The organism is Streptomyces sp. NPDC048142, assembly GCF_043202835.1.
GTDB lineage: Bacteria > Actinomycetota > Actinomycetes > Streptomycetales > Streptomycetaceae > Streptomyces.
Genome location: NZ_JBIDBC010000015.1, coordinates 1 through 168,479, shown reverse-complemented (window position 1 = coordinate 168,479; position 168,479 = coordinate 1). Strand labels below are relative to the sequence as shown.

Here is a 168,479-nt window from a genome sequence, read left to right as displayed (position 1 = left end):
TCAACTGTCTCCGCGTCATGCACACCGGACTACACGATCCACCCCCGAAGCGAGGGCGAATCCCGCAGATTGATCACGACTCGATACAGGCCCTAGTGCGCCGAGGCCGGTGGTGGGGTCGATGCGGTCCGTGCCGGTGCGCAGCACGGTGGCCGCGAGCGCGGCGAACCGCTCGGCGACCAGGGCGCGGCGGGTCTCCTCGTCGGCGGCGCGGAAGGTGTCGAGGAATCCGTTGCCGGATACGGCGTCCGGGGGCGGGGCGGCGGCTGCCGCGAGGTCGGCGACCAGTGGCGGCGGGGACGGGTACCAGGCGAGGAAGACGGGCCAGTCGACGACGGTGGCGACGACCAGCTGGGCGTGGTCCTGGCCGATGACGCGCTCCAGGACGGCCATGCCGGCGTCCGGGGACAGTGAGCTCATGCCACGGCTGTGCATGTAGTGGTCGACCAGGCCGAGTTCCTCGATCATTCCGGTGGCCCAGGGGCCCCAGTCCAGGCTCAGCGCGGGCAGCCCCTGGGTGCGGCGGTGGTGGGCGAGGGCGTCCAGGAAGGCGTTACCGGCGGCGTAGTTGGTCTGGCCGGCCGTGGTCAGCAGGGAGGCGATCGAGGCGAAGAGCACGAAGTGTTCGAGGGGTTCGTCCCGCAGGTGCCGGTGCAGGAGGTGGGCGCCGACGGTCTTGGGGTCGTGGACGGCGTCGAAGGCGGCCCGGTCCAGATCGGCGACGAGCGTGTCGCGGACCTGTCCTGCCAGGTGGAACACCCCGCGTACGGGCGGCGCACCGCTGCTCCGGTGGGCGTCGAGCCAGCCGGTCAGGGCGTCCTCGTCGGTGATGTCGAGCGTCGCGAGGACGGGCTGCGCGCCGAGCGCCTCCAGCTCGCGGATCAGGGCCACGGCCCGGCCCTCGGCGGTGGCGGGGTCGGTGCCCGCCCATTTCTCCCGGGCCGGGACGGGGGTGCGCCCGACCAGGACGATCCGGCGGGCCCCGCGTCGTACGAGGGTGCGGCACAGCAGGCGGCCGAGCGCGCCGAACGCGCCGGTGACCAGGTAGCTTCCATCCGCCCGCAGGCGCAGCGGCAGCGGTCGGGTCAGGCTCTCGGCGGGGCGGAGGCGGCTGGTGCGGCGGCCGCCGTCGCGCAGGGCGATCTCCTCCTCGTCGTCGCTCAGTGCCTCGCGCAGGAGCGCTTCGGCCTCGGCCCGGTCGCCCTCGGGGCCCGGCTGCCGCCGGGGGTCGAGGTCGATGAGCTTGCCGGGGTGTTCGATCAGCTCCTGGTGCCGCAGCACGCGGCCGATGCCCCAGGCGGGTGCTCCGAGGGGTTCGGGCCCCTCGCCGGGCAGGGCGGGCTGGGCGCCGCGGGTGACGATGTGCAGGCGGCCTGCGCCGCCCCGGGCGAGCAGGAGCCGGGCGAGGGCGATCAGCGAGTACGCGCCCGCGCCGGTGTGGTCGCGCAGGGAGGCCGGGTCGCATGCGGCGAGGGCGGGCGCGTCGAGGTTCCACAGGTGCAGGACTGTTCCCCGGAAGGGGCCGCCGTCGCGGTCCAGGTCGGCCAGGAGCCGGCGGAGACCGGCGTCGGAGCCGGGGTCGACGGTGAACGTGGCGCCGTCTCCGGAGGCGGTGTAGGCCGCGCCCCGGCGCACCAGGCGGCAGCGTTCGCCCCGGGCAGCGGCGAGGGCGGCGAAGGCGTCCGCGACGCCCCCGGTGTCGGCGAGGACCAGCCAGTCGTGGTCCCGTGCGGCGGCCGCGGGCGCCGGCCGCGGATCACCGTCGCGCCCCGGCGGCTCGCCGCGTACGCCTCCGTCGCCCGGGTCCCGCCGCCGGGCGGCGGTGTCCTCGGCGGGCAGCGGCGGGCAGTCGGTCCAGACGGGTTCGGCGAGCCAGGAGTCGATCGTGGTCCGGGCGACGGCGGTGGCGGCCTTCTGCACGTCGGCGCGCGGAAGCCGTGGACGCGGCCGAGCGGCGTGCCGTCGTCGGCGTACAGGTCGATGTTCCCGAGGGTGGTGTCCGCGTCGCCGGGGAGCAGGGTGGCGTGGGCCCAGAACGGCTGGTCGCCGATGGGTTCGAGGGCGACCTCCTCCAGGCGGAGCGGCAGCCTGATCCCGGTGTCCGGTACGGGATCTCCGGGGGTCAGCGGGATCAGTGGAATCAGTGGAATCAGGAGGGTCTGGAAACAGGCGTCGAGGAGGACGGGGTGGAGGTGGTGGCCGGCGGCGTCGTCGCCGATCGCCCGGGGCGGGCGGATCCGGGCGAGGACTTCTCCGGCGCCGATCCAGACCTCCTCGACGGCCTGGAAGGCGGGGCCGTAGTGGTAGCCGAGGGCGGCCAGTGCGGTGTAGCAGTCGGGTCCTTCGAGGTGCCTCGGGGACCGGGCCCGGATCGCGGGGGCGTCGAGCGGCCGGGCGGTGCGGCGACGCTGCCCGGTGCGGACGATCCCGCTCGCGTGCACGGTCCGTTCCCCGTCGTCCCCGGCCGGGGAGGCGATGGTGAAGGCGGCGTTCTCCAGGGAGAGCGACACCTCCACGCTCCGGTCCTCGCCGTCGGGCAGGAAGAGGGCCTTGCGCAGATCGATGTCGGCGAGGACGGCGGTGGTGCCGCCGGTGAGCCGCAGGACGGCCTGGGCGGCCATCTCCAGGTAGCCGGCGGCGGGGAAGACCACGGTGTCCTGGATGCGGTGGTCGGCGAGGTAGGGCAGGTCCTCGGTGTCCAGGCGGGCCTGCCAGGTGGGTTGTGTGGTGTCGGTGCGGCGGCCGAGGAGGGGGTGGTCGCGGTGGCCAAGCCGGACCTGGGCGACCGGCCGGGGTTCGGTCCAGTGGCGGTCGCGGCGGAAGGGGTGGCGGGGCAGGGTGACGGGCCGGCCGGCCGGCTGGAGCACGCTCCAGTCGACGGTGACGCCCAGATTGTGGAGAGAGCCGAGGGAGGCGGCGAAGCACTCGCTCTCGTCCTCCCGGCGGCGGATCGAGGGCACGGTGAGTCCCCACGTCCCGGCCGCGTCGAGGCTTTCGCGGATCGCATGGCCGAGGACCGGGTGGGGGCCGATCTCCAGGAACACGTGGTGGCCGTCGTCGGCGATGCGGTCGAGCGCGGAGCGGAAGCGCACCCGGTCGCGGACGTTCTTCCACCAGTAGGCGGCGTCCAGCTCCTCACCTCGGGCGGCCCCCTCGACACCGGTCAGGTACAGCGGGAGTTGGGCCGGGCGCGGTTCCAACGGAGCGAGAGCCCGAAGGAGTTCATCCTTGATCCGTTCCATGGCGACGCTGTGGTAGGGCACTTCGACGGTGAGGAACTGCGCGAACTGCTGCTCGGCCCGCAGCTCCTGGGCCAGCAGGGTCAGCGTCGCCTCGTCCCCGGCCAGGGTGATCGCGGTGGGGCTGTTGACGGCGGCGACGGAGACCCGGTCGCTGTAGGGGCCTACCCGGCGCTCGGCCTCCTCCTCCGACAGGCTCACCGCGAGCATCGCGCCCGTGCCGGCCAGGGTCTGCTGGAGGCGGCTGCGGTGCACGGCGATCCTGGCCGCGTCCCGCAGGGAGTAGACGCCCGCCGCGTGAAAGGCGGCGATCTCGCCGGTGCTGTGGCCGACCACGGCGTCGGGACGCACCCCGTGGGACCGCCACAGGGCCGCCAGGGCGACCTGTACGGCGAAGTTCGCGGGCTGGGCGAGCCAGGTCTCCCCCATCCGGGAGACGGACTCGTCGGCGGTCATCTCCTCGATCAGGGACCAGTCGGCGAACTCCCGCAGCGCCCGGTCGCAGGCGGTGACGGCGTCGCGGAAGACCGGTTCCTCCGCCAGCAGTTGGCGTCCCATGCCCCACCACTGGGGGCCCATTCCGGTGAAGACCTGGACCAGCTTGCGGTCGGCGGCGTCCCGGGCCCGGCCGCGGGCGACCCGGGGGTGGGGCTCGCCGCGCCCGTGGGCGGCCAGGGCTTCGTCGAGGGAGGCGCGGGAGGAGTAGACGACGGACAGCCGCTCGGGGAGGTGCTGGCGGCGGTGGGCCAGGGTGTGGCCGAGGTCGTCGAGGGCCACGGCCGGGCCGTTGTCGCCCGCCAGTTCGCCCCGGATCCCGGCCGCCATCTCCACCAGGGCGTCCGGATCGCGGGCGCTGAGCGGCAGGATGCTCCAGCGGCGCCCGGCGGGTGCGGCGGGGCGGATGTCCGGCGCCGGCCGCGGGGCCTCCTCCAGGACGACATGGGCGTTGGTGCCGCCGAATCCGAAGGAGTTGACCCCGGCGCGGGCGGGCCCTTCGTGTGTGGGCCAGGCGGTGGGCCGGGTGGGGATCTCGTAGGGCAGGGCCGCCGCGTCGATGGCGGGGTTGAGGTTCTCCAGGTTGATGTGGGGCGGGATCGTCCGGTGTTCGATGCTCAGGACGGTCTTGATCAGCCCGGCGATCCCGGCGGCGGCTTCGGTATGGCCGATGTTCGCCTTGACCGAGCCGACGTAGGCGCGGGCGCCGGGGGCCCGTCCGATGGTCAGCGCGCGGGCCAGGGCGTCGGCCTCGATCGGGTCGCCGACCGGGGTCGAGGTGCCGTGCGCCTCCATGTACTGGAGCTCGCCGGGGGTGATGCCCGCCTCGGCGCAGACCCGGCGGATGAGGTCGACCTGTGCGTCGGGGTTGGGCACGGTGATGCCGTTGGTGCGGCCGTCCTGGTTGACGCCGCTGCCGAGGATCACCGCGTGGATCCGGTCCCCGTCCCGCACGGCGTCGTCCAGCCGCTTCAGCGCGACCAGGCCGACGCCTTCGGCCCGTACGTAACCGTCGGCCGCTGCGTCGAACGTACGGGAGCGGCCCTCGGGCGACAGGAATCCGCCCTTCGTCTCGGCGACGGTGTACTGCGGGGCCATGTGCAGCAGGGTGCCGCCGGCCAGGGCGAGGTCGCTCTCGCCGCTGTCGAGCGCCTGGCACGCGAGGTGGACGGCGACCAGGGAGGAGCTGCACGCGGTGTCGATGGACAGGCTGGGGCCGCGGAAGTCGAAGCAGTACGAGAGGCGGTTCGACACCATCGTCATCATGGTCCCGGTCGCGGTGTGGGCGGCCAGCGAGGTGAAGCCCAGGTCGGCGAACTGCAGGATCTTGTAGTCCAGGGTGAACGCGCCGACGTAGACGGCGACGTTGCCGCCTGCGAGGTCGGCGGGCCGCTGGCCGCCGTCCTCCAGGGCGTCCCAGGCCACTTCGAGCAGTTTGCGCTGCTGCGGGTCCATGTGGTCGGCCTCGCGGGGGCTGATGCCGAAGAACGCGGGGTCGAACTCGTCGAAGCCGTCGATGTATCCGCCGCGGCCGCCGACGAGCCGACCGGGTTTGTCGCGGAACCGGCTGCCGAGCGTACGGACGTCGTAGCGGTCGGACGGGGTGGGCGTGACGCAGTCCTTGCCCTCCACCAGATTCCGCCAGTACGTGCGGTGGTCCGAGGCGCCGCCGGGCAGACGGCAGCCCATCCCGATGATCGCCACCTTGTTGCGTAGCGCCCGGTTGTTCGCGTCGGCCATGCGGACTCCTCAAGTCGTGGTGGTACGTCAGGGATCGGCGGTCACTCCGGCCGGAGGCCCGGTGCCGGTCTGCGTCGCCAGGGGTGCAGGAGGGCGGCGAGGATCTCGCCGGTGCCGGGGAAGGACGTGGGGTCGTACAGGCCCACGGCGGTGGGCTCACGGCCGGGGTACCAGGTGAAGCTGCCGAAGAGGTGGTCCCAGCACGACAGGTCGGAGCCGTAGTGGCCGGCTTCGGACGGATCGGTGCTGTGGTGCAGCCGGTGCTGCTCGGGACTGGCCAGCAGATGGTTGAGCGGTCCGATGCGGACATCGATGTTGGCGTGGACGAAGTAGCCCTGGGCGGCGACGAAGAGTCCGACCACCAGCACCGCGGGGCGGGAGAATCCGAAGAGGGCCAGGGTCAACTGGACGAGGCCCTGGGCCAGGACGATGTCCAGCACGTGGTTGACGCCGTTGTTGGCGACATTGACCTTCTCCGGCACGTGATGCACTCCGTGCAATCGCCAGAGCAGGGCGTTCCGGTGGCCCAGCCGGTGCACCGAAAAGCTGACGAGCGATCCGGCGAGGAGCGCGCCCGGGATCTCCACCCAGAGGTGGCCGGCCGGCTCCTCCGGCGAGATCAGGCCGACGGCCAGCGCGACCAGGAGTTGCGCCAGACCGCTTCCGGCCATGGTGAGCAGGAAGTAGATGCCGTACCAGCGCCATTCGGCCTTTCCGGGGTACCAGTTCCGGTCATAAGGAATCAGCCGCTCCAGGAGGGCCAGATAGGCGATGACCCCGACCAGGAAAAGCGAACTGACCCATGCCGGATCCCACTGGAGCCACAATGCGGCCACTCCCACGGATACGACCGCGAGGAGGAGAACCGGGTACGCAGCGACACGAAGAAGCCGAGCGGGAGCATGACCGGCCCTCCCCTTCCGGTCGACCGAATAGTCGACCGAATAGTCGACCGAATAGTCGACCGAATGAATTCCGCCATCGGCGGAGTGCTCGCACTCGTCCATCCGTGACCCTCCACAAGTGACAGTGCCGGGGAGAGAGACCGCCGCACCACATCAGGGCAGGCCAGAACACCCTGGGAAGCGACAGGAAACCCCGGGCGGCAGCCATGGCCCCGCACGGGCGACTTCTGGACACCCGGCCTCGATGAAATCCGGCCGTGGCGTGAACTGATGCCCCCGACCCCATCAGCCCAGATCATCTATTTCCCGTTCTCACGACTTTAATCCCGACCGACTCGCAGAAATCGTCCGGCGCATTTATCTGTGCCGAGAATGCGAGAAGGATCGCACAACCGAGGTGAGTTCATATGTGCGAGCAATTCTTTCGTAGGATCATCGCGACGGTTGAGTACGGCGTATTCCGGTACGCCGGGAAACACTGTCCTACGCTCGGGCGCGTATTCGGACAGGGAGCGGTGCGCCCGCGCGAAACCAGCTCTCCCAACAGCGCCCCGGAGCAAGGCCCCGGAGCGAGGCGCCGAGCGGGGCTCCGCCGGAGGGCTCCCGCTCCTTCCACCGGAGGGCATCGCCCTGCGATGATCACAGCGAGATCCGGCAGCACATCAGCGAATCGAGGGGCCCCCTTGTCGTACGATGTCGGCGCGGTGCGCGCACAGTTCCCCGCCCTTCGGTCCGGTACGGCGCACTTCGACGGGCCGGGCGGCACCCAGACCCCGGCCTCCGTCATCGCCGCGATCGGCGAGGCGATGAGCGGACCCCTGTCGATCCGGGGCACCGGGCTGCCCGGGGAGGTGAACGCGGAGGAGATCGTCCGCGGGTTCCGGCAGGCGATGGCGGACCTGCTGGGCGCGGACCCGGGCGAGATCGTGTTCGGCCGCAGCGCGACCCAGCTCACGTACGACTTCTCGCGCACCCTGTCCAGGGCCTGGAGCCCGGGGGACGAGGTGGTGGTCAGTCGGCTGGACCACGATGCCAACATCCGCCCGTGGGTGCACGCGGCCGAGCGGGCGGGGGCGGTGGTGCGGTGGGCCGACTTCGATCCGTCGACCGGCGAGCTTCCCCCCGAGGCGGTAGGCGCACAGATCACCGGGCGGACCCGGCTGGTCGCGGTGACCGGCGCCTCCAACCTCATCGGCACCCGGCCCGACATCCCGGCCATCGCCGAACTGGTCCACCGGGCCGGCGCGCTGCTGTACGTGGACGGGGTCCATCTGACGGCCCACCACGCGGTGGATGTGGAGCGGCTCGGGGCGGACTTCTTCGTCTGCTCCCCGTACAAGTTCTTCGGACCCCATCACGGGGTGCTCGCCGCCCGGCCCGAACTGCTCGGCACTCTCCGCCCGGACAAGCTGGCGCCCTCCACCGACGCCGTGCCGGAACGCTTCGAACTCGGCACCCTCCCCTACGAGTCCATGGCGGGGACCCGCGCGGCGGTGGACTTCCTCGCGGGCCTGGGCACCGGCGCGGACGGGGCGGGCGGGCGTCGGGCGCGGTTGCGGTCGGCGTACGCGGCGATCGACGCCCACGAGACGGAGCTGCGGCAGACCATCGAGAAGGCGGTGGACGAACTGGGCGGGGCGACGGTCCATTCCCGTGCCGCCGAACGCACCCCCACCCTGCTGCTCACCTTCGACGGCCGGGACGCGGCGGACGCCTACCGGTCCCTCGCCCGCTCCGGGGTGCACGCGCCCGCCGGTTCCTTCTACGCCCTGGAGGCCTCCCGCCACCTGGGGCTCGGAGACAGCGGCGGCCTGCGCGTCGGACTCTGCGCGTACAACGACACGGACGACGTGGAGCGCCTTCTGAGGGGACTCGCGGACTGGCTGCGGTGACGGCGGCCGTCGTCACCGCGCACCGAGTGCGGCCAGTGCGTCCACCGCTTCGGTGAGCCCGGACGGGTGCCGGGTTCCCGGGGGCTGCCGCCCGGCCCAGCCGGGTCCGGCGGTGAAGACGACGGGCCGCCTGCGCGCGCCCCGTACGCCCCACTCGATCGCCTCCACCCGGGCCGCGAGCGAACGGCTCGCCGTGCCGTGCGACTGAGCCCAGAGCACCACCGCGTCGGGTCCGGTGCGCCGGACCGCCTCCTCCAGCGCCTCGACGGGCAGCGCGGCGCCGAACATACGGACCGACAGCCCGTGCCGGGTGAGCGTGGCGGCGAGTGCCTCCAGGGCCAGCGTGTGGGTCTCACCCGGTACGCAGGCCAGCAGGGAGAGGCCCGCACCGGGGGCGGGGGGCCCGGCGGCACGGACACCGCGCAGCGCGCCGGAGACGTGCCAGGACAGCAGATGCTCGACCTCGATGTACCGCTCCCCCGCGGTCTCCCACTTGCGGCCCACCGCGTGCAGCACCGGCGCCATCACCTCGTCCCAGGCGGCCGGCAGCCCGTAGCGGTCGAGGACCTCCGTGAGCAGTTCCTCCATGGCCGGCGCGTCCAGCCGGAGCGCCGCCCGGGCCAGGCCTCGGCACTCGCGGCGGGCACTGCCGAGCGGAAGTCCCCCGGGGGCCCGTGACGGGTGCCCGCGCCGTGGCGGGGCCGTGGCGCCGGACGCTCCGGCCAGGACGGCACGAGCGGCCTCGGCCGGCGGCAGGCCCGCGCTCGTCAGGCGGCACATGCGCCGCAGGGCGGCGATGTCGGCCCCGGTCCAGCGACGATGCCGGCCGCCCTCCCGTGCGGCCGGGCCGATGCCGTAGCGGCGGTCCCAGGAACGCAGCGTCGTCGGCGCGACTCCAAGAAGGCGGGCCACCGCACCGGTGGTCAGCCCTCCGTCGGCCGGCGTCCGCGGGGGCCGGCCACCCGTGCGGCGACCCGCCGGGTCCGCCACGGGTTCCGCCACAGAGTCCATAAAACCCACTATACGATGCAAAAACGATGCATGTTGCCCGGCCTGTCGCCGCAGGGTTCGCTGGAGTCACCGGGCCCCGCGTGATGCCCCCAGCCGCACCGTCGCCCCCGCCCCGAACCGCGGCAGAACGGACAGGAGACGGCCATGAAACTGAGCGACGAACTCCCCGTCGATCACCGGCTGGTGAAGGTGTACCGGATCGGCGCGGGTCTCTGCGGCGCCATCCTGCTGACCTTCGGCATCCTCGGCTTCACGAGTCGGCTGAGCTTCTTCGACACCAGCGGCGACCACATCGCCGGACTGTCGACCAACGGTCTGCTGAGCCTGATCTCGGTGGTCGTCGGCGGGCTGCTGATCGCCGGGGCCGCGGTGGGCGGGAACGTCGCGTCCACCCTGAACATGACGATCGGCGCGCTCTTCCTGCTGAGCGGCTTCGGCCACCTCTTCATCCTGGACCGGGCCGCGAACATCCTGGACTTCGGGATGCCGAACGTCGTCTTCAGCTTCGTGATGGGGCTGCTGATCCTCACGTTCGGCATGTACGGGCGAGTGACGGGCGGCCTTCCGCACGACAATCCGTAAGGCATTCATGCTTCCCGGTTGCCCCGGTCCGACACAGCGATGTCATGAGCGCATCGGAACGTGACTTTCGACGCAGAAACGACGCGGCGCGCGGTCCGGGCGGACGCGCGTCAGCGTGGGAGAGAAGGAGAAAACCCACCCCCGCTCGCCGGAGGAGACATCATGACGATCACCCGTCTGCAGCGCACCGCGGCGGCCGCCGCGGCACTGGCCTTTCCCGCCTCTCTGGCGTTCTTCGCTCCGCAGGCCCAGGCCGAGGCACCTGCCGAACCGTACGGCCCCGCCTGCTCCTCCGTGCCGGAGGAGGGCGCAGGCAGCCTGGAGGTCATGGCGAAGGACCCGGTCGCCACCGCCGCGTCCAACAACCCCGAACTCTCCACCCTCGTCAGCGCGGTGGAGAAGGCCGGCCTGGTCGACACGCTCAACAACGCGGAGAACATCACGGTCTTCGCGCCGACCAACGCCGCCTTCGAGAAGGTCCCGAAGGCCGATCTGGAAGCACTCCTCAACGACAAGGCCGAGCTCACCAAGGTGTTGACATACCACGTGGTGGGCGAGAAGGTCACGACCCAGCAGATGGAGGACGGCACCTTCAAGACGCTGGAGGGCAGCGACCTCACGACGAAGGGATCGGGCACCGAGTTCACGGTGAACGACTCCTCGAAGATCGTCTGCGGCAACGTGCCGACGGCGAACGCCACGGTGAACCTGGTCGACACCGTGCTCATGCCGCCGTCGTAGAGACGGTTGCGCCGTCGCCCTCGCACACAGCGGATCCCGTGCCCGGACCCCGCGGTCCGGGCACGGCGCGACGGTCCGGGCCCGGCCCCCGCGCGCCCGTTCTATACGCTGAGGGCGTGACCAGCGCCGACGACCGACCGACCCGCAGCAGCGGCGCCCCGGAACCCGGGGCGCCGCTCGCGGACCTCCAGGCGTTCGCGGTGGAGCTCCGCCGGATGAACGGCGAGATCAACCGGATGACCCACGGTTTCGCGGCGAACCAGCAGCTGCATCCCACGGATGTGAGCGCGCTCGCGGCCATCCTCGACGCCCCGTCTCCCCTCACCCCCGGGGCCCTGCGCGAGCATCTGGGTCTCACCTCCGGCGCGGTGACCGCCTGCCTGGACCGACTGGAGCGGGCCGGTCATGTACGCCGGGCCCGCGAGAGCACCGACCGCCGGGTCGTGCACGTGTACTACGAGGCGAGCGCCCGGACGGCCGCCCGCGACTACTTCATGCCGCTCGCCGAGGCCACGGCACGAGCCAGGGCGCGCTTCAGCGAGACGGAGCTGGCGACCGTCCTGCGGTTCCTCGCCGCCATGAACGAGGAGCTGGGCGAGGTTCCCACGGCGCGTCGCTGAGCTTTCTCTGCCGGGTCGGGTGCGTCCATGGGAGGGCGGGCGGCCGTCGAACCCACCCCCTGCGGTCACCCGCACGAGCAGTCCCGTAATGTATTTCAGCGATTGAGATTGTTCGCTATTGGGATATCTCCACTCCCGGGAGAGACATGTCCACCTCTGCACGCTCCGCGCGGTCGATCCGCCGGCTTGTCCCCTTCGTGCTGCTGATCGCGTGGCTCGGCATCGGCGGCGGGCTCGGCCCGTACGCAGGGAAGCTCGGCGAGGTCGCCACCAACGACCAGGCCGCCTTCCTGCCCCAGAACGCGGAGTCCACCCAAGTCATCGACGCGCAGAAGGCGTTCCAGCAGGACGAGACCCTGCCGGTCATCGTCGTCTGGACCTCGGCGGAGCCGGACGCGCCGGTGAGCGACGAGCAGCGGGAGGCCGCCACCGGCGCCCTCGCCTCGCTCGCCGGGAGCGACGGCGTCGTCGGCGCCCCCTCCCCCGCGCTGCCCTCCGAGGACGGCCTCGCGCTCCAGGGCATCGTGCAGCTGAGCCCCGGCCTGGGGGACGAACTGCCGACCGTGCTGGAGAGGATCGAGGAGGCAGGCGCGTCCGTGCCCGGCACGACGGTCCGGCTGGCGGGGCCGGCCGCGAGTCAGGCCGATCTGTCCGACGCCTTCGCGGGCATCGACGGGCTGCTGCTCGGGGTCGCGCTGATCGCGGTGCTCGTCATCCTGCTGCTGGTCTACCGCAGCGTGCTGCTGCCCTTCGTCATCATCATCGGCGCCGTGTTCGCCCTCGCCCTGTCCTGTGCGATCGTCTACGCCCTCGCCGACCACGACATCGTGCGCGTGGACGGTCAGGTGCAGGGCATCCTGTCGATCCTGGTGATCGGCGCGGCGACGGACTACGCACTGCTGCTCACCGCCCGGTTCCGCGAGGAACTCGCCGTCCGCGACGACCGGTTCACCGCGATGCGCATCGCGCTGCGCGAGTCCTTCGGCCCGATCACGGCGAGCGCCGCGACAGTGGCGGCGGGCCTGCTCGCGCTGCTGCTCAGCGACCTCACCAACAACCGGGCGCTCGGGCCGGTGGGCGCGATCGGCATCGTCTGCTCGGTCCTGAGCGCTCTCACCTTCCTGCCCGCCGTCCTCGTGCTGCTGGGCCGGACCGCCTACTGGCCTGCGAAGCCCAAGCCCACGGCCGACATGACGTCCGGCGGCCACGGCATCTGGCACCGGGTCGCCGCCCTCGTCGACCGGGCGCCCCGCAAGGTCTGGGCGATCACCCTGGCGGCCCTGATCGCCTGTGCCGCGTTCGCGCCCACCCTCACGTCCAAGGGGGTGCCGCTCGACGAGATCTTCGTCAACGACGCCCCGTCCGTGGCCGCCCAGGAAGCGCTGAGCGAGCACTTCCCCGGCGGTTCGGGCAATCCGGTGGTGATCATCTCGGCGGCCGACCGGCTGACCGAGGTCAGCGAGGCCGCCGGCCGTACCGACGGGGTGGCCTCCGTCGCGCCGGTGAGCGCGAGCGGGCGGCCGGTCGGCGAACCGCTCGTCGTCGACGGCAGGGTCCGCATCGACGCGACCCTCGAGGACGCGGCCGACAGCGACGGCGCCAAGGAGACCGTGGCCGCGCTGCGCACCGCGGTCCACGCCGCGCCCGGATCGGACGCCCTGGTCGGCGGCTACACCGCCCAGCAGTACGACACCCAGCGGACGGCGGAGGACGACCGCATGCTGATCGTGCCGGTGGTGCTGGCGATCATCCTGGTGATCCTGGTGCTCCTGCTGCGGTCGCTGCTCATGCCGGTGCTGCTCGTGGCGACGGTGGCACTGAACTTCCTGGCCACACTCGGGATTTCCTCGCTGGTCTTCACCCATGTGTTCGGCTTCAGCGGCACGGATTCGTCGGTACCCCTGTACGGATTCGTCTTCCTGGTCGCCCTCGGCGTCGACTACAACATCTTCCTGATGTCCCGGGTCCGGGAGGAGTCGCTGCGGCACGGCACCAGGGAGGGCATCCTCCGCGGGCTCACCACGACCGGCGGGGTCATCACATCGGCGGGCGTCGTCCTGGCCGCCACCTTCGCCGCACTGGGTGTGATCCCCCTGGCGTTCCTGCTCCAGATCGCGTTCATCGTGGCCTTCGGCGTCCTGCTGGACACGCTGGTCGTCCGGTCGCTCCTCGTCCCGGCGCTGGTACGGGACATCGGACCGAGAGCCTGGTGGCCGGGGGCCCTGAGCCGCGAGACGTCCTAAGGCCGGCGCAGGGCGTCCCCCGGAGCCCAGCCCGGGTCCCGGTAGGCCGCCAGGGCCCAGATGACGAAGATGTCCAGGGCGATGACGATCACCGACCAGAGGGGCGCGTACGGCAGGAAGAGGAAGTGCGCAAAGAGGTTCAGGGAGGCGAAAAGGATGCCGGCCACCCGGGCGCCACCCACCCCCTTGAGCAGTCCGGCCCCGGTGGCGGCCACGCAGACGCCGAGCACCAGGTGGATCCAGCCCCAGCCGGTGAGGCTGAACCGGTAGAGGTATTCGCCGACGTCGCCGTAGACGTCTCCGTCGGCCAGGGCCGCGATGCCCTCCAGAGCCGCCACGACGCCCTGGCAGAGCATCAGCAGCCCGGCGAAGAGCACACCGCCGGTCACCCAGAGGCTGTCCGGATCGGGCGCCGGGGCGGGTCCGGCCGGGCCGTCGCCGCGCTGCCACGGCGCGTCCCCCTGACCGGGTCCGGGCCGGGGCCCCAGGGTGAAGCCGGTCGGCGGCGGGGCGTCGGGGCGGAAGGGATCCTCGCTCATCAGAACTCCTGCTGCTCCCGGTCGGCCTGCGCCCTCGTGCGCCTGCCGACCACCGCGGCGGCCGCTGCCGCACTGCCCGCGAAGGCCAGCGCGACCATCCAGGGGCGGTCGAAGACATGGTGGGTGGCGTGGTCGACGGAGTAGCGCCCGGGGCCGGACAGGCCGATCGCCGCGGCGGTGAACCCGAGGAACGCCGGGTACTCGTAGCCGCCGCCCTGCGCGAAGAAGCCCGCCGGAGCGTGCACGGCCACGGCACCCGCCATCGCCCCGGCGGCCGCCGCGCCCGCCGCCGGTGTGGCGAGGCCCAGCGCCAGCAGTACGCCGCCACCCGCCTCGCCGAGCCCGGCGGCCACCGCGCTGTGCTTGGGCGGGTGGAATCCCATCGCCTCCATGGCGGCCGTGGTGCCCTGGATGCCTCCGCCGCCGAACCAGCCGGCCAGTTTCTGGCTGCCGTGGGCGGCGAGCACCGCGCCGGTGCCGACGCGCAGGGCGAGCAGACCTAGATCACGCCGGTTGACGCAGACCATGAGGGCTCCCGGGGTGAGGGGGTTCGGTACGGGTCCCACTCTCGTCGGCGGGTGGCGGACGGGCGCGGCCGAGTACGCCGTACGGGGCGCGGGCCGGGCGCCCCAGGGGCCGGGTGCGACGCAGATCATTGTGCAACTTGTTGCATAAGCGCGTAGGGGTGGTCTACAACTGACCCGACGACCCTGCGCGGAGGAGACCCCATGAGCCTGTACCCGAACCTGCTGAGCCCGTTGGACCTCGGGTTCACCACCCTTCCCAACCGGGTGCTCATGGGATCGATGCACATCGGTCTGGAGGAGGCCGAGCGCGGCTTCGAGCGGATGGCCGCGTTCTACGCCGAGCGCGCCCGGGGCGGCGTCGGCCTCATCGTCACCGGCGGCATCGCCCCCAGCGAGCGGGCCTGCTCCTTTCCCGGCGGGGCCAAGATGACGACCGGGGCGGAGGCGGAGCAGCACCGGGAGATCACCTCGGCGGTGCACGCGGCGGGCGGCCGGATCGCGATGCAGATCCTGCACTTCGGGCGGTACGCGCACCACCCCGACCTGGTGGCGCCGAGCGCGCTCAAGGCCCCGATCAGCGGGTTCACCCCGAACGCGCTGACCGACGACCAGGTCGAGGAGACCATCGAGGAGTTCGTCCGGGCGGCCGCTCTGGCGCGTCTCGCGGGCTACGACGGCGTTGAGATCATGGGCTCCGAGGGCTATCTGATCAACGAGTTCATCGTCTCCGCGACCAACCACCGCACCGACCGCTGGGGCGGCTCGTACGAGAACCGGATGCGCCTGCCCGTCGAGATCGTGCGCCGGGTCCGCGAGCGGGTCGGCGACGACTTCATCCTGATCTACCGGCTCTCCATGCTGGACCTGGTGCCGGGCGGCTCGACGCTGGAGGAGGTCGTGACGCTGGCGAAGGAGATCGAGGCGGCGGGCGCGACGATCATCAACACCGGCATCGGCTGGCACGAGGCGCGGATTCCGACCATCGCCACCTCCGTGCCGCGCGGTGCGTTCAGCTGGGTGACCGAGAAGGTGCGCGGCGCGGTCTCCGTACCGCTGGTGACGAGCAACCGCATCAACACCCCCGAGGTCGCCGAGGAGATCCTCGCCTCGGGCCGGGCCGACATGGTCTCCATGGCCAGGCCCTTCCTCGCCGACCCGGAGTTCGTCGCGAAGGCGGCGGCGGGCCGGGCGGACGCGATCAACACCTGCATCGGTTGCAACCAGGCGTGCCTGGACCACGTTTTCAGCCTCAAGATCACCTCCTGTCTGGTCAATCCGCGCGCCTGCCACGAGACCGAGCTGGTCCTGAGTCCGACCCGGAACCGTAAGCGCGTCGCGGTGGTCGGTGCCGGTCCGGCGGGCCTCGCCTGCTCCGTCACAGCGGCCGAGCGCGGGCACGCGGTGACCCTGTTCGACACGGCGGACGAGATCGGCGGGCAGCTGAACGTGGCACGCCGGGTGCCGGGCAAGGAGGAGTTCGACGAGACGCTGCGCTACTTCCGTACGCGGCTGGCCGAGCTCGACGTCGATGTCCGGCTCGGCACCCCGGCGGACGCGGGAACGCTGGACGGCTTCGACGAGATCGTGCTCGCCACCGGCGTCGAGCCGCGCACCCCGGCGATCCCCGGCACGGACCGCCCGAACGTCGTCAGCTATCTGGACGTGCTGCGCGACGGGGCGCCGGTCGGCGACCGGGTCGCGATCGTCGGAGCGGGCGGCATCGGCTTCGACGTCGCGGAGTTCCTGACCGACGGCGGCGACGCGGCGAGCCTGGACGCGGACACGTTCTTCCGGCAGTGGGGCGTGGACACCGCCTACGCGGAGCGCGGCGGGCTGCGCGCCCCCGCGCGTCCCACATCGCCGCGCACGGTCCACCTGGTCCAGCGCAGGACCACCAAGGTCGGCGCGGGGCTCGGCAAGACCACGGGGTGGATCCACCGCACCGAACTGCGCCACCGGGGCGTCGAGATGATCGCCGGAGCCTCCTACGACCTGATCGACGACGAGGGCCTCCACCTCACCGTCGACGGTGAGCGACGGGTGCTGCCGGTCGACACGGTGGTGCTGTGCGCCGGTCAGGAACCGCGCCGCGAGCTGTACGAGAAGCTGCGCGCGGGGGCCGTCCCGGTCCATCTGATCGGCGGCGCGGACGTGGCGGCCGAGCTGGACGCGAAGCGGGCCATCCGCCAGGGCACGGAACTCGCCGCAGCGCTGTGAGGGCGCGGGCCCCGGCCCGGTCCCGGGGAGCCGGCGAAAGGCCCCGCGCCCCGGTCTCCGTACGTCCTTAGGATGCACCCCATGTCACTGCCGCACGCGATTCTCACCGCTCTGCTGGAGAAGCCGTCCTCGGGTCTGGAACTGACCCGCCGGTTCGACCGATCGATCGGCTACTTCTGGTCATCGACGCACCAGCAGATCTACCGCGAGCTGGGGAAACTGGAGCAGGCCGGACGGATCAGGGCGCTGCCCACGGCAGTGCCGGCCCGGGGGCAGAAGAAGGAGTACGAGGTTCTGCCCGCGGGCCGCGAGGAACTGGCGGCCTGGGTCGCGCTCCCCGAGGATCCACGGCCGGTCCGCGATCCGCTGCTGCTGCGGATAAGGGCGGCGGCGGTCGTCGGGGCGGACGGTATGGACGTGGAACTGCGCCGCCATCTCGCGCTGCACGAACGCCAGTTGGCGGAGTACCGGGAGATCGAGAAGAGGAACTTCACCCCCGCGCCGACGACCGATGAGGGGCGGCTGCGGTATCTGGTGCTGCGGGGCGGCATCGATCTGGAGACGTTCTGGATCAGTTGGCTGACCCGGGCCATCGCCGACCTGGACGGCTGAGCGGCCGGTCGGCGAGCCTCCCGCCCCGCGTCCGCCTCCCACCCCACGTGCGGCCTTCCTGCCCTGCGTCCGGCCGTCCGTCCCGCGTCCGGCCTCCCGCCCCGCGACGGGTCAGCCGCTCGCGTGTACGGAGAGGGGTTCCGGGACGAGGGGTTCGGTCTCCGCGCGCCGGGGGCTGCCGATGACGACCCGGGCGGGGACCGGGTCCGCCGGGGCGGGGACCGGGTCCTCGGGCGCCTCGGCCAGCTCGGTGTTCCGCGCCTGGGCCCGGCTCAGGAGGATCACCCCGCGCACGGCCGCCGCCGTACCGAGGAGCGCGAGCACCAGGCTGACCGGCCCGCCCTGGAGGCGCTCGCCGAGCAGGGCCAGACCGATCGCGGCGGCGGCGACCGGGTTGGCGAGGGTGACCACGGCGAGCGGCGCGCCGAGCCCGCCCCGGTATGCGGTCTGGGACAGCAGCAGGCCGCCCATCGCGAAGGCGGAGATGAGCAGCGCCACCGTCAGCAGCCGCCAGCTGAACAGCGGGCCGCCGGAGTGGTCGGTGACGGCGACGGTAAGGGTCTGGGTGAGCGCGGAGGCGACACCGGAGGTGATCCCGGATGCTGCCGCGTGCCGCAGCCCCGGACGGGCCCCGGGCCGGCTGAGCCCGGCGACGACCGCCATGGTGGCCGCGCCGACGCCGAGGGCCTCGGGAAGGGTGAGGGTCTCGTGCGGGGCGGAGCCGCCCGCCGTCAGGAGCAGTGCGCCGAGGCCGAGCAGGGTCAGGGCCGTGCCCCGCCACTCGACGCGGCCGACCCGGCGTCCGGCGGCCCGCGCCCCGAGCGGGACGGCGACGACGAGGGTCAGCGCGCCGAGCGGCTGGACCAGGGTGAGCGGGCCGTAGTTGAGCGCGGCGACGTGCAGCAGCGCGCCCGCGGCGTTGAGGGCGACGGCCGACCACCAGGCGCCCCGGCCCAGCAGCCGCAGGACTCCGGTGGAGGGGTCGGTGCGGCCGGCGAGCCGGGACTGGGCCACGGCGGCGGCCGCGTAGGCCCCGGCGGAGACGAGGGAGAGCGCGACGGCGGGCAGGGTGGCGTTCATCGCGCGGCTCCGGCCCGGGTACCCGCCCTCGATCCGGCGTCCGCCCCGGGGGCGGGCTCGTCGGGCCCCGGCGGGACGGCGGACCCGCCGGTGGGCCCGACAGACGGCGAGCCGGCCTGCGCGAAGGCGCCGGGCACGGTGACCGGCTCGGAGGACCCGGTCGCGACGGCCGCCGCGACGGCCGAGGGCTTGGAGAGCCGGGGCCGGGGGGCGCTCGCACCGGCGGCCGGCTCGCGGGGCCCCGCCGCGAAGGCCCCGGACCCAGCCGGGTCAGCCGCGTACGCCGGACTTGCGGGAGACCCTTCGCCACTCCCCCGCAGGTCAGGCCGGGGCAAGCGCGCGGGGACGGTCCGGGCGGACAGCGGCGGCCGGAACACGGCGAGGGCCACGGCCAGCAGCACAGCCACGACGATCGCGTCGAGCCAGTAGTGGTTCGCCGTGCCCACGACGACGAGCAGCGTGAGCGCCGGGTGCAGCAGCCACAGCCCGCGCCACCGGGAACGGGTGGCGACGATCATCCCGACGGCGACCATCACGGCCCAGCCGACGTGCAGCGAGGGCATCGCGGCGAACTGGTTCGCCATCGTGTCGGTCGCGGGCGTCTGCCCGTACACCGTCGGCCCGTACACCTGCCCGGTGTCGACCATTCCGGCGACCGTGAGCATCCGGGTCGGGGCCAGCGGGAACAGCAGGTGGAGCACCAGGGCGGCGGCGGTGAGCGCGGCGAGAACGCGGCGCGACCAGACGTAGTGGCGGGGGCGGCGCCAGTAGAGCCAGACCAGGAAGAGGGCCGTGGCCGGGAAGTGCACGGCGGCGTAGTAGGTGTTCGCCGCGTGGATCAGGGGCTGGCTGTGCAGCAGCAGGTCCTGGACCGCGCCCTCGCCGGGGAGGTGCAGGGCACGTTCGAGGTCCCACACGTTTCCCGCGTTGCGGAACGCCTCCTCGACGTGACCGTTGGCGGCCCGGCGGCCGAACTTGTAGGCCAGGAAGAGTCCGGCCACGAGAAGGAACTCGCGGACGAGGGGCGGTCGGGCACGTATGTCCGGCTCCTGGTCCGTGGGCTCGGTGCGGGCGTACGTCACCCGGTGCCCCCTTGGATGCGAAGCGGTGTCAGGACGGCCCGGTCAGATCCACGCCGTATCGATACGCCAGTGTACCGATACGTCGCCGTATCGGTACACACCCGTATCGGTACACACCCGTATCGGTACGAGTGCGTATCGGTACGTGTGCGTATCGGTACACTGTTGTATCGAGAACCTCGCCGCACCGCCGCACCGCCGCAGGAGGTAGCACCCATGCCGTCGCCCGATTCCGCACAGGAGTCAGCCCTCGCGTCCCGCCGGTCGAAGATCACACCGGAGCGGGAACAGGAGCTCTACGCGGCGGTGCTGGAGCTGTTGCGGGAGAGCGGTTACGAGTCGCTGACGATGGAGGGCGTCGCCTCCCGCACACGGTGCGGGAAGTCGACGCTGTACCGTCAGTGGGGCTCCAAGCCGGAGCTGGTCGTGGCCGCACTGCACGGAACCCGGCGGATCCGGCTCCCGAACATCGACACCGGGACGCTGGCCGGGGACCTGCTGGCCGCCGCGCAGGCGATCGGCCGGGCCTCGGAGAGCGACACCCCGTTGATGCACGCCCTCAGCCATGCCGCGCTCCAGAGCCCGGAGCTGCTGTGCGCGCTGCGCGAGGCGCTGATCGTGCCGGAGATCGCGGCGATCGACGCGATGGTCCGGCGGGGCCAGGAGCGCGGCGAGATCGCGGCGGACCTCCCGGGGGCCGAGTTCGTGGCGGCCCAACTGCTCGGCGTGATGCGCGCCCGGCCGCTGCTGGAGGGGCGTTACGCCGACGCGGCGTATCTGACCCGGTTCGTGGAGCTGGCGATCCTCCCGAGCCTCGGACTCACGGCGGGAGCGCCGGAGTCCTGACAGACGTGGACCGCCCGCCCCAGCGGATGGGGGCGGTCCACCCGCGCCGCACCGTGGGGACGGGGGCGGCGCATCGCCCGGCCGGCCGGTGGCCTCCGTGGAGGTCACCGGCCGCCCGTGTGTCCGCGCCTGTTCGCGGCCCGCCCCACCCCTTCCTTCCCTAACAAGCGCTTGGTAGATTTCGGGAGGTGCGGTGCGGGGAACGGACCCGTCGACGCTCCGGGACCACGGGCGAAGGGCGGACCATGGACCTGTCCCACGCGATGGACTTCACCGGGCGGGCGGTGCTCGTCACCGGCGGCACCAGGGGCCTGGGGGCCGCCACGGCGAGGGCCTTCCTCGCGAGCGGCGCGGACGTCATGGTCTGCGGGCGCGGAGCGCCGGACGCGCTGCCGTCGGCGGGCGGGCGCGAGGCCGCGTTCCGGGCCGCGGACCTGCGGGATCCGGCGGCGGCGGCGGATCTCGTCGCCGCGACCGCCGAGCGGTTCGGCCGGCTCGACGTGCTCGTCAACAACGCCGGCGGCTCCCCGGACGCCGATGCGGCGACCGTCTCGCCGCGTTTCGTCGAGAAGGTGGTCGCACTCAACCTCCTCGCCCCCTTCTACACGGCCCAGGCGGCGAATCTGGTGATGCGGGAGCAGCCGGCCGGCGGGGCCGTGATCAACATCGGCAGCGTCTCCGCCACCACCCCGCAGCCGGGCACCGCCGCCTACTCCGCGGCCAAGGCGGGCCTGCTCGGACTGACCCGGGCGCTGGCCCTCGAATGGGCGCCACGGGTCCGGGTCAACCACCTCACCGTCGGCCTCGTCCGCACCGAGAACGCCGGTGCGCTGTACGGCGACGACGGCGGGGCGGCGGTGGCGGGCGTCGTCCCGATGGGACGGCTGGCCGAACCGGACGATGTGGCGCGGGCCTGTCTCTGGCTGGCCTGCGACCTCTCCTCGTACGTCAACGGCGCCGATCTCGCCGTGCACGGGGGCGGCGAGATCCCGGCCAGGCACACGACCCGCCGGACGGCCGCCGAGCCCCCCTTCCGGTCTCCTTGACGCTATCCACTCCACCCCTTATCGTCTCATTGACGAAATCGAGGGGGTCCTCATCATGGCCGACATCACCCGGCGCTTCGGCCTGCGCCACCTGCGCTCAGCACCCACCGCCCACATCCGCCACCACAAGCGCGGCCGGCTCGCCCACGACGGTCAGGGGCTCAGCTTCTGGTACCGGTCGCTGTCGGCGGCGCTCTCCGAGGTGCCGGTCGACGACCGGGAGCTGGCCATGGCGTTCCACGCCCGTACGGCCGACTTCCAGGACGTCACCGTGCAGGCCACCGTCACCTACCGGATCAGCGATCCGGCCGAGGCGGCCAACCGGCTCGACTTCTCCGTGGACCCGGACACCGGCAGCTGGCGCGGCGCACCGCTGGAGCAGATCGCCACCCTCCTCACCGAGACCGCGCAGCAGCACACGCTGGACGTACTGGCCCGCACCCCGCTCGCGGCGGCCCTGGTCGACGGCGTCGCCTCCGTACGCGAACGGGTCGCCACCGGTCTCGCCGCCGAACCCAGGCTCCCGGCCACCGGCATCGACGTGGTGGCCGTGCGCGTCGTCGCGATCCGCCCCGAGGCCGAGGTCGAACGCGCCCTGCGCACCCCGGCTCGCGAGCAGATCCAGCAGGAGGCGGACCGGGCCACCTACGAACGGCGGGCCGTCGCCGTCGAGCGCGAGCGCACCATCGCCGAGAACGAGCTGGCCAGCCAGATCGAACTGGCCCGGCGGGAGGAGCAGTTGGTCGACCAGCGCGGCACCAACGCCCGCCGCGAGGCCGAGGAGAAGGCCGCGGCCGACGGCGTACGGACGGAGGCGGAGGCGGCCCGCACGGTGCGCCTGGCCCGCGCGGAGGCCGAGGCGGCGCGCGAGACGGGCGCGGCGCGGGCCGAGGCCCAGGCCGCCTGGCTGCGGGTGCACGGCGAGGTCGATCCGGCCACCCTGCACGCCCTCGCGGCGACCCGGCTCGCGGAGAACCTGCCGCGGATCGAGAGCGTCACCCTCTCCCCCGACGTTGTCACCGGGCTGCTCACCAGGCTCGGGCGTCCGGCGGGCGGTGCGGGCGCGTGAGCCTGGCGCCCCGGGCGGTGCTCGTCCACCGGCGGACGGAGTACGAGGAGCTGCTCGCCCGGCACGGGACGCACGGGCAGGCCGCGTTCTTCCTGTCCAGCCGGGGCCGCTCGATCGACGAGGTGGCCCGCCGCCACGAGGACACCCGGCAGGCGCTGCGCGAGGTGGCGGCGGCGGTGCCGCTCACCTGGCGCAGCTCCCGGGTGGAGCGGGCGGACCTGGACCGCTTCCTGTTCGCCCGGGAGGACGTGGTGGTCGTGGTCGGCCAGGACGGGCTGGTCGCCAACACCGCGAAATACCTGTCCGGGCAGCCGGTGGTGGGCATCGACACCGACCCGGGGCGCAACCCCGGTGTCCTGGTCCGGCACCGCCCCACCGAAGCGGCCGCCCTGCTGCGCGCCGCGGCCGCCGCCGGAGGCCGGGCGGAGGAGCTGACCATGGTCGAGGCCGTGGCCGACGACACGCAGCGCCTCCTCGCCCTGAACGAGATCTACCTCGGGCCGCCCGGCCACCAGACGGCCCGCTACCGCCTGCGCGACGACGGCGAGAGCACCCCCGGCGAAGCCCAGGCCTCCTCCGGGGTGCTGGTCGGCACCGGCACGGGCGCCACCGGCTGGCTCCGCTCGCTGTGGCTGGAGCGCGGCGGCACCGTGCCGCTGCCCGCGCCGTGCGACGCGCGGCTCCTGTGGTTCGTGCGCGAGGCCTGGCCCTCCCCGGCGACCGGGACGTCGAGGGTGGCGGGCGAACTGGGGCGGGGGCAGGGGCTGCGGCTGACCGTGGAGTCGGACCGGATCGTGGTCTTCGGGGACGGGATGGAGGCCGACGCCCTGGAGCTGACCTGGGGGCAGAGCGTACGGCTCGGCATCGCGGAGATGTCGCTGCGACTGGTGACCTGAGCGCGTCAGTCACTGCGCCTGGCGACCTGAGCGCGTCAGTCACTGCGCCTGGCGACCTGAGCGCACCCGACGGGACGCGGCCGCCCCGGCCACTTCGCTACGGTGATCCGCACCGGCACGTGCGCCGACACCGGCACCGGCACCGAAGAGCGGAGAGAGCCAGCATCATGTCAGTCGAGCCTGCCACCGAGCCCGCCCGCAACACCCGCCCGCCCACCGCGCAGGCGGCCCTCGGGGTCGGAGTGATCGTCGAGGACGTCCGGGGACGCGTCCTGCTGGGCCGGCACCACAGCGGTACGTGGGAACTGCCGGGCGGGAAGGTCGACGCGACGCACGAGTCGATCGCCGCCGCGGCCGCGCGGGAGCTGCGCGAGGAGACGGGTCTGGTGGTCGACGTGGCGTCCGTGGACGTCATCGCGATGGTCCACGACGTGATCGGCGGGATCAGCCGCATCAGCATGGCGGCCGTCACACGGCTCGCGTCCGGGGTCCCGGAAGTGACCGAGCCGCACCTGATCAGCGCCTGGCGGTGGATCGCGCCCGAGGAGCTGCCGGCCCCCCTGTTCGATCCGTCGGCGCAGGTCCTGGCGGCCTGGCGACCGGAGCTGGGCATCACCCACCCGCCCGCGCATGTGCTGCGGATCGCCCCGGCCGAGAACCGCGACTGACGCACCGCTCACCCACTCGCGCACCTTCCCCGGATCCTTATGCCTACAGATGCGGACAGATCGGACCCACTGTATGAATGAGGGACCATCCGCGCGATCGGAGTAGGCACACATGGACGATTACCCGCTCCTGAACGTCTTCCTGACCATGCTGTACCTGTTCCTGTGGGTCATGTGGTTCTTCCTGCTGTTCAAGGTGATCACCGACCTCTTCAGGGACCACTCGCTGAACGGCTGGGCCAAGGCGGGCTGGCTGGTCCTCGTCATCCTGCTGCCGTATGTGGGCGTGCTGATCTATCTCATCGTCCGCGGGCGCAGCATGCACGAACGCGACGAGAAACTGGCCAGGGACTCTGAGGCCGCGTTCCGCAGCTACGTGCGCGACGCCGCGGCGGGCCAGGGCGGATCCGGCGCCGGCGATCATGTGAACGATCTGGCGAAACTCGCCGAGCTCAAGGACAAGGGCGCGCTCAACGCCGAGGAGTACGAGCGGGCGAAGGCGAAGCTGCTTGCCTGAGGGCTGCCCCCGGCCCCCGCCCGGGGCCGGGGGCCGGCTCGCGTGAGCGGTCGAAGCGGTGACACGGCACTCCCGCGAGGACGCCGTCCTCCGGGCCGGGCCCGGCACCGCCGTGCTCAACGGGCCGCGCTCACCGCCGTCTTCACCAGCTCCCTGACCTGACGGACGATGTCCGAGCGGTTGCGCTCGAAGTCCGGGTCGGTGACAGCGCCGGTCCGCGGGTTCGTGTTCTCCGCGCCGAACTGCAGGACCGGGGTGTGCAGATGGCCGCCCGGCAGGTTCGGCAGCCCCAGCCGGTCGCGCAGCAGGGTGGCCCGGTAGGCGATCTCGTTGGAGAGGTAGTCACCGCCGCCCCCGGCCCGCGAAGCCGAGCCGGGCGTGGGCCCGTCCGGCCTGGTCACCGGTCGCGTACCGCCTGCCGGTATCTCGGTGACCTCGGTGTTGTCGTACACCGGGAAACGGCCCGTGTCCGCTCCGGTGAGCCGCCGGTACGGGAGGGTGGTGGAGGTCCACTGCGGCTGCGAGCCGGGGTCCACGACCGGGACCGGCCCGGTGCTCGCCACGTTCTCGTTGTCGGGGAAGCCCCCGCGCCAGGCGCCGTTGGTGCGCTCCACGTCGAAACGCCCCTGCCGGCCCTGGCTGACCGTGGTGAACAGGTCCAGGTGCGGCAGATGCCGGGCGAGGGCCCGCTCGACGGCGCCCTCGGTGAAGTCCCTCCAGCGCACCGGGAAGACGACGGTCTCGATCCGGGCCGGCCCCTGGGCCGTCTGCACCAGGGTGCCGTCCAGGGCGAGCGCGCTCGCGCCCGAGGGATTGCCGATCCGGGTGTCCCTGTCCAGCGTGAACGGGTCGAAGCCGGTGACCAGGACCCGCTTCGCGCGGTGGCCCGGGAAGCGGACGTCCTGCTGACCGCGCGAGGCGGTCTCCAGGGCGGTGTGCAGGGCCCCGCGCTGTTCGTCGTCCAGATCGAACCGAGGTGTCCACGCGCGCAGTTCGCGGCTGAGCGCGAGCCGCGCCCAGTACAACGGGCGGTCGTCGCCCCGGCTCAGGTCGCCCGCGGCGGGTCCACGTCCCTGGGCGCGGTGCACGGCGCGCCGCCACAGCTCCGAGGCATGGCGGGTCACCGTTCGTTCTGCCTGCGCGTAGCCGCGGGAACCTTGCAGGGCACGCTCGAAGCGCGGGGCGAAGACGTCGAACCCGCTGCGCCGCAGGATCTCCTGCGGGGCGGCCCGATCGAGGCGCTGCTCCTCGACGGCCGTCGCCGTGGGGGTGCGGGCGGTGTCGGCGGCCGACGCCCCGGCCGACGGGGCGGGGCCTGCCAGGGCGAGCAGCAGTGCCATGCCGCCAAGGCCGATCCGGGTGGTGGTGGGGAGTTGATACGTCATATGGACCCTTTCGACAGAGCGATGGGTCGGATTATCGCGGTGCTGCCGGGGGCGACGCCATGGGTCCGGACTCCTCGCCCAGACCGGCGCGCGGCACCGTGGTGGTGGAGCCCGGTTCGTCGGGGCCGGCCGTCCGGCCGGTGTTGAGGGGGTCGGCCGCGTAGGTGATGCGTACGACTCCGTCCGCGTGACGTTCGGCTGCGGCCGCCACCCCGAAGACATCGGCCAGAATCCCCGGGGTGAGCGCGTCGAGGACGTGACCCGCCGCCACGACCGTCCCCTCGTCCAGGACGATGATCCGGTCGCAGAGGCGGACGGCCAGGTCGAGGTCGTGCAGGACGGCGAGGGTGCTCACTCCGGTGGAGCGGATCAGGTCGAGGAGTTCGAAGCGGGCTCGGATGTCGAGGTGGTTGGTCAGTTCGTCCAGGACCAGCAGACGCGGCTCCTGGGCCAGGGCTCGCGCCAGCAGCACGCGTTGGCGCTCGCCTCCGGAGAGGGAGGCGTAGTCCCTTCCCGCGAAGGGGCGGATGCCGCAGCGGTCGATCGCGTCGGCGACGGCGCGGCGGTCGTCGGGTCCCTCCCGGCCGATCAGCCCGTGGTGGGGGGTGCGGCCCAGCTCGACGATCTCCGTCACCGACAGTCCCCCGGTGCTGCCCGCCGGGTCCTGGAGGACGGCGGCGGTGCGGCGGGCGGCGGCGCGTGGGGCGAGGCGCCGGACGTCGTCCTCCCCGACCCTGACGACGCCCCGGGTGGGGCGCAGGGAGCGGTAGACGGTGCGGAGCAGGGTGGATTTGCCACTGCCGTTCGGGCCGACGAGCCCGACGACGGTTCCGGGCAGGACTTCCAGGTCGACTCCACGCAGGACGGGGGTGCCTTCCAGTTCGACGTGGATCTGGTCGACGGTGAGCTTCATACGGTGTCCAAGCCCTTGTTGCGGCGCAGCAGCCAGACGAAGAACGGGGCGCCGAGCAGCGCGGTGAGAATGCCGAGCGGCAGTTCGTTCGGGCGGATGAGGGTGCGGGAGAGGAGGTCGACGAGGACGAGGTAGACGGCGCCGAGCAGCGCGGTGAGCGGGAGGAGCCGCCGGTGGTCCGCACCGACGGTGAGGCGTACGAGGTGCGGGATCATCAGGCCGACGAAGCCGATGCCGCCGGCCACCGCGATGACCGAGCCGGTGAGCAGCGCGGTGATGACGAGCAGGACGGCACGCAGGCGGTCGACGTCCACGCCGAGCGCGGTGGCGGATTCGTCGCCCGCGAGAACGGCGTTGAGCTGCCGTCCGAAGAGGCCGAGCAGGGCGGTGCAGGTCAGCACGATCGTCGCGACCACGGGCAGTTGGTCCCACTGGGCGCCGGCGACGCTGCCGAGCATCCAGAACATCACCGTACGCAGCTCGGTGGGCGTCGCCCAGAGCTGGACGAAGCTGGTCGCGGAGAGCAGGACGTAGCCGACCGCCACGCCCGCGAGGACGAGGCGGGTGGGTGCCAGGCGTCCGCGGCGGCGGCCCAGGGCGAAGACCACCGCCCCGGTGGCGAGAGCGCCGAGGAAGGCGGCTCCCGCCACTCCGACGCCGCCGATGCCGATCCCGCCCAGGGTGATGACCAGGACCGCGCCGAAGGAGGCCCCGTAGGAGAAGCCGAGCACGGTCGGATCGGCCAGTGGATTGGCGACGAGCGTCTGGAGGACGGCCCCGGCGACGGCCAGTCCGGCGCCCGCGAGGGCCGCGAGGAGGACACGTGGCGTGCGGAAGTGCCACACGATCTGGTCCAGTGCCGGATCGGCGGTGGCCCCCCGGCCCGTCAGGTGATGGACCACGATGCTCCAGACGTCGGCCACCGGTATGGTCACCGCGCCGATGCTGATCGCCGTGATCGTGGCGGTGATCAGCGCGGCGAGCAGGACGGCGACGCCCAGGGAGAGCCGCAGTCCGGTCAGAGCGCGTCGGGGTGGAGCGTCCTGGCGATCTTCTCCACCGCCACGTCGTTGCTGGGCCCGAGGTAGATCGAGTCGGACAGCACCACGTACGCGTCGTTCTTCGCGGCCGTCCACTGGGGGAACTCCTTGAGCAGTTTCTTGGCGTACGCCGTCGGGTCGGGGTCGTTGTAGCTGATGACGACGAGGGCGTCCACGTCGGCGACGGCGACCTTCTCCTTGCTCAGGTCGGCGAAGGAGCCCTCGGCGGCGTTCTCGAAGGCGTTGGCGCCCCCCGCCTTGGCGAGGATGTCGTTGTAGATGCCCTTGGCGACGACGGAGCTGAAGTCGTTGCCGCCCATCGCCATGTTGGAGAAGAGGACCATGACCTCGGGCTTCTTCTCGCCCTCGACCTTCTCGGCAATCGCGGCGATGCGCTTGTCGGACTCGGCTATCAGCTTCTCGGCCCGGTCGCTGACGCCGAAGACCTTGCCCAGGTCGCGGAGCAGGGTGCGGCTGTCCTCCATCGTCATCCCGGAGGTGTCCTGGTCGCAGCCCTGCGGCGAGATGTAGCTGTTGGCGCCCACCTGCTCCAGCTGGTCGCGGGTGGCGAAGCCGTTCTTGGCGTCGAAGCCGTACGCGGTGGTGGACAGCACCAGGTCGGGCCGCTGGGCGAGCATCGCCTCGCGCGGGATGTCGAAGGCGTCGTTGAGCTCGATGTCGCCCTTGGGCAGGGCCTTGATCTCATCGGCTCGGCCCGGCACTTCGGACCTGCCGTAGGTCTGCTGGTTGACGACGATGCGGTCCTTGAGACCGAGGGCCAGCAGCGTGGAGACCTCGGCGACCGAGGCGCCGTTCATGACCACCACTCTGCTGGGAGCCTTCGTGAAGGTCTGCTTCACTCCGCAGTTCTCCAACGTCACCGGGTATCCGGCTGCCGATGAGGCGGCGGGCTTGTCGGACTTCGCCGTCTTCCCGTCCGAGGCGTCTGCGCATCCGGCGGTCGCGAGGCCGACGACGGCGGTCACTCCGAGGGCGGCGAGCCGCTTGGGGGACATGTGTGCTCCTAGTTCGAGGCCGGCCGTCGGCCGGGGTTCGTCACAAGAGTCGGACGGCCCCCCGGGCGAGTTCCCGGCTCCTGCGGCCTGTCTGCGGCGGGGGCGGGCAGATCACCGTGGGCGACGCAGTGGTCCAGCTGCCGGAAGAAGCCGGTCCGGTCCATGGCCGGCGGGTGGGCGGGCGGTACGGGGCCGTCCGCCGCCGTGAGGCTCTTGGTCACGTTGTCCGCCCTCACGGGTGCCGGCGTGAGGTCTCCGTCCGCCCCGTCCGGGGCCTGGGGCAGGGAGGCGAAGAAAGCGAGGACCGCTGCGGCGTCCTCGGCGTCCTGCGGTATCCGCTCCCGCCAGGCGTCCAGGGGCAGGGTCTCGATCCCGTAGCCGTACTCACGTAGCCAGCGGTGCAGGTCGGCTTGGCGCACCGGGGTTCCGGCGTGGTGGTGGACCACCGTGCCGGGGCGCTGGGTGCCGGGTCCGGTCGTCACGATCTCGTCAGCGACCCGGTCGGCAGGGGTCCAGGACTCCTCCGCGAAGAGGTCGGGGACGAGACCTGCGGGAACTCCGGCGCGCAGGACGGTCCACAGGAAGTCCTGGCGGTTCACGGCGCCCGTGCCGATCGGTCCGACGACGCGGCCGAGCCGGTGCACGGTGACGGGCAGACCGCGCTCGGACGCCTGTTCCAGGAGGCGTTCGGAGGCCCACTTGGTCTGCTGGTAGCCGTAGCGCAGCCCTTCGTGGGCGGGAAGGAACGTTTCCGCGAACTCCTCGCTCCGGGCTCGTGGCGGGCCGACCGAGAGGGTGGATACGTAGTGCAGCGGGATGCGGCGCGGAGCTGCCAGCCGCAGCAGGTCGTGGGTGGATTCGGTGTTGGCCGGGCGGAGTGCGGTGTAGTCGCGGACGACGCCGACCGCCGCGCCGTCGTGGACGATGGCGTCGAGGGTGGACCCGAGTTCGCCCCATGCGTTCTCGCTCAGGCCCAGTCGGGGCCGGGAGAGGTCGGCGGGAAGGGCGCTCACACGGTGGTGCTCGTCCGCCCGCAGCGCCAGGCCGGCCGCTTCCAGCGCGGAGTGGACGCGCTTCAGGGCGGCTTCGGGGCCCCCGGCCCGGACGGCGCAGACCACTTCGGCGTCCGTACGGCGCAGGAGCTGTGCGAGGAGGTGGGTGCCCACGAATCCCGTGGCCCCCGTGAGCAGGATGCGCCGGGGTGGCCAGCAGGCCGCACCGGCTCCCGGGTGGACCTCCTGGCCCAGCGTCGTGTCGGCGGCCAGGGAGGGCGGCAGCACCGAGCCGGGCGGGCTGTCAGGGACGGAGTCCGTCGCGGCGTCGAGGAAGGCGGCGAGGGCCGCGGGGGTGGCGTACTGGAAGAGCCAGGCCACCTTCACCTCCCTCCCCAGCTCCGAGGCCAGACGGTTGGCGGCCTGGATGGCCTGGAGCGACTGGGCTCCGCGTTCGAAGACGTCGTCGTGCTCGGTGAGTTCGGCGGCTGCCAGCACCCGGCGCCAGACACCGGTCACGGCTGCTGCCAGCGTGCTGTGCTCGCCGGCCGACTCGGTGCCGCCCGGCTGTGCGGGGAGCCGGGCGAGCAGTGCGGCCCGGTCCGTCTTGCCCGTCGTGGTGCGCGGCAGGCGGGTCAGGAAGGTGAGCGAGGTGGGGATCATCGGTGCGGGCAGCCGGGCCCGGAGATGGTCGCGGAGCGCGGGCAACCGGGGCCTGGGGCCGGCGGCGACGAGGTGGGCGGTGAGCCTGCGCGTGCCGTCGGGCAGCACCTGGCCGACCACGGCGGCGTCGCTGATGCCGGGGTGGGAGAGCAGGGCGCTCTCGACCTCCGCCGGCTGGACCCGGTGTCCGCTGATCTTGAACTCGTCGTCCGCGCGGCCGATCCAGCGCAGGAGTCCGTCCTCGCCCAGCACCACGAGGTCGCCGGTCCGATAGGCATGCGGGGAGCCCGGCAGGCGCTCCAGCCGGACGAACCGCTCGGCGGTCTCCCGCGGACGGTCGCGGTACCCGCGAGCGAGCGCAGGGCCCAGCAGATACAGCTCGCCGTCCTCGATGGCGACCCGGCTGCCGGGCAGGGGACGGCCCACCGGGGTGTCGTCGGGGGCGAGAGCCGGATCGTGCAGATCGGCGGCGGTGGCGACCACCGTTCCCTCGGTCGGGCCGTAGGTGTTGACCAGCCGGACGCCCGTGCCGACCGCCTTGCGCCAGCGGGCCGCCCGCTCGGGAAGCGCCGCCTCGCCGCCGGTCACGACGGTGTGCACCGTGCTCGGCAACGGGCCCGCTCCGGTGGACAAGGCGTAGGCCAGCTCGTGCCAGTACGCGGTCGGCAGATCGAGCACGCTGATGCGCAGGCGCTCGCACGCGGAGAGGAAGTGCGGGACGGAGTCCGTCATGTCCGGCTCCCGGATCACCAGCGTGGCGCCGGCGCACAGGGTCAGGAAGATCTCCTCGACGCTGGTGTCGAAGTGCAGGGGGGCGAACTGCAGCACGCGGTCGGTACGGCCCGGCCCGTAGCGGAGTCCGGCTCCGGCGACGAAGTGGGCCAGTGCGCCGTGCTCGACCTCGACGCCCTTGGGCCGGCCGGTGGAGCCGGAGGTGTGAAGGACATGGGCGAGGTCGTCCGCTCCCGGGGCGGACAGCGGGGTGTCGTGCGGCACGGTGTCCCGCAGGGCGTCGAGCAGCAGCACCTTACGGTCCGGGAAGAGGTGGGCGTGCGGCTGCGTGGTGATGACGCGTACGGGTGCGGCGGAGGCGAGCAACGCGGTGGTCCGCTCCACCGGGGCGGTGAGGTCCACCGGGCAGTGGACGGCGCCTGCGGCCATGATGCCGAGCAGGGTCGTGACGGCGTCGATCCCCCGTGGCAGGGCGGTGGCCACCAGGTCGCCGCGCTGCACACCTCGGGCGGCGAGTTTCCGGGCGGTGCTGCGCGCGTCGCCGAAGAGCTCGGCGTAACCGATGCTCCGGTCGCCCTCCTCGACGGCCACCGCGCTGCCGCGCCGGGCCGCATGGCCGGCGATGAGCGAGAGCACAGGGCGCGGTGGTGAGGGAAGCGGGTCACCCTCCAGTACCTGAACCGGCACGGAGTCACTCGGGCCCGGCACGGAGTCACTCGTGCCCGGCGCGGAGGGCAGCGCGGTGAAGGGGTGGTCGGGCTCGGCGACCGCTTCCGCCAGCAGGTCGAACAGGGCGCGCCGGTGGCCGGTCACTTCGGCGGCGGTGTAGAGCTCGGGGTTGGCATCCACGGCGAAGCGCAGGGTGGTGGTGCCTTCCGAGCGGTCGTACACGTTGAACGCGAGGTCGTCGACGGGGCCGGCCGAGACGTTGTGCACGGTGCTGCGGTGTCCGGCGAAGCGCAGGTCGTAGGCGAACGGCATGATGTTGACGCCGGGACCGGAGAGGCGCCGGCCGCCGCCCACCAGTCGCAGGTCGCGGCGGATCTGCTCGTAGCGGTAGCGCTGGTGCGGCAGTGCTGAGCGCACCTCCTGGGAGACGGCGGCGACCAGGGTGCGCAGGCTGTCGTCCGGGCCGACGGTCACCCGGAGCGGCAGGACGTTGCGGACCATGGCGGGTACGCGCAGGGACACGGAGCCGAAGCGGCCCATCGCCGGGACGCTCAGCACGATCTCCGGTGCCCCGGTGGCGCGGTGGAGATGAGCCGCGGTGAGCGCGAGCAGCACCTCCGACCAGGACACCTTCAAGGCGCGGGCCGTGGCCCGCAGCGCCGCCGTGGTCGCGGCGTCGAGGTCCGCCGCGTCCCGGAGGAAGGAGGCCGCCGGCAGCGCGGACCGGCCCGCCGGAGTGGCCACGTCCGGCCGGTCGGCGTACCGGCGCGTCCAGTGGTCCCGGTCGCGGGCGAACTGCTCGGACGTACGGTAGGCGGCCTCCTCCTCGCGTACGGAGGCGAGCGTGCCGAAGCCGCTCGGGCCCGCCTCCGTGTCCGTGGCGAACGCGGTGTAGAGGTCGGCGACGCGGCGCGCGACCAGGGACAGGCCGAAGCCGTCCAGCGCGATGTGGTGGACGCGGTGGTACCAGAGGTGGCGGTCCGCGGCGAGACGGAACAGGGCGTGCCCGAACAGCGGGCCGCGGGTGAGATCGACGGGGCGGGCGATGTCCGCGTCGATCCAGCGGAGCGCCGCCTCGTGGGGATCGGGGGCTCCGGAGACGTCGGCGGTGTGGAGGTGCCACTCGGGCACGGTGGTGTCGACCTGCCAGGGGCGTCCCTCGTCGTCGGCCGTGAAGACCCGGTGCAGGGCCTCCGTCTCCCCGACCGCCCCGCGCAGGGCGGCTTCGAAGAGGTCCACGTCGACCGGGCCCTCGATCACCACGTACTCGGCGGTGTTGTAGGCGGGGCTGGCGGTGTCGAGCTGGTGGCCGGTCCAGATGCCCTCCTGCGCTCCGAGCAGCGGGTGGCGGGGGTGCACGCGCTCAGGCGTCGCCATGGCGTACTTCTTCCTGTCGTTCTTCCTGTCGTTGGTCCTGCCGCTGGTCGAGAAGCCGCCACCAGTGCTGGAAGGAGGGCAGTTCGGCCAGGTCCATGAAGGAGACGTCGATGCCGTACTCCTGCCAGCGCTCGACCAGCGTGACGAGTCGGAGGGAGTCGAGTCCGGCCCCGACGGGGTGGTCGTCGAGGTCGACTTCTTCGGGCTTCTGGTAGAGCAGTTCGGCGAGATCGGCGCGGAACTGCTGGACGGTGAGGGCAGCGGGCATGGTGATCCCTTCTCTCTGTGCGTGGCGTGCGGTGTCCCGTGGGGGCGGCGGTCAGTTGACCTTGCGGTCCGAGCCGTCCCAGAAGCGGTTCCGCAGTTCGCGGCGGAGGATCTTCCCGCTGGGGTTGCGGGGGACGTGGTCGATGAACTCGTACTTCGCGGGCAGCTTGAAAGCGGCCAGCCGGGGAGTCAGGAAGGTGTGCAGGTCGCGGGCGCGCAGGGTCTCGCCGTCCCGTTCGGCGGGGACGACGAAGGCGTGGACGTACTCCCCCCACCGGTCGTCCGGCGCGCCGACGACCACGGCCTCGGCGACACCGGGGTGGTGCTCCAGGACGTTCTCGATCTCCGCCGGGTAGACGTTCTCCCCGGCCACGAGGATCGCGTCCTTGATGCGGTCGCGGATGAAGACATAGCCGTCCTCGTCGACGTAGCCCGCGTCCCCGGTGCGTATCCAGCCGTCGACGAGGGTCTCGGCGGTCCTGTCGGGGAGCTTCCAGTACTCCACCATGTGCGCCGGTGTGGCCAGGCAGACCTCGCCGACGGCCCCGGGCGGCAGTGGCGTGCCGTGGCTGTCGATCACCTGGAGCCGCACGCCCGGGTACGGGCGGCCGGCCGCCTGCATGAGGAGCGATCCCGGTTCGTGGACGGCGGGCGGCATGCAGACGGCGGTGTTGCCGGTCTCCGTGAGCCCGTAGATCTGGGCGAACTCGCAGCGGAAGACCGCCAGGCTCTGCTCCAGCAGGGTCTCGGAGATCGGCGACCCTCCGTAGACGATCTTGCGGAGGGTGGCGAAGTCGGCCGGAGCGACGCCGGGCCGGGTCAGCATCATCCGCAGCATGGCCGGGACCACACAGGCGGTGGTGATGCCGAGCCGGTGGATCAGGTCGACGGCCCCGGCCGCGTCGAAGGCGGGCATCGCCACGACGGTGGTCCCGGCGTTGAAGTTCTGCGTCGCCCACCACAGACCGCCGATGTGGAAGCCGGGGATGCCGATCAGCGCGATGTCCCCGGCCCGCCAGTCGATCCAGTCGACGTCCGCTTCGGCCATGGCGTCCGCGATGGCGAAGAAGCTCCGGTGGGCCAGGACGACGCCTTTCGGCAGCCCGGTGGTGCCGCTGGTGTAGAGCTGGGCCACCGGGGTGTCGCGGGTGGCCGCGTGATCCTCTCCTCCTCCGGTGTGCGGGGCTTTCCAGGCGGCGTAGCCCTCGGAGGTGTCGAGGACGACGATGTGTTCGGGCGGTGTGGCGGACATGCCGTCCACGACGGCCCGGAACTCCGATTCGACGAAGAGGAGTCGGGTGCCGGAGTCCTGGAGGATGTGGCTGACCTCCGGGGACGTCAGCCGCCAGTTGACCGGGACGAGGACGGTCCCGGTCTTGGCGCAGGCGAAGAGGATCTCGTAGTAGCGCTCGGACTCCTTGCCCAGGTAGGCGACCCGGTCGCCGGCGGTGAGACCGGCGGCGCGCAGGGCCTGTGCGGTGCGGCTGCTCTCCCGGTGCATGTCGGCGTAGGTGAGGGTGGTGTCCGCGCAGACGACGGCCGGGGTGTCCGGCCGGTGTTCGGCGTGGAAGCGGGCGGTGTCGGCGAGTGAGGAGAGCTGGTGGTGCGGCCGGGTGCCCGGCCGCGGGTTCTCAGGGGATGCCATGTGTGATGTCCGTCCGGTAGCGGCCCGCGCCGGCGGGCAGGGAGGTCAGGTGATGTTGACGAAGGCCAGGGTGGCGTCGCCGTCGCACCTGCCGCCCCGGGAGTCGCCGTAGCGGTAGGCGGTGGTGGCGATGAGGAGCGGCTTGCCGCCGGGCGAGCGGCGTTCGACGGAGCGGAACTCCATCTCGCCGTGGAAGTCCCGTGGATCCACGGGCCGTTGGAAGCGGGAGGCGAAGCGGGCGATGAGGATGTCCGGCAGTTGGTGACGCCAGAAGTCCTCCGGGGTCCAGCTCTCGAAGCCGGTCAGCAGCCTTTCCTTCACCGACTTGGCGACGAGGTAATACATCATCTGGTTGTAGGCGATGTTCACCTCGACCGCGTTCAGGTGGCCGGTGTCGTCGATGTAGCAGGACTCCGGGATCGCGAACGTCGCGCGCACCCGGGCGAGCCCGTCGGGCAGGGCGGACACCTCGGCGGTGAGCAGGTAGCGGCAGTGGTCCTTGTACGGGGTGAGCACCCGGGGAAGCAGTACCTCGTCGGTGGCAAAGGTCCGCGACGCGACGGTGTCCGTGCCGGGGCCGGAGTCCGTGCCGGGGCCGGGGCCCGTGCCGCGGGCGGTGCCGGTCATGCCGCTTCCAGACCGGCGTGCAGCTTGCGCTCGTCGTGGACGGTGACGCGGAAGGAGACCGTGGGCTCGGGCGTGGTGGTGTGCCGGGCGCAGTGGACAAGGCTGCGGTTGTCCCAGACCAGCAGATCGCCCTGTTCGAAGCTCTGCAGGTGGATGTTCTCGTGCTCGAAGCCTCGGTCGAGCTGCCCGGTCGCCTCGAAGAGCCGCCGGAGCAGCCCGTCGTCGAGCGGCCTGCCCTGCTCGTCCTCGATGCCGACGGTGAACCCCTCGCTGACGTAGAGCACCTTCTCACCGGTCATGGGGTGGGTGAAGACGGTGGGCTGGAGCACGGCGGGCGTCTTCTCCTCGACCTCCTGGATGATCTCCGAGAGCGGCCGGTAGACGTCGTGCGGGCGGATCTTGAAGTACTTGCGTACGGAGTGCCGGCAGCACGTCCCCTCGATCTCGCCCTTGAGGTCCTCGGGCAGCTTCTCGTAGGCCGCGCCCATGTCGATGAAGTACGTGCCGCGGTTCTTCGCGGGTATGACCTGCGGGTGGATCAGGGTGATACCGAACGGGTCGGGCATGAACTGGTAGTCGGCGTGCCAGAACTTTCCGGTCTTGGGTACGCCGATCTGCTTGCCGTTCTCGGGGACGTTGGAGGAGACGAACACCTCGGAGACCTCGGGGTGCTGGTACATCGGTTCGTAGTACGTCTCCGGGCGGCCGAGCCGTCGGCCCAGCTCCAGGAACGCCTGCGGGGAGAGGTCCTGTCCCTTGAGGACGGCGATCTTGCGGCGGTAGACGGTCTCCTTGAGGGCCGCGATGTCGCTCTCGGAGGCCGAGGTGTGGTCGAAGTCCTCGACGGAGGCGCCGATGGCGGTTGCGGTGTGGTCGGTGATGCGCATGGTGGTGCTCCTGGTGACGGGTGGAGGAGGTGGGGGCCGCGGTCGCGTCAGGCGGCCGGTCGGGCGTCGATCAGTTCGGCCGTCGCGCCGAGCGTGAGGCCGGGGACGAGTTCGCCGTCCTCGACGGTGACGCCGAGGTGGCGTTCGATGTGGATGCTGATCTCGACCATGGTCAGCGAGTCGACAGCGAGGTCGGCACAGGTCGCCTCGGGCCGGAAGTGGTCGGTGGGGGCGTCGTGCAGGGTGGTGAGGATGGGCACCAGCTGCTCGTAGGTGGCGGTCACGGGGCGGATTCCTCTTCGTGGTGGGCAGGTTCGTCGGCCGGTGGCGGTTCCGGCCGGGTGAGGAGGCAGGAGCCCCAGGTGAGGCCCCCTCCGAAAGCGGTCAGCAGGACGCGGTCGCCCGGCAGCAGGACACCGTTCGCGTGGGCGTCGGCGAGAGCCAGGGGGATGGAGGCCGCGCCGGTGTTCCCGGCCGTCTCCACGTGGGTGGTGCAGCGGTCGGCGGTCAGACCGAGGTCGGTGGCGACCGCGCGCAGGATGCGGAGGCCGGCCTGGTGGGGCACGAAGCGATCGATGTCCTCGCCGCCCGGACCGGCCCGGTCCAGCACCGTGCGGGCCGACTCGGTCATCCTGCTGACGGCGTGGCGGTAGACCTCCTTGCCGCGCATGGCGAAGTGCCGCTCCTCGTGTGAGGTACGGGCCGGATCGGCGGGCAGTCGGGAGCCGCCGGCCGCGACGGTGATCATGTCCTCGTGGGCGCCGTCGCTTCCGAGGCCGAAGGGGCCGAGGGCTCCGTGTTCCCCGGCGTGCCCGGCGCGCAGGACGACGGCCCCCGCCCCGTCCCCGAACACCACGGCGTTCTGCCGGTCCTGCGGGTCCACGATGCGGGAGTACACGTCCGCGCCGATGACCAGGACCCGGCTCGCGACCCCGGAGGCGATCAGTCCCGCTCCGGTGGCCAGGGCGTAGACGAACCCGGTGCACGCCGCGCCGACGTCGAAGGCTGCCGCGCCGGACAGTCCGAGGCGTGCGGCGACCACCGGAGCGGTGGCGGGGCAGGTGCGGTCGGGGGTGGCGGTGGCCACGACGACGGCATCGGCCCGTTCCGTACCGGAGTCGGCGAGGGCCCGGCGGCCCGCCGCGACGGCGAGATCGGAGGTGGCCTCGGCGGGGTCGGCGAGGTACCGGCTGCGCATGCCGGTGCGCCTGCGTATCCAGGCGTCGTCGGTGTCGAGCCGTGCCGCCAGCTCGTCGTTGCCGACCTTGCGCCGGGGCAGCCGGCCCCCGGTGCCGCAGAGCACAGCGGCGCGGTCGGGTCGCCCGGCGGGTGTCGCGGACATGGTTCTCCTGATGGTCTCTGTCATGGGTGGTGAGGTGTTCACGCGGTGGTCGGCCTTCGGACCACGAGAGCGGCGAGCGCGCCGAGCGCCAGCGCCCCGGACATCGCGAGCAGTGCGGTCCGTATGCCGTCGAGCAGCGCCGGGACCGACGACTCCTGGCCGATTCCGGCGGCCGCCGCGACGAGCAGTGCGAGACCGACGGCGCCGCCGACCTGGAGGGACGTGGAGGCGATCCCCGACGCGATGCCCTGCTCATCGGGGGCCACCCCCGCGGCGGCCGCGATCCACAGGGCCGTCCACGCGGCGCCCTGGCCCAGGCTCATCAGGACGACCCCCGGCAGCAGCGACGCGTAGGAGCCGCCCGCCGAGACCGCGGGCACCAGGGCGAGCGCTCCGGCGGCGGCCGCTCCCAGTCCGCCGACCAGCAGCCGCCGCATGCCGAATCGGGTGACGGCCGGAGCTCCGGCCTGGGTCCCGGCCGCGACGACGAGGGCGGGCAGCAGGAAGCACAGCCCGGTGACGAAGGCGTCGTAGCCCCGCACGGCCTGGAAGTAGAGGGTCAGGAAGTACGGCAGCGAGCTGAACGTCGCGCTGAACAGGGCTGCCACCCCCGTGGCCGCGACCAGCCCCCGGTGCCGGAAGAGCCGGACAGGCATCAGCGGGTCCCGCGCCCGGCCCTCGATGACGGCGAAGAGGACCAGGCAGAGGAGTCCGGCGGCTCCAGCGGCCAGGGCCGCGGGACGCGTCCAGCCGGCGGCGGGCGCGTACACCAGCAGGAAGACGGTCAGGGTGAGCCCGGCGGTGGCGGTGAGCGCTCCGGCGGCGTCGAAGCGCCGCGTACGGTCGCGGGGCGGATCGGCCGCGAAGAGCAGCCGCCCGAGCACGGCCAGGGCAAGGGCCACGGGGACGTTGACCAGGAACACCGAGGGCCAGCCGAACCCGTGGACCAGGACGCCCCCGAGGAGCGAGCCGAAGCACAGTCCGCCCGCTCCGGCCGCGCCCCAGATCGCCAGCGCCCGGTTGCGCACCGGACCTTCGGCGTACGTGGTGTTGATGAGCGAGAGCGTGGCCGGGAACAGCAGGGAGCCGCCTGTCCCCTGGGCCGCGCGGACGGCGAGCAGGACGCCGGGCGACTCCGCGAGGCCGCCTGCCAGGGAGGAGGCCGCGTAGATCGCCGTGGCGAGGACGAACATACGGCGGCGGCCCAGGAGGTCCGCCGCGCGTCCGCCGAGCAGCAGGAAGCCACCGGTGGTCACGACGTACGCGCTGACCACCCACTGCAGGTCGTGGTCGGAGAACCCGAGTCCGGCTCCGATCTCCGGCAGCGCCACGTAGACGATGCTGTAGTCGAGCGAGATGACGAGTTGGGCGAGCGCGAGCACGACCACGGGGAGGCCGAGGCGCTGTCGTGCCGCCGTCGACTCGGCTGCGGTCGCGGGCATGATCGTCCCTTTCGGAGTGAGGAGCACGGCATACGAGCCGAGGGGGTCGGAGAAGGGTCGGGGGCGGTGTGAGGGTCCGGGGCGGTGTGTACGGGCATGCCGGACCTCGCCCCGACGTGATGCCGGACGGGGCGGTCGGCCGCACGTTTCGGCGGATGGGTGGGCAGGGCCACCGGTCCGGACGCGCGACGCCGGATCACATGTCCGCGAGCAGCTTCCGTACCTCTGTCACCAGGACGGTCAGCGCCCTGCGTTCGGGGACGGTCGTCTCCGGATGCCAGAGGTCGACCAGGAGGCAGGTCCGGGGACGGTCGCCCCGGTTCTCGGCGTGATGCTCGAAGGAGTAGTCGAAAAGCAGACAGCGGCCCTCTTCCCAGGCGCGCGTCTCACCGGCGACGGTGATGTCGCAGTCGCCGGGGATGTCGACGGCGAAGTGCAGGTTGATGCTGAAGTTCCACAGATCGCAGTGCGGTGCGATGCGGGACCCCGGAAGCAGCGTCGAGAAGTGGCTCTCCAGGAGCGGACAGATGAGGCCGTCGGCGACGGCGATGTCGGTGATGACGCCGAACGCCGTGGGGGCCACCTCCGCGGACTCCCCCATGAGCTGCCCGTCCCGGTACAGGTGGAGGGACTGCCAGTCGTCCTGGCGTGTCAGGTAGTGCTCGTAGTCCGAGAACGCCGCACGTCGTGTCCGCCAGGCCCGCTCGTGTTCGGCGCTGATCGCGGCGTGCGCGCCCTCCAGCGCGTCGACGAGCGAGGCGATGGCCGGGTCGCTTCGCGGATCGTGCCAGGGCTGCTGCGATATTCCGGGCAGGATCCATTTCGCGCCCCCCTGCGAGGGATGTCTCGGGACTCCTCCCGGAGCCATCATCTCCTCGACCCGCGCCAGCGAGTCGGGGCCGAACTCCTCACGTATCGCGGCGAACTGTTCGTCCGTCGATTCCATCGCTGTTCCTTCCCGCCCTGCCGCGGGAACTGGACCAGGCGTCGCGCCCCTGCGGCTGCGGCCTTCCCGAGGGTCGGTGGCCGCTACGTGTCAAAAGTCGAACAGCTCTGCGTCCGAGTTCCCGTCGCGGGCGAAAAAGGCGATCGGAAACGCGCCGGCCCGGGGCGGGAACGCACCGTCCGAGGTCCCGTCGCGGACCGTCGGGACGGCGAGGACCGGCGGGCTGCGGGCCGCCGGTCGCTGATCAGGGTGCGGACCCCAGCGTGACCGGCCGTACGACAGCGTCCACGGTGACGGTCCCGTACCGCTGGAAGTCGAGGGTGAACGTGACCCGGTCTCCGGGACGCCATGACGCGTCGGCGGGAAGGGTCACGGCCGCGCCGTGCTGGGACATCTCCACCTCTCCGTACGCCGGAATGTCCACGGCTCCGGACCGCTCGCGGTAGGCCCCGTTCGCCGCGTTCATACGGTGCACGGTCAGCTCCGGGTCCGGTGCGGCCGAGGTGGAGACCGAGCGGAGCCGGTCGGGCGCGCCACCGGTGTTGACGATGTGGAAGTAGGCGTTGGTGTTCCGCCCGGGTATCACCGGCAGCAGTACCCGGGCCTCCCGTATCTCGATGTTCGCGGGGCTGCCCGCGTAGCCGGCGGTGGTCCACGCGGAGAGGCCGCCGACAGCGGCGAGGGCGGCGAGGGCCACCGCCGTACCCGTCCCGGCCGCCTCTCGGGTACGGCGAAGGCGGCCGGGAGGGGTACGGAGGGTTTTCATGAACACGCGCTTCCTTGCGGAGAGGAGAAGAGGAAGAGGGGAAGAGGAAGGGGTCAGGGAACGCGCCGGGACGGTCCCGGGGCGTTCGGGTGGAGATGGTCACACCGGGCTCCGTGAGGCGGTACGGCCACGGGGCTGCCGGGCCGGCGCCGGCTGCCAGGTGCGCAGGCGCAGGCTGTTGGCCACGACGAGGACCGAGCTGAGCGACATCGCGACGGCGGCGACCATGGGGTTCAGCAGGCCGACCATGGCCAGCGGCATCGTCACGGCGTTGTAGCCGAAGGCCCACACCAGGTTGGTGCGGATGGTGCCCAGCGTGTGCCGGGCCAGCCGGACCGCGTCCGCGAGCGCCTCGATGTCGCCGCGGACGAGCGTGACGTCGGCGGCGCCGATCGCGACGTCGGTCCCGGTGCCCATGGCGATGCCCAGGTCCGCGCCGGCGAGCGCGGCGGCGTCGTTGACACCGTCCCCGACCACGGCGACCCGCCGCCCCTCGGCCCGCAGCCCGCGCACCAGTTCGGCCTTGTCCTGCGGTGTGCAGCGGGCGTGGACCTCCGCGATGCCGAGGTCCTCCGCGACCGCCCGTGCGACGGCGGCCCGGTCGCCGGTGGCCAGCACGGGGCGGACGCCGAGCCTGCGCAGCCGGTCGACGGCGCGGTAGCTTCCGGGCCGTACGAGATCGGCCACCTCCACGATCGCGGCGGGAACACCGTCCACCCGTACCAGCACCGCCGTACGGGCCGCTTCGTCCGCCCGCTCGCGGGCCACCGACAAGGCGGCGGGCAGCTCCGTTCCGTCGGGCGCCACCACCTCCACCTCCCGCCCGTCCACGCGCCCGCTCACACCCTGCCCGGCGGTGGCCCGGAATCCGGACACGACGGGCAGCGGCTCCTCCCCGGCCGCACGGCGCGCATAGGCCGTGATCGCCCGGCCCAGCGGATGCTCCGAGCCTTCCTCGACCGCACCCGCCAGCCGGACGATCCCGGCCGCGTCCGGCCCCTCGGGTGTCACGGTGATCCGCCCGACGCTCATGTGGCCGGAGGTCAGGGTCCCGGTCTTGTCGAGCACCACGGTGTCGACGTGCTGAAGCCCTTCCAACGCCTGCGGCCCGCTCACCAGGACGCCCAGCCGCGCCCCGCGCCCGGTGGCCGCCATCAGCGCCGTCGGCGTCGCGAGCCCCAGCGCGCACGGGCAGGCCACGACGAGGACCGCCACCGCGGCGGTGATCGCGGCCTGGGGGTCGGCGCCGGCGCCGAGCCAGAAGCCGAGGGTGGTGGCCGCGAGCGCCAGGACGACCGGGACGAAGACACCCGCGACGGTGTCGGCCAGCCGCTGGGCACGGGCCTTGCCAGCCTGGGCGTCCGTGACCAGCTGGGTGATGCGGGCCAGTTGGGTGTCCGCACCGACGGCCGTCGCCCGCACCAGCAGCAGCCCGCCTACGTTGACCGACCCGCCGGTCACCGGGCTTCCGGGGCCGGCCTCGACGGGCTCGGACTCACCGGTGACCAGGGAGAGGTCGACGGCGGAGCTGCCCTCGGCCACCTCTCCGTCGGTGGCGACGCGTTCGCCGGGGCGGACCACGAACACTTCGCCGACCCTCAGCTGTTCGATCGGCAGGAGTTCGTCCGCGCCGCGCCGGCGTACGGTGACCTCCTTCGCGGCGAGCCGGGCGAGCGACCGCAGCGCAGCCCCGGTCCCGCGCCGTGCCCGGCCCTCCAGGAACCGGCCCAGCAGGACGAACAGCGGTACGCCCACCGCCGCTTCGAGATAGACGTGGGCCATGCCGTCGGAGGCCGAGGGCACCAGGCTGAACGGCATCCGCATGCCGGCCACGCCCGCTCCGCCCAGGAACAGCGCGTACGCCGACCAGAGGAACGACGCGAACACGCCCAGCGAGACCAGCGTGTCCATGGTGGCGGCGGTGTACCGCAGACCGCTCAGGGCACGACGGTGGAAGGGCCAGGCGCTCCAGGTGGCGACGGGGGCGGCGAGCACGAAACAGAGCCACTGCCAGTTGTCGAACTGCAGCGGAGAGGCCATGGACAGGACGAGGACGGGAATCGACAGCACCGCGGTGATGATCAGCCGCTCGCGTTCCTGCCGGGCCTCGTCCTCGGGCGGGCCCTCGGCCCGCCCCGGCCGCTCGCCCACCGTCGGCACCACCACCGGCAGCGCGGTGTACCCGGCGACCTCGACGGCCGATGTCAGCTCCTCGACGGCCACCTCTGCGGGGTGACTGACCCGCGCCCGGCCGGTGGCGAGGTTCACCTCCGCCGTGACACCGGCCAGCTTGCCCAGCTTGCGCTCGACCCGCCGGACGCAGGCCGCACAGGTCATCCCACCGACGGCGATGTCCGTCACCACCGCCGTGGGCGTCGCCTCGGCCGCCATCAGTGACCGCCCCCGTGTTCCATGGGCGCGTCCCCGTCACGGGCGGGCGCGTCGCCGGTGATACCCGGGCCGTGCATGCCGGGCGCGACCGGCCCCACCGCCTGCCCCACCGCGTGGGCGCCGGCGAACAGCGCGCCGAGCAGCAACAGGAACGCCCACAACGCGGGCGGTGGGACGAGCCGGGCGGTCTTCGCTCCGGGTGCGGGGTCTGCCGTCTGCTCCACAGGGTGCTCCTCGACGTTCTGGACGCGAGCCGTGGTGCGACGGCTCGTGGCGGTTCAGAAGTCGGCGGTGGCCCGGCCGGAGTTCCCCGGCGTCCGGGTGAACGGCGTCACAGCACCTTCACGGGTGCTCCGGCGGGGATGCGGTGAAGACACCGGTGGTGCCGCGCATCGAGTCGTCGTGCGACGGGACGGGAGCGGGGATCGTGTCCGGCGGCCGTCTGCTCGCGCACGTCGTGGCGTCGAGCGACGGGCACGCCCGTTTCGGCGGGGCCCTACCGGAGATCGCCGCCCGTGCCCGTCTCCGGGCGTTCACCGCCGTTGTCAGGAAGGCCGCCGCCGCCCGCCCGTGGCGTCGCAGCGTCGTGCCTCGATGTGCGCGGGTCCGGGGAGCCCCACTCCCCGGACCCGCGTGGCCGTCATGCGCAGGCGGCTGCGTCGAGGCGGCCGGCTTTGGCCTCCTCGATCAGGGACCCGAACTGGTCCGCGCTCATCTCCACCCGCTGCCCGAAGTCGTCGGTGATCACGATCCGGCGTTCCGCCGGAGCGCTCTCGTCCACGAACAGCTGCGGGCACCCGCAGTCGCATTTCCCGCAGAAGGTGGCCAGGGGTTCGGGGGATCCGGTCATCGCACTCTCCTCCACGCTCGCCGGGCTCCGGCGGAAGCCAGGAGCCCGCGTACCGAGGTGATGCCCATGTCCGCGGGCACCAAGCCTCGCCGGCCTCCGGTGCGGAAGCACGCAGGAGCGGCCGCGCGCACCCGATGCTCCCGGAAGTCCGTGGGCGGCGGGAACCGGAAAGCACCGGCGTACGACCTCTCACGTGTCGGCGGCGCGGACGGGCCACCCGCCAGAACGTCGGACCACAGTCCACAACAGCGGACAGGGGACCCGGCCTGGAGGTGTCGCGGCGGCAATGCCAGGATCAGGAGCCATGTCGGTGGGATGGCGGTTTCGCGCCACACGGTCCGCGCTCTTCGCGGTCGTGTGCGTATCGCTTGCTGCCCTTGGCCACGTCCTCATGTCGGACGCCCCGCTTCCTTGGTGGGCTCTGGGCCTGTGCGGGGCAGGAGTCGGCTCCTTGGCCTGGCTCGTCGCCGGACGGGAACGCGGCCAGGCCGCCGTCGTCGCTCTCACCGTCGCCGTGCAGGGAGCCCTGCACGGGGCTTTCACGCTCGTTCAGACCGCGCAGCGAGCGGCCACGGGACCCGGGGACGATTCCGGGCTCGCCATGAGATGGGCGGACGCCCTGCTCTGCGGACCGCACAGCGACGCAGCGGCTGCGGCGCGTGCCTACGATGTGGCCGCGCAGGCGGGTCTGACCGACAGCATGCCGCTGCCCCGCCTCGACGGCGGCTCCGCGGCCATAGCGGCGCTGGGACACACCGTCCACGGAGCCCACCTGGCCGACACCCACGCCGCCCGGCCCATGCACGACATGGCAGCCGTGCACGACATGGGAGCGATGAGCGGCACTGCCTCCTGGGGCATGCTCGCGGCCCACGTGGTGGCGGCGCTGCTGTGCGGCCTGTGGCTGGCCCGGGGCGAGCGCGCCGCCTTCCAGATCCTCCGCGGCCTGGCGGACCGCTTCCACCTTCCCCTCTCGCTCCTCGGCGCGCTCCAGCCCCTGCCGTCCGCGTCTCCCGCGTCCGCCGTCGACCGCTCCGTCACGCGCCCACGCCCGCGCCTGCTCGTCCACTCGCTCGTCACCCGGGGACCGCCGTGGGAGACCGCTGTCCGCTGACAGCCGGCTCACGTCTGCCGCACCACGGCCGACGTGCGCCCGTGCACCTGGTGCGCGGGCGCGATCTCCCACTTCCCGGACCGGGGCACGCCTGTGCGCTGCGCCCTGTCCGGGCACCCGGAAGGAACCGCAGTTCCCATGTTTCCTGCCCAAAGACAACCTGCGGTGACGGAAGACGATGTCACCGCGTGGGCGCTCGGCGCCGCGGCCGGCGACGCCGAGGCCTTCGAGCACGTCTTCCGCGCCCTCCACAACGACGTGCGCCGATACGTCACCGCCCTGGCCGACGACGCACAGGTGGCGGAGGACCTGGTGCAGGAGACCTTCCTGCGCGCCGTCAGCACCGTCCACCTCTTCCAGGGCCGCGGCTCCGCCCGCGCCTGGATGCTGACGATCGCCCGCCGAACCGTCGTCGACAGCCTGCGACGTGCCGCTTCCCGGCCACGCCTGGCCGACACCTCCGACTGGCAGTACGTCGCGGAGTGCAGCCAGCCGCGTGACGTGCCCGGCTTCGACGAAGGGATCGCCCTGATGGCCCTCGTCGACGCGTTGCCGGACGACCGCCGCGAGGCGTTCGTCCTGACCCAGCTCCTGGACATGCCGTACGACGACGCGGCTCGGACGAGCTCGTGCCCGGTAGGCACCATCAGATCCCGCGTCTCACGAGCCCGCACAGCGCTCTGCGCCATGCTCGACGACAGTGCGGAGCCGGCTCTGGCCTGCTGATCGCGGGCGAACCCGTCACAGGGACTGCCGCTCGGGGCGACTGCCGCGCCCCGAGCGGCAGAGAGGCGTTCCTGTTCCCCAACACGTCGTTCCCGGAGGGCTGCGGGACCGGTACGGAAGCTCGCACTGCCCCTGGGGAGATGCGAGCGGGACGCCCACCAGAGTGCCTGCCTCGCTACCGATGGTCCCGGACACGCGTCTCCGCGGGCCGCCACCGGGTCGAGCGGCCGGCTCACGAGGTCCTTGTCACGGCATGGAGACCTCGCGGTCTTTCGCGTGAGCTCGTGGATGGCGCCTTCGGCGGGCCCTCACCGCGGTACTCGCGCGGACCGGGTGACGGCTCAGCTCAGCGCGAAGTGGGGAAACTGCGCCCCGACGGCATAGGCCGCGACGATCAGTGCCGCGGTGACCGCCAGTGCGGTGATGTCGCGCGGGCGGATCCTCAGGTGGGCCAGCCGGATGCGACGTCCATCGGCGTGGACCATGGCGTAGGTGAAACCGCGGGTCTCCAGCGCCTCCACCGTCGTACGGGTGCGTTTGGCGGTGTTGAGCATCATGGGATAGAAGGCGTACACAGTGATCTTCGCCCCGCGCATCAGGACCCGCCACCCCAACAGCCCGCGGGAGACCGGCGGAGCGGACCGCAGGCGGTAGCCGTCGATCACCGTCTGGAACTCGTCCACCAGGATCGGCAGCATCCGGTATCCATAGGACACGCCGAAACTGACCAGAGCCGGTGCCCGCAGGCTCAGCAGGGCATCGGAGAGCTTCTCCGGATCCAGTGACACGAACGCCGCCATGCTGGCCATGCTCACGGTGCCAAGTTTCAGGGTGAGTTCGCCCAGGGACAGCACGGTGGTGAGGTCGCCGTCGAAGAGCCAGGCAGCGGCGACCAGATAGCCCGTCTCGGTGACCAGGCCGAAGACGAACAGACCGACGACGAGTGGACCCACCCGGCAGGTCACCACGGCTGCCGCGGCCAGCGTGAACAGGATGGCCAGAATGGTCAGGTTGTGGGTGAACCACGGACTCAGGGCCACCAGTACGTACCAGAAGAGCACGATCCGCGGGTCCAGCCGGGTGAGCGGGCCGCCGCGGGTGGCGTACGCGGTGCGCAGCAGTTCCAGCTTGACCCATTCGACGCTCAGGGTGTCGCGTTCGGTCCTTTTCACGATCCGGCCTCCTTCGCAGCGACGGGCAGCCGCCCGACGCACTCGTCCACCGTCAGCGGTGGTGGCACCAGTCCCAGCGCGGTGCCCAGCACGGTGATCTGCGGTGGTACGACGTGTACGCGCTCCAGCAGCTCCACGTCGGCGAAGAACTCCGCCGGGCCCGAGTCGCTGAGTACCCGGCCGTCACCGAGGGCGATCACCCGTGTCGCCCACTCGGCCACCAGATGCATGTCGTGGGTGGCGACGACCACGCAGCGGATACGGTCCGCCAGTTCCTCCAGCATCGCGATCACATCGTCCCGGGTCGCCACGTCGAGGCTGGAGGTCGGCTCGTCCAGGAGCAGCAGCGCGGGGGCCATGGCCAGGCCGATGCCGAGGGTGGCGCGGCGCTGCTGGCCTCCGGAGAGCGTTCGTCCGTCCCGGTCGGCGAGCGGGGTGAGCCGGACCCGTTCCAGGATGTGGTCCACCAGTTCGTCGGTGTCCGGCCGGCCGCGGCCCTTCGGGAACATCGCGATGTCCGCCCGCACACTGTCGGCGAGGAACATCTGCTCCGGGCGCTGGTAGAGGTACGAGACTCGCTCGGCGAGCTTGGCGGGCCTGACCGTGCGGGTGTCGGTGCCGGTGACCTCGACGGTGCCGGACCGGGGCACCTTGAGCCCGGTGAGCAGGCGCAGCAAGGTGGACTTGCCGGCGCCGTTGCCGCCGACGAGGGCGATGCGCTCACCCTCTCGCAGTTCCAGGTCCACATCCCGTAGCACGGGCGTGAGCCCGCCGTGCACATCGCGGTAACCGTGCCGCACTCCGCGCAGCGAAGCCACGACGGGCCCGGGTTGCGGAGCCGGTGCGTTCGGGCCGGTGGCCGGTTCACCTGCGGCGGGTTCGGGGGTGTCGGGCCCGGGGGTGTCGGGCCCGGGGGCGGGGCGCAGGCCGCGTTCGTCCAGCCAGCGGACGGTCTGTTCCACGGTCAGCGGCACCTTGCCCTCGGGTTCGACGGCGCGGGCGAGACGCACCACCTGAGGGGCCGGGATGCCGTGGGCGGCCAGCTCGCCGGAGCGGGCCATGGCCTCCTCGACCGGCAGATGCCACACGGGAGCGCCATCGGCCATGAGCAGCACGCTCTTGCAGTACCGGGCGATGAATTCGGCGTGGTGCTCGATCACGACCACCGTCGTGCCCAGCCGCCCGTTGATGTCGGTGAGCCGGCGGTAGATCTCCTCGGCGCGCGCCGGATCCAGCTCCGCCACCGGCTCGTCGACCACCACGAGGTCCGGCCGCATCGCCAGGACGCCGGCCAGCGCCACCAGGTGCTGCTGGCCGCCGGAGAGCTGCCAGGTGTAGCGGTCGCGAAGGGCGTCGATCCCCAGCAGGTCGAGTGCCTCCTCGGAGCGTTCGCGCCAGTCGGCCAGGCCGAAGTTGACAGGCCCGAAGGAGACCTCGTCATGGACGGTCGGCCTCACGAGCTGGTTGCCGAAGTCCTGGTAGACGTACCCGACCCGGTGGCTCAGGGCGGCGACCCCGGTCGTGGTGGTGTCCTGGCCGAACACCCGGACTTCGCCCCTGTACGTACCGGACCAGAAGTGCGGGATGAGGCCGTTGAAGGTCTTGCACAGAGTCGTCTTGCCCGAGCCGTTCCCGCCGACGACGGCAGTGAAGTCACCGCGTTCGATGGTGAGGCCGACTCCGGTGAGGCTGTCGCGCTGGGCTCCCGGGTAGCGGAAGGTGAGGTCTCGGACCTCGACCGCGGGGCAGGCGGGGGCGGGCCCGCCGTCTCCAGTCGCCGCTGCTCGCGCGAGTTCGGCCGCCCCGGCGCGGGCCGGGCGGGCCGTCATGTCCGGTCCCCGGCACGTGCGGTACGGGAGCGGTTCAGGGCACGGGCCGCGAAGACGAGTGCGATGAGCACGATCAACGCGGCCGAGACGCCTATCCACAGGAACTTCTGACCGTACTGGTCGATGAATTCCGGCTCCCACACACCGAAGTTGGCGTCGATCTCCGACATGAAGGCGGCGATCATGGCGACGAAGGCCAGAAAGATGCCCACCAGCAGGAAGCGGGCGCTGACCCGGGCCCGCAGCCGCAGCGGCTGGGCGGGGTCGCGCGGCGCGAGGCCCAGCAGCGGCTCGATCCGCCCGTGCAGCCGCAGCGCCAGGTACGCCGCCGGGACGGCGCCGAACAGCACACCGCTGATGACGAGGTCGGTGGAGAATCCGATGCCCTCCAGCAGAAGCACGCTCTCCGCCAGGCCGTCCACGTACTCCGCGTCGGCCACACCGACGTACACCTTGCCGATGTCGACGATTCCGCCGAGCATCTTGTCGACGCCGACCGCGACGACGGCCGCGAGCGCGACCTGACCCCGCCGGCGAGGGTCGCGCACCATCGAGCCGGCTATGTAGAGACCGAGTGACAGCTGGATGTAACCCTCCAGCTCGGCGAAGCCGGAGAAGTCGCCCATCAGAAGGTCGACGAAGACGATCTCGCCGAGCGGCGCGCCGAGCGCGGCATACAGCGGATGGAAGAGGCACACCATCACCACGGGCACGAACGCCAGGTAGGAGACGGAGAGTTCGACAGGACCGAGCCTCACCTCGGGCAGTACCTCGGTGAGGATGTTGGCAAGCCCGAAGAGGGTCATCGACAGCACGAAGACCATCAGCTTCTGCGCGGAGCCGAGGTCGGTGGGATCGGTGGAGAACGCGGATCTGACTCTTGCGGAGTCGGTCGGTGAGGACATCGCTGTGGCCTTGGCCTTTCGTCGGGGGCGGACGAGACGAGCGGTGCTGAGTTCGGTCGGGAAGCGGTGTTTCAGGAGCGGGCGGAGACGAGCGGGATCAGTTCGGCGAGCGAGACGACCACGCGGTCGGGTCGGGTGGGGCCGGGCGTCGACAGATGGCGGGTCAGTGCCTCGTCGTCGAGTGAGCCTCCGCGTACGAGGACGGTGGTGCCGATCCCGGCGCCGCGTGCGGCGGCCATGTCGCGGCCCGGCTTGTCCCCGGCGAACCAGCAGGCCCCGGCGTCCACGGAGAGTCCGCGCAGCGCCTCACGCACGGTGAGCGGATCGGGCTTGCGGCGGCCGAGTTCGTCGGAGTACACGTGGACGCCTACGAGGTCCGCGATCCCGAAGGAGGCCATTCGCTCGCGCACGCTGCGACCGCACACGGTGTTGGAGACCACCGCGACCGGGATGCCGAGTTCGCGGCAACGGCCGAGGAGTTCGGCCGCGCCCTCGCGCAGCGTGGGACGGCTCTTGATGTGGGCCCACTCGTGGCTCAGCGCGACGGCCTCGGCGGCCAGCCAGTTCCGCACCTCGGAGCCGAAGGCCGTGCCGAAGAAGCCCTGCCAGTACTGGAGCGGCGTGATCTCGGGTACGAGGGGCCCGTCTTCGGCCTCGCTCTTCCACCGCTGGTGCGCGCGGCGCGCGTCGAACAGCGCGGCGACGGAGTCCTCGTCGGACACGCCGTGGCCCGCCCGTCGCAGCCGGGCGGCGAGACGCAGCCCGAACTCCCGCTGCGCCGCAGGGTCCTTGACCGCGTTGGCGATGACTCCGCCGTGGTCGAGCAGCAGCGCCGCCGGGCCGTTGCCGGGACGCGGTGAGCGGGCGGCGACCGGCGGGGGCGGGGGCGGGGTGTCCCGCGCGGCGGCCAGGACCGGGACCAGACCCTCGGGGGTGTCATATACGGCGTCGGGCTGGACGGAGACCGGGTAGGGCGGGTGGTCGGTGTGCTTGTCGCGGGTGACGATGACCGCCGCCGCCCCGGCGCGGTGACCGGCGGCCACGTCGCGATCGATGGTGTCGCCGACGAACCAGCAGCGCTCGGGCCGGGTCGCCAGTGCCCGCGCGGCCTGTTCGACGATACCGGGGTGCGGCTTGCGGATGCCGACCTCGTCGGAGTAGAGCTGCACGTCCACCAGTTCTTCCAGGCCGTGCTCGCGCATCAGTGCCCGGTGCGAGCGGCCGGCGTGGGCGTTGCTCACGATGCCGACGCGGATGCCGAGCCGCCGGGCGGTGTGCAGCAGTTCGCGGACTCCGGGACGTACGGTGTGCTCCGAGAGCAGAGGCGTGAGTTCGCCGAGCAGCCAGCCCGCGCTGCCCGCCAGGACGGCCCGGACCGGGTCCGGCAGGTCGGAGGCCAGGAAGTCCTCCCAGATCTCACGGTGGGTCAGTTCGACGGGCTCACGCCGCCGGCCGGCGGCGTTCTTCCAGTCCTTGAGCGCTGCCAGCCCTGCGTCGAGGGAGACCCGCAGTGTCCCCTCGGGCACCACGTGCCCCGCGCGTGCCAGATGGCGGTGGAGCAGGGCGGCCGCCTCTCGGCGCCCCTCGGGGCGCTTCTCGGTGTGGAAGACCACGCCGCCGAAGTCGAGCAGCAGCGCCTCGGGCCGGTGGGCGAGGGCGGGTGGTACGGGTGCTTGCGGCTGGTTCATCGGCTCCCCTTGCTGGTGTCGTGGCAGCGAACGTATGGGCGACGGGTGAACTCTCGACGCCGGGGAGGCCAACACGTGAGGATGCGTTCTGGAACGTTCCAGCTGCGTCTGGAACGCCACGACTGGAACGCTCCAGGTCAGGAGGGAAAAGGGGCGGTCACCCTTCCACGCGCCGGCGCCGCCTGCATACTGGACCCATGCCGCAAGCCCCTTCGCGCCGCCCCACGATCCTCGACGTCGCCCGGGTCGCCGGCGTGTCCAAGTCCTTGGTGTCCCTGGCGCTTCGCGGCGACGCCGGGGTCAGTGAGAGCACCCGGGCGCGCATCAGCGCCGCCGCAGACCAGCTGGGCTACCGTTCCAACGCCCTGGCCCGCGGCCTGGTCCAAGGGCGCACCATGCTGCTCGGCGTCCTGCTCACAGACCTGGCGAATCCGTATCACACCGATGTGGTCGCCGGAATCGAAGAGGCGGCGGGCGAAGTCGGGTTCGGCGTCCTGCTGGCCCACGGGCGGCGCGACGCGAAGCAGCTCACCACGCAGCTCGACACCCTGGTCGGACTCAATGTCGACGGCGTGATCGCGGTCAGCAGCTGGGTGGACCGAGCTGCCCTCCAGGCCGCGATGCGCCGCACCCCGGTGGTCGTCATCGGCCGCCCCGAGGAAACCGTCGAAGGCGTCGACACCGTCGCCAACGACGACGCGGCCGGCGCCGCTCTGGCGGTGACCCACCTGCTCGAACTGGGACACCGCGAGATCGCGTTCGTCAGCACCTCCCGCCGTCCGGCCGCGGAAGGAAGGCGGCGAGGCTACGAGCTGGCGGTCCGCCGTGCCGGTATGACCCCGCACACCGTGGTGGCCGAGGATGTCGACGACATCACCGTCGGCGTCGCCCCGCTCCTGCGCTCCGGTGTCACCGCCCTGATCGCGAACAACGACCTCACGGCCGTCGCGCTGCTGGACTGCGCACACGACCTCGGCCTGCCGGTCCCCGAGCGGCTGTCTGTCGTCGGCTACGACAACAGCACCTTCGCGGCTCTGGTCAGGCCCCGCCTCACCAGCATCGATCAGCCCCGCCCGGAACTCGGCCGGACCGCGGTACGGCTCCTGCTGCAGCGCGCGGGCGGGCGCACGACCGACCGCCATGAGGTGCTGCAACCCAGCCTGGTCGCCCGCAATTCGACCGGCCCGCGCGGCCTCTGACTCCCGGCGCCTCCGCTGGACCACGTCTCGCCCACGGCCGGAAACCCTTGTGCCGGTCGGCGTCCGGCCCTCCACCGACACCGGGAGCCGCCCCGATCGCCCCCATCCCTACCGTGCGGGTCCGCCGGTTCGATCGGGCAACGAAGCGGCGCCTGTCCCTGTCGGAGGGAAAGCCGGACCAGGACACATCGCAGGAGTGCCTCCGGCCCGTCATCGAAGCCGCTGAGGCAGAGCTTTCCCCGTCGCTCGCCACCATGAAGCTCGCCGAACACGCGGACCGGGGAGATCTCGGGGCAAGCGGGCCCGCGAGGTTCCCATCGTGACGGGGACGACGGTGTCACCGAACCCGGCCACGAGCATCTACGCCGCTGCGACCTCCGGCACACCTGATCGACCTGGTTCGCCCACGCCGGAGTCCGAGCAACACGTCCTCCGCAGGATCGCCGGCCACGGCTCACTGACCACCAGCCAGCGCCACCCGCATCCGGACGTACACGCATTCACGGCCGCAGGGCGGCGCTTCCGGCCCACTTCAGCGTGCTGCACGAACCGCGTTCACTACCGGGCGCTATCGTCATGACCCACTGACCCACTGACCCACTGACCCGCTGGCCGGTCAAGGACGCCGGTCCCCAAAATGATCAAGGCCCGGTTTCGGATGACTCCGAAACCGGGCCTGACCTGCGACTGTCTCCAGTCGGGACGACAGGATTTGAACCTGCGACCCCTTGACCCCCAGTCAAGTGCGCTACCAAGCTGCGCCACGTCCCGCCGCGTTTCCTCCCGGTTGTCCCGGGTGGCCGCGCAGGACAAACATTACCTCACTCCGAGGACCGTATCGACGCCCGCGCCTGTTGGGCGCGACCGGCCAGCCCCTCGGCTCCGCAGGCCATCGCCTGTTTCTGGGCACGGGCCAGCTCCCGGTGCGAACCGATCGCGATGCCGTAGTCGACCCGGGCGAGGGCGTGCTCGTAGGCGGAAGAGGACTTCTCCAGGTGTCCCACCGCCTCGGCGAGCAGTTGCTCGGCCCGCTCCGGAGGTGCGAAGAGGGCGACGCAGCGCAGGGCCTCGCCCAGGGCGGTGGGCGTGCCGAACCGTTCGGCGTGCACCCGGTTGCGGGCGGCGAGATGCGCCGCGCGGGCCGGGTCGTCCTCGGCCAGAGCCCGCGCCAGGTCGCCGGCCCAGGGCGCCCAGATGCCGTTGAAGCGTTCGCGACGCTCCAGAGCGGCGCCCGCCGCTTCCAGCTCGGCGATCGCGTCCTCCTTGCGCCCCTCCGCCAGCAGCAGACGGCCCCGCACGCACGGTCCGTCCGGCAGCACCATGGCGCTGGGGTAGGGCGGGCCGAAGTCGTAGCGGTCGGCGATGCGGCGGGCCTCGTCGGTACGTCCACGGGCCAGCAGGGTGTCGATGAGGAGGCAGGCCGCGTCCCAGTGCACGGGCAGTCCGGAGCCGACGCGGTCGGCGAGGCGGAGTCCTTCGCGCAGGAAGCCCTCGGCTTCGGCAAGGCGGCCGCGACGGCGGTGGACCATGCCGAGCAGGGTGTGGGCGAACGCCAGGTGGGCCCCGCTCCAGCCGGAGATCTCGAAGGCCCGGACCGCTTCGCCGAAGAGGCTCTCGGCACGGTCCAGCTGGTCGACGAAGGTGTAGGTGATACCGACCATGGTGGGGAGTTCGAAGCCCCACTCGGAGTCGGTCCAGCCGAGGCCCCGGGCGGGGCTGCCGTCGATCAGGGCTCGTTCGCAGAGGTCGACGATGAGCTGGGCGTTCTCACCGCGCAGCATGGCGTCGAAGGCCCGGAGCGTCAGCAGCGCCCGCTCCCCGTTGTCGCGGCCCTTGAGGTGGTCGGCGTTGCGGGTGAGCCGCTGGGAACGGGTCGGTCCGTCGTCCTCGACGGCCTGCATGCCCTCCCACATGAAGTGCGCGGCCTGCAGCCGCATCAGCCCGGGGCCGGGTTCGGTGCGCGCGGCCTCGGCGGCCAGCGAGAGCGCCGCGTCCTTGAGCTGGTTGTTGTGGGCGAGCGCGGCGGCGAGCCGGAAGGTGGCGTCGACCCGCAGTCCGTCGTCGAGCCCCGGCATGTCCAGGGCGGCGCGCAGGTGCTGGACCGTGGTGGGCGGGGAGCTGAGCAGCGTCGCGCAGCCCAGCTCGTACAGCAGGACGGCCCGGTCCTTGGGGCGCGGCGGCTCCTCCAGCGCCCGCTCCAGACAGCGCCGGGCCGCTTCCGGCGCACCGACGGCAAGGTGCTGGCCGGCGGCTTCGCGCAGCTGCGCGACCAGTTCCTGGTCGTCGTCCGGGTGGACCTCCAGCAGGTGGCGGGAGGCCGCGGCGGCGCCGAGACCGGCCCGGGTGATCGCCCAGGCCGCGCGCCCGTGCATGGCGGTACGGGTGGCCGGCGGGATCGAGCGGTAGACGGCGGTAGCGATCAGCGGGTGGACGAACTCCAGCGGGTCGAAGCCGCTGACGATACGGGCGTCCCGCAGCCGGGCCGTGCAGTCGGCGGCCTCCGCCGAGCTCATTCCGGCGAGCGTGGCGGCCAGTTCCTGGGAGATGTCGGTGCCGAGGACCGCGGCGGCCCAGGCGAACCGGTTGGCGTTCGTGCCGAGCCGTTCCAGCCGGGCGACCAGCCCGCTGCCCCTGGCGGACGCGCCCAGCACGCGCAGTTCGCCCGCCGATTCCTCCACCGGCGGCAGTTCGCGGTCCTGAACCTTGGCGACCAGCTCGACCGCCTCGTACGGATTGCCTCCGGTGACGGCCCACACCTCGCGGCAGAACGGGTCGTCGGCGTGGTCGCCGAGGCCCGCGCGGACGAGCACGGCGGTGGCGTCCGGGGTCAGGGCGCGCAGGGCGACCCGGTTCACGGCGCCCTGGCCGCCGAAGCCGCGCTCGGCCTCGCGGTCGGCGATGTAGTTGGCGTCGCGTTCGGCGAGCTCCTGCGGGCGGTGCGCCTGGACGACCAGGACCGGGAGTTCGCCGAGGCGGGCGGTGAACGAGGCCAGCCAGGCGAGGGATTCGCCGTCCGCCCAGTGGGCGTCGTCCACGATGAGCAGCAACGGCCGGTGGCTGAGCCGGGACGCGAGCCGGCCGACGACGAAGTCCAGTCCGTCACGCACACCCTGCGGGTCGGGCTGCAGGCCGCTCGGCTCGGCGAGTCCCAGGGCCGGGGCCGTGGTCTCGTACCAGTCGCCGAACAGGGCCCGTGTCTCGTCGGGCGGGAACTGGTCCAGGGCGGGCTGCAGCAACTGCCGCACCACGTGGAACGGCACGGAGGTGACGGTCTCACCTCCCCGGGCGGACCAGACGGTGCAGCGGTCGGCGGCCATCGCCTGGATCTCGGCGAGCAGCGCGGTCTTGCCGATCCCCGCCTCTCCGCTGAAGACCAGGAGCCCGCCGACGGCCTGCGCACCGCACAGGGCGTCCACCGCCTCGACAGCGGCGGCGAGTTCCGGTTCACGTTCGTACAACGGCCGGGACGGCTTCATGCCCACCCTTCCCACAGAGGCAGTCTTCTCGACGGTCGAGCCTAACCGTGCGCGGGTGCTCGCCGACAGGGTTCGCACTATTCCCCGCAGGTGCGGGGCACAATCGAGTGGTGAACGAGACGCGCAGAGACCGTGATGCCGAGGGCCGGGCGCGCAACGCGCGCCCCCGTGACGGGCTGGGACGCCCCCTGCCGTACGGGACACCCGGCGTCGAACGGCAGCCCGAGGGGGTCGTCCGCACGCCTCCGGAAACGCTCCGGGAGGCACAGCGGCTGCTGGACGCGGGGATGCCGTTCCACGCGCACGAGGTCTTCGAGGACGCCTGGAAATCGGGGCCGGAGGACGAACGCGAGCTCTGGCGGGGGCTGGCCCAGCTCGCGGTGGGGCTGACCCATTCCGCCCGGGGCAACACCGAGGGCGGGGCGCGGCTGCTGCGCCGGGGCGCGGGAGCGCTCGACCCGTTCGCCGGGTCCGGGCCACACGGGATCTCGGTCGCCGGACTGTGCGACTGGGCGCGGGAGTTGGCGGGGCGAGTGGAGTCGGGCCCGACGGTGGACGCGGCGGCCGAGGCGCCCCGCCTGCGGGGGTAGCCCACAGGGCGGCACCGGGCATGGTCCGGATGCGGAGGGTCCGGGGCCCGGTGCGGGTCCGGGTGCGGAGGGTCCCGGGCCGGGTGCGGAAGGTCCGGGTCCGGGGACCGGGGGTCCGCACAGCTACTACGATCCGGCTCCATGAGCACTTCTGACCAGGACCAGCACCAGGACCAGCGCGAGGGCGGGCTGAACGACGAGCACTCCGACCAGGACGGGGGCGGCGACACCCCGATAGCCGACGATACGGCGAAAGCGGAGACTGAGGCGAAGGCAAAAACGGCGGAGAAGGCGGATGGCCTCGATGTCTCGGACGGTGCCGACGGTCGGGACGGTGTCGACGGTCGGGACGGTGTCGACGGTCGGGACGGGAAGAGGCTGACCCCGCGCCAGGCCCGGCGGCTGCGGATCGTACTCTCCTCGGTGGGCATGGTGGCGATGGCCGTCGTGCTCGCGCTGCGCATCGCGAGCCGCTCGTCGGTGCTCGTCGTCGGCGTCTACGGACTCGCGCTCATCCTGTGCGGCGTGGTGATCGAGCTGAGCAGGAACGGTCGCACCCGGCTGGCCAGCTGGCTGCTGGGGGCTGGGCTGCTCGCCGCCGTGGGAGCGGACTGGCTGCTGCTTCCCTGAAGCGGCGCGGGCCGGGCGCGGGTCGGCGGCCGGGCGGGCATGGCGGGCATGGCGGCGTCAGATCAGCAGCAGTTGGAGTCCGCCGACCACCGTGGCCCCGATGACGATCCGGTCGAAGATCTTCTGGTTGATCCGGTCGACGCATGCGCGGCCCAGGTAGGCGCCGGGCAGGACGAACAGCAGCAGACAGGCGTCGAGGAGCAGCGAGCGGGCGTCGATCAGACCGAGGCCCACGCTGAACGGCACCTTGGACACGTTCACGATCAGGAAGAACCAGGCCGAGGTACCGAGGAAGCCGAGCTTGCGGAAGCCGGCCGAGAGCAGATAAAGCGACATCACCGGGCCGCCGGCGTTGGCGACCATCGTGGTGAACCCGCCGAGAACGCCGTAACCGCGCGCGGCGGTCCGGCCGGTACTCGTGCCGGTCTCACTCCCGGTGCCGGCGCCTGTTCCCGCCTCGCTCCCGGTGTCACCCCCGTTCCCGGTCCCCTTCTCCGCGATCCGGCGACGCCACAGGGTGACGCCCGTCATGAACAGCAGGATCGCGCCGATGGAGGCGCGGACCGCCGCGTCGTCGGCCCACAGCATGAACAGGGTGCCCGCCACGACGCCCACGGCGACGGCGGGGAACAGCCGGAGCAGAGTGGGCCAGTGGGCGTGACGGCGGTAGACGAGTACGGCGAGGAGATCGCCGACGATGAGGATCGGGAGCAGCACTCCGGTCGATTCACGGGCCGGGAGAACGGCCGCGAAGACCGCGAGGCTGATCGTATTGGCACCGCTGACGGCCGTCTTGGAGAAGCCGACGAGGGTGGATGCCGCAGCGAGTGCGGCCAGTTGGCAGAGGCTGATGGTGTCCATGTCGGGAAAGATGGTAAGCGCAACGGTTTCCGGCCCGGCCCGGGGCCCTCGCCTCCCCAGCACCTCCTCGACGAGCGTTTGACCGGTGGAGCCCGCTCCCGATCGCCCCATTGCCCTGTTGACCCGTTGACCCGTTGACCTGTTGACCTGTTGACGCGTTCTGGTCGGTTTGACGCGTTCTGGTCGGTCGATCAGGATCCCCGGATCACCACACCCGCTGCCGTCCTCGTCGGACTCCCCGGAAGACCGCGCGTCGCGGGGCGCGCCGGGCCAGCGACGGGACGCGGACGCGGATCACGTCCGGCCATGCGGTGACGACGGCGGTGACGGCGGCTACAGCGGTGACAGTGGTTCACGGGCAGCCGGACACCGCCTGACGTCTACGCGTCCGTACGGATCACCACCACCAGCGTCCGGGGCCCGTGGACGCCCTCCACTCGCTCCAGCTCGATGTCGGAGGTGGCGGACGGGCCGCTGATCAGCGTCGTCGGCCGTTCGGGCACCAGCCGCGCCACCGCCTCGGGCACGCCCGCCTCGACCGCGGAGAGGTCCACCACGCAGAGGTGCAGATCGGGTACGAGGGACAGGGCCCGGCGGCCCTGGCCGGGCGAACCGTCCAGGAAGATCGTGCCGGTCTCCGCGCAGCCGGCGGCCGATGCCGTCACCACCGCGTCCAGGGAATCGAGTTGTGAGGGCGGGATGTCGGCGTCGTCCTGGCGCACCTCGCCGTCGTACGCGGCGAGCCAGCGCGCGTCGAGCCCGGCCGGCACGCCGATGCGGCGGACACCGTGCTCCCGCAGGAGCTCGCCGACGGCCTCGGCGGTGCGGTGGGCCGTACAGGGGTGCGCCCGCGCCTTGTAGTCGAGGAGTCGGCCGGTGAACAGGGCGAGGCGTTCGTCGTCGGGCAGGACGCGGCCGGTGCGGTAGTCGCGCGGGACGACGACGGCGGGCGTCGGGGCCAGTGCGAGGGCGTCGCGGATCCGGCCCAGCACGGTGTCGCGGGCACTGTTCATGTCGCTTCCTCCTCGTCGTGCTCGCCATCAGGGGCGGTGGTGTCGCGTCCGCCGGTGTCTGCGGTGTCGCGTCCACCAGTCGCTGCGGCTTCGTGTCCACCAGTGGCTGCGGCTGCGGCTTCGTGTTCGTGTTCCGCGGCCGCGGCGCGCAGGGCGGCCGTGCCCTCGTCGGAGGCGAACCAGGAGCGGAAGGTCTGCCGGGGCGGGGCCGCGGTGTCTCGGCTGTCGCTCCAGCCGCTGAACGGTGGGGGCAGCCGCGAGATCGTCCCGTCGCGTCCCGCGATGACGCGGCCGAGCCCGGACGCCTTCTGCGCGGCGGTGTGGAGGGCCGGGCGGCGCATCACGGCGGCGGCCGCCTTCATCGCCAGCTTCTCCGGTGTGACGCCTGACTGTTCGGTGTGCTGGTGGCGCAGCTCCACCAGCAGCGAGGGAATGTCGATCTTGACGGGGCAGGCGTCGAAGCAGGCCCCGCAGAGGCTGGAGGCGTACGGCAGGGAGCTGTTCGGGTCGCCCTTCGCCGCGTGCATTCCGGCCAGTTGCGGGGTGAGAACGGCCCCGATGGGTCCGGGGTAGGTCGAACCGTAGGCGTGGCCGCCGGTCCGCTCGTACACCGGGCAGACGTTGAGGCAGGCGGAGCAGCGGATGCAGTTGAGGGCCGCGCGTCCGATCGCGTCGGCGAGTGCGGCGGTGCGCCCGTTGTCGAGGAGGATCAGGTGGAAGTCCTGCGGACCGTCGCCGGGCGTCACTCCGGACCACAGCGAGGTGTAGGGGTTCATCCGCTCCCCCGTCGACGAGCGGGGCAGGAGCTGGAGGAAGACCTCCAGGTCCTGGTAGCGCGGAATCACCTTCTCGATGCCCATCACGGTGATGAGCGTCTCGGGCAGGGTCAGGCACATGCGCCCGTTGCCCTCGGACTCGACGACGGCCAGCGTGCCGGTCTCGGCGACACCGAAGTTGGCACCGGATACGGCGACCTTCGTCGTGAGGAACTTCTCGCGGAGGTAGCCGCGCGCGGCGGCGGCGAGGTGGGCGGGAACGTTGTCCAGATCCGGGTCGACGCCAGGGATTCGGTCGAGGAAGATCTGCCGGATCTCGTCCCGGTTGCGGTGGATCGCGGGCACCAGGATGTGCGAGGGCTTGTCGTGGGCGAGCTGCACGATGAGTTCGGCGAGGTCGGTCTCGTACGGGGTGATCCCGACCGACTCCAGGTGCTCGTTGAGGCCGGTCTCCTGGGTGGCCATGGACTTGACCTTGATGACCTCGTCGCTGCCGGTGGCCTTCACGAGCCGGGCGACGGTCTCGTTGGCCTCGGTGGCGTCGCGGGCCCAATGGACAGTGCCGCCGCGTTCGGTGACCTTGCGCTCCAGCTGGTCGAGCAGTTCGGGCAGCCGGTTCATGGCATCGGTCTTGATGGCGGAGCCCGCGTCCCGCAGGGCTTCCCAGTCGGGCAGTTCACCGGTGACGCTGAGGCGTTTGGCGCGGATGGCGCCGGTGGCGCGGCCGAGGTTGCGGCGGAGCTGGTCGTTGCCCAGTTCGTCGTGGGCGGCGCGGGGGAAGGCCTGGTCGCCGCGGAGGTTGCCGGTGCCGTACGGGGAGCGGCGCGGCCGGGCGGGCATGCCGAGGAACGTGCTCATCCGGAGGCCTCCGTCAGGACGTCGGGCGTGGTACGGGTCGCGGCGAGGATCCGGGCGAGGTGCAGGGTGCGGGTCCCGGACCGGATCCGGGAGAGTCCGCCGCCGATGTGCATCAGGCAGGAGGAGTCCCCGGCGGTGCACACCTCCGCCCCGGTGGCCGCGATGCGGTCCATCTTGTCGTGGAGCATCGCGGTGGACGTCTCGGCGTTCTTGAGCGCGAAGGTGCCGCCGAATCCGCAGCAGGAGTCGGCACCGGGCAGCTCGACGAGGTCGATCCCCTCGACCGCGCGCAGGAGTTGGAGCGGTTTGTCGCCGACGCGGAGCATCCGCAACGAGTGGCAGGTGGGGTGGTACGTCACCCGGTGCGGGAAGTACGCGCCGACCCGGGTGACGCCGAGGACGTCCACGAGGAGTTCGGAGAGCTCGTACGTCTTCGCGGCGACGGCGTCCACTCCGGCGCGGAGCGCGGCGTCCCCGTAGCGGTCGGCGACGATCCGGTGCTGGTGCCGGACGGAACCGGCGCACGAGCCCGACGGCATCACGACCGCCTCGATCGAGGCGTCGCCGAACCCGTCCGCGAAGTTGCGTACCAGGGGCACGGGTTCGCGCTGGTAGCCGGTGTTGATGTGCATCTGCCCGCAGCAGGTCTGGCCCGGCGGGAACACCACGTCGTGACCCAGCCGCGTGAGCAGGATCGCGGTCGCCTTCACCGCGTCGGGGAAGAGCGTGTCTCCCAGGCAGGTGGCGAAGAGTCCGATGCGCATGGAACCTCCCCGGTCGGGTTCGGCGCGACGGCGAATGTCCGTCGCGTTTCACTATGACGTTTCTATGGTCGGACCATACTGGGCGCAGGCCATGGAAGGGAATGACCGCGCCGCAATACGCGTGGCGCGAGGTAGGCCGGCGGTGCGTTGGCGTACGGCGAGTGCCGGGCGGTGCGCGTGGGCACGACAAGACGCGGCGTACGGCGGAGCCCCCGGCCGTACGTGTGTGTACACGGAGGGAAGCCCGGCCGTACGTGTGGGCACGCCCGGCCGCCCCGCCGTACGTGTCATACGGGGGCGCGTCGTACGGGAGCCGGCTCGGGCGGCTCCTACGGAGCGCCGGGGCCCTCCACCAGCGTCCCGTGCAGTCCCCGGATATGCCGCTCCACCAGGTCCGCTGCCTCTCCGCCCCGCCCTTCCCGTACCAGCACGAGAAGGGCCCCGTGCTCGGTGTTGAGAGCGCGGGCCATGGCCGGCCAGTCCTCGGCGGCTTCCAGGGCCCGCAGGATCAGCGGCCGCACGGACTCGCGTACGGCGGAGGTCAGCGTGGACGTCAGAGCGTTGCCGGAACTGCGGGCGATGAGCACATGGAAGCGGGTATCCAGGTCGTTGAAGCCGCTCACCCCGATCCCCGGCTCCGCCATGCCCACCACCAGCTCCTCCGCCTCGTCGAGGTCTTCGGCCGGTGCGTGGCAGGCGGCGGCCTCGAAGCTGGACCGCTCCAGGACCACCCGGGCCTCCAGAACGTCCTGGAGGCTGTAGCTGCCGAGGGCGAAGTGCAGGCGGAGCAGCCGGCCCAGTGCGTCGTCCGGGTTGCGCACGATCCGGGCCCCGGCGTCGGGCCCCCGGCCGGGCTGGGCCACCAGAACGCCGATGGTCTCCAGCACACGCAACGCCTCGCGCAGGGCCGAGCGGCTGACGCCGAGCACCGGAGCCAGTTCCCGTTCGGGCGGCAGCCGGTCGCCGGCCCGGAGGTCTCCGGCGAAGACGCGTTCTTCGATGCTGCGGAGCACGAGCTCATGGGTTCGGGACTGCCGCACGGGCTGCCATTCGACGGACATCCGTCACTCCCTGCCTCGGCCGGATCCGGACATGCAGCCTATGTCACACCGAAGATGTGGTCGGACCTCATGCACGCCGGTTTGGCGGCGCAGACAGACAGCAAGGCTGACAGGCGAACGGACGGGAAAACGGGCGAATGGGAAAACGGGCGAATGGGCAGATGGAACAGACGAACAGACCGACAGACCGACAGACCGACAGACGGACAGACGGGCAAACGGGCAAACGGGCAGACGGACGCAGTGAGCACGCGCGGGCAGTTCATGTGATTCTCACTCGGTCCGCATAGGGTGCCCCCGTGACCCAGATGACCCCGCCCGGCTGGCATCCAGACCCCGGGCACTCAGGCAAAGGCCCCGCTCAGGAACGCTGGTGGGACGGAGCGCGGTGGACCGGCCATGTACGTGCGTCGCCCGGTGCGGCGCGCCGTCGCGGGATCCGCGTCGGCGTCGGCGTGGCGGTCGGCGCGGTGCTGCTCGCCTCCATCGGGGGCGGTGTGTATCTGCTGGTCGAGGCCGGCGACGGCCGGCCGGACACCGCGGCCTCCTCGCCGTCCGCCGCCCCTGATCTGCCGGGCGCACCGGACGGCGACAAGAAGGACGGCGGATCGGGCGGCGACGGGAACGGCGACGGCCAGGGGCCCGGCGGGCAGCTCCCGCCGACCGAGCCGGGCTTCGCCACGGACCTGGCCGCCGGAATCAGCCTCCCGGTGCCCAAGGGGTGGAAGGGAACATCCGGGGCGGTCGGCGCCGGACTGACGACGGGTGAACACGCGTGCCCCGGTGACACCTCCGAGACCTGTGTGCGCGGCGGAGTCTTCTCGGCCCCGGCGCCCGCCATGAAGCTCACCGCGGGGACACCGGAGGAGGCCGCGAAGAAGGACATCGCCCTCAACGCCAAGGAGTCCTACGGCGGAAAGAGCTACGGGAAGATCACCTCGCACGAGGAGCTGAAGTCCGAGGCCGTCACGGTGGCGGGCGGCAAAGGCTATGTCGTGCGCTGGAAGGTGGTCACGGAGAAGGGCGACGACGGCTACGTGGAATCGCTGGTGTTCCCTTCCCCCGCCTCCAAGGACATGCTCGTCGTGGTCCGGTCCGGGTTCGACATCAACGAGGACGCACCGAAGTTGTCCGTCCTGGACGAGATCACCCGGGGGATCAAGGCCGCGTCCGGTGCCGGAGGAGGCACCGGCGGAGCCGTCTGAACGGCCTGCCCGGCACCACGCGAAACGGTGGAGACCGGACCGGAGAGACGGTCCGGTCTCCGCCGTTTCGCTGTTGAGACCCCCTTCGTCGTCAGCCGGTGGCCGATGCCGGGTCGCTGCCCCGGCGGCCCCCGTCCGGACATGACCGGCGAAGCGGCACAGGAAGACCGGGTCGCCCTCGGCCGCGACGGACGCGTCGTCGAGGTTGCCGCTCCCGTCGTCGTGGCGGGCGGTGCCCCCGGGACCGACGGTGGAACCCGGTCTTCTCTTCCTGAGCCGGGTCGTCTGCCCGCCGACGCGCTGCGGCCGCGCTGCTCGATGGATCGGTTCGCCGACAGGCTGATACTCCGCGGTCCCACCCTGTCCGACGACGGGGAGGAGCACACGGGCAGCGTCCATGTCATCGACCTGGCCGACCGAGCCGCAGCGGTGCGGTTCGCGACCGAAGAACCCTTCTGGAAGGCCGGCCTCTACCGGGAGTTCATGGCTGCCCCGGTGGTGGTGCTGATGCACCGCCAACCGGCGGCGGACGTCCTGTACACGCTCGTTACCGCCCACTGGTACCCCCATGCCCATACGCCGGGCGACGCCGAGCAACGGCTGGCTGCCGCGGATACGGACGGACGGCCGAGCTTCGTGGCCGTCCTGGTCGACGACCAGGACCGCACGACGGGATTGATCGCGGCCGTGCGAGCACTCCCGGACGAGGCGCGGAGGCTGGTCCAGCCGTTGGCGGACCGGCTCGCCGGCGGGCCCGTGCCGCTCACGTCCCAGCGCTGGCAGCGTGGTGGCCGTAACTGAGGGCCGGGGGACGGCAGATCGTGGCCGTGGACCGGGGCCCGGGGCCCGGGGCCCGGGGGCACGGTCCCGCCTCATGGCAACGAGCGGGTGAGCCATACCACTTCACCGTTGTCCTCCGTGGTGACGTGATCCCGCTCGAAGCCGAGCTTCTCCAGGACACGGAGCGACGGCGCGTTCCATGCCCCGACGGTCGACCAGAGCCGTTTCCGTCCGGTCGCCACAGCGGCTTCGAGGACCGCACCGGCCGCCTCGGTGGCGTAGCCACGCCCGTGCGCGTGCTGGAACAGCTCATACGCGATCTCGGGCTCCTCCACGGTGGTGCGGCCGATGATCAACCCGCAATAGCCGATGAAGTCGCCTTCGTCGCGGCGCTGGATGGGCAGCAAGGCGATTCCCGTGGTCTCCGTCGCGGCCAGCAGCTCAGCGATGGACGTCCGGATGCGCACGACCGGGGGCGTCCCATTGCCGCGTTCGGAGAGGAGGGCACAGAGATCGGCGGCGTCGGACTCGGCCCACGGCCGGAGTATCAGGCGCTCGGTCTCCAGGTGGAACGGCATCGTCTGGTACGTGGACATGGCCCTACCCTGCCCCAGTTGGTCGATGAGTTCGTCCAGCGCCGGTTCGGGCATGCCGGTCAGCTCCGGATTGCGCAGCCCCCGGTGCAGGACTGTGGGTACGGGTTGCCGGTCGTCGAGCCAGGTCCTTGCGGGGTTGCTGTGCTCGACGGGGCGGTCCGTGCCCCGTCGGGCCCAGGACAGGAAGATGCCCAGGCCGCGTCCGATCGCCGCGAGTGGGATGACGGCGACGAGGACGATCGTCGCGCTGTCCTTCGGTCGGCAGATCCGTCCGGCCACCCCGCCAGGCCGCGGACCACGACGTCGGGGTCTGCGGGCAATCCGGCGAGGCGGGGCTCCAGGACAGCTGGTCGGGCCGCGGCGTTGGACCCGTCCAACTGACCGGCGAACGCCGTCCGGGCGGCCGCGACAAGCTCGTCGGAAGCCCGCGGACAGGCACGGGATACCGTTCTCAGTACCTCCGTCGTCCGCAGATCGAGCCCTGTCTCGCTGCGCAGCCCCCGTCCCGCCAGTGCTCCTGCCAGTCCCTCGTCGAAATTGCGCCGCAACTCAGCCCCGTCGGAATGATCGGTCCGCATACTCACCACCTCCGGCCGGGTAGCCACCCGGCGGTGACAGCCCGCTACCCTTCGATCGCTGGCAACGTACAAGTGCTGGATGAACCGCGGGAGCCAGTCGCGCACCGGCAGTGCGCGCCGCTCTCCGAAGCACACTGTCAAGCCCTGGGTTTGTGGAGAGTTGGAGAACGGCTCACCGACAGCCGGCGACAGGGGCAGATGCTTCGTTCTTGGGAGCACACAGAGGAGTTGGCCGATGAACGGCGGACCAGGAACGGTGGTCCTGAAGCGCCAGGGCTGACCCGCCCGCCCTGAACCGCTCGACTACCCTTTTCCTGCGGACCAGCGGACCAGTTGACCTCCCGAAGACCCCAGCCGAACAGGCCCCTACCGCCTCATCGTCCGCTCGGCCGCCGGTGGCATGGGCCCCTGGCGCACGGCCTGGCTCCGGCGTTGCAGGCCATCCACGGAACCGGCCTGATCCACCGCGACCTCAAGCCGTCCAACGTCCTGGTCACGGTGGACGGGCCCCGCGTCATCGGCTTCGGTATCGCCCGCGCTGTGGAGACCTTGGCCGAGGGAGTCATGACTCGCACGAGTGCGGTGATCGGATCACCCGGCTTCATGTCGCCCGAGCAGGTGCGGGGCCTCGGGCTCACCTCGGCGTCGGACGTCTTCTGTCCGGGGCCCGTCCTCGCCGTCGTGGCTGCGGGACTGCTCGGGCCCGAGTCGCCGCAGGATGAGCAGGGCCCCGGCTCCACCCCCGTACCGAGCGCTTCCCCCGGCCGCTGAGAAGGCGTCGGCGAACATCAGAAGGGCCCGGGGCGGGAGCCGGATGCGCCGTACGCCCGGCTGGTGATCGCGAAGACGAGCCTTGAGCCGGCCAACGGCCGGCAATCTGACCATGCCTGCTGCTCGGTGGGCGACGACCGGCCCCGGGCGGACTACCGCGGAACCGTCGCGGTGAACGCCCAGCCGCGTTCAGCCTCCCGGGACCGCCGGACAGGACCCGAGTGCCGGCGGCATGCCGGTGCGCCCGGATGCCGGTATCAATACCGCTGCCGTGCCCGAGGGCAAGGCGCGCACCCAGACCGGACCTGCTCCGCCCTGCCCTGCTGCGCTACTGCGGCAGGGGGCCGGCTGTGCCCTGGCGGCGCCGGTTGACGCCCCGGGTTCAGCGGATCGGCTTGCGGATCTCCGCGCGTACCCGGTGGGTCAGGTCCGCGGTCTTGGCCAGTTCGGCGGTGGAGGGCTTGGTGTCATAGGCCTCGGTCGGGCTGAGGAGAATCATGGTGTTCTCGTCGGATGTGGCACACCGGATGACGATCGTGGCCTCCTGGCGGCCCTTCACGCCTATTTTCAACGCGTGGCAGGTGACAGTCACGCCCCCGCCTCCGGGCCGGTAGTCCTTGGGCGGGATCACGATCTCCCACACCCCCTTCTGACCGGGTGGACGTGCGACGGAGCCTTTGCGAGCCTTGTCCGGGTCCTTGAACCGGCCGTACACGCCGATGACACTGAACCCGTCCGTGAAGGAGCCACGGTGCTGATACACGGCGGAGGTGTCCTTCGCGCCCGCGGCGATCGCGTCTCCTCCGTCGCCCTCGACCGGCTTCTCTCGTTGGTAGTGCGTGGCCACGCGTGTGTACCTGCCGTTCTGCAGCGACTCCGGTAGGACGACCTTGTGCGTGGCCTCGGGGAAGCCGGCGTCACCGCCCAGGAGCGTGTACGCGCCGTACCCCACGCCGCACAGCGCAACCAGCACGCCCGCCGAGATCCCCGCGATCAGACCGGTACGTCTGTGCCCGGTCATGTTGGGCACCGGCGGAGGACCGCTCGGCATCGGAGGCAAAGGTGCAGGCGGGGGCACCACCGTCGGGGGCGCCGGGAGCGGCGCGAGCGGGTCGGGGACGGCGGCAGCCAGGGCCCGGCGCATCGCCTCCGCGTCCGCGTACCGCTCGCCGGCCGGCTTGGCGAGAGCCCGCTCGAGCACGGCCTCCAGCTGCGGCTGCCCTGCGAGCCCCGACGCGGCCAGGGTCGGGGGCTGTTCGGTCACATGGCGGTAGGCGATCGCGAAGCCGTCGTCCGCGTCGAAGGGCACCCGGCCCGTCAGCATCTCGAAGAGCAGCACCCCGACCGCGTACAGGTCGGACCGCCCGTCGAGGTCCGTGGCGCCCTGCACCTGCTCGGGCGACATGTACTTCGGCGTCCCCAGGAGCAGTACGGTGCCCGCCCCGGATGCGGCCCATACGATGCCGAAGTCCGCCACCTTCGCCGTACCGTCCGTGCACAGGAGTACGTTGGCGGTTTTGATGTCATGGTGCACCAGGCCACGCGCATGGCCGGTCGCCAGTGCCGCGAGGATCTGATCCGTGATCCGCACCGCGTCGGCCAACGGCAGCGCGCCAGACGTGTGCAGCCGGTCCGCGAGCGACTGTCCGTCCACCAGCTCCGTCACGACGTACAGCACCGGCTGCCCGTCGGGGCCCGGCTCCTCACCGATGTCGTGCACGGTCACCACATTCGGGTGCTTCAGCGCGGCCATGGCCTGCGCCCCACGCCGGAACCGCGCGGGGAAACCTGCCTCAAGGACCAGACCGGGCAGCATCGTCCTGACCGCCACCGGGCGGGCGAGCTGCATGTCGTAGGCCCGGTGGACCTGTCCCGTGCGGCCGCTGCCGAGCAGTCCGTCGACGCGGTAGCGGCCCGCGGCCAGGGTCGATCCCGGTTCGAGTATGTGTCCCATGGATAGTCAGAGGCGTGCGGTGCCGTTGCCGGCCCGTTTCCCCCGTCCGCCTTTCGATCCGTACATCGGGTTCCCGCGAACGAGTTGCCGATGATCTTCTTGACATGATTGCGCTGCCTTCGGCGAGCGGATCGCGCCACGTAGCCGGTGCAGGCCGTCCCCTTGAACCACTCTTTCGTGTACACCGCCCTTCGACCGGTCGCTCCATTCCCGGACCTGTCCCGGCGTCGCTTCATCGCCGCTCGTGATTGGCCGTCATCCCCCCGCCTCCGCAGGGTACGGGGATGGGGCATGGGCCAAGGCGCGTTTGCCGTCCTCCAACCCCCTCCCCCGGCCCCGGCTGCCGGTGGGAGGTTCCCCCCAGGTGCACGCTCCGGGAAGGGATTCCGAAGGAGCCAGGACCCAGGCTGTGACACGCTCACCGGACGGCCCGGCGACCACGATCTGGATGTGCGGCGGCGCGTACTTGCGTGCCATGGCGAGCATCGTCGTCAACTCGAACTCGGGCCGCTCCACGGATACATGGATCGGTGCGGGCATGGCCGGGTGCGGCGCTACCGACGCACCGGCCGGCAACGTTGTCCCCGGCCGCAGCCGTGCTCCCAGCAGCGCGGTGCTGTCGTCAGGTGTCGCGACGACGAACTGGGGGTCGTTCCGCGGCGGCACAGTGTTGCCGATCCGGGCCCCTGAGACCGCACGGACGGCGGACGCCGGACGCCGGAGCCGGACGCCATCGAAGAGGTCGGCAGGCATCAGGGCCTCCATCGCCGATAAAACACGGCCGCAGGAGCGGCGCTCTCGGCCCACTTCAGCGTGCTGCGCGCACACCGCGCTCATTGCCGAGCCCGATCGTCATGACCCGCTGACCCAGGTGAAGGACACCGGTCCCCGACCGGTCCCCGAAAACGTTTCAGGGCCGGTTTCGGATTTCTCCGAAACCGGCCCTGAACTGCGACTCTCACGAGTCGGGACGACAGGATTTGAACCTGCGACCCCTTGACCCCCAGTCAAGTGCGCTACCAAGCTGCGCCACGTCCCGTTGCCCGTCTGACCTGGGGTTTCCCCTGGCCGAACGCGCATGAGAACAATACCGCACTCCAGGAGGTGGTCACCAACACCATTCCGCGCTTGACCTCAACCATGGTTGATGTTGGACGCTCGGTGCCATGACGAACACGACCGCCGCACCGCCCCTCGACCACCGGGGCGCACCGGCCCCCGACCGCCAGGACCTGGCTCGCCTGGTCGCCCTCATGACCGGGGACGAGAAGCACGCCCCCGCCGCTCATTCCACGCTCGATGCCCTCTGGGTGCTCTACAGCAGAGTGCTCCGGGTCACACCGGCCTCGGCCGACGCCCCCGGGCGGGACCGCTTCCTGCTGTCCAAGGGGCACGGGCCCATGGCGTACTACGCCGTCCTCGCCGCCCACGGCTTCTTCGGCGAGGAGCTGCTGCCCGGCTTCGGGACCTACGGCTCACCGCTCGGGCATCACCCGGACCGGCTGCTGGTTCCGGGGGCGGAGATCGGCAGCGGGTCCCTGGGGCACGGGCTGCCGCTCGCCGTCGGGACCGTGCTGGGGCTGCGGGCCCAGGGCCTCACCGATCCCCGGGTGTGGGTCCTGATCGGCGACGCCGAGCTGGACGAGGGCAGCAATCACGAAGCCATCGCCCACGCGGGCCCGGCCGGGCTCGAACAGCTGCACACGCTGGTGATCGACAACGCGTCCGCCACTCACGGCTGGCCCGGCGGGATCGCCTCCCGCTTCGCGTCCGCCGGGTGGGCGGCGGTGACCGTGGACGGCCGCGACCACGAGGCCCTGTACGCGGCGTTCACCGCGCCCCACCCGGGCAAACCGCTGGCCGTCGTCGCCCGCGTCGAGCCCAAGAACTGACCGCACGCCGGCCTCGCAGGGCCGCACCGCACACGCCCGCCGCTTCGCACGGCCGACATCCCGGGAGGGACCCCTTCATGGACACCATGCGCGACCGATTCATCAGCACCACCTCGCAGATCCTGGACGAGGAGCCCCGGCTGGCCGTCGTGCTCGCCGACATCAGCGCAGACGGTTTCGCCCCGGCCCGGCGCGCCCACCCGGACCGGGTGGTCAACGTCGGCATCCGGGAGCAGTTGCTGGTCGGGGCCGGTGCGGGGATGGCCCTGACGGGTATGCGGCCGATCGTGCACACCTTCGCCAGCTTCCTGGTCGAGCGGCCGTTCGAGCAGATCAAGCTGGACTTCGGGCACCAGGGAGTCGGCGGGATCCTGGTGAGCGCCGGTGGCTCGTACGACTGGCCGGCCGGCGGCTTCACGCACATGGCGCCCGGTGACGTCGCCCTCCTGGACACGCTCGACGGCTGGACCGTGCACGTACCGGGCCATCCGGACGAGGTCGAGGCCCTGCTGCGGGAGTCGGTCGCCGGCGACGACCGCGTGTACGTACGTCTCTCGCTCCAGGCGAACCGGGAGGCGCGGCCGGTGAGCGGCACGGCCGGGTTCACCGTGGTGCGCGAAGGGCGGCGTGGCACCGTGGTCGCGGTCGGCCCCATGCTCGACAACGTCCTCGCCGCCACCGAGGGTCTCGACGTGACCGTGCTGTACGCGACGACCGTACGGCCGTTCGATGCGGCGGGGGTGCGCCGGGCCGCCGGTGCGGCCTCGACCGCGGACGTGGTGATCGTGGAGCCGTACCTGGCGGGCACCTCCGCCACCGCTGCGGGCGAAGCGCTCATGGACTTGCCCCACCGGTTGCTCGGGCTGGGGGTGGGCCGCGCCGAGCTGCGCCGGTACGGGCAGATGGAGGAGCACCTCGCGGCACACGGCCTGGACCCGCAGGGACTGCGGGAACGGATCACCGGATTCCTGCGGATCTGACCCGCACGGCCGACCCGGCGACCTTGACAGCACGCCCCGCCCAGCCGCAGGAGCGCCCCGCCCAGCCCCGGGACCCGGCCGAGCCGCCCCGCCGCCCGAATCGCCCCCGCCCCGCGCTCAGCCATCGCCCTCCCCCGCCGCCGTCCCCGCCCCGTCCAGCCCCCGCGCGTCCGGCTCCAGCTCCGGGTGCGCCGCCGCCAGCCGGCGCGGGGCGACCTGCCGCCAGGAGTCGGCGAGGATGACTGCCAGCTCGTCCTCGTCCTCCAGTGCGGACAGGCGGACGCGCATCCAGGCGTAATGGTCGTCGTGTCCCTCCCGGATGAAGAACTTCTCCGGCTCGGCGGCGATCAGCTCGGCACGGTCCTCCCGGGGGCACTTCACGCCCATCGCCGTCTCGTCGTCGCCGAGCGAGGCGAAGATCTTGCCCGCCACCCGGAAGGTGGGCTGCCCCCAGGCGAGCTTCTCGGCGGTGTCGGGCAGGGCCAGCGCGGCCGAGCGGACGTCGGCGGCGGCGATCGTGGCGGCGGCGGTCATCCCGGGTCTCCGTTCGACGGGCCCCGGCGGCCTGGTGCCGGGATTCGACCGTAACGCCGGGCACTGACATCCACCCGCGACCGGGCCTCTCGTCGCACCCGGCCCGGAGGGCCCCGCAGACCCGTTGACCGGGTGGTTGGAATGCGCGTTCCGGAGTACACATAAGACGCCGCTCGCTACGCCGGGCGGGCGGCGTCACAGGTGGTGGCGGCCCTCCCGGTCATCGATCTGGCGGACGAGTTCATGGGCGAGCGACTTGATGGTGTCGAGCCCGTCCCGCCCCCAGGGGCGCGGCACGGTGTCGACAGCACAGACGGTGCCCAGCGCGATGCCGGTGCGGTCGATCAGCGGCGCACCGAGGTAGGAGCGGATACCTATGTCGTCCACCACCGGATTGCCCGCGAAGCGCGGGTAGTCGCAGACGTCGTCCAGGACGAGGGCCTTGCGCCGGACGAGGACGTGCGGGCAGTAACCGTGGTCGCGGGCCAGGTACCGGCTGCTGCGGTTGCTGCCCGCCGCGGCCGAACCGAGGTCCTGGCCGCGGCGGTTGCCCGCCGGGGTGTGCAGTCCCGCGAAGAACTGCCGGTTCTCGTCGATGAAGTTGACCATCGAGAAGGGTGTGGCGGTGACTTCGGCCACCTTGTCGGCGAAGGCGTCGAAGTTGTCGTAGGAGGCGTCGGGGCGTTCGCCGAGATCCAGCTTGCGCAGCCGCTGTGCGCGGGCCGGGCCGTGCCGGTCGGTGGGCGTCAGGAGCATCCGGCCGGTGGCGAAGGATGTCACGGGTGGGCTCCGAAGGTCTGGAGTGGGGCGGGCGCCGATGTGGCGTTGATGAGGTGTTGTACGAGGGTGACGAGGGCGCCCGTGCCGGAGCTCGCGATCCGGGCGTCGCACAGGACGACGGGCACCTCGGGCCCGAGGTCGAGCGCGGCGCGGACCTCGTCCGGCTCGTAGCGGTAGGCGCCGTCGAACTCGTTGACGGCGACGATGAATCCGATGCCGCGCCGTTCGAAGAAGTCCACCGCGGCGAAGCACTCGGCGAGGCGCCGGGTGTCGGCCAGCACCACCGCCCCGAGCGCGCCCTGGGAGAGCTCGTCCCACATGAACCAGAAGCGCTCCTGGCCCGGTGTGCCGAACAGATAGAGCACGTGCTGCTCGGAGAGGGTGATGCGGCCGAAGTCCATGGCCACGGTGGTGGCCGTCTTGGACTCGACGCCCTCCAGATCGTCCGTACCCACACTGACCTGGGTCAGCAGTTCCTCGGTGCTCAGCGGGGCGATCTCGCTGACCGCACCCACGAACGTCGTCTTGCCGACGCCGAATCCGCCGGCGACCAGGACCTTGAGGGCCACGGGGAAGAACTCGGAGGTTCCGGTGCGGTCAGAGCTGTCGTCGTAAACCATCGAGCACTGCCTCCAGCAGGGATCGGTCGGTGGGCATGTCGTGGAAAGCGGGAGCGTGCGCGGTGACCGCGCCGCAGGCGACCAGGTCGGAGAGGATGACCTTGGCGACGACCGCGGGCAGCCGGAGGTGTGCGGCGATCTCGGCGACGGACATCGGCCCTTCGCACATACCGAGGGCCACGGTGTGCTCCGGGCCGAGCGGGACGTCCGGCTCGATGCCCGTGGCCATGATCAGGGACAGCAGGTCGAACGCGGTGGACGGCCGGGTGCGGCCGTTGCTGATCGTGTACGGGCGGATCAGCCGGCCGGCCGCGTCGTCGAGCAGGGGCCCGTCCTGCGGGGCCGGCATCCTCACAGCCCCGGAGTGAACGGTGCCCCGGCCGGCTGTCGCAGCGGGGTCGCCAGATAGGGGCGGACGCTCTTGACCAGCATCGCCATCTCGTAGCCGAGCACCGCGGCGTCCGCCTCGCGCCCGGAGAGGACGGCGAGACAGGTGCCGGATCCGGCGGTGGAGACGAACAGGAGCGTGGAGTCCAGTTCGACGACCACCTGCCGGACGTCCCCGTTGTCCCCGAAGCGGGCGCCGGCACTGCGGCCCAGCGAATACAGACCGGCGGCCAGGGCCGCCATGTGGTCGGCGCTGTCGGGGTCCATGCCGTGCACGGATTTCACCAGCCCGTCGGCGGAGAGCAGGACCGCGCTGCGCGTGTAGGGCACGCGTTGGACCAGTCCGCTCAGCAGCCAGTCCAGGTCCGAGACCTGACCGGACGGCATATCGCTCGTCATGGTGTCTACTCCTTGAAGGTGGTGTCTTTTCGGGGTTCCGGGACGGCCCGGCCCGGCAGGATGGGGTCGGCCGCGAATGCTCCGGGCTCGCCCGCTTCGCGGTCGTGGGAGCCCTCGGCGTAGGTGCCGCGCTGGTACGTGGCGCTGTCCTGCGGGTACGCGTCGGGCGGGTAGCTGTCAGGTACGGGCAGGCCGGCCACGGACAGCGCGTGGTCCGGCCGTGGTGCCGGAGCCGGGCCGGGGCGGTCGGTCGGGGCGGTGACTCCGCGTACGGGAAGGGGCGAGAGGGACTCCAGGGGGGCGTCGAGTGCGGTCTGCCCCCCGGTCCCCGGGGCGCCGGGGTTTCCGTATCCGCCGTCGGGGCTCTCCTCCTGGGCGGTCTGGGCCTCGGCGAGGTCGACGCCGCGCCGGAAGGCCGCCATGAGACCCGGGTCGTGCAGGGCGTGCTCGTCCTCGACACGCGGGGCGGGTGCCTCGCGCAGCTGTGGGGCGAGGTGTTCCTGATTCGTCCGTTTGGGCAGCTCGGGCCGGGCGGGGGACGGCGCCGGGCGGTCATCGCGCTCGTGGACGGGCTCCGGGGCGAGCCGGTCATCCCGCTCATGGACGGGCGCCGAGGCCGGCGACGGCGCCGGCCGGTCGTCGCGCTCATGGACGGCCGCAGCGGCGAGCCGGCCTTCGCGCTCGGGCGGGGAGGCGGGCGGCGCCGGGCGGTCGCTGCGCTCGGCGCGCAGCGGGAGGGGCGGGGCCTCGCCCGTGGGCGGCTGGGCTCGGCCGTTGCGCCCGCGATCGCCCGCCGGCGACTGCGGGCCGCCGTTCCGCCCGTGGCCGGGGCCCTGGTGCGAGCCGTCCGTGGACACCTTGGCCGAAGCCGCCGGCCGGGTCGTGCCGCTCCCCGGCGGAGCCGCGGGGATCCCGGCCTCGACAGGCGGCCGGTGCACGGCGCCGGGGGGCGGTACGGGCACGGCGTCGGGCGACGGCGGGGCGTCGGGATCGCTCCCGAGCAGCGACTGCGGGAGGACCAGCACCGCCTGCGTACCGCCGTAGATGTTGCTCTGCAGACGGACGGCGATGCCGTGGCGGCGGGCCAGGGCCGAGACGACGAACAGGCCGATCCGGCCGTCCTGGAGCAGATGGGCGACGTTGACCTGGTCGGGGTCGGAGAGCAGGGCGTTCATCCGCTTCTGCTCGTGGTCCGGCATTCCGAGACCACGGTCCTCCACCTCCAGCGCGAGCCCGGCGGTGACGTGCTGGACACGCAGCAGCACCTGGGTGTGCGGGGCGGAGAACACCGTGGCGTTCTCGACCAGCTCGGCCAGCAGGTGGATCACGTCGGCGACGGCGTGGCCGCGCAGAGTGCCCTCTATCGGCGGGACCAGCTTGACCCGGGGGTACTGCTCGACCTCGGCGATGGCCGAGCGGAGCACCTCGGTCATGGTGACCGGGTTGCTCCACTGCCGCCGGGAGACGGCCCCGCCGAGGACGGCGAGGTTCTCCGCGTGGCGGCGGATCCGGGTGGCGAGATGGTCGACGTGGAAAAGGCCCTTGAGGAGGTCGGGGTCCTCGACCTCGTGCTCCAGCTCGTCGAGGATCTGGATCTCACGGTGGACGAGGGATTGCAGCCGCCGCGCGAGGTTGACGAAGACCTCGACCTTCTGTTCGTTGCCGGTGCTGCTGAACAGCTGGGACGCCTGGACGACGGCGGCGACGGCGGCCTCCTGGGCCCGTGCCATCTCCTGTCCCAGCAGGTCGAAGGCGTCGGCCCCGGGCTCGGAAGGCTGCGCCGGCCGCCGCGCGGCGACGGCTTCCCCGTTGCGGAGCTGTTCCACCACCCGTTGCAGCTCGGCCTGGCCCTGGGCGCTGGCGCGGCGGAGCGCGAAGGCCCGGTCGAGCACCTGGCCCGCCACGCGGTTGGCGCCGAGATAGGCGGCGGCGACGGCGGCGACGGCGAGCGCACCGGATCCGCCGAGCGCCGCCCAGAGGCTGGGCGAGGAGCCGACGGCTCCGGCGCGGACGGTGAAGATGACGGCCGCGGCGCCGCTGAGCACCGCGGCAATGGCCGGGAGCAGCGCGGTCCGCAGCAGCTGGGGGCGTATGCGGGCGTCGGGCGGAGGCCCTGCGGCGCGCGGCCTGCTCGTGGCCGAGTGGGCGCGCGTGCCGGGGCGGCCGTGCCGCCCGCCCTCACGGCGGTCCGGTCGCGCTTCAGGTGCGCGAAGTTGAGACATCAGCGTCCTCGGTACAGGGGGCACCGGGGATCGGCGGTCGTGCCGGCGTCCATGCGGTGGCCCCTACGGTGGTCGGTCAGGCTCGGGTCATCGGTCGGGCAGGCCCGAACCTTATGAGCCCACCGTTGATCACCGGGCACACACGGTAGTCGTCAATGGCGTATGCGCGGCGGGCAGTTGTCGAACTTGCCCGCCATCCGTCCCACTCTGGTATGACCTCTCGCACGCGCGCCCGATTGCGCCGCCTTGGTCCCGAATCGACCCGAGACACCGCCAGGCCGCCCACATGCTGGACACCTCAAGTCCGCCGGCACCGCGCCAGGGGCGCCGGTGCGGGGTTTACCCGCAGGTAGGGGACCACCCGAAGGGGCGAGGATGCGGCCGGTTACCATATGAGCGCCGCCTAGCTCGAAAGATAAACTTGTGACTGTCAATGACGACTCGTTCACCAACTGGATGCACCGCGAGGAGATCGCGGAGTCGATGATCCCGATCATCGGGAAGCTGCACCGCGAGCAGGACGTCAATGTCCTGCTGCACAGCCGCTCCCTGGTGAACAAGTCGGTGGTCAGCATCCTCAAGACCCACCGCTTCGCCCGGCAGATCGCCGGTGAGGAACTCTCGGTCACCGAGACGATGCCGTTCCTGCGGGCTCTGACGACGCTCGATCTCGGCCCCTCCCAGATCGACATAGGCATGCTGGCCGCGACGCACCGGGCCGACGGGCGCGGACTCTCGGTCGAGGAGTTCACCGGGGAGGCCGTCGCCGGGGCGACGGGCGACAACAAGATCGAGCGCCGTGCATCGCGTGACGTGGTGCTCTACGGCTTCGGCCGCATCGGCCGGCTCCTGGCCCGTCTCCTCATCGAGAAGGCCGGTTCGGGCAACGGCCTGCGACTGCGGGCCATCGTCGTCCGCAAGGGCTCCGGTCAGGACATCGTCAAGCGCGCCTCGCTGCTGCGGCGCGACTCGATCCACGGCCAGTTCCAGGGCACGATCACCGTCGACGAGGCGAACAGCAAGATCATCGCCAACGGCAACGAGATCAAGGTGATCTACTCCGACGATCCGACGATCGTCGACTACACGGCGTACGGCATCAAGGACGCCATCCTGATCGACAACACCGGCCGGTGGCGTGACCGCGAGGGGCTCTCCAAGCACCTCCAGGCAGGCATCGCCAAGGTCGTGCTCACCGCGCCGGGCAAGGGCGACGTCCCGAACATCGTGCACGGCGTCAACCACGACACGGTCAAGCAGGACGAGCGGATCCTGTCCTGCGCGTCCTGCACGACCAACGCGATCGTGCCGCCGCTGAAGGCGATGGCGGACGAGTACGGCGTTCTGCGCGGGCACGTGGAGACCGTCCACTCGTACACCAACGACCAGAACCTGCTGGACAATTACCACAGTTCCGACCGCCGCGGCCGTTCGGCGGCGCTCAACATGGTCATTACCGAGACCGGTGCGGCCTCGGCCGTCGCCAAGGCGCTGCCCGACCTGGACGCGCCGATCACCGGCAGCTCGATCCGTGTGCCGGTGCCGGACGTCTCGATCGCGATCCTCAGCCTGCGGCTGGAGCGCGAGACCACCCGCGAAGAGGTCCTCGACTACCTCCGCAACGTGTCGCTGGCCTCGCCGCTCAAGCGTCAGATCGACTTCATCAGCGCACCCGACGCGGTCTCCAGCGACTTCATCGGTTCGCGCCACGCCTCGATCGTGGACGCGGGCGCCACCAAGGTCGACGGCGACAACGCGATCCTCTACCTCTGGTACGACAACGAGTTCGGCTACTCGTGCCAGGTCATCCGGGTCGTCCAGCACGTCTCCGGTGTGGAGTACCCGACCTACCCGGCCCCGGCGGTCTGACCCGGCGCCCCGTTCGGGCCGTCACCCGGTGTCCGGTGTCCGGCAGGTTCTCCTGCCGGACACCGGACATTTTCATACGCCTCCTGGTCGCGGGCGGACGGTCGCCTCAGCGCGGGGCGGCCGGACCCAGCCGTTCGGTCGGGCCTCCGAAGTCGAGGAACGTGGCCCGCGCGGCGAGAAGCCACCGGTCGCCGACCAGCCGGAACGTGTCCTCGTAGTGTCCGACCTGCGCGGGAAGGCGCGGCGGCAGCATGCCGCCGGAGTGACCGTCCACGCGGTACGTCGTGAAGTACGTGCTCGCGGTCGCCGTCGAGGCGGACGTCAGGGTCACCAGGATGTTGGTGCACAGGCGGCGCGAGAGCCGGTCGGCGGGACGGGCCCCGAAGTAGGAGCGCAGGGCGTCCCGACCCTCGATCCGCCGGTCCCCCTCAGCCCATTCCCAGACTCCGTCAGGGGTGAACAGCTCGGCCACGTCGCCCGGTTCACCCAGATCGAGCGTGCGGACGAACTCGACGATCAGCCGCTCGCAGGCTCGCTCGGCGATCAGCCGGTCCAGGGAATCCAGCGCATCGGTATCCATCGCCCCTTCCTACCAACACTCCCTGAGCCCGCACGACTTGTTTTCAAAGACCCCGTTACGTGTCACACGGTGTCGGCGTCCAGCCCGGCCGGCCGCACCGGCTCGTCCCACCCGTCGGCCGGAACGAGGCGGACGAGCCGCACGTCCGAGCCGGGCTCAGACCTGGCCGAGATCCGAGCTGACCCAGCGCTCGGGGCGCAGGGTGATCACGACCTGCTCGCCGTGGTTCTCCCAGGCGAAGTCCACGTAACCGGCGACCTTCTCGGCCGGAAGGTAGCGCGCCGACACCTCCTCCAGGTCCGCGCGCGTGGCCGGGCGGGTGTCGACGACGGACCCCTCGACGGAGACGTACCGGATGGTCGGCTCCAGCCGGTCGACCAACAGCGTGAACCGGCCTGCCACGTCGATCAGTTCGGCCTTGCGCGAGGTGCGGCCGGTGAGGATGTGCACATCTCCGCCCGGTGCGTACCGGTACCAGATGGGCACGCTGAGCGGGCCCCGGTCGCTGCCCGGCACCGCAACGGCCAGTGCGGCGACATGGGCTTCGGCGAGGAACTGTTCGCGCTCTTCACGGGTGAGGGCCACTGCGCGCTCCTTCGTACGGTGGTTCGGGGCTGCCCAGTGTGCCCCGCGCGCCCGGCGTGTCTCCCGCCACCGGCACGGGAGCGGGCGGCGTGTCGTACGCGGTTCCTCCCGGCCCACCTCGCAGGGCCCTAGGCGACGTCGGGAGCGCCATCGGACCGCCCCACGACGGCCGCCCCGCGCAGCGCTACGGCGCACCAGACGGCCACCAGGAGCAGCGCGGCCGCGGCCAGGCCCGCGACTTCCAGGGGCTCCGGCCGCCAGCCGAGGGAAAGGCGCGTACCGATCAGGATGAGACCGATGGCGGCCTTTTCCGGGTAGTAGACCGGAACCCTGGCCGCCACGGTCCGCAGGACGGTGGCCAACACCAGGCCGATCACGGTCCAGGCGGTCAGATAGGGCCAGAGCGCTCCCGGAGCGGCGGGCGGCATGCCGTACTCGTCGGGGCCGATACGGAACAGCGCTCCCACCCGCCCCAGCGCCACTCCGGCGGCGGTGACGCCCGCCACCACAGCGCATGGCGCCACAGCGGGCCGGGACGCACGCCGACGTCGTCGTCCTGGAGGCCGGCGGGGTCCGAGGACTCAGGAAGATCCATCACGCCCGATGAGACGCACGCCGAGCGCCGATCGTTGCGTCGCGGACGGTGTCGGGAGCACGAACTAAGCTCCCGTCCATGAGCAAGGATCATGACGACGAGCCGATATTCGTCCGCTCGAAATGGGGAACAAGCCGCTATGTCTACAACCCGAACAACCCGATCGGCATGGGACTCATCATCGGATCGCTGCTGTTCGCCGCCGGAGGTTTGTACTACCTCTTCGCGAGTTCTTCGTGGAGCGAGGGCGAGTTCCGCGACGCCGTCCACTCCGCCGTCCGTGACCTGGAGTCGGAGCAGCACACCATGGGTTCCTGGACCGGCGGTTACGAGAGTCTGATCCGCGACGCGCTGGAGGAGAGCGGCGAAGGCCCCTCCGCCGGCGGAGGGGTGTACGTCGAGGATGCGAACGATCCCTACGACGAGGACGCGGACCGCTCGGTCGACCGGTTCGAGGTCACGGCGAAGGACGTCGACACCGTGTTCTGTCTGAGCGTGTCACCGCCGGAGCCCGAGCCGACGCTGACGAGCATCAAGGTCAGTCTCTCGGTCACCGTCGAAGAGGGCGAGTGCTGAGCCCGGCTGGTGCGGATTCGGGCTTGAAGTCGCCGCTGCGGCAGCTCCTGCTGCCCGCAACAGATCCTCCTGCGGCGGAGCATCCGGCCGCCGGTCGCCCCGGCCGACGCGGAGCCCGTGCAGGCCGAGTCGAAGCGCAGTACCGGGCACTCACCGCGCTGCGACCCGCGCCCGCCGACGAGTGCCGCGCGATCGGGCTCTCCTGCTCGGACAACGAGCAGGGGCGCGCCGCGTACGAGGCCATCGCCCCGGGCCTGGCCGCGTATCAGCGGGATGTCGTCGAGGGGTACGCGGCTTCCCGGCTCGCCCAGGTGACGTCCGGCGGATCCGCGACCGGGTCCGCCGTACTCCCCCGTACTCCCCTCGTACGCGACTGAATGCGACGGGGCCGCCGCCGGACGGCCCGGCGGCCCTCAGCAGTGAGCGGCGCGGGCGGACTCCTCCGCCCTGCGCACGGTCAGCGCTCGACGGACTCCTGCGCCCCGCGTGCGGTCAGCGCTCCCCGGCCAGGTCCAGATCGCCCCGTGCCGCCGCTGCGGGGCCGGAGCCGGGCCCGGGGAGCCACGGGCGGGCGAGCGAGGCGGAAAGCGGTCGCCACCACGGCTCCACGGGAAGTGCTCCGGCCGGCTCGAACGGCTCGCCCGGCCGGGGGAACGCCACCGCCTGCCCGGCATCCTCTCCGGCGTCCTTCGTCCACTCGCCCGGCTCCGCCCAGGCGTGCGGCGCCAGGTTGAAGGTGCCCCAGTGGATCGGCAGCAGCACGCCGTGCGGGCGGCCGCCCTGAAGGTCCAGGTGGGCGCGCATGCCTTCGGCGGGGGTCATGTGGATGTCCGGCCAGTACTCCGAGTACGCCCCGATCTGGATCATGGTGGCGTCAAAGGGTCCGTGCTCGGCCCCGATGTCCCGGAAGCCGGGGAAATAGCCGGTGTCCCCACTGTGGTAGATCCGGTGCTCCGGACCCGCGACGGCCCACGACGCCCAGAGGGTGTGCTGCTGGTTACGCAGCCCGCGACCGCAGAAGTGGCGTGCGGGGGTGGCGGTGAGACGGATTCCGGCGACGGTCGCGCTCTCGTTCCAGTCGAGTTCGTGCATCCGGTCCGCGGGGACGCCCCAGCGCTCCAGATGGGCTCCGACACCGAGCGGAACGGCGAAGACCGTGTCGGTGCCGGCCAGGGCGCGGATCGTCGGCAGGTCGAGGTGGTCGTAGTGGTCGTGGGAGATCACGACCACGTCGACGGGTCCGAGCGCGGCCAGCGGCAGCGGCACGGGGTGCAGGCGTTTGGGCCCGGCGAACGGGAACGGGGAACAGCGCTCGCCCCAGACCGGGTCGAACAGGATGCGCCGGCCGTCGATCTCCGCCAGCACGCTGGAATGGCCCATCCAGGTCAGCCGGAGCCCGGTGGCGGGCGGTGCGGCCAGGTCGGCGAGGGTCGTGGCGTGGACGGGCACGGTGCCCGTCGGCATCCTGCGGGACCGCTGCTCCTTATGGAAGTAGATCTTGGCGAACTCGACGGTGGACCCGGAGGGCCTGGTCCGGGCCCCCACCGGGTTCTGGAAAACGCCGTCGACGAAATGGGGTGAGCGGCGGATGCGCTCCATCCGCGCTCCGGCCGGGTCGGCCCCGAAGGACTCGGTGCGCATCGAGCGCAGTTTCGTGCGGAGCGGAAGCAAATAGTCAGCGCCGGTCACAACATCTCCTGAGGGAGTCGGTGTCGTCTCATTATGGTCGGCCTGTACGACAGGGCGAGCAGAAGATGCCGAACGGGGCAGCGGGCCGGCCGATAGCGGCGTCAGGCGCGCGGTTGCCCGTAGACGTGGTCGATGCGCAGAGTGAGCAGCACCCTGCGGTCCTGGACCATGGCACGCCGGTAGTCGTCCCAGTCGGGGTGCTCGCCCCTGACGTCCCGGTAGAACGTGACCAGGGCCTCCACCGTGGCGTCGTCCGGTTCCGCGGCGGGCGGGGTCAGCTCGGCGGTTCCGTCGGCGACGGTCCAGGCCCAGCGGTCGTCACTGGTGACGTGGTAGCTCGCCCGGGGGTCGCGCCGCAGATTACGGGTCTTGGCCCGGCCCTCGGTGATCGAGACCCGGATCAGCCGCTCCTCGGGACAGAAGGCGTGATTGACGTTGGACAGCTGAGGGCGTCCGTCCTGTTTCAGCGTGACCAGAACACCCCCGTCGTGCTCGCCGATGAGGCGGAGCAGTGCTTCCTCTGCCGGTTCGATTCGCGTCATGCAGGATGCAACGTTCGGGCCGGCCGGAGGATTCCGGAGCGCCGCTCCCGCCCCGCACATCCGTCGGCCGCCGTCCCACCGGCACTGACCTGGCGTATTGACTAAGGGCTGTCCCGTCATCCCTGGGGGATCAGCGCGCGGCGTCGGATGCGGTGCGTCGCACGGCGGAGGGACGTCCGCATACTGGTATGTATTCGAGCGTTCCGACAACGCGGCGAGGTGCCGTAGCTGTCGTCGTGCGCCCACCAGGGATGACGGGACAGCCCTTAGGGTGACCCGGTGGCAAGAGTCCGGTTGAACGTGGCGGAGCGGCGTGAGGAGCTGCTGCGCGCTGCGGTCGGGCAGATCGAGGTCCACGGGGTCTCGTCCGTGCGGATCGCCGACGTGGCCTCGGTGCTGGGCGTGAGCAACGCGCTCGTCCTCTACCACTTCTCGACCAAGGAGAAGCTGGTCGCGGCGGCGTTCGCGTACGCGGCCGAGGCCGACCTCGCCCATCTCCGCAAGCTGCTGGCCCGGCGCACCACCGCCGTACGACGGCTGCGGGCGGCCGTGCGGTGGTATGCGCCGACGGGGCAGGCCAAGGGCTGGCGGCTGTGGATCGAGGGCTGGGCGGCCTCCCTGCGCGACCCCGCCCTCCGTGAGGTCGCGGGCGACCTCGACCAGCGGTGGAAGGCGGAACTGGCCCAGGTCATCGAGGAGGGCGCCGCCACCGGAGAGTTCCGGTGCGAGGATCCCCGGTCGGCGGCCTGGCGGCTGACCGCCCTGCTGGACGGGATGGCGGTGCAGACGACCTCGTACGCGGGGCCGCTCTCCCGGGCCACAATGCTGCGGTGGACCGACGAGGCGCTCGCCCGTGAGCTGGGCATCGACCTCGTGGAGCTGACCGGTTCGCCGGTCGCCGATCCCCATGGCACGGCCCCTTCCGCGACCGGCTGACAGCCGCCTCCGAGCGCTCCCCGCACACCGGCCGCGCCGGGTCGTCGGGGCGTTTCCCCCAGCCCCCGCCGGCCCGCCGGCCTACGGGTCAGGTCTGGCGCACCGGTGCGTAGGCCGCCCCCTCCAGTCCGAACGTCCAGGCGACCCCGTCCTTCGCGGTCCGGGTGGCGGGCGGCACGCGCAGCCAGTAGGTGCGGTGCGTGCCGTCCGGCTCGGGGGTGGAGTTGACCACCTCGACCATCACCACGTCCTCGTCGCCGTCGAGTGCGATGCGCCAGAGGATGCCCGTCTCGTCGCGGTGGACGGGCTCGGCGCCCGACTCGGTGAGATAGCGGTCGTAGCCGTAGTACTCCAGCATCACGCGGCGCAGCTCCGCGTTCTCCTCGGCCCGGATCCGCTCGGGCGTGAGGGAGGACAGCTCGGCCAGGAACGCGGCGGGAACCGGCATACCGCGCCAGGCGTGCAGGGCGAACCCGTCCCCGTAGGCGAGGGCCGGCCCCTCGCCGTGGTCGAGCCGGCCCGCCTCGTCGCGGTGGAGGACGTCGGGCCGCTCGCTGATGACCACGGCGTTCTCGTAGGGCCACCACCAGCCGGCGTTGCGGGCCACCTCCGCGAGGCCCGTCAGCCGGTCACCGCACCCGTCGAAGGCGCCGAGCCAGGCGGCGTCGTGCTGGCCGAGCACCGCGTCCAGGAGCACCAGCCGCACGGCCCCCTCGTCCTCGGGCCGGGGCGCCAGGTCGGCGACGACACCGGTCCGTATCCGGTCGGCGAGCGCGGCCGTGGTCTCCCACAGCTGGGCTCCGGTGGCGGACCAGAGCGCCGACCAGCCCGCCGGGCCCAGCTCGTCGTACATCCGGCGGCGTTCCTCGGCCCACGGGCGGGTGCGGACCTCCTCGCGCACCGATCGTCCGGCGTCGGCCAGCTTCTCCACCGCCCCGACGGCGGCCCGGGGCGATGCGGCCCAGATGATCCGGTCCGGCTCGGCCAGGCCCGCGGTGCGGTAGGCGCGCCGCACACCGGCCTCGGCCGCCGCCCGGTCCGCCCGGCCGGTCGCCGCCGCCACGCTCCGCCAGGAATTCACGTTCTGCATCGGTTGTCCCCGTCCCCTGCTGTGCTCGTTTGCCATGCTGGTGCACCGTGCTTGTGCGCTGTGCTTGTGCGCCGTGCTTGTTCGCTGTGTTCGTTCTGGATGACTGTGCTGTTCCGGCGTGCTGTGCTTGTTCCGGCGTGCCGGAGCGGTCAGTCCGCCACGATGCGGATCGCGCCGGGTGCGTACTCCCGCTGGCGGACGACGCGGAACCAGCCCTTGGGGAGCGGGATCACCGCGTGCTCCTCGTGCACCACCCGCCCGCCCTCGGGGAGATGGAGCAGCATCGGGCCGAACCGACCCGCTTCCCGGATCAGCCGGCCGGGGCCCTGCACCGCGTGCGCGTGTCCGGTGACCTCCCCCAGTGCGAGCACCAGCCGCCCCCGCCCGTCGCGCAGTTCGCCCGGGGCCTCCAGGAAGGGGGCGGGCACCGCCGACTCCTCCAGCTCCATGATCAGTACATCGCCCTGCCGGTACACAGACGTCTCCCCTCGGTCGCGGCACCCGCTGTGCCGACCACGGAAAAAACGCTACGGGCAGGGTCTGACAACGGACCGTCGCAGCCGCCGTGGACGGGTCCCGGCCGCAGCGTTGTCAGTGCGGCTTGATAGACCTTGCAGACATCAGCCGTCCCCAGGATCAGGAGCTCAGGGCCATGTACGGTGCGCAGCATCTGCACGAGTTCGGCGGCCTTCCGGCCGTCGACTTCCAGCACACGACCGACAGGGGCTCCCGGCCCGCCCCGGATGCCGTGGCCTGGCGCGTCTTCGTCGATCCGTACGGGGACGAGGACCGGGACCGGCCCTGGGCGGACGAGTTCGCCGACTTCCTGAGCGCGGTCGACCCCGCCGGTGTCCGGGCCCTGATCATCGGTCAGTGGGGCGAGGCGTACGACGAGAACTCCTCCATGCCGATCAATCTGGTGATCGCCGCCGCCGACCGGCTGACCTCGCTGGAGGCGGTGTTCGTCGGGGATCTGGAGGCGGAGCAGGCCGAGATCACCTGGATCGAGCAGTCGGACGTGACGGCGCTGCTGGCCGCCTTCCCCGCGCTGACGGAGTTCGGGGTGCGCGGCGGCACCGATCTGTTGTTCCCGCCGACGAAGCACGAGCGGCTGCGGTCGCTGACCGTCCAGGCGGGCGGGCTGCCCGTCGAGGTGGTACGCGGTGTGCTGGACAGCGAACTGCCCGCACTGGAGCGGCTGGACCTCTGGCTCGGGGTGTCCGCCTACGAGGGGAACACCGATGTCACCGACCTGGCCCCGCTGCTCTCCGGCACCCGTTTCCCCCGGCTGAACCACCTGGGCCTGCGCAACAGCGAGGTGCAGAACGAGATCGCGGCGGCGTTGGCCTCCGCTCCGGTCGTCGCCCAGCTGCGGGTACTCGACCTGTCGAACGGGACGCTGGGGGACGAAGGCGCTGCCGCGCTCCTCGAAGGACAGCCGCTCACCCATCTCGACGCGCTGGATCTCCACCACCACTTCCTCACCGAGGCGATGGAGCAGCGTGTTCGCTCGGTCCTGGAGCCGCACGGGGTGCGGGTCGACCTGTCCGAGCGGAACGAGCCGTGGGGCGGTCGCGGCGTCGATGGCCGCTACACCGCCGTTTCGGAGTGATGCGTGATGAACCGCATCGGCATTGAGCATTTCGATGACTTCCACGGGCTGCCGGTCCATACTCCGGTGCCGTCGTCCGCGGCCCTGCCCGCCGCCGGCTCCGTGGCCTGGCGGCTGGAGTGCGACCACGGCGAGGAGACGGACTTCGCCACCCTGTGGCAGCAGTTCCTGGACACGGTGGACACCGCGCGGGTCCGGGCGCTCGTCATAGGGCCCTGGTGGCATGACGACTACACACCCTTCGCCCCGGTGATGAAGCTGATCGTCGCCCACGCGGACCGCTTCCCCGCGCTGCGCGCACTGTTCCTCGCCGATGTGGTGGGCGAGGAGTGCGAGGTGTCCTGGCTGCGTATGTGCGACATCACCCCGGTGCTCGAAGCCCTGCCTCTGCTGGAGGAGTTCGCCGTGCGTGGCTGCGGCCAGGAGGGGCTCGGGCTGCGCCCGCTGCGCCACACGGCGCTGAAGTCTCTGCGCTTCGAGTCCGGCGGCCTGCCCGGCGAGGTGGTGCGGGCGGTCGCCGCGAGCGAACTGCCCGCACTGGAGCGGCTGGACCTGTGGTTCGGCAGTTCGTGGTACGGGGGCGATGCCACCGTCGACGACATCCGGCCGGTCCTGTCGGGCGGCGTGTTCCCCCGGCTGCGCCACCTGGGTCTGCGGAACAGCGAGATCCAGGACGAGATCGCCCTCGCCGTGGGTTCCGCGTCCGTCGTCGCCCAGCTGGAGACCCTGGCGCTGTCCATGGGCACGCTGAGCGACACGGGCGGCGAGGCCCTGCTCAACGGACAGCCCCTGAGCCACCTGTCCACGCTCGATCTGCGCCACCATTTCCTCACCGACCCGGTGCTGGACCGCATCAGGGCCGCGTGCGCACCGGCCGTGGTCGAGGGCGGCGAGGCCGAGGAGGACTACGGGGACCCGGACGACGAACCGGAGCGCTATGTCGCCGTCAGTGAATAGCGCCGGGCACGGCCCGGTCCCGCGCTTCGCGGTCGTCGGCAATCCGGACAACCGCCGGGTCGCGTTCTTCGAGGCGGCCGTACGGTCCGCCGGCCTGCCGCCGGCCCGGGTCGTGCCCTGGGTCCAGGTGCTGCGCGGCGAGGCGGTGTTCGAGCCGGGCGAGAGCGTGCGGATCGATTCGCCCGGTGAGGACGCCGAGGTGGAGCGGCTGCTCCGCGGGGTCGAGGACCCGACCCGCGTGGAGGGCTCCGCCCGGTGGTACGCGCGGTTCACCGCGGCGGTGGACGCGGTGGCGGGCGCTGCTGCGGCCGCGGGCGCCGAGGTGCTGGGCTCCCCCGGCGACATCTCCGTGCTCTTCGACAAGCGGCTGTGCCACGGGCTCCTCGACCGCGCGGAAGTCTCCGTGCCCGCCTCGCCGACGTCCGGCTCGGGGGCGGCGCCGGTGCGCGGCTGGTCCGACGTACGGGAGTTGCTGCGCGCGCACCGGATGCCCCGGGCGTTCGTGAAGCTCGCGCACGGGTCCTCCGCGTCCGGGGTACTGGCGGTGGAGACGGCGGGCCCCGGCCGGGTCCGGGCGAGCACCTCGGTGGAACGGGACGCGTCGGGGAGGCTGTTCAACTCGCTGCGGGTCCGGCGCTACGCCTCGGAGCGGGAGGTCGGTGCGGTCGTGGACGCGCTGGCCCCGGACGGGCTGCACATCGAGCGCTGGCTGCCGAAGCCGTCCCAGCGGGGGCGGGTCGCGGATCTGCGGATCGTGGTGGTCGGCGGCCGGGCGACACACGCGGTGGTGCGGACGAGCACGGGCCCGATGACCAATCTGCATCTCGGCGGTGCGCGCGGCGACCTCGACGAGGTCCGGGCCGCCGTGGCGGCGGCGGGCGGCTGCTGGCGCGAGGCGCTGGCGATGTGCGAACGGGCCGCGGCCTGCTTCCCCGGGACGCCCTGTGTGGGCGTGGATCTGCTGCCCACGGCCGGCTGGCGGCGCTTCGCCGTCGGCGAGGTCAACGCCTTCGGCGATCTGCTGCCCGGACTGACCGGTCTGCCGGGCAGCGGCGCCGAGGGCCTGGACACCTATGCGGCGCAGGTCGCCGCCGTACTGGACCGAGCAAGGAACCACCGTGCCGTCACCGCTTCCTGACCCCGCCGAGACCCCTGAATCCGCTCGGCCCGATATGGGCGAGGTCGTGGGCAGCCACGATCTGCTGCTGGTCACCCTGGACACCCTGCGCCACGATGTCGCCGTCGAGCTGGCGGCCGCCGGGCGCATCCCGAATCTGGCCCGGCATCTTCCCGGGGGCTGCTGGGAGGAGCGGCATGCTCCGGGCAGCTTCACCTACGCCTCGCACCAGGCGATGTTCGCCGGGTTCCTGCCGACGCCCGCCTCCCCGGGGCCGCACCCGCGGCTGTTCGCGGCGCGGTTCGCGGGCAGTGAGACGACGGCGGACGGCACCTTCGTGTTCGACACGCCCGATCTGGTGTCGGGGCTGGCCGCCGAGGGCTACCGCACGGTGTGCGTCGGCGGGGTCGGCTTCTTCAACCGTCAGGGGCCGCTCGGATCGGTGCTGCCCGGGATGTTCCAGGAGAGCCACTGGGAGCCCGGCTTCGGCGTGGCCTCGCCCACCTCGTTCGAGGAGCAGGTGGCCAGGGCCGAGGAGATCGTCGCGGCGCTCCCCCAGGAGCAGCGGCTGTTCCTCTTCGTCAACGTGTCCGCCCTGCATCAGCCGAACTGGTTCCATCTGCCCGGAGCGACCCGCGAGGCGGGCGACTCCCGCGCCACGCACGCGGCGGCCCTGGAGTACGTGGACCGGCACATCGGCCGGCTCTTCGCCGCGGCGAGCAGCCGCCGCCGGTGCTTCGCCATCGTCTGCTCCGACCACGGCACCGCCTACGGAGACGACGGCTACACCGGTCACCGGCTCGGCCACCCGGCCGTCTGGACCGTCCCGTACGCCCACTTCGTCCTCGAACCACCCGCACCATCCACAGCACCCGAACCACCCGCACAGCTCGAACCGCTCGAACCGGGGGCCGCCCGATGACCACCACCACCTCCACCGCCCCGCTTCCCCCCGTCCGGCCGTACGAGAGTTACGTCTACGCCTATCCGCACAAGACGGCCTACCGTCCGCTGGAGGACCCCCCGTCACTGCGCGCGCTGTGGGCGGCGGAGCCCAAGGACGCGCTCTCCCTCTATCTCCACATACCGTTCTGCGAGGTCCGCTGCGGCTTCTGCAACCTCTTCACCCGGATCGGCGCGCCCGAGGAACTGACGACGCGCTATCTGGACGCGTTGGAGAGACAGGCCGTGGCCGCCCGGGACGCCCTGGGCGACGAGGGACCGGTGCGGTTCGCTGCGGCGGCGTTCGGCGGCGGGACGCCGACCTTCCTCACCGCCGGTGAGCTGGAGCGGCTCTGCGACATCGCGGAGAAGCGGATGGGCGCCGCACTGCGCTCGGTGCCGCTCTCGGTGGAGACCTCCCCGTCCACGGCGACGGCTGACCGGCTGGCGGTGCTGGCCGACCGGGGCACCACCAGGATCAGCATCGGCGTGCAGAGCTTCGTGGACGAGGAGGCGCGGGCGGCCGTCCGCCCGCAGCGTCGCGCCGATGTGGAGGCGGCGCTCGGCCGGATCCGCGATGCGGCGATCCCGGTGCTGAACATCGACCTGATCTACGGCATCGACGGACAGACCGAGCGCAGCTGGCTCGCCTCGCTGGACGCGGCGCTGGTGTGGCGGCCGGAGGAGCTGTATCTGTATCCGCTGTACGTCCGCCCGCTCACCGGTCTGCACCGCCTGGGCGCGGCGGCCGGTGCCGGGGCGGAGGCCCTGGAGCAGGCTGCCTGGGACGAGCAGCGGCTGCGGCTGTACGCGGTGGGGCGGGACCATCTGCTGGCGCACGGCTATGAGCAGGTGTCGATGCGGATGTTCCGGCGGAGCGATGCCCCGCGGGAGCAGGAGAGTCCCGAGGACTACGCCTGCCAGACCGACGGCATGATCGGCCTGGGCTGCGGGGCCCGTTCGTACACGGCGGCCCTGCACTACTCCTTCGACTACGCGGTGGACATGCGGGAGATCCGGTCGATCATCGACCGCTTCACCGCCACCGAGGACTTCTCCCGGGCCGAGGTCGGCCGGTACGTCGACGCCGGCGAGGCACGCAGGCGGCATCTGCTGCAGTCGCTGCTCCAGGCGGCGGGGCTGCCGGTGGCGGACTACCGGGCGCGGTTCGGTACGGATCCGCGCGCGGACTTCGCCACCGAGCTGGCGGGGTTCGCGGCCCGGGGCTGGCTGGACCCGTCGGCGCCCAAAGGGCTGCTGCGGCTGTCCCCTTCGGGTCTCGCCCACTCCGACGCGCTGGGTCCGGCGTTGTTCTCCCCCGGGGTGCGGGCCGCGATGGCCGCGTACGAGCGGAAGTGACCGGGCCATGGACCTGACGATTCTCTACCGGGGCCCGCTCGCCTCCTGCGACTACGACTGTCCGTACTGCCCGTTCGCCAAGCGGCGGGACAGTCGCGCGCAGCTCACGGCGGACCGGGAGGCGCTGGAGCGGTTCACCGGCTGGGCGGCGGCGCAGACCGGCGACCGGCTGTCCGTGCTGTTCACCCCCTGGGGCGAAGGGCTGGTGCGCTCCTGGTACCGGCAGGCGCTGACCGAGCTTTCGCATCTGCCGCACATCGGCCGGGTGGCGATCCAGACGAACCTGAGCTGCCGCACCGGCTGGCTGACGGACGCAGATCCTGAGCGGATCGCGCTCTGGTGCACCTACCACCCGGGGCAGACCCCGTACGAGCGGTTCCTCGGCAGGTGCCGGGAGCTGTCCGGGCTCGGCATCCGCTACAGCGTGGGGGTGGTGGGCTTCGACGCCCATCTGGAGGAGGCACGGCGGCTGCGGGCGGCGCTGCCGGAGGAGGTCTATCTCTGGGTGAACGCCGCCGAGGGACACACCTACACCGACGAGGAGGCGACGCGGTGGACGGAGCTGGATCCGCTGTTCCCCTACAGCCGTGATCCGCACCGCTCGGCGGGGCTGCCCTGCCGGACCGGTGAGTCGGTGATCTCGGTGGACGGCGACGGCACGGTACGGCGCTGTCACTTCGTCCAGGCCGAGCTGGGCAGTCTCTACGACGGCAGCTACCGCCGGGCGCTCGGCCCGCGGGCCTGTCCGCTCGCCGTGTGCGACTGCCATATCGGCTATGTGCATCTGGAGTCGCTGCCGCTGTACGACGTGTTCGCGGGCGGTGTCCTGGAGCGGATACCGGCCGGGCCCGGGGTGGGCATGCCTTCGGACGGGCTCGTGGTGCCGAGCCCGCCCCGGCGTGCGCTCCCCCTGCTGGAGCCATGACCGTACGACTGCTGGAGCCGTGACCGCTACGACCGCTACAGCGGCAGAAGGTCGGGACGCTTCGCCTCTACGTGGTCGCCGGAGGACTCTCCGCGCAGCCGTCGCCCGATCCACGGCACCAGGTATTCGCGGGCCCACTGGATGTTGTCGCGCCGCTCGTCGAAGGGGCTGCGCTGGGCCTGCGGCGGCCAGGGCTGGTCGGGGTCGGCGGGCACGTCGTGGCCGAGGACCTGTGCGGCGCGCAGCGCGACGCGGGTGTGGCCCTCGGGCGAGAGGTGCAGCCGGTCGTTGTCCCAGGCGCGCCGGTCCTGGACCGAGCGGAGCGACCACAGGTCCAGCACGGGGCAGTGGTAGCGGTCGGCGATGGCCCGGAGATGCACGTTGTAGGTGGCGATCTTGCCGCGCATGTGGCGCAGCACCGGAACGCCCCGGGTGTCGAAGCCGGTGGTGACCATGACCGTGCCGACGGCGTTGCTCAGGTCGGCGACCGCCCGCTCGAAGCGCTCGGCGAGGTCGTCGGGGTCGGTGCCGGGCCGGATGATGTCGTTGCCGCCCGCGCAGAAGCTGACCAGGTCGGGGGCCAGTTCCTTGGCGCGCGGGATCTGCTCCTCGACGATCTGGTCGAGGAGACGTCCTCGTACGGCGAGATTGGCGTAGCGGAAGTCCCCGTGCGGGGAGTCCTCGGGGCCGGCCGCCGCGTCGGGGGCCGGGAGCCGGTCGGCGAGGAGGACCGCGAAGCGGTCCGCCCAGCCGACGAAGGTGCCGCCGGGGCCGGGGTCGCCGACTCCCTCGGTGAAACTGTCGCCAATCGCCGCGTACGACCCGATGATGTGCTGCTGGTTGTTTCTCGAATCGTCTGCCACAAGCACTTATCCTGCATCGTTCGATGTGACTTACGCGACCGTAATACGGGGTTGACGCGTGGTGAGATAGACCACCCGGTCAGTTGCAGTAAAGCCGGAATAAAGAGAGGGGCGGTGCGCCGCCGCGCACCGCCCCTCGTCACTTCTCGCCCCGCTCGGTCAGACGGAGACGCCGTGCTGACGCAGGTACGCGATCGGGTCGACGTCCGAGCCGTAGCTCGGGCCGGTGCGGACCTCGAAGTGCAGGTGCGGGCCGGTGGAGTTGCCGGTGGAGCCGGAGAGGCCGATCTGCTGGCCGCCGGTGACGGTCTGGCCGACGGAGACGTTCAGCGCGGACTGGTGGGCGTACTGGGAGTACATGCCGTCCTCGTGCTTGATGACGACCTCGTTGCCGTACGAGCCGCCGTAGCCGGCCGAGACCACGGTACCCGGCCCGATCGCGAGGACGGGGGTGCCGGAGGCGGCCTGGAAGTCCGAGCCGGTGTGGTAGCCGCTGGACCAGCTGGCGCCGGAAGCGCGGTACTGGGTGGTGACGTTGGCGCTGGCCAGCGGGGCCGACCAGCCGGAGCCGGTGGCCTCGGAGGAGCCGGCCGGCGTCGAGCTGCCGGAGCCCTCGGAGTCGTCGGCGGAGACCGTGTCCGCCTTCGGGTCCTTCTTCGGAGCGGCCTTGGGTGCCGGTTCGGCCTTCTTCGGGGCTGCTTTGGGAGCCGCGGACTTGGGAGCCGCGGACTTCTCTGCCGGGGCGGAGCCCTTGGCGCCGAGGGTCAGCTTCATGCCCGGGTGGATCAGGCTGGGGTTCTCTCCGACGGTGGAGCGGTTGTCCTGGTACAGCTTCTCCCACCCGCCCTTGAGCCGGTGCTCGGCGGCGATCTTCGACAGGTAGTCGCCGGGGACGACGGAGTACGTCTTCGGGGCGGCCTTCGACGCGGCCGGGGCGGTCGACGGGGCGGTGTGCGCGGCGGCGACCGAGGCGGCGGCGGGCTTCGCGGCCGGAGCGGCCCGGTCCGCGGCACTCGCGACGGTGGCGCCGATGAGCGGGAGGGCGAGTACGGCGCCGCCGGTCCCTGCGGCGAGGACGCCGCGGGAGATCGGGCCGGACTTCGGACGACGGTGCTTACCCTTTGCGGGCATGGGGAAGTTCCTCTCCGGCGCCTGCGAGGTGAGCTGTCGGGTTCGGGCTGGAGATGCCCGGTCGCGTTGCGGCGACTTCACCCCGAGCCGGTCCGGATCGCTCCGGATCGGCGGCTTACCTGGTTCCCCCGCTCCTGCCACGCGTGAGTGGGTGGGTGCGAATTCCGGGCGGCGGCAGGATTAGGCGGTCCGTCCGGATTGCGGCGACCGTAAACGAGTCAGGACGACAGGAACAAGCCACCGGTTGCGCACCTGAATCATCGATTCAATATCGCCCCGGATTTCCCGTCACACTCCGTGGATGACGGATCTTGAATTTCCGTACGGGCAACGGGAATGCCCCGGGACGCGCTCACCACGGTCCGTCACGGATATGATCCCGCTCACCTCTGGAATCCCATCTCCCCCATTAGCGGGGCATGTTCTGCGAAATACACCAATACGGACATGCCGCAGGCGCCACCCCTGACGCCGGGTCAGCCCGGCCCGCGTGGCACCCCGCACCGGGTACCCGACCGTGATGATTTTCTGTCGAATCGATGTCGTATCGTCACGGGAGCGCCCTCGCCGGCGAGCCGCGCCGACGCCAGAGACCCCAGAGGAGCCACCGTGACGCAGCAGGTGCCGCAGGTCCCGCCGACAGAGACCGCGCTGACCGGAGTCCGCAACTTCCGCGACGTGGGCGGTCTTCCCACCACGGACGGGCGGCACACCGCCTTCGGCCGGCTCTACCGCAGCGGTCACCTGGCGCACGCCACCGCCGAGGACGCGGCCTTCCTCGGCGGACTCGGACTGCACACGATCTTCGACTTCCGTAATTCCGCCGACCACCAGCTCGACGGGTACGACATCGAGCTGACCGGTGTCCGCAATGTCAGCATTCCGCTCTCGGACCCGGCCGACGGCGCGGAGTTCTGGCGCATGGTGCGCGACGGGGACATCGAACAGCTGCGCTCCATCCTCTCGGGCGGCAAGGGCGCCGAGCGCATGATCCGGATGTACCGCTCGACGATCGTGGACCGCACCGCCGAGCACAGCCGCGTGCTGCACTCCCTGGCCGAGGACAGCGTCCCGGCCCTCATGCACTGCGCCGCGGGCAAGGACCGGGCCGGTCTCTCGATCGCGATCGCCCTGCTGGCGGTCGGCGTCGAGCCGGAGGCGATCGAGGAGGACTACCTCAAGTCCAACGACCTCCACCGCCGGTACAAGGTGAAGCGCACCGATATGTCCGAGTCCGGAATGTCTCCCGAGGTGATGGAGCTGCTGAACCCGCTCTTCGGGGCGCATTCCGACTACCTCGCGGCGGCGTTCACAGCCATCGAGGAGACCTGGGGAACGACCGACCGCTACCTGACCGAGGGGCTGAGGGTCTCCCCCGGGACCCGGGAACGACTGCGCGAGCGCCTGCTCGACCAGGGCTGACCCGGCCGGCGGCGATTCGGCCGGCGGCCCGCCGTCACGTGCTCACCGTCACCGGCCCGCCGTCACGTGCTCACCGTCACCGGCCCGCCTTCACTTGCCTGCCATCACCTGCCTGCCGTCACTTGCTTCCGGCGACCACGAAGAGCAGATAGAGGAAGCCCGCGATGATGTGGCCCGCCACCAGGTAGGCGAAGAGACGGATCACCACGCCGCGCGGCATCCGCTTCTCCTGCGGGTCCTCGTTCTCGCGACGTCCGGGGCCCAGCGGGTCGAAGTGTTCGGAATCGGACATGACGGTCCTCTCTGTCGGCCTCGCGGCCGGTGGAGCGAAGGATGCCGCCGGCGGGAACGGCCGGTCAGCGCGCGTGGAGGGCGTTGCCGAGGCAGAGCTCGGCGGCGGGACTCTGCAGCAGGGTGTGGACGAAGAGCAGCTCGGCGCCGCAGCGGTCGACGGCCGCGATCCGGTGCGGGGTGAGCGAGTCGAAGTGGGCGCTGTCACCGGGTTCGAGGTCGTGGACGGTGTCGCCGAGCCCGACCCGCAGCCGTCCCTCAAGGACGTACAGCCACTCCTCGCCGGGATGGACCCGGACCAGGTCGCCCTGGGCCCCGTACGGAACGCGCACCCGCAGCGCCTGCATCGCGCGGCCGGATCCGCCGGCCTGCCGGTACATCCAGCCGTCCGCCTCCGCCCCCTCGAAGCCGCCGCCGCGGACGATCGCGCCCCGTTCGGGCGGCTGCTCGCCGAGAAGCTCGGAGACCGTCGTACCGTAGATACGGGCCAGCCCCAGCAGCATCGGCAGCGAGGGCTGCCGGCGGCCGGTCTCCAGCCGGGAGAGATGGGCCGGGGAGAGCCCGGCCCGCTGAGCAGCGGTTTCCAGGGTCAGGCCACGGCCTCGGCGCAGGTCGCGCAGGCGGGGTGCGACGCCGGGGAGCTCGTCCGGCACCCCTTCGTCCGGAGGGTTCATGTCTCCATTGGGCCAGGACCTTTCCTCCGGGGCAATAATTTGCCCCGGAGGCAAACCGGGTCCCGGGCCGGTCAGCGGTTGGCCACGGCCTGCTTGACCAGGGTCCGGCCGAAGTCCCACATCAGTCCGCCGCCGCTGTGCGCGTCATCCATGACGGAGGTGAACGCCGCCACGAAGCGGTCCACCTCCGCGTCCCCGATGACCAGCGGCGGAATCAGCTTGATCACTTCCAGGTGGTCGCCGGAGACCTGGGTGAGGATCCGGTGCTTCTGGAGCAGCGGCACCACGACCATCTGAGCGAAGAGTCCCTTGCGGGCCGCCTGGAGCATGGTCCAGCGGCTGCGGAGTTTCAGCGACGACGGCCGGCCGAATTCGATGCCGATCATCAGTCCGCGGCCGCGGACCTCGTGCAGCAGCTCGTAGCGGTCCACCAGCGCCGCCAGCCGCTCGCGCAGCAGATCGCCGGTGCGCCGCGCGTTCGCTACGGTCTCCTCGTCCTCCATCACGGTCAGGACGGCGAGCCCGGCCGCCATCGCCTGGGCGTTGGAGCCGAAACTCGCCGAGTGGACGAGGACCCGGTCCATCGAGGAGTAGACCTTGCGGAAGATCCAGTCCTTGCCGAGGGTCGCGCCGACGGGCACATAGCCGCCGGAGAGCGCCTTGGCCACGCACACCAGATCGGGCTCCACGCCCTCCTCGTGCTGGTAGGCGTAGAAGTCCCCGGTCCGGCCGAGGCCGGTCTGCACCTCGTCGGCGATCAGGAGCGCCTTGTGCCGGTGCAGCAGCTCCTGCGCCTGCCGCAGATAGCCGGGCGGCGCGGCGTGCACGCCTTTGCCCTGGATCGGCTCCAGCACCAGGGCCGCGACATCGCCCCGCTTCAGCTCGCGGCGCAGCGCGTCCAGGTCGCCGAGCGGGACCGCCGTGTCGGGGAGCAGCGGGCCGAAGCCGTCGCGGAAGCCGCCCTCGCCGTTGACCGAGAGGGAGCCCGTGGTGAGCCCGTGAAAGGCATGGTCGCAGTAGAGGACCCGGGGCTTCCCGGTCGCGCATCGGGCGAATTTCAGCGCCGTCTCGACCGCTTCCGTGCCGCTGTTCCCGAAGAAGACGCGGTCCAGGTGCGGGCTGTGGGTCAGCAGCTTCTCGGCCAGCAGTCCGGGCAGCGGCTGGCAGTCGAAGCGGGTGAGGTCGGCGAGCTGGGCGTCCAGGACGTCGTGCAGGGCCTGGCGGACGACGGGGTGGTGGCGGCCGAGGCCCATGACGCCGAACCCGGCGAGCATGTCGAGGTAGTCGTTGCCCTCCGCGTCCCAGAAGTACGCGCCTTCGGCCCGCTCGTAGACCTTGTCGAAGCCGATGGTGTGCAGCATGCGCGGCAGCTGGTGGTTGAGGTGGCGCGCGTGCAGGTCGTACCGTTCGGCCCCGCGCTCGGCGAGGAGCCGAGCCAGGTCGAAGCCCTGGGATCCGCCGTCCGTCATCGCCCGCTCTTCTCCTTCGGGGGCCTTCGGGGTGTGCTGGTACGGGGGGGCAGGCCGCCCCGGGGGCCCGTGGCGGCCTGCCGTGCCTCGTCGGTCGGCGCCTCAGCGATTGCTGCTGATGGTCTCCCGTGCCGCGCGCAGGGATTCCTTCAGGGACCCCATGGTGGCGAGCACCGCCGTGGGCTCGTAGCCGCAGTGCGCCATGCAGTTGGCGCAGCGCGGGTCCTTGCCGCGGCCGTACTTCTCCCAGTCGGTCTCCTCGATGAGCTGACGGTACGTCGGTACGTAACCGTCGTTCATCAGGTAGCAGGGGCGCTGCCAGCCGAAGAGCGAGTAGTTCGGGATCGCCCACGCGGTACACGGGAAATCCGCCTTGCCCTCCAGGAAGTCCAGGAAGAGCGGCGAGTGGTTGAGCCGCCAGCGGCCCCGGTTACCGCCCGCGAAGGCCTTCTTGAAGAGCTCGCGGGTCTGCTCGACGCCCAGGAAGTGCTCCTGGTCGGGCGCCTTCTCGTAGGCGTAGGCGGGCGAGATCATCATCTCGTCGACCTGGAGGTCGTCGTTGAGGTAGTTGAGGACCTCGATGATGGTCTGCGGGGTGTCGGTGTTGAAGAAGGTGGAGTTGGTGGTGACGCGGAATCCGCGCCGCTTGGCCTCCTTCATCGCGGCGACGGCCTCGTCGAAGACGCCCTCCTTGGCGACCGACTCGTCGTGCCGCTCGCGCAGTCCGTCGATGTGCACGGCGAAGGCGAAGTACGGGGACGGGGTGAACTTGTCGAGCTTCTTCCGCATCAGCATCGCGTTGGTACAGAGGAAGACGTACTTCTTCTTCGCGACGAGCTGACGCACGATCTCGTCGATCTGAGGATGCATCAGGGGTTCGCCACCGGCGATCGACACCATGGGGGCGCCGGATTCGAGCACCGCTCCGACCGCCTGGGCGACCGGCATGCGCTGCTTGAGGACACCGGCCGGGTGCTGGATCTTCCCGCAGCCCTCACAGGCGAGATTGCAGGCGAACAATGGCTCCAGCTCGACGATCAGCGGGAACTTCTCACGCTTGCGGAGCTTCTGTTCGAAGAGATACGTCGCGACCTTGATGGACTGACGGAGCGGCATGGCCATCTGGCTCACCTCCTGGGGAGCAGTAACGATCGGTGCCATTCGTAGAAAGCCGGAAGGACGGCACGGAGAACACGGAAGGCCGATATTCCACCGCGAACCGTGCCGATGCGGACGAGCTCATGTTCTGGAGCGTCCACGACCACCCGGACGGCCGCAACCGGGCGCGGTCCGTGACTCAGGGCGGTACGCAGTGTCGCGGCGGACTCCATGTCCACCGCGATGGCCCCGCCCGCCCGCAGCGCGGCCCGCTCGGAGCCCCGTACGACGTGGTCGGAGCCGGTCAGCGGGCCGGTGTGGACGGTGCGGCCGGGGAACGCCCCGGCCAGTGCGGCGACCAGGACGCCGGTGCCGACGCAGGGAGTGGCGCCGTCCGCGTCCCGGGTCTCCTCGGCGACGACCAGGTCCCCCGGGTGCATCCCCGGGGCGAGGCCGGCGCAGAAGCCGGAGGCGATCACGGCGGCGTCGGGAACGCCGCCGGGGCCCAGGAGACGCGCCACGGCCGCCTCCGCCGCCCGGGGGCCCATCCCGGTGCGCAGCACGCGGACCGGGCCCGGGGCGCCCCTGCCGCTGCGCAGGGCGACCTGCTCGATGCCGAGGGCGCAGGCGACCAGCAGCGGCGGCACGGGGCTCCCGGGCCCTCGCGGATCGCCCATCAGGCCCCCTCGGCGGCGCTCGCGCGGTCGGCGAACGGGTCGCCGTACACATAACGTCCGAGTGCCGTGAGAGGGAAGACCTGGCGGTAGAGGTGGTAGTTGATGGAAAAATCCCAGGGGAAGCCGGTGCCGGTGAAATACGGCTCGTCCCAGGAGCCGTCGGCCTGCTGCGCCTCGGTCAGCCAGGTGACGCCGCGGGCGACCGGGCGGGTGTCACGGCGGCCCGCGGCGAGGAGGGCGAGCAGCGCCCACGCGGTCTGGGAGGCGGTGGACTCACCGTGCCCGATCCACTTCTCCTCCTGGTAGGAGCGCAGATCCTCGCCCCAGCCGCCGTCGTCGTTCTGAACGGATTCCAGCCATCCCACGGCCCGGCGGATCGCGGGGTGGGCGGCGGGCAGTCCGGCAACGATCAGGGCGGGCACCACGGACCCGGTGCCGTAGACGTAGTTGACGCCCCAGCGCCCGAACCAGGCCCCGCACGCCTCCTGTTCGGCGAGCAGCCACTCGATGCCCTCGCGGGTACGGGGGTGGTTCGCGAGGCCCTCGACGGCGAGCATCTCCACGACATGGCCGGTGACGTCGGCCGACGGCGGGTCGATGACCTCACCGAAGTCGCAGAAGGGCAGGCGGTTGGGGAAGGGGCTGGTGTTGTCGGCGTCGAACGCGCCCCAGGCTCCGTTGCGGGACTGCATCCCGAGGTTCCAGCGGACCCCGCGGTCGATGGCCGCCTGCATGCGGGCGGGGTCCGGGTGGCGTACCCGGCGCAGCGCAAGAACGACTTCGGCGGTGTCGTCGATGTCCGGGTAGTTGTCGTTGTGGAACTCGAACGCCCAGCCCCCCGGGGCGAGTTCGGGCTTTCGCACCGACCAGTCACCGGGTCTGGTGATCTCCTCGGCCAGCATCCAGTCGGCGGCCTTCACCAGGGCGGGGTGATCGGGTCTGAGTCCGGCGTCGGCCAGGGCGATGGTGGCCAGGCAGGTGTCCCAGACGGGCGACTGGCAGGCCTCGACCATGCGGGCGCCGTCCTCGCGCCGGACGGCGAACCGGTCGAGCGAGGCCAGGCCGGCCTTCATCACCGGGTGGTCGAGGTCGTAGCCGAGCAGGTGCAGCGCGATGATGGAATAGACGGCGGGCGGCTGGATCCCGCCCCAGCATCCGTCGTTCTCCTGGCGCTCGATGATCCACCGGGCGGCCAGGTTCATCGCGACGCGGCGCAGCGGGCGCGGGGCGACCTTGTGGTAGAGGTGCAGCCCTTTGTCGAGGCGCTGGAAGAGCCCGTCCCAACTGGCGGGCGGGGCAAGCTTCCTGGCCGGGTTGGGATGGTGGGGGTCGGTGTGCAGCTCGTCCAGGGCGAAGGGCGCCGGGCGCACCGGGCGCTTGGCGGAGACGACGGTGAGCGGCACGATGGTCTGCCGGGCCCAGCAACCGAAGTCGTAGATGTTGAGCGGGACCCACTTGGGGAAGAACATCAGCTCGGGCGGCAGTTCGGGGAGGTCGTCCCATTTCCACCAGCCGAACAGGGCCAGCCAGATGCGGGTGAAGACGCGGGCTGCCGCGATGCCGCCCTGCTCCCTGATCCAGCCGGAGGCGCGTGCCATGTGCGGTTCGTCGGGGCGGTCCCCGGCCAGCCGCAGGGCGACGTACGCCTCGATCGTGGCGGAAAGGTCGGCCGGTCCGCCGTAGAAGGTGTTCCAGGTGCCGTCGCCGAGCTGTTCGCCGCGGATGAAGAGGGCGGCGGCCCGGGTGGTCTCGGGATCCTGGATGCCGAGGAACTGGCGCAGGAGCAGGTCCTCGGCGTCCATCGTGACGTTGGTGGCGAGGTCGCCCTTCCACCAGCCCTGCTCGTCCTGTCTGCCGAGGAGGTGCTCCACGGAGCGTTCCGCGGCCCGCCGCGCGGCGACGGTCACGTCGTCCGCGGCGGTGGTCATGTCGGGTGGATCATCGGCCGGGGCCCCGGAGAGGTTCGCGGCCCCGGTCGATCCGTCGGTCGTCGCTGTCATGAGCTTCCCCTTCGTGCAGTCGGTTCTCTGCTGTGCTGGGGTCTCCGTCGGCCGGCGCCCGGTGAGGGGGCGCCGGCCGGCGACTGCGAGTCATATGCGAAGAGTGGTCATCTCTTGCGTACCACCACGAAGTCGGCGAGCTCGGTGAGCTGCTCCCGCACCCGGTGGGGCATGTCGACGGCGTGCAGTGCCTCGATGGCGACCGCGTGCTGACGACGGGCTTCCTGGGCGGTCCACTCGCGGCCGCCCGCCTCCTCGATGAGTGCCGCGCGGGCGGCGAACTCCTCTTCGGAGAAGCTGTCGAAGTCGTTGCTCCTGGCGTCGGCGGCAAGCAGTTCGCCGAGCCGCTCGGAGGCCTCGCCGCCCGCGGCGAGCGCGGCGACGACGGGCAGGGACTTCTTGCGCTGGCGCAGGTCGCTCCAGGTCTGCTTGCCGGTGGACTCCGGGTCGCCCCAGATGCCGAGGAGGTCGTCGACGGCCTGGAAGGCGAGGCCGAGGTGGTAGCCGTACGCCTCCAGGGTGTCGGCGGTACGGTCGTCGGCGCCGCCGAGCACCGCGCCGATGGAGACGGCGCAGGCCAGCAGGGCGCCGGTCTTGTTGCCCTCCATCTCCAGGCACTCCTCGACGGTGACCCGCTCGCGGTGCTCGTAGGAGATGTCCTGGGCCTGACCGTCGATGAGCTTGCGGGTGGCGGTGGTCAGCCGGCGGGCCGCGCGGCCCGCCTGGACCGTGCCGAGCTCCAGCAGCAGGTCGTAGGCGAGCGCGAAGAGCGCGTCGCCGACCAGGATCGCCTGGGCCGGGCCGTGCACCTTCCATACGGTGTCGCGGTGACGGCGCTGCTCGTCGCCGTCCATCAGGTCGTCGTGCAGCAGCGAGAAGTTGTGCACGAGTTCGACGGCCACCGCGCCGGGGATGCCGGCCTCGGCGGGGGCGCCCGCGGCCTCGGCGGACAGCAGGGCGAGCGCGGGACGCACGGCCTTGCCGCCGTCGCCGTCCGAGGGCCGTCCCTCGGCGTCGATCCAGCCGAAGTGATAGGCGGCGACGGTGTCCATGGGCGGCGCGAGCCGGCCCACGGCAGCCCGCAGGACCGGCGCTGACAGGGCTCGTCCGCGCTCCAGAAGCGCGGTGACGTCCGCGGTGTCCGCCACGGTGTCGAAAGCCGGATTCGCCGGGGTCACTGACTCTCCTCTTGTTCCGGTGGTACTGCTCATGCCGCCTCCTGCAGCGGATGTCCAAGGGGGCGGCCGAGGTCGTGAAGGGCCGCGTCGGCGGCGGCTGCGCCGCTGCGCACGGCACCCTCCATGGTCGCGGGCCAGCCGGTGTCGGTCCAGGCCCCCGCCAGGTGGAGGCCGGGCGCCCTGGTGCGGGGGCCCGGACGCAGCCGCCCGACGCCCGGGGCGGGCGCGAAAGTGGCGGTGCGCTCCCGGGTGACGAAGAAGTCGCGGATGCCGGCGCCGCGGGCGGCGGGGAGCAGCCGCTCCAGCTCGGGCAGGTAGCGGGAGCGCAGTTCGGCGACGGGCAGGTCGATCTCGTCCTGGGCGGCTGACTGCGAGACCGCCAGGTACTGCCCGGGGCCGGTGAGGCCCGAGGAGTGGGTGCGGTCGAAGACCCACTGGACCGGGGAGCCGATCGCGGCGAAGAACGGCCTGCGCAGCACCTTGCGGTCGTAGACGACGTGCACGTTCAGAATGGGCGCGTACGCGATGTCGAGCAGCAGGTCGGGTTCGTCGAGAGCGCCCGGGGGCAGCAGGTCGTGGGTCTCGGTCTGCGGCACGGCCAGGACGACGGTGTCGGCGGTGATCCGCTCACCCGCTGTCTCGACGCTCCAGCGGCCGCCCTCGGTGCGGGTCAGGGACCCGGCCTTGGCGCGCAGTTCGGTGCGGACGCCCGCGGTGTCCAGGGCCTTGCGGGCGAAGGTGTCGTGGAGCTCGCCGAGCGGCACGGTGGCCCAGCCGATGTCGGCGGCGCCGGGCTCGGAGAGCAGGCCGGTCTTGAAGACCTTCGCCGCGAGGGCCATGGAGGCGTTCGGGGCGGTGGCGTTCAGCGTGGCGACGCCGACGAGGTCCCAGAGCGCCTCGATGGCGCGTTCCGACTGTCCGTGCCGGCGCAGCCAGGTGGCGAAGTCGATGCGGTCGAGTTCCGGGTCGGCGGGGTCGAGGCGGCCGAGCGCGAGGGCGGCGCGGCCCACGCCCGCCTTCTCGGCGAGGGAGAGGTGGGGATAGGCGGCGAGTCCGCCGGCCAGGTGCAGCGGCACGGGCAGGCCGGTGCGGCGCAGCCGTCCCAGGCGCGGCCCGGCGGCCCGGCCGACGTCCAGCACGGGCACGTCGAGACGGTCCTGGAGCGGGGCCAGGGGGGCGGCGTCGATCCGGTCGAGGAACCAGCGGTAGCCGGTGCAGCAGCGCAGATAGACGTGCTGGCCGTTGTCGACGGTGAGGTCGCCGCGCTGGAAGGAGAAGGCGAGGCCGCCGAGACGGGGGCGTCCTTCCAGGAGGGTCACGTCGAGTCCGGCGTCGGCGAGGCGGAGCGCCGCCGTGACGCCGGCGAGACCACCGCCGACGACGACGGCGACGGGGCGGGGGCTCTCGTCGCTCATGCCTGCCCCTCCCGCCGGGTCGTGGCCGTCTGCCGGATCCTCACCCTGGAGATCGTCGCAGTCAGTGACGCGACAGGCCACTGGAGGGTTGTCCGGGCGCGGAAGCTGCCGGAGACCATCAGGCTCGCCCCCTGGCGGTGAGCCGCGAGATGTGGCGGGCGTCCAGTCCGGACAGGCCGCGCACCGCGACGTAGGCCTTCTCGTGGCCGGGAAGCGAGACCCGCCCGCGCAGTACGGCCTCGGGGTCGCGCTCGATCCGGTCGAGGAGGCGGCGGTAGATCCCGGCCATCGCCGCGACGCAGGCGCCGCTGCGGCGGTCGAGCATCGGCAGCAGCCGGTAGCCCTCGGCGAACAGGGCGCGGGCGCGGCGGACCTCGAAGTGGATCAGGCCCGCGAAGTCGGAGCCGGGGGGCGGGGTGGTCCGGTGGAAGCCGGCCGAGCACCCGAATGCGGCCAGGTCCTCGGCGGGCAGGTAGGTGCGTCCGTTGCCGGCGTCCTCACGGACGTCGCGCAGGATGTTGGTGAGCTGGAGGGCGAGGCCGAGGGTGTCGGCGTACTCGGCGGCGCGCTCCGCCCCCCGGGCGCCCGGCGCGGTGCCGAAGACGCCGAGGCTGAGGCGTCCGATGGCTCCGGCGACGCACCGGCAGTAGGACGTAAGGTCGTCCCAGGTCTCGTAGGTCGCGCCCCGGACGTCCATCAGGACGCCGTCGATCAGCTCGTCGAGCCCGCCGAGCGGGAGCGGGAAGCGGGAGGCGGCGTCGGCGAGCGCGACGGCCACCGGGTCGGTGTCGTCCTCGTCGACCGCGTCCTTGCGGATCCGCTCCAGCAGTTCGCGGGTGCTCTCCAGCCGGATCCGCTTGGTCTCCGGGTCCAGCTCACCGTCGCCGATGTCGTCGACCCGACGGGAGAAGGCGTACAGCGCCGACATGGCCTGCCGCTTCTCGAGCGGCAGCAGTCGGATGCCGTAGGCGAAGTTACGGGCCTGCTGTCCGGTGACGGTCTCGCAGTAACTGTATGCGGCCTGCACCGGCGGCGACATGTACGTCGGCTGTCCCTCCACGGTCCGGCTCACCTCTCTCCACGCGCTCTTCGCAAGACGGTTCCCACTTCGCGCAGCAGGCTGGGCTTGGTGGGTTTGGGCGGTCCGGGCAGTACGTCGAACCCGGCGGCCGAGATCGCCGTGAGCGCGCTGCGCCCGCCTCCGACGAATCCGGCGAGGAGCAGCTTGAGCCTGCCGTTGACGCTGCCCACCAGAGGGGGGCCTTCGTTCAGCAGCTCGCTCGCGCGCTGGGCCTCGTAGGCGATCAGGGCGCGGACGGAGGCTCCGGCAGAGGGCGCGGCCAGGTCGGTTTCGGTGACCCGGAAGCGTTCCATGTCCTCGGCGGGCAGATAGATCCGGTCGCGTTTCAGGTCCTCGGCCACGTCCTGCAGGTGCTCGACGATCTGGAGCGCGGTGCAGACCGCGTCGGAGCGGCGGACGCGTTCCGGGCTCGTGGTGCCGGTGAGGGCGAGGACCAGGCGGCCGACCGGGTTCGCCGAGAGCTCGCAGTAGGCGGCGAGTTCGGCGTAGCTGCCGTAGCGGCGGATCTTCTGGTCCTGGCGGTTGGCCTCGATCAGGCCGAGGAAGGGTTCGGGGGTGAGCGTGCGGCGCCGCACGGTGGGGCGCAGGTTGCGCAGCAGCGGGTGGTGCGGCTCATCGCCGGTGGTGGCGAAGACCCGGTGAAGGTCGGTCTCGAAGGCGTCGAGCATGGCGAGGCGGTCGTCGCTCTGCTCCGGCTCCAGTCCGAGGTGACGGGCGTCCGCGCCGCCGGGGGCGAGGTCGCCGTCGCCGATGTCGTCGACGAGCCGGGCGAATCCGTAGACCGCCATCAGGTCGTCGCGCCAGGCGCGGGGCAGGAAGAAGGGCGCCACGGGGAAGTTCTCGTCCGCGGCCTTGCCGAGGGTGGCTGCACCGGTGTGCGCCTCGGGGGTCGGGGTCACTGCGGACCGCCCGGCGCGGGGACGGCGAGACCACGTCGGAGCTGGAGATCTTCCGTCATTGCCGTCACATCTCCCGTTCTACACTGCTGATCCAAAACAACCCTTTTCGGACACGCCGCTCAATCTTCCGAGTGCACTGCGGCAGAGCGGGCGGTGCCGGGGCGTATCGCCCTACTTGCCATGAATCAGCACCGCTACAGCTTACGTTGTACAGCTCACAGGGGATCGACGGGGTGGAGCGCCCGCCGCCGCTTCCCGGCTGTGCCCGTCAACCTTCCCCGCGTACGGGGCGATTGACGTCATCCGCCGGGAGGAGATCGCCCCCGGGGGCCTCCTGCGGACGGCCTGCCCGGCGGTGCCGGACGCCGCACACCCCGTGGCCCCCGCCGGACCGGTCCGGCGGGGGCCACGGGAGAGCTCGGACTACTTGCCCGTTTCGCGCTCGTACGCCTTGAGGACTTCCTCGGTGGGGCCGTCCATCAGGAGCTCGCCCTTCTCCAGCCAGAGCGCCCGGTCGCAGGTGTCCCTGATCGACTTGTTGTTGTGGCTGACCAGGAAGACGGTGCCCGCCTCCTTGCGCAGCTCGCGGATCCGCTCCTCGGAGCGGACCCGGAACTTGCGGTCACCGGTGGCCAGCGCCTCGTCGATCATGAGGACGTCGTGGTTCTTGGCGGCGGCGATCGAGAAGCGCAGCCGCGCCGCCATGCCGGAGGAGTACGTCCGCATCGGCAGGGTGATGAAGTCGCCCTTCTCGTTGATCCCGGAGAATTCCACGATCTCGCGGTAGCGCTCGCGGATCTCCTCCCGGCTCATGCCCATCGCCAGACCGCCGAGCACGACGTTGCGCTCACCGGTCAGATCGCTCATCAGCGCCGCGTTCACACCGAGCAGCGAGGGCTGACCGTCCGTGTAGACATGGCCGGATTCGGTCGGCAGCAGACCCGCGATGGCTCGCAGCAGCGTCGACTTGCCGGAGCCGTTGGTGCCGATGAGGCCGATGGCCTCGCCGCGGTAGGCGGTGAAGGAGACACCGCGTACGGCGTGCACCTTGCGGACACCGCGCGGCTCGCCCTTGCCCCGCCGCATCATGCGGCTCAGCGCGGCGGTGGCACTGCCCCGGCCGCCGCCCGTGCCGTTGACCCGGTACACGATGTGCACGTCGTCGGCGATCACCGTGGGGATGCGCCCCTGTGCGTTGTCCTCAGCCACGGCCGTACCGTTCCTCTGCCTTCCAGAAGTACACGAATCCCACGACGCCCAGCAGCACGGCCCAGCCCAGGCCGACGGCCCAGACGTGGTCCGGCAGGTTCTCGGATCCGTATCCGTCGATCATCGCGAAGCGGACCAGGTCCATGTAGATGGCCGCCGGGTTGTACTGGAGCACGTCGGCGATCCAGGCCGGCTTGTCCTTGAGCATGACCGGGATGGAGAAAATGACGCCCGAGGCGTACATCCAGGTCCGCATGACGAACGGCATCAGCTGCGCGAGGTCGGGGGTCTTGGAGCCGAGCCGTGCCATGACGAGGGCCAGGCCGGTGTTGAAGAAGAACTGGAGAATCAGGGCGGGGATCACCAGCAGCCAGGACAGCGAGGGGTAGCTGCCGAAGATGACGGCGACCGCGATCAGCACGATCATCGAGAACAGCAGTTGCTGGAGCTGCTGGAGCGAGAAGGAGATGGGGAGCGAGGCCCGGGGGAAGTGGAGGGCCCGGACCAGTCCGAGGTTGCCGGAGATCGACTTGACGCCCGCCATCACCGAGCTCTGCGTGAAGGTGAAGACGAAGACGCCGGTGACCAGGAACGGCACGAAGATGTCGTGGGGAATTCCCTCCCTGGTTCCCAGGATCAGCCCGAAGATCAGGTAATAGACCGCGGCGTTCAACAAAGGGGTGACCACTTGCCACAGCTGGCCCAGCTTGGCCTGGCTGTACTGCGCGGTCAGCTTCGCCCGGGAGAAGGCCAGGATGAAGTGGCGCCTGCCCCAGAGCTGTCTCATGTACTCGAACAGCCCCGGCCGGGCGCCGCTCACGGTCAGTCCGTATTTCGCGGCCAGCCGGGCCGCGTCGAGGCCCTCGTCGGCGGACGGCGGGGTGCCGAGGGCTACCCCACTGTCGTGGGTCGTGTCACTCACAAGTTGAAACTCTCGTCTTCACGCGCAGCCAGTCGCGGGCGCGGCTCAGGCGGACAGGTCCCGGAAAGAAAATACGCCCCATGCTCTCAGAGGAAAGCTTCTCAGATGACCGGAGGTCGTCCCAGCCTCGTCAGCCGCCACACCGTACGCCACTTCATCGGGCGACGAGGCCCGCAGGGGGTCGACCAGCCTTCCCGGAATCCGCCGAACCACGCCTTCAGCGCGGGCAGGGCCGGGCGCCTGGCCAGGGTCAGCAGCAGCCAGACCCCCGGATAGAGGGGGACCAGCGGGGCGGGCAGGTTCCGGCGGGCGAGCCAGACCCGGTTACGGGCGACCATGCGGTGGTAGACCGCGTGCCGGGACGGGGCGGTGGTGGGGTGGTTCAGGACCAGGTCCGCGCGATAGTCGATCATCCAGCCCGCGTCCAGCGCCCGCCAGGCCAGGTCCGTCTCCTCGTGGGCGTAGAAGAAGTCCTCCGGCAGCGGGCCGACCTCGGCGATGACCCGGGTGCGTACGGCGTTGGCGCCGCCGAGGAACGTCGTCACGCGCGAGGAGCGCATCGGGTCGGCGGCCCGCAGCCGGGGGACGTGCCGCCGCTGGGTGGCGCCGGTGTCCGGGTCGGCGATCCGGAAGGTGACGATCCCGAGCTTCGGGTCCGCCGCGAACGCCTGCCTGCACAACTCGGCGGTGTCCCGGTTCGGGAGCAGACCGTCGTCGTCCAGGAACAGCAGGGCGTCCACATCCGCCCCGCAGGGGCCGAACGCCTCGATGCCGACGTTGCGGCCACCGGGGATGCCCAGGTTCTCGGGCAGCTCCACCGTGCGCACCCCGGCGGGCACGTCGGGGACCGGGGAACCGTTGCCGACCACCACGACCTCGATCCGGTCACCGTGCTGGGCGGTGACCGAATCGAGGAGGGCGCGGAGTTCGTCCGGGCGGTTGCCCATGGTGATGATCACCGCGCCCAGTTTCATGGGAGAGGTCACTTCAGCCGGCTGGACGCCAGGACGGACACCAGGTGCAGCAGGGTCTGCAGCAGCGCGATGCCGGCCATGACCGCCACGGTCAGGCGGGTGTAGAAGAGGTCGCCCCCGATCGCGTCGACGACGGCCACCAGGAGGATCACCAGCGAGGCCTCGATCCCGAGGATCAGCCGGTGGAACTTGAGCGCCCCGGCCGCCCGGCGGGCCAGCGCCATGCCGGAGGAGCGCGGCTCGGACGCCGCCTCCTTCACCGGCGGCAGCCCGCCCTGGTGACGGGCCACGCCCACCAGGTCCGTCTCGGCCTTGATGAGGATCGCGCCGAGCGCGGCGAGGGTTCCGAGGAAGGCCCAGAGCCAGTCGATCCGGCCCTCGCCCCAGATGTCGGCGGCGCGCAGGCCGAGGCCGACGAGCACCGCCGCGTCGCACAGGTAGGCGGCGACCCGGTCCAGATAGACCCCGCTGAGCGAGTACTGCTTCTTCCAGCGGGCCAGCTCGCCGTCCACACAGTCGAACAGCAGGTAGAGCTGGACCATCAGCACACCGAGTACAGCGCCCCAGACGCCCGGAACCAGCAGCGCCGGGGCGGCCAGGGCGCCGGCCAGGGTCATCACGTACGTGACCTGGTTCGGCGTGACCCGGGTGTTGACCAGGTAGCGGTCCACGCGCAGCGAGACCTCACGCATGTACATGCGCCCGGCCCAGTGCTCGCCGCTGCGCCGGTCCTTCACGCCCGGGGGGTGAACGACCGGACGGAGTTCAGCTACTGATGGTCGTCGCATAGTCGGCGTACGCTTCCCTGATCTGGTCGGTGGACAGGTTGAGGTGCTCCAGGATCGTGAAGCGTCCCGGGCGCGTCTGCGGTGCGTAGTCGACGGCCTTCACGAACTCGTCGACGCTGAACCCGATCTCCTCCGGCAGGACCGGCAGACCGTGGCGGCGCAGTACCGATGCCATCAGGAGGGACTCCTGGCGGGCACCGCGCAGATACATGGCGAAGCAGGCGCCGAGGCCGACCTGCTCGCCGTGGCTGGCCGCGCGCTGGGGGTGGAGCAGGTCGAAGGCGTGGTTGATCTCGTGGCAGGCGCCGGACGCCGGACGCGAGTCGCCCGCGACCGACATCGAGATACCGGTGAGCACGAGCCCCTCGGCCAGCACCTTCAGGAAGGCGTCGTCGCCGACCCCGCCGGGGTGGCGCAGCACGGCCTCGCCCGCCTGACGGGCCATCGCGGCCGCCAGACCGTCGATCTCCTCGCCGTTGACCTCGTGGGCCAGCTCCCAGTCGGCGACGCAGGAGATGTTCGAGATCGCGTCGCCGATGCCGGAACGGACGTAACGGGCGGGTGCCTCACGGATCACGTCGAGGTCGATGACCACGGCGATCGGGGTGGGGACCCCGTAGGAGCCGCGCCCGTTGTCGTTGTCGAGCGTGGCGACCGGTGAGCACAGGCCGTCGTGCGCGAGGTTCGTCGCGACGGCGACCATGGGCAGCCCGACCCGCGCCGCGGCGTACTTCGTCACGTCGATGATCTTGCCGCCGCCGAGGCCGACGACGGCGTCGTACCGGTTGCCCTTGATGCCGTCGGCGAGCTTCACCGCGGAGTCGATCGTGCCGTCGGAGACCGGATACCAGTCGGCACCCGGCAGGACCGGGCCGAGCCTCTCCCGCAGGGCGCGCCCGGAGCCGTCGCTGATCGCGATGGCGAGCTTGCCCGACGAGGAGATCCGCTGATCGGCCAGGAGACCCGCCAGATCGTCCATGGCACCGCGCCGGATGTCGACGACGACCGGGGACGGAATGAGCCGGGTCAGTACTGGCACGCGATCTCCCGGCCCTTGGCGAGGTCGTCGTGGTTGTCGATCTCGACCCAGGTCACGGTGCCGATGGGGGCCACGTCGACGGTGAAGCCGCGGTTCACGAGCTCCTGGTAGCCGTCCTCGTAGTAGAGGTCGGGGTCGCGCTCGAAAGTGGTCTTCAGCGCGTCCGCCAGCTCCTCGGCGGCCTCGGGCTCGATGAGGGTGACGCCGATGTACTCACCGGTGGCGGTGGCCGGGTCCATCAGCTTGGTGATGCGCTGGACGCCCTTGCCCTCCTCGGTGATGACCTTCATCTCCTCGTCGGCGAGGCTCTTCTCGGTGTCCAGGGCGAGGATGATCTTCCGGCCCTGGCCGCGGGCGTCCAGGAGGGTCTTCTCGACGGAGACCGGGTGCACGGTGTCGCCGTTGGCGAGGATCACGCCGCGCTTGATGACGTCACGGGCGCACCACAGGGAGTAGGCGTTGTTCCACTCCTCGGCCTTGTCGTTGTCGATGAGCGTGAGGGTGAGGCCGTACGTGGCCTCCAGCTCGGCCTTGCGGGCGTAGACGGCCTCCTTGCGGTAGCCGACGACGATCGCGACCTCGGTGAGTCCGACCTCGGCGAAGTTGGCGAGCGTGAGGTCGAGGACCGTCTTGTCGCCGTCGACAGGGACGAGCGCCTTGGGGAGCGTGTCCGTGTAGGGGCGCAGACGTCGCCCTGCACCGGCTGCCAGTACGAGGCCGATCATGCGAGTTCTCCTTCGTCGTGAACGGCGGGGGCCGAGGAGGACACCCAGAAGCGGATGGACTCCACGAGCACCACCAGAGCCACGGCGACCGCGAGTGCGGTCAGGGCCGTGGTGAAACCTGAGGTGTGGGTGAGTACGGCGGCGAGGACGGCCACCAGCGCGGTACGGCCCTCGGGTCCACCGATCGTCCGCACCAGCCACTGGGGCGGCGCGCCGGTGCCTCCGCGAATGCGGTACACCGTGTCGTAGTGATGGTAGGCGACGGCCGAGACGAGCCCGAAGGCCGCCGGAACGGCGTGGGGGACGTCGCTGCGGGCCGCCAGCACAAGGATCGTGACGTACTCCGCGGCCCGGAAGAACGGCGGCACCAGCCAGTCGAGCGCACCCGTGAGCGGGCGGGCGACGGCGAGGCCGGAGAGCAGGACGTACACCGCGGCGGCGGCGACGGTGAGCCAACTGCCGTACGGGAGGAAGAGGGCCCCGCCGACCATCACGAGGGTGCCGAGCAGGGCGACGGCCGGCGCCGTGAACGCGCCCCGGAGTCCGGGGGCGGCCGAGGCGACGGCCTGCGCCAGGGGCCCGGAGTCGGCGAGGTCCGCGAGGGCCTGCGCGGCGCGTTCGGTGCGGCCGGCCCGGCGGGTCAGCGAGCGCAGCAGGCGGCCGGCCGTGGTGTAGCAGGCGGCCAGGGAGCAGCCGATGAGCAGGGCGTAGAAGACGGTCCGCGGGGTGGTGAGCGCGGTGAGCACGGCGATCATGGCCCAGCGCTCGCCGATCGGCAGCACGATCATCCGGCGCACCCAGACCGTCCAGCCGACGCTGTCGAGCTTGTCGGAGAGGGCTGCGGTGGGGCTGGTGTTGGCGACCGCGTCGTGGTTGGCCTCGTTGAACGAGAAGTCCACGACATGGCGGCAGGCCTGGAGGACCATCGCGCCGAGCGCGAGGACCCAGACGTCGTCGCCGCCGCGCACGGCGCCGATGGCGAGCCCGGCGTAGTACGCGTACTCCTTGGCCCGGTCGAAGGTGGCGTCCAGCCAGGCGCCCATCGTGGAGTACTGGAGCGAGTAGCGGGCGAGCTGCCCGTCGGTGCAGTCCAGGACGAAGGAGACCAGGAGCAGGATGCCGGCGGCGACATAGCCGCCCCGGGTTCCGGTCGCCGCGCTGCCCGCCGCGATGAGCGCGGTGATCAGCGAGGCGGTGGTGACCTGGTTCGGGGTGAGGCCCCGGCGGGCGCACCAGCGGGCGATGTAGCGGGAGTAGGGGCTGATGCAGTACGTGGTGAAGAAGCCGTCGTGGGCCTTCACCGCGCCGCGCAGCCGTACCGCCTCGTCGTCGACCGAGGTGAGCCCGGCCACGGCGGCGGCCTCCTGCCCGGGGTCGGTGGGCACGGCCGCGACGAGCGAGCCGAGGGCGGGGCGCTGTACGGCGGTGCCCTCGGCCTCCAGCGCGACGGCGATGCGGCCGGGTACCGTGCGGTCCTCGGGCGCGGGGTCGGTGTCCGGGTCGACGACGGGGGCGCCCGCGCCGACGGCGGCGGCGGTGCGGTGCAGCGCGCGCAGCAGGGCGCCGCGCGCCTCCGGCTGGGCGGTGAGCGCGCCGGGGACGGTGGCGGCGGGGAAACGCGGGTCGGTCAGTCCGAGCCGCAGCGCGTGGACGTGACCCACGAAACGCGGGTCGACGAGGGCGACCCGGCGGCCGGCCGGGACAGCGGCGAGGAGGGCTGCGGCGTCACCGGCGTCGACGGCGGTCTGCACGTCGAAGCCCAGGGACCGCAGATCGTCCGCGAGCGACGACCCGGGTACCGGCGTACCGGTGAGGATGGCGGTCGACAGACGAACTCACTCCTTGGCACTGACGGGGGACGGCACAGGGCCGCACGGCCACGAGAAGGACCGGCGGCGTGTCGGCTGAGGCTATCCGATGAACGGAAGGCCGAGTTCACCACCCGTTCGCGCGCTGTTCGGGTGGACCTGCAAGCGCGGCCGTCGTCGGCGATCATCATCATCGATCGGGGGCCCGGCCCACAAACCGCGGGCCGGACGGGGTGAGCGGGGCCCTTAGGCTGGCGGTCATGACATGGCTGATCACAGGCGGGGCGGGATACATCGGGGCACACGTGGCGCGGGCCATGGTGGCGGCGGGCGAGCGGGTCGTGGTGCTCGACGACCTCTCCAGCGGCATCGTGGACCGGCTGCCGGACGCCGTCACGCTGGTGGAGGGCTCGGCCTCCGACCGGGCCCTGCTGGACCGGGTGCTGGCCGGCCACGGGGTGAGCGGTGTGGTGCATCTCGCGGCGAAGAAGCAGGTCGGCGAGTCCGTGGAGAAGCCGCTGCTGTACTACCGGGAGAACGTCGCCGGGCTGGGCGTGCTGCTGGAGGCCGTGGTCGCGGCGGGAGTGCGGCGCTTCCTCTTCTCCTCCTCGGCGGCCGTCTACGGCGTACCGGACGTGGAGCTCATCACCGAGGAGACGCCCTGCCTGCCGATCAACCCGTACGGCGAGACGAAGCTCGCCGGGGAGTGGCTGGTGCGGGCCACCGGGAAGGCCCACGGGATCTCGACCGCCTGTCTGCGGTACTTCAACGTGGCGGGCGCCGCCGCGCCGGAGCTCGCGGACACCGGGGTCTTCAACATCGTGCCGATGATGTTCGAGCGGCTGACGCACGGCGAGGCCCCGCGGATCTTCGGCGACGACTACCCCACGCCGGACGGCACCTGCGTCCGTGACTACATCCATGTCGCCGACCTGGCGGAGGCCCATCTCGCCGTCGCGCGGCGGCTGGACGGGGTGGGCGCCGGCGATCTGACGCTGAACGTCGGCCGGGGCGAGGGCGTCTCGGTGCGGGAGCTGGCCGAGGTGATCGGCGAGGTGACGGGCCACGGTCCGAAGCCGGTGGTCGGGCCGCGCCGGGCCGGTGACGCGCCGAAGGCGGTGGCGTCGGCCGCGCGGATCACCGAGGAGCTGGGCTGGACGGCGCGGCGGTGCGTACGCGAGATGGTGGAGTCGGCGTGGGAGGGCTGGTGCCTGCGTCACCCCGAGGCACGCGCCGAGCGGCGTCCGTGACGGGTGTCGGAGCGGCAGCGGTGACCTGACCCGGACCGCGCCCGTGACGGTGTCAGCGCTCTGACCTGCGGAACGTTTCCGCAGGTCAGAGCACATGACAACGGTGTTCAGTGCCGTGTTGCCTCATACCCCCCACCCGTAGTTCACTGGCCGCGTCGGGCGGTTTCGCACCGGCGCCGTCGCACGGACCTGGAGGCGTTTCGCATGGGGGTTGGCCACGATCACGGGCATACGCACAGCGGGCCGCCTCCGACCGGTACGGCGGCCGCCGCGTACCGGGGCAGGCTCAAGGTCGCCCTGGCGATCACCCTGAGCGTGATGGTCATGGAGATCGTCGGCGGGGTGCTCTCCGACTCGCTGGCCCTGATCGCGGACGCCGCCCACATGGCCACCGACGCCCTGGGGCTCGGGATGGCGCTGCTCGCGATCCACTTCGCCAACCGTCCGGCCGGGCCGAACCGCACCTTCGGCTTCGCCCGTGCGGAGATCCTGGCGGCGCTCGCGAACTGTCTGCTGCTGCTGGGGGTCGGCGGCTATCTGGTCTTCGAGGCGGTCGAGCGGTTCATCACGCCGGCCGAGACGAAGGGCGGCCTGGCCATCGCGTTCGCCGCCGTCGGTCTGGTGGCCAACATCGTCTCCCTCTCCCTGCTGACGCGCGGACAGCAGGAGAGCCTGAATGTGCGGGGCGCCTATCTGGAGGTGCTGGCCGACACCCTGGGCTCGCTCGCCGTGATCATCTCGGCGGGCATCATCCTGGCGACCGGCTGGCAGCCCGCCGACCCGATCGCCTCCCTGGTGATCGGCCTGATGATCGTCCCCCGGACGGTGAAGCTGCTGCGGGAGACCCTCAACGTGCTCCTGGAGGCGGCGCCCAAGGGTGTGGACATGGCGGAGGTACGGGCCCACATCACGGAGCTGCCCGGGGTCCTGGACGTCCACGACCTGCACGCCTGGACGATCACCTCGGGGATGCCGGTGCTTTCCGCGCATGTCGTGGTGCGCCAGGAGATGCTCGACTCGATAGGGCACGAGAAGGTGCTGCACGAGCTGCAGGGCTGCCTCGGGGACCACTTCGACGTGGAGCACTGCACCTTCCAGCTGGAGCCGAGCGGTCACGCTGTGCACGAGGCGCGGCTCTGCCACTGAGAGCCACCGAGTCGCGTGCCCCTGAGTGCGGCCGAGGCGGTGCTAAGGTGGTTTCGCTGAGACGTTCGAGTCTCGCGGTGGAGCGGAACCCGGTGTCACCGGGACCCTTTCGAGAGGAGCTGAGGATGATGACGGTCGCGACGACGCCTTCCCGGCGCGGCAATCGGTCCTTCCTCATCTCCCGGGTTTCCGGCTAGGTCCACTTCTTCCCGGATCGGGTCGGAGCCCTCACACCCAAGGGTTCCCACGTTGACCGACCACACTGACGACGCCTCGCGCACCGAGGCGTTCTTCACCCTGCATCACCGTCTTCCCCGGCAGAGCCCCGGCTCCGACGCGACCACACGTCGGCTGCTCGCTCTCGCCGGTCCGCTGCCCGACCGCCCCCGCGTCCTCGACCTGGGCTGCGGTCCGGGCCGGGCCGCTCTGCTGCTCGCCGCCGAGGCGGGCGCCGAGGTGACAGCGGTCGACCTGCACCAGCCGTTCCTGGACGAGCTGCGCGAGGCGGCCGGGGCCCGTGGCCTCGACGACCGCGTCCGTACGGTCCGGGCGAACATGGGCGACCTCACCGGCCCCTCGTTCCCCGACGGGTCCTTCGACCTGATCTGGGCCGAGGGATCGGCGTACTGCATCGGGTTCGACACCGCCGTCCGCGACTGGCAGCGGCTGCTGGCCCCGGGCGGCGCGATGATGATCTCCGAGTGCGTCTGGACCACGGACGCGCCGTCCGCCGGGGCGCGCGACTTCTGGGACCGCAACGGCTCCCTGCGCACCCTGCCGGAGACCACCGGGGCGGCCGTCGCCGCGGGCTGCACGGTCGGCGCCGTGCTGGTCCAGCCCGACAGCGACTGGGCCGAGTACTACGTACCGCTCGCCGAACGGGTCGGGAGCACCGCCCCGGGCGCTCCCGGTATGGAGTGGGCGCTCGCGGCCACCCGCGAGGAGCTGGCCGTACGGCGGGAGCACGGCACGGAGTACGGCTACGCCGCGTATGTGCTGCGCCCTGCCGATCCGCGGTGGACCACCCGTCCGGAGACACCGGCGGACCGTGCGGCCGTGCACACGGTCAACGCGGCCGCTTTCCCGACCCGGGACGAGGCGGACCTCGTGGACGCCCTGCGGGCCGACGCCGAGGCCTGGTTGCCGGAGCTCGGCCACGTCGCCGAGGCGCCGGACGGATCGCTCGCGGCGTACGCGCTGCTGACCCGCTGCCGGGTCGGCGACGCCCCGGCCCTCGCGCTGGCCCCGGTGGCCACCTCTCCCGCGTACCAGCGGCAGGGTGCGGGTCAGGCCGTGGTGCGGGCGGTGCTGGACGCCGCCCGGGTGCGTGGTGAGGCGCTGGTGCTGGTGCTCGGTCATCCCGAGTACTACCCGCGCTTCGGTTTCGTGCCGGCCTCGCGCTACGGAATCCGGCCAGGTTTCGAGGTGCCGGACGAGGCGATGATGGCCCTGGTACTGGACGATTCCGTCCCGGTTCCGGCGGGCATGATCCGTTATCCGGCGGCCTTCGGGGTCTGACGGCCCGTCCGTCCCGCCGCGCCCGGGGGGCGCGGCGGGGCGGACATGCCCGGACCCGAAGTACGGACAAGCGGCTTTTGTACGGCAGACTTGACCGGACTCCAGGGGCCTGGCGCACGAGGCCGGGGACCAAAGCGAAGGATGGGTATGCCGACCACACCAGCCACCGCGACGCACAGCTCGTCGAACGGCACCGCAGAAGCGATCATGCTCGAACTGGTCGACGAGAACGGCACCACCATCGGCACCGCGGAGAAGCTGGCGGCCCACCAGGCCCCCGGGCAGCTGCACCGTGCGTTCTCCGTGTTCCTCTTCGACGAGCAGGGGCGGCTCCTGCTCCAGCGCCGGGCACTGGGCAAGTACCACTCCCCCGGTGTCTGGTCGAACACCTGTTGCGGACACCCCTATCCGGGCGAGGCCCCGTTCGCGGCCGCGGCCCGGCGTACGCACGAGGAGCTGGGGCTCTCGCCGTCGCTGCTGGCCGAGGCGGGCACGGTCCGCTACAACCACCCGGACCCCGCGTCGGGTCTGGTGGAGCAGGAGTTCAATCACCTGTTCGTGGGACTGGCGCAGGAGGCGCTGGAGCCGGACCCCGAGGAGGTCGGGGAGACGGCCTTCGTGACGGCGGCGGAGCTGGCGGAGCGGCATGCGCGGGCGCCGTTCTCGGCGTGGTTCATGACGGTGCTGGACGCGGCACGGCCGGCGATCCGCGAGCTGACGGGGCCCTCGGCGGGCTGGTGACCCTCCGCCCGGTCGCGTACGGGGCGGTCAGAGCTGCGTCTTCAACGGCAGCGCCGCCCAGATGATCTTCCCGCCGCTCGCGGTGTGCTCGACGTCGCAGGTGCCGCCCGCCTCCGCGGTGACCACTTTGACCAGCAGCAGGCCCCGGCCGCCGGTCTGCGCGTAGTCCGTCTCCAGGGCGGTGGGGCGGTAGGGGTGGTTGTCCTCGACCGAGACTCTGACCCAGTCGGCGGCGATGGCCACCTCGACGGCCAGCTCGGGCGAGAGAAGTGCCGCGTGCTTGACGGCGTTGGTGACCAGTTCCGAGACGATCAGCAGGAGCCCCTGGAGGATGTCGTCCTCGATCGGCACGCCCTGCCGGCCGAGGAGGTCGCGTACGGCGTGCCGGGCACTGGGCACGGACGCGTCCACGGCGGGGGCGGTGAAACGCCACACCCCCTCGTACGACACAGGGTCGGCGGGGGCACTCCCGAGGCTCTCCATCGTCCGGCACCAGCTCTCACTCGCACTGCACTGACCGTCGAGTAAAGAGTGTTGGGAATGGCTTGGTCCGGACCGTGCCACTGATCGGAAGTAGCCAGGTATCGGCTCTATTCGACCAAACATGCATGCTGTTGGCGGCCCAGGGACTACTTCTGTTCTTCTTCTGGTGGCTCGCTCGGCTCGTCCGGGGTCGGGACAGTTTCATCGAGCCGCTCCGAGACCATGCTGACGATGCGCCGGCCGCTGACGCCGATGGCGATCAGTCCGAGCCCGTCGAACAGCAGGGCCAGCGAGAAGAAGAGGCCCAGCACGTACAGACTGCTGTGCGGCCAGTCGAACAGCACCAGCAGTCCCAGCAGCAGGCCGAAGGCTCCCTGGAACAGCGTCCAGCCCATCTGCGGGCCGCGTACCACGACGCTGCCGACCAGCCGGAAGACCCCGCCGGTCAGGAAGAGCAGGGCGGCGAACATGGTCAGCGCTTCGGCCGTGCCCTCGGGGTGCTTGATGACGACGACGCCCGCGGCGAGGTTGAGGGCCGCGACCACGACGCCCAGCCAGAAGTAGTTCGTGCCGCGCGACTCGATCGCGTGCAGCAGCCCGACCAGACCGCCGACGAGCAGCAGCCAGCCGAAGAGCAGCATCGAGGTGAGGGTGGCGACGCCGGTGTGGACAAGCCCGATGACGCCCGCGATCACCAGCAGCGTGCCGAGCAGCGTGAGCCGGCCGAAACCGCGGCTCAGCTTCCGGCCCTCGGCGGTGGGTTCGTTCATCGACAGCTCCTTACGGTGCGTGCCCGTCCGGCGACCCCTACTTGATCATAGGTTCGAAGCTTCCGGATAGCATCCGGCGCATGGACCGTACGGAACCCCGGCTGATCACGTCCGTCGAGCGCGGCGTCGCCACCGTCGTGATCGCGAACCCCGCCAAGCGCAACGCGATGACCGCCGCGATGTGGCGCAGTGTGCCGGAGCTGCTGGAGCGGCTGGCGGCGGACCCGGCGGTCCGGGTGCTGGTGCTGACCGGAGCCGGGGACACCTTCTGCGCCGGGGCCGACATCTCCACGCTGCGAGGGAGCCCGGACACCGCGCAGGGTCTGGCGGTGGCGGCCGAGGAGGCGCTCGCCGCGTTCCCCCGGCCGACGCTGGCCGCGGTGCGCGGCTACTGCGTGGGCGGCGGCAGTCAGCTCGCGGCCGCCTGCGATCTGCGGTTCGCGGAGGAGGGGGCCTCCTTCGGGGTCACTCCGGCCAAGCTCGGCATCGTCTACCCCGCCTCCTCGACCCGCCGGCTGGTCGCCCTCGTCGGCCCGGCCACGGCCAAGCACCTGCTGTTCTCCGGCGAGCTGATCGACACGGAACGGGCGCTGCGCACCGGCCTGGCCGACGAGGTGCTGCCCGCGGGCGGCCTGGACAAACGGGTCGAGGAGTACGTGCGGGTCCTGGCGTCCCGGTCCCGGCTGACCCAGGCCGCGGCGAAGGAGTTCGCCGCGGGCCGGACGGACCGGGACGCGTACTGGGCCGGTGAGGCGCGGGACAGCGGTGACACGACGGAGGGCGTCGCCGCCTTCCTGGACCGGCGCGCGCCGAGGTTCACCTACACCACCGGGCCCATCGGGTGACGCGGTGCACCACGGGCCCTACCGGGTGGTGTGACGGCTCCTGGCCCGCCACTCCTCGACCAGGGCGGCGGGGGCCTTCTCCGGCGAGCCGCAGTCGTAGGGCGGCTGCGGGTCGTACTCCGTGAGCAGCTGCACCGAGCGTGCCACGTCGTCGCCCGCGATCCGGCCGAGCAGGGTCAGCCCCATGTCGATGCCGGAGGAGACCCCGGCGGCGGTGACGTACTTGCCGTCGAGGACGACGCGTTCCCCGGTGGGCTCGGCGCCGAACCCCTTGAGCGTCTCCAGCGCCAGCCAGTGCGAGGTGGCCCGCCTGCCCTTCAGGAGTCCGGCGGCGGCCAGCAGCAGCGACCCGGTGCAGACCGAGGTCGTCCAGGTGCTGGTGGCGTCGGCCGAGCGCAGCCAGCCGAGCAGGGTCTCGTTCTCCATCTGGTCGCTCTGGCCGGGGCCGCCCGGCACGATCACCAGGTCGGGGGACGGCACCTCGGCGAGCGTCTTCGCCGCGACGAGCGCGAGGCTCCCGCTGTCGTTGCGGACGGGTCCGGTCCGTTCGGCGACGAAGACGGTCTCGGCGCCTGGCGTACGGCTGAGGATCTCGTAGGGGCCCACCGCGTCCAGGGCGGTGAAACGGTCGAAGAGCAGGATGGCGATCTGCACGGGAGCTGCCTCTCGGTCCGGTCGGTCAGGTGGTGGATGCGGGTGTGCGGAAACGGCGGCGGTATTCGGCCGGCGCCGTCGCGAGGGTCTTCACGAAGGCGCGGCGCATGGCCTCCGGGGTGCCGTAGCCACTGGCGCGGGCGATCCGCTCGACGCCGTCGGCGGTGTCCTCCAGGAGCCGGCGGGCGTGCTCCAGGCGGACACGCTCGACGTACCGCCCCGGGGTCGTTCCGGTCTCCGCCCGGAACGCGCGGGCGAAGTGCCGGGGCGAGAGCCGGGCGCGGGCCGCGAGGGCGTCGACCCTGAGGTCGGCGTCGGGGTGCCGGGTGATCCAGTGCTGGACCTCGCGCAGCGGTTCGCGCTGTGCGGTCCGGGAGCCGGGCCGGTCGCTGAACTGGGCCTGGTTGCCGGGGCGGCGCAGGAACACCACGAGGTGCCGGGCGACGTTCAGCGCGAGGTCCCGCCCGTGGTCCTCCTCGACGAGCGCGAGGGCGAGGTCGATGCCCGCGGTGACGCCCGCCGAGGTGGCCAGCCTCCCGTCCCGTACGTAGATCGGTTCGGTCTCGACCCGGACGGCCGGGTAGTCGCGGGCCAACTGCTCGCAGTAGTTCCAGTGGGTGGTGACCCGGTGTCCGTCCAGCAGGCCCGCCTCCGCCAGCAGCAGCGCCCCGGTACACACGGAGACGAGCCGCTCCGCCTGCGGCGCGAGTTCCCGCAGCCGGCCGGTCAGCTCCGGGGGGGAGCCGCGGGTGCCGCGTCCGCCGGGCACCAGCAGGGTGTGCGGTACGGGTGCGTCGGCCAGGCTGCTGCCGGGCATCAGGGTCAGGCCGCAGGTGGACCGGACGGGACCGCCGTCGAGCGAGGCGGTCCGCAGGTCGTAGGAGACCCCGGGCGTCTGTGAGGCGCCCGAGAAGACCTCCATCGGGCCACTCACGTCGAGACTCTGAACGCCGTCGAAGAGGACGACGAGAACGGTTCGCTGCTTCACGTCCGCCATTCTGGGCGGTGGGCGGCGACGGCCGCAATGACGAGTACCCCACCTTTACTGCCATCGGCCCGCCCCGGACGATCCGTCCGCTCCCCCGGGTTCCATGTCGTACCGACCAGTCGGTAGCGTGCTTGTATGAGAACTCTCCCGGCCCGCGCGGAGCGCCGCTGCCACAACGCCGTCAACCCGCTGCACTCGTGTCTCTTCTTCTCCCCCGACCTGGGTACGGAGATGGGGAAGATCGGCATCGAGGACCCCGGCGCCGTCTACTTCGCGACCCGGGCGGCCGCGCTCGGCGCGGTGGGGGCGGGGTCCGTCAGCGCCACCTTCTACAACTTCAACCCCGTGCTGGTGGCCCGCCATGTGCCCGCCGTCTGGCAGACCGCCTCGCCCGACGTGGTCCTCGGGGCCCGGCTGCGGGCGGCGGACGCCACGCTGCGGAGGCTGCTCGGCGAGGAGATCATCGCCTCCGACGCGATGGCGGAGGCGGCCCGGCTCGCCCTGCGCGCCACCGAGGCCTGCACGCCGCACGCCCGCCCGCTGTACGCCGCGCACGCGGACCTGCCGGTGCCCGAGGAGCCGCACCTGGCGTTCTGGCACGCGGCGACCCTGCTGCGCGAGCACCGGGGCGACGCGCATCTCGCCGCCCTGCTCGCGGGCGGTCTGGACCCGCTCGAATCACTCGTCAGCCACACGGCCACCGGCAAGGGCATGGCGATCCGCTGGATCCTGGCCTCCCGTGGCTGGCACCGCACCGACTGGGAGGCGGCGTCCGACCGGCTGCGGGAACGCGGACTGCTCGAAGCCGGGGAGGAGCCGGCGCTGACCGAGGCCGGTACGGCGCTGCGCGCGGAAGTCGAGGAGGCGACGGACCGCATGGACACCGCCCCGTACGAACACCTGGGCGCGAAGGGCGTGGAGCGGCTCACCGAACTGGGGCGCGGCTTCCTGTTCACGGCCGCCGCCGCAGGGGCGTTCCCGGCCTCGGCGACCGGCCGGGGCTGACCCACGGCACCCCCTGGCACCGCCCGGGACCCTCGCACACGGCGCCGGGGCTCCCGGGCGTGTTGCCCGAGGTCGCGCGACACGGCCCCCGGCCACCCGGCACAATGCTTGCCGGGGGGGATGCCCCCCGGCAAGCAAGAACGTGCTCATCGCGACACGAGCACGGCCAGCACAGCCAGTACGAGAAGGCGAGTCGGGAACACCGTGACGACGTCCATCGAAGGCAGGATCGCCGAGGAGCTCGGCGTACGTGAACGACAGGTCAGGGCGGCCGTCGAGCTGCTCGACGGCGGATCGACCGTGCCGTTCATCGCGCGCTACCGCAAGGAGGCGACCGAATCCCTCGACGATGCGCAGTTGCGCACGCTGGAGGAACGGCTGCGCTATCTGCGGGAGCTGGAGGAACGGCGTACGTCGATCCTCGAATCGGTACGCGAACAGGGCAAGCTCGACGCGGCGCTGGAGGCGAGCATCCGGGCCGCCGAGACCAAGGCGCGCCTGGAGGACATCTACCTGCCGTTCAAGCCGAAGCGGCGGACGAAGGCGCAGATCGCCCGGGAGGCGGGGCTCGAACCGCTGGCGGACGGCCTGCTCGGCGACCCGTCGGTCGATCCGCTCGCGGCGGCCGCCGCGTTCGTGGACGGCGACAAGGGAGTCGCGGACGCGGCTGCCGCGCTGGACGGTGCCCGGTCGATCCTCACCGAGCGGTTCTCCGAGGACGCCGACCTCACCGGCGAGCTGCGCGAACGCATGTGGACGCGTGGCCGGCTGGCGGCGAAGGTGCGCGAGGGCCAGGAGGAGGCGGGCGCGAAGTTCGCCGACTACTTCGACTTCGCGGAGCCGTTCACCGCACTGCCCTCGCACCGGGTGCTCGCGATGCTGCGCGGCGAGAAGGAGAACGTGCTCGATCTGGTCCTGGAGCCGGAGGAGCCGGAGGCCGCCGACCGGCCGGGCCCCTCCCCTTACGAGAACATGATCGCCCGCCGCTTCGACATCGCGGACCGGGGCCGCCCCGGCGACAAGTGGCTGGCGGACACCGTGCGTTGGGCGTGGCGGACCCGGATCCAGGTGCACCTCGGCATCGACCTGCGGCTGCGGCTGCGCACGGCGGCGGAGGACGAGGCGGTACGGGTCTTCGCCTCGAACCTGCGCGATCTGCTGCTCGCCGCCCCGGCCGGGACGCGGGCCACACTCGGCCTGGACCCCGGTTTCCGTACGGGGGTGAAGGTCGCGGTCGTCGACGCCACCGGCAAGGTGGTGGCCACCGACGTGATCCACCCGCACGTGCCCGCGAACAAGTGGGACCAGGCCCTGGCGAAGCTCGCGCACCTCGCGAAGGAGCACGCGGTCGACCTGGTCGCGATCGGCAACGGCACGGCGTCCCGCGAGACGGACAAGCTGGCCGGTGAACTGATCGACAAGCACCCGGAGTTGAAGCTCACCAAGGTGATGGTCTCGGAGGCGGGCGCCTCGGTGTACTCCGCCTCCGCATTCGCCTCGCAGGAACTGCCCGACATGGACGTGTCGTTGCGGGGTGCCGTCTCCATCGCGCGGCGGCTCCAGGACCCGCTGGCCGAGCTGGTGAAGATCGACCCGAAGTCGATCGGCGTCGGCCAGTACCAGCACGACCTGTCCGAGGTGAAGCTGTCCCGTTCGCTGGACGCGGTCGTCGAGGACTGTGTGAACGGGGTCGGTGTGGACGTCAACACCGCGTCCGCGCCGCTGCTTTCACGCGTCTCGGGGATCAGCTCGGGGCTCGCCGAGAACATCGTCGCGCACCGCGACACCAACGGCCCCTTCCGGTCCCGCAAGGCCCTCAAGGCCGTGGCGCGGCTCGGCCCGAAGGCGTACGAGCAGTGTGCGGGCTTCCTGCGGATCCGGGGCGGCGACGACCCGCTGGACGGCTCCAGCGTGCACCCCGAGGCCTATCCGGTGGTGCGGGCGATGGGGAAGACGGCGGGCGGTGAGGTGGCCTCGCTGATCGGCAACGCGGAGGCCCTGCGCGCCCTGCGGGCCGCGGACTTCGTGGACGACATGTTCGGCCTGCCGACCGTGACGGACATCCTCAAGGAGCTGGAGAAGCCGGGGCGCGACCCGCGTCCGGCGTTCCGCACAGCGACCTTCAAGGAGGGCGTCGAGAAGCTCGGCGACCTGGAGCCCGGCATGGTGCTGGAGGGCGTCGTGACCAACGTGGCCGCGTTCGGCGCGTTCGTCGACATCGGCGTCCACCAGGACGGTCTGGTGCATGTCTCGGCGCTGTCGAAGACGTTCGTGAAGGACCCGCGGGACGTCGTGAAGCCCGGGGACATCGTCAAGGTCAAGGTCATGGACGTCGACGTGCCGCGCAAGCGGATCTCGCTGACGCTGCGGCTGGACGACGAGCCCGGCGCGGGCGGCGGTTCCGGCGGCGCGCAGCAGGGCCGCGGCGAGCGGAGCGGCCGTCCCCCGAAGCAGCGCCAGGGGCAGGGCGAGGGCCGGCCTTCCGGTGACGGCCAGGGCCGGCCGGGCGGCGGCCGGGACCGGCGCGGCGGTGGCGGCGGTGCGTCCCGGCAGGGCCAGGGCGCTCCGGCTCCGGCGAACAGCGCGATGGCGGATGCGCTGCGGCGGGCCGGTCTGACCGACCCGAAGCAGGGCGGCGGCCGGGGGCGCTGAACTAAGCGGGCGGGGGCGGACCGCCGCGTGCGGCCCGCCCCCGCCTCGTCGTCGTGCTCAGACTTCCTTGACCTGGCCGTCGGCCACTTCGACGCGACGGGTCGTCCTGACCGCCTCCAGCATCCGCCGGTCGTGCGTGACCAGCAGCAGGGTGCCGGTGTACGTCTCCAGGGCCGCCTCCAACTGCTCGATGGCGGGCAGGTCCAGGTGGTTCGTCGGCTCGTCGAGCACCAGGAGGTTGACGCCCCGGCCCTGGAGCAGGGCAAGGGCCGCGCGGGTGCGCTCCCCGGGGGACAGGCTGGTCGCGGGACGCATCACATGGTCGGCGCGGAGGCCGAACTTGGCGAGCAGCGTACGGACTTCGGCAGGCTCCGTGTCGGGCACGGCCGCGCAGAACGCGTCCAGCAGCGACTGCGCGCCGAGGAACAGCTTGCGGGCCTGGTCCACTTCGCCGACGACGACGCCCGAACCGAGCGTAGCGTTCCCGGAGTCCAGCGGCAGCCGCTCCAACAGGGCGGCCAGCAGCGTGGACTTGCCGGCGCCATTGGCCCCGGTGATGGCGACCCGGTCCGCCCAGTCGATCTGCAGCGAGGCGGGGCCGAAGGAGAAGTCGCCGCGCACCACCCGGGCGTCGCGCAGGGTCGCGACGACGGCTCCGGAGCGCGGGGCGGAGGCGATCTCCATCCGCAGCTCCCACTCCTTGCGCGGCTCCTCGACGACGTCGAGACGCTCGATCATCCGCTGGGTCTGCCGCGCCTTCGCGGCCTGCTTCTCGCTGGCCTCGCTGCGGGCGTTACGGCCGAGCTTGTCGCCGTCGGTGGCCTTGCGGCGGGCGTTCTTGACTCCCTTGTCCATCCAGGAGCGCTGCATATGGCCGCGCGCTTCGAGGGACGCCTTCTTGTCGGCGTACTCCTCGAAGCCCTCGCGGGCGTGCCTGCGGGCGGTCTCCCGCTCCTCCAGGTAGGCCGCGTAGCCACCGCCGTACAGGTTGATCTGCTGCTGGGCGAGGTCCAGCTCCAGCACCTTGGTGACCGTGCGCATCAGGAACTCGCGGTCGTGGCTGATGACGACGGTGCCCGCGCGCAGGCCGGACACGAAGCGCTCCAGGCGCTCAAGGCCGTCGAGGTCGAGGTCGTTGGTGGGCTCGTCGAGCAGGAAGACGTCGTAGCGGGAGAGGAGCAGCGAGGCGAGTCCCGCGCGGGCCGCCTGTCCGCCGGAGAGTGCGGTCATGGGCCGGTCGAGGCCCACGGTCAGGCCCAGCTCGGCGGCGACCTGCTCGGCCCGCTCCTCCAGGTCGGCGCCGCCGAGGGCGAGCCAGCGCTCCAGGGACTCGGAGTACGCGTCGTCCGCGCCCGGCGCTCCCGCGACCAGGGCCTCGGTCGCCTCGTCCATGGTGCGCTGGGCGTCGGCGACGCCGGTGCGGCGGGCCAGGAACGCGGCCACCGTCTCGCCGTCGCGGCGCTCGGGCTCCTGCGGGAGGTGGCCGACGGTGGCGGTGGGCGGGGAGAGCCGCAGCTCGCCCTCCTCCGGGCGGTCGAGCCCGGCGAGCAGGCGGAGCAGGGAGGATTTGCCCGCGCCGTTGACTCCGACGAGACCGATCACGTCACCGGGGGCGACGACGAGGTCGAGCCCGGCGAAGAGCGTGCGGTCGCCGTGTCCGGCGGCGAGGTCCTTGGCGACGAGAGTGGCAGTCATCAGGGTGCCGATCCTAGTCTCCGGCTCTCCGTGCCCGTCGCCCTGCACCCCTGGCCTTCGGTTTCCGGTGTCCTTTAGCGTCCACGCAGTGGCAGGGTGCACCGATGCGACAGGAGTGACCGAGATGGCGGATGTGGCCGTGGTGGCGGATGTGACCGTGGTGGGCGGCGGGGTCGTCGGTCTCACCACCGCCGTGACACTGGCGGAGCGCGGGCTGCGGGTGCGGGTCTGGTCGCGCGATCCGGCCGGGGCGACGACGTCGGCGGTGGCGGGGGCCCTGTGGTGGCCGTACCGGATCGAGCCGGCGGAACGGGTGGGCGACTGGTCGCTGGAGACGCTGGCGGTCTACGAGGAGCTGTCGGCCGCCCCGGAGGAGACCGGCGTACGGCTGGTGGCGGGGCTGCACGGAGGGGAGCGGTTCGCGGCGCTGGGCGGCTGGGCGGCGGGGCTGAAGGACGCGGTGGAGGTGCCCGAAGGGCTGCGGGTGACACTGCCGCTGCTGGACATGCCCGTCCACCTGGCATGGCTGGAGCGGCGGCTGGCGGCGGCGGGCGGAGAGGTGGAGCGGCGGGCGGTGACGGGGTTCGGCGAGGTGGCGGAGCGGAGCCCGGTGGTGGTGAACTGCACGGGTCTGGGGGCGCGCGAGCTGGTGCCCGACGCCGGGATGCGGCCGGTGCGGGGGCAGCTGGTCGCGGTGGAGAACCCGGGGATCGAGGAGTGGTACACCGAGGCGGATCCGGCGTCGGCCGCGACGACGTACTTCTTCCCGCAGCCGGGCCGGCTGGTGCTGGGCGGTACGGCCGAGGCGGACGATCCGCGCACGGAGCCCGCCCCGGACACGGCTCGGGAGATCGTGGCGCGGTGTGCGCGGATCCGGCCGGAGATCGCCGGCGCCCGGGTACTCGGGCACCGGGTGGGGCTGCGTCCGGCGCGGGATGCCGGGGTACGGATCACGGCGGAGGCGCTGCCGGGCGGCGGTCTGCTGGTGCACAACTACGGGCACGGCGGCGCGGGTGTGACCGTGGCCTGGGGATGCGCGCGGGCGGCGGCGGCGCTGGTGGGCTGACCCGGGGGGGCGGGGTCGGAGGGAGCGGGCCCCGCCCGATGGGACCGGGGACACCACAACCGGAGCCAGAAGCCCGGTGCCCGGAACCTGGGACACGGGTGCCGGAGCCTGGCGCCTGGTGCCTGGTGCCTGGTGCCAGGGACACGCAGCCCGGATCCTGGTGTCGGGGACAGCAGAACCGGAGCCCGCGGCCGTTCGGTGGTCGCGGGCTCCGGAGCGGATGTGCGGTTCCGCGATCAGTCGGAGGGGCGCTTCATCCGGGGTCGTGGTGCCCGGTCAGGTGGCGTCGGGCTTGTGACGCTCGTCCGTGATCGTCGTGACCGTCGTGGCCCCGGGGCCGATACGGATCTCGAAGTCGCCGTCGTACTTGGCGTGCCCCTCGATCACCGCGGACTCGACCGCCTCCACGCCGAACTCCTGCCGGACGATCTGCGGGTCCCTGCGCAGGTCCCGCATCAGCGCCACGCACATCCCGATCATCACGAGGGTGAACGGAGCGGCGACCAGGATGGTGAGGTTCTGGAGCCCCTGGAGCGCGTTCTCCTCGCCCTCGCCGATGAGCAGCATGATCGCGGCCACGGCCCCGGTCACGACACCCCAGAAGATGACGACCCACTTGGTCGGTTCGAGGACGCCCTTCTGCGAGAGGGTGCCCATGACGATCGAGGCGGCGTCCGCGCCGGAGACGAAGAAGATGCCGACCAGGATCATCACCAGGAGGCTCGTCAGGGTGGCGATCGGGAACTCCTGGAGGACGCCGAACAGCTGCGCCTCCGGGGTGTCGGCACCGGCGAGCTTCCCGGCCTCGTCCAGCCTCATGGCCGAGCCGCCGAAGACGGCGAACCAGATCAGGCTGACCGTGCTGGGCACCAGGATGACGCCGCCGACGAACTGACGGATCGTCCGGCCGCGGCTGATCCTGGCGATGAACATGCCGACGAAGGGCGTCCAGGAGATCCACCAGGCCCAGTAGAAGACCGTCCAGCCGCCGAGCCAGTCGGCCACGTCACCGCCGCCGGTCGCTTCGGTGCGTCCGGCGAGCTGCCCCAGGTCGGTGATATACGCGCCGAGGGATGTGGGCACCAGGTCGAGCACGAAGATCGTGGGACCGGCGATGAAGACGAACAGGACGAGAAGGAGGGCCAGCACCATGTTGATGTTGGACAGCCACTGGATGCCCTTCTCGACTCCGGAGACCGCGGAGGCGACGAAGGCGACGGTCAGGACGGCGATGATGGCGACGAGAAGTCCGGTGCCGGCCTTCTCCAGCCAGTCCAGTTCCTGGATGCCGCTGCCGATCTGGAGCGCGCCGAGGCCCAGGGAGGCCGCCGAACCGAACAGGGTGGCGAAGATGGCCAGGATGTCGATGAAGCGGCCGAAGCCGCCGTGCGCGTGACGCTTGCCGATCAGCGGCTCGAAGACCGCGCTGATCGTCTGCCGCCGGCGCATCCGGTAGGCGCTGTAGGCGATGGCGAGCCCGACCACCGCGTAGATGGCCCAGGGGTGCAGCGTCCAGTGGAAGAGCGTGGTCGCCATCGCCGTCTGCATGGCCTCGGCCGAGTCGCCGGGGTCGGTGCCCGGCGGTGGGGTACGGAAGTGGGCGAGGGGCTCGGCCACGCCCCAGAACATCAGTCCGATGCCCATACCGGCGCTGAACATCATCGCGATCCAGGAGATGGTCCGGAATTCCGGCTGCTCGCCCTCCTGGCCGAGGCAGATCTTGCCGTACCGGCTGATGGCCAGCCACAGGGCGAAGATGACGAAGGCCGACGCGGTCAGTATGAAGGCCCAGCCACCGTTGTGAATCAGCCCCTTGAGCAGCTTGCCGGAGGCGCTCTCCAGGGATTCGGTGGCGGTCGCACCCCAGACGACGAAGGCGAGGGTGAGGACCGCCGTGACTCCGAACACCACCCGGTCGGTGGTCGGAGTTCTGGTACTGACCGGGTCGGGGGGAAGGTCCGCCGTGACCGACAGCACTTCCTTCCCGCCCGTTGTGAGGTCGTCGTGCGACACGAGTGGCACCTTTCAGCAAGTCTGAAAAACGATCTCTGTAGGCAGTACAACACTTGCCCAGGATCTCGAAGGATCAACAAGCGGTATCGGACTGACCGTTTGTGATGTGATAGGTCGCTCGCTGATCGAGAACGAGGGGGATCAGGCTCCGGGCGGGCTGACGCAAGGGCACATATGCGCCACTCCCGTCGGGTCGGGACCGGATGCCATGCAGGGCCAGCCGGTCCTTCACCAGGGCGTACCGGGCCGCGTCCAGCCGGTAGCCGCACGGCGGATCGGCGAGGATCTCGGCGGGCTCGGCCGGGTCGTTGTCGGCTCCGCCGAGGTACACGGGCCCCCGGTCGGCGAGGCCGGTCAGGCGCGAGAAGGCGGTGGCTGCCTTGAGCCGGACGCGCTGCTCGTCGGTGAAGTCGAAGAGACCGCCGAGCGCGGTCCGCTGGGACTGGACCCTGCGCCGGTGGTTGAGCGCCGGATCCGCCTTCTCCGCGTCGCTCAGCGCGTCGACCCGGGACTCGATGAGCAGGCCGACGGCGTGCTTGAGGCCGGAGGCGTTACGCAGGATGCGTTCCTGGCCGTCGCCGGCGACCTGCTTGACGGGCTCCCCGGTGGCCGGGTCGGTCCAGATGCCGTAGTGGCCGCTGCTGTAGCCGCCCGCCGTCGCGGCGGGGCGGACATAGCGCTCGGAGAGGGTTCGCGAGACGTCGTGGACCCGGTCGTCGACGTTGAGGTTCCGCGGCCAGAGGGCGAACAGGTCCTTGTCGTAGTACGGCGGGGTCGCACCGTACTCGTGCAAGTCGTAGATCACCTGCGGCCGTTCGTCGCGCACGACGGCGGCGATGGTCCGCGCCTCGGCGGTCTCCAGGGCGATGTGGTCGCGGTTGACGTCGACCCCGTCACCGTTGCCGCGGGTGTCGGCGGCGCGTCCGTCGGGGTTGGCCGTGGGCAGTACCAGCAGGGTCGTCCGGGCCAGGAAGGCGCGGGTCGCCCGGTCCTGGGCGAAGGCCAGGTCGCGGACCGTGGTCAGACAGGCCTCGCGCCCGGCGGGCTCGTCCCCGTGCTGGCTGCAGATCAGCAGCACCCCGGTGTTCCCGGTGCGCTCCTGGCCGACGCGTACGAGCCGGAGGGGGCGGCCCTGCCCGGTCGTGCCGACGCGGTCCACCGAGACCCGGTCACTCCCCCGGTCCACCGCGGCGAGGAAGGACCGTTCCTCCGCCTCGCCGGTCCAGCGGGCCCCCTCGCTCGTCTCGAACCCGGTGCGCGGCGGGCGGGGCGCGGCCTCGGCGGGAACGATGGCGAACGGGAGGGCCAGCGCGGCGAGCGTCGCCGCCACCGCCGTCCGGCGCATCGCCCTCACTCCGCGAACCGGGGGCACGGACTCCGGCCGGTCTTCTGCGGCGACCGGTGCGAGCCACGGGTGCGGGCTGAGCATGCGGAGTGCGTGAGCGACGCGAGGGATCATCAGCGGCTGCCTCCCGGGACCTGTGGGGCGGGCACGGCAATGCCCGTCGACCTGTCGGCGATGTGCGGACGTTACCCCGGTCAACTCCCGTGCAACAGGGGGCGATCACTCCCCTTCTCATTCCCCTCCTCGCTGCCGCCCGCACTGCCGTCCGGTGACGTGGAAGGGCGACCGTGTGACGGAGTGTCCGGAATGGGCCCGTCCGACGGAAACGGGGGCTACGACGTCTCCCTACCACCTGCGGCCGACGTACCGTCCGGGACCGACCTGCGGAGAGGCACCGCGACGATCCTCGCCACCACCACGCAGAAACCGACCCGCTTCGACCTCGACCACGGACTCGACGTCTCCGTGGTGCGGGTGAACGGCAGGAAGGCCCGCCACGCCACGAGCGGCGACCACGGGCTGGAGGTCACTCCTGCTCAGGCTCTGCCGGGGCCGGCCTGTCCGACGACGCGCACCCCGTTCCGGAGGGTGAAGCCGGACGACCCGGTCCCTGGTTCTGGAAGGGGAAGTCGGGCGACCAGATCCTGGCGATCACGCGGCTTCCCCGGGCGGGACGACAGCGGCCACGAGCGCTGCGGACAGCCGTACGCACGGACACCGGGACCACCGGAGCGGCGGGAGCTGAGCTGCTCCCGGGCCCCCGGCGCTTTCGCACGGCCGCAACGCCGGGGGCGCGGGCCGGCTCAGCCCGTGGACGCGGCCGCACGCAGGGCGGCGCGGGCCGCCCGTGCCCGGGGCAGATACCGCAGCCGCTCGGGGAGGACGGGGACGACGACCCGCAGGACCGCGCACATCCGGCGCAGCCGCTTCTCCTGGCCGGCGCTCCACGGCAGCCCGATGGCCGCACGGGCGTCGGGCGGCATGAGCCCGATGGTGACGAACCGCCGGAAGCGGGCCAGGGTCGGCAGCAGCACCGGCCACAGCGCCCGCAGCAGCAGCCGGAGCGGCCACGGCCCCCGGTCCGGCGGCGGTACGGGCTGGTCGACGTCGACCAGTTCACGCACCACGGTCGTCGCCTCGATCTCCCCGGCGAGCATCTGCTCCCAGTAGGGCCAGAACTCCTCGATGGTCTGGGGCATGTCCCGGTCGTGGATGCCCAGAATCCGGCCGACCTGGAGCCACTCCCGGTACAGGGCACGCTCCTGGGCAGGGCTCATGGGCCGGATCAGATAGCGGGCCGCGTGCTGGTAGACGGGGAAGCCGGTGGCGTGCACCCAGGCGTAGTTGGCGGGCGTCAGGGCGTGGTAGCGGCGGCCCCTGGTGTCGGTGCCCTGGATGGTGCGGTGCAGCCGGCGCAGCCGGCGGCCCTCCTCGGCGGCCTCCGCTCCGCCGTACACCCAGAGCTGGAGCGAGCGCAGCGAGCGTTCGCCGCGTCCCCACGGATCCGTGCGGAAGACGGAGTGCTCGTCCACTCCGGCGCCGACGGCCGGGTGAGCGACCTGGAGGGTGAGGGCGGCGGGCAGCATCAGCAGGGCTCGGATGTCGCCGGACAGGCTCCAGAGCACGCCGCCGGGCGGGGGCGGCTCGGGGTCCCTCGTGCTGCTCATCCGGTGCTCCCACGGTCCCGGCGGGCCTGCCGTGCGCTGCCCGTCCTCCACCTCTCCATGATCCCTCGCACCCGGGAGGACCGTGGGGGCGGGGTCCGGGGGCGGGGTCCGGGGACGGGGTCCGGGGACGGGGTCCGGGGGCGGGCTCGGGTCCGCCGGTGCCCGGTCAGTCGTGGTCGTACACCGTCACCGGTATGCCGGCGGATATCAGGCGTCGCTCGATCAGCGGCTCGATCCGGGCCCACTTGCCGCCCGCGAGCCCGCAGCCGATTCGGGGCATACGGACCGATGCCCCGAGCCCGCCCGCCCGGACGGCCACCGCGCCGAGCGCCGCGTCGATGGCCTCGTACCGCACGGGCACTCCTTTGCTGCCGGTGCGCATGCCCCGCTGGCCGATCATGTTGACCACCCACAGAAAGGGACCCACCTGCACGAACTGCGCCGCGCCGAGAGCGAAGTCGTTGTCCGCGCGCTCGCGGTGCCAGCGGCGGTAGGCGGCCTCGGGCCCCGGACAGCGGCGCGAGAGGGCCAGGACGAAGCCCTTGCCCCAGCCGCCCAGGTCGTTGCAGACGTGGACGATCAGCTTGACGCCCTTGCCCTGCGGGGCGGTGGCGTCCCCCCGTACATAAGTGATCTCCGACATGACCTCACCGTACGGGCCGCCACTGACAACGGTCCGGGGTGGACGGCGCGGCCCCGGTGGCGGACACTTTCACAGTAATGGTGAGACACCGGCACTGTCCGACACGAGGGTTCGACCGCGGGGAGCAGAGATGGCGACGGGGACCGACGAGCCGACGCTCACGGTGGACGAGCTGGCGGCCCGCGCCGGGGTCACCGTGCGCACCGTGCGGTTCTACAGCACCCGGGGCCTGTTGCCGCCCCCGGTCATCGGGCCCCGCCGGGTCGGGCACTACGGGCCGGACCACCTCTCGCGGCTCGCGCTGATCGAGGAGCTCCAGCAGCAGGGCATGACGCTGGCCGCGATCGAACGGTATCTGGAGCAGTTGCCGCCCGACCTGAGCGCCCACGATCTGGCGATCCACCGGGCCCTCGTCGCGTCCTGGGCGCCGGACAACACCGAGGACTTCTCCCGGGCCGAGCTGGAGCGACGGGCCGGGCGCGCGTTGTCGGAGGCGGATGTGGAGCGGCTGGCGGCGATGGGGGTGCTGGTGCGGCCGCAGGAGGACGGGGCTGCGTACCGGGTGGATTTGGGGCTGCTGCGGCTCGGAGTGGAGCTGCTGGACGTGCCGATCGCGCACGAGACGATCCTGGCGGCGCGGACCGTCCTGCTGGAGCACACCCGCTCGGCCGCCCAGGAGATGACCCGGCTGTTCCGGGACGAGGTGTGGAATCCCTACCGGGAGCGCGAGGGCGACCCGGAGCATGTGGCGGCGATGAAGTCACTGTCCGCCGATATGCAACCGATCGTGGTGCAGGCGTTGGTGACGGCCTTTCAGCGATCCCTGAAGGAGGAGCTGCGGGCCGCGTTCACCGCCGAGTGAGGGTGAACGCGGCCCGCGACAGCACCGGTCGGCGCCTCAGTCGTGGAAGGTCTCGCCCCGCTCCGCCTTCCGCACGAGCAGCGCGGGCGGCAGGAAACGGTCTCCGTAGCGCTCGGCGAGTTCCCGGGCGCGGGCCACGAAGCCGGGCAGGCCGCCCTCGTACCCGTTGATGTACTGGAGGACGCCGCCGGTCCACGGCGGGAAGCCGATGCCCATGATGGAGCCGATGTTGGCGTCGGCGACGGAGGTGAGGACGTTCTCCTCCAGGCAGCGGACGCTGTCCAGGGCCTCGGAGAAGAGCATCCGCTCCTTCATGTCCTCGAAGGGCACAGCGGCGCCGGGCTTGGCGAAGTGCTCGCGCAGGCCGGGCCAGAGGCCGGTGCGCCTGCCGTCCTCGTCGTAGTCGTAGAAGCCCGCGCCGCCGCTGCGCCCCGGGCGGCCGAACTCGTCGACCATCCGGTCGATGACCTCGTCGGAGGGGTGTCCGGGCCAGTTTCCGCCGGCCTCCTCCACCGCGCGCTTCGTCTCGTTGCGGATCTTGCGCGGCAGGGTCAGGGTCAGCTCGTCCATCAGGGAGAGCACCTTGGCCGGGTAGCCGGACTGCGCGGCGGCCTGCTCGACCGACGCGGGCTCGACGCCCTCGCCGACCATGGCGACGCCTTCGTTGATGAACTGGCCGATGACGCGCGAGGTGAAGAAGCCACGCGAGTCGTTGACGACGATCGGCGTCTTCTTGATCCGGCGCACCAGGTCGAAGGCGCGGGCGAGTGCCTCGTCGCCGGTGCGCTCGCCCTTGATGATCTCGACGAGCGGCATCTTGTCGACGGGCGAGAAGAAGTGCAGCCCGATGAAGTCGACGGGGCGCGAGACGCCTTCGGCGAGGACGGTGATCGGGAGGGTGGAGGTGTTGGAGCAGAGCAGCGCGTCCGGCTCGATGACGTCCTGGATCTCCTGGAACACCTTGTGCTTGAGGGCGGTGTCCTCGAAGACGGCCTCGATCACCGCGTCGCAGCCCGCGAGGTCGGCAGCGTCGCCGGTCGGCGTGATCCGGGCCAGCAGTTCGTCGCGCTTCGCCTCGGTCGTACGGCCCCGGGAGAGCGCCTTGGCGAGCAGCTTCTCGCTGTACGCCTTGCCCTTGGCGGCCGCCTCGGTGGAGACGTCCTTGAGGACGACGTCGATCCCGGCCTTGGCGCAGGAGTAGGCGATGCCCGCGCCCATCATCCCGGCACCGAGGACGGCCACCTTGCGGACGGGGCGTTCGGGGATGCCCTTGGGGCGGTTGGCACCGGAGTTGACGGCCTGGAGGTCGAAGAAGAACGCCTGGATCATGTTCTTGGCGACCTGGCCGGTGACCAGCTCGGTGAAGTACCGGGCCTCGATGGTCAGGGCGGTCTCGAAGTCGACCTGGGAGCCCTCGACGGCCGCCGCCAGGATGTTGCGCGGCGCGGGCATCGGCGCGCCCGCGAGCTGCTTCTTCAGGTTGGCGGGAAAGGCCGGCAGGTTGGCGGCGAAGCGCGGGCTGGACGGGGTGCCGCCGGGGATCCGGTAGCCCTTGACGTCCCAGGGCTGCCGCGACTCGGGGTTCGCGTCGATGAAGGCGCGGGCCCTTTCGAGCATCTCCTCGCGGGTGGCGGCGACTTCGTGGACGAGACCGTTCTCCAGGGCCCGCCGCGGGGTGTACTGGGTGCCCTGGAGCAGCACCTTGAGCAGCGCGTCGGCGATGCCCATGAGGCGTACGGTCCGGGTGACGCCGCCACCGGCCGGGAGCAGGCCGAGGGTGACCTCGGGCAGGCCGATGCGGGAGCCGGGCGCGTCGAGGGCGACGCGGCGGTGGGAGGCGAGCGCGATCTCGTAACCACCGCCGAGGGCAGCGCCGTTGATGGCGGCGACGACGGGCTTGCCGAGGGTCTCGATGCGGCGCAGCGAGCGCTTGATCGCGTTGCCGGTGTCGAACGCGGCCTGGGCGTTCTCGGGGCCGACCTTGATCATGTCCTTGAGGTCGCCGCCGGCGAAGAAGGTCTTCTTGGCGGAGGTGTAGATGATGCCGCGGATCGTGTCCTTCTCGGCCTCGGCGCGGTCCGCGACGGCCGCGATGGAGTCCTTGAAGGCCTGGTTCATCGTGTTGGCGGACTGGTCGGGGTCGTCGAGGACGAGGGTGACGACGCCGGTCTCGTCCTGTTCCCAGCGGATGGTCGTGCTCTCGGTCATGTCGGTGTCTTCTCCGTAAGCAGGTGGGGCCGGGCCAGGTCAGAGGCGTTCGACGACGGTCGCGACGCCCATGCCGCCGCCGACGCAGAGGGTGACCAGGCCGAACTGCTGGTCGCGGCGCTCCAGTTCGTCGATGACGGTGCCGAGGATCATCGCGCCGGTCGCACCGAGGGGGTGGCCCAGCGCGATGGCGCCGCCGTTGACGTTGACCTTGTCCAGGGAGAGGCCCATGTCCTTGACGAAGCGCAGGACGACTCCGGCGAAGGCTTCGTTGATCTCGACGAGGTCGATGTCGTCGATGGTCAGCCCGGCCTTGGCGAGCGCCTTGCGGGTGGCGGGCGCGGGGCCGGTGAGCATGATGGTGGGCTCGGAGCCGGAGACGGCGGCGGAGACGATACGGGCGCGCGGGGTCAGCCCGTAGCGCTCGCCGATCTCCTTCGAGCCGATCGCGACGAGGGCCGCGCCGTCCACGATGCCGGAGGAGTTGCCCGCGTGGTGGACGTGGTCGATCTTCTCGACCCAGTGGTACTTCTGCAGGGCCACCGCGTCGAAGCCGCCCATCTCGCCGATGCCCGCGAAGGACGGCTTGAGGCCGGCGAGGGAGTCGGCGGTGGTGCCGGGGCGCAGGTGCTCGTCGTGGTCGAGGACGAGCAGGCCGTTGCGGTCCTTGACCGGGACGACGGAGCGGTCGAAGCGGCCGTCCTTCCAGGCGGCGGCGGCGCGCTCCTGGGAGAGCGCTGCGTACTCGTCGACGTCGCGGCGGCTGAAGCCCTCGATGGTGGCGATGAGGTCGGCGCCGATGCCCTGCGGGGCGAAGCCGGTCTCGAAGCTGGTCATCGGGTCCATCGCCCAGGCTCCGCCGTCGGAGCCCATCGGCACCCGGGACATCGATTCGACGCCACCGGCCAGGACGAGGTCCTCCCAGCCCGAACGGACCTTGGCTGCCGCCAGGTTGACCGCTTCCAGGCCCGAGGCACAGAAGCGGTTCTCCTGGACCCCGGCGACCGAGTCGGGCAGGCCCGCCGCGATGGCGGCGATGCGGGCGATGTCCGAGCCCTGGTCGCCGAGCGGGCTGACGACACCGAGGACGATGTCGTCGATGGCGGCCGGGTCGAGGTCCGGGAAGCGGCCCCGGATCTCGTGGATGAGGCCGACGACCAGGTCGATCGGCTTGGTGCCGTGCAGGGCGCCGTTGGCCTTGCCGCGGCCGCGCGGGGTGCGGATCGCGTCGTAGACGAATGCTTCGGTACTCAAGACAGCTGCCTTTCGAGGGTGGTTGTCGGCCCGGTACGGGGGCTCAGGCGAGCAGCGAGCGACCGATGATCTCCTTCATGATCTCGGTCGTGCCGCCGTAGATGGTCTGGATGCGGCCGTCGGCGAACGCCTTGGCCACCTTGTACTCGCTCATGTAGCCGTAGCCTCCGTGGAGTTGGAGGCAGCGGTCGGCGACCCGCTTCTGCAGTTCGGTGGCCCACCACTTGGCCATGGAGGCGTGCACGGCGTCCAGTACGCCGTCCGAGTGGTCGACGATGCACCGGTCGAGGAAGCTCCGGGTGACGGCGCATTCGGTGGCCATCTCGGCGATCTCGAAGCGGATGTGCTGGAGCTTGGAGAGCGGGCGCCCGAAGGCCTCGCGCTCCTTGACGTACTGGGTGGTGATCTCCAGCAGGTGTTCGGCGGCGGCGATCCCGGCGACCGCTATGCCCATGCGCTCCTGGGCCAGATTGGTCATCAGGTGGACGAACGCGCCGTCGAGTTCGCCGAGGAGGTTCTCCTTGGGGACGCGGACGTCGTTGAAGAACAACTCGGCGGTGTCCTGGGACTTCTGGCCGATCTTGTCGAGGTTGCGGCCCCGCTCGAAGCCCGCCGCCCCGCGTTCGACGACGATCAGCGACAGGCCCTTGGCCCCGCCCTCCGGGGTGGTCTTCGCGACGACGACGACCAGGTCGGCGAGGATCCCGTTGGAGATGAAGGTCTTGGAGCCGTTGAGCAGCCAGTGGTCGCCCTTGTCCTCGGCGGTGGTCCGGATGCCCTGGAGGTCGGAGCCCGCGCCCGGCTCGGTCATCGCGATGGCGGTGATGGTCTCGCCGGAGCAGAAGCCGGGGAGCCAGCGCCGCTTCTGCTCGTCGGTGGCCAGCCCGGTGAGGTAGGGGCCGATGATGTCGTTGTGCAGGCCGATCGCGAGTCCGGCGGCCCCGGCCCGGGTGAACTCCTCGGCGAGGACCGCGCTGTAGCGGAAGTCGTCGCTGCCGCCGCCGCCGTACTCCTCGGGGACGGCGAGGCCGAGCAGCCCCGCGCGGCCGGCGGCGAGCCAGGCCTCGCGCGCGACGATGCCGTCCTGCTCCCACTGCTCGTAGTACGGAAGGACCTCCTTGGCCAGGAAGGCCCGGACGGTCTCGCGGAACGCGTCGTGCTCCTCGGTGAAGATCTGCCGTTGCACGGGGTCTCCTAGGGGGTGTCGGGTGAGTCGGCGGGGCGCAGCGCCGGGACGTCCCAGTCGGCGGCGACGGCGGCCGTGTCGGCGCCGGGCCGCGCGGGCCCGCCGCGTACGGAGACGGGGGTGGCGGAGAACCGCGGGGCGGGGGCGGGCTGGGTGAGGCCGCTGTGCTCGACGAAGGTGGCGCGGGCGGCGAGATGCGGGTGGTGCGGCGCTTCGGTGAGCGAGAGCACGGGGGCCACGCAGGCGTCGGTGCCGTCGAACACCTCGGTCCACTCGGCGCGCGTACGGGTCAGGAACCGCTCGGTGACGGCGGCGCGCAGCTCGTCCCAGCGGGCGAGGTCCCACCGGTCGGGAAAGGCGTCCGCGAGACCGAGGAGGCCGGTGAACTCCGCGTAGAACCGCCCCTCCAGCGGGCCGACCGCCATGTGGCCGCCGTCGGACGTGGCGTAGGTGCCGTAGAACGGGCAGCCGCCGTCGAGCAGATTCGTGCCGCGCCGGTCCTGCCAGCTTCCGGCGGCCAGCATGCCGTGGATCATCGTGGCGAGGTGGGCGGCGCCGTCCACGATGGCGGCGTCGACGACCTGGCCCTCACCGTGGGCGCGGGCGTGCTGGAGGGCGGCGAGGACGCCGACGACGAGATAGAGCGAGCCGCCCGCGTAGTCGCCGACCAGGTTGGCCGGGACGATGGGAGCCTCGTCCGGTTTGCCGATCATGGACAGGGTGCCGGTCAGCGCGAGGTACGCGATGTCGTGTCCGGCCCGCTCGGCGAGCGGCCCGTCCTGGCCCCAGCCGGTCATCCGGCCGTAGACGAGCTTCGGGTTGCGGGCGAGGCAGGCGTCGGGCCCGACGCCGAGGCGTTCGGCGACGCCGGGGCGGTAGCCCTCGACCAGGATGTCGGCGCGTTCGGCGAGGTCCAGGACGCGGGCCGGTCCCTCGTCGCTCTTGAGGTCCAGGAGGACGGAGCGCTTGTTGCGGTTGGTGAGGTCGGACGCGGGGTCGATGCCGATCCCCGCGCCGCCGGGCCGGTCGACGCGTACGACATCGGCCCCGAGGTCCGCCAGCAGCATCGCGGCGAACGGGCCGGGGCCGATGCCCGCCAGCTCGACGACCCGGACGCCGGTCAGCGGACCGTGGCCGGGCCTTGGGCCTTTCGCCATCTGTGAGCCCCCCAGGGGTGTGACACAACCGATGTAACATCAATGATGCTAAGAACGCGCCCGGCTCCGCACAACCCCTCGGGCCGAGCAAGCGCTTAGTTCTTCCTCTCGATCCTCTCGTATCCGGCCCGCCCGGCCGGGCGCCGCCACGTCGCTCTCCGCTACCCTCTGCCTGCCACGTCGGCACCCGGCTCGCAGCGGAGGTACTCGTGAACAGGCAGCATGACGCGACACGCCCCTTGGACGTCGTCCTCTTCGGCGCCACCGGCTTCGTGGGGACGCTCACGGCCGAGTATCTGGCGGCCCACGCGCCCGCCGGCCTCCGCTGGGCGCTGGCCGGCCGCAGCCGGACCAAGCTGGAGCGACTGCGCGAGCGGCTGACCGCGATCGCACCGGGCTGCGCGGAGCTGCCGCTGATGGAGACCGACGCGGACGACGCGGACGCGCTCGCCGAACTGGCCGCCTCCACCCGGGTGGTGGCCACGACGGTGGGGCCGTACATCCGTTACGGCGAGAAGCTCGTCGCGGCCTGCGCGGAGGCCGGAACGGACTACGCGGACCTCACGGGCGAGGCGGAGTTCATCGACCGGACGTATCTGGAGCACGACGCACGGGCCCGCGAGACGGGGGCGCGCATCGTGCACGCCTGCGGCTTCGACTCCGTCCCCCACGATCTGGGGGCCTACTACACCGTCAAGCAGCTGCCCGAGGACGTGCCCCTGACCGTCGACGGCTTCGTCCGCACCGACGCGGTGTTCTCCGGCGGGACGTTCGCCTCGGCGCTGACCGCGATGGGCCGGGGGCCGCAGATGCTGGCCGCCGCCCGGGAGCGCCGGCTGCACGAGCCGCGCCTGGTGGGCCGGCGCGTCCGCACCCCGGCGGGCTCCCCGCACTTCAGCGGGTCCACCGGCGCGTGGGCGCTGCCGCTGCCGACGGTGGACCCGACGATCGTGGGCCGCTCCGCACGGGCCCTGGAACGGTACGGCCCCGACTTCCGCTACCGGCACTTCGCCTCGGTCAAGACCCTGCCGATGGCCCTCGGCGCCCCCGTGGCGATCGGCGCACTGGTGGCAGCCGCGCAGGTGGAGGGCGTACGGGAATGGCTGATGGGGCGTTACGAGCCGGGGCAGGGGCCGGATCAGGAGCGCCGCGAGCGGAGCTGGTTCACCCTCCGCTTCGTCGGCGCGGGCGGCGGGCGGCGCGTCTTCACCGAGGTGTCCGGCGGCGACCCGGGTTACGGCGAGACGGCGAAGATCCTCGCCGAGTCGGCGGTGTGCCTGGCCCTGGACGAGCTGCCGGAGACCTCCGGGCAGGTCACCACGGCGGTGGCCATGGGCGACGCGCTGCTGGAGCGGCTGACGGCGGCGGGGCTGCGGTTCCGGGTGGCGGCGGTGCGCTAGCGGACGGGCCCGGGGTGGACCGGGGGCGTCTAGAAGATCCAGTTGGCCAGTGTGTAGAGCATCGCACCCAGCCAGACGAGCCCGACGCCGCCGCCGAGGACGGCGCCGAGCACCGCGCGGCGCTGGGCCGGGTCGAGGGGCGTGGCGCGAATGGCTGTGCGAGAGGTGTTCATACGTGTCAGCCTGCCGAGCCGGGCGGTTCCGCGCCATCCGTACAGGTACTCAGTTGCAGGACTGTTCCACGCCCGGGACCGTCACGGGGCCGGCGGCAGCTGTTCGCGTACCCACACGGGGTCCGGGTTGGTGTGCGGCCGGTCCGCCACGAGCACGGTCGGCACGGTCTCGTCGCCGCCGTTGGCCGCCCGCACCTCGGCCGCTCCCGCCGGATCGCGCCAGATGTCGACCCAGTGCAGCCGGGAGGCGTCGCGGCCCAGTCGGAGGCGGAGCCGCAGGCAGTACGTGCAGCCCGGACGCCAGTAGACGACCGGGCAGCCGTCGGCCGCGCTGCGCCGCCGGGCCTCGGCTGCGGGGACCGGCCTCGGGAAGACCAGGGGCGAGTTCACCCCGGCGAACAGCACGAACAGCACCAGGGGCACGGCCGCCATGACGGGGTCGCCCCTGAGGGTGAGCCCCGTCGCGACGACCGCGCCGCTGAGCACCAACAGGACCGGCAGTCTCCACACACGCGTCATGACGACGCACGCTACTCCGCGCGGCCCCGCTCATCGAGGGGGCCGCCCGCCCGGAGGCTCCCGGCCCGCGTCAGGCGGTCGCTTCCCGCAGGGTCTGCCGGCACAGGGCGTCCGCCCGGCGGGTGCTCTCGGGCTGACGGTAGCGGCCGGCGAGGCGGAGGGTGTGGGCGCAGGCGTTGTCGAGGCTGATGCGGTGACCGACCGAGACGAACACCGGGTTGGTGTTCTCCTGGGTGCGCAGCGCCCGCCCGACGACCTCCTCGCCGTCCAGCAGCGGGGAGAAGTCGCCGCGCCGGGGGCCGGGGGCCTCGTACGTGAACGTGAACGGGTTCTTGCCGACGCCGATCACCGGGAGCCCGGTGAGCACGCCCAGGTGGCTGGCGAGTCCGAAACGGCGCGGGTGCGCGAGACCGTAGCCGTCGCAGATGACGAGACCCGGGTCGACGCTCAGCCCCTCCAGGGCCTCCAGCGCCGTCGGGATCTCCCGGAAGGCCAGCAGCCCGGGGACGTAAGGGAAGGTGATCCGGCCGACTGCGGTGGCCTCGTCGACCGTCTCCAGGGTCACGGCGTCCAGCACCACGGCCGCCGCGACGACGACGTCCTTCACGTCGTCGTAGGCCACGTCCACGCCGGTGACCAGCCCTGTTCCGGGTTCCGGCCCCGCCTCGTCCAGGATCACCCGGCCGCGCAGCCGGTCCTGGATCGCCCGGCCCTCGGCTTCGTCGGCGGGGGTCTCATGGGCGGGGGTGGGGGAGGTCGTCATGCCCGGAAGCTTATGCGGTGACGGGACCCGCGACGGTCACACGGTGTGCGGCGGGACCTCGGAGCGGGCGGCCGGAATCCCGTAGCCTGACGATCATGTTCGTACTCGAATTGACCTACACGGCGCCGGTCGAACGCGTCGACGCGCTGATGCGGGAGCACATCGCCTGGCTCGACGAGCAGTACGCGGCGGGCGTCTTCATCGCCTCGGGCCGCAAGAACCCCCGGGACGGCGGAGTCATCCTGGCCGCCGGGGAGGACCGGGCGGCGATCGAGGAGATCGCGGCGGCCGATCCCTTCGCCGAGCACGGTGTGTGCGCGTACCGGATCACCGAGTTCATCGCCACCAGGACGGCGCCCGGACTTGAGCCGTACCGGCAGCAGTCGCCGTAGCGGGCGGCCGGGCCCGCCCGGTCCTCGGCCGGCCCCGGCCGATGAGTTTCCGGGGTGGGGCCGGTCTGCACGGGTATGGAGACGTACACACTCAGGACAGCCGGCGCCGACCTCGTCCACGACGTTCGCGGGCCCCTGCCGACCGCCGACGGCCGCCCGCCGTTGTTCATGATCGGGCAGCCGATGGACGCCACCGGGTTCGTCGCGCTCGCGGCTCGCTTTCCGGAGCGGACCGTTCTCACCTACGACCCGCGGGGCCTCGGCCGCAGCACCCGCAAGGACGGGCGGACCGACCACACCCCGGAGACCCAGGCCGACGATCTGCACGCCGTCATCGAAGCGCTCGGGCCTGTCGAGATGTTCGCCAGCAGCGGTGGGGCGGTCACCGCGCTCGCCCTCGTGGCGCGCCACCCCGGTGATGTGACCACCCTCGTCGCGCATGAGCCGCCGCTCATCACGCTCACCCCGGACGGCCCGGCGGCCGTCCGCGCGCGGGCCGGGGTCCGGGACGCGTACGAGAAGCGGGGGTGGGGCGCCGGGATGGCCGCGTTCGTGGCCATGACCTCGTGGGAGGGCGAGTTCACCGACGCGTACTTCGCACAGCCCGATCCCGATCCCGCCGCGTTCGGCATGCCCGCCGAGGACGACGGCACGCGCGGCGACCCGCTGCTGTCCGACCGGTCGTGGGCGATCAGCGACTACCGGCCGGACGTCGATGCCCTCGCCGCGGCGACCACCCGCGTGGTGATCGCCGTGGGCGAGGAGTCCCGGAGCGTGCAGACCGGGCGTACGTCCGCCGCGACCGCCGAACTGCTCGGGCAGCGGGTGACCGTCTTCCCGAGCCATCACGGCGGCTTCCTCGACGGGGAGTTCGGCTACCCGGGCAAGCCGGACGAGTTCGGGCAGCGGCTGCGGGAGGTGCTCGACGGCGGCCAAGGGATGCCGGCCGCTTCCTGAGGGCCGTCCCGTCATCCCTGGCGGGACAGCCCTCAGAACCCCAGCCGCGCCACCCGCCCCTGCTCGCCCGCAGCCCAGCAGCCCAGGTCGGGTGTGCAGTCGACGGTGTCGTACGAACCGGAGTCGACCGTTCGCCAGGTCCGCCCGCCGTCCAGCGTGAGGTCGGTGCCCGTCGGGCCGACGGCCAGGGCGGCGGAGCGGCTGTACGGCAGCCAGGCGACGCCGGAGCGGTAGGCGGGCGGCGGGGTGGCGGACTGCCGCCAGGTCCGGCCGCCGTCCCCGGTGACGGCGGCGGCCTTCGGGGATGCCTGGTCGGCGCGGTAGTCCCCGCCGACGGCGATGCCGTGCCCCCGGTCGCGGAAGGCGACGGCGAAGACCCCGCGGGCCGGATCGCCCGCCGGGAGGGTCGACGTGCTCGCCGTCCAGGTCAGGCCCCGGTCCCGGGAGTGCAGGACGCGGGCGGTCGCCGCTCCCCCGGTGGTCAGCCAGACGTCCTTGGGGCCGGAGCTGACCAGGCACTGGCCGCTCGCGGCGAAGCCGGCCTCGCCGGGCAGGGCGGCGGGCATCCCGGCGTCGGGCAGGACCCGCCAGGAACGGCCGCCGTCCGCCGTGGACAGGACCCGGAACTTCCCGTCCACCGGGTCGCCCGCCGCGAGACCGTGCCGGCTGTCGAAGAACGTCAGACAGTTGAAGAAGGCGCGGGGGTCGGTGTTGCGGAAGGACTCGGTCCAGGTCGCTCCGCCGTCGTCGGTGCGCAGGACCCGGGAGGCCTCGCCCTCGCCGATGGCCAGGGCCACGGCCCGGCGGCCGTCGAACGCCTCGATGTCCCGGAGTTCCAGTTCGGCGGCGCCCGGCGGGGAGACGTCCCGCCAGGTGCGGCCGCCGTCGCCGGTGCGCAGGACCGTGCCCTTCGACCCGGCGACCCAGACGGTGGTGCGGCTGACCGCGTCGAGCCCCCGGAAGCGGGCGTCGGTGCCGGTGTCGGTGAGCCGCCAGCCGGGCAGGAATCCGCGGGCGGCCGCCTCCCCGGCCGTCTCCCTGGACGCGGCTCCCCCGGCCGGTGTCCCGCCCGGCGCCCCGGCCTCGATCTCCGTCGGCGCCGCGTGCGCGCCGGGTGCGACCAGTGCGGCGACCAGGGCCGCGCCGCCGGTCACCAGTGCCATCAGCCGTCTCGTGTTCCCCATGGCCTTCATGGCGCTGGAAGCTAGCCCACGGGTTCCGGCCCGTCCAGGGTGCGTCGCCGCCGGCCGGGCAGGAGTGCGGGGGTGCGTGGAGGTCCGGGCGGGACCGTCCGGAACCGGTGACGCAGCTCACGCCGCACGCCGGTGCACGAAACGAGGAGTTCCATCGTCTACTCCAATGCCGGGAGCCGTTCACCCAGCAGGGAGAGGGAGCAGGTCTTGTCCAGCGTCATCGAGCAGTCCGTGCAGGCCCGCATGGTCGCGTCCGCACCGCGGATGGAGACCCTGCCCGCCACTTTGAGTTACGACCGCCAGTACCCCTTCGCCGTACGCATGGCGTTCCCGGGCCCGGCGACCCTGGAGGGCACCGAGGTGTCCTGGGAGTTCTCCCGCGAGCTGCTGTCCACCGGGCTGGACTCCCCCGCCGGGCAGGGAGACGTCCGCGTACGGCCGTTCGGGTACGAGCGGACCGTGCTGGAGTTCCACGCCCCCGAGGGCATCGCCATGGTTCATGTGCACACCGAGGAGCTGCGGCGCTTCCTCCAGCGGGCGCAGGAGCTGGTCCCGGTGGGCGACGAGCACCGGTATCTGGACCTGGACCGGAGTCTGGCCGACCTGCTCGGCGGTCCCCGCTGACCACGGGCCTCCCGAGTGGGCCACGCCGTAAAAACGGTTGCCGGGCCCACTCCCCGGCCCTACCTTCGTGATGGTTCCTGTTGTCGTCGATCGGAGTGGGACGTTGCTGACCTGAGGTCCTGTGCACACCGTGCAGCGCCCGCCGCGCCCTGCCGTGGCCGAAGCGCCCGTGTGCGATCTCGGTTTCTCAGCCGTCCTTGTCGTTCCCCGACGTCCACCGGGAGATCCGTATGTCTGCTTCCGACACCCACATCAGCTGTACCTCGCTCGCCTTCACCTGGCCCGACGGCAGCGAGGTCCTCACGGACTTCGATCTGGCCGTCGGCCCCGGCCGCACCGGGCTCATCGGCCTCAACGGCTGTGGCAAGTCAACCCTGTTGCGCCTCATCGCCGGTGAACTCGCCCCGCAGTCCGGCGTGATCAGGGTCCGCGGCGAAGTCGGCCATCTGCCCCAGACCCTGGTCCTGGACACCGCGCTGCGGGTCGACGAGGCGCTCGGCGTCGCGGACCGGCGCGCGGCGCTCGACGCGGTCGAGTCGGGCGACGTCCGGCCCGAGCACTTCGCGGTGATCGGCGACGACTGGGACATCGAGGAACGGTCCCTCGCCACCCTGGACGGGCTCGGCCTCGGGCATATCGGGCTCGACCGCACCATCCGGGAGATGTCCGGCGGCGAGTGCGTCCTGCTGCGGCTGGCCGCGCTGCTGCTGGACCGGCCCGGGGTGCTGCTGCTGGACGAGCCGACGAACAACCTGGACGCGTACGCCCGGCGGCGGCTGTACGACGTGGTCGACGCCTGGACCGGGGCGCTGCTCGTCGTCAGCCACGACCGGGAGCTGCTGGAGCGGGTGGACCGGATCGCGGATCTGCGCGAGGGTTCGGTCACCTGGTACGGCGGGAATCTGTCGGCGTACGAGGCGGCGCTCGCCGTCGAGCAGGAGGCGGCGCAGCGCATGGTGCGGGCCGCCGAGTCGGACGTACAGCGGCAGAAGCGCGAACTGACCCAGGCGCAGGTGAAGTTGGCCCGGCGCAAACGCTACGGGCAGAAGATGTGGGACGCCAAGCGAGAGCCCAAGATCGTGATGGGCCAGCGCAAGCGTTCCGCGCAGGAGTCGGCCGGCAAGCACCGCATCCTGCACACGGAGCGGCTGGCCGCGGCCAGGGAGCGTCTCGACGAGGCGGAGCTGGCGGTGCGGGAGGACGAGGAGATCCGGGTCGAGCTGCCGGGGACCCGGGTCCACCCGGGCAGCGAGGTGCTGCTGCTGCGGGATCCGGTGCCGCCCTACGGCCCGTCGCTGCGGGGGGAGTTGATGGTGCGGGGTCCCGAGCGGATCGCGCTGACCGGGCGCAACGGGGCGGGCAAGACGGCGCTGCTCCGGACGATCGCGGGGCAGTTGGCGCCGCTCTCGGGCGAGGTGATCCCCTTGGTCGCGACGGGGTTCCTGCCGCAACGGCTGGACCTGTTGGACGAGGCGTCGTCGGTGGTGCGGAACGTGTCCCGGTCGGCTCCCGGCAGCACGGACAACGCCGTCCGGGCGCGGCTGGCCCGCTTCCTGTTCAAGGGGGCCGCGGCGGACCGCCCGGCGGGGACCCTGTCGGGCGGGGAGCGGTTCCGGGCGACGCTGGCGATGCTGTTGCTGGCCGACCCGCCGCCCCGGCTGCTCCTGCTCGACGAGCCGACGAACAGCCTCGATCTGGCGAGCGTACGGAGGCTGACCGAGGCGCTGGAGGCGTACGAGGGGGCGTTGATCGTGGCGAGCCACGACGTGCCCTTCCTGGAGTCGATCGGGATCACCCGCTGGCTCCGGCTGGACGGCGGGCTGTGGGACACGACCGCGGAAGCGGTGCGCGAGGGCCACTGAGACCGCGCACCGGCTTCCCCGTCGGAACGCTGATCGGCGCGGCGTTCGGCACACCCGTGTACGCGCTCCCGGGGTGGGACGACTACGCGCTCCCGGGGTGGACGACGAAGTGGTTCACGCCTCCCGGCCCTGCCGGCAGCCCCTCGCTGTCGTGGTGACGGCCCTCGGCGGCACGAACAGCGTGTGCCTCCGCATCGATGCCGCCCTCATCGGCGCTGCCGGCGGTGGCCGGTCACCGTGATCGCTCGACGCTCCACAGCGGCAGCTGCTCGAAGAAGCCCACCGCCTCCTCCCGCCACCGCGGACGCCAGCCGGCGGCCACCTCGGACGCCTGCTGTGCGTAGCGCCGCATGTCCGCCCGCATGCGGTCCGCCACGCCGCGGCGTTCGCCGATCTCGCGGACGGCGGCGACCGTCTCCGATGTGCAGGACGCGTCACCGAGCGCGGTGTCCACCACGCGCCGCTCGGCACCGTCGACGGCCGCGAGGAGGGCCCGGACGGTGTAGCTGTGCCTGCCGTCGCGGAGGTCGGTTCCGGTCGGCTTGCCCATGGTGCCCGCGTCCCCGAACAGGTCCAGGTAGTCATCGCGCATCTGCCCGCAGATCCCCACCGACCGCGCGTATTCCCGCAGCTCCTTCTCGAAGAGCTGCGGCTGTTCGCCCGCGGCCAGCAGGCCGAGCTGGAGGGGGGCGAGGACGGAGTAGCGGGCGGACTTGTGGTCGGCCACGCTGTGCAGGATCTCCTCGTCCGGAGCGGTGACGAAGTCGCGTTCCAGGTCGATGATCTGGCCCACGAACGTGTCGGCCGCCGCCCGCGTCTGCACCTCGACCATGGACTGCCGCACACCGGTCGGCACCTTCGCGTCCAACAGCACCCGCAGCGACAGCGCCAGCGCCAGGTCACCCGCGAGCACCGTCAGCCCCAGGGCCGCCTGCGGGTGGTCGGGGAACCGCCCGCGGTAGGCGTAGTAGGTCGACGGGCCCCCGCGGCGGACGGGGCTGTCGTCGATGAGGTCGTCGTGCACCAGTCCGTGGGTCTGCAGCAGCTCGATACTCAGCGCGGCGGCGTCCAGCCCCTCGACGGGCCGGTCCGTCACCAGACGCGTCGCTTCGTGCAGCAGCACGACCCGCATCCGCTTCCCGCCCCGCAAGGACAACTCCCGCAGCAGGCCGAGGCACTCGGGGGTGAACCGGCTGAACGACGGCATGTCGAGCGTGGTGCCCAGCGTGGCGAAGTACTCCTCGAACAACGTGTTGAACCAACGCTCGTATCCGCTGACGCGCTCAAGGAACTGCTGCTGGGTCATGACACATGCTTCCTGCTGGGGAATCGGGTGACACCGGGTAGACGTGCGACGATAGCGGCCGGTGCCCGAGGTCCGCGGTCGGGGGCGGGGGTCTGGGTCGGGGGCGGGGTTCGGCCGATCGGAGCGCCAGCGCCGGCAGGACGGTCCGCACCACCTCCGGCGACACGCGAACACGCTGGATGAGCGCCGCCCCATGCCGCTCACGCACTGCGAACGCTCTTCGCCGTCCACCGTCCTCATGCGCCGACGCTGTACTACGACGCGTCCTCTGCGTCCGAGGTGGCGCGTCACCGGCCGAATCATCCTTGCGCCCTTTCGGGTGGTTTGCAGGCTCTGTCCGGACCGGGCAGCAAGGTGCCTGAAGGATTCCTTCCGGGCCGTGCCCCACGGCCCGGGGAAGGATGGTGCACATCGATGAGTGCGACACGACGGAACCTTCTGGGCGCCGCTCTGGCCACACCCCTGCTGGCGCAGTTCGCCGGGACGGCGGCCGCGGCGGACGAGAGGTACGGCACGGTCTCCGACGGCTGGGTCGAGGTCCGGTGGTCCCAGCCGGTCCAAGCGGAGCTGGACCGGCTGGGAGCGGTGGTCGAGGCCGTGGCTCCGGCCGAGACGGTCAGGTCCGCGGGCGGGCCGGCGCTGCGGTTCCCCGTGCGGTCCGGCAAGGGCGATCCCTCGCTGACGAAGCTGCCGAGGGCCAAGGGCAACGGTGCTCTCGACGGCGGAGTCTCGGTGCGCACACCCCTGGGCAACGTGCTGCTCACCGACCTGGAGGGCGCGCTGAAGGACGGACTGGCGTCGGGAAAGTGCGAGGTCAACGGGGTCGCTGTCGAACACGCCTCGGCCCTCCGGTGCGGGGCGGAGGAGGGGGAACTGTCCACCGACCAGGTTCCGGTGGGCCGGCCCCTGAAGGTCCGGCTCAGTGAGGTGCCGCTGTACGCCACCCCCGAGATGGTGGAGGCGTACACCGCGACGTTCGGCACGTCCCCGTTCAGCGAAGGCACCGTGCTGGGGTATGCGACCGTAGCCGGCACGTACACGCCGCCGAAGCCGTGAGGCGGGCCCGGACCCGGGCTCAGTCCGTCCCGGACCCGGGGTCAGGACTTCCCGGGTCCGGGCACGGGACGGCCTTGTGCCGGCTCCACCGGGCGGGCCGGCTCCACCGGGCGGGCGGGGCCGGGGAGAGTGCCGCCGAAGCGGCGTTGGCGGCCGGCGTAGACGGTGATCGCCTCCCGTAGCTGTTCCAGGCCGAAGCCGGGCCAGGGAGTCGGGTCGAAGACCATCTCGGCGTAGGCCAGATGCCAGGGAAGGAAGTTGCTGATCCGCTGCTCACCGGAGGTGCGGATCAGCAGATCGACGTCCGGGAGGCCGGGTGCGTACATGTTCCGGTCCAGGTCGGCGGGGCCGATGTCCCCGGGCCGGATCGCTCCGGTGGCCGCTTCGGCGGCCAGCGCGCGGGCGGCCTCCACCAGTTCCTCGCGCCCGCCGTAGTCGACGCAGGCGGTCAGCGTCAGCGTGTTGTTGTTCGACGTCATGCTTTCCAGCATGGTCAGCGCGGAGGCCAGCGACGGGTCGATGCGGTCACGCCGCCCGCACCAGCGCACCCGCACCCCGAGGCCGTGCAGCCACTCCGCACCTCCCCGGGCCATCGCATCGCCCATGATCTCGAACAACGCGTCCAGTTCGTCCTGAGAGCGGGTCCAGTTATCGGTCGAGAAGGCGTAGAAGGTCAGGTGCCGCACTCCCAGCCGCAGTGCGGCGTTGACCAGACGCATCGCGGACCACTGACCCGCCTGATGCCCCCAGGAGGCCGGCCGGCCCTGCTCCGAGGCCCATCGCCGGTTGCCGTCCATGATGACCGCGACATGTTCCGGCACCGTGTCCAGCTGCGCGTGGGCCCATACGGGGCGGCGGGAGACCCCGTCGACGGACACCAGCGGCTCAAGACCTTGGGTGAAGACCCGCTCCCGGCGGAGGGCGATCTCGTCGAACTGCAGATGGGCCCCCAGCACCAGCACGTGCAGGAACGGCTGATACTCGCGCTCGGCCATTCCCGTCACCGACGACGCCTGCTCCAACAGGACTTTCCAGCGGTCGAGTTGCATGCGTACCAGTTCCGCGAGCGCCCCGGGGCGCTCACCGCGTACAAGGTCACTCACCTCCAGTCCCAGCGCCCGCAGATCGGCGCGCGGCAGGTAGCACCGGCCGGCGGCGAGGTCCTCCGGCAAATCCTCGAACTCGTCCACCACCTGGCCCGCCTCGCCCAGCAAAGAGGTCAGCGCCAGCACCTCCGGAGTCCTCAGACCCACCAGCGGGGACCACAGCTCGAAGCTCGCGCCCGTCACCGCCCGCAGATGTCGCCGTTGGTCCTGGAACGTCTCGAAGACAGGGGGGCCTGCGCAATCGGCCTCCAGAGCGCCCAGCAGCTCCTCGATCACCGCGCGGTCGAGATCCCACCGCCACACCGTGTCCACGAACGCCCGCAGCACCGGATGCCCGCTGTCCCCCGAGCGCAGCCCCTCGCGGACGGCGGAATACCACCGGGCAAGGCGCCGCTCACGCTCTGCCGTCGTTCCGCCCCTGTCGGCGATGGCGTCGGTCCGCAGGGCGAAGCCGAGGACGGCGTGCATATGCGGGCGCACCGGAGCGGGCAGCAGTTCACTCGCCCGCCACAGCGGCGCATGGGACTGCCTGGTCACGTTCCCGCACAGCTCGTAGGACTCTCGCAACTCCGGTGAACCGAACAAAGTCTCACCACTCATCATGCACAGACCTCCCCTTCAACCACGCCGTCGACGGCACCCCCCGCACCCGGACGGCGCGGCCGACGACACCACCACCTCCTCACCGACGGTGGGCGGGGGACCCTCCTCTCCATAACGAGACGCCGACCGGCCGGTACCGGGCAGCGAAGTGCCGGCGGGCCCGCAGGCGGTGGTGATCGACCAGAGCGCGATCACGGCCTCGTCGCGCTCTGGTCGATCACCACCACCTGCCCGGAGCGTGAGCGCCGCCGGTTCCACGACGACGCGCTGAAGCACCGGGTCGGGGTCCGGTCGATCGCGGACGCCCCGGGCATGACGGCGGCGCGGGCTGCCGGGCCGCACCGGGCGGACACGGGCGCGCCGGCGGATCCGCTGGACCGGCCGGCCGACGCGGGGAACACGGTGATCCGTGTGGAGCACAACCTGTGCTGTGGTCAAGCGGGCGGACCGGGTGATCGGCCTCGGTCCGGACGGCGGCAAGGGCGGCGGGGCGCTGCCCTTCGAGGGGACGTCCGCCGGTCTGCTCGCGCATCCGACGTCCGTCACCGGGCGGTACCTCCGCCGGTAATCCGGGGCTGGAATCACTGATGTCAGCGTAGCGAAGCAGGACCCCGGAAGGCCCCTGAAGAGGCTCTCACACACCTGCCCACCTGGATGTATAACTCTGCGTAGCCGGTCGCTGCCGGGAGCGGGCTTGGCTTTGGCCTTAACGTCGCCTTAACCTACGGTCACGTAACCTACGAAGCCGTAGGTAATTCTCCCGTCCCCAGGAGCTCCCCGTGACGATCACCTCTCCCCACCTCGGCAGTTCGAAGGCGTGGACCGACGCCCAGCTGCTGTACGCGCTGGAAGAGGTGGTGGAGAAGGAACTCAACCGCCATCTCAAGGTCGCCAAGGACTGGATGCCGCACGAGTACGTTCCGTTCTCCGACGGGCGCAACTTCCCCGGCATCTTCGACGACGGCGAGGCGTGGGCGGCGGACCAGTCCAAGGTCACCGACATCGGCAAGATCGCCCTCGTGGTGAACCTGCTGACCGAGGACAACCTCCCCAGCTACCACCACGAGATCGCCTCGCTGTTCGGCCGCGACGGCGCGTGGGGCACCTGGGTGCACCGCTGGACCGCCGAGGAGGGCCGCCACGGCATCGTGATGCGCGACTATCTCCTCACCTCGCGCGCCGTGGACCCGGACAAGCTGGAGCAGTTCCGCATGGCGCACATGGCGGAGGGCTTCGAGTCGGACAACCGGCACTCGATGCTGCACTCCGTCGCGTACGTCGCCTTCCAGGAGCTGGCCACCCGCGTCTCGCACCGCAACACCGGCCACCAGTCCGGCGACCCGGTCTGTGACCGGATGCTGGCCCGGATCGCGACCGACGAGAACCTCCACATGGTCTTCTACCGCAACCTCCTGGGCGCCGCCTTCGAGCTGGCCCCGGACCTGACCATGCAGGCCGTGCGTGACGTCGTCGTCGACTTCCGGATGCCCGGCCACGGCATGCCCGGCTTCGAGCGGGCCGCCGCGCAGATGGCGATCGGCGAGATCTACAACATGCGCATCCACCACGACGACGTGATCCAGCCCGTGCTGCGCTTCCTGAAGGTGATGGACATCGACGGGCTCGGCCCGGAGGGTGCGAAGGCCCAGGAGGAGCTCGGTCTGTACATGGGCGGGCTGGACAGCGAGGCGTCGAAGTTCGACGAGAAGCTCGCCACCCGCAAGGCCCGGATGGTGGCGCGCGGCCGCGCCTGATCCGTCCCATCCCGGCGAGGGCTCTTCCGTACGCCGTGTGCGGCACCCCGCGCCCGCGCCGCGCGCAGGCCGTGACCGCGTACGGCGGCGTCCTCGTCGGCGACACGCGCGGCGATCCGCTCCGTGTCCCGGCCGGCCTCGGCGGCGAGGACGAGCGACGGGGCATGGGTCATGGGCCCGATGGTGCCGGGCCCTGCACGAACACCTCGGGGGGTTACGGTACGTGGATGCGGCCGGGGGGAGCGTTCAGCCCCGGTCGCGTCCTTTGCGCAGCCGCTCGCGCTCCTTCTCGGACAGCCCGCCCCAGACGCCGAACCTCTCGTCGTTGGCGAGTGCGTACTCCAGGCAGGCCACACGCCCTTCGCAGGCGTTGCACAGTTGCTTGGCCTCGCGCGTCGAACTGCCCGGGGCCGGGAAGAAGAACTCGGGCCCGGCCTGCGCGCACAACGCGGTCTCCTGCCAGGCGAGTGCGTCGTCGGTCACGGTGTTGATCAGCATGGAGCCCACGGTGCCCGGTGGCGATAAACGACCGATCAACGATTCATCAATCCGTGCCGTGGGCGGCCCCGGAGTCCGCCGGAGTCGCCATGATCGCCACCCGCCCCGCGTCGCGGTCGCCGCCCTCGCGCCTACTGCCTCGGCTCCGGCTTCATGACCGCGAAGACCGCCCCGTACGGATCGGCGACGTTGGCCATCTTGCCGACGCCCGGCACCTCCATGGCGGCCAGGGTCTCCGTGCCGCCGAGCCGCTTCGCCTCGGCCACCGTGGCGTCGACGTCGGCGACGTCGAAATACGGCAGCCAGTGGGGGCCGCGGGCGGCCACGGACGGGACGTCGCCCATCCGGACCAGGCCGCCGAACGACGCCTCCGGGCCGGCGCCGGCCGGGTGGACCGTGGTGTAGGTGTAGTCGGTGCCCTCCACCTTCAGCTGGTCGGTCCCCCAGCCGAAGACGCTTCCGAAGAACGCGGCCGCCGCCGGGACGTCGGGGGTGTACAGCTCGGCCCAGAGGAACGAGCCGGGCTCCTGGATGACGCCGAGGCCGGGGTGCTCCTTCGGCTGCCACACACCGAAATACGCTCCGGCCGGGTCCGTGAAGCCGCCCATGCTGCCGTAGTCCAGGACGTCCATCGGCTCGAACGCGGCGCTGCCGCCCGCCCGCTCCACCGCCGCCGCGGTGGCGGCCACGTCGGGCGACTGGAAGGAGACCGACCAGGCACTGGGCGATTCCTCCTCGGACACCGTCATCACACCGCCGACATACCGCCCGTCCAGGGTGAGCATCCCGTAGCCGCCGATCTCGGGACCGCCGGGGACCAGGTCCCATCCGAACAGCTCCCGGTAGAAGGCGGCGGCCCCTTCGAGGTCGGGAGTGCCGAGATCGACCCAGCTGGGCGCTCCGTCAAGGAAGGTGGGGCTGATCATGGCGTACTCCTCAGTCGCTCCGGGTGGTCCTGCCCGTCGGTTCCGCCGGGGTGATTCCTCTCGTTCGAGTCTTGCACCGGGCACTGACAACCGCAGTCCGCGCGGGGCCGACCGGGCGCCGTCCACCGGCGGTGATCACGTCCGCCGTGCGGCCCAGGGTAGGCATCGCGTGCCCGCCGGGGCGAAGCGTTGGACCGGCGCGTCGCCCGGCCGTACAGAGCCCTGCCGTACAGAGCCCTGCCGTACAGAGGCCCTGCCGAGGAGGGCCCGGCCGTGAAGGGCCCTGTACGACCGGTGTTCGCGACGGGGCCGGGAGTGTCGGTGGGGCGTGGCACGATGGCGGGGAAGCCGGAAGAGCGGGGTCCCGGGGCTGCGAGACACCCCTTCGGGAACAGAAGGACACACATGAAGCAGAGCGGGGCGGCGGGCGGCACGGCCCGCGGGACACTCGCACGGGGGGCTGCCGGGGGCCCGGTGCCCAGCGGCGGCGCGGCCCGTGAGCTGCTCGCGCGGGCGGAGCGGCTCCTGGAGAGCGCCCGTGCCGTGCCGGCGGACCGGGCGAGCGCCGTGGACGCCGTGCGCTTCGTGCTCGATCCGCTCCTCGACTCCTTGGTGAGCCGGGAGCTGGCCGCCATCCCCGCCTCCCGGCTCAAGGACGTCACGGAGGGTCGGCTGCGCCTCGGGGCGCTGGAGCAGGCCGGGTTCGGCACGGTCGGGCAGGTCCACGGCACGAACCGCTACGAGCTCCGGCAGCTTCCCGGGGTCGGGGCGCACACCGCCGATCAGGCGCTGGCCGCCGCCGGACAGATCGCCCACGCCGTGCGCGACACCGTCTCGGTGCGGATCGACGTGGACGCCCCGGACGCCACGAGCACCGCCCTGGTGATCGCCCTGCACCGGCTGGTCGAGGCCGGTGCCGACGCGCGGCGGGCGGTGGACGCGGCCCGCCGGCTCGCCGAGCGGCTCGGCCCCCCGATGGCGGCGGCCGCACCGGCCGGGAGCCGGCTGCGGATGCTGTTCACCGGGCGGGAGGCGCGGGCGCGGGTGCGCGAGGCGCTCGGTTCGGTGCGGTCCGCCGTGACGGACGCCGTGGAGCGGGAGCTGCCGGTGCTCTTCGCGCAGGCGTCGGCCGACCTGCTGCGGTCACCGGCCTCGCCGGCCGAGGCCTGGGTGGACTTCGAGCTGCGGTCCGCCGAGTACTACAGCCTGCTCGCCGAGCTGTCCGGCAGCGGTCAGGACCGGGACGCCGCCGAGGGGTTCCTGCCGGCCGGGATCGCGGACCGGGTGCGCGCGCTCCGGCTCGACGACACGCGTCTACGGGTGTCCCTGCGCGGCTACCAGGCGTTCGGGGCGCGCTTCGCGCTGGCGCAGAAGCGGGTGGTCATCGGGGACGAGATGGGGCTCGGCAAGACCGTGCAGGCCATCGCCGCCCTCGCTCATCTCGCCGCCCACGGCGAGAGACACTTCCTCGTGGTGTGCCCGGCGAGCGTGCTGATCAACTGGACCCGGGAGGTCCGGGTCCGCTCCACGCTGCGCGCTGTTCCGGTGCACGGCACGGAACGGCAGGAGGCCTTCGCGGACTGGCGTGAGAGCGGCGGAGTGGCGGTGACCACCTTCGACGCGCTGCACCTGCTGCCCGAGGGGGCGGCGGCCGGGGTGCGGCCCGGGATGCTGGTGGTGGACGAGGCCCACTTCGTGAAGAACCCCGCGGCCCGCCGTTCCCGGGCGGTCGCCGGCTGGGCGGAGCGCGTGGAGCGGGTGCTGTTCCTCACGGGCACCCCGATGGAGAACCGGGTGGAGGAGTTCCGCAGCCTGGTGCGCCAACTGCGGCCCGAACTGGTGCCGTCGGTGAGCGGCACGCACGGCGCGGCCGGTTCGCGGGCCTTCCGCCGGGCCGTCGCCCCCGCCTATCTGCGCCGCAACCAGGTGGACGTGCTGGCCGAACTCCCGGCGCTGGTCCAGGTGGACGAGTGGGAGGAGTTCGGCGCCGAGGACCGGGACGCCTACCGCGAGGCGGTCGCCTCCGGGCGGTTCATGCACATGCGCCGGGCCGCCTACGCCGTGCCCGAGGCGTCCGCCAAGCTGGAGCGGCTGCGCGAACTGGTCGGCGAGGCGCGGGACAACGGCCTGAAAGTGGTCGTCTTCTCCTACTTCCGCGAGGTGCTCACGACGGTCGGGGAGGCCCTGGGTCCGCAGGCGTACGGTCCGCTCTCCGGGAGCGTCCCGCCGGCCCGGCGGCAGGAGCTGGTCGACGCGTTCTCCTCCGTGGACGGGCACGCGGTGCTGCTGAGCCAGATCCAGGCGGGCGGCACCGGGCTGAACATGCAGGCCGCCTCCGTGGTCATCCTGTGCGAGCCGCAGATCAAGCCCACGCTGGAGCACCAGGCCGTCGCCCGTGCCCACCGGATGGGCCAGGTCCGCACGGTCCAGGTGCACCGGCTGCTGGCCACGGACAGCGTGGACCAGCGCATGGTGGAGCTGCTGGCCCGCAAGGACCGGCTGTTCGACGCGTACGCCCGGCGCAGCGATCTCGCGGAGGCCACCCCGGACGCGGTGGACGTCTCCGGCGTCGAACTGGCCCGGCTCATCGTCGAGGAGGAGCAGCAGCGGCTGGCGGAGGGCACCCGCCGTCCGTGACCGGCCCCCCTCCCCGGGCCCCGTGACGGACCGGGTCAGTGCTGGTGCTCCGCCGCGTCCTTCGCCGCCCCGCCCTTCTCCGCGCTCTTCTCCCCGGCGCTGCTGCCCCCGGCGCTCCTGCTCTCGGCCTCCTCCTCCGTGCCGCCCGCCGCGTGGTGGGGTTCGTGGCCCGGGATCGTGCCGTCGGGTTTCTTGATCAGCAGGAGTCCGGCCATCCCCATGTCGGAGTGGCTCTGGACATGGCAGTGGTACATCCACGCGCCGGCGCCCACGCGTTCGCCCGCGATGAACTGGAGGCCGAAGGAGTCGGCGGGCCCGCAGATCTTGTTGTCGATGACCCGGCTGGGGTCGTCGGGGCCGGTCAACAGGCCGGTCCGGTTGTCGGCCCAGCGATGTCCGTGGATATGGAAGGTGTGGTAGTACTCGCCGTGGGTGATCATCACGATTTCGAGCCGATCGCCCACCGTGGCCTCGAAGTTGGTGCTGTTGTGCTCCGCCTTGTTGTTGATCGTCATGTCGTTGAAGACGATCGTGAACGTCTTGTCGGGCAGGATGTCGCCCTTGCGGCGCACGATGACCGGCCCGTAGAGCCCCCTGCGGATGCCTCCGGTGCCGTGGTCCGTGCCGACGACATGGTCGTGGTAGTGCCAGTAGCCCGCGCTCCCCGGCTCCCAGGTGCCGTCCTCACGGCGACCCGGGGCGTGGGTGCGCCAGGTGTACGTACGGGTGCCGCCGGGCTCGACGTGGCTCTTGTTCATCCGGGTGCCGTCGTTGGCGATGTCGTAGTCCACGCCGTGGACATGGAGGCTCGCGTCGGCGTCGGTGAGGTTCTCGAACTCGATGTGCAGCGTGTCGCCCTCGTTGATCTCGATGAGGGGGCCGGGGATCGAGGCCCCGCCCTTCTCGAAGCCGTAGCCGAGCTGGCCGTCCGCCAACTTCTCCGCGTACATCTTCAGCCTGCGCACCACCCCGCCGGCCGGGGCCGTGCGCGGCGGGTTCTCGGCCGAGCTCGCTTCCACCGCCCCGAGCGACAACGATGTCACCCCGGTCGCGGCCGCGGCGGCGCCACCGGCCAGCATCCGCCGGCTGAAGGTCCTTCGGTCCATGTCGAACTCCCCCCTGCGACAAGGAGACCGGTGCGGCCGCCGATGCGCAACGGCGCTCACGGGGTCCCCGGAACGGGCCACACCGTAGCCGGGGCCCTTCCGTTTATCCACACCCGGGACAAAGTTCGTGCCATTGCTGCCACGCCTATTGGCGGACCACGAAAAGAGGTCTAGCTTCGTGCGCTGTCGCAGTGCGTCAAGAGGTAGTGAATCAAGAGGTACTGACGAAGAGACGAAGAACCGACGAAGAGTTGAGCGAGCCACAGTCACCGAGAGGTGCAGTGACCACAGAGGGGTGGGTGACCACATGCAGCGCGCATCGCATCACCGGTCCGGATCAGGACGCGGCCTCGCGGCGGCCGTGGCGGCCGGCGCACTGACCGTGTCCATGCTGGCCGGCGGCGGCCGGGCCGGCGCGGAGCCGTCCCCGGACCGGGCCTTGGTGGAGAAAATGGCGACAACGTTGTCCTTACCGTCTCCGCCCGGTGCCGCGAAGCGGGTCAAGGTGCTGGTCTTCTACGCATCGGCGGGCGACGAGGCACCGTACACGGACGCCGGGATCGCGGCGATCGAGAGGATCGGGCTGACCGGCCCGGAGTCCGGGCGGTTCACGACCGTGGCCACGGACGACCCGAAGGTCTTCACCAACGGCAAGCGGCTCGGCTCCTTCCACGCCGTCGTCTTCCTGACCGGCGGGGGCGATGTCCTCGACCCGGAGCAGGAGGCGGGCCTGGAGGCGTACATGGAGGCGGGCGGCGGCTTCCTCGGCATCCATGACGCGGCGCGCACCGAGCCGTACTCGGACTGGTTCACCGGTCTGGTCGGAGCCCGCCCGGCGGCGAACAGCCCGGCTTCCGTGCAGCGGGCGACCGTGGAGGTCGGCGACCGGGTCCATCCGGCCACCAAGAACCTGCCGCTGGAGTGGAAGCGTCCCGACACGTGGCTGAACTGGACGAAGAACCCGTCCGGTGACGTGCACACCGTGGCGCGCGTACGGGAGTCGACGTACCGGCCGGGCGCGAGCGCCAACGGCTGGGACCACCCGGTCTCCTGGTGCCGCGACTACGACGGCGGCCGGTCCTTCTACACGGCCATGGGCGGTACGGCGGACAGCTTCGCGGAGACCGACTTCCGCGACCATCTGCGCGGCGCGCTCGCCTGGACGAACCGGACCTCGCAGGCCGACTGCAAGGCGACGATCACCTCCAACTACACCGCCGAGCGCGTCACCGAGCCCAACCAGCCGGGCCGGAACGACCAGATCGGCGAACCGCACGGCCTGGTGACCGCGCCGGACGGGCGGGTCTTCTCCATCGGGCGCGGCGGCGCCGACAGTTCCGTCCCGGTCGTCACCGACTGGAGCGACCCGGACATCGGCAAGGGCAAGGGCCAGATCCACGTCTACGACCCGAAGACCGGGAAGGTCACCCTGGCGGGCGCGCTGGACGTCTTCGGAAACAAGGGCGGCGGCGACGAACTGGTCAAGGTCGAGGAGGGGTTGCTCGGCATCGAGCTGGACCCGGACTTCGCGTCGAACGGGTGGGTGTATCTGCACTACACCCCGCACGCGAAGATCGACCGCGACCGGCGCATAGCGACCCGGCAGGTCTCCCGCTTCACCTTCGACTCCGCGAGCGACAAGCTGGACCTGGCCTCGGAGAAGGTGCTGCTCGGCTGGCCGGTGCAGATACACAGCTGCTGCCACGCGGGCGGCGGCATGGCCTGGGACTCGCAGGACAACCTGTACATCGCGACCGGTGACAACAACTCCTCCGGTTTCAGCGGCGGTTACTCCGGCAACAACCCGCAGCCGAACTTCAAGGGAGTCTCCTTCGCCGACGCGCGGCGCACCGCGGGCAACACCAACAACCTGAACGGGAAGATCCTGCGGATCCACCCGGAGGACGACGGTACGTACACCCTGCCCGAGGGCAACCTCTTCACCGGCGAGGAGCCGGACGAGGGCGGCGGAAAGACCCGGGGCGAGATCTATGTGATGGGCGTGCGCAACCCGGCCCGGATCTCGATCGACACCTCGACGGACACGCTGTACGCGGGCTGGGTCGGCCCCGACGCGGGCTCCCCTTCCACCACGTGGGGCCCGGCGAAGTACGACACGTTCGCCGCGATCACCGAGGCGGGCAACCACGGCTGGCCGTACTGCATGGGCAACAACCAGCCCTACCGGGACCGCAATCTGCCGGACCCGGCCAAGCCGCTGGGCTGGTACGACTGCGACGCCCCGAGGAACGAGTCGCCGAACAACGACGGTCTGGTCGAGCTGCCGCCGGTGACGCCGAACACCATCTGGTACTCCCCGCAGGGCGGCGGGGTCGACTACCCGCGCGACGAGAACGGCGTACCGAGCTACAGGACGGAGGAGGGCAAGGAACTTCTGCCCTGGCTCAAGGGCGGCGGACAGGCCACGATGAACGGCCCGGTCTACCGCTACGACGCGCGGAGCGAGTCCACCGCCAAGTGGCCCGCCTACTGGGACGGCAAGTGGTTCGTCGGTGACTTCTACGACGGCACCCAGCCCCGGCACGCGGTCATCACCGACCCGAAGACCGTGGGCAAGGGCGGACTGCCCGTGCACGCCGAGTCGTTGAAGAGGATCATCCCGGTCGGGACGGACGGCATCCGCAATCTGATGGACTGGAAGTTCGCACCGGACGGTTCGCTGTACGTCCTGGACTACGGGCGCGGCTTCTTCACCTCCGACTCCAAGTCCGCGCTGTGGCACGTGACGTACCAGGGCGGCGGCGCGACCCCGGCCACCGGGGACCTCGTCGGAAAGGCGGCGGCGAAGTGACACAGTACCCGTACCTCGCACGCAGGCGGCATCGTCCGCCGAGCTTCTGGGTGGCCCTGCTGGCCTCCCTCCTGATGGTCCTCGGGCTGACCTCGACGGCCGCGTACGGCAAGGGCGGCGACGCTCCGGCGGCCGAGGCCGCCGATCAGGTCCTCACCTGGACCGCGGGCGATCCGATCGACCGCTATCTGACCGCGCCGAGGACGGCGGTGGCCGGCCGGGCGACCATCGTCTTCGAGAACAGCACGGCGACCGGCAACACCACGAGCATGCCGCACACGCTGACGTTCGGCGTGTCGGACCCGGAGTTCAACAACGACGTCCGGCTGAACATCCTGGCCAACCCCGGTGACGCCGAGGGCGGCAGGCACAGCGTGGAGGTCACGCTGTCGCCCGGCCGGTACTTCTACCACTGCACGATCCCGGGCCACGGCCGGATGCAGGGCATCCTGACCGTCACCGAGGACGGCGGCGATGACACCGAAGCCCCCGCGACCTCGGCGAAGGTCGACGGCGACAGGGACGGCGACGGCGCGTACATCGGCCAGGCGTCGGTCACCGTCGAGGCCACCGACGAGGGCTCCGGCGTCGACACCGTCGAGTACGCCCTCGGGGCGGACGGCGCGTGGCAGCCGTACACCGCGCCCGTCGTGGTGAGTGAGGTCGGCGACCACACGGTCCGCTACCGGGCCACCGACAAGGCGGGCAACGCGGCGGCGGAGAAGTCCGTCGGCTTCGCGGTCGCCGCGCCGCCGGCCGACGACGAGACACCGCCGGAGACCTCGGCGACCGTCTCGGGCGAGAAGGACGAGACCGGCGCGTACCTGGGGATGGCCACGGTCACCGTGACCGCCTCCGACACCGGGTCCGGGGTCAACACCATCGAGTACGCGACCGGCGCGGACGCCGCGTGGCAGCCCTACACCGCACCGGTGATGGTCCACGAGGTGGGCGCGCACCAGGTCCGCTACCGGGCCACCGACCGGTCGGGCAACGTGGCGCGGGAGAAGTCCGTGGACTTCACCGTCGTCGAACCGCCGTCGCAGGACCGGACGGCTCCGGAGACCTCGGTGAAGGTGGCGGGCGACAGGAACTCCGACGGCGCGTTCATCACCAGCGCCGAGACGACCGTCTCCGCGACCGACGACGACTCGGGCGTGGAGAAGGTCGAGTACTCCCTCGACGGCGGCCCCTACCTCGCGTACACCACTCCCGTGATCGTCGACCGGGTCGGCTACCACTCCATCGCCCACCGGGCGACGGACAAGGCGGGCAACACCTCCGAGGCGAAGAAGGTGTCGTTCACCGTCGTGCGGGGCGGCGGGGTTCCCGCGCCGAACTGCGCGGAGTACGACGAGCGGCACACCGTCTTCGTCGGCACCATCGACACCGGTGTCCCCAACCGGATCACCCGTAACCGCTGCACGATCAACGAGCTGATCGAGGACGAGAAGGACTGGTCCTCCCACGCACTGTTCCTCAAGCACGTGAAGTCGGTCCTGGACAAGCTGAAGACCGACGGCGTCATCGACCGGCGCGAGCGCAAGGCCGTCAACCGGGCCGCCAAACAGTCGGGCATCGGCAAGCCCGGCCAGGTCGAGGGCTACACCAAGCTCTTCGACGGCACGGCGGCCTCGCTCGCCAAGTGGAGCCACGTGGGCGGCGGCGCGTTCGGGCTGAACGAGGGGGAGGGCTCGATCACCAGCTCCACCACGGTGGACGGCATGGGCATGCTGTGGTTCCCGGCCCGCGCGTACGGGGACTTCTCGCTGAAGCTCCAGTGGCGGGACGACGCACCGGGCTCGAGCAACGCCAACGGCGGGGTCTTCGTCCGCTTCCCGAAGGTCCACGACCACCCGGAGGAGCCGCGTCCGGAGTGGGTCGCCATCAAGTACGGCCATGAGATCCAGGTCAACGACCGGCCGGACGGTGACATGTACAAGACCGGTTCGGTGTACGGCTTCGACCGGGTGGGGCTCGGCGGCGCCGGGGTCACCCCCAAGGGCACCTGGAACGACTACGAGATCACGGTGGTGGACCAGCACTACGAGATCTACCGCGACGGCGTCCTGATCAACGAGTTCGACAACACCGGCGGTCAGCTCTTCGAGCCGCCGCGCGGCGACGACCCGGGCACCGACGGCCGGCGGTTCGCCTCCGGTTACATCGGGCTCCAGGTACACGGCGTCACCGACGTCATCTCGTACCGCGACGTCCGGATCAAGGAGCTGTAGCGAGCAGGGCTCTCTCAGGTGGCCGCGGCCGCGTGCTCCGGCGTGCGGGCGCGGCCGCCGGGGTGCCGGTGGCGCCACACCCAGAACACCGTGCAGGAGACCAGCGCCCAGCCGGCGAGGACCAGGTACGGGAAGACGAACTGGTGGCCCTGGTAGTAGACGGCGGTGTGCTGGGCGTTGACGGACGCGCCCGGCGGCAGCCAGCGGCCGATGTGCCCGAGCGCCGAGGGGAGCAGCGGCCAGGACACCGCTCCGCCGGAGGACGGGTTGCCGAGCAGCACCATGACGCCCCAGGTCGGGATCATCGCCCAGCGGCCCATCAGCGTGTTGAACATGGTGAAGACCATGCCGGAGGTGAACATCGTGAACGCCAGGATCAGCCAGGACTGGACGAACGGCAGGTCGACCGCCCCGAGCCACCAGTCCACGGCCGCCGCGATGGCGAGGCCGCCGAGCAGGGCGTACGCGGCGGTGAAGGCGATCCGTTCGGCCGGGTTCAAGCCGTGGGCGTGCACGCTGAGCTGGATCGCGCCGAGGAAGCCCATGATCACGGCGGCCAGCGAGATGTAGAACAGGGCGAGCCCGCGCGGATCGCCTCGCTGGAGCGGCTTGACGTCCTGGACGGTGACGTCGATCCCGGTGGCGTCGCCCACCTCAAGACCCGCCTTGCCGAGCAGTTCGGCCACGGACGCGCCGGAGGCCCCGGCCACGTCGAGCGCCACCCCGCCGCCGTCGGACGCGCGCACGATGGCGAAGACCTTCTGCTCGTCCAGGGCTCGGCGGGCATCGGCGACGTCCGGGTAGTCGCGCAGTTCGAGGGAGGCGTCGAGCTCCTTCTCCATGCCCGCGACGAACTCCTCACCCCGCTCCGCCGCCGGCCGGACGACCAGGGCGGCGGGGATGCGGTGCGGGGCGGGGTCGGCCATCGCGTACGTGTAGGAGCCGGCGAAGAGCCCGGCCGCGGCGGCGACGATCAGGACGAGGACGGTCGCCGGGAGGAACGGGCTGTTCCTGTACGCCTCCCAGCGCTCGCGGAGGGTGAGCGTTCGCCCGTGCGCGCCGTGCCGGTCGCCGCTCTCGCTCACGCCATCTCGCCGTCGTCGTCGTGGCGGGCGCGGCTGGGCTGGACGCGCTTGGGCTCGCCGGGCATCTTCGGGTACTCCGGCGGATAGGGCATGTCGCCGAGCCCGCGCTCCTTCTCGTCCCGGTCGGCCAGCTCCAGCAGCCCGTCGAGCCGGAACGCCTCCTGGTCCATGTCGGCGTGCACGTCACCGAGTTCGGCGTAGCGCGCCGGGAGCGTGACGATGTCGAAGTCGCGCGGTTCGGCGTCGTCGATCTCCTCCCAGCGCAGCGGTGCGGAGACCGGGGCGTGCGGGAAGGGGCGTACGGAGTAGGCGGAGGCGATGGTGCGGTCGCGGGCGGTCTGGTTGAAGTCGACGAAGATCCGCTCGCCGCGCTCCTCCTTCCACCAGGCGGTCGTCACCCGCTCGGGCATCCGCCGCTCCAGCTCGCGCCCGGCGGCGATGGTGGCGCGCCGCACCTCGGTGAAGGTCCAGGCGGGCTCGATGGGCACGAAGACATGGATGCCCCGGCCGCCGGAGGTCTTGGGCCAGCCGCGTACGCCGTGGTCCTCCAGGACGGAACGCAGCTCATGGGCGGCGGTGACGGCGTCCGCGTAGTCGGTGCCGGGCTGCGGGTCCAGGTCGACGCGCAGTTCGTCCGGGTGGTCGGTGTCCCCGGCGCGGACCGGCCACGGGTGGAAGGTGAGGGTGCCGAGGTTGGCGGCCCAGAGCACGGCGGCGAGCTCGGTGGGGCAGATCTCGTCGGCGGGACGGCCGCTGGGGAAGGCGATGCGCGCGGTGGGGATCCACTCGGGGAGGTTCTTCGGGGCACGCTTCTGGTAGAAGAAGTCGCCCTCCACCCCGTCCACGAACCGCTGGAGCGTGGTCGGCCGGTGGTTCAGGGCCCGCGTGATCCCGGGGCCGACCGCAAGGAAGTACTCGGCCACGTCCCTCTTGGTGTAGCCCTTCTCCGGGAAGTACACCTTGTCCGGGTTGGACAGCCTCACGGCCCGTCCGCCCGCGTCCAGCTCCACCGCTGCTCCCATGACGGCCACCGTAGGCCGGTCGCACATATGCCGCACATCGGGAGACATGGGTGGGCACACCGTCCAGAATCGGGTCATGGACCTGCCGGTGATGCCGCCCGTGAAGCCGATGCTCGCCAAGTCGGTGGCCACGATCCCGCCGGGCATGAGCTACGAGGCGAAGTGGGACGGCTTCCGGGCGATCGTGTACCGGGACGGCGACGAGGTGGAGATCGGCAGCCGCACCGGAAAGCCACTGACCCGCTACTTCCCCGACCTGGTCATCGCCGTACGGGACAACCTCCCGCCGCGCTGTGTGATCGACGGGGAGATCGTCATCGCCCACGAGGGACGGCTCGACTTCGACCGGCTCAGCGAGCGCATCCACCCGGCGGACTCCCGGGTCCGGATGCTGGCGGAGCAGACCCCGGCGAGCCTGATCGCCTTCGACATCCTCGCGGTCGACGACGCCTCCCTTCTCTCCACCCGGCAGGCGGACCGGCGGAAGGTGCTCGAAGCCGCGCTCTCCGGCGCGGACGCTCCCGTCCTGCTCGCTCCGTCCACCACGGACATCGAGGTCGCCCGGCAGTGGTTCGAACAGTACGAGGGCGCCGGGCTCGACGGGGTCGTGGCCAAACCGCTCGATCTGCCGTACCGGCCCGACACCCGGGCGATGTACAAGATCAAGCACGAGCGGACCGCCGACGTCGTGGTGGCGGGCTACCGCGAGCACAAGAGCGGCCCGGTCGTCGGCTCGCTGCTGCTCGGCCTGTACGACGCCGAAGGCGTGCTCCAGCACGTCGGGGTCTGCGCGGCCTTCCCGATGAAGCGGCGCGCCGAGCTCGCCGAGGAACTCGCCCCGCTGCGCGTCGAGTTCGGCGAGCACCCGTGGGGCGCGTGGGCGGACGCGGCGGCGCACGAGCAGTCCCGGCTGCCGGGGACGCAGAACCGCTGGTCGGGCAGGAAGGACCAGTCCTGGGTGCCGCTGCGTCCCGAGCGGGTCTGCGAGGTGGCCTACGACCACATGGAGGGCGACCGGTTCCGGCACACCACCCAGTTCCGCCGGTGGCGTCCGGACCGGTCTCCCGCCGGCTGTACGTACGCGCAGTTGGAGGAGGTCGTCTCCTACGACCTGTCCGAGGTGCTGTCAGGCGGCTGACTCCGGCTGACCGGCCGGCGTGGCGCAGGACCCGTCCGCCGCGCCCGGGTCCGCGGACCTCGCGTCGCCGGACGGGGACGGGGGCGGGGACGGTGACGGGGTGTCGTCGGAGTGGGCCGGGCCGGTCTCGCCGGGGTCGGGCGATGCGGTGGGGGCTGGGCTTGATCCGCTTTGACGGACATTCGAGATCAGGGGTTCGTCCCCGGGAGGATGTCCATCATGGAGAGCATGGGGAAGAAGAAGCCTCGCCC

Annotated in this window: 143 protein-coding genes, 2 tRNA genes, 5 pseudogenes and 1 riboswitch; of the genes and pseudogenes, 56 read left to right on the top strand and 94 right to left on the bottom strand. The window is 71.9% G+C overall.

All coding sequences use genetic code 11. The features are described 5' to 3' along the window. Positions 1–90: 90 nt before the first annotated feature. Positions 91–5,474: pseudogene (locus ACGF2Y_RS20695) on the bottom strand (type I polyketide synthase); the annotation flags it as partial. 41 nt (positions 5,475–5,515) lie between these two features. Continuing rightward, a complete protein-coding gene (locus ACGF2Y_RS20690; RefSeq protein ID WP_392949370.1) occupies positions 5,516–6,481 on the bottom strand; it encodes a sterol desaturase family protein in 966 nt (321 codons plus the stop codon). Positions 6,482–7,062: 581 nt separating this feature from the next. On the opposite strand from ACGF2Y_RS20690, the gene ACGF2Y_RS20685 reads away from it, so the two are divergent. Then, complete coding sequence (locus tag ACGF2Y_RS20685) at positions 7,063–8,271, top strand: cysteine desulfurase-like protein (RefSeq protein WP_392949368.1); 1,209 nt, start codon at positions 7,063–7,065, stop codon at positions 8,269–8,271. Between the two features lie 12 nt (positions 8,272–8,283). Here ACGF2Y_RS20685 and ACGF2Y_RS20680 read toward each other — a convergent pair whose 3' ends face one another. After that, positions 8,284–9,282, bottom strand: coding sequence for a MerR family transcriptional regulator (locus ACGF2Y_RS20680; RefSeq protein WP_392949365.1), 999 nt, complete (start codon positions 9,280–9,282; stop codon positions 8,284–8,286). Positions 9,283–9,426: 144 nt separating this feature from the next. Between ACGF2Y_RS20680 and ACGF2Y_RS20675 the strand changes: the two are divergent. The 4 genes and pseudogenes from ACGF2Y_RS20675 to ACGF2Y_RS20660 form a co-directional block, all read left to right on the top strand. Beyond that, positions 9,427–9,861 (top strand): annotated as a pseudogene (locus ACGF2Y_RS20675) (DUF4383 domain-containing protein); the annotation flags it as partial. A gap of 165 nt (positions 9,862–10,026) precedes the next feature. Then, positions 10,027–10,605, top strand: coding sequence for a fasciclin domain-containing protein (locus tag ACGF2Y_RS20670; RefSeq protein WP_392949363.1), 579 nt, complete (start codon positions 10,027–10,029; stop codon positions 10,603–10,605). A 116-nt stretch (positions 10,606–10,721) separates the two neighbouring features. Further along, the gene (locus ACGF2Y_RS20665; protein WP_392949360.1) at positions 10,722–11,225 is read left to right on the top strand and encodes a MarR family winged helix-turn-helix transcriptional regulator; all 504 of its coding nucleotides are present in this window, start codon (positions 10,722–10,724) and stop codon (positions 11,223–11,225) included. 146 nt (positions 11,226–11,371) lie between these two features. Further along, complete coding sequence (locus tag ACGF2Y_RS20660) at positions 11,372–13,468, top strand: MMPL family transporter (RefSeq protein WP_392949358.1); 2,097 nt, start codon at positions 11,372–11,374, stop codon at positions 13,466–13,468. On the opposite strand, the gene ACGF2Y_RS20655 is transcribed toward ACGF2Y_RS20660, so the two are convergent. Both ACGF2Y_RS20655 and ACGF2Y_RS20650 read right to left on the bottom strand, forming a co-directional pair. Next, positions 13,465–14,007, bottom strand: coding sequence for a hypothetical protein (locus tag ACGF2Y_RS20655; protein ID WP_392949356.1), 543 nt, complete (start codon positions 14,005–14,007; stop codon positions 13,465–13,467). The genes ACGF2Y_RS20660 and ACGF2Y_RS20655 overlap by 4 nt on opposite strands. Beyond that, positions 14,007–14,534, bottom strand: coding sequence for a DoxX family protein (locus ACGF2Y_RS20650; protein ID WP_392949393.1), 528 nt, complete (start codon positions 14,532–14,534; stop codon positions 14,007–14,009). The genes ACGF2Y_RS20655 and ACGF2Y_RS20650 overlap by 1 nt, the downstream gene beginning before the upstream one ends. Positions 14,535–14,735: 201 nt before the next feature. Between ACGF2Y_RS20650 and ACGF2Y_RS20645 the strand changes: the two genes are divergently transcribed. Together ACGF2Y_RS20645 and ACGF2Y_RS20640 are read left to right on the top strand one after the other, a co-directional pair. Then, positions 14,736–16,751, top strand: coding sequence for an FAD-dependent oxidoreductase (locus ACGF2Y_RS20645; protein ID WP_392949353.1), 2,016 nt, complete (start codon positions 14,736–14,738; stop codon positions 16,749–16,751). 81 nt (positions 16,752–16,832) lie between these two features. Continuing rightward, positions 16,833–17,363 (top strand): PadR family transcriptional regulator, encoded by a 531-nt coding sequence (locus ACGF2Y_RS20640; RefSeq protein WP_392949350.1) that lies wholly within the window; start codon positions 16,833–16,835, stop codon positions 17,361–17,363. 111 nt (positions 17,364–17,474) lie between these two features. On the opposite strand, the gene ACGF2Y_RS20635 is transcribed toward ACGF2Y_RS20640, so the two are convergent. Continuing rightward, on the bottom strand, positions 17,475–18,443 hold the full coding sequence (locus ACGF2Y_RS20635; RefSeq protein WP_392949348.1) for a DMT family transporter: 969 nt from the start codon (positions 18,441–18,443) through the stop codon (positions 17,475–17,477). Continuing rightward, a complete protein-coding gene (locus ACGF2Y_RS20630; protein WP_392949345.1) occupies positions 18,440–19,525 on the bottom strand; it encodes a phosphatase PAP2 family protein in 1,086 nt (361 codons plus the stop codon). Before ACGF2Y_RS20630 ends, ACGF2Y_RS20635 begins: the two co-directional genes overlap by 4 nt. 216 nt (positions 19,526–19,741) lie before the next feature. On the opposite strand from ACGF2Y_RS20630, the gene ACGF2Y_RS20625 reads away from it, so the two are divergent. From ACGF2Y_RS20625 to ACGF2Y_RS20600, 6 genes are all read left to right on the top strand, one after another. Further along, positions 19,742–20,371: a TetR/AcrR family transcriptional regulator gene (locus tag ACGF2Y_RS20625; protein WP_392949343.1), complete on the top strand. Its 630-nt coding sequence runs from the start codon at positions 19,742–19,744 to the stop codon at positions 20,369–20,371. A 245-nt stretch (positions 20,372–20,616) separates the two neighbouring features. After that, entirely contained in the window at positions 20,617–21,417 is an 801-nt protein-coding gene (locus ACGF2Y_RS20620) for an SDR family oxidoreductase (protein WP_392949340.1), read from the top strand. A gap of 55 nt (positions 21,418–21,472) precedes the next feature. Continuing rightward, positions 21,473–22,486: an SPFH domain-containing protein gene (locus ACGF2Y_RS20615; protein ID WP_392949337.1), complete on the top strand. Its 1,014-nt coding sequence runs from the start codon at positions 21,473–21,475 to the stop codon at positions 22,484–22,486. Next, on the top strand, positions 22,483–23,382 hold the full coding sequence (locus tag ACGF2Y_RS20610; protein ID WP_392949334.1) for a hypothetical protein: 900 nt from the start codon (positions 22,483–22,485) through the stop codon (positions 23,380–23,382). Before ACGF2Y_RS20615 ends, ACGF2Y_RS20610 begins: the two co-directional genes overlap by 4 nt. A gap of 167 nt (positions 23,383–23,549) precedes the next feature. Beyond that, positions 23,550–24,050 (top strand): NUDIX hydrolase, encoded by a 501-nt coding sequence (locus ACGF2Y_RS20605; protein ID WP_392949331.1) that lies wholly within the window; start codon positions 23,550–23,552, stop codon positions 24,048–24,050. Positions 24,051–24,162: 112 nt separating this feature from the next. After that, positions 24,163–24,567, top strand: a complete 405-nt coding sequence (locus tag ACGF2Y_RS20600; RefSeq protein WP_392949328.1) for an SHOCT domain-containing protein — start codon at positions 24,163–24,165, stop codon at positions 24,565–24,567. A gap of 116 nt (positions 24,568–24,683) precedes the next feature. Here the strand turns inward: ACGF2Y_RS20600 and ACGF2Y_RS20595 are convergent, their stop codons facing one another. The 16 genes from ACGF2Y_RS20595 to ACGF2Y_RS20520 all read right to left on the bottom strand — a co-directional run bounded on the left by ACGF2Y_RS20595 (position 24,684) and on the right by ACGF2Y_RS20520 (position 43,891). Continuing rightward, entirely contained in the window at positions 24,684–25,952 is a 1,269-nt protein-coding gene (locus ACGF2Y_RS20595) for a pyroglutamyl peptidase (protein WP_392949327.1), read from the bottom strand. 31 nt (positions 25,953–25,983) lie between these two features. Then, positions 25,984–26,865, bottom strand: a complete 882-nt coding sequence (locus tag ACGF2Y_RS20590; protein ID WP_392949325.1) for an ABC transporter ATP-binding protein — start codon at positions 26,863–26,865, stop codon at positions 25,984–25,986. After that, positions 26,862–27,824: a FecCD family ABC transporter permease gene (locus ACGF2Y_RS20585; protein WP_392949390.1), complete on the bottom strand. Its 963-nt coding sequence runs from the start codon at positions 27,822–27,824 to the stop codon at positions 26,862–26,864. The genes ACGF2Y_RS20590 and ACGF2Y_RS20585 overlap by 4 nt, the downstream gene beginning before the upstream one ends. A gap of 59 nt (positions 27,825–27,883) precedes the next feature. Next, positions 27,884–28,921 carry an ABC transporter substrate-binding protein gene (locus tag ACGF2Y_RS20580; RefSeq protein WP_392949323.1) on the bottom strand — a complete coding sequence of 346 codons (1,038 nt, stop codon included), beginning with the start codon at positions 28,919–28,921 and terminating at the stop codon, positions 27,884–27,886. Between the two features lie 8 nt (positions 28,922–28,929). Next, the gene (locus ACGF2Y_RS20575; protein WP_392949321.1) at positions 28,930–33,354 is read right to left on the bottom strand and encodes an amino acid adenylation domain-containing protein; all 4,425 of its coding nucleotides are present in this window, start codon (positions 33,352–33,354) and stop codon (positions 28,930–28,932) included. Then, the gene (locus ACGF2Y_RS20570) at positions 33,341–33,622 is read right to left on the bottom strand and encodes a phosphopantetheine-binding protein (protein WP_392949319.1); all 282 of its coding nucleotides are present in this window, start codon (positions 33,620–33,622) and stop codon (positions 33,341–33,343) included. The genes ACGF2Y_RS20575 and ACGF2Y_RS20570 overlap by 14 nt, the downstream gene beginning before the upstream one ends. A 51-nt stretch (positions 33,623–33,673) precedes the next feature. Then, positions 33,674–35,266 carry a long-chain-fatty-acid--CoA ligase gene (locus ACGF2Y_RS20565; RefSeq protein WP_392949317.1) on the bottom strand — a complete coding sequence of 531 codons (1,593 nt, stop codon included), beginning with the start codon at positions 35,264–35,266 and terminating at the stop codon, positions 33,674–33,676. Positions 35,267–35,311: 45 nt separating this feature from the next. Next, positions 35,312–35,893 carry an FcoT family thioesterase gene (locus tag ACGF2Y_RS20560; protein WP_392949315.1) on the bottom strand — a complete coding sequence of 194 codons (582 nt, stop codon included), beginning with the start codon at positions 35,891–35,893 and terminating at the stop codon, positions 35,312–35,314. Beyond that, positions 35,890–36,780, bottom strand: coding sequence for a TauD/TfdA dioxygenase family protein (locus ACGF2Y_RS20555; protein WP_392949313.1), 891 nt, complete (start codon positions 36,778–36,780; stop codon positions 35,890–35,892). The genes ACGF2Y_RS20560 and ACGF2Y_RS20555 overlap by 4 nt, the downstream gene beginning before the upstream one ends. A gap of 47 nt (positions 36,781–36,827) precedes the next feature. Continuing rightward, the gene (locus tag ACGF2Y_RS20550; protein WP_392949311.1) at positions 36,828–37,064 is read right to left on the bottom strand and encodes an acyl carrier protein; all 237 of its coding nucleotides are present in this window, start codon (positions 37,062–37,064) and stop codon (positions 36,828–36,830) included. Continuing rightward, positions 37,061–38,122 carry a beta-ketoacyl-ACP synthase III gene (locus ACGF2Y_RS20545; protein WP_392949309.1) on the bottom strand — a complete coding sequence of 354 codons (1,062 nt, stop codon included), beginning with the start codon at positions 38,120–38,122 and terminating at the stop codon, positions 37,061–37,063. Before ACGF2Y_RS20545 ends, ACGF2Y_RS20550 begins: the two co-directional genes overlap by 4 nt. A 38-nt stretch (positions 38,123–38,160) precedes the next feature. Beyond that, positions 38,161–39,564 (bottom strand): MFS transporter, encoded by a 1,404-nt coding sequence (locus ACGF2Y_RS20540; RefSeq protein ID WP_392949307.1) that lies wholly within the window; start codon positions 39,562–39,564, stop codon positions 38,161–38,163. A 196-nt stretch (positions 39,565–39,760) separates the two neighbouring features. Beyond that, a complete protein-coding gene (locus ACGF2Y_RS20535; RefSeq protein WP_392949305.1) occupies positions 39,761–40,510 on the bottom strand; it encodes an aspartyl/asparaginyl beta-hydroxylase domain-containing protein in 750 nt (249 codons plus the stop codon). 244 nt (positions 40,511–40,754) lie between these two features. Next, on the bottom strand, positions 40,755–41,276 hold the full coding sequence (locus ACGF2Y_RS20530) for a copper chaperone PCu(A)C (protein ID WP_392949304.1): 522 nt from the start codon (positions 41,274–41,276) through the stop codon (positions 40,755–40,757). A 99-nt stretch (positions 41,277–41,375) separates the two neighbouring features. Further along, positions 41,376–43,667 (bottom strand): heavy metal translocating P-type ATPase, encoded by a 2,292-nt coding sequence (locus ACGF2Y_RS20525; RefSeq protein WP_392949302.1) that lies wholly within the window; start codon positions 43,665–43,667, stop codon positions 41,376–41,378. After that, on the bottom strand, positions 43,667–43,891 hold the full coding sequence (locus tag ACGF2Y_RS20520) for a hypothetical protein (RefSeq protein ID WP_392949300.1): 225 nt from the start codon (positions 43,889–43,891) through the stop codon (positions 43,667–43,669). Before ACGF2Y_RS20520 ends, ACGF2Y_RS20525 begins: the two co-directional genes overlap by 1 nt. Positions 43,892–44,034: 143 nt before the next feature. Between ACGF2Y_RS20520 and ACGF2Y_RS20515 the strand changes: the two are divergent. Next, positions 44,035–44,224, top strand: a pseudogene (locus tag ACGF2Y_RS20515) (tRNA (adenosine(37)-N6)-threonylcarbamoyltransferase complex transferase subunit TsaD); the annotation flags it as partial. 83 nt (positions 44,225–44,307) lie between these two features. On the opposite strand, the gene ACGF2Y_RS20510 reads toward ACGF2Y_RS20515, so the two are convergent. Continuing rightward, the gene (locus ACGF2Y_RS20510; RefSeq protein WP_392949299.1) at positions 44,308–44,517 is read right to left on the bottom strand and encodes a hypothetical protein; all 210 of its coding nucleotides are present in this window, start codon (positions 44,515–44,517) and stop codon (positions 44,308–44,310) included. A 451-nt stretch (positions 44,518–44,968) separates the two neighbouring features. Between ACGF2Y_RS20510 and ACGF2Y_RS20505 the strand changes: the two genes are divergently transcribed. Together ACGF2Y_RS20505 and ACGF2Y_RS20500 are read left to right on the top strand one after the other, a co-directional pair. After that, positions 44,969–45,631 (top strand): hypothetical protein, encoded by a 663-nt coding sequence (locus tag ACGF2Y_RS20505; protein WP_392949297.1) that lies wholly within the window; start codon positions 44,969–44,971, stop codon positions 45,629–45,631. 138 nt (positions 45,632–45,769) lie between these two features. Further along, positions 45,770–46,357, top strand: a complete 588-nt coding sequence (locus ACGF2Y_RS20500; RefSeq protein ID WP_392949295.1) for a sigma-70 family RNA polymerase sigma factor — start codon at positions 45,770–45,772, stop codon at positions 46,355–46,357. Between the two features lie 341 nt (positions 46,358–46,698). Here the strand turns inward: ACGF2Y_RS20500 and ACGF2Y_RS20495 are convergent, their stop codons facing one another. The 4 genes from ACGF2Y_RS20495 to ACGF2Y_RS20480 all read right to left on the bottom strand — a co-directional run bounded on the left by ACGF2Y_RS20495 (position 46,699) and on the right by ACGF2Y_RS20480 (position 51,951). Further along, entirely contained in the window at positions 46,699–47,529 is an 831-nt protein-coding gene (locus ACGF2Y_RS20495) for an energy-coupling factor transporter transmembrane component T family protein (RefSeq protein ID WP_392949294.1), read from the bottom strand. Continuing rightward, positions 47,526–49,358 carry an ABC transporter ATP-binding protein gene (locus ACGF2Y_RS20490; RefSeq protein WP_392949292.1) on the bottom strand — a complete coding sequence of 611 codons (1,833 nt, stop codon included), beginning with the start codon at positions 49,356–49,358 and terminating at the stop codon, positions 47,526–47,528. Before ACGF2Y_RS20490 ends, ACGF2Y_RS20495 begins: the two co-directional genes overlap by 4 nt. Then, positions 49,355–50,263, bottom strand: a complete 909-nt coding sequence (locus ACGF2Y_RS20485; RefSeq protein ID WP_392949290.1) for a hypothetical protein — start codon at positions 50,261–50,263, stop codon at positions 49,355–49,357. The genes ACGF2Y_RS20490 and ACGF2Y_RS20485 overlap by 4 nt, the downstream gene beginning before the upstream one ends. Positions 50,264–50,334: 71 nt before the next feature. Beyond that, on the bottom strand, positions 50,335–51,951 hold the full coding sequence (locus ACGF2Y_RS20480; RefSeq protein WP_392949287.1) for an HAD-IIIA family hydrolase: 1,617 nt from the start codon (positions 51,949–51,951) through the stop codon (positions 50,335–50,337). 197 nt (positions 51,952–52,148) lie between these two features. Between ACGF2Y_RS20480 and ACGF2Y_RS20475 the strand changes: the two genes are divergently transcribed. Further along, positions 52,149–53,150, top strand: coding sequence for a LacI family DNA-binding transcriptional regulator (locus ACGF2Y_RS20475; RefSeq protein WP_392949285.1), 1,002 nt, complete (start codon positions 52,149–52,151; stop codon positions 53,148–53,150). A gap of 697 nt (positions 53,151–53,847) precedes the next feature. Here ACGF2Y_RS20475 and ACGF2Y_RS20470 read toward each other — a convergent pair. Continuing rightward, positions 53,848–53,921, bottom strand: a tRNA-Pro gene (locus ACGF2Y_RS20470). Between the two features lie 50 nt (positions 53,922–53,971). Then, entirely contained in the window at positions 53,972–56,626 is a 2,655-nt protein-coding gene (locus ACGF2Y_RS20465) for an ATP-binding protein (RefSeq protein ID WP_392949282.1), read from the bottom strand. Positions 56,627–56,736: 110 nt separating this feature from the next. Here ACGF2Y_RS20465 and ACGF2Y_RS20460 point away from each other — a divergent pair, with 110 nt between their 5' ends. Both ACGF2Y_RS20460 and ACGF2Y_RS20455 read left to right on the top strand, forming a co-directional pair. Further along, positions 56,737–57,216, top strand: coding sequence for a DUF309 domain-containing protein (locus ACGF2Y_RS20460; protein WP_392949279.1), 480 nt, complete (start codon positions 56,737–56,739; stop codon positions 57,214–57,216). A 141-nt stretch (positions 57,217–57,357) separates the two neighbouring features. Beyond that, entirely contained in the window at positions 57,358–57,846 is a 489-nt protein-coding gene (locus ACGF2Y_RS20455; RefSeq protein ID WP_392949276.1) for a hypothetical protein, read from the top strand. 57 nt (positions 57,847–57,903) lie between these two features. On the opposite strand, the gene ACGF2Y_RS20450 is transcribed toward ACGF2Y_RS20455, so the two are convergent. From ACGF2Y_RS20450 to ACGF2Y_RS20430, 5 genes are all read right to left on the bottom strand, one after another. Beyond that, complete coding sequence (locus ACGF2Y_RS20450; RefSeq protein WP_392949273.1) at positions 57,904–58,707, bottom strand: sulfite exporter TauE/SafE family protein; 804 nt, start codon at positions 58,705–58,707, stop codon at positions 57,904–57,906. Between the two features lie 380 nt (positions 58,708–59,087). Next, a complete protein-coding gene (locus ACGF2Y_RS20445; protein WP_392949270.1) occupies positions 59,088–59,720 on the bottom strand; it encodes a lactate utilization protein C in 633 nt (210 codons plus the stop codon). Then, complete coding sequence (locus ACGF2Y_RS20440; protein WP_392949267.1) at positions 59,717–61,354, bottom strand: lactate utilization protein B; 1,638 nt, start codon at positions 61,352–61,354, stop codon at positions 59,717–59,719. The genes ACGF2Y_RS20445 and ACGF2Y_RS20440 overlap by 4 nt, the downstream gene beginning before the upstream one ends. Further along, positions 61,351–62,118 (bottom strand): (Fe-S)-binding protein, encoded by a 768-nt coding sequence (locus ACGF2Y_RS20435; RefSeq protein ID WP_392949265.1) that lies wholly within the window; start codon positions 62,116–62,118, stop codon positions 61,351–61,353. Before ACGF2Y_RS20435 ends, ACGF2Y_RS20440 begins: the two co-directional genes overlap by 4 nt. Positions 62,119–62,447: 329 nt before the next feature. After that, a complete protein-coding gene (locus ACGF2Y_RS20430) occupies positions 62,448–63,179 on the bottom strand; it encodes a FadR/GntR family transcriptional regulator (RefSeq protein ID WP_392949262.1) in 732 nt (243 codons plus the stop codon). A gap of 308 nt (positions 63,180–63,487) precedes the next feature. Between ACGF2Y_RS20430 and ACGF2Y_RS20425 the strand changes: the two genes are divergently transcribed. Both ACGF2Y_RS20425 and ACGF2Y_RS20420 read left to right on the top strand, forming a co-directional pair. Beyond that, positions 63,488–64,384, top strand: coding sequence for a DUF2510 domain-containing protein (locus tag ACGF2Y_RS20425; protein ID WP_392949388.1), 897 nt, complete (start codon positions 63,488–63,490; stop codon positions 64,382–64,384). A gap of 141 nt (positions 64,385–64,525) precedes the next feature. Then, positions 64,526–65,185: a YciI family protein gene (locus tag ACGF2Y_RS20420; RefSeq protein WP_392949260.1), complete on the top strand. Its 660-nt coding sequence runs from the start codon at positions 64,526–64,528 to the stop codon at positions 65,183–65,185. A 71-nt stretch (positions 65,186–65,256) separates the two neighbouring features. Here the strand turns inward: ACGF2Y_RS20420 and ACGF2Y_RS20415 are convergent, their stop codons facing one another. Next, entirely contained in the window at positions 65,257–65,760 is a 504-nt protein-coding gene (locus tag ACGF2Y_RS20415) for a GNAT family N-acetyltransferase (protein WP_392949387.1), read from the bottom strand. 911 nt (positions 65,761–66,671) lie between these two features. Here ACGF2Y_RS20415 and ACGF2Y_RS20410 point away from each other — a divergent pair. Further along, positions 66,672–67,109, top strand: coding sequence for a protein kinase (locus ACGF2Y_RS20410; protein WP_392949257.1), 438 nt, complete (start codon positions 66,672–66,674; stop codon positions 67,107–67,109). A 382-nt stretch (positions 67,110–67,491) separates the two neighbouring features. Here the strand turns inward: ACGF2Y_RS20410 and ACGF2Y_RS20405 are convergent, their stop codons facing one another. Together ACGF2Y_RS20405 and ACGF2Y_RS20400 are read right to left on the bottom strand one after the other, a co-directional pair. Next, entirely contained in the window at positions 67,492–69,063 is a 1,572-nt protein-coding gene (locus ACGF2Y_RS20405) for a serine/threonine-protein kinase (RefSeq protein WP_392949254.1), read from the bottom strand. Positions 69,064–70,028: 965 nt separating this feature from the next. Next, positions 70,029–70,102: transfer RNA gene (locus ACGF2Y_RS20400), tRNA-Pro, on the bottom strand. A gap of 127 nt (positions 70,103–70,229) precedes the next feature. On the opposite strand from ACGF2Y_RS20400, the gene ACGF2Y_RS20395 reads away from it, so the two are divergent. Beyond that, positions 70,230–70,955 carry a transketolase gene (locus ACGF2Y_RS20395; RefSeq protein WP_392949252.1) on the top strand — a complete coding sequence of 242 codons (726 nt, stop codon included), beginning with the start codon at positions 70,230–70,232 and terminating at the stop codon, positions 70,953–70,955. A gap of 77 nt (positions 70,956–71,032) precedes the next feature. After that, positions 71,033–71,935 carry a transketolase family protein gene (locus ACGF2Y_RS20390; RefSeq protein WP_392949249.1) on the top strand — a complete coding sequence of 301 codons (903 nt, stop codon included), beginning with the start codon at positions 71,033–71,035 and terminating at the stop codon, positions 71,933–71,935. Positions 71,936–72,052: 117 nt separating this feature from the next. Here ACGF2Y_RS20390 and ACGF2Y_RS20385 read toward each other — a convergent pair whose 3' ends face one another. The 6 genes from ACGF2Y_RS20385 to ACGF2Y_RS20360 form a co-directional block, all read right to left on the bottom strand. Then, entirely contained in the window at positions 72,053–72,469 is a 417-nt protein-coding gene (locus tag ACGF2Y_RS20385; RefSeq protein ID WP_392949247.1) for an MmcQ/YjbR family DNA-binding protein, read from the bottom strand. A gap of 195 nt (positions 72,470–72,664) precedes the next feature. Further along, entirely contained in the window at positions 72,665–73,249 is a 585-nt protein-coding gene (locus ACGF2Y_RS20380) for a GAF domain-containing protein (protein ID WP_392949245.1), read from the bottom strand. Further along, a complete protein-coding gene (locus ACGF2Y_RS20375) occupies positions 73,246–73,869 on the bottom strand; it encodes an ATP/GTP-binding protein (protein ID WP_392949242.1) in 624 nt (207 codons plus the stop codon). The genes ACGF2Y_RS20380 and ACGF2Y_RS20375 overlap by 4 nt, the downstream gene beginning before the upstream one ends. Next, the gene (locus ACGF2Y_RS20370) at positions 73,847–74,218 is read right to left on the bottom strand and encodes a DUF742 domain-containing protein (RefSeq protein WP_329354597.1); all 372 of its coding nucleotides are present in this window, start codon (positions 74,216–74,218) and stop codon (positions 73,847–73,849) included. Before ACGF2Y_RS20370 ends, ACGF2Y_RS20375 begins: the two co-directional genes overlap by 23 nt. Before the next feature lie 2 nt (positions 74,219–74,220). Beyond that, positions 74,221–74,655 (bottom strand): roadblock/LC7 domain-containing protein, encoded by a 435-nt coding sequence (locus tag ACGF2Y_RS20365; protein WP_392949239.1) that lies wholly within the window; start codon positions 74,653–74,655, stop codon positions 74,221–74,223. A 5-nt stretch (positions 74,656–74,660) separates the two neighbouring features. Continuing rightward, the gene (locus ACGF2Y_RS20360; protein ID WP_392949237.1) at positions 74,661–76,877 is read right to left on the bottom strand and encodes an ATP-binding protein; all 2,217 of its coding nucleotides are present in this window, start codon (positions 76,875–76,877) and stop codon (positions 74,661–74,663) included. Positions 76,878–77,300: 423 nt separating this feature from the next. On the opposite strand from ACGF2Y_RS20360, the gene ACGF2Y_RS20355 reads away from it, so the two are divergent. Further along, positions 77,301–78,746: a glyceraldehyde-3-phosphate dehydrogenase gene (locus ACGF2Y_RS20355; RefSeq protein WP_392949235.1), complete on the top strand. Its 1,446-nt coding sequence runs from the start codon at positions 77,301–77,303 to the stop codon at positions 78,744–78,746. A gap of 106 nt (positions 78,747–78,852) precedes the next feature. Here the strand turns inward: ACGF2Y_RS20355 and ACGF2Y_RS20350 are convergent, their stop codons facing one another. The 3 genes and pseudogenes from ACGF2Y_RS20350 to ACGF2Y_RS20340 form a co-directional block, all read right to left on the bottom strand. Then, positions 78,853–79,326: a nuclear transport factor 2 family protein gene (locus ACGF2Y_RS20350; RefSeq protein ID WP_392949232.1), complete on the bottom strand. Its 474-nt coding sequence runs from the start codon at positions 79,324–79,326 to the stop codon at positions 78,853–78,855. Positions 79,327–79,482: 156 nt separating this feature from the next. Further along, positions 79,483–79,911, bottom strand: coding sequence for a pyridoxamine 5'-phosphate oxidase family protein (locus tag ACGF2Y_RS20345; RefSeq protein WP_392949229.1), 429 nt, complete (start codon positions 79,909–79,911; stop codon positions 79,483–79,485). Positions 79,912–80,039: 128 nt separating this feature from the next. After that, positions 80,040–80,506, bottom strand: a pseudogene (locus ACGF2Y_RS20340) (hypothetical protein). A 78-nt stretch (positions 80,507–80,584) separates the two neighbouring features. Between ACGF2Y_RS20340 and ACGF2Y_RS20335 the strand changes: the two are divergent. Then, positions 80,585–81,082, top strand: a complete 498-nt coding sequence (locus ACGF2Y_RS20335) for a hypothetical protein (protein WP_392949227.1) — start codon at positions 80,585–80,587, stop codon at positions 81,080–81,082. A gap of 23 nt (positions 81,083–81,105) precedes the next feature. After that, positions 81,106–81,459 carry a hypothetical protein gene (locus tag ACGF2Y_RS20330; RefSeq protein WP_392949225.1) on the top strand — a complete coding sequence of 118 codons (354 nt, stop codon included), beginning with the start codon at positions 81,106–81,108 and terminating at the stop codon, positions 81,457–81,459. 115 nt (positions 81,460–81,574) lie between these two features. Here ACGF2Y_RS20330 and ACGF2Y_RS20325 read toward each other — a convergent pair whose 3' ends face one another. Then, a complete protein-coding gene (locus tag ACGF2Y_RS20325) occupies positions 81,575–82,771 on the bottom strand; it encodes an MBL fold metallo-hydrolase (protein ID WP_392949222.1) in 1,197 nt (398 codons plus the stop codon). Between the two features lie 101 nt (positions 82,772–82,872). Continuing rightward, entirely contained in the window at positions 82,873–83,313 is a 441-nt protein-coding gene (locus ACGF2Y_RS20320; protein ID WP_392949219.1) for a PPOX class F420-dependent oxidoreductase, read from the bottom strand. 279 nt (positions 83,314–83,592) lie between these two features. On the opposite strand from ACGF2Y_RS20320, the gene ACGF2Y_RS20315 reads away from it, so the two are divergent. Then, on the top strand, positions 83,593–84,249 hold the full coding sequence (locus ACGF2Y_RS20315; RefSeq protein WP_392949217.1) for a TetR/AcrR family transcriptional regulator: 657 nt from the start codon (positions 83,593–83,595) through the stop codon (positions 84,247–84,249). A gap of 88 nt (positions 84,250–84,337) precedes the next feature. Here ACGF2Y_RS20315 and ACGF2Y_RS20310 read toward each other — a convergent pair whose 3' ends face one another. Together ACGF2Y_RS20310 and ACGF2Y_RS20305 are read right to left on the bottom strand one after the other, a co-directional pair. Next, positions 84,338–85,339 (bottom strand): DUF6745 domain-containing protein, encoded by a 1,002-nt coding sequence (locus tag ACGF2Y_RS20310; RefSeq protein WP_392949214.1) that lies wholly within the window; start codon positions 85,337–85,339, stop codon positions 84,338–84,340. Between the two features lie 149 nt (positions 85,340–85,488). Next, the gene (locus ACGF2Y_RS20305) at positions 85,489–85,815 is read right to left on the bottom strand and encodes a hypothetical protein (RefSeq protein WP_097933007.1); all 327 of its coding nucleotides are present in this window, start codon (positions 85,813–85,815) and stop codon (positions 85,489–85,491) included. A 176-nt stretch (positions 85,816–85,991) separates the two neighbouring features. On the opposite strand from ACGF2Y_RS20305, the gene ACGF2Y_RS20300 reads away from it, so the two are divergent. Genes ACGF2Y_RS20300 through ACGF2Y_RS20275 form a run of 6 tightly spaced genes read left to right on the top strand, consistent with a single transcriptional unit; the run spans position 85,992 to position 92,251 of the window. Then, a complete protein-coding gene (locus tag ACGF2Y_RS20300; RefSeq protein WP_392949211.1) occupies positions 85,992–86,951 on the top strand; it encodes an STM4015 family protein in 960 nt (319 codons plus the stop codon). A 6-nt stretch (positions 86,952–86,957) separates the two neighbouring features. Then, positions 86,958–87,908 carry an STM4015 family protein gene (locus ACGF2Y_RS20295; RefSeq protein WP_392949384.1) on the top strand — a complete coding sequence of 317 codons (951 nt, stop codon included), beginning with the start codon at positions 86,958–86,960 and terminating at the stop codon, positions 87,906–87,908. Then, entirely contained in the window at positions 87,889–89,046 is a 1,158-nt protein-coding gene (locus tag ACGF2Y_RS20290; RefSeq protein ID WP_392949209.1) for an STM4014 family protein, read from the top strand. The genes ACGF2Y_RS20295 and ACGF2Y_RS20290 overlap by 20 nt, the downstream gene beginning before the upstream one ends. Before the next feature lie 34 nt (positions 89,047–89,080). Beyond that, entirely contained in the window at positions 89,081–89,947 is an 867-nt protein-coding gene (locus ACGF2Y_RS20285) for an STM4013/SEN3800 family hydrolase (protein ID WP_392949206.1), read from the top strand. Next, complete coding sequence (locus ACGF2Y_RS20280; protein WP_392949204.1) at positions 89,944–91,326, top strand: STM4012 family radical SAM protein; 1,383 nt, start codon at positions 89,944–89,946, stop codon at positions 91,324–91,326. Before ACGF2Y_RS20285 ends, ACGF2Y_RS20280 begins: the two co-directional genes overlap by 4 nt. A 7-nt stretch (positions 91,327–91,333) precedes the next feature. After that, a complete protein-coding gene (locus ACGF2Y_RS20275; RefSeq protein WP_392949202.1) occupies positions 91,334–92,251 on the top strand; it encodes an STM4011 family radical SAM protein in 918 nt (305 codons plus the stop codon). Positions 92,252–92,286: 35 nt separating this feature from the next. On the opposite strand, the gene ACGF2Y_RS20270 is transcribed toward ACGF2Y_RS20275, so the two are convergent. Together ACGF2Y_RS20270 and ACGF2Y_RS20265 are read right to left on the bottom strand one after the other, a co-directional pair. Then, positions 92,287–93,114, bottom strand: a complete 828-nt coding sequence (locus tag ACGF2Y_RS20270; protein ID WP_392949199.1) for an SGNH/GDSL hydrolase family protein — start codon at positions 93,112–93,114, stop codon at positions 92,287–92,289. 159 nt (positions 93,115–93,273) lie between these two features. After that, a complete protein-coding gene (locus tag ACGF2Y_RS20265; RefSeq protein ID WP_392949196.1) occupies positions 93,274–94,245 on the bottom strand; it encodes a peptidoglycan DD-metalloendopeptidase family protein in 972 nt (323 codons plus the stop codon). Positions 94,246–94,248: 3 nt separating this feature from the next. Next, positions 94,249–94,409, bottom strand: a riboswitch (cyclic di-AMP (ydaO/yuaA leader). Between the two features lie 445 nt (positions 94,410–94,854). On the opposite strand from ACGF2Y_RS20265, the gene ACGF2Y_RS20260 reads away from it, so the two are divergent. Then, positions 94,855–95,667, top strand: coding sequence for a tyrosine-protein phosphatase (locus ACGF2Y_RS20260; RefSeq protein WP_392949193.1), 813 nt, complete (start codon positions 94,855–94,857; stop codon positions 95,665–95,667). Between the two features lie 118 nt (positions 95,668–95,785). On the opposite strand, the gene ACGF2Y_RS20255 is transcribed toward ACGF2Y_RS20260, so the two are convergent. From ACGF2Y_RS20255 to ACGF2Y_RS20175, 17 genes are all read right to left on the bottom strand, one after another. Further along, entirely contained in the window at positions 95,786–95,959 is a 174-nt protein-coding gene (locus tag ACGF2Y_RS20255) for a DUF6126 family protein (protein ID WP_392949191.1), read from the bottom strand. Between the two features lie 64 nt (positions 95,960–96,023). After that, entirely contained in the window at positions 96,024–96,632 is a 609-nt protein-coding gene (locus tag ACGF2Y_RS20250) for a helix-turn-helix domain-containing protein (RefSeq protein ID WP_392949189.1), read from the bottom strand. 71 nt (positions 96,633–96,703) lie between these two features. Next, positions 96,704–98,101 carry an aspartate aminotransferase family protein gene (locus ACGF2Y_RS20245; RefSeq protein WP_392949186.1) on the bottom strand — a complete coding sequence of 466 codons (1,398 nt, stop codon included), beginning with the start codon at positions 98,099–98,101 and terminating at the stop codon, positions 96,704–96,706. 102 nt (positions 98,102–98,203) lie between these two features. Beyond that, entirely contained in the window at positions 98,204–99,223 is a 1,020-nt protein-coding gene (gene hpnH, locus ACGF2Y_RS20240) for an adenosyl-hopene transferase HpnH (RefSeq protein WP_392949184.1), read from the bottom strand. Between the two features lie 5 nt (positions 99,224–99,228). Beyond that, the gene (locus ACGF2Y_RS20235; protein ID WP_392949182.1) at positions 99,229–99,876 is read right to left on the bottom strand and encodes a 1-hydroxy-2-methyl-2-butenyl 4-diphosphate reductase; all 648 of its coding nucleotides are present in this window, start codon (positions 99,874–99,876) and stop codon (positions 99,229–99,231) included. Then, positions 99,876–101,876, bottom strand: a complete 2,001-nt coding sequence (gene shc / locus ACGF2Y_RS20230; protein ID WP_392949179.1) for a squalene--hopene cyclase — start codon at positions 101,874–101,876, stop codon at positions 99,876–99,878. The genes ACGF2Y_RS20235 and shc overlap by 1 nt, the downstream gene beginning before the upstream one ends. Positions 101,877–101,983: 107 nt before the next feature. Next, the gene (locus tag ACGF2Y_RS20225; protein WP_392949177.1) at positions 101,984–103,087 is read right to left on the bottom strand and encodes a polyprenyl synthetase family protein; all 1,104 of its coding nucleotides are present in this window, start codon (positions 103,085–103,087) and stop codon (positions 101,984–101,986) included. Continuing rightward, on the bottom strand, positions 103,084–104,469 hold the full coding sequence (gene hpnE, locus ACGF2Y_RS20220) for a hydroxysqualene dehydroxylase HpnE (protein ID WP_392949174.1): 1,386 nt from the start codon (positions 104,467–104,469) through the stop codon (positions 103,084–103,086). Before hpnE ends, ACGF2Y_RS20225 begins: the two co-directional genes overlap by 4 nt. Before the next feature lie 118 nt (positions 104,470–104,587). Then, positions 104,588–105,508 carry a presqualene diphosphate synthase HpnD gene (hpnD, locus tag ACGF2Y_RS20215; protein ID WP_392949381.1) on the bottom strand — a complete coding sequence of 307 codons (921 nt, stop codon included), beginning with the start codon at positions 105,506–105,508 and terminating at the stop codon, positions 104,588–104,590. 29 nt (positions 105,509–105,537) lie between these two features. After that, complete coding sequence (hpnC, locus tag ACGF2Y_RS20210) at positions 105,538–106,449, bottom strand: squalene synthase HpnC (RefSeq protein ID WP_392949171.1); 912 nt, start codon at positions 106,447–106,449, stop codon at positions 105,538–105,540. A 423-nt stretch (positions 106,450–106,872) separates the two neighbouring features. Next, a complete protein-coding gene (locus ACGF2Y_RS20205; protein ID WP_392949168.1) occupies positions 106,873–107,658 on the bottom strand; it encodes an ABC transporter ATP-binding protein in 786 nt (261 codons plus the stop codon). Beyond that, positions 107,651–108,580, bottom strand: a complete 930-nt coding sequence (locus ACGF2Y_RS20200; protein ID WP_392949165.1) for an ABC transporter permease — start codon at positions 108,578–108,580, stop codon at positions 107,651–107,653. Before ACGF2Y_RS20200 ends, ACGF2Y_RS20205 begins: the two co-directional genes overlap by 8 nt. Positions 108,581–108,681: 101 nt before the next feature. Further along, a complete protein-coding gene (locus ACGF2Y_RS20195) occupies positions 108,682–109,554 on the bottom strand; it encodes a glycosyltransferase family 2 protein (RefSeq protein ID WP_392949163.1) in 873 nt (290 codons plus the stop codon). Positions 109,555–109,562: 8 nt separating this feature from the next. After that, positions 109,563–110,342 (bottom strand): CDP-alcohol phosphatidyltransferase family protein, encoded by a 780-nt coding sequence (locus ACGF2Y_RS20190; protein ID WP_392949161.1) that lies wholly within the window; start codon positions 110,340–110,342, stop codon positions 109,563–109,565. Next, positions 110,320–111,381 carry an iron-containing alcohol dehydrogenase family protein gene (locus ACGF2Y_RS20185; RefSeq protein ID WP_392949159.1) on the bottom strand — a complete coding sequence of 354 codons (1,062 nt, stop codon included), beginning with the start codon at positions 111,379–111,381 and terminating at the stop codon, positions 110,320–110,322. Before ACGF2Y_RS20185 ends, ACGF2Y_RS20190 begins: the two co-directional genes overlap by 23 nt. Next, positions 111,369–112,106, bottom strand: a complete 738-nt coding sequence (locus tag ACGF2Y_RS20180) for a sugar phosphate nucleotidyltransferase (protein WP_392949156.1) — start codon at positions 112,104–112,106, stop codon at positions 111,369–111,371. The genes ACGF2Y_RS20185 and ACGF2Y_RS20180 overlap by 13 nt, the downstream gene beginning before the upstream one ends. Continuing rightward, positions 112,103–113,857: a DUF5941 domain-containing protein gene (locus tag ACGF2Y_RS20175; protein WP_392949153.1), complete on the bottom strand. Its 1,755-nt coding sequence runs from the start codon at positions 113,855–113,857 to the stop codon at positions 112,103–112,105. The genes ACGF2Y_RS20180 and ACGF2Y_RS20175 overlap by 4 nt, the downstream gene beginning before the upstream one ends. A 317-nt stretch (positions 113,858–114,174) precedes the next feature. Between ACGF2Y_RS20175 and galE the strand changes: the two genes are divergently transcribed. The 4 genes from galE to idi all read left to right on the top strand — a co-directional run bounded on the left by galE (position 114,175) and on the right by idi (position 118,569). Beyond that, complete coding sequence (gene galE, locus ACGF2Y_RS20170; protein WP_392949150.1) at positions 114,175–115,164, top strand: UDP-glucose 4-epimerase GalE; 990 nt, start codon at positions 114,175–114,177, stop codon at positions 115,162–115,164. 204 nt (positions 115,165–115,368) lie between these two features. Further along, the gene (locus tag ACGF2Y_RS20165) at positions 115,369–116,310 is read left to right on the top strand and encodes a cation diffusion facilitator family transporter (protein WP_392949147.1); all 942 of its coding nucleotides are present in this window, start codon (positions 115,369–115,371) and stop codon (positions 116,308–116,310) included. A gap of 249 nt (positions 116,311–116,559) precedes the next feature. Then, positions 116,560–117,828: a GNAT family N-acetyltransferase gene (locus ACGF2Y_RS20160; RefSeq protein ID WP_392949145.1), complete on the top strand. Its 1,269-nt coding sequence runs from the start codon at positions 116,560–116,562 to the stop codon at positions 117,826–117,828. Positions 117,829–117,975: 147 nt separating this feature from the next. Further along, entirely contained in the window at positions 117,976–118,569 is a 594-nt protein-coding gene (gene idi / locus ACGF2Y_RS20155) for an isopentenyl-diphosphate Delta-isomerase (protein WP_392949142.1), read from the top strand. Positions 118,570–118,596: 27 nt separating this feature from the next. Here the strand turns inward: idi and ACGF2Y_RS20150 are convergent, their stop codons facing one another. After that, a complete protein-coding gene (locus ACGF2Y_RS20150; protein WP_030076393.1) occupies positions 118,597–119,052 on the bottom strand; it encodes an ATP-binding protein in 456 nt (151 codons plus the stop codon). A 146-nt stretch (positions 119,053–119,198) separates the two neighbouring features. After that, positions 119,199–119,822: an HdeD family acid-resistance protein gene (locus ACGF2Y_RS20145; protein WP_392949139.1), complete on the bottom strand. Its 624-nt coding sequence runs from the start codon at positions 119,820–119,822 to the stop codon at positions 119,199–119,201. Between the two features lie 80 nt (positions 119,823–119,902). Between ACGF2Y_RS20145 and ACGF2Y_RS20140 the strand changes: the two genes are divergently transcribed. After that, a complete protein-coding gene (locus ACGF2Y_RS20140; protein ID WP_392949136.1) occupies positions 119,903–120,667 on the top strand; it encodes an enoyl-CoA hydratase/isomerase family protein in 765 nt (254 codons plus the stop codon). 18 nt (positions 120,668–120,685) lie between these two features. Here the strand turns inward: ACGF2Y_RS20140 and ACGF2Y_RS20135 are convergent, their stop codons facing one another. Next, positions 120,686–121,321: a DJ-1/PfpI family protein gene (locus ACGF2Y_RS20135; protein ID WP_392949133.1), complete on the bottom strand. Its 636-nt coding sequence runs from the start codon at positions 121,319–121,321 to the stop codon at positions 120,686–120,688. Positions 121,322–121,346: 25 nt separating this feature from the next. Next, entirely contained in the window at positions 121,347–122,318 is a 972-nt protein-coding gene (locus tag ACGF2Y_RS20130; protein ID WP_392949130.1) for a GlxA family transcriptional regulator, read from the bottom strand. Positions 122,319–122,444: 126 nt separating this feature from the next. On the opposite strand from ACGF2Y_RS20130, the gene ACGF2Y_RS20125 reads away from it, so the two are divergent. Together ACGF2Y_RS20125 and ACGF2Y_RS20120 are read left to right on the top strand one after the other, a co-directional pair. Next, entirely contained in the window at positions 122,445–123,314 is an 870-nt protein-coding gene (locus tag ACGF2Y_RS20125) for a hypothetical protein (RefSeq protein ID WP_392949127.1), read from the top strand. 204 nt (positions 123,315–123,518) lie between these two features. After that, positions 123,519–125,966 (top strand): Tex family protein, encoded by a 2,448-nt coding sequence (locus tag ACGF2Y_RS20120; protein ID WP_392949124.1) that lies wholly within the window; start codon positions 123,519–123,521, stop codon positions 125,964–125,966. Positions 125,967–126,023: 57 nt separating this feature from the next. Here the strand turns inward: ACGF2Y_RS20120 and ACGF2Y_RS20115 are convergent, their stop codons facing one another. Beyond that, positions 126,024–127,661 (bottom strand): ABC-F family ATP-binding cassette domain-containing protein, encoded by a 1,638-nt coding sequence (locus ACGF2Y_RS20115; RefSeq protein WP_392949121.1) that lies wholly within the window; start codon positions 127,659–127,661, stop codon positions 126,024–126,026. A 133-nt stretch (positions 127,662–127,794) separates the two neighbouring features. Here ACGF2Y_RS20115 and ACGF2Y_RS20110 point away from each other — a divergent pair, with 133 nt between their 5' ends. Further along, positions 127,795–128,727, top strand: coding sequence for an FAD-dependent oxidoreductase (locus tag ACGF2Y_RS20110; protein WP_392949378.1), 933 nt, complete (start codon positions 127,795–127,797; stop codon positions 128,725–128,727). 276 nt (positions 128,728–129,003) lie between these two features. Here the strand turns inward: ACGF2Y_RS20110 and ACGF2Y_RS20105 are convergent, their stop codons facing one another. From ACGF2Y_RS20105 to ACGF2Y_RS20090, 4 genes are all read right to left on the bottom strand, one after another. Further along, positions 129,004–130,740 (bottom strand): BCCT family transporter, encoded by a 1,737-nt coding sequence (locus ACGF2Y_RS20105; protein ID WP_392949118.1) that lies wholly within the window; start codon positions 130,738–130,740, stop codon positions 129,004–129,006. A gap of 73 nt (positions 130,741–130,813) precedes the next feature. Then, complete coding sequence (locus ACGF2Y_RS20100; RefSeq protein ID WP_392949116.1) at positions 130,814–132,199, bottom strand: M14 family metallocarboxypeptidase; 1,386 nt, start codon at positions 132,197–132,199, stop codon at positions 130,814–130,816. A 689-nt stretch (positions 132,200–132,888) separates the two neighbouring features. Continuing rightward, positions 132,889–133,752, bottom strand: coding sequence for an oxygenase MpaB family protein (locus tag ACGF2Y_RS20095; RefSeq protein ID WP_392949113.1), 864 nt, complete (start codon positions 133,750–133,752; stop codon positions 132,889–132,891). Between the two features lie 166 nt (positions 133,753–133,918). After that, positions 133,919–134,395, bottom strand: a complete 477-nt coding sequence (locus ACGF2Y_RS20090) for a macro domain-containing protein (RefSeq protein ID WP_392949110.1) — start codon at positions 134,393–134,395, stop codon at positions 133,919–133,921. Positions 134,396–134,525: 130 nt separating this feature from the next. Between ACGF2Y_RS20090 and ACGF2Y_RS20085 the strand changes: the two genes are divergently transcribed. After that, positions 134,526–135,257: a MerR family transcriptional regulator gene (locus tag ACGF2Y_RS20085; protein ID WP_392949108.1), complete on the top strand. Its 732-nt coding sequence runs from the start codon at positions 134,526–134,528 to the stop codon at positions 135,255–135,257. A 36-nt stretch (positions 135,258–135,293) separates the two neighbouring features. Here the strand turns inward: ACGF2Y_RS20085 and ACGF2Y_RS20080 are convergent, their stop codons facing one another. The 4 genes from ACGF2Y_RS20080 to ACGF2Y_RS20065 are packed head-to-tail and all read right to left on the bottom strand — an operon-like array spanning position 135,294 to position 141,062. Next, a complete protein-coding gene (locus ACGF2Y_RS20080) occupies positions 135,294–137,465 on the bottom strand; it encodes a 3-hydroxyacyl-CoA dehydrogenase NAD-binding domain-containing protein (protein WP_392949106.1) in 2,172 nt (723 codons plus the stop codon). Between the two features lie 39 nt (positions 137,466–137,504). Further along, on the bottom strand, positions 137,505–138,719 hold the full coding sequence (locus tag ACGF2Y_RS20075; protein ID WP_392949103.1) for an acetyl-CoA C-acetyltransferase: 1,215 nt from the start codon (positions 138,717–138,719) through the stop codon (positions 137,505–137,507). Between the two features lie 43 nt (positions 138,720–138,762). Beyond that, a complete protein-coding gene (locus ACGF2Y_RS20070) occupies positions 138,763–139,905 on the bottom strand; it encodes an acyl-CoA dehydrogenase family protein (protein WP_392949100.1) in 1,143 nt (380 codons plus the stop codon). Positions 139,906–139,913: 8 nt separating this feature from the next. Beyond that, positions 139,914–141,062 carry a CaiB/BaiF CoA transferase family protein gene (locus tag ACGF2Y_RS20065; protein WP_392949097.1) on the bottom strand — a complete coding sequence of 383 codons (1,149 nt, stop codon included), beginning with the start codon at positions 141,060–141,062 and terminating at the stop codon, positions 139,914–139,916. Between the two features lie 209 nt (positions 141,063–141,271). Here ACGF2Y_RS20065 and ACGF2Y_RS20060 point away from each other — a divergent pair, with 209 nt between their 5' ends. Continuing rightward, positions 141,272–142,462, top strand: coding sequence for a saccharopine dehydrogenase family protein (locus ACGF2Y_RS20060; RefSeq protein WP_392949095.1), 1,191 nt, complete (start codon positions 141,272–141,274; stop codon positions 142,460–142,462). 29 nt (positions 142,463–142,491) lie between these two features. Here the strand turns inward: ACGF2Y_RS20060 and mmpA are convergent, their stop codons facing one another. The 3 genes from mmpA to ACGF2Y_RS20045 all read right to left on the bottom strand — a co-directional run bounded on the left by mmpA (position 142,492) and on the right by ACGF2Y_RS20045 (position 143,917). Next, positions 142,492–142,635 (bottom strand): morphogenic membrane protein MmpA, encoded by a 144-nt coding sequence (gene mmpA / locus ACGF2Y_RS20055; RefSeq protein ID WP_392949093.1) that lies wholly within the window; start codon positions 142,633–142,635, stop codon positions 142,492–142,494. An 81-nt stretch (positions 142,636–142,716) separates the two neighbouring features. Beyond that, entirely contained in the window at positions 142,717–143,154 is a 438-nt protein-coding gene (locus ACGF2Y_RS20050; protein WP_392949090.1) for a glutaredoxin domain-containing protein, read from the bottom strand. Positions 143,155–143,224: 70 nt separating this feature from the next. Beyond that, a complete protein-coding gene (locus tag ACGF2Y_RS20045) occupies positions 143,225–143,917 on the bottom strand; it encodes an endonuclease V (RefSeq protein ID WP_392949087.1) in 693 nt (230 codons plus the stop codon). A 95-nt stretch (positions 143,918–144,012) separates the two neighbouring features. On the opposite strand from ACGF2Y_RS20045, the gene ACGF2Y_RS20040 reads away from it, so the two are divergent. Further along, complete coding sequence (locus ACGF2Y_RS20040) at positions 144,013–144,309, top strand: YciI family protein (protein ID WP_392949084.1); 297 nt, start codon at positions 144,013–144,015, stop codon at positions 144,307–144,309. A gap of 75 nt (positions 144,310–144,384) precedes the next feature. Further along, the gene (locus ACGF2Y_RS20035; protein ID WP_392949081.1) at positions 144,385–145,266 is read left to right on the top strand and encodes an alpha/beta fold hydrolase; all 882 of its coding nucleotides are present in this window, start codon (positions 144,385–144,387) and stop codon (positions 145,264–145,266) included. Positions 145,267–145,298: 32 nt separating this feature from the next. On the opposite strand, the gene ACGF2Y_RS20030 is transcribed toward ACGF2Y_RS20035, so the two are convergent. Beyond that, positions 145,299–146,459, bottom strand: coding sequence for a WD40/YVTN/BNR-like repeat-containing protein (locus ACGF2Y_RS20030; RefSeq protein WP_392949078.1), 1,161 nt, complete (start codon positions 146,457–146,459; stop codon positions 145,299–145,301). Between the two features lie 207 nt (positions 146,460–146,666). Here ACGF2Y_RS20030 and ACGF2Y_RS20025 point away from each other — a divergent pair, with 207 nt between their 5' ends. After that, positions 146,667–147,083 carry an SsgA family sporulation/cell division regulator gene (locus ACGF2Y_RS20025; protein ID WP_392949075.1) on the top strand — a complete coding sequence of 139 codons (417 nt, stop codon included), beginning with the start codon at positions 146,667–146,669 and terminating at the stop codon, positions 147,081–147,083. Between the two features lie 230 nt (positions 147,084–147,313). Continuing rightward, on the top strand, positions 147,314–148,945 hold the full coding sequence (locus ACGF2Y_RS20020; protein ID WP_392949072.1) for an ABC-F family ATP-binding cassette domain-containing protein: 1,632 nt from the start codon (positions 147,314–147,316) through the stop codon (positions 148,943–148,945). Between the two features lie 232 nt (positions 148,946–149,177). Here the strand turns inward: ACGF2Y_RS20020 and ACGF2Y_RS20015 are convergent, their stop codons facing one another. Beyond that, on the bottom strand, positions 149,178–150,251 hold the full coding sequence (locus ACGF2Y_RS20015) for a polyprenyl synthetase family protein (protein WP_392949070.1): 1,074 nt from the start codon (positions 150,249–150,251) through the stop codon (positions 149,178–149,180). A 414-nt stretch (positions 150,252–150,665) separates the two neighbouring features. On the opposite strand from ACGF2Y_RS20015, the gene ACGF2Y_RS20010 reads away from it, so the two are divergent. Further along, positions 150,666–151,307, top strand: a complete 642-nt coding sequence (locus ACGF2Y_RS20010) for a hypothetical protein (protein WP_392949067.1) — start codon at positions 150,666–150,668, stop codon at positions 151,305–151,307. A 41-nt stretch (positions 151,308–151,348) separates the two neighbouring features. Here ACGF2Y_RS20010 and uppS read toward each other — a convergent pair whose 3' ends face one another. Continuing rightward, positions 151,349–153,016, bottom strand: coding sequence for a polyprenyl diphosphate synthase (gene uppS, locus ACGF2Y_RS20005; RefSeq protein ID WP_392949065.1), 1,668 nt, complete (start codon positions 153,014–153,016; stop codon positions 151,349–151,351). Between the two features lie 147 nt (positions 153,017–153,163). Here uppS and ACGF2Y_RS20000 point away from each other — a divergent pair. Continuing rightward, positions 153,164–153,615, top strand: a pseudogene (locus tag ACGF2Y_RS20000) (excinuclease ABC subunit UvrA); the annotation flags it as partial. A gap of 180 nt (positions 153,616–153,795) precedes the next feature. Beyond that, positions 153,796–154,770 carry an acyl-ACP desaturase gene (locus ACGF2Y_RS19995; RefSeq protein WP_392949062.1) on the top strand — a complete coding sequence of 325 codons (975 nt, stop codon included), beginning with the start codon at positions 153,796–153,798 and terminating at the stop codon, positions 154,768–154,770. A gap of 246 nt (positions 154,771–155,016) precedes the next feature. Here ACGF2Y_RS19995 and ACGF2Y_RS19990 read toward each other — a convergent pair whose 3' ends face one another. Both ACGF2Y_RS19990 and ACGF2Y_RS19985 read right to left on the bottom strand, forming a co-directional pair. Continuing rightward, positions 155,017–155,268 (bottom strand): WhiB family transcriptional regulator, encoded by a 252-nt coding sequence (locus ACGF2Y_RS19990; protein ID WP_392949059.1) that lies wholly within the window; start codon positions 155,266–155,268, stop codon positions 155,017–155,019. 131 nt (positions 155,269–155,399) lie between these two features. After that, positions 155,400–156,194 (bottom strand): VOC family protein, encoded by a 795-nt coding sequence (locus ACGF2Y_RS19985; protein WP_392949058.1) that lies wholly within the window; start codon positions 156,192–156,194, stop codon positions 155,400–155,402. A 405-nt stretch (positions 156,195–156,599) separates the two neighbouring features. Between ACGF2Y_RS19985 and ACGF2Y_RS19980 the strand changes: the two genes are divergently transcribed. After that, complete coding sequence (locus ACGF2Y_RS19980) at positions 156,600–158,831, top strand: DEAD/DEAH box helicase (RefSeq protein WP_392949055.1); 2,232 nt, start codon at positions 156,600–156,602, stop codon at positions 158,829–158,831. Between the two features lie 35 nt (positions 158,832–158,866). On the opposite strand, the gene ACGF2Y_RS19975 is transcribed toward ACGF2Y_RS19980, so the two are convergent. Continuing rightward, positions 158,867–159,937, bottom strand: coding sequence for a multicopper oxidase domain-containing protein (locus tag ACGF2Y_RS19975; RefSeq protein ID WP_392949053.1), 1,071 nt, complete (start codon positions 159,935–159,937; stop codon positions 158,867–158,869). A 361-nt stretch (positions 159,938–160,298) separates the two neighbouring features. On the opposite strand from ACGF2Y_RS19975, the gene ACGF2Y_RS19970 reads away from it, so the two are divergent. Together ACGF2Y_RS19970 and ACGF2Y_RS19965 are read left to right on the top strand one after the other, a co-directional pair. Continuing rightward, positions 160,299–162,749 (top strand): ThuA domain-containing protein, encoded by a 2,451-nt coding sequence (locus ACGF2Y_RS19970; RefSeq protein WP_392949375.1) that lies wholly within the window; start codon positions 160,299–160,301, stop codon positions 162,747–162,749. Positions 162,750–162,823: 74 nt separating this feature from the next. Beyond that, positions 162,824–164,983 (top strand): OmpL47-type beta-barrel domain-containing protein, encoded by a 2,160-nt coding sequence (locus ACGF2Y_RS19965; protein WP_392949372.1) that lies wholly within the window; start codon positions 162,824–162,826, stop codon positions 164,981–164,983. Between the two features lie 14 nt (positions 164,984–164,997). Here the strand turns inward: ACGF2Y_RS19965 and ACGF2Y_RS19960 are convergent, their stop codons facing one another. After that, on the bottom strand, positions 164,998–166,068 hold the full coding sequence (locus ACGF2Y_RS19960; protein WP_392949050.1) for an ABC transporter permease: 1,071 nt from the start codon (positions 166,066–166,068) through the stop codon (positions 164,998–165,000). Next, the gene (gene ligD, locus ACGF2Y_RS19955) at positions 166,065–167,090 is read right to left on the bottom strand and encodes a non-homologous end-joining DNA ligase (protein WP_392949047.1); all 1,026 of its coding nucleotides are present in this window, start codon (positions 167,088–167,090) and stop codon (positions 166,065–166,067) included. The genes ACGF2Y_RS19960 and ligD overlap by 4 nt, the downstream gene beginning before the upstream one ends. A 76-nt stretch (positions 167,091–167,166) precedes the next feature. Here ligD and ACGF2Y_RS19950 point away from each other — a divergent pair, with 76 nt between their 5' ends. Next, a complete protein-coding gene (locus ACGF2Y_RS19950) occupies positions 167,167–168,228 on the top strand; it encodes an ATP-dependent DNA ligase (RefSeq protein ID WP_392949044.1) in 1,062 nt (353 codons plus the stop codon). Positions 168,229–168,479: the final 251 nt, after the last annotated feature.

What these genes read in the sequence shown, in the direction of transcription:
- ACGF2Y_RS20080 (WP_392949106.1), bottom strand. Translation starts at nt 137,465, where the DNA reads ATGACCGAGAGCACGACCATCCGCTGGGAACAGGACGAGACCGGCGTC.
- ACGF2Y_RS20525 (WP_392949302.1), bottom strand. Translation starts at nt 43,667, where the DNA reads ATGGCGGCCGAGGCGACGCCCACGGCGGTGGTGACGGACATCGCCGTC.
- ACGF2Y_RS20450 (WP_392949273.1), bottom strand. Translation starts at nt 58,707, where the DNA reads ATGGACACCATCAGCCTCTGCCAACTGGCCGCACTCGCTGCGGCATCC.
- ACGF2Y_RS20100 (WP_392949116.1), bottom strand. Translation starts at nt 132,199, where the DNA reads ATGATCCCTCGCGTCGCTCACGCACTCCGCATGCTCAGCCCGCACCCG.
- ACGF2Y_RS20255 (WP_392949191.1), bottom strand. Translation starts at nt 95,959, where the DNA reads ATGTCCGATTCCGAACACTTCGACCCGCTGGGCCCCGGACGTCGCGAG.
- ACGF2Y_RS20115 (WP_392949121.1), bottom strand. Translation starts at nt 127,661, where the DNA reads ATGACTGCCACTCTCGTCGCCAAGGACCTCGCCGCCGGACACGGCGAC.
- ACGF2Y_RS20140 (WP_392949136.1), top strand. Translation starts at nt 119,903, where the DNA reads ATGGACCGTACGGAACCCCGGCTGATCACGTCCGTCGAGCGCGGCGTC.
- ACGF2Y_RS20655 (WP_392949356.1), bottom strand. Translation starts at nt 14,007, where the DNA reads ATGAGCGAGGATCCCTTCCGCCCCGACGCCCCGCCGCCGACCGGCTTC.
- ACGF2Y_RS20465 (WP_392949282.1), bottom strand. Translation starts at nt 56,626, where the DNA reads ATGAAGCCGTCCCGGCCGTTGTACGAACGTGAACCGGAACTCGCCGCC.
- ACGF2Y_RS20580 (WP_392949323.1), bottom strand. Translation starts at nt 28,921, where the DNA reads ATGTCCCCCAAGCGGCTCGCCGCCCTCGGAGTGACCGCCGTCGTCGGC.
- ACGF2Y_RS20390 (WP_392949249.1), top strand. Translation starts at nt 71,033, where the DNA reads ATGGACACCATGCGCGACCGATTCATCAGCACCACCTCGCAGATCCTG.
- ACGF2Y_RS20605 (WP_392949331.1), top strand. Translation starts at nt 23,550, where the DNA reads ATGTCAGTCGAGCCTGCCACCGAGCCCGCCCGCAACACCCGCCCGCCC.
- ACGF2Y_RS20015 (WP_392949070.1), bottom strand. Translation starts at nt 150,251, where the DNA reads ATGACCCAGCAGCAGTTCCTTGAGCGCGTCAGCGGATACGAGCGTTGG.
- ACGF2Y_RS20195 (WP_392949163.1), bottom strand. Translation starts at nt 109,554, where the DNA reads ATGAAACTGGGCGCGGTGATCATCACCATGGGCAACCGCCCGGACGAA.
- ACGF2Y_RS20095 (WP_392949113.1), bottom strand. Translation starts at nt 133,752, where the DNA reads ATGAGCAGCACGAGGGACCCCGAGCCGCCCCCGCCCGGCGGCGTGCTC.
- ACGF2Y_RS19980 (WP_392949055.1), top strand. Translation starts at nt 156,600, where the DNA reads ATGAAGCAGAGCGGGGCGGCGGGCGGCACGGCCCGCGGGACACTCGCA.
- ACGF2Y_RS20575 (WP_392949321.1), bottom strand. Translation starts at nt 33,354, where the DNA reads ATGGCGACGCCTGAGCGCGTGCACCCCCGCCACCCGCTGCTCGGAGCG.
- ACGF2Y_RS20395 (WP_392949252.1), top strand. Translation starts at nt 70,230, where the DNA reads ATGACGAACACGACCGCCGCACCGCCCCTCGACCACCGGGGCGCACCG.
- ACGF2Y_RS20475 (WP_392949285.1), top strand. Translation starts at nt 52,149, where the DNA reads ATGCCGCAAGCCCCTTCGCGCCGCCCCACGATCCTCGACGTCGCCCGG.
- ACGF2Y_RS20530 (WP_392949304.1), bottom strand. Translation starts at nt 41,276, where the DNA reads ATGAAAACCCTCCGTACCCCTCCCGGCCGCCTTCGCCGTACCCGAGAG.
- ACGF2Y_RS20365 (WP_392949239.1), bottom strand. Translation starts at nt 74,655, where the DNA reads ATGACGAGCGATATGCCGTCCGGTCAGGTCTCGGACCTGGACTGGCTG.
- ACGF2Y_RS20640 (WP_392949350.1), top strand. Translation starts at nt 16,833, where the DNA reads ATGTCACTGCCGCACGCGATTCTCACCGCTCTGCTGGAGAAGCCGTCC.
- ACGF2Y_RS20350 (WP_392949232.1), bottom strand. Translation starts at nt 79,326, where the DNA reads ATGGATACCGATGCGCTGGATTCCCTGGACCGGCTGATCGCCGAGCGA.
- ACGF2Y_RS20295 (WP_392949384.1), top strand. Translation starts at nt 86,958, where the DNA reads ATGAACCGCATCGGCATTGAGCATTTCGATGACTTCCACGGGCTGCCG.
- ACGF2Y_RS20670 (WP_392949363.1), top strand. Translation starts at nt 10,027, where the DNA reads ATGACGATCACCCGTCTGCAGCGCACCGCGGCGGCCGCCGCGGCACTG.
- ACGF2Y_RS20570 (WP_392949319.1), bottom strand. Translation starts at nt 33,622, where the DNA reads ATGCCCGCTGCCCTCACCGTCCAGCAGTTCCGCGCCGATCTCGCCGAA.
- ACGF2Y_RS20030 (WP_392949078.1), bottom strand. Translation starts at nt 146,459, where the DNA reads ATGAAGGCCATGGGGAACACGAGACGGCTGATGGCACTGGTGACCGGC.
- ACGF2Y_RS20250 (WP_392949189.1), bottom strand. Translation starts at nt 96,632, where the DNA reads ATGAACCCTCCGGACGAAGGGGTGCCGGACGAGCTCCCCGGCGTCGCA.
- ACGF2Y_RS20385 (WP_392949247.1), bottom strand. Translation starts at nt 72,469, where the DNA reads ATGACCGCCGCCGCCACGATCGCCGCCGCCGACGTCCGCTCGGCCGCG.
- ACGF2Y_RS20375 (WP_392949242.1), bottom strand. Translation starts at nt 73,869, where the DNA reads ATGGTTTACGACGACAGCTCTGACCGCACCGGAACCTCCGAGTTCTTC.
- mmpA (WP_392949093.1), bottom strand. Translation starts at nt 142,635, where the DNA reads ATGAACACCTCTCGCACAGCCATTCGCGCCACGCCCCTCGACCCGGCC.
- ACGF2Y_RS20125 (WP_392949127.1), top strand. Translation starts at nt 122,445, where the DNA reads ATGAGAACTCTCCCGGCCCGCGCGGAGCGCCGCTGCCACAACGCCGTC.
- ACGF2Y_RS20300 (WP_392949211.1), top strand. Translation starts at nt 85,992, where the DNA reads ATGTACGGTGCGCAGCATCTGCACGAGTTCGGCGGCCTTCCGGCCGTC.
- ACGF2Y_RS20660 (WP_392949358.1), top strand. Translation starts at nt 11,372, where the DNA reads ATGTCCACCTCTGCACGCTCCGCGCGGTCGATCCGCCGGCTTGTCCCC.
- ACGF2Y_RS19985 (WP_392949058.1), bottom strand. Translation starts at nt 156,194, where the DNA reads ATGATCAGCCCCACCTTCCTTGACGGAGCGCCCAGCTGGGTCGATCTC.
- ACGF2Y_RS20485 (WP_392949290.1), bottom strand. Translation starts at nt 50,263, where the DNA reads ATGTCCTCACCGACCGACTCCGCAAGAGTCAGATCCGCGTTCTCCACC.
- ACGF2Y_RS20540 (WP_392949307.1), bottom strand. Translation starts at nt 39,564, where the DNA reads ATGCCCGCGACCGCAGCCGAGTCGACGGCGGCACGACAGCGCCTCGGC.
- ACGF2Y_RS20290 (WP_392949209.1), top strand. Translation starts at nt 87,889, where the DNA reads ATGTCGCCGTCAGTGAATAGCGCCGGGCACGGCCCGGTCCCGCGCTTC.
- hpnH (WP_392949184.1), bottom strand. Translation starts at nt 99,223, where the DNA reads ATGGCCATGCCGCTCCGTCAGTCCATCAAGGTCGCGACGTATCTCTTC.
- ACGF2Y_RS20435 (WP_392949265.1), bottom strand. Translation starts at nt 62,118, where the DNA reads ATGCGCATCGGACTCTTCGCCACCTGCCTGGGAGACACGCTCTTCCCC.
- ACGF2Y_RS20560 (WP_392949315.1), bottom strand. Translation starts at nt 35,893, where the DNA reads ATGACCGGCACCGCCCGCGGCACGGGCCCCGGCCCCGGCACGGACTCC.
- ACGF2Y_RS20275 (WP_392949202.1), top strand. Translation starts at nt 91,334, where the DNA reads ATGGACCTGACGATTCTCTACCGGGGCCCGCTCGCCTCCTGCGACTAC.
- ACGF2Y_RS20150 (WP_030076393.1), bottom strand. Translation starts at nt 119,052, where the DNA reads ATGGAGAGCCTCGGGAGTGCCCCCGCCGACCCTGTGTCGTACGAGGGG.
- ACGF2Y_RS20680 (WP_392949365.1), bottom strand. Translation starts at nt 9,282, where the DNA reads ATGGACTCTGTGGCGGAACCCGTGGCGGACCCGGCGGGTCGCCGCACG.
- ACGF2Y_RS20625 (WP_392949343.1), top strand. Translation starts at nt 19,742, where the DNA reads ATGCCGTCGCCCGATTCCGCACAGGAGTCAGCCCTCGCGTCCCGCCGG.
- ACGF2Y_RS20370 (WP_329354597.1), bottom strand. Translation starts at nt 74,218, where the DNA reads ATGCCGGCCCCGCAGGACGGGCCCCTGCTCGACGACGCGGCCGGCCGG.
- ACGF2Y_RS20050 (WP_392949090.1), bottom strand. Translation starts at nt 143,154, where the DNA reads ATGACGCGTGTGTGGAGACTGCCGGTCCTGTTGGTGCTCAGCGGCGCG.
- ACGF2Y_RS20635 (WP_392949348.1), bottom strand. Translation starts at nt 18,443, where the DNA reads ATGAACGCCACCCTGCCCGCCGTCGCGCTCTCCCTCGTCTCCGCCGGG.
- ACGF2Y_RS20430 (WP_392949262.1), bottom strand. Translation starts at nt 63,179, where the DNA reads ATGTCCGTCGAATGGCAGCCCGTGCGGCAGTCCCGAACCCATGAGCTC.
- ACGF2Y_RS20225 (WP_392949177.1), bottom strand. Translation starts at nt 103,087, where the DNA reads ATGAGCAGTACCACCGGAACAAGAGGAGAGTCAGTGACCCCGGCGAAT.
- ACGF2Y_RS20650 (WP_392949393.1), bottom strand. Translation starts at nt 14,534, where the DNA reads ATGGTCTGCGTCAACCGGCGTGATCTAGGTCTGCTCGCCCTGCGCGTC.
- ACGF2Y_RS20545 (WP_392949309.1), bottom strand. Translation starts at nt 38,122, where the DNA reads ATGTCCGCGACACCCGCCGGGCGACCCGACCGCGCCGCTGTGCTCTGC.
- ACGF2Y_RS20360 (WP_392949237.1), bottom strand. Translation starts at nt 76,877, where the DNA reads ATGTCTCAACTTCGCGCACCTGAAGCGCGACCGGACCGCCGTGAGGGC.
- ACGF2Y_RS20615 (WP_392949337.1), top strand. Translation starts at nt 21,473, where the DNA reads ATGGCCGACATCACCCGGCGCTTCGGCCTGCGCCACCTGCGCTCAGCA.
- ACGF2Y_RS20035 (WP_392949081.1), top strand. Translation starts at nt 144,385, where the DNA reads ATGGAGACGTACACACTCAGGACAGCCGGCGCCGACCTCGTCCACGAC.
- ACGF2Y_RS20415 (WP_392949387.1), bottom strand. Translation starts at nt 65,760, where the DNA reads ATGTCCACGTACCAGACGATGCCGTTCCACCTGGAGACCGAGCGCCTG.
- ACGF2Y_RS20320 (WP_392949219.1), bottom strand. Translation starts at nt 83,313, where the DNA reads ATGACGCGAATCGAACCGGCAGAGGAAGCACTGCTCCGCCTCATCGGC.
- ACGF2Y_RS20555 (WP_392949313.1), bottom strand. Translation starts at nt 36,780, where the DNA reads ATGCGCATCACCGACCACACCGCAACCGCCATCGGCGCCTCCGTCGAG.
- ACGF2Y_RS20130 (WP_392949130.1), bottom strand. Translation starts at nt 122,318, where the DNA reads ATGGCGGACGTGAAGCAGCGAACCGTTCTCGTCGTCCTCTTCGACGGC.
- ACGF2Y_RS20645 (WP_392949353.1), top strand. Translation starts at nt 14,736, where the DNA reads ATGAGCCTGTACCCGAACCTGCTGAGCCCGTTGGACCTCGGGTTCACC.
- ACGF2Y_RS20600 (WP_392949328.1), top strand. Translation starts at nt 24,163, where the DNA reads ATGGACGATTACCCGCTCCTGAACGTCTTCCTGACCATGCTGTACCTG.
- ACGF2Y_RS20445 (WP_392949270.1), bottom strand. Translation starts at nt 59,720, where the DNA reads ATGAACAGTGCCCGCGACACCGTGCTGGGCCGGATCCGCGACGCCCTC.
- ACGF2Y_RS20690 (WP_392949370.1), bottom strand. Translation starts at nt 6,481, where the DNA reads ATGGACGAGTGCGAGCACTCCGCCGATGGCGGAATTCATTCGGTCGAC.
- ACGF2Y_RS20245 (WP_392949186.1), bottom strand. Translation starts at nt 98,101, where the DNA reads ATGACGGACGGCGGATCCCAGGGCTTCGACCTGGCTCGGCTCCTCGCC.
- ACGF2Y_RS20500 (WP_392949295.1), top strand. Translation starts at nt 45,770, where the DNA reads ATGTTTCCTGCCCAAAGACAACCTGCGGTGACGGAAGACGATGTCACC.
- ACGF2Y_RS20235 (WP_392949182.1), bottom strand. Translation starts at nt 99,876, where the DNA reads ATGGGCGATCCGCGAGGGCCCGGGAGCCCCGTGCCGCCGCTGCTGGTC.
- ACGF2Y_RS20045 (WP_392949087.1), bottom strand. Translation starts at nt 143,917, where the DNA reads ATGACGACCTCCCCCACCCCCGCCCATGAGACCCCCGCCGACGAAGCC.
- ACGF2Y_RS20405 (WP_392949254.1), bottom strand. Translation starts at nt 69,063, where the DNA reads ATGGGACACATACTCGAACCGGGATCGACCCTGGCCGCGGGCCGCTAC.
- ACGF2Y_RS19975 (WP_392949053.1), bottom strand. Translation starts at nt 159,937, where the DNA reads ATGGACCGAAGGACCTTCAGCCGGCGGATGCTGGCCGGTGGCGCCGCC.
- ACGF2Y_RS19965 (WP_392949372.1), top strand. Translation starts at nt 162,824, where the DNA reads ATGGTCCTCGGGCTGACCTCGACGGCCGCGTACGGCAAGGGCGGCGAC.
- galE (WP_392949150.1), top strand. Translation starts at nt 114,175, where the DNA reads ATGACATGGCTGATCACAGGCGGGGCGGGATACATCGGGGCACACGTG.
- ACGF2Y_RS20010 (WP_392949067.1), top strand. Translation starts at nt 150,666, where the DNA reads ATGAGTGCGACACGACGGAACCTTCTGGGCGCCGCTCTGGCCACACCC.
- ACGF2Y_RS20455 (WP_392949276.1), top strand. Translation starts at nt 57,358, where the DNA reads ATGAGCACTTCTGACCAGGACCAGCACCAGGACCAGCGCGAGGGCGGG.
- ACGF2Y_RS20490 (WP_392949292.1), bottom strand. Translation starts at nt 49,358, where the DNA reads ATGACGGCCCGCCCGGCCCGCGCCGGGGCGGCCGAACTCGCGCGAGCA.
- ACGF2Y_RS20090 (WP_392949110.1), bottom strand. Translation starts at nt 134,395, where the DNA reads ATGTCGGAGATCACTTATGTACGGGGGGACGCCACCGCCCCGCAGGGC.
- ACGF2Y_RS20420 (WP_392949260.1), top strand. Translation starts at nt 64,526, where the DNA reads ATGACCGGCGAAGCGGCACAGGAAGACCGGGTCGCCCTCGGCCGCGAC.
- ACGF2Y_RS20085 (WP_392949108.1), top strand. Translation starts at nt 134,526, where the DNA reads ATGGCGACGGGGACCGACGAGCCGACGCTCACGGTGGACGAGCTGGCG.
- ACGF2Y_RS20180 (WP_392949156.1), bottom strand. Translation starts at nt 112,106, where the DNA reads ATGATCGGCCTCGTACTGGCAGCCGGTGCAGGGCGACGTCTGCGCCCC.
- ACGF2Y_RS20565 (WP_392949317.1), bottom strand. Translation starts at nt 35,266, where the DNA reads ATGGCATCCCCTGAGAACCCGCGGCCGGGCACCCGGCCGCACCACCAG.
- idi (WP_392949142.1), top strand. Translation starts at nt 117,976, where the DNA reads ATGCCGACCACACCAGCCACCGCGACGCACAGCTCGTCGAACGGCACC.
- ACGF2Y_RS20595 (WP_392949327.1), bottom strand. Translation starts at nt 25,952, where the DNA reads ATGACGTATCAACTCCCCACCACCACCCGGATCGGCCTTGGCGGCATG.
- ACGF2Y_RS20590 (WP_392949325.1), bottom strand. Translation starts at nt 26,865, where the DNA reads ATGAAGCTCACCGTCGACCAGATCCACGTCGAACTGGAAGGCACCCCC.
- uppS (WP_392949065.1), bottom strand. Translation starts at nt 153,016, where the DNA reads ATGATGAGTGGTGAGACTTTGTTCGGTTCACCGGAGTTGCGAGAGTCC.
- ACGF2Y_RS19990 (WP_392949059.1), bottom strand. Translation starts at nt 155,268, where the DNA reads ATGCTGATCAACACCGTGACCGACGACGCACTCGCCTGGCAGGAGACC.
- ligD (WP_392949047.1), bottom strand. Translation starts at nt 167,090, where the DNA reads ATGGGAGCAGCGGTGGAGCTGGACGCGGGCGGACGGGCCGTGAGGCTG.
- ACGF2Y_RS20535 (WP_392949305.1), bottom strand. Translation starts at nt 40,510, where the DNA reads ATGGAATCGACGGACGAACAGTTCGCCGCGATACGTGAGGAGTTCGGC.
- ACGF2Y_RS20165 (WP_392949147.1), top strand. Translation starts at nt 115,369, where the DNA reads ATGGGGGTTGGCCACGATCACGGGCATACGCACAGCGGGCCGCCTCCG.
- ACGF2Y_RS20425 (WP_392949388.1), top strand. Translation starts at nt 63,488, where the DNA reads ATGACCCCGCCCGGCTGGCATCCAGACCCCGGGCACTCAGGCAAAGGC.
- ACGF2Y_RS20190 (WP_392949161.1), bottom strand. Translation starts at nt 110,342, where the DNA reads ATGCGACGACCATCAGTAGCTGAACTCCGTCCGGTCGTTCACCCCCCG.
- ACGF2Y_RS20480 (WP_392949287.1), bottom strand. Translation starts at nt 51,951, where the DNA reads ATGAACCAGCCGCAAGCACCCGTACCACCCGCCCTCGCCCACCGGCCC.
- ACGF2Y_RS20020 (WP_392949072.1), top strand. Translation starts at nt 147,314, where the DNA reads ATGTCTGCTTCCGACACCCACATCAGCTGTACCTCGCTCGCCTTCACC.
- hpnE (WP_392949174.1), bottom strand. Translation starts at nt 104,469, where the DNA reads ATGAGCGACGAGAGCCCCCGCCCCGTCGCCGTCGTCGTCGGCGGTGGT.
- ACGF2Y_RS20265 (WP_392949196.1), bottom strand. Translation starts at nt 94,245, where the DNA reads ATGCCCGCAAAGGGTAAGCACCGTCGTCCGAAGTCCGGCCCGATCTCC.
- ACGF2Y_RS20280 (WP_392949204.1), top strand. Translation starts at nt 89,944, where the DNA reads ATGACCACCACCACCTCCACCGCCCCGCTTCCCCCCGTCCGGCCGTAC.
- ACGF2Y_RS19950 (WP_392949044.1), top strand. Translation starts at nt 167,167, where the DNA reads ATGGACCTGCCGGTGATGCCGCCCGTGAAGCCGATGCTCGCCAAGTCG.
- ACGF2Y_RS20440 (WP_392949267.1), bottom strand. Translation starts at nt 61,354, where the DNA reads ATGAGCACGTTCCTCGGCATGCCCGCCCGGCCGCGCCGCTCCCCGTAC.
- ACGF2Y_RS20040 (WP_392949084.1), top strand. Translation starts at nt 144,013, where the DNA reads ATGTTCGTACTCGAATTGACCTACACGGCGCCGGTCGAACGCGTCGAC.
- ACGF2Y_RS20145 (WP_392949139.1), bottom strand. Translation starts at nt 119,822, where the DNA reads ATGAACGAACCCACCGCCGAGGGCCGGAAGCTGAGCCGCGGTTTCGGC.
- ACGF2Y_RS20310 (WP_392949214.1), bottom strand. Translation starts at nt 85,339, where the DNA reads ATGCAGAACGTGAATTCCTGGCGGAGCGTGGCGGCGGCGACCGGCCGG.
- ACGF2Y_RS20510 (WP_392949299.1), bottom strand. Translation starts at nt 44,517, where the DNA reads ATGACCGGATCCCCCGAACCCCTGGCCACCTTCTGCGGGAAATGCGAC.
- ACGF2Y_RS20620 (WP_392949340.1), top strand. Translation starts at nt 20,617, where the DNA reads ATGGACCTGTCCCACGCGATGGACTTCACCGGGCGGGCGGTGCTCGTC.
- ACGF2Y_RS20065 (WP_392949097.1), bottom strand. Translation starts at nt 141,062, where the DNA reads ATGGCGAAAGGCCCAAGGCCCGGCCACGGTCCGCTGACCGGCGTCCGG.
- shc (WP_392949179.1), bottom strand. Translation starts at nt 101,876, where the DNA reads ATGACAGCGACGACCGACGGATCGACCGGGGCCGCGAACCTCTCCGGG.
- ACGF2Y_RS20285 (WP_392949206.1), top strand. Translation starts at nt 89,081, where the DNA reads ATGGGCGAGGTCGTGGGCAGCCACGATCTGCTGCTGGTCACCCTGGAC.
- ACGF2Y_RS20335 (WP_392949227.1), top strand. Translation starts at nt 80,585, where the DNA reads ATGAGCAAGGATCATGACGACGAGCCGATATTCGTCCGCTCGAAATGG.
- hpnD (WP_392949381.1), bottom strand. Translation starts at nt 105,508, where the DNA reads ATGTCGCCGCCGGTGCAGGCCGCATACAGTTACTGCGAGACCGTCACC.